The 230,686-nt window shown below is 52.6% G+C and carries 193 protein-coding genes, 4 tRNA genes and 4 pseudogenes (1 of these 201 running past the window's edge); 81 read left to right on the top strand and 120 right to left on the bottom strand.

Annotation, left to right across the window (positions count from 1 at the left end):
- The 7 genes from ampG to BUB06_RS08570 all read left to right on the top strand — a co-directional run.
- Nucleotides 1–496, top strand: partial view of a muropeptide MFS transporter AmpG gene (gene ampG, locus BUB06_RS08600; protein WP_039472369.1) — the 3' end only. The gene continues 992 nt to the left of window position 1, outside the view; 496 of the gene's 1,488 nt are visible here — the last part of the coding sequence; the start codon falls outside the window, past its left edge; it ends in the stop codon at nt 494–496.
- A 424-nt stretch (nt 497–920) separates the two neighbouring features.
- A complete protein-coding gene (gene cyoA / locus BUB06_RS08595; RefSeq protein WP_039472366.1) occupies nt 921–1,883 on the top strand; it encodes a cytochrome o ubiquinol oxidase subunit II in 963 nt (320 codons plus the stop codon).
- Nucleotides 1,884–1,887: 4 nt separating this feature from the next.
- Entirely contained in the window at nt 1,888–3,879 is a 1,992-nt protein-coding gene (cyoB, locus tag BUB06_RS08590) for a cytochrome o ubiquinol oxidase subunit I (protein ID WP_039472364.1), read from the top strand.
- Nucleotides 3,869–4,483, top strand: a complete 615-nt coding sequence (locus BUB06_RS08585; RefSeq protein ID WP_010299112.1) for a cytochrome o ubiquinol oxidase subunit III — start codon at nt 3,869–3,871, stop codon at nt 4,481–4,483. Before cyoB ends, BUB06_RS08585 begins: the two co-directional genes overlap by 11 nt.
- Nucleotides 4,483–4,815 carry a cytochrome o ubiquinol oxidase subunit IV gene (locus tag BUB06_RS08580; protein ID WP_010282099.1) on the top strand — a complete coding sequence of 111 codons (333 nt, stop codon included), beginning with the start codon at nt 4,483–4,485 and terminating at the stop codon, nt 4,813–4,815. Before BUB06_RS08585 ends, BUB06_RS08580 begins: the two co-directional genes overlap by 1 nt.
- A gap of 14 nt (nt 4,816–4,829) precedes the next feature.
- Nucleotides 4,830–5,720, top strand: coding sequence for a heme o synthase (gene cyoE, locus BUB06_RS08575; protein WP_010282097.1), 891 nt, complete (start codon nt 4,830–4,832; stop codon nt 5,718–5,720).
- Nucleotides 5,721–5,883: 163 nt separating this feature from the next.
- A complete protein-coding gene (locus BUB06_RS08570; RefSeq protein ID WP_039472362.1) occupies nt 5,884–7,248 on the top strand; it encodes an MFS transporter in 1,365 nt (454 codons plus the stop codon).
- Between the two features lie 55 nt (nt 7,249–7,303).
- Here the strand turns inward: BUB06_RS08570 and BUB06_RS08565 are convergent, their stop codons facing one another.
- The gene (locus BUB06_RS08565) at nt 7,304–7,795 is read right to left on the bottom strand and encodes a YajQ family cyclic di-GMP-binding protein (protein WP_010299103.1); all 492 of its coding nucleotides are present in this window, start codon (nt 7,793–7,795) and stop codon (nt 7,304–7,306) included.
- A gap of 189 nt (nt 7,796–7,984) precedes the next feature.
- Between BUB06_RS08565 and panE the strand changes: the two genes are divergently transcribed.
- Nucleotides 7,985–8,893 carry a 2-dehydropantoate 2-reductase gene (gene panE / locus BUB06_RS08560; protein ID WP_039472360.1) on the top strand — a complete coding sequence of 303 codons (909 nt, stop codon included), beginning with the start codon at nt 7,985–7,987 and terminating at the stop codon, nt 8,891–8,893.
- On the top strand, nt 8,856–9,446 hold the full coding sequence (yajL, locus tag BUB06_RS08555; RefSeq protein WP_010299098.1) for a protein deglycase YajL: 591 nt from the start codon (nt 8,856–8,858) through the stop codon (nt 9,444–9,446). The genes panE and yajL overlap by 38 nt, the downstream gene beginning before the upstream one ends.
- A 43-nt stretch (nt 9,447–9,489) precedes the next feature.
- On the opposite strand, the gene thiI is transcribed toward yajL, so the two are convergent.
- Nucleotides 9,490–10,938: a tRNA uracil 4-sulfurtransferase ThiI gene (gene thiI, locus BUB06_RS08550; protein WP_039472358.1), complete on the bottom strand. Its 1,449-nt coding sequence runs from the start codon at nt 10,936–10,938 to the stop codon at nt 9,490–9,492.
- A gap of 252 nt (nt 10,939–11,190) precedes the next feature.
- Between thiI and xseB the strand changes: the two genes are divergently transcribed.
- Genes xseB through dxs form a run of 3 tightly spaced genes read left to right on the top strand, consistent with a single transcriptional unit; the run spans nt 11,191 to nt 14,231 of the window.
- Complete coding sequence (xseB, locus tag BUB06_RS08545; protein WP_005976008.1) at nt 11,191–11,439, top strand: exodeoxyribonuclease VII small subunit; 249 nt, start codon at nt 11,191–11,193, stop codon at nt 11,437–11,439.
- Nucleotides 11,436–12,347 (top strand): (2E,6E)-farnesyl diphosphate synthase, encoded by a 912-nt coding sequence (gene ispA / locus BUB06_RS08540; RefSeq protein ID WP_039472357.1) that lies wholly within the window; start codon nt 11,436–11,438, stop codon nt 12,345–12,347. Before xseB ends, ispA begins: the two co-directional genes overlap by 4 nt.
- A gap of 18 nt (nt 12,348–12,365) precedes the next feature.
- Nucleotides 12,366–14,231: a 1-deoxy-D-xylulose-5-phosphate synthase gene (dxs, locus tag BUB06_RS08535; protein WP_039472355.1), complete on the top strand. Its 1,866-nt coding sequence runs from the start codon at nt 12,366–12,368 to the stop codon at nt 14,229–14,231.
- A gap of 68 nt (nt 14,232–14,299) precedes the next feature.
- Here dxs and pgpA read toward each other — a convergent pair whose 3' ends face one another.
- From pgpA to nrdR, 6 genes are all read right to left on the bottom strand, one after another.
- On the bottom strand, nt 14,300–14,836 hold the full coding sequence (gene pgpA / locus BUB06_RS08530) for a phosphatidylglycerophosphatase A (RefSeq protein ID WP_039472353.1): 537 nt from the start codon (nt 14,834–14,836) through the stop codon (nt 14,300–14,302).
- Complete coding sequence (gene thiL / locus BUB06_RS08525) at nt 14,811–15,791, bottom strand: thiamine-phosphate kinase (protein ID WP_010299078.1); 981 nt, start codon at nt 15,789–15,791, stop codon at nt 14,811–14,813. The genes pgpA and thiL overlap by 26 nt, the downstream gene beginning before the upstream one ends.
- Nucleotides 15,792–15,859: 68 nt before the next feature.
- Nucleotides 15,860–16,279: a transcription antitermination factor NusB gene (nusB, locus tag BUB06_RS08520; RefSeq protein ID WP_010282066.1), complete on the bottom strand. Its 420-nt coding sequence runs from the start codon at nt 16,277–16,279 to the stop codon at nt 15,860–15,862.
- Between the two features lie 24 nt (nt 16,280–16,303).
- On the bottom strand, nt 16,304–16,780 hold the full coding sequence (gene ribH, locus BUB06_RS08515) for a 6,7-dimethyl-8-ribityllumazine synthase (RefSeq protein WP_010282064.1): 477 nt from the start codon (nt 16,778–16,780) through the stop codon (nt 16,304–16,306).
- A gap of 110 nt (nt 16,781–16,890) precedes the next feature.
- Nucleotides 16,891–18,027, bottom strand: coding sequence for a bifunctional diaminohydroxyphosphoribosylaminopyrimidine deaminase/5-amino-6-(5-phosphoribosylamino)uracil reductase RibD (gene ribD, locus BUB06_RS08510; RefSeq protein WP_039472351.1), 1,137 nt, complete (start codon nt 18,025–18,027; stop codon nt 16,891–16,893).
- 35 nt (nt 18,028–18,062) lie between these two features.
- Nucleotides 18,063–18,512, bottom strand: coding sequence for a transcriptional regulator NrdR (nrdR, locus tag BUB06_RS08505; RefSeq protein WP_010282042.1), 450 nt, complete (start codon nt 18,510–18,512; stop codon nt 18,063–18,065).
- Between the two features lie 217 nt (nt 18,513–18,729).
- On the opposite strand from nrdR, the gene BUB06_RS08500 reads away from it, so the two are divergent.
- Nucleotides 18,730–19,299: a SadB/YajI family lipoprotein gene (locus BUB06_RS08500; protein WP_010299067.1), complete on the top strand. Its 570-nt coding sequence runs from the start codon at nt 18,730–18,732 to the stop codon at nt 19,297–19,299.
- Nucleotides 19,300–19,496: 197 nt separating this feature from the next.
- Here the strand turns inward: BUB06_RS08500 and secF are convergent, their stop codons facing one another.
- The 5 genes from secF to queA all read right to left on the bottom strand — a co-directional run bounded on the left by secF (nt 19,497) and on the right by queA (nt 25,124).
- Nucleotides 19,497–20,408, bottom strand: coding sequence for a protein translocase subunit SecF (gene secF, locus BUB06_RS08495; RefSeq protein ID WP_048329214.1), 912 nt, complete (start codon nt 20,406–20,408; stop codon nt 19,497–19,499).
- A gap of 72 nt (nt 20,409–20,480) precedes the next feature.
- A complete protein-coding gene (gene secD / locus BUB06_RS08490) occupies nt 20,481–22,328 on the bottom strand; it encodes a protein translocase subunit SecD (protein WP_072013000.1) in 1,848 nt (615 codons plus the stop codon).
- A gap of 27 nt (nt 22,329–22,355) precedes the next feature.
- The gene (yajC, locus tag BUB06_RS08485) at nt 22,356–22,688 is read right to left on the bottom strand and encodes a preprotein translocase subunit YajC (RefSeq protein ID WP_010282033.1); all 333 of its coding nucleotides are present in this window, start codon (nt 22,686–22,688) and stop codon (nt 22,356–22,358) included.
- 126 nt (nt 22,689–22,814) lie between these two features.
- Entirely contained in the window at nt 22,815–23,960 is a 1,146-nt protein-coding gene (gene tgt, locus BUB06_RS08480; RefSeq protein ID WP_010299058.1) for a tRNA guanosine(34) transglycosylase Tgt, read from the bottom strand.
- Nucleotides 23,961–24,056: 96 nt separating this feature from the next.
- Complete coding sequence (gene queA, locus BUB06_RS08475) at nt 24,057–25,124, bottom strand: tRNA preQ1(34) S-adenosylmethionine ribosyltransferase-isomerase QueA (protein ID WP_039472346.1); 1,068 nt, start codon at nt 25,122–25,124, stop codon at nt 24,057–24,059.
- Nucleotides 25,125–25,303: 179 nt separating this feature from the next.
- On the opposite strand from queA, the gene BUB06_RS08470 reads away from it, so the two are divergent.
- The 3 genes from BUB06_RS08470 (at nt 25,304) to BUB06_RS08460 (ending at nt 28,196) form a co-directional block, all read left to right on the top strand.
- Nucleotides 25,304–25,885 carry an acyl carrier protein phosphodiesterase gene (locus BUB06_RS08470; protein WP_039472344.1) on the top strand — a complete coding sequence of 194 codons (582 nt, stop codon included), beginning with the start codon at nt 25,304–25,306 and terminating at the stop codon, nt 25,883–25,885.
- Between the two features lie 210 nt (nt 25,886–26,095).
- Nucleotides 26,096–26,698, top strand: a complete 603-nt coding sequence (locus BUB06_RS08465) for a peroxiredoxin C (protein WP_010299049.1) — start codon at nt 26,096–26,098, stop codon at nt 26,696–26,698.
- Nucleotides 26,699–26,921: 223 nt separating this feature from the next.
- A complete protein-coding gene (locus tag BUB06_RS08460; RefSeq protein WP_039472342.1) occupies nt 26,922–28,196 on the top strand; it encodes a mechanosensitive ion channel family protein in 1,275 nt (424 codons plus the stop codon).
- Between the two features lie 59 nt (nt 28,197–28,255).
- Here BUB06_RS08460 and proY read toward each other — a convergent pair whose 3' ends face one another.
- From proY to phoB, 6 genes are all read right to left on the bottom strand, one after another.
- On the bottom strand, nt 28,256–29,632 hold the full coding sequence (gene proY, locus BUB06_RS08455) for a proline-specific permease ProY (protein ID WP_010299043.1): 1,377 nt from the start codon (nt 29,630–29,632) through the stop codon (nt 28,256–28,258).
- A 141-nt stretch (nt 29,633–29,773) separates the two neighbouring features.
- Nucleotides 29,774–31,093 (bottom strand): branched-chain amino acid transport system II carrier protein, encoded by a 1,320-nt coding sequence (gene brnQ / locus BUB06_RS08450; protein ID WP_010299040.1) that lies wholly within the window; start codon nt 31,091–31,093, stop codon nt 29,774–29,776.
- 603 nt (nt 31,094–31,696) lie between these two features.
- Nucleotides 31,697–32,803 carry a cobalamin-independent methionine synthase II family protein gene (locus tag BUB06_RS08440; RefSeq protein WP_039472340.1) on the bottom strand — a complete coding sequence of 369 codons (1,107 nt, stop codon included), beginning with the start codon at nt 32,801–32,803 and terminating at the stop codon, nt 31,697–31,699.
- 240 nt (nt 32,804–33,043) lie between these two features.
- Nucleotides 33,044–33,982: a PstS family phosphate ABC transporter substrate-binding protein gene (locus tag BUB06_RS08435; RefSeq protein ID WP_039472338.1), complete on the bottom strand. Its 939-nt coding sequence runs from the start codon at nt 33,980–33,982 to the stop codon at nt 33,044–33,046.
- A gap of 15 nt (nt 33,983–33,997) precedes the next feature.
- The gene (gene phoR / locus BUB06_RS08430) at nt 33,998–35,320 is read right to left on the bottom strand and encodes a phosphate regulon sensor histidine kinase PhoR (protein ID WP_010299028.1); all 1,323 of its coding nucleotides are present in this window, start codon (nt 35,318–35,320) and stop codon (nt 33,998–34,000) included.
- Between the two features lie 27 nt (nt 35,321–35,347).
- Nucleotides 35,348–36,037 (bottom strand): phosphate response regulator transcription factor PhoB, encoded by a 690-nt coding sequence (phoB, locus tag BUB06_RS08425; RefSeq protein WP_005975981.1) that lies wholly within the window; start codon nt 36,035–36,037, stop codon nt 35,348–35,350.
- 294 nt (nt 36,038–36,331) lie between these two features.
- On the opposite strand from phoB, the gene sbcD reads away from it, so the two are divergent.
- Complete coding sequence (sbcD, locus tag BUB06_RS08420) at nt 36,332–37,558, top strand: exonuclease subunit SbcD (protein ID WP_039472336.1); 1,227 nt, start codon at nt 36,332–36,334, stop codon at nt 37,556–37,558.
- A complete protein-coding gene (locus tag BUB06_RS08415; RefSeq protein ID WP_039472334.1) occupies nt 37,555–41,238 on the top strand; it encodes an SbcC/MukB-like Walker B domain-containing protein in 3,684 nt (1,227 codons plus the stop codon). The genes sbcD and BUB06_RS08415 overlap by 4 nt, the downstream gene beginning before the upstream one ends.
- Before the next feature lie 3 nt (nt 41,239–41,241).
- Here BUB06_RS08415 and mak read toward each other — a convergent pair whose 3' ends face one another.
- On the bottom strand, nt 41,242–42,153 hold the full coding sequence (mak, locus tag BUB06_RS08410; RefSeq protein WP_039472332.1) for a fructokinase: 912 nt from the start codon (nt 42,151–42,153) through the stop codon (nt 41,242–41,244).
- 286 nt (nt 42,154–42,439) lie between these two features.
- Between mak and rdgC the strand changes: the two genes are divergently transcribed.
- Nucleotides 42,440–43,369: a recombination-associated protein RdgC gene (gene rdgC, locus BUB06_RS08405; RefSeq protein ID WP_039472331.1), complete on the top strand. Its 930-nt coding sequence runs from the start codon at nt 42,440–42,442 to the stop codon at nt 43,367–43,369.
- A 124-nt stretch (nt 43,370–43,493) separates the two neighbouring features.
- On the opposite strand, the gene BUB06_RS08400 is transcribed toward rdgC, so the two are convergent.
- Nucleotides 43,494–45,284, bottom strand: coding sequence for a methyl-accepting chemotaxis protein (locus BUB06_RS08400; RefSeq protein ID WP_039472329.1), 1,791 nt, complete (start codon nt 45,282–45,284; stop codon nt 43,494–43,496).
- Between the two features lie 536 nt (nt 45,285–45,820).
- Here BUB06_RS08400 and BUB06_RS08395 point away from each other — a divergent pair.
- Nucleotides 45,821–46,567 carry a GntR family transcriptional regulator gene (locus tag BUB06_RS08395; protein WP_039472634.1) on the top strand — a complete coding sequence of 249 codons (747 nt, stop codon included), beginning with the start codon at nt 45,821–45,823 and terminating at the stop codon, nt 46,565–46,567.
- Here the strand turns inward: BUB06_RS08395 and BUB06_RS08390 are convergent.
- The 7 genes from BUB06_RS08390 to BUB06_RS08360 all read right to left on the bottom strand — a co-directional run bounded on the left by BUB06_RS08390 (nt 46,541) and on the right by BUB06_RS08360 (nt 54,188).
- Entirely contained in the window at nt 46,541–47,518 is a 978-nt protein-coding gene (locus BUB06_RS08390) for a PfkB family carbohydrate kinase (RefSeq protein ID WP_039472327.1), read from the bottom strand. The two genes, BUB06_RS08395 and BUB06_RS08390, sit on opposite strands and share 27 nt — an antisense overlap.
- A complete protein-coding gene (locus BUB06_RS08385) occupies nt 47,518–48,519 on the bottom strand; it encodes an ADP-ribosylglycohydrolase family protein (RefSeq protein WP_039472326.1) in 1,002 nt (333 codons plus the stop codon). The genes BUB06_RS08390 and BUB06_RS08385 overlap by 1 nt, the downstream gene beginning before the upstream one ends.
- On the bottom strand, nt 48,516–49,796 hold the full coding sequence (locus BUB06_RS08380) for a nucleoside permease (protein WP_010298504.1): 1,281 nt from the start codon (nt 49,794–49,796) through the stop codon (nt 48,516–48,518). Before BUB06_RS08380 ends, BUB06_RS08385 begins: the two co-directional genes overlap by 4 nt.
- Nucleotides 49,797–50,057: 261 nt before the next feature.
- Entirely contained in the window at nt 50,058–50,342 is a 285-nt protein-coding gene (gene ppnP, locus BUB06_RS08375) for a pyrimidine/purine nucleoside phosphorylase (protein WP_010298499.1), read from the bottom strand.
- 140 nt (nt 50,343–50,482) lie between these two features.
- Nucleotides 50,483–51,004 (bottom strand): shikimate kinase AroL, encoded by a 522-nt coding sequence (gene aroL, locus BUB06_RS08370; protein WP_010298497.1) that lies wholly within the window; start codon nt 51,002–51,004, stop codon nt 50,483–50,485.
- 281 nt (nt 51,005–51,285) lie between these two features.
- Complete coding sequence (locus BUB06_RS08365; RefSeq protein ID WP_010298495.1) at nt 51,286–52,335, bottom strand: type II asparaginase; 1,050 nt, start codon at nt 52,333–52,335, stop codon at nt 51,286–51,288.
- A gap of 206 nt (nt 52,336–52,541) precedes the next feature.
- Nucleotides 52,542–54,188, bottom strand: coding sequence for a multidrug ABC transporter permease/ATP-binding protein (locus tag BUB06_RS08360; protein ID WP_039472323.1), 1,647 nt, complete (start codon nt 54,186–54,188; stop codon nt 52,542–52,544).
- Nucleotides 54,189–54,907: 719 nt separating this feature from the next.
- Between BUB06_RS08360 and BUB06_RS08355 the strand changes: the two genes are divergently transcribed.
- The 4 genes from BUB06_RS08355 to BUB06_RS08340 all read left to right on the top strand — a co-directional run bounded on the left by BUB06_RS08355 (nt 54,908) and on the right by BUB06_RS08340 (nt 74,782).
- Nucleotides 54,908–69,502, top strand: a complete 14,595-nt coding sequence (locus tag BUB06_RS08355; protein WP_039472321.1) for an Ig-like domain-containing protein — start codon at nt 54,908–54,910, stop codon at nt 69,500–69,502.
- A 470-nt stretch (nt 69,503–69,972) separates the two neighbouring features.
- A complete protein-coding gene (locus BUB06_RS08350) occupies nt 69,973–71,424 on the top strand; it encodes a TolC family outer membrane protein (protein ID WP_080726781.1) in 1,452 nt (483 codons plus the stop codon).
- A gap of 39 nt (nt 71,425–71,463) precedes the next feature.
- Entirely contained in the window at nt 71,464–73,602 is a 2,139-nt protein-coding gene (locus tag BUB06_RS08345; protein ID WP_039472319.1) for a type I secretion system permease/ATPase, read from the top strand.
- A 10-nt stretch (nt 73,603–73,612) separates the two neighbouring features.
- Nucleotides 73,613–74,782, top strand: coding sequence for an HlyD family type I secretion periplasmic adaptor subunit (locus BUB06_RS08340; RefSeq protein WP_010298484.1), 1,170 nt, complete (start codon nt 73,613–73,615; stop codon nt 74,780–74,782).
- A gap of 313 nt (nt 74,783–75,095) precedes the next feature.
- Here the strand turns inward: BUB06_RS08340 and BUB06_RS08335 are convergent, their stop codons facing one another.
- Nucleotides 75,096–76,304 (bottom strand): glycoside hydrolase family 28 protein, encoded by a 1,209-nt coding sequence (locus BUB06_RS08335; protein WP_039472317.1) that lies wholly within the window; start codon nt 76,302–76,304, stop codon nt 75,096–75,098.
- A gap of 576 nt (nt 76,305–76,880) precedes the next feature.
- On the opposite strand from BUB06_RS08335, the gene pelI reads away from it, so the two are divergent.
- On the top strand, nt 76,881–77,924 hold the full coding sequence (gene pelI, locus BUB06_RS08330; protein ID WP_039472315.1) for a pectate lyase PelI: 1,044 nt from the start codon (nt 76,881–76,883) through the stop codon (nt 77,922–77,924).
- A gap of 103 nt (nt 77,925–78,027) precedes the next feature.
- On the opposite strand, the gene uxuA is transcribed toward pelI, so the two are convergent.
- Together uxuA and BUB06_RS08320 are read right to left on the bottom strand one after the other, a co-directional pair.
- Entirely contained in the window at nt 78,028–79,224 is a 1,197-nt protein-coding gene (gene uxuA, locus BUB06_RS08325; RefSeq protein ID WP_039472313.1) for a mannonate dehydratase, read from the bottom strand.
- 287 nt (nt 79,225–79,511) lie between these two features.
- Complete coding sequence (locus BUB06_RS08320; protein ID WP_039472311.1) at nt 79,512–80,246, bottom strand: FCD domain-containing protein; 735 nt, start codon at nt 80,244–80,246, stop codon at nt 79,512–79,514.
- Nucleotides 80,247–80,456: 210 nt separating this feature from the next.
- Here BUB06_RS08320 and BUB06_RS08315 point away from each other — a divergent pair, with 210 nt between their 5' ends.
- The 6 genes from BUB06_RS08315 to BUB06_RS08290 all read left to right on the top strand — a co-directional run bounded on the left by BUB06_RS08315 (nt 80,457) and on the right by BUB06_RS08290 (nt 85,778).
- Complete coding sequence (locus BUB06_RS08315; RefSeq protein ID WP_039472309.1) at nt 80,457–81,650, top strand: alpha/beta hydrolase; 1,194 nt, start codon at nt 80,457–80,459, stop codon at nt 81,648–81,650.
- A gap of 195 nt (nt 81,651–81,845) precedes the next feature.
- A complete protein-coding gene (locus tag BUB06_RS08310) occupies nt 81,846–83,090 on the top strand; it encodes a SpoIIE family protein phosphatase (protein WP_039472307.1) in 1,245 nt (414 codons plus the stop codon).
- 13 nt (nt 83,091–83,103) lie between these two features.
- Entirely contained in the window at nt 83,104–83,658 is a 555-nt protein-coding gene (locus tag BUB06_RS08305; RefSeq protein WP_080726780.1) for a SiaB family protein kinase, read from the top strand.
- Between the two features lies 1 nt (nt 83,659).
- On the top strand, nt 83,660–84,112 hold the full coding sequence (locus BUB06_RS08300; RefSeq protein ID WP_010298467.1) for a DUF1987 domain-containing protein: 453 nt from the start codon (nt 83,660–83,662) through the stop codon (nt 84,110–84,112).
- Nucleotides 84,099–84,806: a GGDEF domain-containing protein gene (locus tag BUB06_RS08295; RefSeq protein ID WP_010298465.1), complete on the top strand. Its 708-nt coding sequence runs from the start codon at nt 84,099–84,101 to the stop codon at nt 84,804–84,806. The genes BUB06_RS08300 and BUB06_RS08295 overlap by 14 nt, the downstream gene beginning before the upstream one ends.
- 78 nt (nt 84,807–84,884) lie before the next feature.
- Entirely contained in the window at nt 84,885–85,778 is an 894-nt protein-coding gene (locus BUB06_RS08290; protein WP_039472304.1) for a LysR family transcriptional regulator, read from the top strand.
- Here BUB06_RS08290 and BUB06_RS08285 read toward each other — a convergent pair.
- The 5 genes from BUB06_RS08285 to BUB06_RS08270 form a co-directional block, all read right to left on the bottom strand.
- Complete coding sequence (locus BUB06_RS08285; protein WP_201777493.1) at nt 85,775–86,500, bottom strand: sulfite exporter TauE/SafE family protein; 726 nt, start codon at nt 86,498–86,500, stop codon at nt 85,775–85,777. The genes BUB06_RS08290 and BUB06_RS08285 overlap by 4 nt on opposite strands.
- A 308-nt stretch (nt 86,501–86,808) precedes the next feature.
- Nucleotides 86,809–86,991: a hypothetical protein gene (locus BUB06_RS22135; protein ID WP_153266394.1), complete on the bottom strand. Its 183-nt coding sequence runs from the start codon at nt 86,989–86,991 to the stop codon at nt 86,809–86,811.
- Between the two features lie 20 nt (nt 86,992–87,011).
- The gene (mltB, locus tag BUB06_RS08280; protein WP_039466932.1) at nt 87,012–88,082 is read right to left on the bottom strand and encodes a lytic murein transglycosylase B; all 1,071 of its coding nucleotides are present in this window, start codon (nt 88,080–88,082) and stop codon (nt 87,012–87,014) included.
- A 138-nt stretch (nt 88,083–88,220) separates the two neighbouring features.
- Nucleotides 88,221–88,562: a zinc ribbon domain-containing protein YjdM gene (locus BUB06_RS08275; protein ID WP_014914475.1), complete on the bottom strand. Its 342-nt coding sequence runs from the start codon at nt 88,560–88,562 to the stop codon at nt 88,221–88,223.
- 120 nt (nt 88,563–88,682) lie between these two features.
- The gene (locus BUB06_RS08270; RefSeq protein WP_039472302.1) at nt 88,683–90,305 is read right to left on the bottom strand and encodes an EAL domain-containing protein; all 1,623 of its coding nucleotides are present in this window, start codon (nt 90,303–90,305) and stop codon (nt 88,683–88,685) included.
- Nucleotides 90,306–90,796: 491 nt separating this feature from the next.
- On the opposite strand from BUB06_RS08270, the gene BUB06_RS08265 reads away from it, so the two are divergent.
- The 3 genes from BUB06_RS08265 to BUB06_RS08255 all read left to right on the top strand — a co-directional run bounded on the left by BUB06_RS08265 (nt 90,797) and on the right by BUB06_RS08255 (nt 92,660).
- The gene (locus tag BUB06_RS08265; RefSeq protein WP_039472300.1) at nt 90,797–91,426 is read left to right on the top strand and encodes a glutathione S-transferase family protein; all 630 of its coding nucleotides are present in this window, start codon (nt 90,797–90,799) and stop codon (nt 91,424–91,426) included.
- A 340-nt stretch (nt 91,427–91,766) separates the two neighbouring features.
- Nucleotides 91,767–92,246, top strand: a complete 480-nt coding sequence (locus BUB06_RS08260) for an Hcp family type VI secretion system effector (RefSeq protein ID WP_039353631.1) — start codon at nt 91,767–91,769, stop codon at nt 92,244–92,246.
- Between the two features lie 72 nt (nt 92,247–92,318).
- Nucleotides 92,319–92,660: a hypothetical protein gene (locus BUB06_RS08255; RefSeq protein ID WP_039472298.1), complete on the top strand. Its 342-nt coding sequence runs from the start codon at nt 92,319–92,321 to the stop codon at nt 92,658–92,660.
- Between the two features lie 345 nt (nt 92,661–93,005).
- On the opposite strand, the gene BUB06_RS08245 is transcribed toward BUB06_RS08255, so the two are convergent.
- A complete protein-coding gene (locus tag BUB06_RS08245) occupies nt 93,006–93,800 on the bottom strand; it encodes a DUF4225 domain-containing protein (RefSeq protein ID WP_039472294.1) in 795 nt (264 codons plus the stop codon).
- A gap of 565 nt (nt 93,801–94,365) precedes the next feature.
- Here BUB06_RS08245 and mutS point away from each other — a divergent pair.
- Nucleotides 94,366–96,930 (top strand): DNA mismatch repair protein MutS, encoded by a 2,565-nt coding sequence (mutS, locus tag BUB06_RS08240; protein ID WP_039472292.1) that lies wholly within the window; start codon nt 94,366–94,368, stop codon nt 96,928–96,930.
- Between the two features lie 61 nt (nt 96,931–96,991).
- Here the strand turns inward: mutS and nlpE are convergent, their stop codons facing one another.
- Nucleotides 96,992–97,690: an envelope stress response activation lipoprotein NlpE gene (nlpE, locus tag BUB06_RS08235; RefSeq protein WP_039472291.1), complete on the bottom strand. Its 699-nt coding sequence runs from the start codon at nt 97,688–97,690 to the stop codon at nt 96,992–96,994.
- 73 nt (nt 97,691–97,763) lie between these two features.
- Nucleotides 97,764–98,318, bottom strand: a complete 555-nt coding sequence (locus BUB06_RS08230; RefSeq protein ID WP_039472289.1) for a YaeQ family protein — start codon at nt 98,316–98,318, stop codon at nt 97,764–97,766.
- A 240-nt stretch (nt 98,319–98,558) separates the two neighbouring features.
- On the opposite strand from BUB06_RS08230, the gene BUB06_RS08225 reads away from it, so the two are divergent.
- Together BUB06_RS08225 and rof are read left to right on the top strand one after the other, a co-directional pair.
- A complete protein-coding gene (locus BUB06_RS08225) occupies nt 98,559–98,759 on the top strand; it encodes a YaeP family protein (protein WP_010285748.1) in 201 nt (66 codons plus the stop codon).
- Entirely contained in the window at nt 98,746–99,006 is a 261-nt protein-coding gene (rof, locus tag BUB06_RS08220) for a Rho-binding antiterminator (RefSeq protein WP_029367608.1), read from the top strand. The genes BUB06_RS08225 and rof overlap by 14 nt, the downstream gene beginning before the upstream one ends.
- Before the next feature lie 120 nt (nt 99,007–99,126).
- On the opposite strand, the gene tilS is transcribed toward rof, so the two are convergent.
- The 19 genes from tilS to rpsB all read right to left on the bottom strand — a co-directional run bounded on the left by tilS (nt 99,127) and on the right by rpsB (nt 120,763).
- Entirely contained in the window at nt 99,127–100,518 is a 1,392-nt protein-coding gene (tilS, locus tag BUB06_RS08215) for a tRNA lysidine(34) synthetase TilS (RefSeq protein WP_039472286.1), read from the bottom strand.
- Nucleotides 100,508–100,897, bottom strand: a complete 390-nt coding sequence (locus BUB06_RS08210; RefSeq protein WP_039472285.1) for a VOC family protein — start codon at nt 100,895–100,897, stop codon at nt 100,508–100,510. Before BUB06_RS08210 ends, tilS begins: the two co-directional genes overlap by 11 nt.
- A gap of 107 nt (nt 100,898–101,004) precedes the next feature.
- The gene (gene accA / locus BUB06_RS08205; RefSeq protein WP_010296434.1) at nt 101,005–101,964 is read right to left on the bottom strand and encodes an acetyl-CoA carboxylase carboxyl transferase subunit alpha; all 960 of its coding nucleotides are present in this window, start codon (nt 101,962–101,964) and stop codon (nt 101,005–101,007) included.
- A 12-nt stretch (nt 101,965–101,976) separates the two neighbouring features.
- A complete protein-coding gene (gene dnaE, locus BUB06_RS08200) occupies nt 101,977–105,459 on the bottom strand; it encodes a DNA polymerase III subunit alpha (RefSeq protein ID WP_039472283.1) in 3,483 nt (1,160 codons plus the stop codon).
- Between the two features lie 103 nt (nt 105,460–105,562).
- Complete coding sequence (gene rnhB / locus BUB06_RS08195) at nt 105,563–106,159, bottom strand: ribonuclease HII (protein WP_039472626.1); 597 nt, start codon at nt 106,157–106,159, stop codon at nt 105,563–105,565.
- A 20-nt stretch (nt 106,160–106,179) separates the two neighbouring features.
- Nucleotides 106,180–107,331 (bottom strand): lipid-A-disaccharide synthase, encoded by a 1,152-nt coding sequence (gene lpxB / locus BUB06_RS08190; protein WP_039472281.1) that lies wholly within the window; start codon nt 107,329–107,331, stop codon nt 106,180–106,182.
- 3 nt (nt 107,332–107,334) lie between these two features.
- On the bottom strand, nt 107,335–108,123 hold the full coding sequence (gene lpxA, locus BUB06_RS08185) for an acyl-ACP--UDP-N-acetylglucosamine O-acyltransferase (protein ID WP_039472625.1): 789 nt from the start codon (nt 108,121–108,123) through the stop codon (nt 107,335–107,337).
- Nucleotides 108,124–108,127: 4 nt separating this feature from the next.
- Complete coding sequence (gene fabZ, locus BUB06_RS08180; RefSeq protein WP_170309992.1) at nt 108,128–108,601, bottom strand: 3-hydroxyacyl-ACP dehydratase FabZ; 474 nt, start codon at nt 108,599–108,601, stop codon at nt 108,128–108,130.
- Between the two features lie 84 nt (nt 108,602–108,685).
- Nucleotides 108,686–109,708 (bottom strand): UDP-3-O-(3-hydroxymyristoyl)glucosamine N-acyltransferase, encoded by a 1,023-nt coding sequence (gene lpxD / locus BUB06_RS08175; RefSeq protein WP_039355954.1) that lies wholly within the window; start codon nt 109,706–109,708, stop codon nt 108,686–108,688.
- 3 nt (nt 109,709–109,711) lie between these two features.
- The gene (skp, locus tag BUB06_RS08170; protein ID WP_010296419.1) at nt 109,712–110,209 is read right to left on the bottom strand and encodes a molecular chaperone Skp; all 498 of its coding nucleotides are present in this window, start codon (nt 110,207–110,209) and stop codon (nt 109,712–109,714) included.
- Between the two features lie 143 nt (nt 110,210–110,352).
- On the bottom strand, nt 110,353–112,797 hold the full coding sequence (gene bamA, locus BUB06_RS08165; protein WP_039472279.1) for an outer membrane protein assembly factor BamA: 2,445 nt from the start codon (nt 112,795–112,797) through the stop codon (nt 110,353–110,355).
- A 35-nt stretch (nt 112,798–112,832) separates the two neighbouring features.
- On the bottom strand, nt 112,833–114,188 hold the full coding sequence (gene rseP / locus BUB06_RS08160; protein ID WP_039472276.1) for a sigma E protease regulator RseP: 1,356 nt from the start codon (nt 114,186–114,188) through the stop codon (nt 112,833–112,835).
- A 21-nt stretch (nt 114,189–114,209) separates the two neighbouring features.
- Nucleotides 114,210–115,067: a phosphatidate cytidylyltransferase gene (gene cdsA, locus BUB06_RS08155; RefSeq protein ID WP_010296412.1), complete on the bottom strand. Its 858-nt coding sequence runs from the start codon at nt 115,065–115,067 to the stop codon at nt 114,210–114,212.
- A 9-nt stretch (nt 115,068–115,076) separates the two neighbouring features.
- Entirely contained in the window at nt 115,077–115,838 is a 762-nt protein-coding gene (ispU, locus tag BUB06_RS08150; RefSeq protein ID WP_010296409.1) for a (2E,6E)-farnesyl-diphosphate-specific ditrans,polycis-undecaprenyl-diphosphate synthase, read from the bottom strand.
- A gap of 198 nt (nt 115,839–116,036) precedes the next feature.
- A complete protein-coding gene (gene ispC, locus BUB06_RS08145) occupies nt 116,037–117,233 on the bottom strand; it encodes a 1-deoxy-D-xylulose-5-phosphate reductoisomerase (protein ID WP_039472274.1) in 1,197 nt (398 codons plus the stop codon).
- A gap of 244 nt (nt 117,234–117,477) precedes the next feature.
- The gene (frr, locus tag BUB06_RS08140; protein WP_010296407.1) at nt 117,478–118,035 is read right to left on the bottom strand and encodes a ribosome recycling factor; all 558 of its coding nucleotides are present in this window, start codon (nt 118,033–118,035) and stop codon (nt 117,478–117,480) included.
- A 135-nt stretch (nt 118,036–118,170) separates the two neighbouring features.
- On the bottom strand, nt 118,171–118,896 hold the full coding sequence (pyrH, locus tag BUB06_RS08135) for a UMP kinase (protein ID WP_010296404.1): 726 nt from the start codon (nt 118,894–118,896) through the stop codon (nt 118,171–118,173).
- A gap of 155 nt (nt 118,897–119,051) precedes the next feature.
- Nucleotides 119,052–119,903: a translation elongation factor Ts gene (tsf, locus tag BUB06_RS08130; RefSeq protein ID WP_010296401.1), complete on the bottom strand. Its 852-nt coding sequence runs from the start codon at nt 119,901–119,903 to the stop codon at nt 119,052–119,054.
- A 134-nt stretch (nt 119,904–120,037) separates the two neighbouring features.
- Entirely contained in the window at nt 120,038–120,763 is a 726-nt protein-coding gene (rpsB, locus tag BUB06_RS08125; protein WP_010284816.1) for a 30S ribosomal protein S2, read from the bottom strand.
- Between the two features lie 344 nt (nt 120,764–121,107).
- On the opposite strand from rpsB, the gene map reads away from it, so the two are divergent.
- The 4 genes from map to BUB06_RS08105 all read left to right on the top strand — a co-directional run bounded on the left by map (nt 121,108) and on the right by BUB06_RS08105 (nt 126,131).
- The gene (map, locus tag BUB06_RS08120) at nt 121,108–121,902 is read left to right on the top strand and encodes a type I methionyl aminopeptidase (RefSeq protein WP_014914446.1); all 795 of its coding nucleotides are present in this window, start codon (nt 121,108–121,110) and stop codon (nt 121,900–121,902) included.
- A gap of 113 nt (nt 121,903–122,015) precedes the next feature.
- Complete coding sequence (glnD, locus tag BUB06_RS08115) at nt 122,016–124,730, top strand: bifunctional uridylyltransferase/uridylyl-removing protein GlnD (protein WP_039472623.1); 2,715 nt, start codon at nt 122,016–122,018, stop codon at nt 124,728–124,730.
- Between the two features lie 28 nt (nt 124,731–124,758).
- Entirely contained in the window at nt 124,759–125,586 is an 828-nt protein-coding gene (gene dapD, locus BUB06_RS08110) for a 2,3,4,5-tetrahydropyridine-2,6-dicarboxylate N-succinyltransferase (RefSeq protein ID WP_039472272.1), read from the top strand.
- A 155-nt stretch (nt 125,587–125,741) separates the two neighbouring features.
- Nucleotides 125,742–126,131 carry a DUF3461 family protein gene (locus tag BUB06_RS08105; RefSeq protein WP_010296391.1) on the top strand — a complete coding sequence of 130 codons (390 nt, stop codon included), beginning with the start codon at nt 125,742–125,744 and terminating at the stop codon, nt 126,129–126,131.
- Between the two features lie 73 nt (nt 126,132–126,204).
- On the opposite strand, the gene BUB06_RS08100 is transcribed toward BUB06_RS08105, so the two are convergent.
- From BUB06_RS08100 to syd, 6 genes are all read right to left on the bottom strand, one after another.
- Nucleotides 126,205–126,660, bottom strand: a complete 456-nt coding sequence (locus BUB06_RS08100) for a flavodoxin (protein WP_039472270.1) — start codon at nt 126,658–126,660, stop codon at nt 126,205–126,207.
- 67 nt (nt 126,661–126,727) lie between these two features.
- Nucleotides 126,728–127,516 carry a tRNA pseudouridine(65) synthase TruC gene (gene truC / locus BUB06_RS08095; RefSeq protein ID WP_039472268.1) on the bottom strand — a complete coding sequence of 263 codons (789 nt, stop codon included), beginning with the start codon at nt 127,514–127,516 and terminating at the stop codon, nt 126,728–126,730.
- Entirely contained in the window at nt 127,509–127,859 is a 351-nt protein-coding gene (locus BUB06_RS08090; protein ID WP_010296384.1) for a YqcC family protein, read from the bottom strand. The genes truC and BUB06_RS08090 overlap by 8 nt, the downstream gene beginning before the upstream one ends.
- Before the next feature lie 91 nt (nt 127,860–127,950).
- A complete protein-coding gene (locus tag BUB06_RS08085) occupies nt 127,951–128,397 on the bottom strand; it encodes a MarR family transcriptional regulator (protein WP_039472266.1) in 447 nt (148 codons plus the stop codon).
- Nucleotides 128,398–128,660: 263 nt separating this feature from the next.
- Complete coding sequence (locus BUB06_RS08080) at nt 128,661–130,337, bottom strand: amidohydrolase (RefSeq protein WP_039472262.1); 1,677 nt, start codon at nt 130,335–130,337, stop codon at nt 128,661–128,663.
- A 922-nt stretch (nt 130,338–131,259) separates the two neighbouring features.
- Nucleotides 131,260–131,808: a SecY-interacting protein gene (syd, locus tag BUB06_RS08075; protein ID WP_039472260.1), complete on the bottom strand. Its 549-nt coding sequence runs from the start codon at nt 131,806–131,808 to the stop codon at nt 131,260–131,262.
- Between the two features lie 70 nt (nt 131,809–131,878).
- Between syd and queF the strand changes: the two genes are divergently transcribed.
- The 3 genes from queF (at nt 131,879) to xni (ending at nt 135,263) form a co-directional block, all read left to right on the top strand.
- Entirely contained in the window at nt 131,879–132,727 is an 849-nt protein-coding gene (gene queF / locus BUB06_RS08070) for an NADPH-dependent 7-cyano-7-deazaguanine reductase QueF (RefSeq protein WP_039472258.1), read from the top strand.
- Nucleotides 132,728–133,044: 317 nt separating this feature from the next.
- Nucleotides 133,045–134,409 (top strand): nucleotide 5'-monophosphate nucleosidase PpnN, encoded by a 1,365-nt coding sequence (gene ppnN / locus BUB06_RS08065; RefSeq protein WP_010296364.1) that lies wholly within the window; start codon nt 133,045–133,047, stop codon nt 134,407–134,409.
- 71 nt (nt 134,410–134,480) lie between these two features.
- A complete protein-coding gene (gene xni, locus BUB06_RS08060; RefSeq protein ID WP_010296361.1) occupies nt 134,481–135,263 on the top strand; it encodes a flap endonuclease Xni in 783 nt (260 codons plus the stop codon).
- Between the two features lie 53 nt (nt 135,264–135,316).
- Here xni and rlmM read toward each other — a convergent pair whose 3' ends face one another.
- The 4 genes from rlmM to BUB06_RS08040 form a co-directional block, all read right to left on the bottom strand.
- Nucleotides 135,317–136,417: a 23S rRNA (cytidine(2498)-2'-O)-methyltransferase RlmM gene (gene rlmM / locus BUB06_RS08055; protein WP_039472255.1), complete on the bottom strand. Its 1,101-nt coding sequence runs from the start codon at nt 136,415–136,417 to the stop codon at nt 135,317–135,319.
- Nucleotides 136,410–136,805: a DUF423 domain-containing protein gene (locus tag BUB06_RS08050; RefSeq protein ID WP_039472254.1), complete on the bottom strand. Its 396-nt coding sequence runs from the start codon at nt 136,803–136,805 to the stop codon at nt 136,410–136,412. Before BUB06_RS08050 ends, rlmM begins: the two co-directional genes overlap by 8 nt.
- A gap of 102 nt (nt 136,806–136,907) precedes the next feature.
- Nucleotides 136,908–137,831 (bottom strand): transcriptional regulator GcvA, encoded by a 924-nt coding sequence (locus BUB06_RS08045; protein WP_010296350.1) that lies wholly within the window; start codon nt 137,829–137,831, stop codon nt 136,908–136,910.
- A gap of 537 nt (nt 137,832–138,368) precedes the next feature.
- Complete coding sequence (locus BUB06_RS08040; protein ID WP_005975888.1) at nt 138,369–138,590, bottom strand: YgdI/YgdR family lipoprotein; 222 nt, start codon at nt 138,588–138,590, stop codon at nt 138,369–138,371.
- A 183-nt stretch (nt 138,591–138,773) separates the two neighbouring features.
- Here BUB06_RS08040 and csdA point away from each other — a divergent pair, with 183 nt between their 5' ends.
- Nucleotides 138,774–139,979 carry a cysteine desulfurase CsdA gene (gene csdA, locus BUB06_RS08035; protein ID WP_039472252.1) on the top strand — a complete coding sequence of 402 codons (1,206 nt, stop codon included), beginning with the start codon at nt 138,774–138,776 and terminating at the stop codon, nt 139,977–139,979.
- Between the two features lie 3 nt (nt 139,980–139,982).
- Nucleotides 139,983–140,438 carry a cysteine desulfurase sulfur acceptor subunit CsdE gene (gene csdE / locus BUB06_RS08030; protein ID WP_039472250.1) on the top strand — a complete coding sequence of 152 codons (456 nt, stop codon included), beginning with the start codon at nt 139,983–139,985 and terminating at the stop codon, nt 140,436–140,438.
- A 15-nt stretch (nt 140,439–140,453) separates the two neighbouring features.
- Here the strand turns inward: csdE and tcdA are convergent, their stop codons facing one another.
- Nucleotides 140,454–141,272, bottom strand: a complete 819-nt coding sequence (gene tcdA, locus BUB06_RS08025) for a tRNA cyclic N6-threonylcarbamoyladenosine(37) synthase TcdA (protein ID WP_039472248.1) — start codon at nt 141,270–141,272, stop codon at nt 140,454–140,456.
- 68 nt (nt 141,273–141,340) lie between these two features.
- On the bottom strand, nt 141,341–143,599 hold the full coding sequence (locus BUB06_RS08020; protein ID WP_039472247.1) for a molybdopterin-dependent oxidoreductase: 2,259 nt from the start codon (nt 143,597–143,599) through the stop codon (nt 141,341–141,343).
- A gap of 414 nt (nt 143,600–144,013) precedes the next feature.
- Between BUB06_RS08020 and BUB06_RS08015 the strand changes: the two genes are divergently transcribed.
- From BUB06_RS08015 to BUB06_RS07985, 7 genes are all read left to right on the top strand, one after another.
- Entirely contained in the window at nt 144,014–145,600 is a 1,587-nt protein-coding gene (locus tag BUB06_RS08015) for an ABC transporter substrate-binding protein (RefSeq protein ID WP_039472245.1), read from the top strand.
- A gap of 52 nt (nt 145,601–145,652) precedes the next feature.
- Entirely contained in the window at nt 145,653–146,639 is a 987-nt protein-coding gene (locus BUB06_RS08010; RefSeq protein ID WP_039472244.1) for an ABC transporter permease, read from the top strand.
- A 1-nt stretch (nt 146,640) separates the two neighbouring features.
- Nucleotides 146,641–147,576: an ABC transporter permease gene (locus tag BUB06_RS08005; RefSeq protein WP_039472242.1), complete on the top strand. Its 936-nt coding sequence runs from the start codon at nt 146,641–146,643 to the stop codon at nt 147,574–147,576.
- Nucleotides 147,573–149,294: an ABC transporter ATP-binding protein gene (locus tag BUB06_RS08000; RefSeq protein WP_039472240.1), complete on the top strand. Its 1,722-nt coding sequence runs from the start codon at nt 147,573–147,575 to the stop codon at nt 149,292–149,294. Before BUB06_RS08005 ends, BUB06_RS08000 begins: the two co-directional genes overlap by 4 nt.
- On the top strand, nt 149,287–150,540 hold the full coding sequence (locus BUB06_RS07995; RefSeq protein WP_039472238.1) for a M20 aminoacylase family protein: 1,254 nt from the start codon (nt 149,287–149,289) through the stop codon (nt 150,538–150,540). The genes BUB06_RS08000 and BUB06_RS07995 overlap by 8 nt, the downstream gene beginning before the upstream one ends.
- 83 nt (nt 150,541–150,623) lie before the next feature.
- Entirely contained in the window at nt 150,624–151,325 is a 702-nt protein-coding gene (locus BUB06_RS07990; protein ID WP_039472237.1) for a TetR/AcrR family transcriptional regulator, read from the top strand.
- A 43-nt stretch (nt 151,326–151,368) separates the two neighbouring features.
- Nucleotides 151,369–152,286, top strand: coding sequence for a 4-hydroxy-tetrahydrodipicolinate synthase family protein (locus BUB06_RS07985; RefSeq protein ID WP_010309677.1), 918 nt, complete (start codon nt 151,369–151,371; stop codon nt 152,284–152,286).
- A gap of 88 nt (nt 152,287–152,374) precedes the next feature.
- On the opposite strand, the gene mltA is transcribed toward BUB06_RS07985, so the two are convergent.
- On the bottom strand, nt 152,375–153,505 hold the full coding sequence (mltA, locus tag BUB06_RS07980; RefSeq protein WP_010309674.1) for a murein transglycosylase A: 1,131 nt from the start codon (nt 153,503–153,505) through the stop codon (nt 152,375–152,377).
- Between the two features lie 272 nt (nt 153,506–153,777).
- On the opposite strand from mltA, the gene BUB06_RS07975 reads away from it, so the two are divergent.
- From BUB06_RS07975 to BUB06_RS07965, 3 genes are all read left to right on the top strand, one after another.
- A tRNA-Met gene (locus BUB06_RS07975) sits at nt 153,778–153,854 on the top strand.
- Between the two features lie 69 nt (nt 153,855–153,923).
- Nucleotides 153,924–154,000 (top strand) — tRNA-Met (locus BUB06_RS07970).
- A gap of 47 nt (nt 154,001–154,047) precedes the next feature.
- A tRNA-Met gene (locus BUB06_RS07965) sits at nt 154,048–154,124 on the top strand.
- Between the two features lie 162 nt (nt 154,125–154,286).
- Here the strand turns inward: BUB06_RS07965 and amiC are convergent.
- A complete protein-coding gene (gene amiC / locus BUB06_RS07960) occupies nt 154,287–155,531 on the bottom strand; it encodes an N-acetylmuramoyl-L-alanine amidase AmiC (RefSeq protein WP_039472234.1) in 1,245 nt (414 codons plus the stop codon).
- Between the two features lie 260 nt (nt 155,532–155,791).
- On the opposite strand from amiC, the gene argA reads away from it, so the two are divergent.
- Complete coding sequence (gene argA, locus BUB06_RS07955; RefSeq protein WP_169743505.1) at nt 155,792–157,135, top strand: amino-acid N-acetyltransferase; 1,344 nt, start codon at nt 155,792–155,794, stop codon at nt 157,133–157,135.
- A 63-nt stretch (nt 157,136–157,198) separates the two neighbouring features.
- Here the strand turns inward: argA and BUB06_RS07950 are convergent, their stop codons facing one another.
- Nucleotides 157,199–158,395, bottom strand: coding sequence for an L-talarate/galactarate dehydratase (locus BUB06_RS07950; protein WP_039472233.1), 1,197 nt, complete (start codon nt 158,393–158,395; stop codon nt 157,199–157,201).
- Nucleotides 158,396–158,720: 325 nt separating this feature from the next.
- Here BUB06_RS07950 and BUB06_RS07940 point away from each other — a divergent pair, with 325 nt between their 5' ends.
- On the top strand, nt 158,721–159,743 hold the full coding sequence (locus BUB06_RS07940; protein ID WP_039472229.1) for a LacI family DNA-binding transcriptional regulator: 1,023 nt from the start codon (nt 158,721–158,723) through the stop codon (nt 159,741–159,743).
- 12 nt (nt 159,744–159,755) lie between these two features.
- On the opposite strand, the gene recD is transcribed toward BUB06_RS07940, so the two are convergent.
- The 12 genes from recD to rppH form a co-directional block, all read right to left on the bottom strand.
- Nucleotides 159,756–161,615, bottom strand: coding sequence for an exodeoxyribonuclease V subunit alpha (gene recD / locus BUB06_RS07935; RefSeq protein WP_039472227.1), 1,860 nt, complete (start codon nt 161,613–161,615; stop codon nt 159,756–159,758).
- Complete coding sequence (gene recB, locus BUB06_RS07930) at nt 161,612–165,193, bottom strand: exodeoxyribonuclease V subunit beta (RefSeq protein ID WP_039472225.1); 3,582 nt, start codon at nt 165,191–165,193, stop codon at nt 161,612–161,614. The genes recD and recB overlap by 4 nt, the downstream gene beginning before the upstream one ends.
- Entirely contained in the window at nt 165,190–168,126 is a 2,937-nt protein-coding gene (gene ptrA / locus BUB06_RS07925) for a pitrilysin (RefSeq protein ID WP_039472224.1), read from the bottom strand. The genes recB and ptrA overlap by 4 nt, the downstream gene beginning before the upstream one ends.
- A gap of 96 nt (nt 168,127–168,222) precedes the next feature.
- Entirely contained in the window at nt 168,223–171,621 is a 3,399-nt protein-coding gene (gene recC / locus BUB06_RS07920; protein WP_039472222.1) for an exodeoxyribonuclease V subunit gamma, read from the bottom strand.
- Nucleotides 171,622–171,677: 56 nt separating this feature from the next.
- Nucleotides 171,678–172,073 carry a prepilin-type N-terminal cleavage/methylation domain-containing protein gene (locus BUB06_RS07915; protein ID WP_039472220.1) on the bottom strand — a complete coding sequence of 132 codons (396 nt, stop codon included), beginning with the start codon at nt 172,071–172,073 and terminating at the stop codon, nt 171,678–171,680.
- The gene (locus BUB06_RS07910; RefSeq protein ID WP_231051928.1) at nt 172,060–172,515 is read right to left on the bottom strand and encodes a YgdB family protein; all 456 of its coding nucleotides are present in this window, start codon (nt 172,513–172,515) and stop codon (nt 172,060–172,062) included. The genes BUB06_RS07915 and BUB06_RS07910 overlap by 14 nt, the downstream gene beginning before the upstream one ends.
- Nucleotides 172,512–173,123: a prepilin peptidase-dependent protein gene (locus BUB06_RS07905; RefSeq protein WP_051982099.1), complete on the bottom strand. Its 612-nt coding sequence runs from the start codon at nt 173,121–173,123 to the stop codon at nt 172,512–172,514. The genes BUB06_RS07910 and BUB06_RS07905 overlap by 4 nt, the downstream gene beginning before the upstream one ends.
- Before the next feature lie 8 nt (nt 173,124–173,131).
- Nucleotides 173,132–173,635: a prepilin peptidase-dependent protein gene (locus BUB06_RS07900; RefSeq protein WP_039472215.1), complete on the bottom strand. Its 504-nt coding sequence runs from the start codon at nt 173,633–173,635 to the stop codon at nt 173,132–173,134.
- A gap of 180 nt (nt 173,636–173,815) precedes the next feature.
- Complete coding sequence (gene thyA / locus BUB06_RS07895) at nt 173,816–174,610, bottom strand: thymidylate synthase (protein WP_010299697.1); 795 nt, start codon at nt 174,608–174,610, stop codon at nt 173,816–173,818.
- 36 nt (nt 174,611–174,646) lie between these two features.
- Entirely contained in the window at nt 174,647–175,513 is an 867-nt protein-coding gene (gene lgt / locus BUB06_RS07890; RefSeq protein WP_010299695.1) for a prolipoprotein diacylglyceryl transferase, read from the bottom strand.
- A gap of 226 nt (nt 175,514–175,739) precedes the next feature.
- Nucleotides 175,740–177,986, bottom strand: a complete 2,247-nt coding sequence (ptsP, locus tag BUB06_RS07885) for a phosphoenolpyruvate--protein phosphotransferase (RefSeq protein ID WP_039472213.1) — start codon at nt 177,984–177,986, stop codon at nt 175,740–175,742.
- 12 nt (nt 177,987–177,998) lie between these two features.
- A complete protein-coding gene (gene rppH / locus BUB06_RS07880) occupies nt 177,999–178,532 on the bottom strand; it encodes an RNA pyrophosphohydrolase (RefSeq protein ID WP_010282870.1) in 534 nt (177 codons plus the stop codon).
- Between the two features lie 696 nt (nt 178,533–179,228).
- On the opposite strand from rppH, the gene mutH reads away from it, so the two are divergent.
- The 4 genes from mutH to BUB06_RS07850 all read left to right on the top strand — a co-directional run bounded on the left by mutH (nt 179,229) and on the right by BUB06_RS07850 (nt 182,699).
- A complete protein-coding gene (gene mutH / locus BUB06_RS07875; protein ID WP_039472211.1) occupies nt 179,229–179,924 on the top strand; it encodes a DNA mismatch repair endonuclease MutH in 696 nt (231 codons plus the stop codon).
- Nucleotides 179,925–180,342: 418 nt separating this feature from the next.
- Entirely contained in the window at nt 180,343–181,059 is a 717-nt protein-coding gene (locus BUB06_RS07865) for a TerC family protein (RefSeq protein ID WP_010299690.1), read from the top strand.
- 186 nt (nt 181,060–181,245) lie between these two features.
- Nucleotides 181,246–181,452 (top strand): YgdI/YgdR family lipoprotein, encoded by a 207-nt coding sequence (locus BUB06_RS07860; RefSeq protein WP_139294534.1) that lies wholly within the window; start codon nt 181,246–181,248, stop codon nt 181,450–181,452.
- A 206-nt stretch (nt 181,453–181,658) separates the two neighbouring features.
- A complete protein-coding gene (locus BUB06_RS07850) occupies nt 181,659–182,699 on the top strand; it encodes an NADP(H)-dependent aldo-keto reductase (RefSeq protein WP_039355826.1) in 1,041 nt (346 codons plus the stop codon).
- A gap of 405 nt (nt 182,700–183,104) precedes the next feature.
- Here the strand turns inward: BUB06_RS07850 and phnE (BUB06_RS07845) are convergent, their stop codons facing one another.
- The 16 genes from phnE (BUB06_RS07845) to trmB form a co-directional block, all read right to left on the bottom strand.
- Entirely contained in the window at nt 183,105–184,001 is an 897-nt protein-coding gene (gene phnE, locus BUB06_RS07845; protein ID WP_039472208.1) for a phosphonate ABC transporter, permease protein PhnE, read from the bottom strand.
- A 1-nt stretch (nt 184,002) separates the two neighbouring features.
- Entirely contained in the window at nt 184,003–184,863 is an 861-nt protein-coding gene (gene phnE / locus BUB06_RS07840) for a phosphonate ABC transporter, permease protein PhnE (RefSeq protein WP_039472206.1), read from the bottom strand.
- Between the two features lie 126 nt (nt 184,864–184,989).
- The gene (gene phnD, locus BUB06_RS07835) at nt 184,990–185,922 is read right to left on the bottom strand and encodes a phosphonate ABC transporter substrate-binding protein (protein ID WP_039472204.1); all 933 of its coding nucleotides are present in this window, start codon (nt 185,920–185,922) and stop codon (nt 184,990–184,992) included.
- Between the two features lie 66 nt (nt 185,923–185,988).
- Nucleotides 185,989–186,816, bottom strand: a complete 828-nt coding sequence (phnC, locus tag BUB06_RS07830) for a phosphonate ABC transporter ATP-binding protein (protein WP_039472202.1) — start codon at nt 186,814–186,816, stop codon at nt 185,989–185,991.
- Between the two features lie 152 nt (nt 186,817–186,968).
- Nucleotides 186,969–188,105: an alpha-D-ribose 1-methylphosphonate 5-triphosphate diphosphatase gene (gene phnM / locus BUB06_RS07825; RefSeq protein ID WP_039472200.1), complete on the bottom strand. Its 1,137-nt coding sequence runs from the start codon at nt 188,103–188,105 to the stop codon at nt 186,969–186,971.
- Complete coding sequence (phnL, locus tag BUB06_RS07820; RefSeq protein ID WP_039472615.1) at nt 188,092–188,805, bottom strand: phosphonate C-P lyase system protein PhnL; 714 nt, start codon at nt 188,803–188,805, stop codon at nt 188,092–188,094. The genes phnM and phnL overlap by 14 nt, the downstream gene beginning before the upstream one ends.
- 62 nt (nt 188,806–188,867) lie before the next feature.
- A complete protein-coding gene (phnK, locus tag BUB06_RS07815) occupies nt 188,868–189,632 on the bottom strand; it encodes a phosphonate C-P lyase system protein PhnK (RefSeq protein ID WP_039472198.1) in 765 nt (254 codons plus the stop codon).
- Nucleotides 189,619–190,473 (bottom strand): alpha-D-ribose 1-methylphosphonate 5-phosphate C-P-lyase PhnJ, encoded by an 855-nt coding sequence (locus BUB06_RS07810; protein ID WP_039472197.1) that lies wholly within the window; start codon nt 190,471–190,473, stop codon nt 189,619–189,621. The genes phnK and BUB06_RS07810 overlap by 14 nt, the downstream gene beginning before the upstream one ends.
- Nucleotides 190,466–191,542, bottom strand: a complete 1,077-nt coding sequence (locus BUB06_RS07805; protein ID WP_039472195.1) for a carbon-phosphorus lyase complex subunit — start codon at nt 191,540–191,542, stop codon at nt 190,466–190,468. The genes BUB06_RS07810 and BUB06_RS07805 overlap by 8 nt, the downstream gene beginning before the upstream one ends.
- Nucleotides 191,542–192,117 carry a phosphonate C-P lyase system protein PhnH gene (gene phnH / locus BUB06_RS07800; protein ID WP_039472193.1) on the bottom strand — a complete coding sequence of 192 codons (576 nt, stop codon included), beginning with the start codon at nt 192,115–192,117 and terminating at the stop codon, nt 191,542–191,544. Before phnH ends, BUB06_RS07805 begins: the two co-directional genes overlap by 1 nt.
- Entirely contained in the window at nt 192,117–192,563 is a 447-nt protein-coding gene (gene phnG / locus BUB06_RS07795) for a phosphonate C-P lyase system protein PhnG (protein ID WP_039472191.1), read from the bottom strand. The genes phnH and phnG overlap by 1 nt, the downstream gene beginning before the upstream one ends.
- Complete coding sequence (gene phnF / locus BUB06_RS07790; RefSeq protein ID WP_039472613.1) at nt 192,564–193,277, bottom strand: phosphonate metabolism transcriptional regulator PhnF; 714 nt, start codon at nt 193,275–193,277, stop codon at nt 192,564–192,566.
- Nucleotides 193,278–193,530: 253 nt separating this feature from the next.
- Nucleotides 193,531–196,623, bottom strand: coding sequence for an autotransporter domain-containing protein (locus BUB06_RS07785; RefSeq protein ID WP_039472189.1), 3,093 nt, complete (start codon nt 196,621–196,623; stop codon nt 193,531–193,533).
- A 214-nt stretch (nt 196,624–196,837) separates the two neighbouring features.
- The gene (locus BUB06_RS07780; RefSeq protein WP_039472186.1) at nt 196,838–197,551 is read right to left on the bottom strand and encodes a YggN family protein; all 714 of its coding nucleotides are present in this window, start codon (nt 197,549–197,551) and stop codon (nt 196,838–196,840) included.
- Between the two features lie 114 nt (nt 197,552–197,665).
- A complete protein-coding gene (locus BUB06_RS07775) occupies nt 197,666–198,010 on the bottom strand; it encodes a YggL family protein (RefSeq protein WP_010299679.1) in 345 nt (114 codons plus the stop codon).
- A gap of 1 nt (nt 198,011) precedes the next feature.
- Complete coding sequence (gene trmB / locus BUB06_RS07770) at nt 198,012–198,731, bottom strand: tRNA (guanosine(46)-N7)-methyltransferase TrmB (RefSeq protein WP_039472184.1); 720 nt, start codon at nt 198,729–198,731, stop codon at nt 198,012–198,014.
- Between the two features lie 165 nt (nt 198,732–198,896).
- On the opposite strand from trmB, the gene mutY reads away from it, so the two are divergent.
- From mutY to BUB06_RS07750, 4 genes are all read left to right on the top strand, one after another.
- Nucleotides 198,897–200,003, top strand: coding sequence for an A/G-specific adenine glycosylase (mutY, locus tag BUB06_RS07765; protein ID WP_039472182.1), 1,107 nt, complete (start codon nt 198,897–198,899; stop codon nt 200,001–200,003).
- Nucleotides 200,000–200,272: an oxidative damage protection protein gene (locus BUB06_RS07760; protein ID WP_005975842.1), complete on the top strand. Its 273-nt coding sequence runs from the start codon at nt 200,000–200,002 to the stop codon at nt 200,270–200,272. The genes mutY and BUB06_RS07760 overlap by 4 nt, the downstream gene beginning before the upstream one ends.
- 52 nt (nt 200,273–200,324) lie before the next feature.
- Nucleotides 200,325–201,398 (top strand): membrane-bound lytic murein transglycosylase MltC, encoded by a 1,074-nt coding sequence (mltC, locus tag BUB06_RS07755; RefSeq protein ID WP_039472180.1) that lies wholly within the window; start codon nt 200,325–200,327, stop codon nt 201,396–201,398.
- Nucleotides 201,399–201,492: 94 nt separating this feature from the next.
- Nucleotides 201,493–202,575 (top strand): helix-turn-helix domain-containing protein, encoded by a 1,083-nt coding sequence (locus BUB06_RS07750; protein WP_039472178.1) that lies wholly within the window; start codon nt 201,493–201,495, stop codon nt 202,573–202,575.
- On the opposite strand, the gene BUB06_RS07745 is transcribed toward BUB06_RS07750, so the two are convergent.
- The 3 genes from BUB06_RS07745 to BUB06_RS07735 form a co-directional block, all read right to left on the bottom strand.
- Nucleotides 202,538–203,581, bottom strand: coding sequence for an alpha/beta hydrolase family protein (locus BUB06_RS07745; protein ID WP_039472176.1), 1,044 nt, complete (start codon nt 203,579–203,581; stop codon nt 202,538–202,540). The two genes, BUB06_RS07750 and BUB06_RS07745, sit on opposite strands and share 38 nt — an antisense overlap.
- Nucleotides 203,582–203,795: 214 nt before the next feature.
- On the bottom strand, nt 203,796–204,626 hold the full coding sequence (locus BUB06_RS07740) for a phosphoenolpyruvate hydrolase family protein (protein WP_039472174.1): 831 nt from the start codon (nt 204,624–204,626) through the stop codon (nt 203,796–203,798).
- Nucleotides 204,627–204,641: 15 nt separating this feature from the next.
- A complete protein-coding gene (locus BUB06_RS07735; protein ID WP_039472172.1) occupies nt 204,642–205,865 on the bottom strand; it encodes a Tm-1-like ATP-binding domain-containing protein in 1,224 nt (407 codons plus the stop codon).
- A gap of 288 nt (nt 205,866–206,153) precedes the next feature.
- Between BUB06_RS07735 and BUB06_RS07730 the strand changes: the two genes are divergently transcribed.
- Entirely contained in the window at nt 206,154–206,783 is a 630-nt protein-coding gene (locus BUB06_RS07730; RefSeq protein WP_010299663.1) for a TetR/AcrR family transcriptional regulator, read from the top strand.
- Between the two features lie 79 nt (nt 206,784–206,862).
- A complete protein-coding gene (locus BUB06_RS07725) occupies nt 206,863–207,603 on the top strand; it encodes an SDR family oxidoreductase (RefSeq protein ID WP_039472169.1) in 741 nt (246 codons plus the stop codon).
- Between the two features lie 38 nt (nt 207,604–207,641).
- Here BUB06_RS07725 and BUB06_RS22130 read toward each other — a convergent pair whose 3' ends face one another.
- Nucleotides 207,642–207,785 carry a hypothetical protein gene (locus BUB06_RS22130; protein ID WP_153266393.1) on the bottom strand — a complete coding sequence of 48 codons (144 nt, stop codon included), beginning with the start codon at nt 207,783–207,785 and terminating at the stop codon, nt 207,642–207,644.
- Nucleotides 207,786–207,984: 199 nt separating this feature from the next.
- Between BUB06_RS22130 and ansP the strand changes: the two genes are divergently transcribed.
- Entirely contained in the window at nt 207,985–209,436 is a 1,452-nt protein-coding gene (gene ansP, locus BUB06_RS07720; RefSeq protein WP_039472167.1) for an L-asparagine permease, read from the top strand.
- 76 nt (nt 209,437–209,512) lie between these two features.
- Here ansP and BUB06_RS07715 read toward each other — a convergent pair whose 3' ends face one another.
- Entirely contained in the window at nt 209,513–211,666 is a 2,154-nt protein-coding gene (locus BUB06_RS07715; RefSeq protein ID WP_039472166.1) for an ornithine decarboxylase, read from the bottom strand.
- A 676-nt stretch (nt 211,667–212,342) separates the two neighbouring features.
- On the opposite strand from BUB06_RS07715, the gene BUB06_RS07710 reads away from it, so the two are divergent.
- Both BUB06_RS07710 and BUB06_RS07705 read left to right on the top strand, forming a co-directional pair.
- Nucleotides 212,343–212,418, top strand: a tRNA-Phe gene (locus tag BUB06_RS07710).
- 161 nt (nt 212,419–212,579) lie between these two features.
- On the top strand, nt 212,580–213,839 hold the full coding sequence (locus BUB06_RS07705; protein WP_039472164.1) for a tyrosine-type recombinase/integrase: 1,260 nt from the start codon (nt 212,580–212,582) through the stop codon (nt 213,837–213,839).
- Nucleotides 213,840–213,979: 140 nt separating this feature from the next.
- On the opposite strand, the gene BUB06_RS22125 is transcribed toward BUB06_RS07705, so the two are convergent.
- Nucleotides 213,980–214,150: a hypothetical protein gene (locus BUB06_RS22125; RefSeq protein ID WP_162847981.1), complete on the bottom strand. Its 171-nt coding sequence runs from the start codon at nt 214,148–214,150 to the stop codon at nt 213,980–213,982.
- 140 nt (nt 214,151–214,290) lie between these two features.
- On the opposite strand from BUB06_RS22125, the gene BUB06_RS07700 reads away from it, so the two are divergent.
- From BUB06_RS07700 to ccdB (BUB06_RS07680), 4 genes are all read left to right on the top strand, one after another.
- Nucleotides 214,291–214,632, top strand: a complete 342-nt coding sequence (locus BUB06_RS07700; protein ID WP_039472162.1) for a hypothetical protein — start codon at nt 214,291–214,293, stop codon at nt 214,630–214,632.
- Nucleotides 214,633–215,535: 903 nt separating this feature from the next.
- Nucleotides 215,536–216,279: a MobC family replication-relaxation protein gene (mobC, locus tag BUB06_RS07690; protein ID WP_039472159.1), complete on the top strand. Its 744-nt coding sequence runs from the start codon at nt 215,536–215,538 to the stop codon at nt 216,277–216,279.
- Nucleotides 216,280–216,337: 58 nt separating this feature from the next.
- Nucleotides 216,338–216,556 (top strand): type II toxin-antitoxin system antitoxin CcdA, encoded by a 219-nt coding sequence (gene ccdA, locus BUB06_RS07685; RefSeq protein WP_012773205.1) that lies wholly within the window; start codon nt 216,338–216,340, stop codon nt 216,554–216,556.
- A 2-nt stretch (nt 216,557–216,558) separates the two neighbouring features.
- Nucleotides 216,559–216,864 (top strand): type II toxin-antitoxin system toxin CcdB, encoded by a 306-nt coding sequence (gene ccdB / locus BUB06_RS07680; RefSeq protein ID WP_039472156.1) that lies wholly within the window; start codon nt 216,559–216,561, stop codon nt 216,862–216,864.
- 119 nt (nt 216,865–216,983) lie between these two features.
- Here the strand turns inward: ccdB (BUB06_RS07680) and BUB06_RS22120 are convergent, their stop codons facing one another.
- The 7 genes and pseudogenes from BUB06_RS22120 to BUB06_RS07650 form a co-directional block, all read right to left on the bottom strand.
- Nucleotides 216,984–217,127 (bottom strand): hypothetical protein, encoded by a 144-nt coding sequence (locus BUB06_RS22120; RefSeq protein ID WP_153266391.1) that lies wholly within the window; start codon nt 217,125–217,127, stop codon nt 216,984–216,986.
- Between the two features lie 161 nt (nt 217,128–217,288).
- Nucleotides 217,289–218,371, bottom strand: a complete 1,083-nt coding sequence (locus tag BUB06_RS07675) for a GmrSD restriction endonuclease domain-containing protein (RefSeq protein ID WP_201777492.1) — start codon at nt 218,369–218,371, stop codon at nt 217,289–217,291.
- Nucleotides 218,368–219,510: an adenine-specific methyltransferase EcoRI family protein gene (locus tag BUB06_RS07670; protein WP_081372323.1), complete on the bottom strand. Its 1,143-nt coding sequence runs from the start codon at nt 219,508–219,510 to the stop codon at nt 218,368–218,370. Before BUB06_RS07670 ends, BUB06_RS07675 begins: the two co-directional genes overlap by 4 nt.
- Before the next feature lie 177 nt (nt 219,511–219,687).
- A pseudogene (locus BUB06_RS07665) lies at nt 219,688–219,801 on the bottom strand (Hha/YmoA family nucleoid-associated regulatory protein); the annotation flags it as partial.
- 63 nt (nt 219,802–219,864) lie between these two features.
- Nucleotides 219,865–220,353: a GNAT family N-acetyltransferase gene (locus BUB06_RS07660; protein ID WP_039472151.1), complete on the bottom strand. Its 489-nt coding sequence runs from the start codon at nt 220,351–220,353 to the stop codon at nt 219,865–219,867.
- Nucleotides 220,350–220,643 carry a type II toxin-antitoxin system TacA family antitoxin gene (locus BUB06_RS07655; RefSeq protein ID WP_038917748.1) on the bottom strand — a complete coding sequence of 98 codons (294 nt, stop codon included), beginning with the start codon at nt 220,641–220,643 and terminating at the stop codon, nt 220,350–220,352. Before BUB06_RS07655 ends, BUB06_RS07660 begins: the two co-directional genes overlap by 4 nt.
- 337 nt (nt 220,644–220,980) lie before the next feature.
- Nucleotides 220,981–221,222 (bottom strand): annotated as a pseudogene (locus BUB06_RS07650) (helix-turn-helix domain-containing protein).
- Between the two features lie 104 nt (nt 221,223–221,326).
- Between BUB06_RS07650 and BUB06_RS07645 the strand changes: the two are divergent.
- The 4 genes and pseudogenes from BUB06_RS07645 to ccdB (BUB06_RS07630) form a co-directional block, all read left to right on the top strand.
- Entirely contained in the window at nt 221,327–221,581 is a 255-nt protein-coding gene (locus tag BUB06_RS07645) for a helix-turn-helix domain-containing protein (RefSeq protein ID WP_039472609.1), read from the top strand.
- A gap of 85 nt (nt 221,582–221,666) precedes the next feature.
- Complete coding sequence (locus BUB06_RS07640) at nt 221,667–221,915, top strand: helix-turn-helix domain-containing protein (RefSeq protein ID WP_039472148.1); 249 nt, start codon at nt 221,667–221,669, stop codon at nt 221,913–221,915.
- A 14-nt stretch (nt 221,916–221,929) separates the two neighbouring features.
- Complete coding sequence (gene ccdA / locus BUB06_RS07635) at nt 221,930–222,148, top strand: type II toxin-antitoxin system antitoxin CcdA (protein WP_039472146.1); 219 nt, start codon at nt 221,930–221,932, stop codon at nt 222,146–222,148.
- A 6-nt stretch (nt 222,149–222,154) separates the two neighbouring features.
- Nucleotides 222,155–222,448 (top strand): annotated as a pseudogene (ccdB, locus tag BUB06_RS07630) (type II toxin-antitoxin system toxin CcdB); the annotation flags it as partial.
- A 132-nt stretch (nt 222,449–222,580) separates the two neighbouring features.
- On the opposite strand, the gene BUB06_RS07625 reads toward ccdB (BUB06_RS07630), so the two are convergent.
- The 4 genes and pseudogenes from BUB06_RS07625 to BUB06_RS07610 form a co-directional block, all read right to left on the bottom strand.
- Entirely contained in the window at nt 222,581–223,729 is a 1,149-nt protein-coding gene (locus tag BUB06_RS07625) for a hypothetical protein (RefSeq protein WP_039472145.1), read from the bottom strand.
- A gap of 205 nt (nt 223,730–223,934) precedes the next feature.
- A pseudogene (locus BUB06_RS07620) lies at nt 223,935–224,423 on the bottom strand (GNAT family N-acetyltransferase).
- Nucleotides 224,420–224,713, bottom strand: a complete 294-nt coding sequence (locus BUB06_RS07615; RefSeq protein ID WP_039472143.1) for a type II toxin-antitoxin system TacA family antitoxin — start codon at nt 224,711–224,713, stop codon at nt 224,420–224,422. Before BUB06_RS07615 ends, BUB06_RS07620 begins: the two are co-directional and overlap by 4 nt.
- Nucleotides 224,714–224,905: 192 nt before the next feature.
- Entirely contained in the window at nt 224,906–225,862 is a 957-nt protein-coding gene (locus tag BUB06_RS07610; protein WP_039472142.1) for an AraC family transcriptional regulator, read from the bottom strand.
- A gap of 115 nt (nt 225,863–225,977) precedes the next feature.
- On the opposite strand from BUB06_RS07610, the gene BUB06_RS07605 reads away from it, so the two are divergent.
- A complete protein-coding gene (locus tag BUB06_RS07605) occupies nt 225,978–227,165 on the top strand; it encodes an MFS transporter (protein WP_039472606.1) in 1,188 nt (395 codons plus the stop codon).
- 67 nt (nt 227,166–227,232) lie between these two features.
- On the opposite strand, the gene BUB06_RS07600 is transcribed toward BUB06_RS07605, so the two are convergent.
- Nucleotides 227,233–227,655 (bottom strand): MarR family winged helix-turn-helix transcriptional regulator, encoded by a 423-nt coding sequence (locus tag BUB06_RS07600; RefSeq protein WP_010303416.1) that lies wholly within the window; start codon nt 227,653–227,655, stop codon nt 227,233–227,235.
- 160 nt (nt 227,656–227,815) lie between these two features.
- Between BUB06_RS07600 and BUB06_RS07595 the strand changes: the two genes are divergently transcribed.
- Nucleotides 227,816–228,835 carry an alpha/beta hydrolase gene (locus BUB06_RS07595; RefSeq protein ID WP_039472604.1) on the top strand — a complete coding sequence of 340 codons (1,020 nt, stop codon included), beginning with the start codon at nt 227,816–227,818 and terminating at the stop codon, nt 228,833–228,835.
- Nucleotides 228,836–229,514: 679 nt separating this feature from the next.
- On the opposite strand, the gene BUB06_RS07590 is transcribed toward BUB06_RS07595, so the two are convergent.
- The gene (locus BUB06_RS07590) at nt 229,515–230,552 is read right to left on the bottom strand and encodes a methyltransferase (RefSeq protein WP_039472138.1); all 1,038 of its coding nucleotides are present in this window, start codon (nt 230,550–230,552) and stop codon (nt 229,515–229,517) included.
- Nucleotides 230,553–230,686 lie beyond the last annotated feature (134 nt).

Genomic DNA, 230,686 nt, shown 5'->3' with positions numbered 1-230,686 from the left:
TATGGGGACAGCAGCATTCGTCGCACTATTGATGACGCTGTGTAATAAGTCGTTCTCAGCCACACAGTTTGCTCTGCTTTCCGCCCTTGCCGCCGTCGGACGGGTTTACGTTGGCCCTATCGCAGGCTGGTTTGTCGAATCCTATGGCTGGGCATGGTTCTACCTGTTCTCGATTTTTGCCGCGTTACCGGGCCTGGCCATCCTGCTGATCTGCCGTGAGACGTTGGAGTTTACCCAGAAAACCGACACCTTTCAGTTACGCACAAACTTCCAGAACTATTACAAGAAAGCCTTACATATGTTGGGATTGGGTGTGATCGTGCTGGCATTGTGGCTCATGCTGCTGATCAGCAATGCGCTGGAATGGTCCTCATTACCTCTGTTGGCCGAATACCTGCTCGCCGCAGGCGGTACGCTTGCTCTGCTGGGCATTTTCTTCGGTAGCTTGTTGGATTACCTGTCACTCAGGCGGGCGTCAAAACCGTCAGTACACTGACTACTATTCGTTCAGGCAGCACTCATCTGCTGCCTGAACCTATTACATCGTTCCTTTATTTAATTATTTTTCTCATAATATCTTGCTAGAGGAAATTTTATTTCCTCGTAAAATCCCCCAAAACTAATTTCATTTGTCATCAAAAGCGCTGGTTGAGCAAAAAATTTCACCAAACTAAAAATAGAAAATAAGCGTTACGGTGAGTTGTAATTTCTTATTATCCTTCCATACTCTTATCTGGGTAGCCTCTTAATTTGCTGTTTTTCAATACCATTTTTATTTTGGCTATCTTTGTGACATTAAGGGCAAAAAACAGCAACAAACGGCTGACATAACCTTAATCATGTTTACAGTGCAGTAACCTTCCCGTAAAATGCCCGCTCGCGTAAAATGACAATAGAGCCCTTGTTATTGAGGTCGCTAGATGAGACTCAAGAAATACAATACAATTTTTGGGATGCTGTCTTTATTTGCAGCCACTGCTCTGCTGAGCGGTTGCGATATGGCGCTGATGAACCCCAAAGGAGAGATCGGGTTAGAACAAAGATCGTTAATACTGACTGCCATCGGGCTGATGTTGATCGTTGTGATTCCCGTTATCGTTATGACGATAGCTTTTGCCTGGAAGTTCCGTGCTTCCAATGAAAAGGCAAAATATACCCCGAACTGGTCACATTCCAATAAGATAGAAGCAGTAGTTTGGACTGTACCAATTATCATTATCGTCATTCTTGGCACGATTACCTGGAAGACGACCCACTCGCTTGATCCCTATAAGCCACTGGTGTCAGACGTCAAACCTATCAATGTCGAAGTTGTTTCGCTTGACTGGAAATGGCTGTTTGTTTACCCGGACCTGGGTATCGCGACGGTTAACGAACTGGCTTTCCCTGCCAACGTACCTGTTGCGTTCAAGATTACATCCGACTCCGTGATGAACTCCTTCTTCATCCCTCGTCTTGGTGGACAAATCTATGCCATGGCCGGAATGCAGACGAAGCTCCACCTGATCGCTAACGAACCGGGCAAATATGACGGTATCTCTGGCGGCTATAGTGGTAAAGGCTTCTCTGGTATGAAGTTCACCGCGATTGCTACGCCAACTCAACAAGAGTTCGACCAGTGGGTTGCGAACGTTCGGTCGTCCCCTAAGACACTGAATACCATGGATGAATTCAACGCTTTGGCTAAACCAAGTGAATTCCATCCTGTCGAATACTTCTCCAGTGTCCAGCCGGATTTGTTTAATAATCTTATTCGCAAATTCACAGGCAGCGGCATGAACATGCAACATCATGGTGAAGGCATGAAGCACGACGAAAACATGCAACACGGTGAGGGTATGAACATGGGCGAGCATGGCTCGCACAAAGGAGCCGAGGGATAATACGATGTTCGGAAAACTTACACTCGATGCGGTTCCATATCACGAACCCATTATTATGGTCACCGTGGCGGCGATCATCGTTGGCGGTCTTGCGCTGCTGGCGGCAATAACCTATTTCGGTAAGTGGAAATGGCTGTGGGCCGAATGGTTCACCTCTGTCGACCACAAGAAAATCGGTATCATGTACATCATCGTCGGTCTGGTGATGATGATTCGTGGTTTTGCCGATGCCATCATGATGCGCGGCCAGCAGGTGCTGGCTTCTGCCGGACAAGAAGGCTTTCTAAACGCTCACCACTACGATCAGATTTTCACCGCGCACGGTGTCATCATGATCTTCTTCGTGGCGACGCCGTTTGTTGTTGGCCTGATGAACCTTGCGGTTCCTTTGCAGATTGGTGCGCGTGACGTTGCTTTCCCCTTCCTGAACTCCCTTAGCTTCTGGCTATTTGTGGCTGGTGTTGTCTTAATCAACCTTTCTCTCGGGGTGGGTGAGTTCGCACAAACGGGTTGGGTTGCGTATCCACCGCTTTCAGGAAAGGAGTACAGTCCCGGCGTCGGGGTCGATTACTGGATATGGAGTCTACAGATATCCGGTGTCGGTACTACGCTGACAGGGGTTAACTTCTTCGCCACCATTCTGAAGATGCGCGCGCCTGGCATGACGCTGATGAAAATGCCAGTATTTACCTGGACGGCACTGTGTACCAACGTGCTGATCATCGCCGCATTCCCGATATTGACCGTTACCATTGCGCTGCTGACGCTTGACCGTTACCTCGGCACCCATTTCTTTACCAATGATATGGGTGGCAACATGATGATGTACATCAACCTGATTTGGGCATGGGGTCATCCTGAGGTTTACATTCTGGTGCTACCAATATTCGGTGTTTACTCCGAAGTGGTTGCCACTTTCTGTAAAAAACGTCTGTTTGGCTACACCTCACTGGTATGGGCAACCATTGCGATTACGGTTCTGTCGTTCATCGTTTGGCTGCACCACTTCTTTACCATGGGGTCCGGCGCAAACGTCAACGCCTTCTTTGGCATAGCCACCATGATTATTTCAATCCCGACCGGGGTTAAAATCTTCAACTGGCTGTTCACCATGTATCAAGGCCGTATTCAGTCCCACTCTACGATGCTATGGACCACGGGCTTCATCATCACCTTCACCATTGGTGGGATGACCGGGGTACTGCTGGCCGTGCCGGGCGCGAACTTCGTCCTGCATAACAGCCTGTTCCTGATTGCTCACTTCCACAACGTGATCATCGGCGGCGTCGTGTTCGGTTGCTTCGCTGGTATTACTTACTGGTTCCCGAAAGCCTTTGGCTTCACCCTGAACGAAACCTGGGGTAAACGCGCGTTCTGGTTCTGGATTATCGGCTTCTTCGTTGCCTTCATGCCGCTGTACATCCTCGGCTTCATGGGGATGACGCGCCGTCTGAGCCAGCAAATCAACCCTGAGTTCCACGCCTTGCTGGTTGTGGCTTCCATCGGTGCGGTCTTGATCGGTATCGGTGTGCTGTGTCAGGTTATCCAGTTCTACGTCAGTATCCGTGATCGTCACCAGAACCGCGATCTGACGGGCGACCCGTGGGGTGGACGTACGCTGGAGTGGGCAACTTCTTCTCCTGCACCGTTCTATAACTTCGCTATCGTGCCACACATCAACGATCGTGACGCATTCTGGGAAGCGAAAGAGAAAGGTGAAGCTTACAAACGCCCTGCCAGCTATGAAGAGATTCACATGCCGAAGAACACCGGCGCCGGTGTGATTATCTCCGCATTCAGCCTGGTATTCGGTTTTGCCATGATCTGGCATATCTGGTGGCTTGCCATCGCTGGCTTCGCTGGCATGATTGTGACCTGGATTGTGCATAGCTTTAATCAAGACGTGGATTACTACGTGCCGGTTAAAGAAATTGAGCAAATTGAGAATCAGAATTTTGATCAACTCAGTAAGGCAGGCGTGAAACATGTCAACTGAAACTCTGACTAACCACAATACAGCCCATGCAGAGCATGGGCACCACGACACAGGCGCGACCAAGGTATTCGGCTTCTGGGTCTACCTGATGAGCGACCTGATTATTTTCGGGTCACTGTTCGCAACCTATGCGGTACTGGTTAACGGTACTGCGGGTGGCCCAACCGGGAAAGAGCTTTTCCAACTGCCTTTCGTGCTGGTGGAAACGTTCGCCCTGTTGTTCAGTAGTATTACCTACGGCATGGCGATGATCGCCATGAACAAGGGCAACAAATCCCAGGTTAATGCCTGGCTGGGTGTGACCTTCCTGTTCGGTCTGGTGTTTATCGGGATGGAAATCTATGAGTTCCATCATCTGATCGTTGAAGGCTATGGCCCGGATCGCAGCGCGTTCCTGTCTGCCTTCTTCGCACTGGTCGGTACCCACGGGATTCACGTAACAGGCGGTCTGATTTGGTTGGTCATCATGATGATTCAGGTCTCTAAACGTGGCCTGACTGCAACCAACAAAACACGTCTGATGTGCCTTAGCCTGTTCTGGCACTTCCTCGACGTGGTATGGATCTGTGTCTTCACCGTTGTTTATCTGCTGGGGGCGATGTAATGAGTCATTCAACAACCGATCATTCAGGTGCCAGCCACGGCAGCGTTAAGTCATACGTGATAGGTTTTGTTCTGTCTGTTATTTTGACAGTGATTCCTTTCAGTATGGTTATGAGCGGCACTGCCTCGCATAGCGCCATCCTTTTCACGGTGGTGGGATGTGCAGTGGTTCAGATTCTGGTACATCTGGTGTACTTCCTGCACCTGAATACGTCCTCAGAAGAGCGCTGGAACGTGGTGGCTCTTGTGTTTGCCGTCCTGATTATCGCTATTGTCGTCGTGGGCTCCATCTGGATTATGATGAGCGCACACCACAATATGATGATCCAGTAACAGAGCCGTAAAAGATGATTAAGCAATACCTGCAAGTTACTAAACCAGGAATTATTTTCGGAAATCTGATTTCCGTTATCGGTGGATTTCTCCTTGCGGCCCAAGGCCGCATTGATTATCCCCTGTTTTTCGCCACCCTCGTGGGTGTGTCGTTAGTCGTTGCATCTGGCTGCGTGTTTAACAACGTCATTGACCGCGACATCGACAAGAAAATGGAGAGAACCAAAAATCGGGTTCTGGTAAAGGGACTGATTTCGCTGAAGGTAACGCTGGTTTACGCATCGCTGTTAGGTATTGCGGGCTTTGCTCTGCTCTACATCGCGGCTAACCCGCTGGCCATGTGGCTGGCGGTGATGGGCTTCGTCGTGTATGTCGGTGTGTATAGCCTGTACATGAAGCGGCATTCTGTTTATGGCACGCTGATTGGCAGCCTGTCCGGCGCAGCACCACCGGTTATCGGTTACTGTGCCGTCAGCAACCAGTTCGATGCTGGCGCGTTGATTCTGCTGCTGATCTTTAGCCTGTGGCAGATGCCGCATTCATACGCGATTGCGATTTTCCGCTTCAAGGATTATCAGGCCGCTAACATCCCGGTACTGCCGGTTGTGAAAGGCATCTCCGTTGCGAAACACCACATCACACTGTACATCGTGGCGTTTGCGGTAGCGACTCTGATGCTGTCTCTCGGCGGCTATGCCGGCTATAAATATCTGATCGTTGCCGCAGCAGTTAGCGTCTGGTGGTTGGGTATGGCGCTGTCAGGCTATAAAAATGCGATTGATGACCGCGTGTGGGCAAGAAAACTGTTTGTTTTCTCCATTGTCGCGATTACCTCGCTGAGCGTCATGATGTCTGTGGACTCAATGGCACCAGCGCATGAAATCATGCTGACCTACCTGCGTTAATCACAAGCAGCGTTACATGCATTAAGAAAAACAGGTGGCTCGTCCACCTGTTTCTTCTTCTGCCCTCCCCCGCCTCTCCTCCGCCAAATCACGTAACAAACCTATCGTTTACTGTTTGGTCAATAACGCACTAAAATAGCGCTAATTGTTTTCCGAGGTACACATGAACGATAATAAAATGACCCCTGGCGAATTACGCGCCACATGGGGCTTGGGAGCCGTTTTTTCACTACGCATGCTTGGCATGTTCATGGTGTTGCCTGTCCTGACGACTTACGGCATGGCCTTACAGGGTGCCAGTGAAGCACTGATCGGTATTGCGATTGGTATTTATGGCCTGATGCAGGCTATTTTCCAGATTCCCTTCGGTCTGGCCTCAGACCGCATCGGCAGAAAACCCCTGATCGTCGGCGGGCTGTTGATTTTTGCTCTCGGTAGCGTTATCGCCGCACTGAGCGATTCTATCTGGGGCATTATCCTTGGCCGTGCACTGCAAGGCGCGGGGGCAATCTCCGCTGCCGTTATGGCGCTGCTTTCCGACCTGACGCGTGAGCAGAACCGAACGAAAGCCATGGCGTTTATCGGTGTGAGCTTCGGCGTCACCTTTGCTATCGCGATGGTCGTTGGGCCTATCGTTACCCATGCCTTCGGTTTACAGGCGCTCTTCTGGGGCATTGCCCTTCTGTCACTCGCAGGTATTGTCATTACTCTGACGCTGATTCCTTCCGCACCTGAGCACGTTCTGAATCGAGAATCGGCGATGGTGCGCGGCAGTTTCCGCAAAGTACTCAGCAATAGCCGCCTGCTGAAACTGAATATCGGCATTATGTGTCTGCATATTTTATTGATGTCGAGCTTCGTCGCCCTGCCGCGCGTAATGGAATCTGCGGGGCTGGCACCGCAGGAGCATTGGAAAGTCTATCTGACCACGATGCTGATCTCTTTTGCCGGCGTCGTGCCTTTTATCATTTATGCTGAAGTGAAAAGACGAATGAAGCAGGTCTTCATCGGCTGTATCGTGGTGCTGATCGCCGCAGAGGTTGTCTTATGGGCGGCGGGTAACCATCTTTGGCAAATTATCATCGGTGTACAGTTGTTCTTCCTGGCCTTCAACGTTATGGAAGCACTGCTGCCATCGCTGATTAGCAAGGAATCACCTGCGGGATATAAAGGCACGGCGATGGGCGTTTACTCCACCACGCAGTTTATCGGTGTGGCAATTGGCGGGAGCCTCGGCGGCGGGCTGTTTGAGCTTTATGGTGCTTCTGCCGTGTTTATGGCTGGTGCAGCCATTTCAGCCGTCTGGCTACTCGTCAGCTTCACCATGCAAGAACCGCCTTATCTCAGCAGCCTGAGAATTACCCTGCCTGATTTAGCGCTGCGCGATAGTGAATTAGAACAGAAAATACGTACCCAACCCGGCGTTGCAGAAGTTGTGGTCGTGCCGGATGAACAGAGTGCCTATGTAAAGATCGATAATAAGAAAACCAATCGGCAGCAGTTAGAACAGTTGGTAGGACAGAACTAAATAGAAAGGCCAGCTTACGCTGGCCTTTCTGTTCATCGGCGGCTGACTAAAAGTATCAATCGCGGAAGTTGGTAAACTGGAACGGTTGCCCCAGATTCCCGCCGCGAATCAACGCCATCACCCCCTGCAAATCATCGCGTGATTTACCGGTGACGCGAACCTGTTCACCCTGAATCTGCGCCTGCACTTTCAGTTTGCTGTCTTTGATCAGCTTGACGATTTTCTTCGCCTGCGTAGTCTCAATGCCCTGCTTCAGCTTCGCTTCCACGCTGTACGTTTTACCGCTATGCTCGAACTCTTCTGGGACTTCTAACGCACCGCCTTCAATCCCGCGTTTCAGCAACTTTTCGCGCATGATATCAATCAGCTGTTGCACCTGAAAATCAGACTCGCTAGCCACTTTGATACTCTGTGATTTCTCATTCAGTTCAAAGCTGGCCGGAACATTACGAAAATCCCAACGGGTGCTCAGATCGCGCGTCGCATTTTCCACCGCGTTACGGACTTCCTGCATATCAATTTCCGAAACAATATCGAAAGATGGCATAATTCGCTCTCCTGACAAATTTGGCTGGCGAGCATAATAACCGCTCTTCTGCGATAAGCAAGATGCCAGATACAATCCCGATTTTTTACGCGGCATCAGGTAAACAGGCCGAATAACACAAGATCGTGACATGAATGATAGCCTATGATGGCAGAACGACAGCGCCCGCATCAAATAGGGGAGACGCACATGAAAATCACCGTTCTTGGCTGTGGCGCGCTGGGCCAACTTTGGCTCGCCGCGTTACATCAGCAAGGGCATGATGTCCAGGGATGGCTGCGCATTCCGCAACCGTATTGTCCAGTCAATGTCACCCTGCTGGACGGTCAGCACTGTAATCTCAACCTGACGGCGAACGATCCCGATCATCTTGCCCAAAGCGAACTTCTGCTGGTGACGCTAAAAGCCTGGCAGGTTTCCGATGCCGTTACCGTGCTGTTGCCGCAGCTCAACCCTCATTGCACGATTCTGCTTTTACACAATGGGATGGGTACGCGGGAAGAATTACCGTCGCTGCAGCAGCCACTGGTGCTCGGTATCACCACCCACGCCGCCCGACGCGACACAAATAGCGTCGTACACGTTGCGGCAGGCACAACGCATATCGGCACGTTTAATGGCGACAGTAGCCAAAGCCATTTAGCTGAAGTGTTGCATCAGGCTTTGCCTGATGTGGCCTGGCACACCAACATTAGCGCCACCTGCTGGCTGAAATTGGCGGCTAACTGCGTCATCAATCCGCTCACGGTAAAATATCACTGCACCAATGGCGAGCTTTCTGCGTACCCGGAACTGATTGCATCGCTTTGTCAGGAAGTGACCAGCGTCATGGAACGGGAAGGCTTCCATACATCGCGAGATAGCCTGCTGCTCTACGTGAATCAAATTATTCAGAACACCGCGGCAAACACCTCATCGATGTTGCAGGACATCCTCGCTCAGCGACATACCGAAATTGACTACATTACCGGGTATTTACTGCACCGTGCGCGTCTCCACGGTCTGACACTCCCCGAAAATGCCCGTCTGTTTGACTACATTAAGCAAAAGGAAAATGATTATGACCGCATCGGCACTGGTGTGTCTGGCACCTGGTAGTGAAGAAACTGAAGCCGTCACGACCATCGATTTGCTTGTCCGGGCAGGTATTCAAGTCACGCTTGCCAGCGTAGCCAGCGATGGCAATCTGGAAATCGTCTGCTCACGCGGGGTAAGGCTACTAGCGGATGCACCACTGGCTACCGTTGCCGATCGGCCTTTCGATGTGCTGGTGTTACCGGGTGGCCTGCAAGGTGCGGAGTGCTTCCGTGATAGCCCAATACTGGTGGAATGCATTCGACAAGCGCATCTGGAAGGGAAAATTGTCGCCGCGATGTGTGCAACGCCTGCGCTGGTGCTGGAATATCATCAGCTGTTCCCCGTCGGAAACATGACGGGCTATCCTGCGTTTAAGGATAAGATTGCGCCAGAAAAATGGATGGAAAAGCGCGTCGTGTACGATCCGCGCGTGAATCTGTTAACCACGCAGGGGCCGGGCACCAGCATGGATTTCGCGCTGAAGATCATCGATTTGCTGCTAGGGAAAGAAAAGGCCGCCGACGTTGCCGCACAGCTCATCCTGCCGCCGGGAATTCATAACTATCGCGATTAGCGATTAAGACTGACGAAAAAGGCGCTTGCGCGCCTTTTTCCTATTACGGACGGTATACCTTCACATTGGTAAAACCTTGCTCACGCAGATACAGCGCCTGCAAGCGGCTCATCACGCCACGCTCGCAGTAAAGCAGATAGGTTTTGCTCTGATCCAAATCGCCAAACTGCGTACCCAGCTTGTAGAACGGTAAAGATTTGATTTCGACCTGATCCAGCTCAAGCGGCTTATCGTCCTGTTCATCCGGCGCACGGATATCCAGCAGCACGTCCGTTGGCGCAAACGACGCGACCGTTTCGACTTCAACCACGTCTTGTTTGGTCTGCTCGGCGATCTCACGGATATCAATATTCCGGGCTTCACTCACAACGCGATCCAGGATAGCAAAATCAAAGTGGCCTTCTTCGGCCTCGATCTTCGCTTTTACCGCCTTCACCGTCGGGCTTTTGGAGATCACACCACAGTATTCCGGCATCGTTTTGGCGAAATCTTCCGTCCCCAGTTCACGAGCCTGTTTGATAATGTGTTCTTTATCGTGAGAAATCAGCGGGCGCAGAATCAGGGTATCAGAGGCGTTATCGATCAAACGCAGGTTGGTCAGCGTCTGGCTGGACACCTGCCCTAACGCTTCACCAGTCACCAGAGCCTGAACACCGTAACGCTCAGCAACTTTGGAGGCTGCTCGCACCATCATGCGCTTCAGCACGACGCCCATCTGGCCATCGTCGACCTTCTCGAGAATTTCACCCACGACAGGATCGAAATCGATAGCAATAAAACGCACCCGATGCGAGCTACCAAAGCGGTTCCACAGATAGTGTGCTACCTGTTTCACCCCAATCTCATGGGCTGCACCACCAAGGTTGAAGAAGCAGTAATGCACACGACATCCGCGACGCATCAACATATAGCTGGAGACACCGGAGTCAAAACCACCGGAAATCAGTGACAGCACATCTTCCTGCGTACCGATCGGGAAGCCGCCGATACCTTCATAGCGCCCTTTAATCAGCAGCAAACGGTCCTGCTCGATTTCCAGATGCACGGTGACCTGCGGTGCAGTGAGATTGACTCGTGCCGTTTCAATGTGCTGGTTCAAACCGCCGCCGACGTAGCGTTCTACGTCCTGTGAGCTGAATTCATGCTTACCACGGCGTTTCACTCGCACGCAAAACGTCTTGCCTTCCAACCGCTCACGGTACAGCGCCAGCGCTTGTTCAAATATATTGTGCACGTCGGTGTAGGCGTGATCTTCAACTTCCAGAATATGGTGAATGCCCGGAATTCTCGTCAGCGCATCACGAATCGCCTCACGCTGGCTTTCGTCTTTGGCCCGAACTTCGATATGATCCCAGTGACGGACAACCGCCAGCGTTTCATCATAGTGTTTTAATACGTTGCGAATGTTTCCGGTTAGAATCTTGATAAAGCGCAACCGCACAGATTGGCTCTTGATGGTGATTTCCGGGAACAATTTAATGATAAACTTCATGGTGGCTGTCGTTACTTGGTCAGAAAGGCGTAAATAAATTTACCCTGAGCACTAAAATCACGTTATCGGTAAAATCAGCCAGAACAGAGATGATTTTACCAATAGCATCCAGGGCGCGGAGTATATCATTATATGAAGATATACTGTGCGCTTTAACCGTATAATTGTTGCGCATCCACGGATGACCACACGCAACACCACGCTCTGCCGCCACAAGCCAACGGCGTATAACACCAGGATTCTGAAACCACTATGCCTAAGAAGACCGAGCAGCCAGTCAGCTTTGAAAGCTCGCTGAACGAACTGGAAAAAATCGTTACCCGCCTCGAATCAGGCGAACTGCCGCTGGACGATGCGCTAAATGAGTTTGAGCATGGCATCCAGCTCGCTCGCCAGGGTCAGCAAAAACTGCAACAGGCGGAACAGCGCGTACAAATCCTGCTGAGCGACGATCCCGATGCGCCGCTGTCACCGTTTACGCCGGATAACGACTCGCTATGACCGATTTCAGCACGCAACTGAATGCACATTACCAACGCACTAACCGGATGTTGGGGCATTTCATCGCCAGCCTCCCCTTTCAGAGTAGTCCACTGGTCAATGCGATGGAGTATGGCTCACTCTTAGGAGGCAAACGCCTGCGTCCGTTTCTGGTTTATACTACTGGTGAACTGTTTGGCATGTCGTTAGAGAGTCTGGATGCCCCTGCTGCGGCAGTCGAATGTATCCATGCTTATTCATTGATTCATGACGATCTGCCGGCAATGGACGACGACGATTTACGCCGTGGACAGCCAACCTGTCACATCAAGTTTGGCGAAGCGAATGCCATTTTGGCAGGCGATGCATTGCAAACGCTGGCATTCTCCATTTTGGCCGATGCACCGATGCCGCAGGTCTCTGACCGCGATCGACTGGCGATGATTTCAGAATTGGCTTACGCCAGTGGCGTAGCGGGCATGTGCGGTGGTCAGGCTTTCGATCTGGAAGCGGAGGGCCATCAGGTCGATCTGGCCGCGTTAGAGCGGATTCACCGCCACAAAACCGGTGCATTGATTCGTGCCGCTGTCCGACTAGGCGCACTGGCAGCTGGTGAAACAGGCCGCGCCGCGTTGCCCCATCTGGATCGTTACGCTAACGCAATTGGGCTCGCTTTTCAGGTTCAGGACGATATTCTCGATGTTGTTGGCGACAGCGCGACAACAGGCAAACGTCAGGGTGCAGACCAGCAGCTAGGTAAAAGCACCTATCCCAGCTTACTGGGGTTAGATAACGCACGAAAAAAAGCACAGGAGCTCTATCAGGAATCACTGGCATCGCTGGACGATCTCGTCGCATCCAGCCCGATTCCCCTGAATATTGCCCCACTACAAGCGCTGGCGAATTTCATCGTTGAACGCGATAAGTAATTACCTAATGAGTCTCTAATGAGTTTTGATACCGCGAAATACCCTACATTGGCGTTAGTGGAAACACCGGATGAACTTCGGTTATTACCGAAAGAGAGCCTGCCAAAACTGTGCGATGAGCTGCGCCAATATCTGCTGGACAGCGTCAGCCGTTCAAGCGGCCATTTTGCTTCTGGGTTAGGGACGGTTGAATTAACGGTTGCACTGCATTACGTCTATAACACCCCTTTCGATCATCTGGTGTGGGATGTTGGCCATCAGGCTTATCCGCACAAGATCCTCACAGGCCGTCGCGAACGTATTTCAACGATCCGCCAGAAAGGCGGTTTGCACCCTTTTCCATGGCGTGATGAAAGCGAATATGACGTATTAAGCGTCGGCCATTCATCCACCTCAATCAGTGCCGGACTGGGCATGGCCGTTGCGGCCGAGCGTGAAGGAAAAGGCCGTCGTACCGTTTGTGTGATCGGCGACGGCGCGATTACCGCAGGCATGGCCTTTGAAGCGATGAACCACGCAGGTGACATCAAATCCGATCTGCTGGTGGTGTTGAACGACAATGAAATGTCGATTTCAGAAAACGTCGGCGCATTGAACAACCATCTGGCGCAGCTGCTATCCGGCAAGCTCTACGCCAGCCTGCGCGAAGGCGGTAAAAAAGTCTTATCCGGCCTACCGCCCATCAAAGAACTGGTGAAACGCACCGAAGAACACCTTAAAGGCATGGTCGTGCCGGGTACGCTATTTGAGGAACTGGGTTTTAACTATATCGGCCCGGTTGACGGTCATGACGTTCAGGCGTTGGCGCATACGCTAAAGAACATGCGTAATCTGAAAGGCCCGCAGCTTCTGCACATCATGACGAAGAAAGGCAAAGGTTACGCCCCTGCCGAGCAGGATCCGATCAGCTGGCACGCGGTGCCAAAATTCGATCCAGCCAGCGGCACGCTACCGAAAAGTAAAGAAGGCGCGCAACCTACCTATTCCAAAATCTTCGGTCAATGGCTACAGGAAACGGCCGCCAAAGACAGCAAGCTCATGGCAATCACGCCTGCAATGCGCGAAGGCTCTGGCATGGTGCAATTCTCCCGCGACTACCCACAGCAATATTTTGACGTAGCGATTGCCGAGCAGCATGCCGTGACGTTTGCTGCCGGTCTGGCTGTCGGTGGTTATCATCCGGTTGTCGCCATTTACTCGACTTTCCTGCAACGTGCCTACGATCAGGTCATCCACGATGTGGCGATCCAGAATCTGCCCGTTCTGTTTGCTATCGATCGCGGCGGTATTGTTGGTGCGGATGGACAAACGCATCAGGGGGCGTTCGATCTCTCTTTCTTACGCTGTATCCCGAACATGATCATCATGACGCCTAGCGATGAAAATGAGTGTCGCCAGATGCTGCACACGGGCTATCACTACCAGAAAGGCCCGACAGCGGTGCGCTATCCACGGGGAAATGGTAACGGTACGGCACTGACGCCGCTCTCAGAGCTGCCAATCGGTAAAGGTGTGGTGCGTCGTCAGGGCGAAACGATCGCGATTCTGAACTTCGGTACGCTATTGCAGGAAGCTCAGGCTGCGGCAGAAAAGTTAAACGCCACCCTCGTCGACATGCGCTTTGTGAAACCGCTGGATGAAGCGTTACTTGAAGAGCTGGCGCAGTCCCACAGCACGTTTGTGACGCTGGAAGAGAATGCGGTCATGGGCGGCGCAGGGAGCGGCGTGAATGAATTCCTGATGGCGAAACGCCTTGCCGTCTCGGTGCTGAACATTGGGCTACCGGACGTCTTTATCCCACAAGGCTCGCAGGAAGAAATCCGAGCCGATCTGGGTTTGGATGCCACAGGCATCGAGCGCAGAATCACGCAGTGGATGGAATAAACTACTAACGATAACCGGGGCACAAGGCCCCGGTTCAATAATGTCAGTGGTTCAATAACAGAATGACGTCAAAATATCGGCCAGTGATAGCCGATAAAATAGATAATCCCCGCAGAGATCACCCCCGCGACGATATCGTCGATCATAATGCCCATGCCGCCATGCACGTTGCGATCGAACCAACGAATCGGCCAGGGTTTCCAGATATCCAGACAGCGGAAGACGACAAACCCTGCCGCCACCCATTGCCATTTATCCACCGGAATCGCCATCAGGGTAATCCACATACCGACAAACTCGTCCCAGACGATGCTGCCGTGATCGTGAACGCCCATATCTTTCGCTGTCTGATGACACAGATAAACACCGATACAAATGCTCAGCATGACCAACAGCGAATACAATTCAAGCGGCAGGAACGACATGAGGTACCACAGTGGAATCGCCGCCAATGACCCTACCGTACCCGGCATCCAAGGAGACAGACCGCTGCCAAACCCGGTTGCCAGCAGGTGCCACGGGTTACTCAGCCGTAAGCGGCGTTTTGCCACTGCAGCGCCTTTCGCCTTATTCGCGGAATCAGTTTTGCTCGCTAAAATGGTCATACCCCTTCCAGTTCAGCTCGGTCGCTTTATTATCCCTGAAAAAGCGTAGCCCTTCAGAGGAAGGTCCGATTTGCCCGATACAGGTGTAGTCAGCGCCGAGATGCCCCAAGGCCAATTCCAGCGCACCACGGTTAATTTCCGGCACGGTAAAGCACAGTTCATAGTCTTCGCCGCCAGATAGCGCCCAACGCAGCGCCTGCTCTTCATCGACGCAACCCCGCAGCCAATCAGATTGTGGGATCGCGTCCAGATTAATACGCGCGCCGCATTCGCTGGCTTTAAGTATATGCTGTAGATCGGAGATAAGGCCGTCGGAAAGATCGATAGCCGAACTGGCCAGATCGCGCAACGCCTGCCCTTGCAGGATTCTCGGCTGAGGACGGAGGTGACGTTGGATCAATCTCTGACGCGTCTCTTCATCATCAACGTGCAGTGTATTCTGGAGGATAGCCAGACCCGCTGCGCTGTCGCCTAATGAACCGGTAACATAAATCCAGTCACCAATTCTGGCCCCGCGACGCGTCAACGCCCGACCTGCTGGCACCAAACCGTGGATAGTCAGCGTCAGGCTCAGTGGGCCGCGTGTCGTATCGCCACCCACCAACTGCATGCCATAATAATCAAGCAGCTCAAACAAGCTGTCGCTGTACGCCGATAGCCATTGGCTATTGCTTTTAGGTAGGGTAATGGCCAGAGAAAGCCAGGCAGGATCGGCGCCCATCGCAGCCAGATCGCTTAAATTGACCGCCAGAGATTTGTAACCCAGATCGGCGGGATCGATATCAGGTAGGAAATGAACGCCAGATACCAGCGTGTCGGTACTCACCGCCAACATCTGCTTATCTGCTACCGTCAGTAACGCACAGTCATCACCGATGCCTAACTCGACATCGCGACGTGAACTTCGGACCCGATTAAAATAGCGGGCAATAAGGTCAAACTCGCCTTCAACCATAACCTTTCCAGCCAGCCTATCATTCAAAAGCGATCAGGGCCGGATATCCGGCCCTGATTCGATTCATTTTACTTCTTGCCTTTCCGTACACTCGGAGCAGCTTTGTCCAGCACACCATTCACAAACTTATGGCTATCTTCAGCACCGAAGATTTTAGCCAGTTCAATGGCCTCGTTAATCGCCACCTTGTAAGGAACGTCTTCGCGCTTGCTCAGCTCAAACATCGCCAAACGCAGAATCGCTTTTTCAACCTGTCCCAATTCCTCAATTTGACGAGACAGGAAAGGTGCCATCAGTTGATCAAGCTTCTCAGCCTGAGTGGCAACACCCGCCAGCAATTCACGGAAATAGGTAATGTCGACATCTTTGACATCCTGCTCGCTCAGGAATTGGTGTTCAACATCGGCAATATCATTTTTAGATAACTGCCAGGAGTAAAGCGCTTGAACCGCACATTCACGAGCGCGGCGACGAGCAGCAGGTTTCACGGAATTCCCCTTACTTAATCAGGCTTACTTAATCGCTTTCAATACATTAATCATTTCTAGCGCGGTCAAGGCAGCTTCAGCACCTTTATTCCCCGCTTTCGTGCCAGCACGCTCAATCGCCTGCTCAATGCTTTCCGTCGTCAGAACGCCGAAAGCGACAGGGATTTCACTGTCCATCGCAACAGAGGACAGGCCTGAGCTACACTCGCCAGCAACAAATTCAAAATGCGCTGTTCCGCCACGGATGACCGTTCCCAGAGCAATCACGGCATCATATCCGCCATTTTTCGCGCTTTTGGTCAGTGCACGAACCGTTAATGGCAGTTCGTAAGCACCCGGCACCCAGACAACGGTGATGTTTTCGTCTTTAACCTGACCGATGCGTTTCAATGCATCAATCGCACCGTCCAGCAGGCTGTCGTTAATAAAATGGTTAAAACGCGCAATCGCAATCGCCACACGGGCATCAGGAGTAGCAACAACACCTTCGATAACGTTCATAGCTTTCCTTGTATCTGGTCTTTATGGCCCGCAGGGGGGCGGATTCTATCATAATTTTTGTTGGCACGTATCCGGTTTTGTCGGACCTGCACCACGTATTTACATACACATCAGAATTTAGGTTTCAGGCGCAATCGCAAATCCGGGCCAATCTGGCGAACGTCTGCGATATCAAATTCCGGTGCCTGAGACAGCTGCTCCAGTCCGGGCAAGAGGCACAGCGAACGGGCATTTTCACCCAGCAGTTTTGGCGCAAGATAAACGATAAGTTCGTCAACGACACATGCATTGAGCAGCGCACCAGCCAGACTGGCTCCGGCTTCGACCCAGACGGAGTTAATCTGACGTCTCCCCAGCACCATCATCAGCGCCACCAGATCAACGCCACCATTGTGCTGCGGTAGCATCACTTGTTCAACGCCCTGAGGCCACGCTTGTTCATCTGCCTGCACGCGAGCGAGCCAGGTTTCCCCCGGTTGGTTAACAATCCGATGCTGCGGCGTGACGCGCTGCTGACTGTCTACAATCACCCGCACGGGCTGTCTGAGGTCCGATTCTGAATAGCGTTTCTGGACATCGGCACCCAGCTCTGACCAGCGGACGGTGAGAGAAGGATCGTCAGCTAACACCGTCGCACTCGTGCTCAGAATCGCTGCGCTCTCAGCACGAAAGCGCTGCACATCCTGCCGCGCCTGCGGTGAGGTGATCCACTGGCTTTCTCCCGACGCCATCGCAGTACGCCCATCCAAAGATGCCGCCATTTTGAGCTGCACATAAGGAAAGCCTGTCCGCATGCGTTTCAGGAAGCCTACATTCACCTTTTCTGCTTCAGCCATCATCAAGCCATGGCTAACAGCAATCCCCGTTTGCTGTAAGCGATGCAAACCACGACCCGCCACCTGTGGATTCGGATCCTGCATCGCAGCAACCACGCGGGAAACACCAGCAGTAATCAATGCATCAGCGCAAGGCGGCGTTCGACCATGATGGCTACAGGGTTCCAACGTAACGTAGGCCGTCGCACCGCGTGCACGTTCCCCCGCCATTCTCAGCGCATGCACCTCTGCGTGGGGTTCACCGGCACGAAAATGATAGCCTTCACCCACAATTTTGCCATCATGAACAATCACGCAGCCAACATTGGGGTTGGGTGCTGTCGTGAAACAGCCACGGCGCGCCAGCTCTAACGCGCGCGCCATGTATAATTCATCCTGCGGCAAGTGGCCGTTTTCCTGAAAAACGCTCATTCCCGAACCTCTTATCTCTGTCGCGTTGACGCGACTTAATCCTGCAAACGCGCAATCTCTTCGCCAAATTCGCGGATATCTTCAAAACTGCGATACACCGATGCAAAGCGGATATAAGCCACTTTATCCAGCTTTCTCAACGCTTCCATCACCAGATTCCCTACCATCTTGGTGGTAACCTCGCGTTCTCCGGTCGCTCGAAGATGAGATTTAATGTGATTAAGCGCCATTTCGACGTCATCAGAACTGACTGGCCTTTTTTCCAGCGCTTTCAGCATACCGCTACGCAATTTATCCTCATTAAAAGGCTCGCGCACTTCATTGCTTTTGATGACTCGCGGCATCACCAGTTCAGCCACTTCAAACGTGGTGAAGCGTTCATGACAAACCAGACACTGCCGACGACGACGTACTTGCGAACCTTCGCCGACCAGACGGGAATCAATGACTTTGGTATCAACAGCGGAACAAAACGGGCAATGCATGATGTGTCCTGACCAGTAATCCTTAACGTAGCGACAGTTTACCCTGAATTAACGGACTAACCAAAACTCCTGATCCACGTTGCGAAGGGTTTCGCATCTCTTCCGGTAATAGGATGAAAAAAGCTGTCTCACCTATGACTTAGGCTTAATCGCAGCTAAACTCAGCAACAGGGATCAACGGATCAATGAATAAAACATCGAAAGGGGAACCACAGATATGAGAACCCGATATCGCGTACTGACCTTCCTGCCAGCGCTTCTTTTGCTCGCAGGGTGTGCTGAACAGCGCCAGATGCCCAAATTGCAGAATCAGATAGGTCAGCTCAATCAGCAATTACAAACGCTGACCGATCAGGCCACGGCATTAGAGCGACAAAATGCGTTGAATTCTCAGTCTACTTCCGGCGTTTATTTACTGCCTGCAGCGCAAACCAGCACCGTGCTGGAAAGCAGTATTGGCAGACTCAACGTATCGTTACGCAATATCGAGACTGAAGCTAACGGAACAAGCGCGTTGCTGCACATTCGCACGCTTGATGCGAAGGGGCTACCGGCCTTTGGCGCACAGCTTGACTGGGGGCGACTCGACCCTGTGAGCGGGAAACCTTTAACGGGCGACACGCAAACACAGTCGTTTGTCGTCTCCCCCACCCTATTACCAAAAGCCGAAGCGATTATTGAATTGCGCCTGAGCGGCCTGTCGCCGGAAGAACTCGGCTTTGTTCGTTTGCATCAGGTTCAGGAAATACAGAGTCCGCCACCCGTTGCCGCAACCGAGTCCCCTTGATATATCCGTCATACTTCAAGCTGCATGTACGTTGGCTTTCCTCGCTCACCCCAGTCACTTACTGATGTAAGCTCCTGGGGATTCACTGTGTCGCCGCCTGCATGCAACTCGAATTATTTAGGATATACGCGCATTTCCCAGCGCTAAGATGCAAAAAACCCCGCAATGCGGGGTTTTTTATTTTTACAGTCAGCAGATTAAGGCAGGATAGACGGTTGGTCTGCCCCTTCTTTTTCCACTTTCTGAACGATCAGGTGTTCACGCTTCATACCCAGTTTCAGCGCCAGAGCGGAAGAAACATAGATAGAAGAGATCGTACCGATGATCACACCGATAAACATCGTCAACGAGAAGCCATGCAACAATGCGCCACCGAAGACCATGAGGATCACAATCATCGCCAGCGTAGTCGCAGATGTGATGATGGTACGATGCAGCGTCTGCGTCAGAGAAATGTTGGTAATCTCGTAAGGTGTGCCACGACGAACCTTGCGGAAGTTCTCACGAATACGGTCAGATACCACGATCTTATCGTTAAGTGAATAACCAATTACCGACATCAGTGACGCAATGATCGTGAGGTCAATCTCAATAGAGAACAGAGACAGCAGCCCCATCGTGATGATCGTATCGTGCGCCAAAGCCAGTACGGCACTCATCGCCAGACGCCATTCAAAACGAAGACCGATATAAATGAGGATAGCAATCAGCGCAGACATCAGCGCCAATGCGCCCGCCTGTGCCAAATCGCTCCCCACGCTCGGCCCGACAAACTCAATACGTTTCACCGTTGCATGCTGCTGGAAAGTATCGTTCACCACCTTCAGCACTTTGTTGCCGAGCGCTTCGTTCTCGCTGCCAGAAACCGGTGGCATACGCACCATCACGTCACGGCTGCTACCGAAATTCTGCACCTGCGGCTCTGAAAACCCAGAGGTCTCCAATGAACTACGCAGGACATCAAGATCGATCGGTTTCTCAAGGCTAATCTCAATAACCGTACCACCGGTAAAGTCGAGCCCCCAGTTGAAACCACGCACACCCATAACCACGATAGAAGCGATGATCAGCAGACCGGAAATGGCAAATGCCAATGTGTCCCAGCGCATGAAATCATAGACTTTACGCCCATGATTGAGTTGTTCAATGTTGTATTCCTGTTCCTGTGCCACAACGCACTCCTAGATAGACAGCTTGTTGATACGTTTACCGCCGTAAAGCAGGTTAACGATGGCACGAGTACCGACGATCGCCGTAAACATTGAGGTCGCAATCCCAATCGCAGTCGTGATAGCAAACCCTTTGATAGAACCGGTACCAACCGCATACAGGATGATGACTTTAATCAACGTCGTGACGTTCGCATCAACAATCGAACTGAACGCACCTTTGTAGCCCTCATGAATGGCCTGTTGCACAGAGCGACCATTACTGAGTTCTTCTTTGATACGTTCGTTAATGAGTACGTTAGCATCGACTGCAACCGCCAGCGTAAGCACGATACCCGCGATACCCGGCATGGTCAGCGTTGCCCCTGGCAGCAGCGACATCACGCCGACAATCAACACCAGGTTAGCAACCAATGCACTGGTCGCGATGACACCAAACTTCTTGTAGAAGAAGACCATAAAGAGGATCGATGCGATCAAGCCCCACAAACAGGCTTCCAGCCCCTGAGTGATGTTTTGCATCCCCAGCGTTGGTCCAATCGTACGTTCTTCAACAATCTGGATCGGTGCAATCAGCGCACCCGCACGCAACAGCAGAGAAAGCTGACGTGCTTCGTTCGGGTTATCGATGCCGGTAATACGGAAGCTGTTACCCAGTCGCGACTGAATCGTCGCTACGTTGATCACTTCTTCGTGTTTTTCCAATATCGAACGGCCAGTCGCATCTTTCTTGCCGCTGTCTTTGTATTCCACAAAGAGCGTCGCCATCAGCTTACCGATACTGTCTTTGGTGAAGTTGGACATGGTGTTGCCACCCGCGCTGTCCAGAGAAATATTCACCTGAGGCTGGTTATATTCATCCGTACTCGATGTCGAATCGGTAATATGGTCGCCCGTCAGAATCACGCGTTTGAACAACACCACCGGTGAGCCGTCACGCATGTTCTTCACTTCAGAGTCGCCCGGCACGCGGCCGTTCGCCGCTGCGATCGCATCAGCATTACTGTTGACCAGACGGAATTCCAGCGTAGCGGTTGCACCAAGAATTTCTTTCGCGCGCGCCGTGTCCTGAATACCCGGTAACTCAACGACGATACGGTCAGCACCTTGACGTTGTACCAGTGGTTCAGCAACACCCAGTTGGTTCACACGGTTACGCAGGATATTGATGTTCTGCTGTACAGCGTATTCACGTGCTTCACGCAGACGTTCGTCAGACATCACTGCGCGTAGCAGGTTGCTTCCGCTGCCGCTGAGAACCAGGTTGCGGTGACGAGTCGTCAGATAATTGAGGCCGTCATCACGCGTTTGAGCATCACGGAAACGAATTTCGACGCCGTAATTATCAATCTTGCGCACGGAGGCATAAGGAATGTTCTTCTCACGCAGATCGCTGCGCAAAGAGTCCATGGTTTGTTCTTGCAGTTTACCCAGCGCCGTATCCATATCCACTTCCATCAGGAAGTGAACGCCGCCGCGCAGGTCAAGCCCCAATTTCATCGGTTCAGCGCCCAACAACCGCAGCCAGGTTGGCGTAGCAGGTGCCAGGTTAAGTGCGACGACGAACTTTTCACCCAGCTCATTCACGAGCGCTTCACGCGCACGGAGCTGAATATCAGGGTTAGAGAAGCGAGCCAGAATTGCACCATTTTCCAATGCAATCGACTTACTGGTAATGTTCTGTTCTTTTAAAACATTCTGGACTTGGATCAGCGTCGTTTCGCTGGCGGCGGTTCCCCGCGCGCCAGTAACTTGTACCGCCGGATCCTCACCATATAGGTTAGGAAGTGCGTAGAGCAGGCCGACGAACAACACCACGACCAGCATCAGGTACTTCCACAAAGGATAACGATTTAACACGGCAGTTCCCTTCGGGAAAATCGGAAATTACAGGGCCTTAATCGTGCCCTTCGGCAGCACGGCAGCCACGAAATCACGTTTGATAACCACTTCATTGGTCTCATTCAACGCAATCGCAATATAGCCAGTTTCGGACACTTTGGTTACGCGACCAACCAGACCACCGGTCGTTAAGACTTCATCGCCCTTGCCGATAGAATCCATTAACTTTTTGTGTTCCTTGGCGCGTTTTTGCTGAGGACGCAGGATCATAAAGTAGAAAATCAGACCAAAAACGGCCAGCATAATAACCAGAGAGTACGGGCTTCCCTGAGCCGGAGCGCCGGTTGCAGCTACAGCATCGGAGATGAAAAGACTCATGTAAATATCCTCTTTTTTGTCAAAAGATAAGCTATCAAAAAGATAAGTTATCAACCTTATAATCGTAAAAACGCTTCACAACAAAATACAATTCATAACAAAATACAATGCATAGCAAACGGACTATCAGCTGCTTGCGGCAACGTCTTTTTCAGCAAGCGGCGGAATCGGTTTGCCTATGCGTTGGTAAAAATCCACCACAAAGTGCTCTAATTTACCCTCTTCAATGGCCTGACGTAAACCTGCCATTAAACGCTGATAATAACGCAAGTTATGAATGGTATTGAGTCGTGCTCCGAGTATTTCGTTGCAACGGTCAAGATGATGCAAGTAGGCGCGGCTATAATTGCGACACGTGTAGCAATCACAGTGTTCATCCAGCGAGCTGACGTCATCTTTATGCTTCGCGTTACGGATTTTCACTACGCCATCAGTCACGAAGAGATGCCCGTTACGTGCGTTGCGCGTTGGCATCACGCAGTCAAACATATCGACACCGCGGCGGACACCTTCAACCAAGTCTTCTGGTTTACCAACGCCCATCAAATAGCGCGGTTTATCTTCTGGAATCTGCGGGCAAACGTGCTCCAGAATACGGTGCATATCTTCTTTTGGCTCACCGACAGCCAAACCGCCCACAGCGTACCCATCAAAGCCAATGTCTACCAGCCCTTTTACGGATACATCACGTAAATCTTCGTAAACACTTCCCTGAATAATACCGAACAGCGCATTTTTATTCTCCAGCTCATCAAAACGCTGGCGGCTGCGTTTTGCCCAGCGCAGTGACATCTCCATCGAGCGCTTGGCGTAATCCCAATCAGCAGGGTACGGCGTACACTCATCAAAGATCATGACGATGTCGGAACCGAGATCGTGCTGGATCTCCATCGATTTTTCCGGGCTCAGGAAAATCGAATCTCCGTTGATCGGGTTACGGAAATGCACGCCCTGTTCGGTAATCTTGCGAATATCGCCGAGGCTGAACACCTGAAAACCGCCGGAGTCCGTCAGAATCGGGCCGTGCCAGTTCATGAAATCGTGCAGATCGCCGTGCAGCTTCATGATTTCCTGACCGGGACGTAGCCACAGGTGGAATGTATTACCGAGCAAAATCTGTGCGCCAGTTTCTTTGACTTCTTCCGGCGTCATGCCTTTCACCGTGCCGTACGTCCCCACGGGCATAAAAGCCGGGGTTTCCACTACACCACGTTCAAAAATCAATCTACCGCGTCGCGCACGGCCGTCCGTTGTTTGTAATTCGTACTTCACTTAGCCTCCGGCATCAGAAAAACAGTCTGATGGTAATGATGTATTAGCGCCTGACAGAGCGTGGTCTGTGGCGTTCCTATTATGTGGAAAGCGGGTTTATCCCACGTTTTCCTGTTCGGCCATCGGGTTGTGCGTAATAAACATCGCATCACCGTAGCTGAAAAAACGATATTGCTCTGCCACCGCCTGACGGTAGGCAGACATCGTGTTCTGGTAACCGGCAAAGGCCGACACCAGCATGATTAACGTCGATTCGGGTAAATGGAAATTGGTCACCAGCGCATCGATAATGCGGTAGTGATAGCCCGGATAGATGAAAATTTTGGTATCGCCGAAGAACGGTTCGATCGCCGCATTCTGGCTAGCCTGTGCGGCACTTTCCAGTGAACGTACCGAGGTGGTGCCAACAGCGATCACGCGGTTTCCCCGCGCTTTGCACGCCAGCACAGCATCAACGACGTCCTGCGGCACTTCGGCATATTCGGCGTGCATGATGTGATCTTCAATCGTGTCGACGCGTACAGGCTGGAAAGTCCCCGCACCAACGTGCAGCGTAACGAACGCCATATCGATGCCCTTCTCGCGCAGTGCGGCCAACATCGGCTCATCAAAATGCAAGCCCGCTGTCGGTGCCGCTACGGCACCCGGACGCTGGCTATACACCGTCTGATAAAGCTCGCGGTCGGCGTCTTCATCAGGCCTGTCGATATAAGGCGGCAACGGCATGTGGCCGATATCATTCAGAATCGACAGGACATCGCGAGAATCATCGAAATGCAGCTCAAATAGCGCATCGTGTCGAGCGGCCATCGTAGCCTTGACGCTTTCGTCATCGCCCAGCAGCAGTTCCGTACCCGGTTTTGGCGCTTTTGACGCCCGAACGTGCGCCAATACACGATGGTCATCCAGCACGCGCTCTACCAGCACTTCCAGCTTGCCGCCGCTGGCTTTACGGCCAAACAAACGAGCGGGAATCACGCGCGTATTGTTGAACACCAGCAGATCGCCGGGATTCAGTTTATCCAGCAAATCGGTAAACACGCCGTGCGTCAGATTTCCTGTCGGCCCGTCCAGCGATAGCAGGCGACAACCACTGCGTTCCGCTTGTGGATAATGGGCAATCAATGATTCAGGAAGTTCAAACGAAAAATCGGTAACACGCATGGCAATTCACTTAGCTGTAATACATTAAAAATGGGCGGCCTAGTCTAGAGCCGCAAGCGCATGGCTGCAAGAAATAAGCACACGGCAGGCGTAATGCATCACAGTCAAATTCGGCGGCTTCCCACTTTGCCATGTAAGAGGGCGTGCACAATAAAAGAAGAAGCGGATATACTATTCCAATGAATTTTCTTGCTCACCTTCACCTGGCCACGCTGGCCGACAGTTCCCTATTAGGTAACCTGATGGCGGATTTCGTGCGCGGCAACCCGCAGGATAGCTACGCTGACGAGATCGTCGCGGGTATTCGTCTGCATCGTCGCGTTGATTCGCTAACCGACAGCCTGCCGGAAGTCAAACAGGCGCGTCAGTATTTCAGCGATGAATTCCGCCGCGTTTCGCCGATTACGCTAGATGTCCTGTGGGATCACTATCTTGCGCGTCACTGGCTACAGCTGGTGCCGGATACCCCCCTGCAAGCCTTTATCGACGATGCACAATCACAAATCGAGCCGCATCTGGCGCACACACCAGAACGCTTTCAGAACCTGAATCGCTATCTGTGGCCGGAACGCTGGATGACCCGTTACGCAGAGCTGCCGTTTATCGCCGATGTGCTGCACAGAATGTCGGTACGCCGTCCGAAACTGGCTGCGCTGTCCGGCTCTTTTCAGGATATCGAACAGCACTATCACCAATTTGAAATACTCTTCTGGCAGTTTTACCCACGGATGATGCAATTAGCGAAAGCGCAGCAGCTATAGATCGCGATTTTTACGTTTTTCTACGCGACGTATTGTCCTTTCCATCAAAAGGGTTAATCTAGCCTCTTGAAAGGAAATAGCGATGAGTTCAATAGACAGAAGCTATCTCATTGATTGGTCTCTTTGCCTGTATTCACTCAGGCAGAATCCCTATACTGATCGCTGTTTTTTATATCATCCGATCATTAACCGCTATCTACAGGAGTAATTATGGTCCTGGTAACTCGTCAAGCCCCAGACTTCACCGCAGCTGCCGTTTTAGGCAGTGGCGAAATCGTCGAAAATTTCAACCTGAAGAAGCACATCAACGGTAAAGCTGCCGTGATCTTCTTCTGGCCGATGGACTTCACCTTCGTTTGTCCGTCAGAGCTGATTGCTTTCGATCACCGCTATGCCGAGTTCAAGAAACGTGGCGTAGAAGTGGTTGGCGTGTCCTTCGACTCCGAGTTTGTTCACAACGCATGGCGTAAAACCCCTGTGGACAAAGGCGGCATCGGCGAAGTGCAATACGCGATGGTTGCTGACATTAAGCGCGAAATCCAGAAGGCCTACGGCATTGAGCACCCAGAAGCCGGTGTTGCACTGCGTGGTTCTTTCCTGATCGACAAAAACGGCGTAGTTCGTCACCAGGTGGTGAACGATCTGCCGCTGGGTCGTAACATCGATGAAATGCTGCGTACCGTTGATGCCCTGCAATTCCACGAAGAGCACGGCGAAGTGTGCCCGGCACAGTGGGAAAAAGGAAAATCCGGTATGGGCGCGTCACCAGACGGCGTAGCGAAATACCTGTCTGAAAACGCAGACAAGCTGTAATTCCTCATCCTGCCGACATGGCAATATGATGACCAAGCCAGTTGCTATGCAGCTGGCTTTTTCTTTGCTCGCAATTTATCTCTCTGCCCTTCTTCACCTCTCACCGCCTCTTCCCGGCGATATCTTAAATAATACAAAAGGTTGACTAGGGGCGCTAAATCCTTAGCCTTAAAGCCACATCGTGTTAATGCACGACAGATTCATTGGAATAAAAGGAGAACGCATGCAACAAAATCTCGCGCTGTGGCTGAGAGAAGCTGGAATAGAACACGCTAGCATCATTGCGTTACTGATTGTTCTTGGGCTGATATTGCTCATTTCTGCCGTCATCCACCTGATTTTTCATCAGGTTGTGCTGAAAAGAATGGTACTGCGCTCACTCAATAAGCCCGGAAAAACCGAGGGGCACGGGTGGAAACAGGCGCTGACGCAACACAACTTGTTTAACCGGCTGGCCTTCTTGCTCCAAGGGGTGATCCTGAATATTCAGGTCTTTGTGTGGCTTCCCTCACAGAGTGAAACCCGTGAAGCGCTCATCATCTGTTCCCAAGTGTGGATCATGGTTTTTGCGCTGCTGTCCCTGTTCTCGCTCCTCGATGTTCTGCTCAACGTTTCCGCCCGAACCAAAGTCGCCGCCCAATTGCCGCTACGCGGTATCTTCCAGAGCCTGAAACTGATTGCCACCATTGTTATCAGTATTATGGTGGTGTCACTGCTCATCGGGAAATCGCCGCTGATTCTGATTAGTGGGTTAGGCGCAATGGCCGCCGTCCTGATGTTGGTGTTCAAAGATCCAATTATGGGATTGGTCGCGGGCATCCAACTCTCCGCCAACGACATGTTAACGCTGGGAGACTGGCTCGAAATGCCGAAATACGGCGCTGACGGGGCCGTTATCGATATCGGACTGACAACGGTAAAAGTGAGAAATTGGGACAATACCGTCACCACCATTCCCACCTACGCGTTAGTATCGGATTCTTTTAAGAACTGGCGTTCGATGTCGGAATCAGGGGGACGACGCATCAAGCGTAGTATCAATATCGATACCACCAGCGTGCATTTTATGACGGAAGAGGAGCAGGCTCGATTGCTGCGCAGCAAGCTCCTGTCGCCTTATATTCAGAATAAGAAGAGTGAACTGGATCAGCACAACGCCCAGTCCGATTCCGACCTGACATCACCGCTGAACGGCCGTCGTCTGACGAATTTAGGCACGTTTCGCGCCTACCTTCAGGTATATCTACGCACCCATCCGGGCATTCATAAAGGGATGACGCTGATGGTGCGGCAGCTTGCGCCAACGTCAGAAGGGGTACCGCTGGAAATTTATGCGTTTACTAACACGACCGCCTGGGTCGATTACGAAAGCATTCAATCTGACATTTTCGACCATATCTTTGCGATCTTACCGGAATTCGATCTCCGCGTTCATCAAATACCAACCGGCCACGATATGCGGATCATGGCCCAGCAAATGACGGCTCCGAAAGCGTAATATTGGCTCAAAAAAAAGCGCTCCAATGAGAGCGCTTCTTCTGATATTAAGCGACTAGCTTAATTCTGTGCCGCTACCGCGTTCTGACGCTTCTTCTTCCAGACATAGCCCACCAAAAGCAGCAATATCCAGATGATGCCGACATACAGCGACACGCGCGTGTCCGGGAAGTAGCCAATCAAACCGATGATGAAGAACAGGAAGACGATACCGAACACGGAGGTCACGATACCACCGCGCAGTGGGAACGCCAGCGCCTTCACTTCATCCGGGCTCAGACGACGACGGAATGCGATCTGAGAAAACAGAATCATGATCCACACCCACACCGTTGCAAACGTTGCCAGTGAAGCAATCACCAGGAAAACTTTGCCGGGCATAATGTAGTTCAGATACACCGCAACCAGCAGCGCCATCATCATCACCACCACCGTGACCCACGGAATACCACGTTTGGAAATGCGGCTAAACACCTTCGGTGCATGCCCCTGTTCCGCCATCCCGTGCAGCATACGGCCGACGCCGAAGACATCGCTGTTAATCGCCGACAGCGACGCGGTAATCACGACAAAGTTCAGGATGCCTGCCGCCGCGGTAATCCCCATATGCTGGAACGTCAGCACGAACGGGCTCCCGTTGGTACCGACCTGATTCCACGGATAAATCGACATAATGACGAACAGCGTGCCAACATAGAACACCAGAATACGCCACGGCACAGAGTTAATCGCACGAGGGATAGACTTCTGCGGGTCTTTCGCCTCACCAGCCGTAATCCCGATAATCTCCACGCCGCCATACGCAAACATCACCAGTTGCAGCGAGAGAATCATCCCCATCACGCCGTTACTGAAGAACCCGCCATTGCTCCAGAGGTTGTGGATACCGGTAGGTTCGCCCCCGTTGCCAATCCCCCAGATGATGATGCCAATCCCAGCAGCGATCATGATGATAATCGTGGCCACTTTGAAGAAAGAGAGCCAAAACTCCAGTTCACCAAAAGCTTTTACATTCATCAGGTTAATGGCACCAATGATGAGTACCACGCTCAGAACCCACACCCAGTGCGGCACGGCAGGGAACCAGACGCCCATGTAGATGCCAAATGCAGTCACATCGGCAATGGCGACAATCAGCATCTCAAAGCAGTAAGTCCAGCCGGTGATATACCCCGCCAATGGCCCGAGATAATCCTGCGCATAGCGGGAAAAGGAGCTGGACTGCGGGTTATGCACCGACATTTCACCCAGTGCGCGCATGATGATATACGCGACAACCCCGCCGATCAGATAAGCCAGTAATACACTGGGGCCAGCCATTTGGATCGCACTCGCAGAACCATAAAACAGACCGGTTCCGATCGCCGAGCCCAGGGCGATAAAGCGGATATGCCGCGTGCTTAACCCACGCTTGAGCTTAGAGGATGGTTGTTCCATTGATAAGCAACCCTGTCTTATATAAAGAAAAACATTACAAAAAGAAAAACCACAGGCAAAGACCTGTGGTGCAGAAACCCAACGTTATGCTGGGGCAGTACGCTATCCCTACCGCCCCAGTACAATCAGGCATTAACGATATTATTGGTGTACCGTAACTTCCTGACGACCACAAAGTCTGTCGTAAATCACCGCAACCAATAAAATCAGCAGTGACGGTGGCAGCCAGGCCAACCCTTGCTCGCTCAGCGGCAAGTTGAGGCTCCACTCTGGCAACAGCGTTTTGAAGGCCGACGATTTTATACCATCAATCATGCCAAATAACAGACTGACTAACATAACGGGAGCCACAATACGTGAAGCGCTATTCCACCAACGCAGCGTAAAGCTCAATAAAACCAGAATGATACACGGTGGATAAATCGCCGTCAGTACAGGAATGGAAAGCTGAATCAGATGGCTCAGGCCCAGATTAGACACCACCATTGAGAACGTTCCCAGCACAAACACCAGCGTGCGGTAAGACAACGGCAGGTATTGTGCAAAGAACTCAGCACAGGCACAGGTTAGCCCCACCGCCGTCACCAGACACGCGATGAAGATTAACAACGCCAGGAAACTGCTTCCCATGTTACCGAACGTGTGCTGCACATAGGCATGGAGAATCTCTGCTCCATTCTGCGCCTGCGGCACCAGTTCACCACTGACAGAACCGAGCTGGAACAGGCTCAGATAGACCAGTGTAAGACCGATACCCGCAATTAACCCAGCCCATACGGTGTAACGCGTCAGCAGCGCTGAGCTTGTCACCCCGCGTGAGCGCGCCGCATTCACGATCACGATGCCAAAGACCATTGCACCTAGCGTATCCATCGTCAGATAGCCGTTGACGAAACCATTGGAGAACGGAAGTTGCTCATACGTTTCTGTCGCCGGGATAGGTGAACCGGCAGGCCACAGCACCGCAGCAATACCCAGTACCGCCAGAGCAATAATCTTTAACGGCGCCAGCACGTGGCCGACCGTATCCAGCAGTTTGCCCGGATACAGGGAAATCGCGATCACAATGGCAAAATAAATCAGGCTATAAATCAGCAGCGGAGAAGCTCCGTTGCCGACTAAAGGAGCCAGGCCAACCTCAAACGACACGGTTGCCGTGCGCGGCGTTGCGAACAGTGGCCCAACAGCCAGATAGCACACGGTCGCCAGAACCACACCGGCCTTTTTACCAATCGGCGAGCTCAGCGCATCAACGCCACCGCCAACACGGGCAAGCGCGACCACGGTCAACACCGGTAGACCCACCGCCGTTAGCAGAAAGCCGAGCGCTGCGGTCCAAACGTGCTCTCCTGCCTGCAATCCCACCATCGGCGGGAAAATAATATTTCCTGCCCCCACGAACAAAGCAAAGGTCATAAAACCTAATGCCACGATATCTTTGGAAGTTAAACGATGACTCATAGTTATGTCGTGTTGCCTGTATCAAATCGATAAAAAGAAAACGGTGTCGTTTATCGCCGCCAGAAACCATTCGCAAACGGGTAACCCGAAGAATGAGCAAACGCTCTGACGACGCGAAAGATGGCGGTCATATACTCTAAATAATTCGAGTTTCAGGAAGGCGGCAAGCGAAGCAATCCCGATGAGCTTACTCAGGTAAGTGATTCGGGTGGCTGAACGCGGCCAACGCACATGCAACTTGAAATATGACGAGTATAGAGGAGTTATTTTTTGCACAGCCATATTGGGTGCTAAGTAAAACGTTTATAGCGTAAAAAGACAAGCAGAGATCCAAAAACCAGAGCATCAAGCCTAACTATGCCAAAAAATAAGAATATAAATTGGTTTATCCTGATTTGCATAACACATGATTTGCGCATTTATCGATATTTCATTGCAATAAAACTGACAAAAACCGGTATAAAATGCGTTGTTCGATCATAAAAAAAACATATTTCACAAAAACGTCGCAGGTAGAAGGCAGGATAGCGGCCACAAAAAAGGCCGGATCGTATGATCCAGCCTCTGTATATCTGTTGCAGAGATAGTGCTATCTCATCGGTATCACCACACGCGATTGGCGATATCCACGACAAGTTTCAGCTTATTCCACTGCTGCTCTTCTGTCAGACTGTTGCCCTCTTCCGTTGAAGCAAAGCCACACTGCGGGCTCAAGCAAATTTGGTTGAGATTGACATATTTTGCCGCTTCCGCGATGCGCGCCTGCACGACTTCAGCCTCTTCCAGTTCACCGTTCTTCGTGGTGATCAATCCCAGCACCACCTGCTGATGGCCTGGCTTCACAAAACGCAGCGGCTCAAACCCACCCGCTCTCTCGGTATCATATTCCAGGAAGAACGCATCAACATTTACTTCACCGAACAGAATTTCTGCCACAGGCTCGTACCCGCCTTCAGAAATCCAGGTCGAGCGGAAATTGCCGCGACAGACGTGTAAGCCGATAACCAAATCCGCAGGCTTATCGGCCAGCGCTTTGTTCAGCACGTCAGCATAGGTCCGCGCCAGCTGTGCCGGATCTTCACCACGTTCACGAATCTGGCGTTTTTGATCATCAGAGCACAGGTAGGCCCACACGGTGTCATCCAGTTGCAGAAAGCGGCAGCCTGCATCATAAAATGCGTGAATCGCATCGCGCCAGGTTTGCGCTAGATCGTCGAAGTAGTCAGCCAGATCGGGATAAACCGTCGCATCAATCGCTTTTCGTCCACCACGGAAATGCATCACGCTAGGGCTGGGAATCGTCATTTTCGCGACCGCATCGCCAGAAATGTTGTTCAGGTAGCGGAAATGATCGAGCATCGGATGCTGGGGATTGAAACTCACTTTATCCACGACGCGAATCGCATGGGATTTGGTCTGAATACCGTTGAATTGAATACCGTGATCGGCTTCGTAGCGCTCCACGCCGTGCAAATCGGCAAAGAAGTCGAAGTGCCACCAGGCACGACGCAGCTCACCATCTGTCACAACCTGCAAGCCCGCTTCACGCTGCTTTTCTACCACGCGCAGAATCTCACGATCTTCAATGTTACGCAGCGCAGCAGCATCAATCTCGCCTGCCTGATGCTGAAGACGTGCTTCCTTAATCGCTGCCGGACGCAAGAAACTGCCAACGGTATCGGCACGGAAAGGGGATAAGGTGTTCGCCATATGTCGCTCCTGACATGTTGCCAGCACTGATCTTCAGGAAAGAAGCGTACTGACAGATAGTTTCAATATGAAATATTTGCCCAGAGGGATAGTTACATTTAATCTTATTTAGCCATCTGGACGTCTAAATTTAAAACTATCCTGTCACGTGGCGAATCGCAGGGCAATGGAAGAATTTTCACGTCACATGAAGAAAGTTCATCTAGCGTGAAAACATCGCAAATTAGTGGGTAAGAGGAATTATTCCGGCAGGCCAATCAGTTGGCGTGCCTGACGACGCGTTTCTTCCGGCAATGGCAAATAGCCATCCTGATTCACCAGCGCTTGCCCCGTTTCAGACAACACACGCGCTAAAAATGCCGCCGTCAGCGCTTCCAGCGGTTGGCTGGGCGCTTTGTTCACGTAGATATAGAGGTAACGGGTGTAGGGATACAAACCGCTGCGGATATTTTCAGTCGAGGGGTAGATGTAGTCGGTGCCTTGTGCAGCTAACGGCAGCATTCTCACGCCGCTGGTACGAAAACCCACGCTGGCATAGCCGATGGCATCGGTTGACGCCGCAACCGCTTGTACCACAGACGCTGACCCCGGCAACTCATTAACCTGAGGAAGGAAATCGCCACGGCATAGCGCCTTTTGCTTAAAGAACCCATAGGTTCCCGACGCAGAGTTTCGTCCATAGCGCAGTAGCGTGCGCTTTTCCCAACTGCCGTGCAGGCCAACATCGCCCCACTGTTTTATCGGCTGGTGGTTACCGCAGCGCTGCGTAATCGAAAAGATGGCGTCCAGCTGCGACAAGTTCAGCCCAGGCAGCGGGTTATCCTGATTGACCAGCACAACCAGCGCATCCATTGCCACCGGCACCGCCAGCGGCGGATAGCCATAATGCTGGACGAACGCCTCAATTTCGCTGGCCTTCATCGCCCTGCTCATCGGCCCAAGCTGCGCGGCTCCCGATGCCAGAGACGTCGGCGCAGAGGACGAACCCGCGGCCTGAATCTGTAAATTCACGTTCGGGTAATGCTGGCTGAAATCCGCCGCCCAAAAGGCCATCAGGTTAGCCAGCGTATCCGACCCCGCGCTGGAGAGGTTACCTGCCAACATCTGGCGAGGCTGTGCGGAGCAAAACGCACTGAGCAGCAGTAAAAAAGCGCCCGCAATACGAGTGGCGGATGTCATGGATAGCGTTTTCCGTCAGGCTGAAGGTTTCACCGTATTTTCAGCCAGAGAGGCAGGGACAATCAACCGATTCGGCAACGTAAAGACGAAACGCGAGCCCAGACCATCCTCACTCATGATCTCCAGACGGGAATCATGATGGCTGAGCGCATGCTTAACAATCGCCAGCCCGAGTCCGCTGCCGCCCGTCTGTCGTGAACGCGCCTTATCCACCCGATAAAAGCGTTCCGTCAGGCGCGGCAAATGCTCAGCCGCAATGCCCGGCCCGTTATCGCTGACCTGAAATTGCGCACCCTGCGGGATCTTCTGCCAGCAGACTTCGATACGCGTTCCCGCTGGCGTATGGTTGACCGCGTTATACACCAGATTGGATACCGCACTGCGCAGCTGTTCTTCATTACCAAACACGCGGAGGCTTTCGTTCACACGAAAGACGATCTCATGACGCCCCTGGCTCAGGGTCTGCGCTTCACGCTGCAATACGCGCAGCATCAATGGGATATCGACTTTTTCATTCAGATCGATTGCCGTCGCTGCCTCAATACGGGACAGGGTCAGCAGCTGTTTGACCAGCCCGTCCATGCGTCGGGTCTGCTCCTGCATGGTATTCAGCGCCTTCCCTCGCAAGGCTGCATCCAGCGTTTCTTCCTGCATCATTTCCAGATAACCCTGCAACACCGTCAGCGGCGTACGCAGTTCATGGCTCACGTTGGCAAAAAAGTTACGTCTGGCGCCTTCAAGCTGGTGCATTTGCGTAATATCACGCACCACCATCAGTAGCTGCCCTTCGGAATAGGGCATCACGCGGAATTCAACATGGTGGGAATTATTCAACTGCAACGTGAGAGGACGGCTAAAATCCTGTCCTTTCATGTAATTCGTGAATTCGGGATAGCGCAATAAGTTGAGGATATTCTGACCGTTATCTTCCGGCCAGCGAAAACTCAGCAGGTGCTGCGCCAGATGATTACACCAGAAGATCGTTCCTTCTTCGGTAGTGATCACCACGGCATCGGGCAAAGACTCGGCACCGCTGCGAAACCGTTTGATCAGGAGCGCCAGCTCACGGCGTCGGCGTCGGTTACGCAACTGCATCTGATAGAGTCCGTAGAACAGCGGCTCCCAGCTCCAACGACCGGGCGGTGGCGTCATGCTGCGGTCAACCCACAGCCAGTAAGAGAGTTTTAGCTGGTTATAAAAATTCCAGCACAGTAGGCCTAATACCGCGACCAGCAGAAACCAGGGCAGATAGCCAAAAATCAGCCCCAGCAGTAAAGCGGGCAAACAAAAAAAAGCTAGCTCCAATGCCAGCCTTTTCCAGGATAAACGTTCTAGCACGTTAATATTTCTCCGGTTACGATCACCTCAGTAACGCGTTGAAAAACGGTAGCCCGTTCCCCGAACGGTTTGCACCATTTTGTCATGTCCGCTGGTTTCCAGCGCTTTACGCAGGCGACGAATATGGACGTCGACAGTACGATCTTCAACATAAACGTTAGTGCCCCAAACGTGATTCAGCAACTGTTCCCGGCTATAAACACGTTCAGGATGCGTCATAAAGAAATGCAGCAGTTTAAATTCCGTCGGCCCCATGTCCAACGCGTGCTCTTCGGTCGTCACGCGATGTGAGGAAGGATCGAGGCTCAGGCCACGCATTTCAATCACTTCTTCCACCGCCATCGGTGAAATTCGGCGCATCACGGCTTTGATACGCGCCACCAGTTCTTTGGGTGAGAACGGTTTGGTAATGTAATCATCCGCCCCCACTTCAAGCCCGCGCACGCGGTCTTCTTCTTCGCCACGCGCGGTCAACATCATCACCGGAATATCACGCGTCAGCGCCTCGCGCTTCATATGCTTGATGAATTGCAGGCCCGACCCGCCTGGCAGCATCCAGTCCAATAACACCAGTTCCGGGAATGGCTCCGACAGTTGCGTGACCGCGCTGTCATAGTCTTCAGCTTCAACAGGTTGATAACCATTTTGTTCCAGTACAAAGCAGACCATTTCACGAATTGGTGCTTCATCTTCCACGACTAATATGCGTTTTGCCATTGTTAATCCTGTCGTTAATCATCGTCGCTGTTAGCAGGCGGAGGCATTATGCGTCAGTTTTATGACAGATTTATGAAAAACACACGGACCTCTCTGCACGATTGTTACAACGCGTACATCCGATTTTTCGAGCCGCTTTCCAAACGTCTGATTCCACCGCGACAGCCGCCATGCCTGCTATATATAATCATGGCATTACGATGACAAAGTACGATGGCGACGACACACCCTTTCACATAATAAATAATGACAACGTCGTCCATCGCCACGCGGCATGAATATCGAGAGAACACGATGCGCATTATCCACACCGCCGATTGGCATTTAGGGCAATATTTTTATACCAAAAGCCGCGCTGCTGAGCATCAGGCTTTTCTGCACTGGCTTATCGCTCAGGTGGAACAACATCAGGTCGATGCCATTATAGTCGCAGGCGATATTTTTGATAACGGCTCGCCCCCCAGCTATGCACGGGAAATGTATTATAGCTTCGTGGTAGAACTACAGCGCACGGGCTGCCAGCTCGTTATTCTCGGCGGCAACCACGATTCCGTCGCGATGCTGAATGAATCCCGCGAGTTACTGGCCTGCCTGAACACGCGGGTAATTGCCTGCGCCAGCGACGATCCTGCCCAACAGGTAATCCTGCTGGAAGACCGTCAGCGGCAGCCCGGCGCCCTGCTCTGCGCGATTCCTTTTTTACGTCCGCGTGATGTGTTAACCAGCAAAGCCGGGCAATCCGGGGATGAGAAACAGCTGGCTCTACAGGAAGCGATTACCGCGCACTACCAGCAGTGTTATCAACTGGCTTGCCAAAAACGCGACGAACTAGGCCTGCCGCTGCCGATTATTGCAACCGGACACCTGACGACGATTGGTGCAACCGCCTCGGAATCCGTGCGCGATATCTATATTGGTACGCTCGATGCCTTCCCGGCTCAGGCTTTTCCTCCTGCGGATTATATCGCGCTCGGCCATATTCACCGCCCACAGCGCGTGACCCAAAGCGAGCATATTCGCTACAGCGGTTCGCCCATCCCGTTGAGTTTTGATGAGCTAAACAGCGAGAAATCCGTCTGCCTGGTGAGCTTTGCACCAGACACGCCAGCACAAGTAGAAACACTGCCAATCCCCATGACTCAGCCGATGCAGCTGATTAAAGGCAGCCTGAGCGATATTGAAAAACAGCTGGCCACCTTCCAGAACTATCAGGGCGACAAGCCCGTGTGGTTGGATATTGAGCTCAACACGCAGGATTATCTGAGCGACATGCAAAAACGTATTCAGGCGATGACCGAGCACCTGCCCGTGGAGGTGTTGCTGCTGCGCCGCACGCGTGAACAGCGTATGCAGGCGATTACCCGACAGGACAAGGAAACGCTAAACGAATTAAGCGTGCATGACGTTTTTGAACGTCGTCTGGCAACGGAGACAGACATGGAAGACGGTCGCCAACAGCGTGTTCGCACGCTGTTTAATCAGGTTATTGATGAACTGGAAAATAGCGAGCCTGCCCAATGAAAATCCTCAGTCTGCGCTTAAAGAACCTCAATGCGTTGAAAGGCGAATGGAAAATCGACTTCACGCAGGAGCCGTTTTCCAGCAATGGCTTATTTGCCATTACCGGCCCGACCGGCGCGGGAAAAACCACGCTGCTGGATGCCATCTGTCTGGCGCTGTATCACGAAACGCCACGGCTCGGCCTGCTTTCCGCCAGCCAGAATGACCTGATGACGCGTAATACCGCAGAATGTCTTGCCGAGGTTGAGTTCGAGGTTAAAGGCGTCGGATATCGTGCTTTCTGGAGCCAACGTCGGGCAAGAAACGCGCCAGACGGCAACCTACAGTCCCCCAAGGCCGAACTCGCGCTCATTGAAGACGGCAAAATTCTGTGTGAAAAGCTCAATGATAAGAAAGAGATGATCACACAGCTCACCGGACTGGATTTCGGCCGCTTCACGCGATCCATGATGCTGTCGCAGGGGCAATTTGCCGCCTTCCTCAACGCCAAAGCAGACGACCGAGCGGAACTGCTGGAAGAGTTGACCGGCACGGACATCTACGGCCTGATTTCCGAACGCGTCTATGACAAGCACAAACAGGCAAACGTCGCACTGAACACGCTACAGGCGCGCGCATCAGGCATTCAACTGTTAACTGATGAACAGCGTCAGCAGGTGGAAGAACAGCTTGCCGAGCTGATCCAGCAGGAGCAACGGGGCAACGCCGAACGTGAGCAAGCGCTGACTACGCTGCGCTGGTTTGAGCAACTGACGCAGCAGCACACGCAGTTAACCAGCACGCAGGCGCAGCATGCGAGCGCCGAATCCGCCATTCAGCAGGCTAAACCGCAGCTCGACAGGTTAACCCACAGCGAACCGGCAGAAAAACTGAGGCCGCTACATCAGGAACGAGAGCGCTATCGACAGGAATCTCTTGCACTGGCACAGCATATTGAACAGCTGACCGGGAAGCAGGCCGCCGAGCAGGTGACATTAACCGCGCTACGCCAGCAGGAAGAAAAAGCAGAGCTGGAGGTTAGTGAGCACAAACGGGTACGGCAGCAACAAGAGCAGGTGATCAACGAACAGGTTGTGCCACTTGACCATCGCATTACCACGCTGATGCAGCAAAAAACGCAGCAACAGGACGAACTGGCAAAAACGCTGGCTCGTCTGCACGCGGATGAAAGTAAACAAACCCAGACAGCGACGGAACAGCAGCAGGCTAAACAACAGCTTGAACAGATCCAGCTTTACCGCCAGCAATACGCGCATCATCAGCAGTGGGGAGAACAACTTCCTCTGTGGCGCACCCAGTTTCGGCAACGGCGCCAGCTTCAGGACGAACAGCAGAAGCTGAAGCAAAAACAGGCACAGCACACCGCACAGTCAGCAACATTACAGCAAGAAACTGTGACGCTGGCGGCACAGCAGCGTGAACAACAAGCGGTCGTTGATGCAGCCCGTCAGCAGTTCATGCAACACGATGAGACACGGCAACAGCAGGAAGCGCACCAGCCGCTTTCCGCCCTGCAACAGCAGTTTAATCAACACATTGACCAGCGCGCTGAACGCCAACAGCTCGCGACAATCAGCGACCAGTTCCAGCGTCTGCACGTTCGCAAGCAGCAGTACCTCGCCAAACAGGGTGAGGTACAAGAGCATATCAGCCAGTCAGAAGTCTTAAAGAAACAGCAACAATCTGAGTATGAGCAACGAAGCAAGCATCTGGCAGATCTGGAAACGCTGCTCCGGCAGGAAGAGCGTATCGTTAAGCTGGAAGCCGAACGCCAGCGGCTACAGGCCGGAGAAGCATGCCCGCTATGTGGTTCAACCGAGCATCCAGCCATCGAACGCTATCAGGCGCTGCAACCGTCTGAAACCCAAAGCCGCCTGACAGCGCTACAGCAGGAAGTGAACCAGTTAACGACAGCGCTGGCGAATATGACGGCACAGTTGACCGCACGAGAGCAACAGCGGGAACAGCTGCAACAGGACATCGCTCAGCTAGATAGCGAACATCATGCCCTGCGGCAACAGTGGCAAGATGTCAGTGAGCGCTTACAAGGTAACTACTCGCTGGAACAGCCAGATGAGCTCGCAGCCTGGCTTGCGCAAAATGAAGCCGAAGAACAGGATATTCGACAGCAGATTACTGCACGCGAGCAATTGCAAAAACAGTGGCAGGAAAGTAAGGATTTACTGACTGCCGCAGAGGGATTGCAGCGGGAATTCGACCAGAAAATCGCGCTGAATACCCAGCAACAAACTTCGCTAAACGTTACGCAGCAAGAGACCGAGCAGTCGCTGCAAAACGTGCACCAGCAGATCACGCAGCACACTCAGGAAATCACGCAGGCGCTGGCAAATGTGGGGCTTCTGCTGCCGGAAGCTGACGCACAGGATGACTGGCTAGCTCAGCGTGAAAGCGAATGGCAAGACTGGAAAGCCAAAGAGCAGGAGCAGTCTCGCTTAATTCCGCTGTTAGCCACTTTGGACAGCGATCTTCAGCATCTGAAACGCAGTGTGACTGAGGCAAAGCAGCAACTACAGGCGCAGCAACAGCAGTTGGAACAACACCTCGCGTTGCTCAACACAAGCCAACAGGAACGACAGACACTTTTCGGCGATAGGCAAATCGCGGCTGTGCGCGTACAGCTACAGCGAACCAGCCAACAGTATGATGATGCGCTCCGCCTGGCCCTGTCAGCTCGGCAGCAAACCGAAACGACGCTGAGCCGCCTGACGGGGGAGCTAGCGAGCACGCAACAGCAGTATGAACAGAGCACGCGCCAGCATGAGAGTGCGACCGAACGTTTTACTCAGGCTTTGCAGCAAAGCACTTTCGCCGATGAAGCCACGTTCCTCAATGCGCTGCTTGATGAGCAGGAACGTCAGACGTTGCAGGTATGGAAGGAAAAGCTGTACCAAAGCTTGCAGCAGGCGGCGGCCCTTCACCAACAGGCTGAGCGGGAGCTGCTCGCTCATCAGCAAAAGCGCCCCGCCTCCCTGACGGAAGACGCCACGCAGGAAGCGGTACAACAGCAGTTGGCAGCGCTGGATGAAACGCTGAAAGCTAACCTGCGGCAGCAGGGTGAGTTCCAGCACCAGTTAGCTGACGATAAACAACATCGCCGGAACCAGCAGGATTTGCTCACTGAGATCGCCCAAAGTCAGCAAATGTATGACGACTGGAGCTGTCTTAATACGCTCATCGGCTCACAAAGCGGGCATAAATTCCGTAAGTTTGCTCAGGGGCTAACGTTGGATCATCTGGTTTATCTCGCCAATCTCCAGCTTTCCCGCCTGCACGGGCGCTATATGCTGAAACGGAAACCCGGCGACGAGCTGGAGTTGCTGGTGATGGATACTTGGCAAGCGGACGCCGAGCGTGATACGCGTACGCTGTCCGGCGGCGAGAGCTTCTTAGTGAGTTTATCGCTGGCGCTGGCGCTATCCGATCTGGTCAGCCATAAAGCCAGTATCGACTCGCTGTTTCTGGATGAGGGCTTCGGTACGCTGGATGCCGAGACGCTGGATATCGCGCTGGACGCGCTCGATAACCTGAACGCCTCCGGCAAAACCATCGGCGTCATTAGCCATGTCGAAGCGATGAAAGAGCGTATCCCAGTACAGATCAAAGTGCAGAAGGTTAACGGACTGGGCGTCAGCAGGCTGGCACCGCAGTACGCCGTTTAGCCATTATTCCGTCTTCGGCCAGAGCCAGGCGGCGCCGCGTACCCCGCTGGAGTCGCCGTGTATGGCTTGAAGCACGGGCGTTTCGCACTCACCGCCGAAGATCCACGGTTTAATCTTTTCCGGCACGGTCTGATAAAGACGAGAGACGTTGCTCATTCCTCCCCCCAGCACCACGACATCAGGGTCGAGCAGGTTAATCACATGCGCCAGCGATTTTGCCAGACGATGTTCATAGCGCTGTAACGCCAGTTCTGCAATGGGATCGCCCTGCTCCGCTAAGGCAATAACTGCCTCGCCCTTGTGCGGCTGGCCGCTCAGGCGCTGGTAATCCACGGCAAATCCGGTGCCGGAGATAAACGTTTCAATACAGCCAGATTTACCGCAGTAGCAGGGAACCGTCTGCCTATAGCGCAGCTCATCGTCATCCATCCAAGGCAGCGGGTTATGTCCCCACTCGCCTGCAATACCGTTGCCGCCGACGTGAGCCTGACCGTTCAGCGCAATGCCCGACCCACAGCCGGTTCCGATGATGACCGCGAAGACGGTCTGCTTCCCTGCCCCAGCACCGTCAACCGCCTCTGAAACCGCGAAACAGTTCGCGTCATTGGCAACCCGCACGGGCCGATTCAGCAGCGTGGCGAGATCGCGATCCAGCGCTTGGCCGTTGAGCCAGGTGGAGTTGGCATTTTTTACCTTACCGGTAAACGGCGACAGCGTACCGGGGATCCCCACGCCAACGCTGCCACGGCTGCCTGTCGCTTTTTCCGCCATATCCACCAGCGTGGCGATAGTCCGCAGCGTTTCCGGGTAGTCATTTCTTGGCGTCGGCATACGCTGCCGAAAACGTTCCTGCCCCTCATCATCCAGCGCAATGACTTCCGTTTTCGTCCCGCCTAGATCGATACCGATTCTCATGATGTCTCCCCGCGTGTTGTAAATAGGTCGAGTAAATTTTTCACCGACCTGAAAACGTTCTTATATGGATAAGTACCCTAAATAATTCGAGTCGTGCAGCCAACGCACATGCAGCTTGAAGTATGACGGGTATAACCAGAGAAACCAATCCGCTGCCATTCAAAGCGTGATAGGTATTCCTCTGAATCCCAGTTTTTTATTCCACATAACCGCCTCGAATTCGTTATCATGCGCGCAACATTACAAACCCGCGTGCAAACCTGCGCGCCCAGTCAGGGATAACACCATGTTGTGGTTTAAGAACTTAATGATTTACCGCCTAAGCCGGGACAGCGTATTGTCCAAAGATAACGTTTTATCTACGGATGAACTGGAAAAACGGCTCAGCGCTTTCGCGTTCACCCCGTGCAGCAGTCAAGATATGATGAAAACGGGTTGGGTATCGCCGATGGGATCCCATAGCGATGCCTTAACGCACGTCGTTAATGGGCAAATCGTTATTTGCGTCCGCAAAGAAGAAAAAATCCTGCCCTCTCCGGTCATCAAGCAAACCCTTCAGGCCAAGATTGAACGTCTGGAAGCGGAACAGCACCGCAAGCTGAAAAAAACCGAAAAAGACTCGCTGAAAGATGAAGTGCTGCATAGCCTGTTGCCGCGTGCATTCAGCCGTTTCAGCCAGGTTTGGCTATGGATCGATACGGTTAACGGCCTGATTATGGTCGATGCCGCCAGCGCCAAAAAAGCGGAAGATACGCTGGCACTGCTGCGCAAAACGCTGGGCTCGCTGCCCGTTGTGCCGCTGACGATGGAAAACCCCATCGAGCTGACGCTGACCGAGTGGGTTCGCTCCGGTGAGCCGGCGGCAGGTTTCGCGCTACAGGATGAAGCAGAACTGAAAGCCATTCTGGAAGACGGCGGCGTTATCCGCTGTAAAAAACAGGATTTGGTCTGCGATGAAATCGCCGTACATATTGAAGCAGGCAAACTCGTCACCAAGCTGGCGCTGGACTGGCAGGAACGGATTCAGTTGGTCTTGTCTGAGGACGGTTCAGTAAAACGCTTGAAGTTCTCCGATACGCTGCGGGAACAAAACGACGATATCGATCGGGAAGATTTTGCTCAGCGGTTTGATGCTGATTTTATTTTGATGACAAGCGAGCTGGCGGCATTGATTGCGAATCTGATTGAAGCGCTGGGCGGAGAAGCCCAACGTTAATGCTGTCGATTTTTAATACTATCGATTGTTAATACCATCGATTATTAATACTGCCGATTACTAATACAGTCGGTGATTGCCCGCCAATATTCGGCGGGCAATACTTCTTCACTGCCGGAACCCGTTAGACCCGGAATGCCCCGACAACGGCGTTCAGTTCTTCAGCCTGTGACTGCAACGCACCCGACGCAGCAGCAGATTCCTGTACCAGCGCGGCGTTTTGCTGCACCATCGAATCCAACTGTGCGACCGCTTTGTTGATCTCGTTGATCCCACGCATTTGCTCATCTGCCGCATGCGTGATTTCAGACATCACTGAGCTCACCGTAGAGACGCCGCCGACAATTTCATTCATCGTGTCGCTGGCCTGACGAACCTGCACGGAGCCAGAAGTCACGCTGGAGACCGTCGATTCAATCAGCTCTTTAATTTCTTTTGCGGCCTGCGCACTACGCTGTGCAAGGCTGCGAACTTCACCGGCAACCACGGCGAAACCACGGCCCTGTTCACCCGCACGCGCCGCTTCTACTGCAGCGTTAAGCGCCAGAATGTTAGTCTGGAATGCAATGCCATCGATCACGCCGATAATATCGCCGATTTTCCCAGACGCGACCACGATCTCTTCCATCGTGACAATCACATCGGACACCACTTTTCCGCCTGTACCGGCATCTTTCGACAGCAGCAGCGCTTTCGCGTTAACCTGCTGTGCAGAACCTGCCGACTGCGTAACCGCCGCAGAAATTTCTTCCAGCGAGGCTGCGGTTTGCTGAATGCTCGATGCCGCAGATTCAGTACGCGCAGAGAGATCGTTGTTCCCCGCCGAGATTTCATCCGCCGCGACCTGAAGCGATGCGCTGATATCGCGAATCTGCATCATGACCTGACTGATCTTGTCGACAAAGATATTAAACGAACGGGCAATTTGCGCCACTTCATCATGCCCTTCATCCGGCAGACGCTGCGTCAGATCGTTATTACCGTTGCTGATATCATCCATTGCGTCGCGGATTTGCAGCAGACGCTTGAGCGCTGACGCGATGATGAAACCAATCACCAGCGTGCCCAACAGTGCGATAACAACTAGCGTGATCACAGAGGTAGACAGCAGAGAATTCATACCCGCTGTCGCTTCAGCTTTGTCCAACGCCACCAGCATGAACCAGTTCGTGCCAGCAATCGGTTTTGCCACCACAAGCTTTGTCACGCCAGAAAAGTCCACATCGCGGGCGCTATCGGCTGAAAGAATGTCGTTCAGATCAATCCCAGGGGCAATGTCGCTGATATTTTTCAGCGTCAGTTTTTCATCCGGGTGAGCAATGATCAGACCGCTACGCTCGATGAGAACGCCGAAGCTATCTTTGGCTGGGTTAATCGCTTTGACGTTTTCAATCACGCTGTTCATCGTGACGTCGCTACCGACGACGCCTCTGACCGTTCCGCCTTCCACCACGGAAGCAACGAAAGACACCACCAGGGTATTCGTCACCGCATCAACGTAAGGAGCAGTGACCAGCGGCTTGCCCTCTTTCACCGCCTGCTGATACCAGGGCCGGGCAGTCGGGTTGTAATCGGGAGGAATACCGCCAGAATCGGCAAACTTGGCCGTGCCATTGGCATAGCCCATGTACACATTCAGGAGTCCGCCGGATGCCGCAATCTGTTTAAACAGCGGAATCGGATCCTCATCGGTTATGACTCGGTCGTGCAACGCAGAGATCATCAGCGTTTTAGAAGCAACCCAGTCGCTAATCGCGATACTATGGCTAGTGGCTACCGCATTCAGCGTATTCTGGATCGATTCCTTATTCGCGTTATTGGCGATGGTGTAGTTAAGAAAGGTATTGATAACAAGTGAAAGCACAACAATGGTAGAACAGGCCGCAAGGATGCGGGATCGAGTCGTTTTCAGCATAAAATACTCTTTGCGTAGAATAGTTATACTATCCATAACGGCAGAGAAAAATAAAACTTGAATATGATCACATTATACAATCGCCATTTATCTTAAAACGCTGAAAAATAGTTACTACGTTCAACCACACTCTTATAAAAAAAAAGACATCAAATGGATTTCCAATCGGAAATTCAACATAAACAGCCAAATTAAAGAAAATAAATAAAATAAAAAACTTACTTAATCACATAATGTAAAATTATTAGCAAACACCGTAATCTGTTGCATTTTAACAATTCAGGGATTATTCCTAATAATCGTGACATTCTTTTACTCTGTTAATTAATAAAAATCATTAAATAAAATAACTCATATATGGAATTAATGATTAGCATTACAAAGAGTAGATGACATTTTCATTACAGAATAAAATTCTAAATATCGATAAAAATATTTTATTTTATGTGGTAATCCGCAGTTGCCATTTTCAGTATAGAGGTAATAAGACCAGTGGTATTATGGCGTTTACGCAGGCCGATCAGGATCAGAGAAGAATGGAACACGCGCATACTCGATTAATAGAACAGCTTACGCAGCGCTTTGCGGCAACAGACAATACCCCACTCTACCTAAAGTTTGCCGAAACGGTAAAAAACGCCGTGCGCAGCGGCACATTGGAACATGGCAATATTCTGCCGGGAGAACGTGACCTGAGCCAGTTGGCTGGCATATCCCGCATTACCGTGCGCAAAGCGATGCAGACGTTGGAAGAAGAAGGCGTGGTGACCCGCGTGCGCGGCTACGGGACGCAAATCAATAATATTTTCGAATATTCGTTGAAAGAGGCGCGCGGCTTTTCACAGCAGGTCGTGCTGCGGGGCAAAAAGCCCAATACGCTGTGGGTAAACAAACAGATCGTAAAAAGCAGCAAGGAAGTGTCCGAGCAGTTGGCTATTGCGCCAGACACCCCCGTTTTTCTGTTGAAACGTATTCGCTATGTGGATGAGGACGCCGTTTCGATTGAAGAGTCGTATGTTCCGGTTGATCTGATCGCTGACGCTGACGATATTGGCGTCTCGCTTTATGACTATTTTCGTAGCCAGAACATCAATCCGCAGCGTACACGCAGTCGCGTCAGCGCGCGTATGCCCGATGCCGAGTTTCAGTCACATATTCAGCTTGATAATAAAGTACCGGTTCTGGTCATCAAGCAGATTGCGCTCGATCCGCAGAACCGGCCCATCGAGTACAGCATCAGCTATTGTCGCAGCGATCTATACGTTTTCGTCTGCGAGGAGTAACCGAGCACGAAGTTCAGCCAGCGTAGGCGCACAGTCTCCGCCGCGGTGGCTCACGACATACGCCGCAACGGCGTTCCCTAGCGTGACGGCCTCAGCCAACGACCACCCAGCGGCCAAACCAGCCAGTGTCCCACCCGCGTGGCTGTCACCTGCCCCGATGGTATCCACCACCGTTGCCGGAAACGGGGCGACGAGGCCCTCAGAAGCGGCATCGAAATACCACGCTCCCGCTTTGTCCTGACGAATAATCACCGGTGCACGGTACATCTCCCGCCAGGCGCGCCCCAGCGTTTGCACATCAGCCGACACACCGAGCAGATCCGCCGCCACGTCCGCTTCCTGACGATTAAGGGAAACCACCGGGTGAAGCGCCATAATGCGCGCCATCAGGCTTGCGGGTATATCGGCAATGCGCGGGCCAAAATCGATAAATGGCGTGACGTTATGCAAGTTTTCCAGCCAACTCACCAGACGCTCACCGCACGGCGCCGCCAGTTGATAGCCAGACAGGTAGACCAAACTCCCTGCTGCGACGGATAACGACACCAGCCAACTGTCGCTCCACTGGTTCTCAACCCCGCTGAAGGACATAAAAGTCCGTTCGCCGTCCGGTTCAACCAGCGCCAGACACCAGCCGTTGTCTCCCTCATCGGTTTGTACCACCGTGGTGATATCCTGCTTTTCCAGACTCTGACGAATGATATCCGCCCACACGCCCTGCCCGACAGGCAAAGCGTTTTGTGCGGCTATCCCAAGGCGTTTAAGCGCAATGGCAATGTTCAAAGCGCAGCCGCCAATATTCACGCTTTGCTGCTTCAGTTCGATATCACACCCGCGATACGGCAGGGCGTAAGCATCAGCAATCACGTCAATCACCGCCGCCCCGATGATGGTCAGCGGCTGACGCGTCGTTAGCTCATCCAGTTTTGCAGCAAGTTCGCTGGCCTTCATCACGCCTCCCGTGCTGAGCGGTATTGCTGGAGCAGGCTGGCATAGCGGGTAAAATCAAGCTGGTTAATGTCATCCAGTTCCTGCTTCAACGCGGCATCAATCGCCGTGACCCCGTGCAGCGCACCGCATATTGCGGTCGCCATCGCCCCGATAGTGTCAGTATCCCCTCCGAGGTTGGCACACAGAATCGCACAGCGATTTGGGTCAGTCTGCGCCAGTTCCACCATCGCGATTGCCGTAGCGACGGATTCAATGGTGCTCGTTCCCGCGCCAATCAGTTGATAAAGCTGCTCGCTGGCGCTTTCCGTACCGTTTGCACGGCGCACGATACTTAGCGCCAGTTCCAGACGCGCGGCAAGGGAGGCGCTAAACGTCGTGATACGCTTTTCTTGCGCGTGGCGTGCGACAGACGGCAGTGCGTCGACGATCTCTTGCCAGCTGGCACCGTCAATCGCCCGGGAAATAGCCCAGGCAACGACGACCGCTCCCGCAATCGCCAAATCGGATTTATGCGTCGGACTGGATGCCAGCGCCACCTGATCGATGAATTCATCAAGATCGTGCGCAGGCAGCAGACAGCCTAGCGGAGACGCCCGCATCGCAGCGCCGTTCGTAACACCGTTGTTTTCCAGTTCACTGACCGGCGTGCCCTGACGAATAGCCTTCAACGCAATTTTAGAGGTGGGGCCGAGTACATTCTTATTAAATGCATCGAACGATTCCGCCCATTTCAGGATGTGACGGCCAATCGCATCGGCATTGATTTCGCCATCACATTCAATGATGGCGTCGGCCAGACTCAGCGCCATCGAGGTATCATCCGTAAATTCGCCACGGCCAAAGTAGCAAGCCGCATTGTTTTCCGCCGGACCGGGTAAAAAGCGATCAATCCAGCCAAAATGCGCTTTCACGCGCGTTCGGGGCCATAGTTCCGATGGCATGCCCATCGCATCCCCTAAAGCCTGGCCGTATAAGGCACCGAGAATACGTTCTTGTTTCATTTGCTTTCCTCTGTACTGAAATGCTTGTTTTTTGCACCGTCTACATCAATGGTCGAGATCGTCTTATCCGATTCACGGAAAAACAGGATAAAGATCAGTGCTATAATCGCGATCATCACCGCACCAAACAGCCACATACCGGTCCAGTTAAAGGTCAAGCCATTCACCGGCTCGCCGTGGGCGAAAAGTTTCTCCATCATCACGCCACCCAAACGGTATCCCAACAGGCTGCCGAAGCCCTGACAGCAGAGCGTAATCAGCCCCTGTGCTGCCGTGCGCATATGTACCGGCGCTTTTTTATCAACATAGATATAGGCGGTCACATAGTAGAAGTCGTAACTCACGCCGTGCAGCAGGATGCCGAGGAACAGCAGTGCGTACGTGAAGTAATGATAAGCATCGCCGTAGACGAAGAAGACATAGCGGATAGCCGCCGTCACCAGCCCCAGCAATAATACCTTTTTAATACCAAAGCGTTTGGTGAAAAACGGCAGCGCCAGCATAAAGAAAATTTCAGAGAACTGGCCCAGCGTCATCCAGCCTGTCGCATTCTTCATGCCGACTTCGGTGAGGAAGCCCGTGGCAAAAATGTAATAAAACGCCAGCGGCATCGCGAATAAGAAGGAGCAGACAAAAAACACCAGAAAATTTTTGTCTTTCAGCAACACAATCGCGTCCAGCCCCAGCATGACTTTAACATCCATCTTGCCGGTGCTTTTCGGTGGCGTATTGGGCAGGAAAAATGCAAAAAAACCGAGCAACGCGGAGCTGGCAGCGGTAATCAGCAGCGGAACATTGGTGGGGGAAATATCGCTAAACCCAAGCCACGTCGGCAGAAAACCGCAGACAATCCCAGAGGCGATCCAGCCAATCGTTCCCAATACCCGGATGCGTGGAAAATCCCGTTCGACATCGGCAACATGCGAGAAAGCGATACTGTTAGTCAGTGCAATCGTCGGCATGTAGGTTAACGAATAGGCCAACAACAGCGGGAAGAAATACATAAATTCCGTTTGCTGCGCCGCGAAGTACATCAGTATCGCCCCGGCGAACATCAGGACTGCCAGCACCTTTTGCGCGGCAAAGAAGCGATCGGTGAGCGATCCCACCAGAATCGGCGACAGAATCGCGGCAATCGCGGTACAGGCATACGACCAGCCGATTTCACCCGCCGTAAATCCGCTTTTGCTCAGATAAAGCCAGAGTGGAACGAACCAGGCTCCCCAGATAAACCATTCAACGAACATCATGAACGACAGCTTTGCTGTAGTTTTCATATTTACATCCTTCATGACAGAGTAAGGTACACCTTTAAAATACCAATTAATAATACCTTTTAAATACCTTTGCGTTCGTTACTTGAGCTACTTAACATTTTTGCAGCATTATTTACTCCCATCAGGGGAAGAATGGCAGAGAAAGGCGTTAACCACGTTGGGGAGAACAAGGGGAATGAAGCAGGATGAGCATAAAAAACGCCGCATTATGTAGCACACAATGCGGCGATAATGATCTACTCTACAGAGATAGAATAGAGATTACAGGTACTTACACAGATAAGAGGTTGGTTCTACCACCTGCAAATTGAATTCACTTTTTCCCGGAACGAAAAAGGTTTCTCCCGGTGTGAAAACCTGCCAATCCGGTGAGCCTGGCAGCAGGACTTTCAATGCTCCGGTGATCACCGTCATTTCTTCCGGCTGCCCGGTTCCAAAGGTGTATTCACCCGCATCCATGACGCCGACACTGGCGCGGCCAATGCTGTCGCCTTCAAAACCGATTGATTTGACCTTCCCTGCAAAATACTCATTTACATTCAGCATAGCGCGGCACCCTATCATCGAAAAAATTCAGGAAATTCATCTTAAAAGGAGAGTCGAGCCACTGTCACGATCTATTCATTGAAAGTTGGTGTTCGGTAACACTGACTGGTGATTATTTTGCCAGTGTCCGGTTCACCTTCCTATGCTGCCGACAGGCGCAGCGCCTTCAACACGCTTGCCACAATCGCTTCTGGCGTTTGTGATGCATCGATGACGTGGTGCGCGACGCCGCGATAAAGCGCCTCGCGCGCGGCCAATACATCAGCCATTTCCTCTGCGATGGGGCGACCCGTCAGCGTCGGACGCTGGTTATCCTGCGGATTTTCTTCCAGCCGCTGAGCCAGCAGTTCGGCATCCGCATGGAGGTAAATGACGGTGCCTTTGTCATGCATAAAGCGCCGATTGGCTTCCGCCAGCACCATACCACCGCCCGTCGCGACGATGCAGCGGTTAGACGTCACCTGTTGAAGCGCCAGACTTTCACGCTGGCGGAACCCATGCCATCCTTCCTGCGCAACCACATCAGCCACCGTCATATTGGTGGTCTGCTGCATAAACAGGTCGGTATCGACAAAGTCATATCCTAACGCCTGCGCCAGCTGATGCCCAACGGTGGTCTTTCCACAGCCTCTGGCACCAACCATAAAAATGGGGTGTGTCATGTAATGACGTATCCTTCTTCTTTATTCACCCACTCCGCCATACTTCAAGCTGGACGCACGTAGGCTGTCCCGCCACTCGAATTATTTCGGGTATCAAAGATAAATAGGGGTGATTACCTGCTTTGTCGTGGGCTGAATCATACCGATAAAATCAACAGAGAGGGAAGTGACTTCTCAGTGGAAACGAAAAGTTGAATAACCAAAAGTAAAAATGGGATGACAGGAAATAAAAAGCCCCGCGTTTAAAGGCGGGGCTACCACACTACAAACCGATCAGGCGATTAATACGCGTGGAAATAATCCTGAATCACCGCTGGGTTCGTCGTTTTCGTCAGCGCCAGCATCAGCAGAATGCGTGATTTAGCCGGGCTCAGAGAATCGGCAACCAGACCCGGTTGGCCCGCATCCGGTGGCACGATGCCGCTGCCGGTACGGCTGGAACGCACAACAACGATACCTTTGCTTTCCGCTTTACGGATACCGGCGTCGCCGCGCTTGGATACGCTACCTGCGCCCATCCCCGCATACACGATGCCTTTTACACCGTGTTTGATAGAGGCGTCATACATATATTCTGGATCGTCCTGATAGCCATAAATAATGTCGACAGCTGGCAGTTTATCTACGTTGGTCACGTCAAATACGGAACGCGTGGTGTGAACTTTATCCAGACGCGTCTGGTAATAAACTTTGTCACCGATAATCACGCCCAGATAACCTTCTTCTGGCGCTTTAAAGGTGTCCAGCGTAGAGGCGTTGGTTTTGCTGATGAAACGGGCAGAGCCAATACGGTCGTTCAGCACAACGAGAACACCGCGACCGCGAGAGTTTTTATCCGCTGCCACTTTAACCGCACCGTACAGGTTCATTGGGCCGTCGGCACTGATTGCCGTTGCCGGACGCATCGCGGCGGCAAAGACCACCGGTTTGTCACTCTTCACCGTCAGGTTCAGGAAGTAAGGCGATTCGTCGAGCGTATCCGTACCGTGCGTAATGACCACGCCATCAACATCGCTGCGTGCCAGCAGCTCGTTCACGCGCTTGCTCAGCTTCAGCAGCACGTCGCTGGTCATATTTTCACTGCCGATGCTGGCAACCTGCTCGCCTGAAATATTGGCAAGCGTTTTCAGCTCTGGCACCGCTTGAATCAGCGTCTCTACGCCCAGCGCACCGGCTTTATAACCTGTGGTTTGCGTGTTGGCCGCAGCGGAGCCTGCAATCGTACCGCCCGTTGCCAGAATGACAATGTTAGGCAGATTTTCTGCCGCATTTGCCAGAGACGAAAAACAAACAAAAACAACAACGAATAATGCGTTAAATATCCTTTTCATAACCTATACCAACTTATTGAGTTAAGTGGCAGACCAGATACGTCAGGTGCCTGATCTGTAAGTAAAAAATACCCACTCTGTTAGCAGCCTGCCAACATTGGCGCTTATAATGCCCCAGAATTCAACGAATTAATATATGCCTGTCAGACTTCACGCTAACGGTGTGTGATGCCTCACAGCGCGGCATTCCGCCGCGACGATTTACGTTATCGGCTAATCTGCGCCACGGCATCCTGCGAGGCCTGTTCACGCGCGTCGCCCGTCAGTTCTGACAGCGTTCCCTGATGCATTTCAAGCAGGCGATCGGCATGTTCAAAGTAGTGATCGTCATGGCTGATCGCCACAATCGTTTTCCCCAATGCACGCAGCTGCGGTAACAGCTCAAGATAAAACACGCGGCGGAATTGTGGATCCTGATCGGCCGCCCATTCATCCAGCAGCAGGATGTCCCGCTGTTCGGCGACGGCCAACAGCAGCGCCACACGCTTACGCTGCCCCTGAGAAAGCTGTAAGTTCATCACCTGATGATTCTCCAGCGTCAACTTATGCCGCATGTTCAGACGATCCAGCCAGCTATCGACCAGCGCCGTATCCGGCTCCGTTCCGTGCGGCCCCATCATCTGTCCGAACAGGTGAAAATCAGTAAAGATGGCAGAAAATAGCTTTTGGTAATCCTCACGCGTTTCCGCCGTAACAGGGCTGTTATCCAGCAGCAGCGCGCCGGAAACCGGGGTATAAAGCCCTGTCAGCAGCATCGCCAGCGTAGATTTTCCACTCCCGTTCCCACCAATCAGAAACACCAGTTCGCCACGTTTTATCACCAGATTGATCGGTCCGACTTCAAAGCCGGACTCGTCATAGCGAAACACCACGTCACGCAGTTCCAGCGTGTGCCAGTCGGCAGGGGCAACCGCAACGGAGAACGGTTCCTGATAATCCGCCAAATCGAAAAGTTTCAGCTTATTAAACGCGACTTGCGCGCTCAACAGCGTCGGCAGTGCGCCAACGGCCTGGAGCATTGGCGTGCGTAAAAACAGCAGCGTCAGTGAATACGTTGCCGCCACGTTGGTATCCGCCCAGCCGAGATTGTTTGCCATGAAAAAGACTGCGCCAATCACGCCCAGCATCATAATGTTCGACCAGTTCACCGCGCTGAGGTGGAAGGTGTCGGCGCGAATCACGTTCTGTCGGTAATCCTGCGCATTGGCCTGATAAACCTCTTCATACAGCTTCTGCGCCCGCTCACGATTGAGCGTCAGCTCTTTACGCCCGTTAATGACGGTTTCGTAGTCTTTCTGGAGACGATCTTCCGCTTCCCGCACCTGAGTCAGGTGGCGATATACACGGGAAACCAGCATAAAGCCACCCCAGAGCGTTATCGCAATCCACACGGACGTCACGACCAGCATTTTCGGGGAAAGCCAGGCCAGATAAGCGGCCGAACCGATGGTAAGCACAATGCCCTGAATCAGCTCCGGCAAACGCACAAATGCAATCGTGATATTGCGGATATCGCTGGACAGGCTGGCAAGCAGCTGCGCACTGCCGATCTGTTCGATACGGGTAATGTTAGTGTCCAGAATACGCTTGATAAATTGCCCACGCAGGCGGTAAACGAAATGGTGCCCCAGCGTAGTCAGCGCCAGTTGCGACACCAGCGTGACGCCCATCAAGAGCAGCAGCAAGCCCAGAAATTGCGGCAATACGCTCAACGACTGATTGACCGTTTCAATCAATTGCAGGTTGATAAAGGCAATAAGTCCAATCCCTAGCGCAGCACTCAACAAACTTAGCAGGATAACGGCAAGAAAGGGCCAACGGTACTGCTGGTAAACAATGCGGAGCAACTCCATAACAACCAGGTCTCTATGATGAAAACAATCGCCCGCAGTGTAATCGGGATGACCGTGATATCAAGAATAATTCTCATATCCAGCACTACGCCAGATGCCATCTTTTCAAAACCCACGCTCGGTATCGCCAACACGAAGCATAAGAAAATATGATGAATTATCACACTTCATTATCACTTTTCTGGCAACACACTTCGCTTAACGACACGCATGACAAAAAAACACAAATTGATACAATAAATAGAGATAAAGATACGATCTTCACGGTGAGTATCCCCCATCAACCCCAGCTCAAATGTGGACAAAAGGCGTATTACCAAGCCACCAGATGCGCTAAGAGATGGTGATTTAACATTATAATTAGTGTGGTAATAATTAAATAAGGAGGATAATGCCGCTAAGCCATTTAATACGTAAGAATATTGTCATATTTTTATTTTCAAAACATTTCAAAAAAGTTGGATTTTTAGTTAAGCCACACCTATAAATATCAAGAATTGGGTGAATATGATCCCAATAACCTAATCCCCATAGCAGAGGGATACACAGCAATATTGTTAATCATATTTGACGACTACTGCTTTTTGTTTCTGAACCAGGTCGGCTTTAGCACCCCTCTTTTTGTTGGTGGTGCCTATCCCCATACGTCTTCCGTTACGGCCACGATCCGCCGGGAGAGGTATTAAGACAATGGTTGCAGATAAGCAAGAGGCTATTTCATGTCAGATATGAATGTTATTGCGGGAAATGCAAATATCCTGTCGCGTCATAGTGGTCAATTCATCAACGCCGTTCCTCAGGGGGCGACGAATGTCGAATTGCTGGAAAGCAGCACAGTCAGAATCTTTGGCACACCAGACGTGGTGTCTCGCTATGAGCGTGTTGGCAACGATCTTATCTTGCACATGAAAGACGGTACCACCGTCCGCTATGAAAGCTTCTTTACTTTGGATGCCGCCGGTTATCACAGCGAACTGGTTTTTGACGATGGCACCCGACTCATCCATGCACAGTTCTCCGGCGCGGCAGCGGCAGAAGGAGCCGTGTTAGCGGGAGAAGCGATTGTCCTTACACCGGAATACGCCACGTTGGGTGATATGGCGTCGCTACTGATCGGCAGCACCACCACCAGCACGTTATCAGCAACCACGTTGGGGGGGATTCTGGGTGCAATCGCCATCGGCGGAGCAGCCATCGCCGTGGGTTCATCAAGCGACGACAATAAGCCCACAACACCTACAGCGCCAGAATCCTTAACCATTGATACTTTCGCTGGGGATAATATCCTGAATCGTGTGGAGATCGGTCAATCCCACATTCTCAGTGGGAAGACTGTCGGCGTCAGCGAGGGGCAGACGGTCACCATCACGTTAAACGGCGTGGTCTACACCACCACCATTGCAGCCGACGGTAGTTGGCGCTTTACGCTGCCAGCAGATGCGTTTACCGGGCTGCAGGACGGCATTTACGCATTAAAAGTGAGCGTGCCGGGTGCTAATGGTGTTATCCATGAGAAAATCCTCGACCTCACCATTGATACCCTACCCCCAAATCTAACCGTTGATAAATTTACGGGCGACAATTATCTCACCGTCGGAGAACTGGCAAACGGCCAGATCCTCAACGGAACCGGTGAAGTAGGCCAGCGCGTAACCATCACGCTCAATGGGAAAACCTATACCACGACCATTAATGCAGACGGTAACTGGACCCTGACCGTGCCCGCCGCAGACCTTCGTGCACTGAGCGAAGGTGAACACGCCTTGTCGTTCACGATCAGCGATAATGCTGGCAATATCACCGTGGTCAACCGCACCATTATTGTCGACACCACGCCACCGGAGCTGTCCCTGTTACCGTTTACCGGAGACAACCTGCTCACCGCCGACGAGCTCCAGTCCTCACAAGTTGTCTCCGGTACGGCTTCCTTATCGGATGTCGGCCAGACCGTGACGATAACGTTTAACGGCACAACCTACACGACGACAGTAGGAAGCGACGGCGCCTGGAGCGTACTTATTCCTTCCGGTGATATCCAGGCGCTGACTAACGGCACCTACACTCTGGTGGCGTCATTAACAGATAAAGCAGGCAACACCACCACGCTGCCGCCACAAACCATCACGGTGGATACCAGCGCCGAAGCAGTCAACATCAGCATCGTCTCGACAGATGACCGTCTGAATGCCGTGGAAGCTGGGCAGCCGCTAACGATTGATGGCACAACGGCCAACGTTGCCGCTGGCCAAACCGTCACAGTCACATTGAATGGAAAACCCTATACCACTACAACAGGCGCAGACGGCAAATGGTCTTTGAACATCCCCAGCGCCGACCTGCTTCTGCTGTCAGACGGCAGTAACACCATCACTGCCAGCGTACAGGGGATCAGTGGAAATACCGTCACAGCTAACCACACGCTGGATGTTCACATCAATACGCTCCCTTCCATTACGCTGACACCACCGTTCACTGACAGCGTATTAAACGCCGCCGAAGCCGCGCAGGATCAGGTCATCCGCGGGGAAACGGGGATTATCGGCAGGGGCCAAACCGTCAGCCTGACGATCGGCGGGTACTATGTGACAGGAACAGTGGATGCCAACGGGCACTGGACAATCACTGTACCTAAAAGCGTGCTGCAAAATCTGCCATCAAACAGCATCAGCGCGCTGGAGATCGTCGTCCGCGATATTGCAGGCAACGAAGCGACCATAACGCAAAATATCACTGTGGATACGACACCACCGACGCTCACCGTCTCCGCGATTGCTCAGGATGACGTCCTCAATGGCGCAGAACTGGCCGTCAATCAGGTGGTCAGCGGGACAGCATCGCTTAGCGAAGCTGGTCGTACGGTCACCGTTACGCTGAATGCCAAACCCTACACCACCACCGTCGGCAGCGACGGCAACTGGAGCATCACGCTACCAACGGCCGATCTGGTGGCTATCGCGGACGGAAACCATAACCTGACCGTTACACTGACCGATGCCGCAGGCAACACCACAACGGTTACCCGCCCGCTGACCATTGACAGCGGCGCAATCACCGTACCGACCATTACCATCAATAATTTCGCAGGCGATAACATCGTTGATGGCGCGGAGGCAAAAGTCAGCCAGCAGTTGAGCGGGACGACGACCAACGTTGAGGCGGGACAGGTTGTTATCATTAGCCTGAATGGGAAAACCTATCTTGCCACCGTGCAATCCGGCGGTGTCTGGAGCATCAACGTTTCAACCGCAGATATCGCGCTGCTGGCGGACGGTGCGCACAGTATTAGCGTCAACGTGAGTAACAAAGCGGGCAACATCGCAAGCGGAAGCCAGAATATCAACGTCGATAAGTCTGGCGACAGCATCGCCATCAACATTATCGCCAGCGATAACCTGTTAAGCCGAGCAGAATCCCTGCAACCGCTGGCGATCAGCGGGAATACCGCCAATGTTCCTGCGGGGCAGACGGTGACCGTGACGCTGAACGGAAAGAACTACACCACGACCGTTGCCGCCGACGGCAGTTGGACGCTGCAAGTCCCCAGTGCCGATCTCCAACTTCTGTCAGACGGCAATGCCACCATCACCGCCAGCGTAAATGTGACAGGAAGCGCTGCCGTAACGGACAATCACACACTCGGCGTTCACATTCACACCCTGCCGCAACCGACGATTGATACGCCATTCGGCAACGGTTCACTGAACGGTGCGGAGGCGCTGGTCAGCCAGACGATTACCGGCCACACCGGCATCAGCGGTGCGGGGCAGACCGTCATCTTGTCCCTCGGCGGGAAATCTTATACGGGAACGGTTGATACCGCAGGTAACTGGAAAGTCACCGTCCCTGCGGCCGATCTCCAGCAGTTACCGGAAGGCAACAACACGCTGTTGGTGACCGCGCAGGATGCCGCGGGCAATCAGGCGGGTAAAACGTTTGTTAGCCCAACCGATTTTACGGCCCCTACCCTGACCATCGGCACTATTGCAGGCGATGACACTATCAACATGGTCGAATCGCAAAGCAACCAGACCGTCAACGGCACCGCCTCAATCAGCGAAGCGGGTCGTACTGTCGTTATCACTTTCGATGGGCAATTCTATACCGGGGTTGTCGGTAGCGATGGCAACTGGAGCATCAACTTACCTACAGCCGCCCTGCGCGGCATGGCCGATGGCAGCTACAAACTGTCTGCCTCGCTAACCGATGCAGTCGGCAATACCGTCAGCGTCGAGAAATCCATTGAGCTCAGTGCGGATCCAGCATTCCAGCCAACGATATTCGTTAACCCTTTCGTTAATGAGAATAACGTCATCACCGCGGCCGATCTCAAAGTCAGCCAGTGGCTAACAGGCACCAGCGCGAACGTGGAAACCGGCCAGATCGCAACCATTCTTCTCAACAAAAAATTCTACTTCGCCGCGATCAAGAGCGGCGGGAACTGGAGCGTGGAAATCCCCGCTGCAGACATGGCACAGCTCTCTGAAGGCACCGTGTCCATCACTGCACAGGTCGCGGATCAGGCGGGAAATGAGGGCAGCCATGAGAACTGGTCCAATGTTGATATAGATAATGACAGCATCTCCATCAGCATTGTCGCGATTGATAACCAGATCAACCGCCTTGAAGCCTCACAGCCGCTGACCATTTCAGGTTCGACGGTCAACGTCACCCCGGGAGAAAGCGTTACCGTCACGCTCAATGGCAAGACCTACATTGGTACGATTGCCGCAAACGGGAGCTGGAGCGTCACAATCGAGAGCAGCGATATGCTCGCCTTGCCGGATGGCACAGCGACTATTACCGCCAGCGTCGCCAACCCCGGTGATGTCCCTGTCACCGCCAGCCGCAATATTGATATCCATATTAACAACCTGCCACAGCCAACGATTGACCAGCCTTTCGGTGACGGCATACTCAACATCATTGAATCAGCCAGCGGGCAGAGCCTGACCGGGAAAACCGGGATTACCGGAGGGGGCCAGAGCGTCATCGTCACGCTGAACGGCAAAGCCTATACGGCAACCGTGGATAATCAGGGGAACTGGAGTACCTCGCTTCCCGCCGCCGACCTGCAACTTCTGCCAACCGGCGTACAGACCATCCGCGTAGAAGCGACGGATACCGCGGGCAACAGCATACAGGGCATTCGCGATATTACCGTCGATATGGTTCGCCCTCTTCTGACGCTGAAACCGCTGACCAGCGACGGCATCATCAACGCCGCTGAAAGCCTGAACGATCAGGTGATCTCCGGTAACGCGCTACAGTCCGAAGCCGGGCGCACCGTCATTGTCACGATCAACAATAAAAATTATCAGGCCCAGATTCAGGCTGACGGTAGCTGGAGTACTACGGTTCCCGCCACCGATCTTCAGGCTTTGGCTGACGGCAGTTACACCGTGACAGCAACATTGACTGGCGCCTCAGGCAACAGCGCCACCAGCACCGGATCATTAACGCTGGATGCCAATCCGGCCAACCTGCCTCTGCTCACCGTCAACGCCATCGCGCTAAATAACATCATCGACGGGGGGGAAATCAACGTCGCGCAAATCATCAGCGGCAGCAGCCTGAATGTCGAGGCGGGGCAGCGCGTTACCGTGACGCTCGGCGACAACACCTACACCGCAACGGTTGACAGCAACGGCCAATGGCGCGTCAGCGTACCGTCTGTCGATCTCCTTCATCTGGCACAAGGCACGCATACCGTCACGATTGGCGTCAACGACGTCAGCGGTAACCCGGCAACGCTCAGCCAGACCATTACGGTGAACACCTCCCTGAGCGGTATCGCCATCGATACCGTCGCGGGCGATGACAAACTGAATCAAGCCGAAGCCTCTCAAGATCTCACCGTCAACGGCAGCAGCCAGAACGTGGCAGCAGGCACCGCCGTCACGATTACGCTGAACGGGAAAAGCTATGCTGGCGTCGTACAACCGAACGGCACCTGGAGCATCACCGTATCAGCAGCGGATGTCAGCACGCTGGCCGACGGCACCTCAACCTTGACCGTCACGACGGTAGACAGTACAGGGAATGTGTTAAGCGGCAGCCGTACGATCGAGGTCTTCACCCACAGTAGCCCGACGCTGACGCTGAACACACCGTTCAGCGACGGCATACTCAATGCCGCAGAAGCGGGCGTGACTCAGACGCTCAGCGGCACAACCGGTATCGCCTCACCAGGGCAAACCGTCACCGCCACACTCGGCGGCGTGACGTACACCGGGATCGTGGATGCGGCAGGTAACTGGACGATTTCTCTGCCTGCAAATGGCCTGCAAAATCTGCCGAATGGCACCACCGCATTGCAGGTGAGCGTCAGTGATGCGGCCGGAAACAGCAGCACCCTAACCAGCAACATAACCGTGGCACGTACGCCGCCTACGTTGACAACCACCAGCGTTACGGCTGACAACATCCTGAATAGCACCGAGGTTCTGAGCAATCAGTTGCTAACCGGTACCGCCTCACCGTCCAGCGCGGGTCAAACCGTGACCGCCACGCTGAATGGGAAAACCTACAGCGGCACCGTCGGCAGTGACGGCACCTGGAACATCACCATTCCGTCAGCCGATCTGAGTAACCTGTCCGATGGCAATTACAGCATCGTGACACGTCTGACCGACGCCGCAGGTAATACCGCCACCACCACGCAGACTATTAGCGTCGATGCCAGCCCGCTCAATGCACCGGTCGTTACAATTGGTACTTTCGCTGGCAACAACATTATCGACGGGGCAGAAGCGCGCGTCAGTCAGGTGATCAGCGGCACCAGTAAAAACGTTGAGCAAGGCCAGACGGTGACGATTAGCTTCAATGGCAAGCCGTATACCGCGCAGGTTCTGTCAAACGGGAACTGGAGCACCACGATCTCAGATGCCGACATGGCACTGCTGGTTAACGGCAGCCAGACGATTACCGTCAGCGTCAGTGATGTTGCTGGCAATACCGCGACATCCAGCAGCACTGTTACGGTTAACACTAACGCGAGCGGGCTGTCGATTGCGCCAATCACCGGGGATAACCAGCTAAACGTGCTGGAAGCGGCAAACGGCATTACGATTAACGGCGGTGCCGTCAACGTGGCACCGGGCACGGATGTCAACGTCATCCTCAACGGGAAAACCTACACCGTACAGGTGCAGCCAGACGGCACCTGGAGCGCCACTATTCAGCCTGCCGATCTACGAGTGCTGGGGGATGGTGTCATCACCGTTAATGTTACAGCCGTCGATCAGGCGGGTAATGCGCTATCGGGTACGCAACAACTGGGCGTCAGTATCAATAATCCACCGGTAGCCTCGCTGCATATGCCATTTAGCAACGGTTACCTGAATCTCAGTGACGCCCAGGCCGGACAGACACTTTACGGCACGACGGGCCTGCGCGGTGCCGGACAAACCGTCAGCATCACCATTGGCACCACGGTCTATTCCGGTACGGTTGACGGCAGCGGTAACTGGAGCCTGCAACTGTCACCGAGCGTTCTGACTCCACTGGCAGACGGACAGCTCAACATTTCCGTGACCGTCAGCGATGCGGCAGGCAATACGTCCACCGTTCAGGGCAGCGCATTCGTTGACTTGACGCCACCGGTGCTGACCATCAACCCGATTGGCATTGACGATATCATCAACATCGCGGAAAGCCTGCTGCCGCTGGAAATCACCGGCACATCGCCCCTCAACGACAGCGGCCGTCCCATCATTGTTAACGTCACTATCAATGGGCAGATCTATCAAGGGCTGGCGCAGGCTGATGGCACCTGGAGCGTCACCGTGCCTGCTGGCGACCTGCAAAATATGCCGAACGGCATCACGGCAATCACCGCCAGCTTGACCGATGCCGCCGGTAACACGGGTACGGTAAGCCATTCTATTACGCTGGATACCGATCCGGCCAAAGCGCCAACGCTGACCATCGCCACGCTGTCGAACGATGATTATCTCAATCTGGCCGAGTCGGGCCTGCCGTTAACAATCAGCGGCAGCAGCCAGAATGTGGAACAGGGCCAGCAAGTTACCATCACCCTCAATAGCCAAAATTACTTCGCCACCGTGGGTCCAGATGGCAGTTGGAGCGTGCAAGTTCCTGCAACGGATGTCGGCAACGTGCCTGACGGTAAGCAAACCGTCAGTGCCAGCGTAACAGACGTGAGCGGCAACCCCGGTTCAGCGACGCATAGCATTACCGTCATCACCGATGCGACTAATCTGCCAGCCATCACCATCGCCACCCTATCTGGTAACGATGTCGTCAGCGCACAGGATACGCAGTCTGACCTGCTCATTTCTGGTTCAACGACGAATGTTCAAGTGGGACAGCGCGTCACGGTGACGCTGAATAGCAAAACGTACCTGGCGACCGTTGGCGCTGACGGTAACTGGAGTACGACCGTTCCCGCCAGCGATGTGCAAAATCTGCCGCAGGGCAATCAGGATGTGACCGCAACGGTCAACGACATCGCACAGAACCCGGCTACGGCCACCCATCCGTTCACGGTCGATACCGTTCCACCGTTGCTGTCCATCGACATGTTGGTTGACACCAGCGACATCGGTTTGGCGGACGCGCTAGCCGGACTACCGCTGAGCGGCAAAGGCGAAGCGGGTCTTCTGGTCACGATAAAAGTCGGCACGGCAGTCTATAGCGCTGTCGCCGATAGCAACGGTGTCTGGCAAATCACCGTTGCGGCAAACGACCTGCTGGCGTTGGGCGACGGCGTGAAAACGCTGCAAGCCAGCGTGACCGACGGCGCAGGCAATGCCAGCGCCGCCAGCATTGATATCACGTTAAAAACGCAGTCGCTCCCGACACTGACGTTGGATTCACTCTATGACAACAATGTCCTGACTATCGCGGAGCTGGCGTCGGCAACGACGATTGGCGGCACTTACACCAACCTGCCTGTCGGGACAGTGATTCAGGTTACGATCGGGGCTTACACCACGACAGGCGTGACGCTTGCAGGCGGCCTGTGGAGCGCCACCATTCCAGCCAATGCGCTGAGCATTCTGGCGGATGGCAACGTACAGGTCAGCGCGACGGTAACAGACAGCGCGGGTAATACCGGCAGCGCGGGCGGTACGTTGGATGTCGTCATCCACACCAATTTCACCATCAGTATCGCTACCCCGTTTGTTGACGGCGTACTCAATCAGGTAGAAAGCACATCGGATCAACTGCTGACGGGCACGACGGGATTCATCGATCCAAGCCAGAGCGTGTCTGTCTCGATCACCAACGGCACGATCACCTCCACCTACAGCGCTACAGTGGCAGCAAACGGTCAGTGGAGTGTGACGCTGCCCGCAGCCGATCTCGCTGCACTGGGTGATGGTACACACACCATCAATGTGACCGCCACGGACCATGCAGGCAATACCGGTTCAGGCAGCGGATCCTTCACCAGCGTGATTGTGGGGGTTCCCGTCGCCTCGCTGGATACGCCGTTCGGCGATGGCAAACTGAGCCTAGCTGATGCACAGCCGGGCGCGACGCTATCCGGGCAAACGGGGCTAACCAGCAACGTGGGGCAAACCGTGTCGGTCAGCATTAACGGTACAAGCCTCCCCGCTACGGTAAATGCTGACGGCAGTTGGTCGCTATCGCTGGATCGCCAGACGCTGATCGACCTGCCGGATGGCTCAGTGAATTTCACCGTCATCGTGACCGACTCTGCGGGCAACACCAGTACCGCAGCGGCCACGGCAAATGTGCTGACTACCACCATGCCAGTGGCAACGCTGGACCTGCCGTTTGGCGATGGCATCCTTAACATCACTGAAATTCAGGCCATCCAAACCTTAACGGGTAAAACCGGTATTACCAGCGCAGGCCAGGAAGTCACGATTACCGTGACCAACAAAGCCACGCTGGCAGTCACCACCTTTACCGCCACCGCAGACGGCTTAGGCGGCTGGTCCAGAGATCTGAGTCCTGCCGATTTGGCGCTCTTTACCGAAGGCAATTACAGCATTAGCGTCAAGGTCACCGACTGGGTGGGCAATAGCAATACCAGCACGGCGCTCGATGTCAGTTCGGCGCAAACGCTGCCAGCGCCGATTATCGACGTGGTGCCGTTTGGTCTCGATAATATTTTGAGCAGCGCCGAAGCCGCATCCGCGCTGACCTTCTCTGGCCGCACGCAGATTGGCGGCAACGGGCAAAGCGTTAAACTGGAGATCGACCTCAACGGCATTCGCTACACCGCAACGGTAGATAGCAACGGCAACTGGTCCGTTACACTCCCTCCTAACGCATTGAATTCGCTGGTCGACGGTCAACATACCATCACAGTGACCGCCGTCGATGCCGCAGGCAACACTGGCACGACTCCCATCATCTTTACCAGCGATCTCACGCCACCGGCTATCACTTTAAATACCCCGTTTGACGACGGCTACCTGAGTATCGTGGAAGCGGGCACCCTGCTGGGCAGAACGCTGAGTGGTAACGCGGGTGATGCCGTGAACGTAACGGTCACATTTGGCGGACAGGCGCTTGTCACACAGCTGAGCGGAGGCGTATGGACAGCCACGCTGACTCCAACACAACTCAGCCAGCTTGCTGACGGAACACATAACATCGTCATCACGGCAACGGATAGCCTAGGCAACAGCGCTACGTTGAATTCTCAGGCGATCATTGCCGTGCAGGTCGCACCGACGCTTACGATTACCGCATTCGCCGGGCTTGATGGCCTCAACTATGCGGAAAGCCGTACCACGCAGACCGTCAGCGGTACCTCCGCCGATTTGGAGGTGGGGCAAACCGTGACCGTCACGCTGAATAACGTCGAGTACACGGCAAAAATTCTCGATAACGGCACCTGGAGCGTAACCATCCCATCAGCCGATTTGCAGGATCTGGCAAATACGACGCACACCATCACCGCCGATGCAACGGATAAAGCGGGTAATCCGGCGACACAGGCCAGCGAGCCATTCAACGTCAACCTGACAGAACCTCCCATGGTGATGGTGATCGACCCGATAGCAAACGACAACATCATTAACGCCAGCGAGATAGGCGGCAATGTCACCATTTCTGGGCGTTCTATCGGCCCGTCATCGTCGATGACCGCAGTATCGCTTGACATTGGGGGGACGCCACTTGTTGTCATCACCGACGCCAATGGCTTCTGGAGCACCACCATTCCCGCCAACCTCTATTTCACCACGCAAGGCAACGTCAATGTCACCGCGACATCGCTCGATGCGATCCTCACGAGAACGGTGCTGGTCGATACCGTCGTGCCCACGCTGGATATCGTTGCTTTTGCCGGTGATAACGTACTGGGCGGCACAGAAGCCAGCACCGCACAGACGATTACGGGGACGGCATCCACCACGGAGGCCGGACAGTTCGTCAGCGTGGTGCTGAATGGAAAAACCTACAGCGCTCAAGTTTCCATCACCGGCACCTGGAGTGTGAGTGTCCCTGCCGCCGATCTGGCACAGTTGACCGATGGTTCCCACACCATTACGGCAACGCTCACGGACACAGCAGGAAATACCACCATAGAGACACAGGTCGTTACCGTCGATACGGGTATTCCACTGCTCAGCGTGACGCTGTTCGATGACAACATCCTGACGCTGGCTGAAGCGTTAGCGGGCGCGGCGATTACCGGTACAGGCGAAGTGGGTGCCACGGTTACGTTAACCGCCGGACCGCTGACAGGCACGACAACCGTCGGTTCCGACGGTAACTGGACGATTCCGGTACTGTCCGCCAATTTACAAAACCTGATCGACGGGCCGCAGGTCATCGGCGTGACGCTGACCGATACCTCAGGTAATAGCACACACCTTGATGTCACGCTTGACGTTGCGTTGAACAAAACGCTCGGCGCAGGCATTACCGATATCTTCGGTAACGATGGCATCCTGAATCTGGCCGAATCACTGTTGACGCAGGTCATCAGCGGTAACGCGACGGGCAACTATCTGGGTGCGAAAGTACAGGTCACCGTGTTGGGCACCACAGTGGAAGGCACCGTCGGAGCCAACGGGGCCTGGAGCGTTGCCCTGCCTTCGAACGTGTTCACTGGCTTAAGCAATGGCCTGCTGGCGGTTAATGTCGACATCGTCGATTCACACGGCAACGTGAAGAATCAGTTGGTCAACATTGACGTATTGAAAACCCTGCCAGTCATTGATTCTGTTGTGGCCTTCACGGATGGCGCACTGAATGCCGCGGATGCTACGACCAGCCAGATTATCAGCGGTGTAGTCAGCAATGTGAATATTGGCGCTGGCGCAACGGTTGCCGTGACGTTGGGCACCAAAGTTTACACCGGGATTACCGTCGGTGCAGGCGGCGCCTGGAGCCTGTCCGTTCCTGCGCTTGATTTACAAGCCTTGCAAGATGGAACGCTGGCGCTGGGCGTCGCGGTCACCGATCACGCAGGCAATACCGCCAGCCAGATCGTGAACGTTCCAACCGTCATCAAGAATCTGCCGAGTATTACGCTCAACCCGGTCTTTGGCGATAGCCTGTTGAATCTGGGCGACCTGCTGGTCAACCAAACGCTTAGCGGCACGGCCACCGGTCTGGCAGGCAGAACCATTACGCTCAGCATTTCAGGCTCACAAATCGCCACAGCCACCGTCGGCTCAGATGGCAAGTGGAGTGCTGCCGTCACCCCTAGCGTACTGGGTATTCTACAAGGGCTCGGCAGCGGTGATTTCACTGTGAGCGCCACCGCGACAGACAGCGTAGGCAATAGCAGCAGCGGCAGTGCTGGCATCAAGTTCGATTTCGCCCAGCCGGTGATTACGCTCAACCCGGTATTTGGCAACGATGGTTTCCTCAACGCCGCAGAAGCACTGGTGGCGCAAACGATCGGTGGCGTGGTCACCAATGCCAGCGCCGGATCGCAGGTTGCCGTTACCCTTGGTGGTAAAACCTTCCTGTCTACGGTTGGAGCGGGAGGCGCGTTCAGCCTGACGCTACAACCGTCCGATCTCGGCACGCTGCTCGATGGCAGTACCACGCTGAATGTGTCGGTTACGAATACTTCCGGCAATGTCGGCACGGTCAATAACGCTATCAATATTATTGCCAAAAACCTGCCGACGATTAGCCTTGGCTCACTGTTTGGCGGTGACGGTTTCCTCAATGCCGCAGAAGCCGCATTGACGCAGACGATTAGCGGCACCACCACTAACGCCGTCGCGGGATCGTCTGTCGTGATACGCATCGGCACCCTGACGCTAAATGCGACCGTTGGCAATGATGGCACCTGGAGCACCAGCGTCACGCCGCTGCAACTGTCCGGCTTGGCGAACGGTAACCTCACCGTCAGTGCCACGGTAACCGACCCGGCAGGCAACAGCACAGGTATCAGTACGGGCCTTAATATCGCCATATTGCCGCCGACTATCACCCTTAACCCATTGTTCAACAACGGTGTCCTGGATCTCCCTAGCCTGTTAAGTACGCAACTCATCGGCGGGACCACGGCCAATGTACCGGCGGGCACTGCGATCAACGTCACGCTGGGCAGTAAAACCTACACCACAACGGTCGGTGCCAACGGCAGTTGGAGCCTGCCGGTTCCTAGCCTCGATCTGAAAGCCCTTGCGGATGGCGTCACTAACGTCGGCGTTCGTCTGGTCGATGCGGCGGGTAACGTGGGCACACAGACCAGTACCGTCAGCGTAGCGATTAACGGTCAGCCGACGCTGACCATCAGCCCACTCTTTGGCGGTGACGGCCTGCTCAATGCCGTCGAAGCGGCGGCGGGTCAGGTCATCAGCGGAACCAGTACCAATGCGATAGGTTCCACGATCCAGATCTCACTGGGTACCAAGACTTACTCTGCCGTGGTGCAAAGCAACGGTAGCTGGTCTGTCAGCTTGCCTTCGCTCGATCTCAACAGTCTGACCGACGGCACACTTTCCCTCAACGCCTCTCTGACCAACGCAGCAGGGAAAACGACCAGCGCGGGCGCCTCAATCGGTGTGGGCGTTCATGCACTGCCAACGGTCAACCTCGGTTCCCTGTTTGGCGGAGACGGCTACCTGAATCTGGCCGAAGCGGGCATAAACCAGATCATCAGCGGAACCACAACCAACGCGGCAGGCGGTAGCGTCACGCTGACCGTGGGCGGACTCGTGCTCAACGCCGCTGTCGCCAGCAACGGTACCTGGAGCATCAGCGTCCCGAGCGCTAACCTGCTCAACATCGCCGATGGCAATTTGTCCGTCGGTGTCAAAGTCACTGACCGCTATGGCAACACTAACAACACCAGCAGCAATGTGGTCGTGAAAACGCACCAGTTGCCGCAGTTGGGTATTGATGCGGTGGGATCGCTGATTGGTAACACGGTTGGCCTGCTGGCGAACGGCATCACCGTCAGCGGAACATCGCGCTACGTGCAGCAAGGGGCCAAGGTAACCGTCACGCTGCTCGGCCAGACGCTACAGGGTACCGTCGGCTCCGATGGCAAATGGAGTGCGCAATTCAGCAGCTCGTTACTGGGTATCAACGTTTTCAACGTGGGCACGATTTTGGCAGCGCTGCTGGGAACGGCGGTTGAAGCCTCCGTCACCGATCAGGCGGGTAACTTCACCGGCGTATCTGCGGGATTAACCTCCGGAATCTCCCTCGGGTTACCGCTGATGAGCATGATGGCGCTGGATGTTGACGATAGCAGCGTCGCTCAGGTGTCTTCGCTGTCCAGCGAACAGAGCGACACTGGGGAAAGCGCCGATGCGCAACCCCTTCATGTCAGCTCGAAAATGGCGGCGGTCGCACTCAGCGAGACGCACACCATCGACAACAGCGCCAGTACCGATGTGGAAGAGAGCGTTTACGCCATCGGCGGGGTCGTCGTCAATCTGGCCGACGGCAGTGTGCAAACAGGTACAGATGTCGAAGGCGGTGAAGGCGACGATCTCATTACGCTCTCAACGCTCGACTTCACCCAGATCGATGGCGGCAACGGGATTGATACGCTGGTTCTGGATGGCACCGAGCTCAATCTGGATCTCACCGCACTGGGGCTGAAAATCGACAATGTAGAGATCTTCGATTTAGGCCAAAACGGCACCAACAGCATCACGCTGGATCTCGACCGCGCCCTGAATGTCACCGACCGACCAGAAGATGACCTGCTGATCGTCGGGGGCGAAGGCAATCAGGTGAACCTCATCCCAGGCGAAGGGGCGTGGAGCACGGTAGGACAGCGCGATATTGATGGTCAACGTTTCGACGTCTACCACCATTCATCGTTAGATAGCGCCAACAACCTGGGAGATGTACTGGTGCAGCAAGGCCTGCTCGTCAATATGGTGTAACGACAGTCCCCTTATGATGAGGTGTTACTGTTACCCGGCGTAAAAATTATGCAGCGGTGGGCATGAGCACCGAGTGAGCGGCATGGAGGCCGCGAAAGTCAGTGCCGCGTAGGACAAAAACGTCAGAGACGTTTTTGAACAGCACTTGTGCTGGCCCGAAGGGCGAGCCCCATTTATGGGGCGAGTAAACGCGTCACTGGCGGCTCGAATCGTGCTCATGAACACCGATGGCACCGCGTAGCGGCATAATTTCCGCCAAAAGCCTGGGGTCTCGGGGCGAACGGCGTTTGAGCCGTCCCGAGTCGGGCGCGTGCTACGAGATGGCATAAAAATAGCGCCATTATCGCGCACGAAACGGCATCAGCATCGGCATAGATACGTGTTCAAGAGACAGAACGAAACTGCCTCGGTAGCGGCACAAATATGTGTAAAGGAACTAAAACAAAGCGTGATGAAAACAGGGGTCATTGATGCACAAACCATTTTTTATCAGGGGCATGTTTTTTCCGCGCAATCGCGCTTTTTTAACGCGTACATTACGCCATCACACGTCGCGCGGTGTGCTGAAGATCGGGCTGACGGCCGGGCTGGCGCTTGGGCTGGCCTGCGGTGGACTTCCTTTCCTCTACAGCCCGCCGACGTTTGCTCAGGCCGTCGCGTTTGACTGGTCCGCCGCACCAACGGAACAACAGGTCGATAGCCTGGATCTCAAGCAGGCTATTCTCCGCGCGTTCGCACGTAACCCACAAATCGCACAGGCCTCAGCGCAAATTCGCGTCGGCGAAGCCGATCTGCGCGTGGCGCAAAGCGCCTGGTTCCCGCAAATCGGCCTGAGCGGCAATGTCGGCCGATCAGATCAAAGTGATACCGGCGGCACGATGAGCAACAATTCCACAGCGGGTCTTACGCTGAAACAGCTCCTGTACGATTTCGGTAAGACCGGCGGCAGCATTGATGAGCAGCACAGCCTGTCAGACGCCTACCGCTATCAGCTCTACGGCACCATGACCACGGTCGGCCAGCAAACCTTGCTCACCTACCTGAAAGTCAAACGCTATCAGGAACTGAGTCAGGCGGCCGAGCGCAATATCACGTCGCTCAGTCTGGTAAAAGACACCGCGACGCTCCGCGCCGAGGCTGGTCTCAGTACGCAATCCGACATCCTGCAGGCGGAAACCCGCATCGCGGGTATGCGAGCAACGCTGGAGCAATACCGTGCGCTGGAGCGTTCCTCACTGGCACAGCTCAGCGTGTTAACCGGCGTTCTCCCCACCGCCCTGCCCGATCTGCCCCGCGCGCTGCTGCAACAAAAGATTACGCTCAAGGCGCTCCCATACCAGCAGAGTAATGCAGTGCTGAGCGCGCAGTCCAAGCAAGAGGCCTCGCGCCACCGGATTCGTCAGGCAGAAGCCCAGCACTTCCCCACCATTGCCGTGCAGGCAGGTCGCACCCGCTATGAAACCGACAGACGTAATTACTGGGATGACCAGCTACAGTTGGTAGTAGAAGCCCCGCTTTATCAGGGCGGTGCCGTCAGCGCACGTGTTGATGCGGCGTCAGGCACGCGCGAAGCGGCGCAGGCCGAAGTCGAAGCGGCGAAACTGGATATGAACCAGAAAGCCTCAACGGCCTATGCCGATCTCATCGGTGCGCAGCAGCGTGAAAAAGCCAGCCAGCAGCAAATTACCAGCGCGACCTACACCCGCAACGTCTATCAGGATGAGTACAAGCTCAGCAAGCGCAGCCTGAACGATCTGCTCAGCGTCGAGCAAGACGTATTGCAGGCTGAAACCTCACGCATCGGCGCGTTATACGATGGCTGGGAGGCGGCGGTTAACTATGCCGCTGCCGTCGATAATCTGCTGGATATGCTGGGTATTGAGCGCCATGAAACCACTGGTGAGACGCTACCGTCGCTGTAAGCCGGCTCGCCTGCCGGATAAGAATATGCAGGAATATTAATGACAAAAGTCACCCAAACTGAAGTCTGGATTGCCGCGATGGCTCGCGCCGCCGCCCACTATGGACAGGTGGTCGATACCCAGTCGGTACGCCAGCAGATGCGCTGGTACGAACAGCAGCCGGTAGCCCGCCAGTTAGAACAAATCAGCCATCTGATGGGATTGAGCATCAGCCTGCGACACACGGAGAAGCTCCGCTGGCGCAACAAGATCTTACCGGTGCTGGCGGAAACTGACGACGGCGGCGTTATCGTCATCGAATCATTGAATGACGAAGGCATCGCCACCTACTGGCTGAATGACGGCGGCGATCTTCAGCGCGAGGCCGAACTGACGGAACTCATCAAACATAGCCAGGGGATTATCGTGCTAGTCGGCATCGCGGAACGCGGCCGCGATACCCGTATCGATGATTTCGTCAAACCGTACCGCAAGCACTGGTTCTGGCAACACTTTCGCGGCGCAAAACGACAGATCGGGGAAATCTCTCTGGCCTCTATCGTGGGTAACGTTCTGGCGCTGGCGGGGATTCTGTTCTCCATGCAGGTGTATGACCGAGTGATTCCGGCGCAGTCGATTCCCACGCTGTGGGTGCTGTTTTTCGGTGTGCTGCTGGCCGCCGCATTAGAGTATGCCATCCGTTTATCACGTACCATCGTCTCCGACCTGATGGGAAAAAGCATCGATCTGAACGTGTCGGGTATGCTGTTCGCCCGCGCACTGGCGATAAAAAATGAGGCTCGTCCGAAATCCACCGGCTCGTTTATTTCGCAGCTGCGGGAAATCGATCAGGTGCGTGAACTGCTGACCTCGACGACCGTCGGGGCAGCCGCTGATATGCCGTTCGTCTTGCTGTTTCTCGGCATCATGGCGATGATCGGCGGCCCGCTGGTATTTATTCCCATGCTGGCGATCCCGCTGATTGTGATCCCCGGCCTGCTGTTGCAATGGCCGATGGCGAAGCTCGCCAAAGAAGGGATGCGTGAAAGCGCATTGCGCAATGCGGTACTGGTCGAATCCATCGAAGGGATCGAAGATATCAAGGCGTTGCAGGCCGAACCCTACTTCCAGCGCCAGTGGGAGCAAACTCACGAAGTCAGCGCCGCCATCGGGATGAAGCAGCGCGTGTGGGGGGCACGGCTCAGCGGCTGGGCATCGACCGTTCAACAGCTCACCTATGCTGGCATGCTGGTTTTCGGCTGCTATCTGGTGATGGCAGGTGATATCACTACCGGTACGCTTGTGGCCTGTAGCCTGCTTTCCTCCCGCACCATCGCCCCGCTCATGCAGCTAACAATGGTGTTTTCCCGCTGGCAGCATGCGAAAACCGCTATGACGGGGCTGGATGACCTCCTGCAAAAACCGCTGGATCGGCCGGAAGACGGCAAAATGGCACACTGTCCGATCCTTCAAGGGCACTTCCAACTGCACAACGTGCAATACAGCTACGACCCCGAAAAGGGCGATACCGCCTTGCAGGTCGGCAAGCTGGAGATCAAACCGGGCGAAAAAGTGGCGCTGCTGGGTAAGGTCGGCGCGGGGAAATCCACCCTGCTCAAGCTGCTTGCCAATCAGGCGACCGCGACGCGCGGCAAGGTCATCATTGATGGCGTCGATATCAGCCAGATCGATCCGGCGGATGTCCGCCGCCAGTTGGGTTTTCTGTCACAGGAATCTCGCCTGTTCTTCGGCAGCCTGCGGCAAAACCTGATGCTCGGCAACCCGCACGCTACCGAGCAGGAACTGTTGCAGGCGCTGCGCATTAGCGGCGCGCTTAGCCTGATCCAACAGGATGCTTCCAGTCTGGATCGCATCATTCATGAAGGCGGGCGCGGTTTATCCGGCGGGCAGCGGCAGATGATTCTGCTCAGCAGGATGCTGTTGCGAAATCCCCAGATTGTGCTGCTGGATGAACCCACCGCCTCGATGGATGAACAGCTGGAAAGCCACGTGATCCATCAATTAAGCAGTTGGCTCACGGGCCGCACGCTGGTACTGGTGACACACCGTCCAGCGCTGCTCAAGCTGGTTGACCGCGTGGTTGTCATGGATGGCGGGCGCATCGTGGCTGATGGCCCGCGTGATCAGATTTTGAAAGCGGTCAGCAAACCGGCAGATACCGCACAGAGCGTGGCGTAAGGGGAACACAATGAGTAGCATCACGATCCATGATGACCTGAAACGCCAGGGTCGACGCGTCTCCGTTATTATCTGGCTCAGCCTGCTGGGGCTGATCGTATTTTTTATCTGGGCCACCTTCGCCGTGCTGGATGAGGTTTCCGTCGGGAGCGGTAAGGTGACGCCGTCGACCCGCGCACAGGTGATTGAAAGTCTGGACGGCGGGATTATCGGCCAGATCTATGTGCAACAAGGTAACGTCGTCGAGAAGGGTCAGGTGCTGGCGCAGTTGGACATCAACCGCTTCCAGTCCGTCTACGGCGAAGCCTTCTCCCGCGTGCAGACGCTGCGGGCGTCCGCCGAACGTCTGCACGCCGAGCTCAGCGGCGCACCGCTAAAATTCAGCGCAGAAACCATGAAGGAACCCGCGCTGGCCGCACGCGAACGTCAGCTTTATGAATCACGCTTGCGCAATCGCGATGAAACCGTCGCCAACCTGCAACAGTCTATGCGGCTGGTGGAACAAGAACTGCGGATGACGGAGCCGCTGGTGCAGCGCGGTGCCGCCAGCGCCGTCGAGGTGATCCGGTTACGCCGTCAGATTAGCGAAATCCGTGGCAAAATCGACGAAGCCAACAACCAATACGCCGTCCGGGCGCGGGAAGAACAGGTCAAAAACAACGCCGATCTGGAAGCGCAGATGGAAGTAGTCAGCGGGAAAGCCGATCAGCTCAAGCGCGCCACCATCACGTCACCGGTGCGAGGGATTGTGAAAGATATTCAGGTCACGACCGTGGGCGGCGTGCTGCAACCGGGCGGCAAGCTGATGGAAATCGTGCCGCTGGAAGATCAGTTGCTGATCGAAACGCGCATCAACCCGCGCGATATTGCCTATATCCGGCCGGGTTTGCCCGCTACGGTAAAAATCACTGCCTATGATTCTTCCATCTACGGCAATTTAACGGGCGAAGTCGAAAGCGTGTCACCCGATACTCTTCAGGACGAAGTCAGGCGCGATCAGTTTTATTATCGGATCTATGTGCGCACCACGCAGGCGGAGCTGACCAACAAAGCCGGGGAAAAATTCCCCATCGTACCTGGCATGGTCGCCAGCGTGGAGATAAAAACCGGTCAAAAAAGCGTGATGGACTATCTGATTAAACCGCTGAATAAGGTCAATGAAGCGCTGCGTGAACGTTAAGTCAGTACACTCAATGCACGCTTTATAAATAACGGTGCTGTGATTGCTGAAAAAGTGAGTCGAGCGGTGATAATGGGTAGATCGTAAAGACGCTGCGAGTACCTCCCTGTAAGCTCGAGCCGCGCAAATATGAATCTCATTACTGAGATTCACCCTTTCAGGGCCGTCGCTAGCGACGTTCAAAAACGTTCCTGACGTTTTTGTCCCTGGCGCGGACGCTTTACTCTTCTATCCCATTACCACCGTTCTCGTTCTGCAAGTAGATTTGTCAACGCTCTGGACGTTGTCATGACAAAACAACTTATTAATCGAACTACTTCTTAACGGTGACGTTCTTGATTTGCCATGTACTGTCGCTCGTCAGTTTGACGTTCTTCATCGTCACTTCTATCGGCTTTTTCGCATTCTCGCCGTTCAACACCACCACACCTTTGGTTTGAGACGTAATATCCTTAAACGTAATGTCGCTCCAGTCAGGAACATTACTTCCCTCTTTTTTCTCATATACCGTGTCAATCACGATCGGTTTCGCCACGTTCTTCATGACTACGTTGCTATACCGAACACCATTGACAACGCCGGCTGCCGATTTGTCACTTTTAATACGTAAGCCATTCGTGGTGCCAGTCATAACCAGATCATCGACCGTCACGTTATAAACCCCCATCGTTTCGCTACCGATCGACATGCCATGCCCCGTTCCAAATTCATTATGCAAAATGGAAATATTGCGTGTCTCAGAACGACCTTTATAGGCTTTGATCGCCACATTATCGTCACCCGTCGAAATATTACTGTGGGCAATGGTGATGTTCTTTGACGACATAGGATCGATACCGTCGGTGTTTCTGGCAGTGGACGGCGTTTTGATCGTGGTTTTCCACGCGGTGAAACCGTCACCATCGCTGAACACGACGTGGAAGTTCGGAGAATTAATGAGAGAGACGTTATACAGCGTGAAATTCTTGCTCTTATTAATCTGAATCAGCCGGGGGGTATTCTGTTTTAACTTTTTCACTTTGGCATCGGCAGCCAGATCCCACCAGCTCACCTTTTTATCCTGAAGCTTCACGCCCCCTTGTCCATCAATGGTGCCCGGCCCATAGATTCCGCTACCTGTCGTACTCGTCGCGGTAATAAACGCATCACAGCCTTTACCGTTTGTATCCACCACGCCACAGGATGACGGTGCGTTCTCAAAAGACTTAGCATTATTCACAGCACGTAGAGTCACTCCTTTGTCGATTAATAAGCTCACGCCAGAAGGTAGAGAAAGCGGACCGCTCAGAAAAACAGACGAACTCCCTGCGCTCAATCTTACTGCTTTTCCTTGCCCGCAATTATTCAGCGCTTTTTGAATCGTACTCGTTGCCGTACTACTGTCCGCTTTAAGCACCGTACAGGAAGACGGTGCTTTCGGCTCACTTACCGTTCGAGAATCAGAAGCAAATGCCGATGTGCTGAACAGGCCGATAAGCCCTAGTGATAATGATAAAACTCGCTTGCCTGATTGATATTCCATGTCAAACCTTACCTTATAGATATCCGCAATTTTATTGTGACTAAAAAGGAATTACGCATTCTCTTTATTTAATTAAGAAACATGAAACGCCTTTATAGAAACTAAAAGTTGTCGCACATGAATATGTAGATTAATAAAAGTCCATTTACATAAAAAATTTCAATGCTTATTCATAAAAGCATTCAATTTTACGCATGATTAAATTATCACCAGAAAAGTAAATGGCACATCAATGAAACGTAGAAACAAAGCGAATCCCGTCACGCGCAGCAGTAGGTGAGTGGTAAGATTTTTGCCTCTTCACACCATTCACTTTTCTTATTCTTTAATAAGAACCTTCCGAATGATTATTAATTCTCTAAAAATAATTAAATAGAATATAATCAATTAGAATTAAAATTAAATATAAAATAATAACAGACTAAATTAAATAATCTGATTAACCTCAACAATTTCGTCGAATCATTATTCATTTCATATTCTCTGCTATATAATCCTTCTCGATGCGCAAGGACTCCCTCTTTATTTGGAATAAATAAAGAGAAAAATATCCGTTTAATTTACAAGGAAAAACACATGTTTAAGTATTTAACACCGATATTTTTATGCACCGCTGCTATTTCTTTTCAGGCTCAGGCTGATGACACCATGCTGATGCTGCTGAAAAAAGATAATGCCACCTATTTAAGCTGGTCTACCGATGCAGGCAATGTTGTTCGCCAGGATGTGTATCGCAGCACCAGTAGTGCTCAGGCAGGCAGCGAAAAAATCGCAGAGCTCAATTCCACAGACAGAACCTTTACCGATTTAACCGCCAATCCACAGTCAGACTATTGGTATTGGGTGGATACCGTTAGCGGCAATAATAGCGTTCTGAAATCTAATGCGGCCTCAACAGCACCTGCGCCATTACGTGCAGCGCCGCTTAAAGCAGCCAGTTCAGAATGTAAAGCGGGAGCGGTAATTAAAGATAAAACCGTCGACTGCGGTGGTATTACTCTGGGTCTGAGCTGTAAAGGCGACAGTGATAAACAGCCTCCTGTTATCACACTGGAAAATGCCACCATTAAGAACCTGCGCATCTCTGAAAAAGGCGGTTCTGACGGTATCCACTGTAAGTCAGGCAACTGCCGTATTGAAAACGTGATCTGGGAAGACGTTTGTGAAGATGCGGCAACCAACCTGGGTAAAACCATGACCATCGTCGGCGGTGTGGCACATAACACCACCAATGGCCCTGGCGGCAAGCCGGACAAAGTACTGCAGCAGAATTCCAAAAACAGCCACACGATCGTACAGGGCAACTTCACCCTGACTGGTCAGCACGGCAAACTGTGGCGTTCTTGCGGTGACTGCACCAACAACGGTGGCCCACGTAACCTCACCATCATCAGCGCAACCGTTAACGGCACCATCGACAGCATCGCTGGCGTAAACCGTAACTTTGGCGACGTCGCTGAAATCCGTGATTTGCGTATTAAAAACTACAAAGCAGGTAAACCTAAAATCTGTGAAGAGTTTACTGGTGTAGAAAAAGGCAAAGGCACACCAACAAAACATGACGAGCAGTGGGATACCAAGAACTGCAAAGTCAGCCGTTCAAACGTTAAAGCTCTGTAATTCTGCCAGCAGAATTCACATATAAATTAATACCCCCTCTGGGGTCCTGACGCATCAGTCACCTACAGACCGTGCTTATTCAAGCACGGTCTGTTTCATTTCATCACCCTTGCTGCAATTCGGTAAACAGCATGCGTTTCAACGCCAGCTCGACGCCACGCAGTTCCGCCAGCCCTTTCAACCGCCCAATTGCCGAGTAGCCAGGATTGGTTTTCTTTTTCAGATCGTCCAGCATCTGATGCCCGTGATCTGGCCGCATCGGGATCGGACGGCGATCGCCCGCCTTCTGACGCCGCAGTTCTTCCGCCAGAATGGCTTTGATAATCGCCACCATGTCCACATCCCCCTGCAAATGCGCCCCTTCATGGAACGAGTTGGGATTGTCTTCCCGACAGGTGGCACGCAGATGGGTGAAATGCACGCGATCGCCGAACGTTTCCAGCATCGTCACCAGATCGTTATCGGCACGTACGCCGTACGATCCTGTGCAGAAGGTAAAGCCGTTATGAAGGCTATCGACCGTCTGTTTCAGCCAGTGCATGTCGTCAATCGTGGACATCACGCGCGGCAGCCCAAGGATCGGACGTGGTGGATCGTCAGGGTGAATGGCAAGGCGGAGGCCGACAGCTTCCGCAACGGGCACAATCTCACGGAGGAAATGTCCAAGGTGCTCACGGAGTTTCGCATGGTCGATACCATCATATTCCGCCAGACGGCCACGGAATTGCTCCAGCGTATAGCCCTCTTCGGACCCCGGTAGCCCGGCGATAATGTTGCCCGTCAGGCGCGCGATATCCTCTTCGCTCATCGCACGGAAGTAGTCGGCAGCCTGTGCCTGTTCATTCGCCGTATAATCTTTTTCAGCATCGTGACGCTTCAAGATATGCAGTTCAAAAGCTGCAAAGGCGATATGATCGAAACGCAGCGCCTTTGCGCCATCCGGCAGCACATATTCCAGATCGGTTCGCGTCCAGTCCAGCACGGGCATGAAGTTATAACACACCGTATCAATGCCGCACTGCGCCAGGTTACGCAGCGATTGCTGATAATTGGCAATATGCTGTTGATAATTCCCCGTCTGTGTTTTGATCTCTTCATGAACCGGCACGCTTTCTACTACCGACCACACCAGCCCTTTCGCCTTCAATTCGGCTTTGCGCTTTTCAATCTCTTCAATCGACCAGATTTCGCCATTCGAGATGTGGTGCAACGCCGTCACCACGCCGGTCGCACCGGCTTGCCGCACATCATCCAGTGAGACAGGATCGTTCGGGCCGTACCAACGCCAGGTTTGTTCCATACTGAGTTACCTTTTTTCGCCAAGTGAGAGAGTTGTTTTCGTCACTTTCTTTCATCAATAAATAAGGAAAAGCCTACCTCACCGACACAGGCTGTCAAACGAAACTCACGAATTGATTGACCAATTACACAAAAAATTCGCATTTTGGACTAACATCATGCGTAATCAGGCTGAAATAGTGAGGAGAAAAGTCAGAAATGGATTATTTGGTCTGATATCTTTTCTCTCCGTACACCAATGCGATGCCGGAGAGAAAAGTTACACAGGGAAGAGAAACACAGGGGGAATCAGGATTCCAGACGCGAAGGAACGGACTCGAACAGGTAGCCGTCGAAGGCCGGATCGTCCACATTTGAGATTTCCAGCAGTTTAATTTTTACGTTTTCCAGATGCTGCCACATTGCCTGACGCGCCATGTTCACATCACGACGAGACACGGCACGCAGGATTTGTTCATGATCGTCCAGCCACTGGCGCTGATAGCTGAAATCATCGGTATGGGAGTGAATGCCCTGCCACATGGGGCTGCGTTTACGCGCCTGCCACACCTCATACACCATATTGGCTAAAACGCTGTTTTGGGTAGACTGCGCCAGCAGGCAATGGAATTGTTCATCGGCGCTTTCATCCACGCTGCCGTTCTCAAGCGACGCCCGTTCTTGTTCAATGGCCTGCCGCATTTTCACGATGTCGCTCTTGGTCGCCTGCATCGCGGCAAACGCCGCGACTTCGCCTTCCAGCAGTTGACGCGCCTGCATCAGCTCGAAGGGGCCATAGCCGCTGTCCACCACGCTGTCTTTTCCCTGCGCGCTCGGCAACTGCATGACATAAACGCCAGAGCCTTTGCGCACCTCAATCAGCTTTTCCAGCTCCAGCATGATCAGGGCTTCACGCACTACGCTGCGGCTGACGTTGTAGGTTTCAGCAATATCACGTTCGGGAGGCAAGCGGTCGCCAATCTGATAGTTTCCCTTCAGAATTTCCGCGCGAAGATTGTCGCCAATCTGCTGATATAAACGCATACCGCCATCCCTTTATTCAACATCGGCCATCGTAATATTGGCCTGACCAAAAGACAGAAAAAACGCCCAATTTGTCTGAAGTATAACATGAAGCCTTATAGCGCAGCACGTTGAGCAATCTGCATGATAAATAATTTCAGATATAGTGTTGTCGAAACGCCATATCCCGTTAGCGAACAGATTGATATTGCCAAAAGGCAAGGAGCATAAATGACAATAGACGTATTCCGGTTCGTTTCGTGGGTAGTCTGGAAACGGGTGATGTCAGGTTTGTTCACCCTCACTGGCGTACTTTTCATGGTGGGATGCAATAGCAGCCCGCGCGACATCACGCCATTAGGACAAACATCATTCGAGCGTTACCAGCAAGACACCACGCGCTGGGTAGAACAGCATCGCGCCTTCCAGACCACAGATAAACAGCTGGAATTACGTTGGAATACGCCCAGTGAAACCCGCCCCATCGGCCAACCGCATAAAGCCATTTTGCTGGTGCACGGGCTGGGTGACTCGCCGGGTTCATTCACCGACGTGACACCGCAATTGGTCGAACAAGGTTTTCTGGTCAGAACCGTGTTGCTACCGGGTCATGGCACCCGCCCCTCCGATCTGCTGCACGTTACCGTCGATGACTGGCGCAGGGTGGTCGCAGAGCAGGCTGCTATCCTCAGCAAAGAGGTCGATGAAGTTTACCTAGGCGGCTTTTCCACCGGCGGTAATCTGGTACTGGAATACGCCTTACAGCACCCTGAAATCAAAGGACTGGTGCTGTTCTCCCCCGCGATTAAGTCCAACGAAAAATACGACTTCATGGCCCCAGTGCTGTCCGTGTTTACCGACTGGCTGATGCCGCCGCGCCCCGGCTATCCCCAGCAGTTGGCAACCCGCTATATGCGAGTGCCGACCAACGGCTTCGCCCAATATTATTATTCCAGCAGCGGCGTGCGCTCACAGCTCGCCAAAAAGCCTTATGACAAACCAGTGTTAATCGTGCTGGCAGAGCATGATTCCGTCGTTGATACGGCTTATGTTGTCAACGCGTTCGATAAGCAGTTTACCAACCCGCGCAGCCGTCTGATCTGGTATGGCGATCGCCCTGCCGGTATCCATTCCTCACGCGTGTTGGTGCGGACAGGCTCGCTGCCCGACTGGCGCATCAGCCAGTTCTCGCACATGTCGCTCCTGTTTTCGCCAGACAATAAGGAATACGGCAAAACAGGGGCAATCGTCATCTGCGCCAACGGCCAACCTCTGAACGACCTGAAAATCTGTCAGGATCGCAGCACGCTGTGGTATTCCGATTGGGGATACGTGGAAAATGGCAAAACCCATGTGCGCCTGACCTTTAACCCGTATTTCGACTGGCAAAATCAGATCATGGCCAACGTCCTGCACACGCAATAGCACGAGCCCCCTAAATAATTCGAGTTGCAGGAAGGCGGCAACCGCGCGAATCCCCAGGAGCTTACACCGGTAAGTGACTGGGGTGAGTAAGGGAAGCCAACGCATCTGCGGCTTGAAGTATGACGGGGGCTGTCATCATTTGGTCATCAAGGGCAGGTATTTTGACTTAAAGATAAATACGCCCAAAGATTAACCATGACCGCCATGCCCGTTCCTTGCGCCCGACCACTCCTCCGGGGTACACCGGTGGCGCGAGATCTTTGCATTCATCTGCCGGACGTTTCTCCTGACACCGACAATGCCACCGTATTGCAGCTGTTCAGTAAGAATAAAGAGTGGGTCAGCCTGCCTGTCGTTGAGGATGGACGCCCTTTCGGCCTCATCAACCGCCATATTTTTCTCTCGCAAATGTCCCGGCCTTTTTATCGCGAACTGTACGACAAAAAGAGCTGCATCGCGTTTATGGATAAAAACCCGCTGATTGTCGATGCGCTGGCGTCGTTGAACGACGTTGCCGATCAAACGGTGATTACCGGTGATAAATCGCTGACGGACGGCTTTATGATCACCGAGAACGGGCGTTATATCGGTATCGGACTCGGCATCGATCTGATCAAGGCCGTCTCCGATATGCACCTGCGCCAGCATCAGCAAATTATGCAAAGCATCGAATATGCCAGCGTGATTCAGACGGCGATGCTGACGACGTCAACACAGGCGATGTCCCGCACGCTGGCCGACTGGTGTTTAGCCTGGGAACCGCGAGACTGTGTCGGCGGCGACTGTTATGCCTTTAAAACCTATCAGAACGGCTGGCTTGCCGCTGTCGCGGACTGTACCGGGCACGGCGTACCCGGCGCATTTATGACGCTGATTTTCTCTTCCGCGCTGGAACAGGCGCTGACACAGCACGGCCCGATGCTGCCAGCCCAGTTATTACAGGCAATCAACCGTCACATCAAAGATACGCTGGGGCAGCGTGACGAAGCGCGTCAGCTTTCCACCTCTAACGACGGCTGTGACGCGATGCTGGTGTTCTGCGATATGACGCGAAACACGCTGACGTTTTCCGGTGCGCGCATGCCCGCCTTCATGCTGCAACGCCAGACCGGACAGCTGACGCCACTCCAGTGCGATCGTATGGGAGTCGGCTACACCGAAACGCCTTATGACTATCAGTGGTCGAGCTATGAATTGCCGCTTCATGACAACGATATGTTTTTCACCACCACGGATGGCTTGACGGATCAAATCGGCGGGGAACGCCGGATTATGTTTGGTAAACGTCGCCTACAGGAGTACCTCCAGCACCATCAACACCAGCCGATGCGCGAACTGGCTAACCAGCTCCTGTCGGCACACAAGATCTACCAGGGCGATCAGACCCGGCGAGACGATTTAACATTTTGGGGCTTCCGACATTGTTCGACTTTTGTTTAATCAGGCAGACAGAATGATGCCAAACATCAAATACACCGAGTTTTTTTTACCCTCACATCAGCATGACATCACGCTGTATTACGTGGGCTATTTTTCACAAAACATCATCAGTTCACTGGCCGAAACTATGCGGCTACAGCTGGAGAAAAAGCAGCTTCCTGCTGGCATTCGCCGCCGACTGTTCTCTACGTTCGTCGAAATGGTGCAGAACATTACTCGCTATTCCGCAGCCCCGTTAACCGCACTCGATCAGCCCGTCGAAGTCCGCCATGGCTCCGTGTGTTTGGGTTACGAAAATGGGAAATACTTCCTGTTGTGTGCCAATCCGATACACCCCGACGATGTCGAGACGTTGCGAGGGCGTCTTGAGCCACTGCGCGGTATGACGCTTGATGAAATCCGACTCGCCTACAAAGTCTCTCTGCGTGATGAAACCCCGTCATCAAGCAAAGGCGCGGATATGGGGTTATTGACCGTCGCGCGTGATGCCAGTGAGCCACTCCAGTTTACGTTTCGGGCCGATGCATCAACGGGGCTATCTACGTTTTATCTGAAGGCAATCATTTAACATGAAAAATATAACAACCCTAAGCAACCTCCATATTTCGGGGACATCCTGTACCCCGACGGTTGATTTTCACTTTGACACACACCGTCTTTATCTTTCCGGCGAATCTTACCCTGAGAATGCCGCGGCGTTTTATCGCCCGCTGCTCACCGAGATTCAGGCGTATCTGCACGCGTTAACAACCTACGCGGAAACGATGCCGCCGGATGAAGCGCTGCCGAGCATCGACATTCACGTCTCCCTGATTTATTTCAACAGTTCCAGCACCAAGATGCTGTTCAGTTTATTCAACCTGCTTAATCAGGCGGCTGAACAGACGCTCTCGATTGCACTGTATTGGTATTACGACAAAGACGACGACATTGCGGAAGAATTTGGTGAAGAGCTTCACATCGATTTCCCTGCCCTGACCTTTCACAGCACAATTTTGAGTGATAATCATGAGCACAATTGAATTGTTTACACCGGAATACGACATTCTGCTCGCCGCGCGCAACATCGCTAACCAGCAGGAAAGGCCAGCCGAAGTCTATCGCGACACGCTGCTGGCGTTAACCGACCACTATCAGCGGCTGGTACGCGAGTCGCACCGTCTGATTTCACGCAGCGACCGGGCGGAGAAAGAGCTGAACCGTCTGAACGCACAGCTCAATCAGTTGGCAGTCGAGCTGGAGTACAAAGCCAGCCACGATCCGTTAACCAGCGTGTATAACCGTGGCGCGATTATTGAACACATTAACCACGCGCTGGAGCGTAATCAGGCCGCGCTCATCGTGCTGGATATCGATCATTTCAAGCAGGTGAATGATACCTATGGTCACCCTACCGGCGATGCCGTGATCTGCGATCTGGTTTCACGCGTGCAACAGATTCTGAATACCACGAGCAGCATTGGCCGCGTCGGCGGTGAAGAGTTCACCATCCTGCTGGAAGGGCATACGCTCATGCAGGCCGTCTCGCTCGCCAGCCGTCTTCATCAGGATCTCAACAGAATGCCGCTCAGCGTGTTGCCACAACAGCGCGTCACCGCCAGCTTCGGCGTCAGTTGGGCACCGCAGAAAACCCGCTTTGATGCGCTCTACGGTGCCGCGGATGCCGCGCTCTATCAGGCAAAGGAAAAAGGCAGAAATCGAGTGGAATTTCAGTAAGTCTCAGGCCGGGCGATTGCCGTCGCCCAGACTCACAACCATAATAGTGGGTATCAGCTCCTCCGAGACAGATCCCCTATGCGATTCGATTTAACCGATCTCCGGCTGTTTCTCAATATTCAGAAAGCAGGCAGCATTACCGGTGGCGCAGCGGCGTCCAGCCTGACCGTGCAGGCTGCCAGCGAACGAATCCGGGGAATGGAAGATGAACTTGGCGTACCACTGCTGCTGCGCTCAAAGGCAGGTGTCTCGCTCACCGACGCGGGCTTTTCGCTGGCGCACCATGCCCACATTATCCTGCGTCAGGTCGAACATATGCGCAGCGAATTACACCAGTACAGCAAAGGGCTGCGCGGCCATATTCCGCTGCTGTGCAACTCGGCGGCGCTGAATGAATATTTGCCTGCCCTGCTGGGTCGCTATCTAGTGATTTTCCCGCAGATATCCGTCGCGGTGAATGAAAAACTCAGCCGTGATATCGTCAGCGCTATCCGTAATCAAACCGCCGATATTGGTATTGTCGCCGATTCCGTGCCGCTCGACGGACTGGAAACGCGTCCGTTCCGTCAGGACGAGCTGGTCGTTGTGGTTCCCCGTGACAGCATGTGGTCTGATGCACAGCAGCTCACCTTTTCCGCCATTGCCGACGCCGAATTTATCGGGCTTAGCGAAGGCGCGGCCTTGCAGGAACACATCGACGAGCACGCCAAAAGGCTGGGAAAACGCCTGAATTACCGCGTGCGTCTTGCCAGCTTCGATGCCGTCACGCAGGTGATTCACAGCGGTATCGGCATTGGCATTCTTCCGCGACATGCCGCACAGCGCATGATGGAACGGCTGGCGATTCGCACGATCCCGCTGTCAGACGACTGGGCGACGCGTAATCTGGTGGTCTGCGCCCGCCAGTTTTCCGCACTGCCCGGCTATGTTCAGGATTTCGTGGCTTTTATTACAGAAGAGAATGCGGCTTAAAGCAGCCCGCGTGCAGCCATGTATCCGCCCAGCGCCACCAGCCCGATGAAGAAGCAGCGCCGGAAAACCGGTTCGCTAATCGCGTGACGCAGGCGTTGCCCCATCATCATACCCAGCAGCGCGGGAATCAGCGCCAGCATCGACTGCCAGAGATCGATGCCCTGTAGTCCAATCCCCTGCATCAGCTGTAGCGCCAACCCCAACGTAGAAACGGTAAACGCCAGCCCCAGCGCCTGCACCAGATCGTTTTTATTGAGCCGCAGGCATTGCAGGTAAGGCACTGCGGGAATCACGAAGACGCCCGTTGCCGCCGTGATAGCTCCGGTGATGTAACCCACCAGCGGCGACAGCCAGATTTCATGACGGCCCGGCTGCGGCAACGTCGTCGCCATGATTCCCCACAGGCCGTAAACCACCAAAATGCCACCAAGTGCCGCGCTCGTCCATGACGATGACGAGGTGAGCGCTGGCAAACCATTCCAGAACGTCCCAATAGTGATCCCGGCAAACAGCGTCCAAAACCGTTTAATCAGGCTGAGAAAAGCGGGGCCGCAGGCGAGCTGCCAGATGTTCGTCACTAGCGACGGAACAAGCAGGAGCCCGGCCGCGCTGGCTGCGGGCATCGCCAGCGTTAACAATCCCATCGCGATCGTCGGTAATCCCAGGCCAATCACGCCTTTCACCACGCCAGCCAGCAGGAACACCACCATCATCGTTGTCATTCATCGCCTCGGTTTGCTGCACCATAGGAAGAACCCTATGCAGGAATAGTCCAATAAGGTAACTGCTGGTGTCTATGCGGATTGTATTGAGGGTGATTAAGGGAAAATTGGAGGCAAAGGGAGGATTAGGATTCTCTGGGTCACATCTTTATGCAGGTCCAGAGACCGTTTCGTGCGCAACAATACCGTTATTCTCATGCTACTTCGTCGCACGCGCCCGACATAGGGGGCTCAAACACCAGCCCCCTATGAACCCCGGCTTTTGGCTAAATTATGTCGCTACGCGATGCCATCGGTGTTCATGACCGCTAATCGAGCCACCAGTGACGCGTTCCCGACGCGGCACTGGCTTTCGCGGCATCCATGCCGCTCACTCGGCGGTCACGCCCACCGCTGCATAATTTTTTACGCCAGATAACGGCCAGACCCGATGACATCCTTACATTGTGTATAAGGAGCTTCCCTTGCGAAAGAGAAGACGGATACAGCATAAACAGTACCCGCAAATATCTTAGCGCGCGCGGCCTACAGCCTCACCCAGTTGCCACACGGCCATCGCGTAGTGCGTGCTGTGGTTGTAGCGCGTGATGGTGTAGAAGTTCGGCAAGCCGTACCAGTATTGATACCCCGTACCGATATCCAGCCGCAGCAGGCTGGCTTCACTGTATCCCGCCAGAGAATGCTGTGGCGTCAGACCCGCAGCCTGTAGTTCCGTGAGCGAGTAGCGGGTATTAAAACCGTTCGGGAGCAGCGGAGCCTGACCGTTTGCCTGCACCGCGACAGGTGCGCCTTTCACCCATCCGTGTGCTTTGAAATAATTGGCTACGCTGCCAATCGCATCCACCGGATCCCACAGGTTGGTATGTCCGTTACCGTCGAAATCCACCGCATAGTTCTTGAAGGATGACGGCATAAACTGCCCATAGCCCATCGCGCCCGCGTAAGAGCCGCGCAGGCTAAGCGGATCGTTGCCTTCTTTACGCGCCATCAACAGGAAGGTTTCCAGCTCGCCCGCAAAGTAATCGGCACGTCGCGGGTAATCAAACGCCAGCGTTGCCAGGGCATCAATGATGCGCGTTTTCCCCATCACTCTACCCCAGCGGGTTTCCACGCCAATAATGCCAACGATGATCTCAGGTGGGACGCCGTAAATGTTCTGGGCGCGCTGTAGCGCATCCTGATATTGATTCCAGAACGCCACACCGTTCTGCACGTTGTCTGGCGTAATAAACTGATTGCGGTAGCGGTTCCAGGCACCGTTCGGCCCTGACGGCGGGCGCGATGTCGGGGCTTGTTTATCCATCAGACGGATTACCCAATCCAGACTTTTCGCCTGAACCAGCACATCATGCAGTTGCTGGCGGTTAAAGCCGTGCTCCAGCACCATTTTATCGACAAACCGCGCGGTAGCCGGGTTAGTCGCAAAATCACCGCCTAGCGGATGAACATTGTGTGCGGGTTCAAGCAGGAAGCCACCTTTAAAAGGATTACCTGAAGGCGCTTCTGCGGGAGGAGGGGCCGGCTGACTGCTACAGGCCGAGAGCAAAACGAGCAGAGGGAGAAAACGAACCAAATGACGCATCAGATATCCGTATAGCCAGGTAAGAAATCAATACAGGCTATGGTAAAGGATTGTCTGATGTGAAAAAACCAGCCAGAGGTGAAAAAATGCAGCGCGCCAACCAAATAGAAGACCGGCGCGCGCGTTATCACATCCGAATCAGTTTTTCTTCACAAACTCGGACTTCAGCTTCATCGGGCCGAAACCGTCGATTTTACAATCAATGTTGTGATCGCCTTCGACCAGACGAATGCCCTTCACGCGGGTACCGATTTTCAGCGGCGTCGAACTGCCTTTTACTTTCAGGTCTTTAATGACCGTTACTGTATCGCCATCCGCCAGCAGGTTGCCGTTGGCATCTTTCACCACTAAAGCGTCATCCTGCGCTGGCGCATCGCCTGCCGCCGACCACTCATTTCCGCATTCAGGGCAGTTAAGCATTTCGCCCTCTTGCCAGGTATATTCAGAACTGCACTTTGGACAATGAGGTAACTGTTGCATGATAAACTCCTGAAAAATTCACAATAAAAAAGTAATAAATATCATTAGGTAACTACCATATTTTCGATATTTTACCCTTTTATGTGCATTTTTAATAGTGAAGCCGTGTTTATCGTGACTTTACGACTCATCCGACGCGGTTTCACCTTTTTCCGCCAGAAACGTAATCAGTGCTTCTTGCGTTAGCGCTTTGGAATACAGCCAACCCTGCGCATAAGCGACGCCAAGGCTTTTCAGATAGGCTTCCTGAGCAGGAGTCTCAATCCCTTCGGCAACGATATGCAGATTAAGGCAGTGCGCCATGCTGACAATATGAGACAGCACAATATCAGTCGGTGAATGGTCACTAATATTCCCAACAAAGGACTTGTCGATTTTAAGCTTATTGGCTTTTACCCGTTCAAGATACGACAGCCCAGAATAGCCGGTACCAAAATCATCAATGGCGACATCAATGCCTTGTTGTTGATACAGCTCCACCATCGGTGCCGCTTTCTGGGGTTCAATCATGGATGATTCGGTTAATTCGACATTAACATTGGCACCCTTCAGTTCATATACGGCAACCTGCTCCACGAGATAATTGAAAACAGACATATCCTCAAATTCGGCCGCCTCAAGATTGATAGAGACAAACATGTCAGGGTAACTTTTCTTCAGTACGCTAGCCGTTTGTAGCGCTTCATTAATGATGAATAACGTTAACGCTTTCATCAACCCAACCTGACGAATCATGGGAATAAAAGAGTCTGGTGTAATCAGGTGACCGTCCGAATGACGCCAGCGAATCAGCGCTTCACACCCCACAACCTGAGCGGTATCCAATTTAATAATCGGCTGATAATGTAATTCAAACTCTTTTTGCCTCAGCGCCTGATTGAGAACATAGCGCGGGCTTTGAATGGTCAGAGATTTTCTGGAGATAATCTCTGACAGCATCAGGGAAATCAGCATAAAAACAGGCAACGCAGAGAAAAAAATCGTTAGGTAAAATGAAAAACTCGCAGGTTTATCCGCCCTGACCACCAAAGCAAGATCGCTATCCGGTAGTGGTTTCAGGACGTAATATTTATCGTCAATATAAAATCTATCGGGATTATTTCCCCCTGCAGTCAAACGGGAATAGATATTGCCACTCATCAAATCGGACAGAATAACCCGCCCATCCTGCTTATTTTTCTCCAGTAATGCGTATTGGATATTATAGCTATAGGAGGGAACATCCAGAAATGAACGTGGATTTAGCACCACAAGATGACGCGTTGCGCCGACATAAATCATCGGCTTATTTTTATTCAGCGGACTTTCAATTTTATACCAGATGTCATAGACGTCTTTATAATGAAAATCGGGGGCTGGAAGAAACATTGTATTAATTTCACTCAGCATCGAAGAACAGCGAGGCCGATTCCCATCGATATAGACCACATCCTGGATATAATCATTGTCGTAAGCAATTTTACGCAATAAATCCAGATGCGGATTATCACAATAAGGCGGAAACTTTTGTTCTAAAATATCGAGTGCGGATGTCGCCTGCTGAATAATTTTCCCGGCATGTTCAACCGTAACATCAGAAAAATCATCTACTTCCCTTTCAAATTGTCTGAGCGAAAATGTCGAATAAACTGCAAGCACTAACGCAAAAAGCGCAACCAAAGTAAAAAACAGGCTGGAGGACAATAAGAAAAAGCTTTTCTTAAAATAGAGCGCTTGAAAATAGGCTAGCAGGCTTTTTTTCATAGGAGCGACGCATCATCATTATGAGAAATCCAACATAGCACACAACCCCTTCCGACAATGTATCGATATCTCAAATAATTCTGATTTTAAGCCCCCATAACCGTCGGATTCCGCAGCGCCTCTCAGGCAAAGGCGACAAGCGCATTCTTGACGGATTGTCGCTGTCACGACCCGCTGGAAAAATTACCGTCCTGCTCAGCCCCAACGGCTGTGGCAAATCAACGCGGCTGGCACAGGATACGCCCGTCGTCCTGCACGATCTGAATCAGGCCAGCCGATGTGTGTAGTGCGGTGATAGCGGGTCATATTTTTTATCCAACATTCGTGGGCATAACCACCTCATAAAAATATTTATGCCCCTTCAAAAATAGCCTTGTTAGCCGCGAACCACCAGAACCGCTACTCTGCCTGTGTGACATGGGATCAATACGCGTAATGGAAACAACATCATAGCGATTAGCTCAAACCATCAGAATTTAAGGAAGCGTGATATGGGATTAAAATTGCATCATCTTAATGATTCACGGTCTGTTCGTATCCTCTGGCTGCTTGAGGAAGCGGGGATACCTTATGAGCTTGTCAGATATCAGCGGGATGAAAAAACGCATCTGGCACCAGCCTCCTTGAGAGCGATACATCCTTTGGGTAAATCGCCGTTGATTGAAGAGGATGGAAAAATCATCGCCGAATCCGGTGCGATTGTTGAATACCTGATTAGTCGCCATGCAAGGCACCTAGCCCCGGATGCAAGCACGGCCGAATACATTGATTATCTGCAATGGATACACTTTGCGGAAAGCTCCGCCATGCTCCCGGTTTTATTGAAGATCTTTGGCGAGTTTGAAAAGAATACCGGCACCACATTAAATTTCCTCGAAGGTTACGCTGACAACGAATTCGAGAAAGTTTTTTCATTTTTAGACGACTCATTATCTTCAAGAGAATTTATCGTGGGCGATACATTGACCGGCGCAGATATTATGCTGGGCTTTGTTATTAATACCGTCGTGGAGAGACTCGTTCCCAGTGAGCGCTTCCCGAATATTCAGCGCTATTCTCAGCGGCTGAAAAACCTGCCTAGCTGGCAAAAAGCTCAGGCCATTGAATCACGCGTAGAATAAATACTCAGTGCGAGGCATCGCTTATTTAATGATAGACTTGCGAGCCGCCTCGCGCACCCAGACTACTGTGGGAAACCGGCCCCACTTATCTTTTTCACACTGACAAATCAGCCCAAAATCAATATAAAGAGTGGTATAGTCCCCCTGTCCTCCTCTCATCATCATTAGTTTAATTAAAAATAATTAGCATATTAATCACTTCAAGAATCAAGCATAATAAGTGATATACATCATACGATAACCGCTATTGACTCGTTGACTAAAAAATGCAGAAATTACCCTTCCCATAAGGAAAAAGGATTTATGGGGCAGGATTATGGACAACATTAAGGAGTGAATAATGGCAAATTTGATCTATCTGAAACTCACCGGCATCAAACAAGGTCTAATCTCTGCGGGCTGTTCAAGTGCAGACTCGATTGGTAACAAGTATCAGATCGCTCATGAAGATGAGATTTTTGTTTATGAGTTAATGAATAGAATAACTCGACAGGATAATGTTGCTCTCAATCCCGTAGAAATAAGAAAGCCGATAGATAAAGCCACCCCACTTATTGCTCAGGCATTAGGCGATAACGAAAAACTAACCTGTGAATTTCTGTTTTACAGGACATCACAATCCGGTGGCAACGAACTCTATTTTAAAATGGTGCTGAGAGACGCTATTATCAACGATATTCAATTTTTCTATCCTAACTCATTGACACATAATGAAACCCAGCCACAGGAAAGCATTTCGTTCAAATTTGCATCAATCGAATGGGAGCATGTGGTAGCAAGAACCAGTTCTTTCCTCTTATGGACTGATTCGACTTATTAAATAAAGAACTGATGGGCGATAGTGTTAAAATGTCTCTACGCCCTATCAAACACAATAAAATCGGGATAAAAAATGAATGATCAGGAAATGGAAAAAGAACTTTTAGAGAATGGTTTCACTCAGAGTGATATTAACTTCATGAGAAAAATAATCTCTCGTGGTGAGGATAGTGAAGAGACACTACAAAACCTGACTCATACATTACGAGCACGGTTTTATAACGGATGTTTTTTGTTTATTGTTATAATCTCTGCATTTATCATTAATTTTATTTTTAATACACCGGTTGATTCAGTTGAATTCTTTGTTTATTTTTTTGTCATGATGCTTTCTCTTTTCTTAGTTTATCACATAGGACCAATGAAACTGGCATATAAATCATATAGATTAATAAAGGAGAAGGAACATGAATGACCAAGAGACAGAAAAGGAACTCTTAGAGAATGGTTTCACTCAGGGGGATGTTAATTTCATGAGGAAAATAATCTCTCGTGGTGAAAATAGTGAAGAGACATTATTGATGTTAACACACACGTTAAAAAGCAGATTTCACACTGGATGTTTTTTATGTGTCGTTCTAATCACTATACTTATAACAACCCTGATTATAAAATATGACATTATTGTCATCTCGGTATATTTTTCATTCACACTTATTTTTGTTTTTCTCGTCTATTATATTACCCCAATGAAATTGGCATATAAATCATATTCCTACCTAAAGAGAAAGAGTAAGATGGGCTGACTCAGCCCATTAAATTAAAGAGAATCATCTTTGTATATATCAGACATTATACGTATCTTATTCCCAGCCCCAACCATCTTCAACATCAGTGATGCTCTGCTCATCGTATTTATTTTTCTATAATAATCACTGGGGATATATCTAAAAAGCCGCCAGGCATCAGGTTTCAGCGTTAATTTAACAATACCATAGAATGAGGTAACAAGATCGACTGAATGGTAAGCCAGCAAACCTGATTTTTTATCGAACCCCAAAAATTCTGCCGTACGTATATAGCCAGACTTCATAAATCCTACTGAATCCTCACGCCCAGTAAGATGGAAAATATTCTCACTAAGTGAACTTGCTCCATTTAGAGCAATATGTGCCCCAATAAATCGACCTAAATAACCAGTCGCAGCATAAGCTATTCCCACTCCAGAAACAAACTGAGCACCACCAACCATCACACCGATTGCATTTATTGTATAACCAATTTCCTTCTCTCTTTTCTCCATGTTGATGGTAATAAATACCTTGGCTTTTTCAAGAGAAAGCATTGTTCCCTGTTTTTCAATATTAGCACATTCTTCCTTGATGTTATTAATCGCAACCTGACATTCTGATGAACTACTGGCATTTCTAACAATGTCCAGATTCCCATTAGAAAAACGCCGAATTTCATCCTCAAATTTTGCTTTAAGAAAAAGATCGTTAATATGGCGGGATGATACAATTCTGGCCGTTTTCATTAGATCAAACGCGGCGGCCTGAGCCATAGCCAAAAAATATTGATTATTAACACTATTTCTATTTAGGTAGTTGTCCATATTTCGCATCCTTGACGTTAAAGAACATTGATAACCATTAATACCATTCCCTTGGTTATCTGTTCTGCTAATCAGCTAACTTTCAGCCCTTCGGCTCAATCCGTTGCTTTCTCAATTCCTGACAAGCCAGTTGTTCGAACCCATTGCCGAGACTAACACCTTATTTTGCTACTCCAATCTTACCCTATGGTTGACAGCGGCATTAAGCAGAAATATCACCCATTATCAGCCCAATAACGTTGATTGTTCCCCGATTTTACTTAATCCTCATCTTATTGACCCTATACCTTTTCCAGGCAAACTTGCGAGCCGCCTCGCGCGTTCGAGCAATAGTGGAAAAATCGGATACGTATCCCTGTCTCAGTCTGGTAACGTCGCTCTGACGTCAAATCGCAGCCATCAATGGTAAGATAGCGCACTCGCAGGTGATGTTTTTCATCTGCCAGCCAGTATACTTCTGGCATTCCATTTCAATGCTCAGGTGACGCGCCATCAGTAAGGTTTTTCATCAAACCCAGCGCCATCACCTGAACGAACAAAAGCGTTAAGACTGAGTAAAATCAATATGAAAGATTCTACCGACAAGGATTTCACTGCCCACACCCCGATGATGCAGCAGTACTTTAGGTTAAAGGCTGAACATCCGGAAATCCTGCTGTTTTACCGCATGGGCGATTTTTACGAGCTGTTCTATGACGATGCCAAGCGGGCTTCTCAACTGCTGGATATTTCGCTGACGAAGCGCGGTGCCTCCGCTGGTGAACCGATACCGATGGCTGGCGTTCCTCACCATGCCGTTGAAAACTACCTTGCCAGACTGGTGCAAATGGGCGAATCCGTCGCTATCTGCGAACAGATTGGCGATCCCGCCACCAGCAAGGGTCCGGTAGAACGCAAAGTTGTACGTATCGTCACGCCAGGAACCATCAGCGACGAAGCGCTATTGCAGGAAAAGCAGGATAACCTGCTGGCAGCGATCTGGCAGGACGGACGGGGATTCGGTTATGCCACTCTGGACATCAGTTCTGGACGCTTTCGCGTCAGTGAACCTGCCGATTGTGAAACCATGGCGGCCGAACTGCAGCGCACTAACCCAGCGGAATTACTCTACCCTGAATCCTTTGAGTCCATGGATTTGATCGAAAATCGCCATGGGCTTCGCCGTCGTCCGCTGTGGGAATTTGAACCTGATACGGCCCGCCAGCAGCTCAACCTGCAATTTGGCACCCGCGATCTGACTGGTTTTGGCGTAGAGCAGGCAAAACTCGCACTGCGAGCCGCCGGGTGTTTGCTGCAATACGCGAAAGACACCCAGCGCACCTCACTGCCGCACATTCGCGGCATTACGATGGAACGCCAGCAAGACGGCATCATCATGGATGCAGCCACCCGCCGTAACCTTGAACTGACGCAGAATCTATCTGGCGGAATGGAAAATACGCTGGCCGCGGTGCTGGACTGCACCGTGACGGCAATGGGCAGCCGGATGCTGAAGCGCTGGATCCATATGCCCAGCCGCGATATTGAGGCGCTCAAACAGCGTCAGCAGGCTATCAGCGCGTTGCAGGACATCACGCCCGATCTGCAACCCTCTCTGCGACAGGTCGGCGATCTGGAGCGTATTCTGGCACGGCTCGCGTTGCGCACGGCACGCCCGCGCGATCTGGCACGTATGCGCCATGCGTTCCAACAGTTTCCCGATATTCGTGAGCAGCTTGCGCCACTGGATACCGATTCCGTACGTCGTCTGGTCAGCCTGATTGGGCAATTTGATGAGCTACGTGATTTGCTGGAACGCGCGGTTGTCGAAGCACCGCCCGTGCTGGTACGTGACGGCGGCGTTATCGCACCGGGCTACCATGCAGAGCTGGATGAGTGGCGTGCACTGGCTGACGGTGCCAGCGATTATCTGGACCGTCTGGAAATTCGCGAACGCGAAAAGCTGGGGCTTGATACGCTGAAAGTCGGCTTCAATGGCGTACACGGCTACTACATTCAGGTTAGCCGTGGTCAAAGCCATCTGGTGCCGATTCACTATGTGCGCCGCCAGACGCTGAAAAATGCCGAACGCTATATCATTCCCGAGCTAAAAGAGTACGAGGACAAGGTTTTGACCTCGAAGGGCAAGGCGCTGGCGCTGGAAAAAGCGCTCTACGATGAGCTTTTCGACCTGCTGCTGCCTCATCTGGCCGAGCTTCAGCAAAGTGCAGCCGCGTTGGCCGAACTGGATGTCCTGACGAATCTGGCCGAACGTGCCGATACGCTGAATTACGTCTGCCCGACGCTGAGTGATAAGCCCGGCATCAAAATTACGGGCGGTCGTCACCCTGTCGTCGAGCAGGTGCTTCGTGAACCGTTTATTTCGAACCCGCTGTCGCTGGCACCACAGCGTCGTATGCTGATTATCACCGGCCCCAATATGGGCGGTAAAAGTACTTATATGCGTCAGGCCGCACTGATTGTGCTGATGGCGCATATCGGCTGCTTTGTGCCTGCGGATCAGGCTGTCATTGGCCCCGTCGACCGTATTTTCACTCGTGTGGGTGCCGCAGACGATCTGGCCTCTGGCCGCTCTACCTTCATGGTAGAAATGACGGAAACGGCGAATATCCTGCACAACGCCACGGAAAATAGTCTGGTACTGATGGACGAAATCGGCCGCGGAACCTCCACCTATGACGGCCTGTCGCTGGCATGGGCCTGCGCCGAGAATCTGGCGAACCGCATCAAAGCGATGACGCTGTTTGCAACGCACTACTTTGAACTGACTACCCTGCCAGAAAAAATGGAAGGGGTGGTGAATGTCCATTTAGATGCGCGCGAACACGGCGATACCATCGCCTTCATGCACAGCGTACAAGATGGCGCAGCCAGCAAAAGTTATGGCCTTGCCGTCGCCGCACTGGCTGGTGTCCCGAAAGAAGTGATTAAGCGCGCACGCCAGAAACTGAAAGAGCTGGAAACGTTATCGAATAATGCGTCATCCAGTCATATTGACGGCGCGCAGCTGGCGCTGCTAAGCAATGATGAGCCGTCTCCGGCGATTGAAGCGCTGGAAGCCATCGATCCTGATGCACTCACGCCACGTCAGGCGCTAGACTGGCTGTATCAGCTAAAGAAAATGCTCTAACGTGTAATGATGGATGCAAAAAAGGCACTGAAAATCAGTGCCTTTTCTTTTTTACGCTGCGTCAGTTTATTTTAGAATTACAATTTTCTCGCGCTCTCATAATCATCTTATCGCCGCCCTCGTTGGGAATGACAGCTTTGACCATTTCCCCTTCTTCCATTGATGGAATAATGGCAAAATGGGCGGTTAAAACCAACAATACGGGCTCACCCGCGCTAGTTCTCACCTGAAAATATTGTCTTTCTAGCGCAACGCTATCCTCCATGACAAATGTTTTTCCCGTAGCACAGTCAGAAAACGTCGCGACATCTGCCATGTAACGATATATACCCTTCATCAACATCGGCGTATCCGGCAATGCCTGCTCGGTCGCCGTCAGTTGGCGAGGGAGAGAAGAATTGATAGGCAACCCTTGTTGATCCAGCATTTCAAGGGAGTTATCAACTGGGCGGAAGTAACGTTTTTCGCCCGCGCTATCCGTCAACACCAGCTTGTCTGCGGTGCGTCGCCATTGCCCATAGGAAGCAAACGTGTTGTTGCCTTTTCGCGTCGTTTGATACTGTTCACGCAGAACAAAAGTCCCGTCTTTTTCCAAAAACAGTGACGTATCAATCCCTCCGCAGTCCGCACAGGGTAAAACGCCACGATAACTTTGCGCCATTGGTTTAAGAGGTTCTTCCTGAACTTGCGAGCGGGTATGACACCCAATCAACCCAGAAACCCCTGCAATCAACAGCACACCGATAGCCAGTTTTTTCATCATTATTTTCCTGCCGTCTCTGCCCTGTTTTTATCGTTCTTACTCAACGATCTGGAATATATCCAATCCGTTATCATCCCTGAGTCTGAGGAATTTTCCACTCAGAAAATGCTATTTCCAGACTATTCTTATCGTCAGACAACCAGATCGTGCCTTCCTGTATCGTTGCCTGCAATGCCATGGTGCGTTGAACCAGTCCGGCAAGCTGAGCCAGCTGATTATCATCCAGAAAACGGATAGCCAGATTCTTGTACCCAGAAACCTTGCCCGATATTGCACTCCACCAAACATGTGCCGCACGCTCGCTGTAGGCATACAACACGACGGAACGCGACTGATTGCAGGCTTTCTTGAGCCGTTTTTCATCCGGCAGACCTAGCTCAATCCACAGTTCCAGCTCCATCGTATCGTTACGTCGCCAGATTTCCGGCTCGTCATCTGCGCTGAGTCCTTTAGTAAAGCGCAGGTTTTCATCAGCATGGCAGATCCACGCTAAAAGCCGCAGCATCATGCGCTGCTCGGTTTCAGACGGATGCTGCGCTATCGTCAGGTTCGCGTCGTGAAAAAAATTCCGATCCATATCGGCAATATTGATTGCTGCTTTGTAAACCGTTGCTTTTAATGCCATCAGTGACCTCGTATTTATTCCCTCCTAGTTTACTTGAGTTAGCGCCATCCTCACAGTAAAGGTGATATCTGCCACGTAACCGATAGATTAGGCCTCTAAGGACTACTGATATCCTGTTAGTGCCTATGCTATAGTCGGTTTGATAAATAGAGTTTATCTTCGTAGGCTTACAACATCGCGCACCACAGCTAGTGATGATGCATGAATATCTACCGAGCTAAGCTTTCAAGGGAGGATATAGTGCAAGAATACTGTGAATTAGTACGTCGCTTATACGCAGAGATCGCCAGTGGCGATCTGGGCTATATACCCGATTCGCTGGGTTGTGTTTTAAAAACCCTGGATGGCATTGCCGCGAATGATGCGTTGCCATCCTCCGTCAGGGAACAGGCCGCTTTTGCCGCCGCTAACTTATTGGTGAGTGATTATGTCAATGAGTAATGAATATCAACCCATCAACTGTGATGATTACGACAGCCTGGAAGCCACCTGTCAGCAGAATTTGACGCTGACGCTGGAACTACGCAATGGTGAAGTTGTGACCGGTAAAGCCAGTGATATGATCTCACGTAAGCAGGTCGAATATCTGGTGATTGAAGCTTCAGGCACAACGCGCGAGCTGCGTCTCGACCATATCGTCAGTTTCAGTCACCCTGAAATCGGGAAGGTCGTCGTCAGCGAATCCTGACAGACTTCTCCTTTCATTCAGCGGCAAACGCTGAACAAATGCTTCCAAAACGGACAACGCAGGTTGTCCGTTTTTATTCTGGGCCTGCCAACTTCAGCTTTTCCCTCAGGCTTTTTTCTCTCAGGCTTTCTTTTCCCAAGCTCTCTTTTCCCAGGTAATGTGCCACACCGGCTGGTTCTCTTTCGCCTGCCCTTCTCGCGTGACGAATCGCCCCACCGCCGCAATCAGTTGCTCGTTGTAGAACACCAGCGGCGTACGGTCACGCCACCAGGGCGGAACACCCAGCTCCTGCCAGAGCTTTTTGATTTGTCGCCCGTGGGCTCTGCCGACAATATGCACGGTTCCACTGGTCGAAAAGCGAATACTCACCGCCTCGCCGTTTTCCGGCGCGCGAACCGCCACTCCGCTATCGGCCAGCGACAGCGTGCCCAGATTATCAGGTAGCGACAACGGGCATGACGGCGATTGCCACGGGATAATGCGGTCTTTGAGTGACGGCATCAGCGGCAGCAGATAGAGATACTGACGAAAACGGCGGATCTGCATCTGATTCAGTTGCAATACCGGCTCCGCATCCTGACGGCTTGTCGCAACCTCATCCCAGAGCCGCTGTAGCTGTTCACGCGCGGGCATCATCGCCCCTTGCTGCGCCATCCAGCGCCGCAGTAGCGCAAAACGACGCACAGGGCTTAGCGGCACCAGACCGTCAATGCTCAGCGCGCCATCCGGCTGGCATAACACCTGCAATGATTCCTCCAGCAGTTCATCGAGCAGTTGTTCCTGTTCGGCACAAAGCTGGGCGCTACGTGCCACGGCTGAGGGGAAATGCGGCCAGCGCTGCGTCAATCGCGGTAAGATCTGGCGACGTAGGAAATTACGGTCGAAACGTTCATCCTGATTGCTGTCGTCTTCAATCCAGCCAAGCTGATGCCGCTGTGCGTACGCTTCCAGTTGCAAGCGAGAAATGCCTAACAGCGGACGCACAAGACGATGCTGACCGAGCGTTGTATTGTCACCGAGAAGAGTACTGTCACCGAGAAGAGTACTCGCCGCCATCGCAGATAATCCGGCAGGCCCACTGCCGCGTTTCAGCGCCAGTAAAAAAGTTTCGCTTTGATCATCAAGATGCTGCGCCGTCAGCAAGGCTTCCCCGTCTTGCAGATGCGCTTGCAAAGCCTGATAACGTGCCGTTCTGGCCGCGGCTTCGATACCGCCGTTCTGCGCCTCAACCTTCACCGGCAGAGAGGTAAAGGGCACCTGCCAGCGTTCACACTGCTGACGACAATGTTCGGCCCAGCTATCGGCCAGCGGATTTAAACCATGATGAATATAAGCTGCACGAATAGGCAGCCCAGAACGCTGACGCACAGCCACCAGCAGATGCAATAGCACGCTAGAGTCCAGACCGCCGCTGTAGGCCAACAGGATCGACTCGCATCCGGCCGTTTGCGTCACGATCGTCTGGAGTAATCCATCATCAGGTTCGGTGCAGTCCACGGTATCAGATCTCATACAGTTCTAAAGGCAAGCCGTCAGGATCGGAGAAAAAGGTGAAGCGCTGCTGTGTTTCAGGATCGATCCGTACGGGTTCACAGATAACACCAGCCTGTTCCAGCGAGGCGATAGCTTGTTCAATGTCAGCCACCGCAAAAGCCAGATGGCGCAGGCCGCAGGCTTCCGGGCGGCTCACGCGCGCAGGTGGATGGGGGAAAGAAAATAGCTCAATGGTATAGCGTCCATTCAGCGAGAGATCCCCTTTCCACGACCGCCGCGCTTCACGGTAGACCTCGTTGTTCAACGTAAACCCCAGCACATCACAATAAAACGCCTTACTGCGTTCATAGTCAGAGGCAATAACCGCAATGTGATGGACATCGAGCAGCTTCAGCATGTTTCAAACCCTCATAGCAAAAAATCCGCTGTCATTTCTGACAACGGATTTTCAGAGTAACGCCAGAATCACCTGATTAATAACACATCAATCAGACAATCACCTTATCAGCAATAGCCATAATTCATCAAACGCTGATAACGGCGGTTCAAAAGCTCTTCTTCTGTCAGGCCGTCGAGGTCGAGCAGGTCGGCCAGCAGCTGTGCTTTCAGAGATTCTGCCATCGCTGGAACGTTACGGTGCGCCGAACCCAACGGCTCAGGGATCACGGTATCGATCAGTTTCAGCTCTTTCAGGCGCGGCGCAATGATGCCCATAGCTTCCGCCGCCAGCGGCGCTTTATCGGCACTCTTCCACAGGATAGACGCACAGCCTTCCGGTGAAATAACCGAGTAGGTGCTGTACTGCAGCATGTTGACCTTGTCACCCACGCCGATAGCCAACGCACCACCGGAACCACCCTCGCCGATAACGGTACAGATGATTGGCACACGCAGCGTCGACATTTCACGCAGGTTGCGCGCGATAGCCTCAGACTGACCGCGTTCTTCTGCGCCAACGCCTGGATAAGCGCCCGGCGTGTCGATGAAGGTGATGATCGGCATCTTGAAGCGATCGGCCATTTCCATCAGGCGCAGCGCTTTGCGATAGCCTTCCGGTGCAGGCATGCCGAAATTACGGCGAATCTTTTCTTTGGTTTCACGTCCTTTCTGATGACCAATGATCATCACCGGACGCCCATCCAAACGGGCAATCCCGCCAACAATGGCTTTATCATCGGCATAGGCACGATCGCCAGCCAATTCATCAAAGTCGGTAAAGATATGCTTAATATAATCAAGCGTATAAGGACGTTGTGGATGGCGCGCTAATTGCGCAACCTGCCAGGCACCCAAATCGGCGAAGATTTTGCGCGTCAGTTCAACGCTCTTCTCACGCAGGCGCTGGACTTCTTCGTCCAGATTAATATCTAATTTTTCGTCTTGACGGCTGACTGCGGTCAGCGAGTCAATTTTCGCTTCCAACTCTGCAATCGGCTGCTCAAAATCAAGAAAATTCAGACTCATAGTATTCCTATATTAGTCAAATTCCAGTTCCACCTGCTCATTACCCACTAATGTGCGCAGCTCGTTCAGTAGCGCATCGGCAGGCGTTACACGCCATGCTGCGCCGAAACGTAGTCGGGCGCGCGCATCTTCACGCTGGTAATAGAGATGCACTGGGATCGTCCCCGATCGATGGGGTTCCAACGATTGGCGGAGACGGTTTAATAGCTGGTCATCAATTTGCCTGTCAGTCAGCGAGATAGCAAGCCCGCGCGCGTATTTTTCCCGCGCTTCACTGATATCCATTAACTCTCGGACGGTCATTTTAAGCCCGCCGCTGAAGTCATCAAAGCTGACCTGTCCACTGGCGATAAGGATACGGTCTTTCTCGAGTAAATGCTGATATTTTTCCAATGCATCGGTAAACAGCATGATCTCAAGACGGCCGGAACGATCGTCCAATGTACAGACACCAATACGGTTACCCCGTTTGGTTACCATGACGCGAGCCGCCAACACCAGCCCAACGGCAGTGGTCATTTTACCCCGATCCGTCGGGTGCATATCTTTCAAACGCACGCCACCGGCATAGCGTTCAATTTCCTTAATATATTGCGTGATCGGGTGGCCGGTCAGATACAGCCCCAGCGTTTCCCGTTCACCATCCAGCACCACCTGCTCAGGCCACGGCGGCACCGTACTGTAGGATTGCTCAACCTGTTCAGGCGCATCGGCCAGCACGCCGAACATATCCACCTGACCAATGGCTTCCGCTTTCGCATGCTGATCGGCGGCCTTCAGCGCATCAGGCAATGAATTCATCAGCGCGGCACGATGCGGCCCCAGACGGTCGAATGCCCCAGACATAATCAGCTTTTCCAGCACGCGGCGATTCAGCTTTTTAATGTCGGTACGCGCGCAGAGGTCAAACAGCTCTCTAAAATAGCCGCCCTGATTACGCGCTTCGATAATTGCCTCAATCGGACCTTCACCCACACCTTTAATCGCGCCGATGCCGTAAACAATCTCGCCATCGTCGTTAACGTGGAAGTGATATAGCCCGCTGTTGATGTCTGGGGGCAGGATTTTTAACCCCATCCGCCAGCATTCATCAACCAGACCGACCACTTTATCCGTGTTGTCCATATCGGCCGTCATCACCGCCGCCATGAATTCTGCCGGATAATGCGCTTTCAGCCACAGCGTTTGGTAAGACACCAGCGCATAAGCCGCGGAGTGAGATTTATTAAAGCCGTAACCGGCGAATTTTTCCACCAGGTCGAAAATCTTAACCGCCAGTTCGCCGTTCACGCCGCGAGATTTAGCACCGTCTTCGAAGCCACCACGCTGCTTCGCCATTTCGACCGGGTTCTTTTTCCCCATCGCACGACGCAGCATGTCCGCGCCGCCCAGCGTATAGCCCGCCAGAACCTGTGCGATCTGCATGACCTGTTCCTGATACAGGATAATGCCGTAGGTCGGCTCCAGCACAGGTTTGAGTGACTCGTGCTGCCATTCGATATCAGGATACGAGATAGCTTCACGACCATGCTTACGGTCAATAAAGTTATCTACCATGCCGGATTGCAGCGGGCCAGGGCGGAACAGCGCCACCAGTGCGATCATATCTTCAAAGCAGTCGGGCTTAAGACGTTTGATCAGGTCTTTCATGCCGCGCGATTCAAGCTGGAATACCGCAGTGGTTTCCGAGCGTTGCAGCATGTCGAAGCTTTTCTTATCTTCGAGCGGAATCGCCGCAATATCAATCGGCTCCAGCCCTTGCTTAGCGCGACGGGCGTTAATCATCCCCAACGCCCAGTCGATGATGGTCAGCGTACGCAGGCCGAGGAAGTCGAACTTCACCAGCCCAGCATATTCCACGTCGTTCTTATCAAACTGGGTAACCGGGTGGTTCCCTTCCGCATCGCAATACAGCGGCGCGAAATCGGTAATCTTGGTGGGGGATATCACCACCCCGCCCGCATGTTTACCAGCGTTACGCGTTACCCCTTCGAGCTTGCGCGCCATATCGATGAGGGCTTTAACTTCCTCATCGGCTTCATAAATTTCCGGCAATTGCGGTTCGGCGGCAAACGCTTTTTCCAGCGTCATGCCTGGATCGGGCGGCACCAGTTTTGAAATGCGATCGACAAAGCCATAAGGGTGTCCGAGCACGCGCCCGACGTCACGAATCACCGCTTTCGCCGCCATCGTACCGAAGGTGATAATCTGCGATACCGCATCACGCCCGTACATTTCGGCGACGTGATCGATGACCTTGTCGCGTTTTTCCATGCAGAAATCGACGTCGAAGTCAGGCATGGAGACACGTTCAGGGTTGAGGAAACGTTCGAACAGCAGGTCGAATTCCAGCGGATCCAGATCGGTGATTTTCAGCGCGTAAGCTACTAGCGAGCCCGCACCGGAACCACGTCCCGGCCCAACAGGCACATCGTTATCCTTCGACCACTGGATAAATTCCATTACGATCAGGAAGTAACCGGGGAACCCCATCTGGTTGATAACGCCCAGTTCAATATCCAGACGCTCATCATATTCAGGCCGACGCTCAGCGCGCACTTCTGGATCGGGGAACAGGAATTCGAGACGCTCCTCCAGCCCCTTTTTCGAGCACTGAACCAGAAAATCTTCCGTGCTCATATCACCCGTCGGGAACTGCGGCAGGAAATATTCACCCAGACGAATCGTTACGTTACAGCGCTTGGCAATTTCAACGCTGTTCGCCAATGCTTCAGGGATATCCGCAAACAGCTCGCACATTTCCTCTTCGGAACGCATGTACTGCTGCGGGCTATAATTACGCGGACGTTTAGGGTCATCAAGCGTGTAGCCGTCGTGAATCGCTACGCGGATTTCGTGAGCATCAAAATCATCGGTGCTGATAAAGCACACTTCATTGGTCGCCACCACGGGAATCCCGTGCTTTGTCGCCAGCTCGACGGCCGCGTGCAAATAGCTTTCTTCATCGGGGCGTGACGTGCGGATCAGTTCCAGATAGTAACGCTGGGGGAAGTGTTCCTGATAGAAGGCCAGACACTGTTCGGCCTGCGTCTGGTTACCGCGCAGCAAAAATCGACCGACATCACCACGGCGACCGCCAGACAGTAAAATCAGCCCTTCCTGATGCTCAATCAGCCAATCCCGGTCAATCGTCGGCCCGGCAGCACCATAACCTCGTTGATAAGCGTGGGAAATCAGCAGCGTGAGATTCTGGTAGCCAGCATTATTCATTGCCAGGACGGTAAGATGCGCGAGCTCATCACCCAATTCGTCGCTTTCGACACAGAAATCTGCACCGATAATGGGCTTGATTCCTGCGCCATGCGCACCGCCATAGAATTTAACCAGCCCACACAGGTTGGTAAAATCGGTAATCGCCAGCGCTGGCATGCCGAGTGCCGCCGCTTTTTTTACCAGCGGACCGACTTTGGCCAGCCCATCGATCATGGAATAGTCACTATGAACACGCAGGTGAACAAAACGTGGTTCGGCCATCTCCAGATCCTAGAATTTATCGATTAGTCAGCATGGCAACGACACGCTTACGTGCGCACGCCATACCGAGAGTTAATGATGATGTTTACGCCAGACCTATGTTTTAAGTCAACCCTAGTGCACGTTTGACTGGCGCGAAGCTCCGACGGTGAAACTCAGTGGCACCCAGTGCGGCCAGTTTCTCCAGATGAAAAGCCGTTGGATAGCCTTTGTGTTGGGCAAAACCATAAGCGGGGAAGCGTTGATCTAACTCGACCATCTCACGATCGCGAGTGACTTTCGCCATAATCGAGGCCGCACTGATTTCTGCCACACGGCTATCCCCTTTAACGACCGCCTGAGCGGACATCGGCAATGCCGGGCAACGGTTGCCGTCAATGAGAACAAAATCAGGCACGATAGCCAATCCAACCACCGCGCGCTGCATTGCCAGCATCGTAGCATGCAGGATATTCAGTTGATCAATCTCTTCCGGTTCCGCACGGCCAAGGCTCCACGCCAGCGCCTTCTCTTTGATTTCATCATAGAGCGACAGCCGACGTTTTTCACTCAGCTGTTTGGAATCCGCCAACCCGACAATTGGCCTAGTTGGATCAAGAATCACCGCAGCCGTTACGACCGCGCCAACAAGAGGGCCACGGCCCACTTCATCAACGCCAGCGATACAGGTCGCCTGCGGATAGATAAATATTTCACTCATGGTTTTCTTGGATGGTTTTACTAACATGGCTTTACTAATTCCAGTACCGCCTGAGCCGCCTGCTCATCGGCGTTACAGCGGATCTGCTGATGCAAATCCACAAACGTTGTACGTAGCTCAGCCATTTCTTCCGTATCGGCAAACAGCGGCAGCAGCGCAGCAGCCAGCTTATCCGGCGTACAATCGGTCTGTAGCAATTCCGTCACCAGTTCACGCCCAGCCAGCAAATTCGGCAGCGACACCCACGGCGTTTTGACCAAGCGCTGTGCTAGCCAGAAGGTAAAAGGCTTCATGCGATAACCGACAACCATCGGGCATTTAGCCAGCATGCACTCCAGCGCCGCCGTACCGGATGCCAGTAGTGCCGCATCACTGGCAATCATAGCTTCACGCGCCTGCCCATCCAGCAGATGCACGCGCAGATCGGGCGCAACGCTATTTTTTATCCGCTCAAACTGTTCACGCCGCTTGCTGTTGACCAGCGGAACCACGATTTCCAGATCGGGAAAATGCTGGCGCAGTAGCACAGCCGTATTGAGAAAATCTGCGCTAAGCATTTCAACTTCTGCACCGCGACTGCCCGGCAACAGCGCCAGACAATGAGCATCAGGCGCAATACCCAACGTCGCGCGTGCTGCCAGCTTATCGGGATGCAGCGGCATCGCATCGGCCATAGTATGACCGATAAAGCGACAGGGCACATTGAAACGATCGTAAAACGCTTTTTCAAAAGGCAAGAAGGCCAGCACCAGATTGGTCGCTTTACCTATTTTGAAAACGCGTTTTTGCCGCCATGCCCACACGGAAGGGCTGACGTAGTGAATGGTATTGATACCGCGCTGCTTGAGGTTGCCCTCTAGCGTGATATTGAAATCAGGAGCATCAATGCCCACGAAGACATCGGGTTGAAGTTCGCTAAAGCGCTGGGTTAAATCCCGCCGAATTTTCAGCAGGCGGGGAAGCCGTCCAAGCACCTCAACGATGCCCATGACAGCCAGCTCTTCCATCTCGTACCAGGCTTCACAGCCTTCGGCCTGCATACGCGGCCCGGCAACGCCGACAAACCGCGCATCCGGCACCTTTTCTTTTAGCGCCCGGATCAAGCCTGCGCCAAGGATGTCGCCGGAAGTTTCTCCGGCGACCAGCCCAATAGTCAAAGGACGTGATGACATGGATTAACGAATGATGCCGCGAGTAGAACGGGCAAAGAAATCGGTAAACGCCTGCACAGCCGGGTGTTCAGCCGCCAGCGCTTCAATTTCCGGTTTCACTTCGTCCAGCGTTTTACCGCTGCGGTAGAGCAGCTTGTATGCGTTGCGAATCGCGTGCAGGGTATCTTTTTCGAATCCACGACGCTTCAGGCCTTCAATGTTCAGGCCGAACGGCGTAGCGTGGTTACCCTGCGCGATAACATACGGCGGCACGTCTTGCGCCACACCGGAACATCCGCCAACCATGACGTGGGCACCAATGATGCAGAACTGGTGTACTGCCGTCATCCCACCGATAATCGCAAAATCATCGACGGAAACGTGGCCGCCCAGCGTCGCGTTATTCGCCAGAATACAACGGCTACCCACTACGCAGTCATGTGCGATATGCGTGTTGATCATCAACAGGTTATCGCTACCGACTTTAGTCAACCCGCCGCCCTGTGTCGTGCCACGATGAATCGTGACGCTTTCACGGATGCGGTTACGATCGCCAATCTCAACGCGGGTCGGTTCCCCGGCATATTTGAGATCCTGATTCACTTCACCAATTGACGTGAACTGATAGATTTCGTTGTCGCGACCAATTTTAGTGACGCCATTGACGACGACATGTGATTTCAGCACCGTCCCCGCACCGATCTCAACCTGAGAACCGATATAGCAGAACGGGCCAATATGAACGCCAGCGCCAATAATGGCACCGTCTTCAACAATCGAACTAGGGTGAATAAAGGCGGTTTGATCAATCACGTTATCAGGACTCCCGACGGCGAGCACACATCATTGACGCTTCACAGGCCACTTCGCCATCAACTTTGGCAACACCTTTAAAGCGCGCAACGCCGCGACGCTCTTTGATGAATTCAACTTCAAGGATCATTTGATCGCCTGGCTGCACGGGGCGCTTAAAGCGCGCTTCGTCAACAGCGGCGAAATAGTACAGCTCACCCGGTTCCAGTTTACCCACGCTTTTAAACGCAAGAATACCGGTGGCCTGAGCCATGGCTTCCAGAATCAACACGCCGGGAAAAATCGGTTTACCCGGGAAATGCCCCTGAAAGAAGGGTTCGTTGAAAGAGACGTTTTTCACCGCCCGCAGAAACTTCCCTTCTTCAAAATCCAGTACCCGATCAACCAGCAAAAACGGGAAACGGTGCGGTAATAATTCTAAAATCTCTTCAATATTCAGAGTATGAGTGTCAGTAGTCAAAATACTCTTCCTGTCCATAAAAAACTGATGCCATCAACAACACGGCCTGCGCAGACCCTAAATTAGGTGTCTTCAGGCAGGCCGCAAATAAAACGCGAGTGATTAAACGTTATCGACTTTTCGTTCAACGGCTTTCAACCGTTTGCTTATCTCATCAATATTCATCACCAGCGCTGCAGTTTTGCGCCACACTTTGTTGGGTTGCAAAGGAATGCCCGAAGAGTATACCCCAGGTTCTGTGATTGGTCGCATGACCATCCCCATTCCCGTTACCGTCACTTTATCGCAGATCTCCATGTGCCCGTTAATCACGCTGGCACCACCGATCATGCAATAACGACCAATTTTCAAGCTCCCCGCCATAATGACGCCACCCGCGACTGCGGTATTGTCGCCAATCACGACGTTGTGCGCAATCTGACATTGGTTATCAATGATAACACCATTGCCAATGACCGTATCATCCAACGCACCACGATCGATGGTTGTGCTCGCGCCAATCTCAACCCGATCGCCAATTCTGACCGTCCCCAACTGCGGGATCTTCACCCAGTTGCCGCGATCGTTGGCATAGCCAAAGCCGTCAGAACCGATCACCGTTCCCGACTGGATCAGGCAATGCTCACCCAGCTCAACGCGGTGATAAATCGTGACATTTGCCCATAAGCGAGTACCGGCACCAATGCGTGCATCTTTGCCGATAAAGCAGCCGGGGCCAATGACAACGCCATCACCCAGCAGTGCACCAGATTCGATGACAGCATTTGCGCCAACGGACACGTTCTGGCCCAGCGTCGCGTCTGGCGCAATAACTGCACTCGGCGCAATATCGGTTGCTGGCTGCGGCGTCGTATCCAACAGTTGCGCCATACGCGCATAGGTAAGATAGGGATTCTTCACTACCAGCGCCGCAACCTGACAGTAAGGTAAATCCGCTTCCGTCAGCACGACCACTGACGCTTGCGTCCCGGCCAGTTGCTCACGGTAACGACTGTCGGAAAGAAACGTAATTTGCCCAGTTTTTGCTGAATGCATAGAAGCAACACCGGTGATGACGATATCGCCATCACCGTGTAATTGTGCATCCAACTGTTGAGCTAACGCGTCCAGTCGAATTGAATACATGTATTATTTAACCTGTTTCAGCACATCGGCAGTAATGTCTTTAGCATTGGCGACATACGCAACGGCGTTAGCGTCAATCACAACATCATAACCTTCTTTGGTTGCAACGGCTTTCACCGCATCCTGAATACGGCTCAGGATTTTGTTACGTTCTTCAGTCTGACGGCGGCGGTTGTCCTGCTCAAAAGCCTGCGCTTTAGTAGAGAACTGCTCGCGCTGCGCCATGACGTCTTTTTCCATTTTGCTGCGATCGCTCGCTTTCATGGTAGAGCCATCACGCTGCAGCTTCTGCATCTTGGTCTGTAAATCGTTTTCCATCGATTGCAGTTCAGAAGCACGACCTTTGAATTCGTTTTCCAGCTGTTTGCCAACGGTTTCACGCTGCGGCAACTGTTGGAAAATGCTGGAGACGTTAACAACGGCAATTTTGTCAGCAGCCTGAACGCTGGCTGAAGCAGCCAATGCTAAACCGAGGCCTGCGGCACATAACCACTTTTTCACTATAAACTCCTCAACCTAACCTAATTTGTGTCTTAACACTTTAATTATGGGCATCGCGTCATGACATGAACGGTTTATGTTCAACCATTCATGTCCATGAACAACAATGCGACATTCCCTGCATACGACCTATTGACGTCACACTACCAGGTTTTGCCAATGTTAAACTGGAATTGTTCCGACTTGTCTCCATCGTACTTTTTAACCGGCTGGGCATAGGAGAAGACCAATGGCCCAAGCGGAGACATCCATTGTAACGCGATACCGCTGGAAACACGGAAGTTGCTCGCCTTGCCATAATCCGGCACGCCAGCTTTGAGTGTTTCAGCTGTATTTTCCCAGTTGGTATCCCATACCGTACCGCCATCCACAAAGAAGGACGTACGTACGGAGCTCGCGTATTTATCGCTGATAAACGGCGTCGGCACGATCAGTTCCGCACTCAGTACAACCATCGCGTTACCACCAACGGCATCATCCAGATTGGTTGAATCAATCGGGCAAGCAGAATAAGAACCAAAGCCAGAACCTACAAGACTCGCTGGACACTTATAATACGCCGCTTTAGGACCAATCGTATTCGACTGGAAGCCACGTACCGTACTGGAACCACCAGCATAGAAGTTGTCGTAGAACGGCACTTCTTTACTACCGATACCATCCGCAAAGCCTGCGCGTGTACGGCCCATCACCACCCAGTTACCGCTGTCGCTCAACGGATAGTAGCTCGCCGAATCAAACGTCAGTTTGTAATATTCGTTGTCCGAACCCGGCACGGCAATCTTGGCATTCGCAGACGCACGTGTTCCTTTCGTCGGGAAGTAACCGCGATCCAGGTTGTTATACGACCATCCAGTATTCAGGAAGAAATCGTTCGCTTTGAAGTCAGCGCTGGATTTGACGTTCTCGCCAACTACAGATGGATTAACGCCCACGGAATCCAGATAACGCCACATCGCCACCTGCGGTCTCATATCCGACAGATCGTTATGTACATAATCCAGACCGACGCGCAGTGAGTTATTCTCGTTAATCGGGAAGCCCAAGGTGCTGCCAACGCCATAGCTCACGTTGGTGTAGTCGGACAGATCGGCGTCAGATGCCTCAAACTTGTTATAGAAGACACGGCCACCGAGGCTAACGCCATCGACGGTAAAGTACGGGTCGGTCAGTGACAGCTCAACATACGTCTGGTAGTCGTTTTTAGTCCCGCTGATGCCAACGGAGTTACCCGTTCCCAGCCAGTTGTCCTGCTGGACCCCAGCCTGGAAGCTCACGCCGCTTTCTGTACCGAAACCGACACCAAAGTTGAATGTACCCGTATTACGCTCTTTGACTTTATACGTTACATCAACCTGATCGGCCACGCCGGGAACGCGTTGCGTTTCTACATCAACGCTTTCAAAGTATCCCAGTCGGTTTAAACGCTCTTTGCCCTGCTCAACCAGATCGTTGCCTAACCAGGCACCTTCCATCTGACGCATTTCACGGCGCAGAACGGAGTCTTTAGACGTGTCGTTACCGTCAAAGCGGATATGACGCACATAGAAACGGTTACCGGCATCAACGTTGATGTTTAATTTCACCGTCTTGTCTGCGTCATTAATTTCCGGCTGTGTCACCACGCGCGGATAGGCATAGCCATAACGACCCAGCAGCTTCTTGATGTCCTCTTCCATCCGGGTCACTTTCGTCCCGTTGTAGAGTTCACCCGGTTCAATCTTCGTCAATCCTTCGATTTCCGCAGAGTGACCAGCCAGATTGCCTTTCACCGCTACGCCGGACAGCTTGTACTGCTCGCCTTCCGTCATATTGATGGTGATGTAGATGCCCTTTTTATCTGGCGTCAGGCTCACCTGTGTGGAATCAATATTGAAACGCGCATAACCGCGATCCAGATAGAAACTCCGTAGGGTTTCCAGGTCACCAGACAGTTTTTGTTTCTGGTATTTACGATCGCCGACCACGTTCCACCACGGCACTTCATCACGTAGTTGGAAACGAGAGATCAATTCGTCGGAGCTGAACGCTTTGTTACCGACAATATTAATCTGCTGAATCTTGGCGGAAACGCCTTCCGTGAAGACCAGTTTCAGGTCTACGCGGTTACGCGGGAGTGGTGTGACAACGGCTTTCACCGACGCACTGTACTTGCCCACGCTGTAGTAGAAATCTTCCAGTCCTTTTTCGATGCTGGTGAGCGCAGTGCGGTCTAACGCTTCACCGACGCGCACGCCAGAAGCCTCCAGGTTTTCTTTCAGCATGTCGTCTTTGACTGACTTATTGCCGGAAAACGTGACGCTGGCGATGGTTGGACGTTCTTTCACCTGCACAATCAGCGTTTCGCCATCGCGCAGGACACGAACATCTTCAAAATTTCCGGTCGCAAACAAGGCACGGATGGTGTTACCGATATCATCGTCACCGATGGTATCACCAACGCGGACTGGCATACTGAGTAATGCCGCCCCGACGGCAACCCTTTGCAGGCCCTCGAAATGAATGTCCTTCACTACGAACCCGTCTGCACCGTATACGGTTGCGCTGCTAAACAGCAGCGACGCTATGAGCAACTTTTTGATCGCCATCGTTGTTATGCGTTTTTCCTAACCTAATCCCGCGCCTAGAGACGAGAGAAATCATTGAAAAGTGCGAGTCCCATTAACAACATCAGCAACACTGTACCAATGCGATAGCTAACGTCCTGCACACGCTCAGAAACCGGCCTGCCCTTCAACTTTTCAACCGCAAGAAAGAGCAGGTGTCTACCATCCAATACCGGCAGAGGGAACAGATTGATGATCCCCAAATTGACGCTGATTAAGGCCAAAAACATCAGGTAATAAATCAATCCATAATCTGCTGACATTCCTGCGCCCTGAGCAATCGAAATGGGACCACTCAGGTTGTTCAGCTTAACATCCCCCATAACCAGTTTCCCTAACATACTGACGGTCAATTTCATCAGTTGCCAGGTTTTATCTGTTGCCTGGTAGATCGCACTGAACGGCCCATACTGGCGCACAGTCCTGTATTCTTCAGGCAGCGGCGTCACACTTGGCATAACGCCTGCCAGCCCTTCAACTCTGCCACTTCCCACAGATTTGCTGTCTGGCGTTAACGTCAACGGAACGGTTGAGCCGTTGCGCTCCACCTCCAGAGCAATAGATTGCCCGGGGTTGTCACGCACGGCGATAACAAAATCACGCCATTGCGCTAGCGCCTGCCCGTCGACTTTAACGATCCTATCTCCGACTTGCAAACCTGCTTTTTCCGCCGCCGACCCAGCCTGCACCTGATGCAGTACCGGCTCAATTTGCGGACCACGCGGAATAATCCCGAGCGAGGCGGCAGGATCTTGTTTATCAGGCTCAAACTGCCACTCGCGTAAATCCAGCGTTTTCTGAACGACACGATCAGAGCCTAAAGGCGCGGTTCCGATCACAACATCGCTATCGCCGATTTTACCGATCAGAGCCAGACGCGCAGTATCCCAATCAGGCGTTTCGATACCGTCAACGGACTTTAGTTCCATTCCCGCCGACATTTCCGCCTGCGCCGCAATGGAGTTGGGCAGTATTTCACCCACGACCGGACGCACGCCCGGTACGCCGAGAATAAACACCAGCCAGTACGCCACAATGGCAAACAGGAAATTGGCAATGGGACCCGCGCTAACGATAGCCGCACGCTGCCAGACCGTTTTGCTATTAAATGATTGGTGACGAAATTCTGGCGCAACGGTGTCGACGCGCTCATCCAGCATCTTCACGTAGCCGCCAAGCGGGATCAGCGCAATCACGAATTCTGTACCGGTACGATCGCGACGACGCCATAGCGCGCGTCCGAAACCGACGGAGAAGCGTTCGACCTTCACACCACAGCGGCGCGCTACCCAGAAATGCCCAAATTCATGGACAGTGACCAGCACACCCAGTGCAATGATAAACGCGGCAAGATTCCAGAGAAAACTCAGCATAAATAGCTCTACCGCTTCCTTCTAAGCCACTTTAAACAGCAGCAGCATCAGGCAAGAGAACACAGGAACCGCAGCAGTCAGGCTGTCGATACGATCGAGCACGCCACCGTGCCCCGGAATCAAATGGCTACTGTCTTTGATGCCCGCCTCGCGTTTGAACATACTTTCCGTCAAATCACCCAGCACCGAGGCCAGCGCAGCGGCGATAGAACAAATCAACAACGTCGATGGCGCTACCGTTAACGGCGCATACAGGCTAAACAGCACGGAGATGAGCGCGGAGGTTGCCAGACCACCGAGAAAGCCTTCCCAGGTTTTGCCCGGCGAGACTTTTGGCGCGAGTTTACGCTTACCAAACAGTTTACCGAACATGTAGGCACCGCTGTCCGCGCCCCATACCAGCAGCATGACGTACAGCAGCCACCAGGCACCTGCAAATGGGTTAATCGCGTAATTGTAATGGCGAAGCGCGACCATACCCCAGAAAAACGGCACGATCGTCATGATGCCGAACACCAATCGCAATGTACGCGAATGACGCCAGAATGACGCGGAAGCCGGATAGAACAGCACCAACAGCAGCGCGACACCCCACCACACCAGTGATGACCAGAGCGCGATACTGATTTGCGGAATATGGACGGAATAATGGTAGGCCGGGAGTGATAACAGCATCAGCGCCAGCAGGAAACCACACAGGATCGCAAGCCACAGGCGTTGACCATAAGAGGCAAACCCTGCCAACTGACCCCATTCCCATGCCGCCAGCATACAGACAGCCAGCGTAACAAGCGTGAATCCCAGAGGAGGCAGCAAGAAAAGTGCTGCAATAACAATCGGGATCAAAATAAAAGCAGTAATCAGGCGATACTTCAGCAAAAGTTCCCCCTAGGATGCATCAGCATCGATAGGTGTTGTTCCCCCGAAGCGGCGCTCGCGTTGTGCAAAAGCATTCAGCGCACCTTCAAAGACTTGTTCATCGAAATCAGGCCAGAGGACATCAGTAAAGTAAAGTTCAGCATAAGCAATTTGCCACAGAAGAAAATTACTGATGCGGTGTTCTCCACCGGTTCTGATCACCAAATCAACCGGAGCCAGATCATGCAGACAGATGTACTGACATAATGACGCTTCATTAATGCTATCAGGGCGCAGAATGCCTTCCTGCACCTGCTCTGCAAGTTGCCGTACTCCCTGAATAATATCCCAACGGCCGCCATAATTCGCGGCAATATTCAGTGTGAGCCCCTGATTCTTTTCCGTCAGTGCTTCTGAACGGCGGATTCGCTCTTGTAAACGCGGACTGAAGCGGCCGATATCGCCAATGACCCGCAAGCGAACATTATGCTTGTGCAGGCTTTTCACTTCGCTGTCCAGCGCTCTAACAAACAGTTCCATGAGTGCGGAAACTTCCTGCGCCGGGCGGTTCCAGTTTTCACTGCTAAATGCGTAAAGTGTCAGTGCGTCCAGCCCTTGGCTCACTGCAAAACTGACCGAACGCCGCACAGCCTTTACACCAGCCTGATGGCCAAAAATCCGCATTTTCCCCCGGCTTTTTGCCCAGCGACCATTGCCATCCATGATAATGGCAACATGCCGCGGCACGGCGGGTGGCAGATCGTTAGTATTTTTTTGATTATCGGACGGCATAACGCGTACTTATTTCCTCAAGCAAGAAATACAACAGTCCTTCCGTAACATCAGACCCCGTTAGCGCAAAAAAAGCCGTGAACGATCACGGCTTAGCTTCACGGTCGATTAAACAACTTTCGCATAATCAACCATTGAGTGGCGCAGACTATACCACCTCCACTGCACATGAACAAATTGTGCCACGGCGCTATCCAGCTATCGCGCGTAATGTGTCAGGGTCTGTGTTGCGACCTGTCTGGCCCAGCGGTCGATAAACAGAACATCATCAACGCTGGTGGGTTCTGGTAATGTAAGTTGTTCAATAACATGCCGATTTACCGCCGCAATATCCGTAAAACGGATCTGCGACTGCAAAAATGCCGCTACCGCAATTTCATTCGCGGCGTTCAGTGCCGTGGTGGCCGACTGACCATGATTACAGGCATCAATAGCGAGCTGTAAACAAGGATAGCGTGCATAGTCCGGGGCTAAAAATGTCAGCGCGCCAATCTGGCAAAAATCTAACGCCTTTGCACCGGATGTCACACGTTCGGGATACGCCATTGCATGGGCAATCGGCGTGCGCATATCGGGCGATCCCAACTGCGCCAGAACGCTGCCATCGCGGTAACGCACCATCGAGTGAATCACCGACTGCGGATGAATGATGACTTCCATCTGTTCGGCAGAAGCATTAAACAACCAGCGCGCTTCGATATACTCCAGCCCTTTGTTCATCATCGTGGCAGAATCAACCGAAATTTTGCGCCCCATTGACCAGTTTGGATGCGCACACGCCTGATCTGGCGTCATGTCTGCCAGCGCCGACACCGGAGTTTCACGAAACGGCCCACCGGAACCAGTCAGAACAATACGTTCGACCCCATGCAGCGACAATGAAGCGTAGCCTAATTGACGCTGAATTTGCTCAGGTAAACTCTGAAAAATCGCATTATGTTCGCTATCAATCGGTAAAAGCTGTGCGCCGCTTTGCGCCACGGCGTCCATGAACAGACGTCCGCAGGTAACCAGTGATTCTTTGTTCGCCAACAAAACCTGTTTTCCGGCATGAATTGCCGCGAGTGTTGGCAATAACCCCGCCGCCCCCACAATCGCAGCCATGACCTGATCGACACCCTCTAATGCAGCAAGTTCACACGCAGCCTGCTCGCCAGCCAACACTTCCGTTTTACAACCATATTCCGCCAACTGCTGGCGCAGGGCGGTTGCAGAGGCTTCATCAGCCATTGAGGCATAAGCGGGTTGGAAAGTGAGGCACTGCTCTAGCATCAACTTGACGTTGTACCCAGCAGATAACGCGCGTACGGCAAATTTATCGGGATTGGCTTTAATGACGGCCAGAGAACTGACGCCAATAGAGCCAGTGGAACCAAGAATTGTCAGTTGCTTCATTAAAAATGCTCTGAATAACCGGATTTGATGACAGGAAGGTACACGAGTCTGAGGCGATTACCATGATATATCTCTGCTATCGATCACAGTCACGACAGCCACAGGCATATACACAGCAAAAAAATTGTTTACTACCCAGAGGGGCTAGCCTTCACCCATTCCTTGTATAACCATAAAATAAAGCGCCGCCGGAAAAAGAGGGCAAGCCCACAGATTCCCTGCGACGCACTATTTAACAGGCTGATTAGAACTCCATCAGCTCCGCTTCTTTCTCTGCCAGAGCGACGTCCACTTTCTTAATGAAGTTATCAGTCAGCTTCTGCACGTCGTCCTGAGCGCGACGTTCTTCATCTTCACTGATCGCTTTATCTTTCAGCAGCGCTTTCAGTTTGTCGTTAGCATCACGGCGCACGTTACGTACGGAGATACGCCCCTGCTCTGCTTCGCCACGAACCACTTTGATCAGGTCTTTACGGCGCTCTTCCGTCAGCGGTGGCAGCGGAACACGGATTACGGTGCCAGCAGAAGACGGGTTCAAGCCGAGGTCGGAAGCCATGATCGCTTTCTCAACTGCTGGGCCAAGTGAACGATCGAATACCGAAATCGCCAACGTGCGGGAATCTTCTACGACAACGTTCGCAACCTGACGCAGTGGCGTTGCGCTACCATAGTATTCAACCTGGATGCCATCGAGAATGCTAGGCGATGCACGGCCGGTACGGATTTTGCTGATCTGATTTTTAAACGCTTCAACACATTTGTCCATGCGCGTTTCAGCATCTTTTCTGATTTCATTAGTCACGTTGTGAACCCTTGAAAACTGGTTGCCTGGCAGGCCATGTCAGTACATGACCCGGTGAATAATTAATGCCAGCGCGCGGCTGGCGTATAGAGCAATACTGAGAATATATTACCCTATAATCGGGATTAGCCGTTATTACTGACTAATCAACGTCCCTTCTTTTTCACCCATGACAACGCGACGCAGTGCGCCAGGCTTGTTCATGTTGAAAACACGGATTGGTAAATTATGGTCGCGCGCCAGCGTGAACGCGGCAAGATCCATGACTTTCAGCTCACGTTCTAACACGTCTTGATAAGTTAGCGTTTCATACATCGTCGCTGTAGGATCTTTCACTGGATCGGCAGAATAGACGCCATCGACTTTTGTCGCTTTCAATACGACATCCGCTTCAATCTCAATGCCGCGCAGGCAAGCCGCAGAATCTGTGGTGAAGAAAGGGTTGCCAGTTCCGGCGGAGAAGATCACTACGCGGTTATTACGCAGCAGGCTAATCGCCTCTGCCCAGCTGTAGTTATCACAGACGCCATTCAGCGGAATAGCAGACATCAGGCGAGCGTTCACATAGGCACGGTGCAACGCATCACGCATTGCCAGACCATTCATGACGGTCGCCAGCATTCCCATGTGGTCGCCCACAACGCGGTTCATACCCGCTTTAGCCAGACCCGCGCCACGAAACAGGTTACCACCGCCGATAACCACACCGACCTGAATGCCTAACTCAACCAGTTCTTTCACTTCCTGAGCCATGCGATCCAGAATGCTCGCATCGATCCCAAAACCTTCAGTTCCCTGTAAAGCTTCGCCACTGAGCTTCAGCAGGATTCGTTGATAGACGGGTTTTGCATTGGTTGCCATGGTGTTCTTATCCTACAGGCTGTCGTCGTATTGGGGGGTTGTAAAAATCAAAACTGTTCCACTCGGCTCCTATCTGAATGCAGGAAACCCAGCGAACTAAAACTCTTTGGGCTGGATAAAAAGGAACCGCCAACTGGCGGCTCTTTTTTTTGCTATTAAGACTGCTTACTCATTGCTGCAACTTCAGCAGCAAAGTCAGTCTCAACTTTCTCAATACCTTCACCCACTTCGAAACGGATGAAGTTAGTCACGTCAGCGTTGTGCTCTTTCAGCAGTTGACCAACAGACTTGGCTGGATCCATAACGAAAGGCTGACCCGTCAGAGAAACTTCACCGGTGAATTTCTTCATACGGCCTTCAACCATTTTCTCTGCGATTTCTTTCGGCTTGCCAGACTGCATCGCGATTTCTAACTGAACCTGGTACTCTTTCTCTACCACTTCAGCAGACACGTCTTCTGGCTTAACGAATTCTGGTTTGCTTGCTGCAACGTGCATAGCCAGGTGTTTAACCAGCTCTTCGTCAGCGCCTTTAGCGGCAACCAGAACACCGATGCGCGCACCGTGTTGGTAGTTACCCAGAACTTCGCCTTCCAGAGCGGAAACGCGACGAATGTTGATGTTTTCACCAATTTTCGCAACCAGTGCAACACGCTCTTCTTCGAACTGTGCTTTCAACACGTCAACGTCAGTGATTTTGCCTGCAACCGCAGCGTCCAGCACTTTATCAGCAAATGCCTGGAAACCACCGTCTTTAGCAACGAAGTCGGTCTGGCAGTTAACTTCCAGGATCACAGCGTAGTTACCGTCGATCTTAGTTTTGATCACGCCATCAGCAGCAACGTTACCTGCTTTCTTCGCCGCTTTAATTGCGCCAGATTTACGCATGTTTTCGATTGCCAGCTCGATGTCGCCGTTAGCTTCAACCAGCGCTTTCTTACATTCCATCATGCCCGCAGCGGTACGCTCACGCAGCTCTTTTACCAGGGATGCGGTAATTTCAGCCATTCTAAAATCCTCGGAAGATTTGTTCTGCCTGGTCGTCACGACCAAACAGCTTTAAAAGTGAAAAAGGGGCCATAAAAAGGCCCCTAACCAAACTAGTACTACCTGGTTAATAAGGGCTCAACGAGCCAGACTTATTATTCAGCTTCTACTAAGCCTTCTTCTGCCTGCACAGCCAGATCTTGAGAACGGCCTTCGCGGACAGCAGTAGCAACAGCGCTCAGGTACAGGCTAACTGCACGGATTGCGTCATCGTTACCAGGGATGATGTAGTCAACGCCATCTGGATCGGAGTTGGTATCAACCACTGCGAATACCGGAATACCCAGGTTGTTAGCTTCTTTGATTGCGATGTGCTCGTGATCGGCGTCGATAACGAACAGCGCGTCTGGCAGACCGCCCATATCTTTGATACCGCCCAGGCTGTTTTCCAGCTTGTCCAGTTCACGAGTGCGCATCAGCGCCTCTTTTTTGGTCAGCTTGTCGAACGTGCCGTCTTGAGATTGGGTTTCCAGATCTTTCAAACGTTTGATGGACTGACGAACGGTTTTCCAGTTAGTCAGCATACCGCCCAACCAACGATGGTTCACGAAGAACTGATCGCAGTTGTTGGCTGCATCTTTTACCGCTTCGCTTGCTGCGCGCTTAGTACCAACGAACAGAATTTTGCCTTTGCGAGAAGCAATTTTGCTCAGCTCAGCCAGAGCGTCGTTGAACATTGGTACAGTTTTTTCAAGGTTGATGATGTGAACTTTGTTACGTGCACCGAAGATGAATGGCTTCATTTTCGGGTTCCAGTAACGGGTCTGGTGACCAAAGTGTACGCCAGCCTTGAGCATATCGCGCATGGAAACAGTTGCCATGATTACCTCTATTAATTAAGTATGGGGTTATGCCTCCACATGTCCCATTGCGCCGACCCCATCCGGTGAAACACCTCAGGAGCACCCCGGCGAACGTGCCGACATGTGTGTGTTATTTACACAAAGTGAGTTTAGTCGATGTGGTTGAATACCGTATAACCGATATCCAGCCGGATCATCGGCGCGCTTTATACCATAAATCCCCCAGCGACACCAACATTTGTTATTCAATCGTCCACAAATCAGAATGATAGTTTGGCAAGCCAACGGCATGGCTGGTAACATAAGTTATTAGTTATCGCTCTTAATTTTTGTGCTTAACAGGCACCTGCGGACAATCATCAATGGCAATTTCAATTAAAACTCCTGAAGACATCGAAAAAATGCGCGTAGCTGGCCGTCTGGCTGCCGAAGTCCTGGAAATCATCGAACCCCACGTGGTACCGGGCGTGAGCACTGCTGAATTAGACAGAATCTGCCACGATCACATCACCAACAAGCAACAGGCCATTTCTGCTTGTCTGGGCTACCACGGCTTCCCGAAATCCGTCTGTATCTCCATCAACGAAGTGGTGTGCCACGGCATTCCTAGCGAAGAACGCATTTTGAAAGACGGCGATATCGTCAACATCGACGTCACCGTGATCAAAGACGACTTCCACGGCGATACGTCAAAAATGTTTATCGTCGGCAAACCCACCATTTTGGGTGAGCGCCTCTGCCGCATCACGCAGGAAAGCCTCTATCTGGCACTGAAAATGGTTAAGCCGGGCATTCGCCTGCGTACGTTGGGCAAAGCGATCCAGCAGTTTGCTGAAGGGAATAACTTCTCCGTGGTGCGTGAATATTGTGGTCACGGCATCGGCAAGGGCTTCCACGAAGAGCCACAGGTTCTGCACTACGATGCTGACGACGGTGGCGTGGTGCTACAGGCGGGAATGGCATTTACGATCGAGCCTATGCTCAATGCTGGTGATTACCGTATTCGTACGATGAAAGACGGCTGGACGGTAAAAACCAAAGATCGCAGCTTGTCGGCACAGTACGAGCATACTATTGTGGTAACCGATAACGGCTGCGAAATAATGACGTTGCGAAAGGATGACACCATCCCCAACATCATCACGCATGAACAGTAAACACGAAGCCGGCAGACGCCGGCTTTTTTTATGGCGTGCAGAAAGCACGCCCCCTACGGGCCGTCGCAAGCGACGTTGAAAAACGCGCTCTGCGTTTTTTTATGGGCTGCGCTATGACAGATAACCGCTTTTCGCCAGACAGTACGCCACCTGACGCTGCCTCACCAAACAGCCCTATAGATCCTATTGCACCCGCGCAGTTGCCTGCATCACCGCTGACCTACGCCGATGACATGCTGAACTGCCAGACGTTAAAACAGCAGTTGGAACTGTTTCAGCTTTGGCTCGGTTCAGAATTCCGTTCAGGCGTCAGCGCAGAAAAGCTGATTGATGCCAGAACCTTGTTCATCGATCGCCTGTTGCAGCGGCTCTGGTATTTCTACGGCTTTGAAAATATCGCTCAAACTTCGCTGGTCGCCGTCGGCGGATATGGCCGCGGTGAGCTACACCCGCTTTCCGATATCGACGTACTGGTATTAAGCCAGACAGAGCTGAGTGAAGAGCATTCCCAGCGCGTCGGCCAATTCATCACCCTACTGTGGGATTTGAAGCTGGAAGTCGGCCATAGCGTCAGAACGCTGGAAGAGTGCTTACAGGAAGGACGCGCAGATATTTCCGTCGCCACCAACCTGATCGAATCCCGCATGATATGCGGCGACGTCGCCCTGTTTCTTACGCTGCAAAAACATGTATTCAGCGATGAATTTTGGCCGTCCCCCGCATTTTTCCCAGCAAAAATCGCCGAACAGCAGGAACGCCATCAGCGCTACCACAGCACCAGCTATAATCTGGAACCCGACATCAAGAGCAGCCCGGGCGGGCTACGCGATATTCACACGCTGCTGTGGGTCGCGAGACGCCACTTCGGCGCGACCTCGCTCAACGAAATGGTGGGTTTCGGCTTTCTAACCGAAGCGGAGCGTAAAGAGCTGAACGAATGCCAAAGCTTTTTGTGGCGCATCCGCTTCGCACTTCATCTGATCCTGCCACGTTACGACAACCGACTTCTGTTCGACAGGCAGTTGAACGTCGCACAGCTGCTGCAATATCAGGGCGAAGGCAACACGCCAGTCGAGCGCATGATGAAGGATTTCTACCGTATGACGCGTCGCGTCAGCGAGTTGAACCAGATGCTGTTGCAGCTCTTTGACGAAGCGATTCTGGCGTTGGATGCGAGTGAAAAGCCTCGTCCGATTGACGATGAGTTTCAGCTACGCGGCAATCTGCTAGATCTGCGCGATGAAAACCTGTTTATCAAAAAGCCGGAAGCCATCATGCGCATGTTCTACCTGATGGTGCGCAACCGCGATATCAGCGGCATTTACTCCACCACGTTGCGCCAGTTGCGCCATGCTCGTCGCCATCTCGCCAGCCCGCTTTGTACCATCCCAGAAGCGCGCCAGCTGTTCATAAATATTCTGCGCCATCCGCATGCGGTAAGTCGTGCGCTGCTGCCAATGCATCGCCACAGCGTGCTGTGGGCGTATATGCCGCTGTGGGGAAATATCGTCGGTCAGATGCAGTTCGATCTGTTTCACGCCTATACGGTGGATGAGCACACGATCCGCGTTCTGCTCAAGCTGGAAAGCTTCGCCGACGAGGATACGCGACCACAGCATCCGCTGTGCGTAGAGCTCTACCCTCGCCTGCCCCAGCCTGAATTGTTACTGCTAGCTGCGTTGTTCCACGATATCGCGAAAGGCCGAGGGGGCGATCACTCTGAGCTGGGCGCGCAGGATGTGCTGGAGTTTGCCGCGCTGCACGGGCTGAACTCGCGCGAAGCGCAGTTGGTTTCCTGGCTGGTGCGCTGCCACCTGCTGATGTCTGTCACCGCACAGCGTCGCGACATTCAGGATCCTACCGTCATTCAGCAATTTGCTACAGAAGTGCAGAGCGAAACCCGTCTGCGCTATCTGGTCAGCCTGACAGTTGCGGATATCTGTGCCACCAATGAAACGCTGTGGAACAGTTGGAAACAGAGCCTGTTGCGTGAGCTCTATTTCGCTACCGAGAAGCAGCTGCGACGTGGCATGCAAAATACCCCAGATTTACGCGAACGCGTCCGCCACCATCGGTTGCAGGCGCTGGCGCTACTGCGCATGGACAACATTGACGAAGAAGCGCTGCACCACATCTGGAGCCGCTGTCGAGCCGATTATTTCCTGCGCCACTCGCCAAACCAGCTTGCTTGGCACGCACGTCATCTGCTGGAGCATGACGTCAACAAACCGCTGGTGCTGATCAGTCATCAAGCTAGCCGTGGCGGTACAGAGATTTTTATCTGGAGCCCGGACAGACCTTATCTTTTCGCGGCGGTTGCCGGTGAGTTAGATCGACGCAACCTCAGCGTGCACGATGCACAGATTTTTACCAGCCGCGACGGCATGGCGATGGATACGTTCATCGTGCTGGAACCGGACGGCAGCCCGTTGGCGCAAGATCGGCATGAAATGATACGCCACGCGCTGGAACAGGCGCTGACACATCGGCACTATCAACACCCGCGCGTGCGCCGACCGTCGCCCAAGCTACGCCATTTCAGCGTGCCAACGGAAGTCAACTTCCTGCCGACGCACACGGACAGACGCAGCTACATGGAGCTCAGCGCACTCGACCAACCGGGGCTGTTGGCACGTATCGGTGAAATTTTTGCCGATCTCAACCTATCGCTGCACGGCGCACGCATTTCTACGATCGGCGAGCGGGTAGAGGATCTTTTCATTCTGGCCGACAGCGACAGACGGGCATTAAAGCCGGATTTACGCCTTAAATTGCAAGAACGGTTGACAGAAGCCCTTAACCCAAACGATAAAGTACCATTGAGTTAATTTTTACAATCAGGAAAGAGAAATCAGGATGCACCAACAATTACAGAACATCATTGAGACGGCTTTCGAGCGCCGCGCTGAAATCACTCCGGCAAACGTAGACACCGTCACGCGTGAAGCCGTCACTCAGGCTATCAACCTGCTGGATAGCGGCGCCCTGCGCGTTGCAGAGAAAATCGACGGCCAATGGGTTACCCATCAGTGGCTGAAGAAAGCCGTGCTGCTCTCTTTCCGTATTAACGATAACCAACTTATCGAAGGCGGAGAAACACGCTTTTTCGACAAAGTACCCATGAAATTCGCTGACTATGATGAAGCGCGTTTCCAGCGTGAAGGCGTACGCGTTGCACCGCCGGCCAGCGTGCGTCGCGGTGCCTATATCGCACGTAACACCGTGCTGATGCCGTCTTACGTCAACATCGGTGCTTACGTCGATGAAGGCACCATGGTCGATACGTGGGTAACCGTAGGTTCTTGTGCTCAGATCGGTAAAAACGTTCACCTGTCCGGCGGCGTCGGCATCGGTGGTGTTCTGGAGCCGTTACAGGCTAACCCAACCATCATCGAAGATAACTGCTTCATCGGTGCACGTTCTGAAGTCGTGGAAGGCGTTGTCGTTGAGGAAGGTTCCGTCATCTCCATGGGCGTGTTCATCAGCCAAAGCACCCGTATTTACGATCGTGAAACCGGTGAAATTCACTATGGCCGCGTCCCAGCGGGCTCCGTTGTGGTTTCCGGCAACCTGCCGTCCAAAGATGGCAGCCACAGCCTGTACTGCGCGATCATTGTGAAGAAAGTGGATGCGAAAACCCGCGCGAAAGTGGGAATCAATGAGTTATTACGCTCCATCGACTAAACTAGAAACGGCGGGTTAATCACCCGCCGTTTTTTTATGCTCGAACGATAAGTTATTTATATGTTCCCTAAATACTTCGGTATGGCGGGTATAAACAGCGTAGGTTCTCGCTGGCATGATAATCAGGACTATCTAAAAACCGAGAAGGTGACGCTATGTATGACAATCTAAAAAGCCTGGGCATTACCAATCCCGATGATATCGATCGCTATAGCCTGCGTCAGGAAGCGAACAACGACATCCTGAAGATCTACTTCCGTAAAGATAAGGGCGAGTTTTTCGCTAAAAGCGTGAAGTTCAAATATCCGCGCCAGCGCAAAACCGTCGTGGCAGACAACTCAGGACAGGGCTACAAAGAGATCAACGAGATCAGCCCAAATCTGCGCTATGTGATTGATGAATTAGACAAGATCTGTCAGCAGGAACAGGTTGAAGTCGATCTGAAACGCAAAATCCTTGACGATCTGCGTCATCTGGAAAGCGTGGTTTCCAACAAAATTACCGAAATCGAAGCGGATTTAGAGAAGCTGACCAAGAATCGCTAAGCGCGATTATCTCAACAGGCCGCAAACGAAAACGGGAGCACGACAGGCTCCCGTTTGTCATTTCAGCACGGCATTACTGCGCATCAACCAAATCAGCCCATGCTTCAACCCACGGGCATGAAATCACTTCTGGCTCTGGATGCTCGACGGCATCAACGTCCAAAACATCACCCAGACGCTTAGCACCGATTTCTTGCAATAACGCATCAAACAGATGACCGCCCGCGCAGAAGTTCGGGTAACTGCTGTCACCCAACGCAATCACGCCATAGCGCAGCGCGGGCTGGTAACCGCCTTTTTCACGCAGTGCAGCGTAAAGCGGAACAATAGAATCAGGCAACTGGCCTTGTCCCGTCGTCGACGTGACAACTAAAACCGTATGCTCGCGGTAGTCCAGCCAGGATTCCAGCGTCGCGTCTTCAAAGACCTTAACCTCATGGCCACGATCCTTGAGGATATTTTCGGCTTCTTCGGCCACCAGCAATGCATTCCCGTAGACTGTACCAACAAAAATACCAATCTGCGCCATGCTTCTGACTCCCTTTTTAATTCGATATGTTTGATATAAAAGTAATACGGCAGTAATAAGACAGAGATTACTGCTCGACGAAATGCTCGCTATCCTGACCTGAGTCGGCAGGAAACTCAACCCCTTCAAACTCAGGGAGAATCCCCTTCCAGCCAAACTGTGTCATCACGCCCTGCCATGGCGCATCCCAACGCGCCTGCAACGTCAATGGCTGCCCGCTCACCGGATGATTCAGCTGCAACTCGCTGGCATGCAGCATGAGCCTGCCGCAGGAGAAGTGCGATTCCATGCCGCGATTGTGTCGCAGGTCGCCATGCGCGGTATCGCCGATGATGGGATGGTGGATATGTGACATATGGCGGCGGAGTTGGTGCTTGCGCCCGGTCTGTGGCTTCAGCTCCATCAGACTGTAGCGTGCTGTGGGGTAACGGCCGATAGCGACCGGCATCTCGACCTGCGCCAAAGAACGGTAATGCGTGACAGCAGGCTGCGGCGCCTTATCAGGATTGGTGAACTTGTCGGCGATCTTATCCAGCTCTTCGGTGAGCGCATAGTCGATCACGCCATCATCCAGCACATAGCCTCGTACAACGGCATGATACGTTTTCTGCATTTGGTGCGATTCAAACTGCTGGGATAACGCACGCGCCACCTCGCTGGACAGCGCTAGCAGCAACACGCCGGATGTCGGCCTGTCGAGGCGATGAACGGTATACACGTGCTGGCCGATCTGATCGCGCACGGTCTGCATCACCACGACTTTTTCTTTGCGATCCAGCCAGCTACGATGGACTAACCAGCCGCTGGGTTTATTGACGGCAACCAGATGCTCATCCTGATAAATAATCTCAAGCATCGTGCACTGCGCCATCCTGTACATCGGGGGTGAATAGCTCATCGAGCTGCTTGATACGCAATAAAACCGCCGCGGTCTCTTCTGGCGACCCTTCCAGCGCTTCTTCAAAATAAGGCAGTAAAACCAGCTCCGCGGGCAGCGCCAGCTCGCTGTCCAATAAGGCATGCATACGTGGCAAAAAGACCCACTGCAACCACTCTTCGGGTTTCATGGTATCGAGGCTGAAAGGCTCAGTGCTGTTAAACGCCTCCTCTTCCGGCGGGACAACCTGCCAGAAAGGGCTTTCCCTCAATGCACGCTCAATATCGAATAATGACTGACGAACCTGGTTCTCTCTGCTCATGCGGTTTCTCGCCCTTGACGCCAACAGTAATGGCGGCAAAGCATAGCACTGATATCAGCCTGACCCAATCGCCAGTGAAAAGACAACTCGGCTACTCACTCACCCCAGGCACATTCTCCATCTCTTGCTCAAACAGCGAGCAAAATCCATCTAAATTAGAGAAAAGTTGCTGCGTTCGTTCCTGACCCAGCGCTCCGAAAGCGCGTTCACTTAATATCTTCGATTGCGTCAAAATCGGTTGAGTGCGCTTTTTCCCCAGATCAGTCAGCGTCAGGATCTTTTCCCGCTTGTCATGTTCGCTTTCGGTGATATCAATCAGCCCTTGTTCTTTGAATAACTTGCAGATGCTAAACACGGTTTGTTTAGGCAGGCTCCATCGCTCACAAATATATTTTTGCGTGCATTTTCCGTCTGGGGATACCGCCAAAGAGTGCAGAACCGCAAAGGCGTTTTGATTAAAGCCTAACTTCTTCATCCACTGCTGAAACAAGTTATCAAGGTGATTGAGTTGTCTGCCTAACTCATCTAATCGATGCATATGAAATATCCTACAAATGGGCTAATCGCTCAAAATCGCCAGGGTCATAAAATCCAATCACGGCATTATCTACCCAATACATTTCGGGTGACAGAGGCATTGATAGGATTACCCGGCCCATCCATAGGCTTTGCGCTAGTGGGAACGGCAGCAGCTCGACTCAGCATTGCCACTTCCCCAGTCGCTGACGCTTGCCAGCTTCCAGGGAAGTCATTCGGTTGCAACCTTTCCGTGCAGCCGAACGATATTGGGTACGATGTACGTTAGTACACTTTTTCCCCTTTGAAATAGGTTGCCAACACCTTGGTATCTTTCAGTTTTTCCAGCCCCACGCTGCCAATATCGGTATCCACGATAATAAAGTCGGCGTTTTTCCCTTTCTCAAGGCTGCCTGTTATATCGCTAATACCAAGCTGCTTCGCGCCATTAATCGTGTAAGCCTGCAAGCTTTGACTGAACATCATTGCCGCCTCAGTTGGGGGGAGATAGCCGGCATTAGGCTGGCCGCGTTTGATGGCGTGATACATTTGGCTGAACGGGTTCACCGCATCAAAGGTATTCGCAGGATAGTCAGAACCGAAGGTTACCGCTACGCCCTCTCGCGCGGCTTGTCCGAGCAGAAATTGATGATGATAAGCGTCTTGGCCAATTTTGGTCTTGGTTTCATCCTTTTCATACATCACTGCCCAGTTTGGCGTCGTTTGCAGGAATAAATTGTCCTTCATGGCGGCAAACTTCTGCACGCCCTGCGGCTCAAACACCTGATTGTGGGCAATCACGCGGGCCAACTGCGGGTTAATTTTTTTGTTAGCCGCAAAAGCATCTAAAATTGACTGCTGCGCTTTATCGCCTATCGCGTGTACATGCACAGAGAAGCCCGCTTTCAACGCCGCAGCGACATTGTCGTTAATCTGTTGCTGGCTTAAAAATGGCTCGACGACGTTGCCGTTGGGATAAGGCTGGTACATCGCCCCTGAATCCATTTCAATCGTGCCATCCATAAATAATTTATACAGATTCATCGACAAATTACCCTGATGATATTTTTCACGTAGGGCTTTAAGGCTGGCAATATTTTGTTCAGTCGATTTGGCCGCATCATAAAAATAACCGCGCTGATAATAGACCTTCAACTTCCCCTGCTCGTTTAAGCGGGCAATGGCAGCCACTGTCGTGCTAAACGTATCGCCAACGTCGGTAATCGCCGTAAAACCCAGCGAGTGGTAGGTCTTTAAAATCGGTTGGAGTTTCTCGGCAACGTTCTCGACTGCGTTAAATTGCTGTGCATCGACAACATTGTGCATCGCACTTTCATGCATGAAACCGGTTGGGTTGCCTTTGTTATCGCGCTCAAAATAATGCTTCCCTGGAATAGGATCGGGCGTGTTCGCATCGACGCGGGCGACGTTCAACGCTGCACTATTCGCCCATCCCGCGTGCATACCGCTGTCATAGACCACGATCGGAACGCTCTCAGACACTATGTCTAAATCGGCGGCAGTTGGCAACGCCCCTTGCGGCAAGCCCAGCGAAGCAACATTAAATCCCTGCGCTAACAAATAGTTAGCTTTCGGGTGTGCGGCTAAATACGCTTTTAATTGACTAAGAATCTGCGGCAGGGTTGCTGCGCCGTCAACATACACAAAATCACCCGCTTCCATCACAGCTACCGTTGCGGGATGAGCGTGACTTTCAATAAAACCAGGCAGTACAGTTTTTCCTTCTAAATCAACCAACTCGGTAGCCGTAGCTTTAAATGGCTTTGCACCATCATTCCCACCGACGTAGACAATTTTGCCCTGTTCTACCACCAGAACGGACGCCGTTGGCTGCCGATCGTTAACGGTATAAATCCGTGCATTTTCATAGACGGTGTGTGCGAAAGCGTGGCTGGTAAACAGGCCAAGTGTGACTGACAGCATTTTTACATTGAATTTCATCACTGTGTTTTCCTTTGCTAAATAGTCCGATAATTTACTAAAATAAATTTAGTAAATTTTCAGACTAACTGCAAATTCTAAACGCTGACTTAACGTCAATATTCAGCGATGACTTAGGTATCGCGTTTTGCGCATTTCTGCTTGGCTGGCGCTACATCCCCGCGTTCGGGGGAAAGGCGCTTGTAATACAGGAAAAAATAATACAGGCAAAAAATTGGGGGTACTGATTGCTCAGTACCCCCGGTTCGTTTTATAGCTATCCCGCTACACATTTGCATCCCTGCTCATCCGTGAAAACTTTTCCTTTTTGGTCGTCCTAACCCACAATCCTTGCTGGCGTCCCACTTTCTTCCTGACGTTTCCATCCTGTATCTTCCGTGATTCAATCCCTTTAGGCTCCTGCCCCACCGATATTCCTAATCGGCTCTCGGTCTCCTTCCTGGAGGTGTCCCTGATTTCATCCTGAAATCATGTTTCTTCCTGAAAACTGTTCTTCTTCCTGAAAACTGTTCTTCTTCCTGAAAACAACGCTTCTTCCTGAAACGACTGTTTCTTCCTAAAACAGTGTTTATCCTTAAAACAGCGTTTCTTCCTAAAACAATGCCTCTTCCTGAAACAATGTTTCTTCCTGAAAACAACCCGAGCGCAGTAACGTTATTTTGTTACCCATAGTAACGATTACACACACTGTAACCGGTTACTAACTTAAGTAATAAGATGTATTAATTGTCAGCTTTCAGCAAGAGGTAATTGACAGTGTTTCTCAACACCCTTTAAGTGACACTGCGGATTTTTATTATAATTAACTAATTAATAATGAAAAAATTAAAATGAAACATATTTTCAACATTAAAGATAAGACATTTCTTACAGAGAATGTAAGAGATCTCTCACAAAGCCGAAAGTGAAATTCGATTAACCATTAGACCGCTAATGGATTAAGGCCAGAAAGAAACACCGCCAGCGTTGGCGCTAAGGTCTGACGCTTTTTCGTGCCGAATTCTTCCAGGATGATTTCCCCGGAAATATTACACAGCGACACCATGGTCAGCTCTGAATCAGTCGTTGCTAAAAACAGCGTCGGCGTGAGTTTAAGGCGCTTCTGCGTTAATAAATGGCCAATCAGATTCTCCTGCATCCGGGTGAAATCCTCTTCGCTCCATACCTGCAACAGCTGGCACGATAGCGAATCAAACTGCGCCGCCATATCCCCGGCATACTGAGCGGTGTAAAAAGCATGAATATCAGGATGCAGGCTGATTTCCAGCGCACGTTCCACACCATCCAATGCGGCTGAAGGAACAAAAGGCTGTGGCAACCAGTGAACCGTATCGTCATGATTTTCGACAATACACGGGGAAGGTATGCCGTAAAGTGCTTCACTGGCAGGCAAATGCCCCTTTTCCTGCTGCCAACAGGCAACATAGCGCTGGGTAAACGCCGCCAGTGCTGAAACAACCTCATGTTCCATAATTTTTCTCATCACTCTTTTAGTCAGGTTACACTATTCGCCATCACGCTTATCACATCAAGGTAACAGCATGTCCGTCTATGACAAGCATCAGGCCCTGAGCGGGCTGACACTGGGCAAAACCACTCCCTATCATGACCGCTATGATGCCGCACTTCTGCAACCCGTGCCACGTAGCCTGAACCGCGATCCACTCGGCATTTACCCTGACAGCCTGCCGTTTCATGGCGCGGATATCTGGACGCTCTATGAGCTTTCCTGGCTGAACAATCGCGGCGTGCCTCAAGTGGCCGTGGGTGAAATGCATCTCAATGCGGAAAGCCTGAATCTGATTGAATCAAAAAGTTTTAAGCTGTATCTGAACAGCTTTAATCAGACGGCATTCGACAGTTGGGAAAGCGTACGCGCAACGTTAGCCAAGGATCTGGCGCATTGCGCACAGGGAGATGTCAGCATCACGCTTTTCAAACTCAGCGAGCTTGAAGGCCAACCGATAGCAGGATTCACAGGCGAGTGCATCGACGATCAGGACATTCAGATCGACAGCTACGACTTCAGCGCCGACTATCTGGCGACCAACGAACAGGACGCGCCAATCGTTGAAGAAACGCTGGTCAGCCACCTGCTGAAATCCAACTGTTTGATCACCCATCAGCCCGACTGGGGCTCGGTACAGATTCACTACCGCGGCAAGCGCATCAACCGTGAAGCGCTGCTGCGCTACATTGTCTCGTTTCGTCATCATAACGAATTTCACGAACAGTGTGTGGAACGAATTTTTAACGACATCATGCGCTACTACCAGCCGGAAAAGCTCAGCGTGTATGCCCGCTATACCCGACGCGGCGGGCTGGACATCAATCCGTGGCGCAGTAACACCGCGTTTAACGCGCCAAATGGACGCCTGCCGCGCCAGTAACTGGCCGATGAGTCGCAGGCTTGCACGGGTATATGCGTAGCGTCACGCAAGTTAGGCAGCAGACTGCCGCCAACATTGGAAAAAATGATGGCAGCGCGTTAAGGTGGTGTGCCAGACAACAAAAGATCCATAACGTCTGAACGGTGCTCAAGTAGGTTTCATTTAGGCTCGCGGTATTTAACGCATGCGCGTTCCGCGTGGTGTCTTAAATGAATGACATTCGTGCCGTGCTGCTGAACGTCGAGCGTGTAACAACGGAACGTGCTCTCGGCAGCCAGCATGGCATCGCGAATTATATTGCGTTTCAAGGAGCAAAATTGATTACACATATCAGCCCATTGGGATCGATGGATTTGTTATCGCAGTTGGAAGTGGACATGCTGAAAAGCACAGCCAGCAGCGATCTCTACCGTTTGTTTCGCAACTGTTCCCTCGCCGTACTGAATTCCGGTAGCCAGACAGATAACAGCAAAGAGCTGCTGTCTCGTTATGAAGATTTTGATATCAACGTGCTGCGCCGCGAGCGTGGCGTCAAACTGGAATTGGTGAACCCGCCGGAAGACGCCTTCGTTGACGGCAACATCATTCGCGCCTTGCAGGCTAATCTGTTCGCCGTATTGCGCGACATTCTTTTCGTCAACGGCCAAATCGCCAGTGCAGGTCGCTATCAGAACCTGAATCTGGAAAATTCCGCCCATATCACCAATTTGGTGTTCTCTATCCTGCGTAATGCCAGAGCGCTCCACGTCGGGGAAGAGCCGAATATGGTGGTCTGCTGGGGCGGCCACTCGATTAATGAAATCGAATACCAGTATGCTCGCAAGGTGGGCAGCCAGCTCGGCCTGCGTGAACTGAATATCTGCACGGGCTGCGGTCCAGGCGCGATGGAAGCGCCAATGAAAGGTGCCGCCGTCGGTCACGCGCAGCAGCGCTATAAAGAAGGACGCTTCATCGGCATGACCGAACCGTCCATCATTGCCGCCGAGCCGCCTAATCCGCTGGTCAATGAACTGATTATCATGCCGGATATCGAAAAGCGTCTGGAAGCCTTTGTCCGTATCGGACACGGCATCATCATTTTCCCCGGCGGAGTCGGAACGGCAGAAGAGTTCCTCTATCTGCTGGGCATTATGATGAACCCGGAGAATAGCGAGCAGGTGCTGCCGATTATCCTGACCGGGCCGGAAGAAAGCGCAGACTATTTCCGCGTGCTGGACGAATTCATTGTTAGCACGCTGGGCCGTCAGGCGCGCCGTTACTACTCGATCATCATTAATGACGCCGCAGAAGTCGCCCGTCAGATGAAGAAAGCGATGCCACAGGTGAAAGAAAGCCGCCGCCACACGGGCGATGCTTACAGCTTTAACTGGTCACTGCGCATCGCACCCGACCTGCAACTGCCCTTTGAGCCGACACATGAAAATATGGCTGACCTCAACCTGCATCCGAATCAGCCGGCTGAAGAGCTGGCTGCCGCGCTGCGCCGGGCGTTCTCCGGCATTGTGGCTGGTAATGTGAAGGAAGTCGGCATTCAAGCAATTGAGCAACGTGGACCGTACAAAATTCACGGCGACCCGCAGATGATGAAAAGCATGGATACGCTGCTGCAAGGTTTTGTCGCACAGCAGCGCATGAAGCTGCCCGGCAGCGCCTATATTCCCTGCTACGAAATCTGCGCCTAACGGTTCAGCGCTCGGTCATACCTATGTGGGGAAGCTCTGCTTCCCCCTCTTATCACATCAGGAATTACGCGATGTCCGTCCATTTGCTGATTGTCGACGCGCTCAATCTGATACGTCGCATTCATGCAGTACAAGGTTCACCCTGTATCACGGCATGCCAACATGCGCTGCATCAACTCATACAAAACAGCCAGCCCACGCACGCGGTGGCCGTCTTTGATGATGAAGATCGCGATACCAGCTGGCGTCACCAGCTCCTGCCGGACTACAAGGCAGGACGCACGCCAATGCCGGAGAATCTGAAGCAGGAACTCCCGCAGATTAAAGCGGCCTTTGCCGCCGTTGGCGTAGCCAGTTGGCATAGCCCCGGCAATGAAGCCGACGATCTGGCGGCTACGCTGGCCGTCAAGCTGTCATCCGCAGGTCATCAGGCAACGATCGTGTCGACTGACAAAGGATATTGCCAGCTACTGGCACCACACATTCAGATCAGGGATTACTTTCAGAAACGCTGGCTGGACCTGCCGTTTATCGAACAGGAATTTGGTGTGTCACCGCAGCAACTTACTGACTATTGGGGGCTGGCAGGCATTAGCAGCAGCAAGATTCCAGGCGTCGCAGGCATCGGCCCTAAAAGTGCCGCACAGCTTTTACAACAGGCGGGGAGTCTGGAGGCGCTGTATCAACAGTTGGATACCGTACCGGAAAAGTGGCGTAAGAAGCTGGAACAGCATAAGGAAATGGCGCTGATCAGTCGTCAAATCGCGACGCTGCGTACCGATTTAACGCTTAATGGCAATCTGCAGCAGCTGAGGCTGCCGGTGCAGAATAGCGCCCCGCCGCATTCTCACTAGCGGATAAATAAGGATGCGTACCTGAGTGACCCCAGATACGCATCAGCACGATACTACCGCTCGTCGCGACGACCAGGCACCGCGCTCCAGAAACGGCGAACATGCACGGTGATTTCCTCACGGTCATGGTACAAATGCTTGGCATGCACTTCAGCATTAACGCCATTTTCGCTCAGGCGCTCACGCAGAACGGCCAGATTCTGCGACACCTCTTCATAGCGCTTCTTCATCGGCAGCTTCAGGTTGAATATCGCTTCACGACACCAGCCCTTGATCAGCCAATCACTCATCAGACTGGTCACTTTCGCCGGCTTCTCCACCATATCACACACCAGCCAATACACGTTATTACGCGGTACTTCGAAGCGGAAGCCATCCGCCTGATGGTGCATCACCTGTCCGGTATCCATCAGACTCGGTGCCATTGGTCCGTTGTCTACCGCATAAACCATCATGCTGCGTTTAACTAGTTGATAGGTCCAGCCGCCGGGGCAGGCACCTAAATCCACCGCGTACATGCCGCTGCCCAGACGCTCATCCCACTCGTCGGCAGGAATAAAGACGTGAAACGCTTCTTCCAGCTTAAGCGTCGAACGGCTTGGTGCATCAGAAGGGAACTTGAGGCGTGGAATACCCATATAAAACGGTGAGTTGTTATTGCTATAAGAGTAACCGGCATAGCAGCAGCCGGGCGCAATGAACAACACATGCAACACCGGGCGATCTGCTTTTTCATAACCCAGCAGAATTTTGTGCTCGCGCAATGCCGCGCGCAGCGGTACGGTGAATTTGCGGCAGAACTTCATCAGCTCTTTGCTTTCATTGGTGTCGGGAACTTCGACGCGCAGATCCCCCGCGCGTTCAATGGCTCCCGTCAGCATACCCACGATTGGCGTGATACGGTCTTCTGGCGGCAGGTCGCGCAGCAGTTCACCGCTCACAAACATCTGACGAGCAAAAATCAGCTCATGAAACGGCAGCGTTTTGACCAAACGCTCAGCATCTTCATGCTGATAACATTCAAACACGACGTAGCCACTGTTCTCTTTTACCCGCGCGAAGCCGAAAGCATTATGCTGCGTGGCTTTTTCCGTTATTTCCGCCGCACACTCTTTCTCAAACCCAGGGCGGCAATACAAAATGACTTTATTCATGGCGTTTAGCCTTTCTCTTCAGACGCAGTGCGCCAATCAATATTAATATCCACCCCACCAGAAAACAGGCTCCGCCAATCGGCGTCACATAAACCCACAGTTTCAGGTGAGAAAGCGCCAGACAGTACAAACTTCCGCTGAAGAGTACCGTTCCCAACGCCAGAAAAACGCTGCTCCAGTAAAACCACAGATTGGTTCGCTGTTGCATCGCAACCGCTAGCGCCAGAATCGCCAGCGTATGAAATGCCTGATATTCAAGGCCGATATGTAGCCAGCCCAGCTCCGTTGCGCCCAGCGTTTTGCTGAGAACGTGAGAGCCAAACGCGCCCAGCGCGACAAAAGTGAAGCCGCTGATAGCAGCAAACACCAGCATGAAACGACTATTCATCGTAGTTACCTATAATCGTTGTTACCTATCATCGTAGCGACCTGCATGGGTTACCTACGTGAGTTATTCGGTCATCAAACCTCGACAGCCCGCGACACGGCTTCAGCGCGTGCCGTTGTCATAGCGGAAGCGAAATTTTTCCTGTTCGCTGGCTGCCCGCGCCAGAATCCAATGGCGAAAGGCGGCTATTTTACCCAGTTCTGCCTGACTGTCATGACATACCAGATAAAAAGCATTCCGGCTGACCAGCACATCGTTAAACGGACACACCAGTCGCCCGGCTTCGATTTCCGTCTGTGCCATCACATTATTCGCCAGCGCTACGCCCTGCCCGTGGATCGCCGCCTGCAACACCATCGCGCTGTGGCTGAAAATCGGCCCTTGCTGCACGTTAATCTGCACGCCAAGCTGACGCGTATAGGACAGCCAGTCACGACGCGACGCATCGTGCAGCAGCGTATGTGCCACCAAATCATCCGGCGTTTTTAACGGGTGATTCCCCGTCAGCAATACGGGCGAGCAAACCGGCAGCAGATATTCGGCATACAGCTTTTCAACCCGCAGCCCCGGCCAGTTTCCCCGACCGTAGAAAATCGCGACATCCACATCATCCGCCAGACGATCTTCATCGCGATCCACGGCCTGAATACGCACATCAATCCCTGGATAGTCGGAATTAAAACTTGAAAGACGCGGCACCAGCCAATGAATAGCAAAGCTGGGCAGCAGGCTGACCGTTAACGCACCTTTGGCGCTGCGGGATTGCAACTTACGGGTTGCCTCATTCAAAGAGGAGAAGATCTCTTTGATATCAAGATAGTAACTTTGCCCCTCTTCCGTCAGTAGCAGGGAGCGATTACGACGGCGGAATAATTTAAGCCCCAGGAAATCTTCCAGTGACTTAATCTGGTGGCTGACGGCAGCCTGCGTAACAAACAGTTCTTCTGCCGCTTTGGTAAAACTTAAATGGCGAGCCGCCGCATCAAAAACGCGCAATGCGTTGAGCGGAGGGAGACGTTTTGACATGAATGAAATCTTTTGGTTTACGCTAAATCAGCGATTTATCAGGCACATTCGTACCCAATAACGCTTAAGGTGCAGAAAGGCGACAATCGGAAATCGCCCCAGTCGCACCGCTGTCTGCGCGTTCAAAGCCATCGACAGCGGCCAACCTCTCTACAACGAAAAGATGACGGGTACATATATTAGTTTTTGTAATCCGAGACATTATAATTTGTCCGTTGAGGATGTACCAGCAAATACCTATATTAGCGCAACTTCCTGGGCCGGAACGAAAAGTGCGGAGGGGTGACCTGAGGTGCTTTTGGCTTGTGGTTGTGATGTTGTGTTTGCTATTTGTTTGTCTGCCTTTTGCAGATGTGGTAGCGAGTCTACCCTATTCACTTCCTGTACATTTACCCTGTCTGTCCAAAGTGATTTTTTGTGTAGCACCGCAAATTGCGGTGCTTTTTTTTGCTTACGTTTCACACCTGAATGCCATGGCACGCTTGTCTAACATCTGGCACGGCTTAACAGGCAACGTGTGATGATGGGCAAACGGCACTACTTCCCTTTCGCCATTTCTTTCACATTATCACGGTTAATTTGCTGCTGCTGACCGTAGGCATCGGTATAGCTGATCATACCCGTCTCATCATCCACCTTCGGTTTCCCCTCTGCGACGATGGTACGACCGTCATTGGTATGCATGACGTAATTACTGGAACAGGCTGCCAGAGAAAACGCCATCACGATAGCGGCAAAAATAGAAATTTTATTCTTCATAGTTAACCCTCAATGAATTTAAATGTCTTCTAGTTAACCTTATTCATCAGGAAATCCTGAAAATTAACACTTTAAAGCGTAGCAATAGTTGCTTTTTTTTCCATAAAATCGCATTAGGCATAGTCCTAAACTTGTCTCTCTCGACAAAATGGGACAGGATCTGCCCTCCAAAAGAGGATGCTCATGACACCGTTTAACCCTGCCACCTTTCGCCAACAGTTCCCCGCTCTCCAGCATTCGGCTGTCTATCTTGATAGCGCCGCGACCGCGCTGAAACCACAGCCCGTCATTGATGCGGTGCAGGCGTTCTATGGTAGCGAGAGTGGTACGGTGCATCGCAGCCAGCATCGCGGCGCGCAGGCGTTAACCCAGCGTTTTGAAGGCGCTCGTGAGCAAGTCGCCACGTTACTCCACGCCGACGATCCGCGTTCCATTGTCTGGACCAGAGGCACGACGGAAGCGATCAATCTGGTCGCGCAGAGCTATGCCCGCCCTCGCCTTCAACCGGGCGATGAGATCGTCGTGAGCGAAGCGGAGCATCACGCGAACCTCATTCCGTGGCTGATGGTGGCGCAGCAAACGGGCGCAAATATCGTGAAGTTACCGATAGGCGCGGACTTGTTACCGGATATCGAACAGTTAGCCACGCTGATCACGCCAAAAACCCGCCTGCTGGCGCTGGGACAGATGTCAAACGTGACAGGCGGCCAGCCCGATCTGGCGCGGGCGATTACGCTGGCTCACCGCTATGGTGCGGTAGTAATGGTTGACGGTGCGCAGGGCATTGTTCACTGCCCGCCCGATGTACAGGCGCTGGATATCGATTTCTACGCGTTTTCCGGACACAAGCTTTATGCCCCAACCGGGATCGGCGTGCTGTACGGCAAAACCGCCTTGCTGGAAAGCATGATGCCGTGGCAAGGCGGCGGGAAAATGATGACGCAGGTTTCCTTTGACGGCTTCAAACCGCAGGCGATTCCACAGCGTTTTGAAGCGGGAACCCCCCACATTGCTGGCGTGCTTGGCCTGTCTGCGGCACTAGACTGGCTGACCACGCTGGACTGGCACGCCGCAGAGCAGCACAGCCAGCAGTTAGCGCAACTTGCCGAAACGTATTTAGCGCAGTTCCCCGGCTTTCGCAGTTTCCGTAGCCCGCAGTCCAGCGTGCTGTCCTTTGATATTGCCGATGTGCACCACAGCGATCTGGTTACGCTGCTAGCCGAAAGCGGCATCGCACTGCGTGCTGGGCATCACTGTGCGCAGCCGCTGATGGACGCGCTCGGCGTCAGCGGCACGCTCCGCGCCTCGTTTGCCCCCTATAACAACCAACAGGATGTTGCTGCGCTGATCGCCGCAGTGGGCAGCGCCCTTGAATTATTGATCGACTAAACCATGACCCAGACAACTGACACCACGCATCCTTTTGGCCACCACACCACCGTCGCCGACCTACTAGCGCGATTCGATGCATGCCGCGCGTGGGAAGATCGCTATCGGCAGCTCATTTTGCTGGCAAAGGCGTTACCAACGCTGCCCGACGTGCTGAAAACCGAGGAAATTTCATTATCCGGCTGTGAAAATCGCGTCTGGCTGGGTTATCAGCGTCAGGAAGACGACAGGCTGCATTTTTACGGCGACAGCGACGGGCGCATTGTGCGGGGATTACTGGCGGTATTGTTAACCGCCGTTGAGGGAAAAACGCCAGAAGCGCTATTGCAGCACGATCCGCTGGCGCTGTTCGATAGCCTGGGGCTACGCGCTCAGCTCAGCGCTTCACGTTCAAGCGGGCTGGCGGCGCTGGCCGCCAGAATCAAGGAGATTGCCGAGCAAGAGGCTTCACTCAAGTAGAACCACTCAGGCTATTTATTTCTGCAACGCAGACGATCTTTCCCTTTTCGCCATCATCTTCTTCAGCGCATGAGATACCGCAACAAACCCAAAGGTTGCGGTGACCATTGTCGCGGCACCAAAGCCTGACGCACAATCCATCCGCATCACCCCATCGGCCGTACTGCGAGACGCACAGACGGAGCCGTCAGGCTGCGGATAAACCAGCGGTTCGCTGGAAAATACGCAGTCGATCCCCAGCTTCCCTTTACTGTTCTTCACCACGTTAAAATCGTGCTTGAGCCGTTCACGCAGCTTGGCGGCCAGCGGATCCTGAATGGTTTTCGCCAGATCGACCACCTCAATGCGGGTCGGATCGATCTGTCCACCCGCACCGCCAGTTGTCACCACCGGGATCTTATAGCGGCGACAGTAGGAGAGCAGCGCCGCCTTCGGACGCACGCTGTCGATGGCATCAATCACATAGCTGAAATTTTGGTCGAGCAGTTCGGCCACGTTCTCCGCGCTGATGAAATCATCCACGCAGGTGACGTTACATTCCGGGTTGATCGCCAGAATACGTTCAGCCATCACTTCCGTCTTCGACTGCCCAGTATGCTGACGCAGCGCGTGGATCTGCCGATTGGTGTTACTGACACACACATCATCCATATCGATCAGCGTGATCGCGCCGATGCCGGTACGAGCCAGCGCCTCAGCCGCCCAGGAGCCGACGCCACCAATGCCAATCACGCAAACGTGAGCCTGAGAAAACAGCGCCAGCGCCTGTTGACCATATAACCGCGCGGTGCCGCCGAAGCGTTGCAAATAGGCTTCGGATAATTGCGTACTCATTCAACCAACCTTACGAAAACAAAATCACAGGAAAATAAAACAGCGAGAAAAAGCGGCTCAGGATAGCGCTAAACCCGCACGACATCTACCAGACAGCTCATGGCGTTCGGTCCTTGCGTCAACGGCGAGGTGCCGATATCCAGCGTCAGTACATTCGCATTTCCTGATTGTTCAACCGGATGCCACGTTTTTTGGCCGAAGCCGGGTTCAAACCAGGCACCGGTGGACATAATCACCACGCCCGGCGTGACGCCATCGGTAATTTGTACGCCCGCCAGAATGCGACCACGCGCGTTTCTGACTTCCACCTGCGAACGGTCGACGATATCCCGCTTGGCGGCATCCTGCGGGTGCATGTACAGCGTCTCTTTTCCTGCGGTTTTATTCGCAGCAACCTGCGGCGTGGCAGCCAGTTGGCTGTGCAACCGGTCAGATGGCTGAATGGAAATAAAGTGCAGCGGCCATTCTTCCGAGCTTTTGGCTCCCAGCCATTCAACGGGAGGCTGCCACTCAGGATGCGGCGCAAAATCGGCATAGCCATAGCTGGCGATGGCCGAGCTGAACAGTTCAATTTTACCGCTTGGCGTACTCAGCGCATGCTGCTGCGGATCGCGGCGGAAATCCTCAAAGAACACAAACGGCTTTTCATCCATCGGGATTTCTACATGTCCCTGCTGCCAGAATTCCTCAAATGATGGCCAGCGGTCAGCGGCATCTCGTTGCCTTGAACGGCATTCGTCATACAGATGTTCCAGCCATTGCTGCTCACTGCGGTTTTGCGTGAATGCGTCGCCATAGCCCAGACGCTCCGCCAGTTCGCTGAAAATATCCACATCATTACGCGCCTGATGCTGCGGCGCAATCGCCTGATGCATGGCAAAGATAAAGCGATCGCGGGACGACCCGCCGATGTCATTACGCTCCAGCGTGGTAGTGACGGGCAGCACGATATCCGCCATCTGCGCCGCAGGCGTCCAGACGATATCCTGCACAATCACCGTATCCGGCTTGCGCCAGCCGTCCACCAGACGGTTCAACTGCTGGTGATGATGGAACGGGTTACCGCCTGCCCAGTGAATCAGATGAATATCGGGATAAGTATGGGTTTCGCCCTGAAAGGTATAAGGCGTTCCCGGATGCAGTAGCATATCGGCAATACGTGCCACGGGGATCGCCTGCCCCGCGTTCGGGGTAGAAGGCGAAGCGGGCGCAGGCGTTGAAATACGCTCGTTGCCGACGCTGTTCATCGAACCGTGGCCAAAGGAGAATCCGCCGCCCGGTAACCCCACTTGTCCCAGCATGGAAGACAGTGCAATCATCATCCAGTAAGGCTGTTCGCCACGGTGTGCGCGCTGCACGGAGTAAGAGCAGGTAATAAAGCTGCGTACGCCAATTAACTGCTGCGCCAGACGTCGGATGCGCTCGGCAGGAATACCCGTTATGTCGCTGGCCCATTCGGGGGTTTTCACCACGCCGTCGCCGCGACCGTGCAAGTAGTCACTCAATTGTTCGTAGCCAACGCAGTAGCGTTGCAGGAAATCCTTATCGTCAGCGCCCAAACGCTGAATCTCATAGCCCAGTGCCAGCATCAGGGCGACATCGGTATTCGGGCGGATTGGAATCCACTCGGCATTCACAAATTCAGGGCAGTCATCGCGCATCGGGCTGATGTTAATGACCGGAATCCCTTTCGCCACCAGCGCTTCCAGCGCGGGCTTAAGCGTATGGTGCCCGGCACCACCGGAGGCCACCTGTGCGTTTTTCAGCGCCAGACCGCCAAACGCGAGGAAAATATCACAGTGCTCGGCGACGCTGCGCCATTCGGTTACCTTGCCCGTCAGCGGGTGGAAGGTGCCAATCACGTACGGCAGGAAGAACTGCGCCGCGCCCCAGCTGTAATTGCCCTGCTGATCGACCGCGCCGCCGCCGGAAAAATAGAAGCGTCGAACCTGAGAACGCGCATGGTGATAGCGACCGGCAGACGACCAGCCGTAGGAACCGGCAAAAATACCGTCCGCACCGTAGCGATCGCGAATACGGCGATTCTCCTGCGCAACCAGATCGAGCGCGACGTCCCAATCCACCTCAACAAAGTCCTCCCGGCCGCGCAGCGTTCTGTCGCTGTTTTCGCGTTTCTGAAGCCAGGAACGACGCACCGAAGGCCTACGGATACGTCGGTCGGAATACACCAGCGGTACGATGGAATCGAGCATGGCGGACGGTGCCGGATCGTCAGCAAACGGCTCGCATCGAATCAGTCTGCCGTCTTCAACCACAGCGGTAAACGCGCCCCAGTGCGCAAGATGTGGATAACGTTTAATCGCCATGACAACCTCAGGATAAGTAATTAGCAGGGTGGATAATAACCTGAATTATCCACGCCCCCAACAGCAAGAAGAGTGAATAGCTTATGCGTAATGTGACATTACTTATCCATATTAAAACGTTCGTTTAAAACACACGTTGGGCTAGGGTTTAACCAGAAAATAAAGAGGTGGTTCAGGCCGTTTTATTATTTTTTCGTTATTCAAACCAGGAACGCAGCATGAAACCCATTACGCCACACAGCAACGGTAATGACGCTATTTCATTACTGCCCCGATGTTGACTTAATTCAGCCTTATTTCTCTTCCTCCTGAAGAGAACGGTTTTTTGTCACCCAAAACACATCATTCAAAACACGCCATTAAAAAAATAAAGGCGGAGCGCACAACGCTGCCCTCTGCATACGGATGGGAAATATGAAAAAAAATCTATTCTTATCAGCGTTGATTCTGACGTCTTCGCTATTCGGCCTTGCCGCACAGGCGGAAACCCTGACGCCCAAGCGCGGCGGCACGCTGAATTTTTTGGCCGAGCCTGAACCGCCTGTATTAACCAGCCTGGTTAGCACCAGCGGTGCGGTGATGAAGGTCAACGCCAAGGTCATTGAAGGCCTGTTGAATTATGATTTCGATATGAAACCGACCCCGCAGCTAGCGACTAGCTGGTCAGTTAGCCCGGACGGTAAACAATATACGTTCCATTTGCGTCAAGGCGTGAAATGGCATGATGGGCAAGACTTCACTTCTGCGGACGTCGCGTTTTCTATTCTGACCGTCAAAAAATACAATTCACGCGGTCAGGGCACGTTTGCCAACGTCACCGAAGTGAAAACCCCCGATCCGTATACCGCGATTCTTGAACTGTCAAAACCCGCACCTTATCTGCTGAGCGCGTTCTCCGCCAACGAAGCGCCTATCGTGCCGAAACACTTATATGAAGGCACAAACATTCTGTCAAATCCTCACAATACCGCACCGATTGGTACCGGTCCGTTCGTCTTCAAAGAATGGGTTCGTGGCAGCCATATCCTGTATGAACGTAACCCGAACTACTGGGATAGCCCCAAGCCTTACGTCGATAAACTGGTGGTGAAAATCATTCCCGATGCCGCCACTCGCACGATTGCGCTTGAAACCGGCGCGCTGGATCTGGGAAGCGACTCCCCCGTTCCGCTGAGTGAAATTGAACGCATCAAGAAAAACCCCAAGCTGGGCATTGAAACCAACGGCTACGGCTATAGCCCGACGCAAACTCGCATCGAGTTCAATCTGGATAACCCTTACCTGAAGAACCTGAAAGTTCGCCAGGCCATTGCGCACAGCATCAATATTGATGTGTTGAAAAACGTGGTGTGGTACGGCTACGCGGTAAGTTCACCGACACCCATTACGCCGGAGCTGGCGCAGTTCCATGATGCGACACCTTCTCCTTATGGCTTCGATATTGCCAAAGCGAACAAACTGCTGGATGAAGCCGGCTTCCCGCGTCAGGCAAACGGTATCCGCTTCAAGCTGGTACATGACTTCATGCCCTATGGCGATAGCTTCAAACGCGTAGCGGAATACCTCAAATCGTCACTCGCCAAAGTCGGCATCGACGTCACCATTCGCTCGCAGGATTTCGCCACCTTCGTTAAGCGCGTTTATACCGACCGCGACTTTGACTTCAACAACGGTTCCATCTCGAATCTGTTCGATCCCGCTGTAGGCGTACAGCGCCTGTACTGGTCAAAAACGTATCAACCGGGCGTGCCTTTCGGCAACGGCTCACATTACAGCAACCCGGAAGTAGACCGTCTGCTTGAGCAAGCCTCGGTGGAAACCAATCCTGAAAAACGCGTGGAGTTGTACAAGCAGTTCCAACGCATCATCGCCACGGATATTCCCGATTTGAACCTGCTCCAGATTAAGCGCCAGACGATTTACAACAAGCGCGTGCACAACGTCGTCACGGATATTCAGGGCGTCAACGGCAGTCTGGCCGATGTGTGGCTGGATCAGTAATCGTAATACAGCATTCCCCTGCGCTGGCAGGGGAATCCCATGAAGGTATGTGATGAATAAAGTAGAACGAATCGGGCGCGTACTGTGGCGAACCCTGCTTCATGCGCTGCCAACGGCCATTGGCATTGTCATTCTGGTGTTTTTCCTGTTGCAGCTGGTGCCGGGAGACGCCGTTGATGTGCTGGCCGGCGAATCAGGCAATGCAACCGAAGCGACGATGGCACACCTGCGCGCTCAATTCGGTCTCGATCAACCCATACTGCAACAGCTCTCTGTTTATTTAGGTAATTTGGCGCAGTTCAGCCTCGGCTTTTCGCCTCGCTACAACGCGCCGGTAATGGATCTGATCCTGTCACGGTTGCCGGGCACCCTGTTCCTGATGCTGCTGTCGCAGGTTTTTGCCATCATCATCGGTATAACGCTGGGAACGATCATGGCAGTGTGGGCAGGCAAATGGCCCGACCGCTTGCTCTCCCTCATCGCGCTGCTGCTCTACTCCACGCCGGGATTCTGGATCGGCCTGATGACGCTGATTCTGTTTTCCGTACATCTTGATTGGCTGCCAAGCGGTGGCAATATCACCATCGGCGCGAGCCTGACCGGTTGGGCGTATTTCAAGGATATGTTGCAGCATGCCATCCTTCCGGTAGTGGCGCTGAGCAGCTTTTTTATTGCCATTTATGCCCGTCTGACCCGCGCAGCCATGCTGGAAATCGCTCAGCAGGATTTCGTGCGCACCGCACATGCCAAAGGGCTGTCGCCGCTGTGGGTCACCGTCAAGCACATTCTGCGCTGCGCGCTGCTGCCTATCACTACCGTGGCGGGGATGCACTTCGGCAATCTGCTGGGTGGAGCAGCCGTGGTAGAGACGGTCTTTAGCTGGCCGGGGCTGGGCCGTCTGGCGCTGGAAGCGGTGATGGCTCGCGACTTCAACGTCTTGTTAGGCGTCCTGCTGCTTTCCGCCTTCTTAGTCATTTTGGCTAACGTGCTAGTGGACTTACTGCAATCCTGGCTCGATCCCCGAATTAAGGCACGCTGATATGAATCACCTTTCTCCTGAAAATCTCACCCCAAAGAAAGCCACAACGGATGGCGTTAGCTCAGCGCCTACTCGCCCGTTAAAAACGCCTTTCCGCCTGTCGCCGGAGGTGCGTGCATTTATCCGCAATCCCGCGGGGATGGCCGGCCTGCTGTTGCTCATTACGGTATTTCTGATGGCAGCTTTAGCACCGTTGCTCTATCCCGGCGATCCGCTGGATATGGTCGCTCAGCCTTTCTTGTGGCCGGGCGAAAACCCTGATTTCCCCTTAGGAACCGATTCGATGGGCCGTGATGTCGCCGCCGGCATCGTCCACGGTTCACAGGTTTCCTTGCAGATCGGCTTCTCGGCAGTCATTGTCAGCCTGTTAATTGGCACCGTCGTCGGTGCACTGGCGGGCTATTTTGGCGGTCGGGTTGATGACCTGCTGGTTCATATCACCGAACTGTTCCAGACCTTCCCAACCTTTTTGCTGGTCGTGGTGCTGGTCGCTATCGGTTCTCCGTCGGTTACGCTGATTTCACTGGCTATCGGGATTGCCTCGTGGCCAACGATTGCCCGTCTGGTACGGGCCGAATTTCGCTCCCTGCGTGAAAGCGATTTTGTGTTAGCCGCACGCAGTCAGGGATTTTCCAGTCTGCGTATCATCTTTCAGGAAATGCTGCCGAACGCGCTGCCGTCGATCATCGTCACGACATCTGTCATGGTTGCCTCGGCCATTTTGATTGAATCCGCCCTCTCCTTCTTAGGCTTTGGCGATCCGAACCGCGTGAGCTGGGGCAGCATGATCGGCGCAGGCCGGGAGTCGCTGCGTACCGCCTGGTTTCTTACCGCCCTGCCCGGCACCGCACTGGTCTTAACCGTACTGTCATTGAATCTAGTTGGCGACGCGTTGAACGATGCCCTGAATCCACGGTTACGGGGGAGAAGCGCATGAAGCCGCTGCTCGATATTCAAGATTTACACGTCGATTTTCCCGGTCATCAGGCCGTTCGAGGGCTAAACCTGACGATTAACGCCGGAGAAACGCTGGCGCTGGTCGGTGAATCCGGCTGCGGTAAATCTGCGACGGCGCTGTCCCTGATGCGACTGGTCGCCGAACCGGGAAAAATCAGCGGTCGTATTCTGTTTGATGGACAGGATCTGCTGACCCTGCCGGATCGGCAGATGCGTCAACTGCGTGGCAATGCGCTGTCGATGATTTTTCAGGAGCCGATGACCTCGCTCAACCCAGTACTTTCCATCGGGCAGCAGATTAGCGAAACGCTGCGATTGCATGAGGCGCTGACGCCTGCACAGGCACGGACGCGCGCCATCGAACTGCTGGATCTGGTCAAGATCCCAGAACCCGCCCGCCGGGTGGATGACTATCCACATAACCTTTCTGGCGGACAGCGTCAGCGCGTCATGATCGCCATGGCGGTGGCGTGCCGACCGCGTCTGCTGATTGCCGATGAGCCGACCACGGCACTGGACGTTACCATTCAGGCACAGATTCTGGCGCTGCTGGATAACCTGCGTCGTGAATTCTCGATGAGCCTGCTGCTGATTACCCACGACCTTGGGCTGGTGGCGCAATGGGCCGACCGCGTGGCGGTGATGTATGCCGGGCAAAAGGTAGAAGAAGCACAGGCGGCTGACCTGTTTCAGTCATCCACACACCGCTTCTCCCCCAAACACAGCTATACGCGCGGGCTGTTAGCGACATCGCTACACATGGATCAGGACAGGCACTACCGTACCCATCGGCTGGCGGAAATCCATCATGCGCCAACGGACGAAGGCTTTACGCTGCTGACGCCGCCCAGCTTGATTCACCGTGTCACCGATACAAACCAGCCGCCGCTGCTCTCGTTGAAAAATATTCATACCCGCTATTCAACAGCACAGGGCAAGGTGCTGGCCGTTGACGATGTGTCACTGACTATTTTACCTGGAGAAACCCTTGGTCTGGTGGGCGAATCCGGCTGTGGTAAATCCACCCTGTCCAAAACCATTCTGCGCCTGCTACCGCCTTCACACGGGCAGATCGTGTTCGATGGGCAAGACATCACCACGCTAAAAGAATCACGGCTGAAAGCGTTACGTCAGCGGGTGCAGATGATTTTTCAGGATCCGTACGCTTCGCTGAACCCACGCCACAGCATTCAACATATTCTTGAAACGCCGCTGATCGTACATGGACTTGGCGATCGTTCGCAGCGACAGCAGGCAATCAAAAACATCATCGATCGCGTCGGTTTGCCACAAAGCAGCCTGAGTCGCTATCCCCATGAATTTTCCGGCGGGCAGCGCCAGCGTATCGGCATTGCCCGTGCGCTGGTGGTGCGCCCTTCGCTGGTGATTTGCGACGAGCCTGTGTCCGCACTCGATGTCTCTATTCAGGCGCAGATCCTCAATCTGTTGGTTGAGTTAAAAAATGAAATGGGCCTATCGCTGCTGTTTATTTCCCACGATCTCGCCGTGGTGCGTTATATCGCCGATCGGGTCATGGTCATGCAAAACGGGCGCTGTGTGGAAAGTGGCGATCACCACAGCATCTGGCATCAGCCACAACACCCGTACACCCGCAAGCTGATCGATGCCGTCCCCTGCGGCGGGCAGCGTGATGCGCTTGTGTCTCCACAGCCGATGAGCAGACAGGCGCATGGATAAGAACAGAGAACACATGATGAATACACCGACACCACCCGCTATTGACCAAACGGCGATGGAATTGGTCATTCAGGATTTTTTACCTGAGCTGATTGCGATTCGTCACCATATTCATCAACACCCAGAAATTGGCTTTGAAGAGTTTGCCACTGCGCAATTAGTGGCAGAAAAGCTGACGGCGTGGGGGCTTGCCGTCACAACAGGCATCGGTGGAACGGGCGTGGTCGCCACCCTACGTGGTCGTTATCCCGGTGAAGACAGCATCGGCCTGCGGGCAGATATGGACGCGCTGTACATCAATGAGAAAACGGACCTGCCCTATGCTTCGGTGCATGCCGGGAAAATGCATGCCTGCGGACATGATGGACACACCACCATGCTGCTGGGTGCCGCACGCTATTTGTCTCAGCACCCCAACTTTGCTGGCACGGTACATTTTATTTTCCAGCCAGCGGAAGAAGGGTTGGGCGGCGGGCTTGCCATGCTCAATGACGGCCTGCTGACCGCGTTCCCCTGCAACCGACTGTTTGGTCTGCATAACAAACCCGGTATCGAAGTGGGCAAATTCGCGATTCGCAGCGGTCCAATGTTGGCAGCCAGCGATACCTGGCAGGTCACATTTCACGGCACGGGCGGACACGGCGGTTCAGGCGTCCACCTTTCTATCGATCCGACGCTGCCCGCCGCACAATTTATGCTTGGCTTACAAACCATCGTCAGCCGTAACGTCCCCGCGATGGACGCGGCGGTGCTCAGCATCGGTCACATTCAGGGCGGCGATATCCACGCCCCGAACGTTATCCCCGACAGCGTCATCCTTAAAGGAACCGGGCGGAGCTACTCGCCGAGCGTTCGCCACCTGCTGGAAACGCGCCTGCGAGAACTGGCACACAGCACCGCACAAGGCTTTGGTGCAACGGCCGACGTGCACTATGAGCAGCAATATCCCGCGCTGGTCAACGATACGCACGCCACGCAGTTAGCCGTTAATGCCGCCGCGCAGGTGGTCGGACTCGAACAGGTTGACACCGCGATGACGCCGCTGCTGGGTGCAGAAGATTTTGCCTACATGCTGGAGCAGCGCCCCGGCGCATTCATGATGCTGGGTAACAGCGACCAAAATGCATCCAACGTGCATCACCTGCATACCCCGCACTACGACTTTAATGACGCGCTGATCCCACTGGGCATCCGCTATTGGTCAACATTGGCTTATCAAGAGTTGGGTTTTCAAGAACTGGCCTAGCGACAGAATATTTTACACGGCCTCACTATCACAACGCATGACGTCGGTGCCTCGACGGCGAGCGTGAGCAAAAAGGATGAATCATGGTGGCGTTATTGAAAACCAAAGATCAAAGCAAAGAAAAAGAGGCAGACATTAAACAGCGCATCCTGCGTGAAGCCATCACGATCTTCGCCTGCAAAGGCAGTGAGCTAACGACGATTCGCGAAATAACGGAAGCCACCAACGTAAATGTGGCATCGGTGAATTATTACTTTGGCTCGAAAGAAGGATTACTGCGTGCCGTGCTGGACAACGTTCTCGGTCCGTTAAATGACGAAAGAACGCGTCTGCTGGATGAGGTGGAAAAGGCCAATCAGGGTGATGAACTGCCTGTTGCCGCGCTGCTGGATGCGCTATTGCGCCCGCTGGTTAAAACAGCTCGCACGCCCGACGGCGGACGTATTGTCGTTCGCCTGTTACAGCATCTGCGGGCGACACCGGGTTTGGAGGTAACCGCCCTGCTTTCGGCCCAGTTCGATCACGTCGCTCACCGTTTTATCGATGCCTTTTCCCGTGCGCTGCCGGAGTTATCGCGCGCGGAGGTTATCTGGCGTTATGAATTTGCCCGTGGTGCCGCCATGCACGTGTTAACCGACGCCGATCCGCGTTCTGGCCGTCTGGCGTTGCTTTCCAAAGGGCTGTGTGACAACCGCGATGACGATCGCGTGCTGTCGCATCTATTACGTTTTGTCGAGGCGGGTTTTACCGCCAAACCACTGACTGAGACATCACTTCAGTCCTGATTTTTAGTTATTCGCAACACGTTTACATTGACAGGAAACAGACATGAGCAGAGAAAAAATTGAAGGGTCATTCGTTGCCCTCATTACGCCTTTTAATGACGATGGCAGCGTGGATTTCGGCGCATTTGAGGCGTTATTAAAATTCCAGGAAGACAACGGCACCGCGGCCGTTTTGATTATGGGCTCAACAGGGGAAGTGTCCATGCTGTCCCCAGATGAGAGAAAGGCGATCATCCGCCGAACCGCGCAATACAGCACCAGCAAAATGAAGCTGTTCTACGGCTGTACCGGTAACAATACCGATACCACCATTGACTATGTTCGCTATGCACATGACAACGGCGCAGACGGTGCCATTATCGCCGCCCCCGCCTATATCTGTGCCAGCGAGAGCGATATCGAAAGCTACTTTCTGGAAATTGCCGACGCGACCGATTTGCCGTTGGGGATTTATAACAACCCGCCGCGCGTAAAAACGGACCTGCACTGGACATCGCTGCTGCGTATTTTCCAACACCCGAACTACGTTATTCATAAAGAATCCACCACCCGCGTGGGTCAGGTGGCACAAGTGCTGGCAGGCAACCCCGATGTGTCGGTGATGTGCTGCGACTCCCCCAATCTGGGTCTGGTGGTGCCAACGATGTCGTTGGGAGGACATGGAACGGCCAACATGACCGGCAATATTGCCCCAGCAGAACTGGCTGAAATTTCTCGTCCGTGGAAAAACGGTGAGGATGCAGAGCGCTTCCGTAAGGCGTACCAGCATTTGCTGCCTCTGCTGCATTACACCTACTCGGCAATCAATCCCGTGGCGGTGAAATCATTAATGAAGGCGGTGGGTTTACCGGCTGGCAGCCTGCGCCGTCCGCTGCGGGGTTTACAGGGCGAAGCGTTGGATTCAGGTATTCGTATCGTGAATGAATTAGGGCTGAGCAGCAAATACGGCTTTAACAGCTGATTCTGTTCTGTTGCGTGGAGAGCAAGCGTTTCATCTCAGAAGTGGCTCATCTTTACACCACTTCTGAGATTTCAAACGAAAGAGATGACTACTGTGGATTGTTGACTAACAGCGATCCTGAAGCATTCGTCGGGCTGCTTTGCGCGTTCCTCAAAACCCAGACCCGGCCATAGTGGTTATAGAAGCCAGCCGAGTGACCCGCATCCGGCCCAATGCCCTGATACATATCGAAGTGCTGGCCTTTAATCGCCCCGCCGACATCCAGCGCAATCATCAGGCGCATTTCATACTTGCCAGTGAATTTACCTACGTTATCCAGCAGCGGCACTTCCATTAACAGAGCCGTACCTGCCGGGATCAGCGAACGGTCAGAAGCAACAGAGGCTTTCGCCACCAGCGGCACGGCGCTAGCCCCTTTGACGGGCGCAGACATCATTGGCTTAAAGAACACAAAGGAAGGATTCTGCTCAAACAGTTCACGCACTTCATATTCGGAATGCTGCTCCGCCCATTTGCGGATCGCCTGCATCGACATATCTTCACGCGCAACTTCACCACGATCGATCAGCACCTTACCAATACTGCGGTAGGCATGGCCGTTTTTGCCAGCGTAACCAAAGAACGTCAGCGGGCGTCCATCGCCAAAATCAATATAGGCGCTGCCCTGCACTTCCATCATGAAGTTATCGACTAGTGAATTGGTCCAGGCGAGAACCAGTCGCTCATCCAGCGCACCTGAATAAATGCCGGCACGATCTGGCAGTCGGCGGTTATTTTTGCCCTTTGACGGCATGGCATATAAAGGATGGCGGAATTCACCCTGACGAGTGTGGCGCGCCTGCAATACCGGCGTGTAATAACCGGTGAACTGCACGTTACCAAAGTTATCGACGCCTTCCATCTGCCAGGCGTTCAGACCAAACTTGCTCAGCTCGCGGGTATCCGCACCTGACATCATCCAGTTTTCAATCGCCTGAAAGGTCGTATTATTGCGCGAATACAGATTAGGTGACGCCGACCGGATTTCAGAAACCTGAGTCATAAAATCCCGTGCGTTGACCGGTTTTCCTTTGGCATTAGGTTCATTCACCAATTCCAGAGGCTGGTTGAGGTGACCATCTTTATATTGCTGCCCGCGATCGGTTGGCCTGGATTGGCACCCCGCCAGAATGGCAATGACCACTGCGGTCAGCACGTATTTTCCCCACCGTCCCTTCATCTTTGCGCTCGCTTTTTACATCAAAAAATTTACCGTCGAACGATAACAAACGGCTATCGAGAAAGGAATGGGACAGCATATAAATCCACGGATCAAGTGTGTTCCGTTCGGCGCACGGCGCAACAAAAGTCAGGGGATTCTGCTTATCGCCATATTACGGTCACAAAACAACCTATCAGGTGGTAAATCAATCACCTGACAACCCAATGCCGCGCTTTTTATAGAAATAGGTTGCATCAATGCTCATGGAGAGTATAGTGCGCATCCACGGACGCGGGGTGGAGCAGCCTGGTAGCTCGTCGGGCTCATAACCCGAAGGTCGTCGGTTCAAATCCGGCCCCCGCAACCAATTGATGTGAGTCGTCCATCAAGAGAAGTAAAAGCAGTAAAGAGAGTCAAGAGTAAAAGTTAGTGCGGACGCGGGGTGGAGCAGCCTGGTAGCTCGTCGGGCTCATAACCCGAAGGTCGTCGGTTCGAATCCGGCCCCCGCAACCAATTGATGTGAGTCGTCCATCAAGAGAAGTAAAGATAAGTCATACGGACGCGGGGTGGAGCAGCCTGGTAGCTCGTCGGGCTCATAACCCGAAGGTCGTCGGTTCAAATCCGGCCCCCGCAACCAACTAAGACTATGTCTAATTAAGAACCAAGCGACAAAGCACCTTAACGGGTGCTTTTTTGTTTTCTGCGTCATCTATTTTCCATGCCGTTCCTACACCACGCCCCAGACCTATTTATTCCCTCTGAACCGCGCCAGCAAGACGCGGTCATCGTGCTACATCAACTACCGTTCTGCCTGACTGGCAAAGTAGGCTTTAATTCCTGCAAAAATGGATTCCGCAATTTGCTGCTGGAAATGGCTGGTGCGCAGCTTACGCTCTTCTTCCAGGTTGCTGATAAATGCCGTCTCAACCAGAACAGACGGAATATCCGGCGCTTTCAGTACCGCAAATCCGGCCTGATCGACGCTGTTTTTATGCAGACGATTCACCCTACCCAGCCGGGTCAGGATCTCTTTACCAAACTTCAGGCTGTCGCTGATGGTCACGGTCTGCACCAGATCGAACATGGTGTGATCCAGATAGCGATCGCCGCTCATGCTCACGCCACCGATCAAATCCGATTCGTTCTGGGTCTCTGCCAGAAATCTGGCAGCGGTACTGGTTGCCCCTTTCTTCGACAGCGCAAAAACCGACGACCCTCTTGCCGATCGATTGGTAAACGCATCCGCATGAATCGAAATGAACAGATCGGCACGCTGCTTGCGCGCTTTCGCCACCCGCACGCGCAGCGGAATGAATACATCTTCATTGCGCGTCATATACGCTTTCATGTTGGATTCATTATCGATCAGCTTGCGCAAACGGCGGGCGATTTGCAGCACGATATCTTTCTCGCGCGTTTTATTCTTGCCAATCGCACCGGGATCTTCACCGCCGTGACCAGGGTCGAGCATGATAATCAGCGGACGATCCCGCCCAGCCTTCCCGGCTTTCGGCGCTTCTGCTGGCAGCGTACGTTCCAGATCGCCTTTGTTGTAATCCTCCAGCAGCGCCAGCAGCGGATCGTCTTCGTTGTCGTAGCGCCCTGCGGCAGGATACAAATCTAGCACCAGCCGATGCTTGAATTCGGCCACTGGCCCCAGCGTAAAGACCTTGGTCGTCGCCTGCTGCTTGAGTTCCAACACCAAGCGCACCGTAGTTTTATCAAACTGTCCGATACGCGCTTCTTTAATCAGCGGATCGTTATCTGACGTAAACTGGCTGGCTATCTCCTTCAGCACGCTGTTCAGATGAACATTTTCGATATCCACCACGATGCGTTCAGGATTACTCAGACTAAACTGTTTATATTTCAGCGGGTGATTGGATTCCAGCGTGACGCGGGTATAGGCGGAGGACGGCCAGACGCGCACGGCAACGACCTGTGTCATCGCAGCTATCCCTACACCACTTACGCTTAACAGCCAGGTTGCTGCTGCGGTTTGTAATAGACGCCGTCGAGTCAAATGATGATTCGAATGAGACATGCCACTCCGATCTGATTGCTGTGCGCTATCCTGCGCTGTTGTGTTGCCAATGCACTGGATAGGTCATTAAAAAATGAATAAAGGTAAAAATTGTCAAAAACTTTAACGAATCTGTTCCACGCTGTCATGCAAAAATCATGTGCAGCCCTTATAACAGGCGGATATCATAAATTTGAAGCATTAACCCTCTCTTTTATGGTTAATACTTCCTCTTGCCTTTTACGTCATAAAGAATAAAAATACAGAAATTACGAATAAAAATGCAAAGAGGGCTCGCAGTGAAGGAACGGAGTACAGAACTGGTTCAGGGCTTCCGCCATTCAGTTCCCTATATCAATGCCCACCGTGGCAAAACGTTTGTCATCATGTTAGGTGGCGAAGCCATTGAACATGCCAACTTCTCTAGCATCGTAAATGATATCGGGCTGTTACACAGTCTGGGGATCAAGCTGGTGGTGGTTTATGGCGCTCGTCCCCAGATCGACGCCAACCTGACAACGCATCACTACGAGCCTCACTACCATAAAAACACCCGCATCACCGACAGCGCCACGCTGGAGCTGGTCAAGCAGGCGGCGGGAATGCTGCAGTTGGACATCACCGCTCGGCTGTCGATGAGCCTGAACAACACACCGCTGCAAGGTGCCCACATTAATGTCGTCAGCGGTAACTTTATTATCGCGCAGCCGCTTGGCGTTGATGACGGTGTGGACTACTGCCACAGCGGCCGTATCCGCCGAATTGATGAAGAAGCCGTTCACCGCCAGCTGAATAGCGGTGCGATTGTGCTGCTCGGTCCGGTTGCCGTGTCAGTCACGGGTGAAAGTTTCAATTTAACCTCGGAAGAGGTCGCGACCCAGCTCGCCATTAAGCTGAAAGCGGAGAAGATGATCGGCTTCTGCTCCTCACAGGGCGTGACCAATGAAGAAGGCAACATCATTTCCGAGCTGTTCCCTGATGATGCACAGCAGCGTATTGATGCACTGGAACAGGCTGGCGATTACCATTCGGGTACAGTCCGATTCCTGCGCGGCGCGGTCAAGGCCTGCCGTAGCGGCGTGCGCCGTAGCCATCTGATCAGCTATCAGGACGACGGCGCGCTGTTGCAGGAACTGTTCTCACGTGACGGCATCGGTACGCAGATCGTGATGGAAAGCGCCGAGCAGGTTCGTCGTGCGACCATCAATGACATTGGCGGTATTCTGGAGCTAATTCGCCCGCTGGAAGAGCAAGGCATTCTGGTCAGACGCTCGCGCGAGCAGTTGGAAATGGAGATCGACAAATTCACTGTCGTGGTACGCGATAACCTGACTATCGCCTGCGCTGCGCTTTATCCGTTCCCGGAAGAGAGCATTGGTGAAATGGCCTGCGTCGCAGTTCACCCGGATTACCGCAGCTCATCACGCGGCGATATGCTGTTACTGCGCGTTGCCGCTCAGGCACGTCAACAAGGTCTGCAAAAGCTGTTTGTACTGACGACGCACAGCATCCACTGGTTCCAGGAACGCGGCTTTTTACCCGCCGAAGTGGAAATGCTGCCGAAGAAAAAGCAGGCGCTGTACAACTACCAGCGTCGCTCGAAGATTCTGGTGCTAGACCTCTGAGTTATTCCACTCAATAACGCTTCTCGTGGCCGACCGTAAAGTCGGCCACGATCTTTCATCCGCTTATGGCTGCTTGCCAAACTCACAACTTAATGTTGTCCACTTCCTTGCCTGTTCGCTCAGCGTAAATCCTAGCCCCAGACGATCGGATACCCACATGCGCCCATCGCGCAGCTCTAGCTGCTCGTTGAACAACGGATTCAGCCACTCGAAGTGTTCCAGCCAGGGCTCAATCGGATAGGCCGCAGCCAGATGCAAATGCACTTCCATCGCAAAATGCGGTGCCAGTTTACGACCGTGCTTTGCGGCCAAGTCCATAATTTTCAGGAAAGGCGAAATCCCGCCCACGCGCGGTGCATCCGGCTGGACAAAATCACTGGCGTTCCCGAGTATCAGCTGTTCATGTTCGCGGAAACTGGTCAGCATCTCGCCAGTGGCAATCGGCGTATCCAGTGCGGCCGTCAGCGCCGCGTGACCTTCCACATCGTAGGCGTCCAGCGGTTCTTCAATCCAGATCAGGTTAAAGGCTTCCATCTTTCTGCCCATCCGAATCGCCGTTTCGCGATCCCACTGCTGATTGGCATCCACCATCAGCGGGAAATCATCTCCCAGCGCTTCGCGTACTGCCGTGAGACGACGGATATCCTCTGCCGTATTCGGCTGCCCGACTTTCAGTTTGATCCCGCCGATACCACTTTCACGGGAGATCACAACATTTTTTAATACCTGATCCAATGGCGTATGCAGGAAGCCGCCGGAGGTGTTGTAGCACTGTACGGAATCACGGTGTGAGCCCAGCAGCTTAGACAGGGGCAGACCTGCACGCTTGGCTTTCATATCCCACAGTGCAATATCGAGCGGAGAAATCGCCTGCACCGCCATTCCACTGCGGCCAACCGACGCGCCAGCCCACAACAGCTTGGTATAGATCTTATCGATATCGTTCGGATCTTCGCCCAGCAGGTTATCGGCAATCTCTTTCGCATGGGCATAAATGCCCTGTCCACCCGCCCGCTTGGAGTAGCTGAATCCCACTCCTTCAAACCCATCACGACTGCGGATTTCCGCAAAAATAATGGCGACTTCAGTCAGCGGCTTCTGCCTTCCGGTCAGTACTTTCGCATCGCTAACCGGCGTTGCCAGCGGCAAAAACGCCAGAGAGAGTTTTACCCATTCAATTCGATCGCCCGACTCGGCAGCCGTTCTGACGTTCGTGACTTTTGCATAGCTAACCGCCGCTGAATTTGCACTAATGCTCATGTCTCACCTCGTAAAATGATTGCGCTAACATTCATAAACAGAAGGAAGATAGCGATAAATGAAGAAAAAACATGCAACACAGATCACACAATAATCATTAACACGATAAAATCGTTCATCGAGAGACAGAATTAATGATTGCGCAATCACCACAAAAAGTAAGAGGATACAGCGGAAATGCAGCCTAACCAGCTCTGGGACCAGCCGGAAAAAACGAGACAATTCGGCAGGTTGTAGAAACACAGGCGACTGGTAAACCGATGTGCCATCAACGATAATCCAGCGACATGTAAATGTGCGCGCAGCCTCAGAAGGGAACCCGTGATTGAAACGCGATAAAAACGCCAGCAGCATGCCGCCGCGCGCTCCCACGCTTGAAGATGTCGCGCGTGCCGCAGGCATTTCGCCCATGACCGTCAGCCGCGCGTTGAACAATCCGAAGATTGTTCGTGCGGAAACCGTGAATAAGGTGATGGAAGCGGTCCGCGCCACGGGCTATATCCCCAATATGTTAGCAGGCGGGCTCGCCTCCCGACGCAGCAAGCTGATTGCCGTCGTTGTGCCGCAAATCAATAACAATATGTTCGTTGATACCGTTCAGGCGATCAGCGATGAGCTAGCCGCACGCGGTTACCACATGCTGCTGTGCGTCGCTGGCTATACCAATAAATCCGAGGCAGAGATTGTCACCACCCTGCTTTCTCGTCGCCCAGACGGTATCGTCCTCACCGGTATCCACCATACGCCCGAACTCAAACGTCTCCTGCTCAACGCCACGATCCCCGTCGTCGAAATCTGGGATCTCACCCCGACGCCGCTCGATATGCTGGTCGGTTTTTCCCATGAAAGCATCGGGAACGCCATCGGACACTATTTGCTGGGTAAAGGACATTTGCGCTTTGGCCTGGTCTGGACCGAAGACGCACGTGCCGGGCTGCGCAAGAAAGGCATTTACGACGTCATACAAAAACAGCCGGGACATTACGTGCGTGAAGCCCTCGCCCCGTGGCCTGCGACGCTGGCGTTAGGGCGGCAAGGGCTGATCGAACTTCTCGCCGATGGCGACGTTTTTGATGCCATCATTTGCAGTTCCGATACGCTGGCGCAAGGTGTGATGATTGAAGCTGCCGCCAGAGGATTAGCGGTGCCGAAGCAACTGGCCGTGATGGGATTTGGCGATCTCGATTTCGCCGCCCACAGCACACCAACGATTACGACGATCAGGATCGATCGCTGGAAGATCGGCACCGACGCAGCGGCCATGCTGGCAGAAAAGATTGAGGGGAAAAGCGTGCCCTCCCCCATCATGGATATCGGTTTTTCGCTGATTGAGCGTGAGTCCGCCTGACGTTATCCCTCATCAAGGACGCATCATTAGTGCACTAATTCTCTCTTCCAAGCCGCTATAGCGCTGCGTTGGCGTTTTCACCGCCCGGCAGAGAATGCGGACATCGGTATAGAGCGACAAACGCTGGCGCGCACGCGTGATAGCGGTATACACCAGTTCCCGCGTCAACACCGGTAAATAGTGGTTCGGCAGCACCAGCGCCGTATGATCGAACTCCGATCCCTGCGATTTATGCACCGTCATCGCATAGGCTGTGTCATGCGGCGGCAGACGGCTTGGCGTAACGTCTTTGGTTTCGCCATTCGGCAAGGGGAAAAATACGCGCAGCTCCCCGCTTTCCCCTATCATGGCAATGCCGATATCACCATTGAACAGACCCAATGCGGCATCGTTACGTTCAATCATGACCGGTCGGCCGGGATACCAGCGGTTAAGCGGATTACGGCTGCGCTGAATCAGTCCTGCCTGATGCAAAGCCTGCTCGATGCGCTGATTAAGCCCTGCTACGCCAAACGGCCCTTCACGCAACGCGCACAGTTGGCGATAACGCTGGAAAGCAAGCAGCACGGCATCCGGCGTTGCGCCCGCCGCAACAAGCTGTAGATAATCACGATACCCTTCGACACACTGTGCCAGCATGGCCTGATACTCTTCAGCCTCGGTTAACGGGCTACACGTGATGTCGGCAAACTCACCGTTCAGCACGGCACGCACGCGAGCATCATCACCGCCGTTAACCGCCAGCGCCAGTTGTCCAATACCAGAATGCGGATCGAAACGGTAGCTCCGGCGTAACAGACAAATACTGTCACCGACCGTCGACTGCCCTTCAGGGCCGCTGTCATCCAGCGTACAGCACGTCAGGCGTTGCAGTTGCTGCGCCCGCGCACGGCTATAGCCAGCTTCGGCAAAACGACAGATGTCACCTAACACCGCCCCCGCCTCGACGGACGCCAGTTGATCGCGGTCGCCCAGAAAGATAATTCTGGCGTGTGGCGGAAGCGCGGCAATCACATTCGCCATCATCGGCAGATCGACCATCGACGCCTCATCCACAATCAGCACATCCAAATGCAGCGGGTTGTCCTGATGGTGACGCAGGCGCTGGCTGTCCGTCACCGCCCCCAAAAGGCGATGCAGCGTTGTCGCTTCGTGCGGAAACGCTTCCCGCAACCGAGGATCCACCGCCAGACGGTGCAGGGCCTGCCCCAGCGACTCCGTGAGCCGCGCAGCCGCTTTCCCGGTCGGCGCAGCCAGTTGAATACGTAACGCGTCTCCCGTATTCAGCTCAATCAGCGCCGCTAACAACTTAGCCACCGTCGTGGTTTTCCCCGTTCCCGGCCCGCCAGAAATAACCGCAATGCGGCGCGTCAACGCGACAGCCGCGGCCACCTTCTGCCAGTTAATCTCTTCGTCCGTGTCAGGAAACAACCGATCCAAAACCGCCCGAATTGCAGGTTCATCAACGGGGATCGTATCGCGCTCGCTGGCGATAAACCGCGCCACGCGGCCTTCACTCTGCCAGCTGCGCTGTAAATACAGCTTTTCTCCTTGCAACACCAGCGGCGTCGGCTGGCTGCCGTCGCTGACAGCATCGGACGCCAGTAAGCGCTGCTGCCATGCGGCAACCGTGTTTAGTCCTGTCCCCGCAAGCAACTGTTGCGCCAATTCAGGCTCACGGCCGTCAAACAGCGTCTGCGCCTGCAAGTTCTCCAGCGGTAAACACACATGCCCCGCCCCCGAGTGCGCACTCAGGCAGGCGGCAGCCAACAGCAGATCGGGCTGCGTCTCATCCGCCAGCATTCTGGCGAACTGAACATCCAGCGGGCGCAGCAACCGCCGCGCCAGTGCTGTTTCAAGTAACGCAATCATGAGGGAATTCCTGTATCAGCATCGTCAGGCGTCTTTCCCTTAAAGAGCGCATCCAGCCCAAAAACAAATTCAGCAGAGGGACGACAAGCAAAGATGCCATTGCCGGGATGCGACGCTTCAACGCCGCGTAAAAACAGATAAAACACCCCGCCAAAATGGCGCTCATAGTCATAATCCGCAATGCGATGACGTAGATAGCGGTGCAAAGCCAGCGTGTAGAGCTGGTATTGCAAGTCGTAGCGGTGTTCGGCCATCGACTGCATCATGGTCGTTTGGGTGTACGCGCTGGCATCAGGGCCAAGCCAGTTGGACTTATAGTCCAACAGGTAATAGCGCCCTTCCCAGCGGAACACCAGATCGATAAACCCTTTCAGCATGCCTTTAACCTGCTGAAAAGAGAGCGCCGGACAGCGCGCGGATAGCGGATCGTGATGCTTTGCCAACCGATCGAGTTGCGCCGCCTGTATTGGTGCATCAATCGGTATATAGAACTGTAATTCGGCCTGCTTATCGGCGTTATCCAGCGCTGACAGCATAATCCCTTGCTCGTTAAGCGACGTATGCAACAGCGTATCCATCCACGTCTTCAATACTGGATGCCAGTGCGCTTCAAATCCCTGTAGCTGCAACTGCTCGGCCAGCCAGTCATCCTCAACGGGCTGAGTGAAATCCAGCGTTTCAAACAGGCTATGCAAAAACGTTCCCGGACTCGCGCCACGTGGAAACGTATGCGGTGTCAGTTGGGTTTCATCCGCTTCCTGACGCTCGCCTATCGCTTCGATATCCAGACGCGGCACCAGATCCTGTGCGCTTGCAGAACCATGTTGCTGAAGCCCCGAATAGCTGGTTACTCGCCAGCCGTCGCGCAGTTGGCGTTCAATGTGGCGAGCCCGCAGCTCGGCCAGCTCCGGTCTATCCGGCTGCCAGCGCTGTTCTTCCGTTGCCTGTAACGGTGTTAATGCGACACCGTCGCCAACCATGCCTTCCAGCTCGCTGACTAACGTGGCAGCCTCGGCTTCTTTACCCCGTTGGAGTAAATAGCCCAGCGCGCTCTGGTGCATATCGCTGCTGCCGTCTTTCTTACGCGACCGCTGAACCGGCGCGACGCCCACGCTACAGTGGTAGATAGAACGGGTCAGCGCGACATACAGCAAACGTAAATCTTCCGCCAACCGCTCTTCTTCCGCCAGCGTCTGACTTTCTTCATTATTTTGCAGATCCAACACGGCCTGATAGCTCTCGCGGTCGTGATAAACGCCCTGATCCTGCACGCGGAAGTTACTGATGAAAGGCAGCCACACCAGCGGGTATTCCAGCCCTTTCGATTTGTGGATCGTCACGATCTGCACCAAGTGACGATCGCTTTCCAGACGTAACTGCTGATTCTCTGCCTGCGGATTAGGTTGGACAATCTGCTGTGATAGCCAGCGCACCAGCGCATGTTCGCTATCAAGCGTTGCCGAGGCATCCTGCAATAATTCACCGATATGCAGAATATCGGTAATCCGGCGTTCGCCCTCCGCACTCGCCAACAGGTTCTCCGCCAGCTGATGTTGACTCATCAACGCCCGCAGCATCGGCAGCACGCCACGCTGGCGCCACAAAACACGGTAGCCCGCAAATTCATCCACCAGCGTATCCCATGCGGCTTCGCTTTGCCCTAAGGCATCAACCTGTTCGGCATCCAGTCCCATCAGGGCCGTCGCCATGGCGCTGCGTAACGTGCGCTCTTGCTCGGGTGCCAGTACCGCCTGCAACAGCCACAACATATCGCTGGCTTCCGGCGTACTGAATACGCTGTCTCGATTGGATAGATACACAGAGGGAATGGACAAACGGCTCAGCGCATCACGAATTAGCGAGGCTTCACGTCGGCTACGCACCAGCACGCTCATGTCAGATGCTCTGACCAAACGGCGAGAATCGTCGGTGATCAGCCAGGCTTCGCTTCGCTGGCTGGCCGCCAGCCAGTCACGAATCTGCGCCGCACACTGGCGCGCCATCCGCTGCTGATAATCTCCTACGCCAATCGGTTCCGAACCCGTTAGCCAGAATTGCAGCGCAGGCTGCGGCTGCCCCGCGACCTCAAACACCAAACCGCGCTTAGATTCAGCCGGCTGGACTGGCAGAAAAGGGATGTTTTGGAAAATAAAAGGATTTTCCAGACGTTCAAACAAGCGGTTAACGCCGCGTACCATCTGGTGCGACGAGCGCCAGTTCGTGCCCAGCGTATAGTGTGCGACCACTTCTCCGCGTGCGTGCATATAGGTAAAAATATCCGCACCGCGAAATGCATAAATAGCCTGCTTAGGGTCACCGATCAACAGCAGCCCACACTGCGCCTGCCCGACGTACAGCGTTCGGAAAATACGGTACTGTTGGGGGTCGGTATCCTGAAACTCATCGATCATCGCCACCGGATAGCGTTCGCGAATGGCGCTGGCAAGCTGTTCCCCACCCGGCTGTTGCAACGCAACATCCAGACGGCTCAGCAGATCGTCAAATCCCAGTTCTGCACGCTGCCGTTTTTCCTCACGCACTGAATCCCGGATCGCTGACAGCGCGCGGACAATGACTAAATCATGCAGCGACAGCGGCGCTTCAAGCAGCCGTTCAGTCTCCTCAAAAAGGGAATGAACAGGCGGCTCGCCTTTCTTCGTTTTCTCGATTAGCGTTTGCTGGGTAAATCTCACCAGATCTTTCGGCAGTTGATAATCCAGCGTCGGCTGCTCTGCCCACAGCGTAACTTTCTGTAGCCAGTTGGGAAGATGCTTACTGCTGTAGCTGCGTTTATCGACACCAGAAGCGCTAATCAACGCTTCCAGATCCGCTGCTGACGCCAGCCAGCGTTGTTTGTATGCGTCGATCGTCGCCACGATATTCTCATGTCGACTCACCAGCGTTTCATCTTCTTGTGGCGGCAAGCGGAACGCAGGCGCTTCACCGTGTAGATAAGGAGCCAGATCGGCCAGCAGGTTTTCCGGCCCTTTCCACTCCAGACCGACAATCCGCGCCACCTCTACCGGCAGCGGATAGCAATAACGACGCCAGAAATCAGCACAGGCCTGACGGCGCAGCGGCTGTTCATCTTCTATCAGCACCTGTTCGAAAAGCACGCCGGATTCAAACGCATTGGTACTGAGCATACGCTGGCAGAAGCCGTGGATCGTGTAGATCGCCGCTTCATCCATTTGTCGTTCGGCCGCCAGCAAGACATCCGCCGCATCGCGGTGGTCCGAAATCTCCGCCAGCAGTTGCCCTAGCGAAGTATCTTTAGGCTTCTCCGCCTCTTCACCCTGTGCGCTTTTACGCAGGCAGGCGATGCGCAAAGCGTGGATTCTGGCACGAATACGTTCCCGCAGTTCTTCGGTCGCAGCCTCCGTAAAGGTCACAACCAGAATTTCCTCGACCAGCAGCGGACGTGGATACGCGGCTTGCTTGCCCAGCCCTAGCAACAGGCGCAGGTAAAGCGCAGCCAGCGTATAGGTTTTCCCCGTTCCGGCCGACGCCTCAATCAACCGCTCCCCCAAGAGCGGCAACGTCATGACGTCTAATGATTGCGGCGCGGCATTTTTCATTCTGCAGAAACCTTACCGGCAGCTTCCGATGCTGCTGGCGCAGGGATCATCGTGGGCGCTTTCTCACGCGGTAACGTTTTCTGCAATGAAGACGCATCCGCGTAGGTATGCCATCCTTTCGGTGCGGCATAGTCGGCTTTACCATGATGGCTACCGGAAACCTGCGACAGAATAGCCAGGCCTTCAGGCTTCAGCGCCTTCTGGAAGAAATCTGCCAGTTGCGCCACCGTCAGCGGTTTGATTTGTTCGAGCAGTTTCTCGCGCGAATCAAAAGCGAAGTTTTCCTGATCCAGATCGCGACGCAGTCGGCTGGCCTCTTCGCCTAAGGTTTGCGGGCGCTGGCTCAGTTCATTCATCACGCCCTGCTTATACTGCGTGAACTCTTCTTCACTCATCTCACGCAGTCGTTTTTGCGCTTTCAGGTAAAAATCTTCATAACGCTGATACAGATAAGCAGGCTGTTTGCTGTTGCTTTGCAGCAGGAAGGCGATACCCATCTGTCGACCAACCGTCGTAGGGAAGGCAAACACCGCGTAACCCAGTTGCTCTTCCGTTCTCAGTTGGCTATAGAACCAAGGCTGAACGATCTGCCCCAGCACAGAGCTATACGCCATGCTTTCCGTTTCCGAATAACCCGTCGGTACATACACCGCCGCTAACGCAGAATCCGTGCTGCTTCCCGGACGTTGCAGATTAGCAAGCTGCGGCTTACTGACTTTGACATCATCGCTGCGCGACAGATTGTCGCCACTGGCCTTCAGATGCGTTTTCAGCGTGTTCGCCAGCTCGGTGACTTTCTCTGGTGCCAGATTGCCGACAACCAGCATTTCCGGCGTGGCTTTTTGCAGCAAGTCTTTGCGGTAGTTAACCACATCCTGTAAACGGATATCCTTCAGCAGGTTACGACGTTCTGCGCGCTCAAAGTAAGGCAATTGCGATATCGCCTGAACCGGCTGTAACGCCTGTTCAAAGGCTTTTGATTTCTCTACCGCATCCAACTGCTGTATGTACCAGGATTTCGCCTGCTCCAGCTGTGCTTCCGTCGAGGTAAAGGAGGCGTAGCCATCCGCCAACGTCAGCAGCAACCGTGGCAAATGTTGGGTATAGCCATTTGCGCTAATCACCAGACCATCATTGCTGCGGGTGGAGAAACTGATGCCACCGATCGAAGCCTGATAGCTGAGTTCATCCAGCGCCAGACCTGCCAGATAATCGTTTAACGCAAACAGCACCTGATTACGGGCGGTACTGCGCGCTTCCTGATTACGCAGGAACAGCGTGATTTCCGCTTTCGGTTCATCAGCGAAGTAGTGGCTTGGCATATAAAGCACGCGCAGCCCTGGCTGATTCAGCAGGAGCGTCGGTTTAGTCATCGCCTTATCGGCTTTGATCAGGGAGAAATCATCCGGGATATAGGGATTGATCGTCGGCAACGACAGTGACATTTTCTGCCCCAGCGTTTTCCATTTTGCGAATGTTGCTGACGGGATCTTATTCATCTCGTACGGCGCATCGACAAAGTAGGCCACTTTATTATGTGGCTCATTCGGACTGATGACCCAAACGCGCGCGTTCTGCGGCGTCATCTCATCCAGTCGTGCAGCGATAGCCTTCGGATCGTAGCGATCGGCAACATACTGGGCATCCAGCGTATGTTCGACCGGCACGCGCAGCATGGTATCAACCAACCATTCGATGTAGTCCATATCACGGCTGATGGACGGATAGCGGAAATCCAGATCCAGAACATGCGCGATCTCATCAAAATAACGCTGCTGAATCCCTTCTGTGCGGATTTGTTGCAGGTAACGGAATATCGCAGCGATCACTTCATCACGCTGTGCCAGACCTTTATCGGTCAGCGAGGCTGAAATAGCGAACATGCCACCGTTACGGTCGATGATCGGCGAAGAACCTGCGCCGATAGACTCAACCAGCCCTTCCTTTTGCAACCAGTCAGAGAGCGTATTCTGGCTGCGGTTGCCGATCAGATAGCTAATGTAGGTATCCGTCTTGCTGCGAAACGCCTGGCTAATATCGCTGACGCGAAACTCAATGCGCAGCTGTTTTCTAGGCTGAGCAGGAACATAGTGAATCATTACGCCGCGCTGCTTTTCCGTCGCCACAGGAACGGTAACCGCAGGAACGCTGGCGTTGTGATTGGGAATGCGCCCGAATGTGTCGACCGCCAGTTTCGCCAGTTCAGGCAGAGGTTGATTGCTGTAAATCACCCCTTTCATCAGGTTGGCTGAGTAGTATTTCTGATAGAGCTTCACCAGCTCATCATGCAGTTTACTGCCGGGTTTATCGCTCAGGGTTTCAAGGTTGCCCCCCGAAAAACGCGCGCTCGGGTGCGCCGGGTTCAGCGTCTCTGCCCCCACCTGCGCCATGCGGTGACCGTCACGCGAACGCGCCATCGTTAATTCCGCATTGACCGCGTTACGTTCGCGATCGGCATTCACCGGGTCGAGCAGCGGCTCCGCAATTGCATCCGCCATCCGATCGACGGCGGGTCGCAGCGCATCATTTTCCACTTCCAGATAAAACGCCGTGCGGTAAGACGCCGTGCTGGCATTGTGGCTACCGCCATGCTTTTTCAAAAATTCGGACAGCGCCTCTGGCTCTGGGTAACGTTTCGATCCCATCAGCACCATGTGTTCGAGGTAATGCGCTAATCCCAGTTGATTATTGGGATCGTCCAGCGAGCCAATAGGCAGCGCCAGTGATGCCAAAGATTTGGGTGCCTGTGGATCGGAAACCAGCAGAACGGTCATTCCGTTATCCAGTTTGATCGCCTGATATTGTCGCGGATCTTTTTCGCTTTTTCGAATCGTCTGAGCCAGCGGCTGCCAGCCCGTCTCAGCCCAACTCGCCGGAAGCCAGAATGTGAATAAAAGAAACCACCCGGTAATCCAGACCCACTGTTTACGCATGCAATTCTCCAACCTCATATCCATCACTTTTCACGTTGCAGTGCGTTATCTTCTCGCACCTCGAAATCTATTCGGGCATCATCCAAAACAAGCCCATCAAGCCAGATTAAAGCGGAACGGTGGCAGTAGCCAGATTTGCGCCGCTTCAATCACCTCATTCATTCGCTTTTCATCCAACTCACGAATAATGCGTTGCAGGTAATAATCCTCACCTTCACCCCGCATTCCCATGTTGCCCTGCCAGGCTTGCAGTAACCGGGTGCGCGCTTTGTTCTGCGCGTCCTCATCCGCCCGCAGGCTATCACTTTCACGATCATAACATTCAGCCAGCCAGGCGCTCCCTGCTTTATTTAGCAATAACAGCGGCTTGCTCATTCCCTGACGATATCCATCCAGCATGACAGCCAGATGTTCTCTGGCCTGTGCTTCCGACAAGGCAGCAAAGCACCACGCCGTGTCTTCCCGCCCATACAGTCGGCTTTCACCCTGTCCGCCCGTTGCGCAGTAGGCCAGATGTTCCAACCACAGCGTAATGCCATCCTTCATAGAAAGCGTGCCCGGACGCCAGCGCAGCAAACCATCCGGCTGCACCTGATTCAGCCAGCCACTAACGCGCACGCCGTCAAGGAGGATATCCACTTCCCGACTCACCGACAGCGAAGGCGTTAATTCATCGCGTACACGCGCAGCCAACTGCGCCATCTCCTGCTGCTGTTCCTGCCAGTAAATTTCGCCGAACGCGCCATAGGGCAGTTCACCCGCGGCTCTGGCACGGCGATACAATTTTTCCGTATCGCCTTCATTAATCAAGGTATTAAGCAATTCGCTATTCAACTGATAGCGGTTAAGGCTATCAACTACAAAGGGCTCTTCATCCAACAGCTCATCGCTGTGCAGCATAAAACTCACGCCAAGCCGCAGTTGAAAAAAGGCTCGCACAGGATGACGATAAAAACGCTTCAGATCGTCCAGACTGACATCCCTATCACTCGCTCTTTCGGACAGCGCTTCACGATCGAAATCAGGCTGAGCTTCCCCTTTTTGGTTCGCCGCCGCCAGCCACTCTGCCGCAAAGCTCAACGGCTGAGGTGAAGACAGGAAGTTATTCGCATCAAAAGGCATCCGGCTATGTTCGCGACAAAGGTGTTTTACCACGCGCTCCGCGCTGCTATCGATATCCAGCGCTTCATCACCCGGCAGGACGTAACTTTGTGCAATATATTCCGTCAGTTCGCTGACCAATACGGAAGGATAGCGACGCGTATTATCCTGGATCGAGCGCCCGATATAGCTGATATAGAGTTTGTGCTGCGCCGACAGGAGCGCCTCAAGAAACAGATAGCGGTCATCATCACGTCGGCTACGATCGCCGCGCTTGATTTTCCGCCCCATCAGATCGAACCCGAGTGGCGGCAGCGTTCGAGGATAAACGCCGTCATTCATACCCAGCAAACACACGACCTTGAACGGGATAGAACGCATCGGCATCAGCGTACAAAAGTTGATCGAGCCAGCAAGGAAACGCTGGCTGAGCCGCTCCTGATCGAGACGCCGCGACAGTTCATCACGTAACCGGGAGATTGGCACCTGTTGCGGATAATGCGCCATCGTTCCCATACCAATCACGTACTGCCACTGTTTTTCCACCAATGCCAGCGCCGCTTCGGTCTCGCTGTCAGCATCAAAGAAGGTTTCGATCAGCTCTCGACATATCGGTAGCCAGTCGACAAGCACGCGCGGCTGAGACAGGCGCTGACGCCAGTGGTGGATCTGCATCAGCAGTTCGGCCAGTTGACCGGCCAGTTCAGCAATCAGGCCGCTGGACTCATCGTAAGGCAATACGCCCTGCCAGTCGCCGACCTGGCTGTCCATCGCATAGCCCAGCAGCATTCTCGTCAGACCGAAACGCCACGTATGTTGCCCCGTTGGCGGCAGCATCAGATCACGCACGTTGTCGTCATCCAATCCCCAACGCACACCCGATTCCACAACCCACAGGCGCAGACGACGTAGCCCTTCTTCCTGAATACCGAAACGCGCAGCCAGCGCGGGCACTTCAAGCAATGCCAGAACCTGTTCTGCCGTAAAACGGCTTGTCGGTAAATCCAGCAGGCTGATTACCGCCTGCAATGCGGGATGCGCATGTCGCGCACGCTGATCGGAGATGGCAAAAGGCAGATAGCGGTTATCCGGCGCATTACCAAACACCGCCTGAATAAACGGCGTATAGCTGTCGATATCCGCCATCATCACAATGACGTCGCGCGGCATCAGCTCAGGATCGTCGGCCATCATGGCCAGCAGCCGATCGTGAAGCACTTCAACCTCACGCTGCGGGCTATGGCAGGCGTGAAAATCAATCGAACGATCGTCGAGTGCCAGCAGGCGTTTTTGCATGCTGGTGTTCTGCGTTTCGTGGCTGACGGCCACCACCGCGTGGTCTTCCAGCTCAAGAATGTCGCGCTGCAAGGTTTGCAGCAAATTTTCACCATCCGACTCAACAAAGGCGTCGATTTCCTGCACGCTATCCAATTCAGCCAGTAGATAAAGGTTATCGCGCCCCAGCTTTCCCCACGATGCCAGCAGAGGATTATTAATCGACTGTTTACCGTCATCGTTGAACAACGTTTCTGCCTGTGAGGGATCGCGAAAGAGCGGACGGGTTTCATCAGTCTGCTCGCCGTCAAAGCGATGTAGGCGACGGTGGCGGGCTTTTAGCTTAGCCAGAAATTTATAATCCTGAATGTCACTCCAGTAATGGCGACAGGGATTGGTAAATAGCAGGTGCACATCAATATGCTGTGCCAGCGCGTTCAACGCCTGTAAATAGATAGGGGGTAACGCCGAAATACCGCAGATAAAAACGCGTGGCGGCAGGCCTTTCGGGCACGATTTTGCCTGCTCTAACGCAGTAATAAAACGTTGATACAGAATCGCATGGTGCCATTCGGGCTGCGCCAGTTCGCGAGTGTAGCCAACCAGCGCACGCCACAGTGCCGATTGCCACAGCTGGTTGCCACCGAGATCGTCAACCTGTTTCCCTTCTTGCCATGCCTTAATCCACTCGGGACGATAAATCAGATATTGATCGAAAAGATCCGCTACGCGTCCGGCAAGCTGATGCAGCTTGCGCTGGTTATCGTCATCCTGCAAATAGTGGTTAAGGGCCGCAAAATCAGGCTGTGCCAACAAATCGGGCAGCAAATGCATGAGCTTCCACGTCATCGCATCCTTGCTGAAAGCGCTTTCTTTTGGAATATCCGGCAGCACATGGCGACACATATTCCACAAAAAAACACCCGGCAGCGGGAATTGAATATTGGCAGCAATACCGAAGTGCCCAGCCAGTTCAATTTGCAGCCACTGCGCCATCCCCGGGCTTTGCACCAAAATCACTTCCTGCTGGAAGGGATCCGCAAGCGGCTGACGTTTTATCAGCTCAACCATCAGTCTTTTCAAGATATCTAACTGATTGGAGTGATAGATTCTAAACATTCTGGCTCCTGCTACCGCTGCTTACGATTGATAATTCATAGTTTACCCAAGTATGCCTACCCAACAGGCGATGACAGGCAAAACCAACGGTTTAGTGTAGCCTGATAGCGACGTGGCGTCATGACTCTTGCCGTTACCTGACGGCATTCTCCATTCTGTCGCTGCTCCGACACACTAAACTGCCAATTTTTACTCGCAAGAGACGCAATATTATCCAGATCGGACGGGTGATACGGCATATCCGCTTCATAGGCCTCCAACTGTTGCATAGCAAACCGCCAGGCCTGACGCTGCTGCAACTGATGCTGAAATGACTGCTGCAAAATCTGGTGATATTGCAGTAGCCCCATCAGCGATACGGCGAACAGCAGTGCCGCCACCAGCGTCTCCGGCAGGCTGAAACCAGATTGACGACTCCTGAGCCTGTTGTTCATTGCGCTACTCCGTTGCATCACAGCGTGTCACATCCTTATCAGGACAGAAATCCAGCCAGCCGTTGCCCAATGGTTGAATCGTAATCTGGTTCGACGACAGTCCCGAAAAGGATACCCGTTGGTACAACGTCAACGGTCGCGCTGAAGCAGGAAGAGTTCCTTCGCCACGCAGTAATCCTTGATCCCCATCCGAGGCCGCACGCAGGCACACTACGAGCTGTTCTGCCGACAGCCGCTGGCACTGCCAACTTTCCGTTAGCGCGCTCCAACGCTGCCCTCTTCCCCAATTCAGCGAGGACAATGCCTGATTGAACGCTCGCAGATAGTGCCGTTCATCGTTACCCACCTGAATGGCAGCATCAAGCTGGCGTTGCAAACCGGACATCAACAGTAGGCCGATAATGGCGATGAGCAGCACCATAGCCAGTGTTCCACTTCCCTCCTGATGTCCTTTTTTCATTGGTTACGACCAAGAATAAGGCGAGTGATATGCTGCCGAACGGCAGGACGTTTGGCCCAATAACCGGCCAGTTGTAATTCATACAACGTCGCATTGTTTTTCGCAGACAGACGCTGTAACCGGAACACCGTGAGTACCACCTCCTGCGGATCAAACAGCTTCTCCCACCTGTCGCCCTGACAGTTATGCGCTCCACTCTGAATTTCCAACGACCGACCGCGCAGACGATAGCCAAAAGATTCCGCATCCTGCTGCTCCCCACCATCCCAAGCCCCGTTTCGGTTAAGATCGTAGGAGACATTCAGACAGCTGTTTTCTGCCTCTCCTGGATAATTCCCCAGGCTGATCGCCTTTCCCTGACAGGTTCCCGCACAAAAACCTGCCCGACGGATGTCTTTCTCAATTCCCATGGCGACCTGACTGAAGAGCTGCTCCAGCCGGAAAAGCTGCGCGCTGTCCTGACTTTGACTGCGCAACATAGGGTACAACTGTGCCGCCGACAGCATAATCAGGCTACCCAAGCTCAGCGCTAACAGGATTTCCGGCAGAGTGAAGCCACGCTGCTTACTCCTCAACCTTGGTTGCCTCAATTTTGTTCGTTTCAACACGATCTGTTTCAGCATAGGGGAATCGCCAGGACAGCCTGCGACTCGCTGCACAGACGCATGCGCCCTCTCACCGAGATGATGAGGCGTAGCTGACCCGCAGAATTCGACAGCGAAATGTGCCCAGCCTGTGCCGCGTTACGCAAGCCAAAGAACGTAAAAACGTTGCTTGTGAACTTTGCCAGCACCACATCCTGCGTGCGGCGAACGAACTGCCCCGGATGGTTATCACGGCACGTATCCTCTGTCTGCTTTTCATTCTGCCCTGCCACCATGCACCATAATTCTCCCTGCGGTATGAGCTTCGCTGTGCGGGTTTCGTTATGCCAGTAGGCATTCGCCTGAACCCGACTCAAAAAGTCCAGCAGTTGCTGGGCACTCTGCTCCAAACGAATTGCCTGCTGATACTGAATCCAGCCATGTAGGCCGCCGCCCGCCATCAGCGCCACAATCGTCAGCACCACGAGTAATTCAAGCAAGGTAAACCCTCGCCGTTGTCGATTCCCTGTTTTCATGGCGTCAGGATAATGAGTCTTATCAGCAAAAACAGCGTGTTAACGACGTTATACGCGGAGGCTCGCAATGTTTTACTGCAACGATGTAACAACAGAAAAAGCGTGCGGGGAGATGGGGAAAATACAGGGGAAATAATAAAAAAGGCCGCGTTACGCGGCCCTGAAAAACATGGGAAAAGCTTAGATCGCAACCGGTGCTTTGATGGCGGGATGCGGATCGTATCCCTCAATTTCAAAGTCCTCGAAGCGGTAGTCGAACAGCGTATCCGGGCGGCGCTTAATCACCAGTTTAGGCAGCGCGCGCGGTTCACGGCTCAACTGTAAATTCGTCTGTTCCAGATGGTTGTTGTACAGATGCGTGTCACCGCCGGTCCAAACAAAATCACCAACGTCGAGATCGCACTGCTGCGCCACCATATGCACCAGTAGCGCATAGCTGGCGATGTTGAACGGCAGGCCGAGGAAGATATCGCACGAACGCTGATAAAGCTGGCAAGAGAGTTTGCCATCCGCTACGTAGAACTGGAAAAACGCATGGCACGGTGCCAGCGCCATTTTGTCCAGCTCACCCACGTTCCAGGCTGACACGATAATACGGCGAGAATCTGGATCCTGTCTCAACTGGGTCAGGACATTCTTCAACTGATCGATCTCACGACCGTCTGCGGCTCCCCATGAACGCCACTGCTTACCGTAAACCGGCCCCAAATTGCCGTTCTCATCTGCCCATTCGTCCCAAATACTGACTTTGTTTTCATGCAGATAAGCAACATTGGTATCGCCGTTCAGGAACCAGAGCAGTTCATGGATAATCGAACGCAGGTGGCATTTTTTGGTGGTAACCAGCGGAAACCCGTCCTGCAAGTTGAAACGCATCTGATGGCCGAAAATAGAACGCGTGCCCGTGCCAGTGCGGTCGGCTTTCGGCGTGCCTTCTTCAAGCACTTTCTTCATCAGATCCAGATACTGTTTCATACTACCTCACCACAAAAATTAAAGAAGGACAGCGGATTATTGCTGTGCAGGCTGACGGCGATAGGCCCAGACCATCATCAGAATACCGGCGATCACCATCGGCAGTGACAGGATTTGTCCCATGCTGAACAGGTCGCCGAACAGCCCCAGCTGTGCATCCGGCTGACGAAAGAATTCGGTAATAATTCGGAATGTGCCGTAACCGATCAGGAAAAGCCCTGAAACGCTGCCCATAGGCCGAGGTTTACGGATAAAGAGATTCAGAATGATAAACAGTGCCACCCCTTCCAGCATCATTTGATACAGCTGGGAAGGATGACGCGGCAACATGCCATACTGATTGAAAATCGCCTGCCACTGCGGATTGCTGACGGCCAGCATCATATCTTCGCTACGCGAACCCGGAAACAGCATCGCCCACGGCGTATCCGTCGTCACGCGTCCCCACAGTTCGCCGTTGATGAAGTTGCCCAACCGGCCTGCGCCAAGCCCGAAAGGAATCAAAGGAGCAATAAAATCAGCAACCTGGAAGAAATGGCGTTTGGTGCGATGAGCGAACCACAGCATGACGCAAATCACGCCCATTAAGCCGCCGTGGAACGACATGCCGCCATCCCAGACTTTGAACAGGTAGAGCGGGTTTTCAAGAAATGACGGGAAGGCATAAAACAGGACATAGCCCAGACGCCCGCCGACGAAGACGCCAAGGAACCCCATATACAGCAGGTTTTCGACTTCATCTTTGGTCCAACCGCTACCCGGTTTATTCGCCCGACGCACCGCCAACCACATGGCAAATACAAAACCCACCAGATACATCAGCCCATACCAGTGCAGCGCCAGCGGGCCAATTGAGAAAATCACTGGATCAAACTGAGGAAACGCCAGATAGCTTGTCGTCATCATTCACCACATATTTTATTGTGTTATCCCTGCTTTCGGGATCGTCATTGATAGGCAAAAGGCAGGAGAATGAATCCGTTCCTGCGAACCGCGGTGGCGAATCATAGCATACGCACCCGCGCTCGTTGCTTGCTGAGGGGAAAAGTTCTGTAAAACATTGAGTCGTTGTTAAACATTTACTCGCAATGACATCTTGATGTATCCGCCACTATCGCACCGCGACGAATTAGCGCCCGCCGCGAATCAAGCCGCCCAATCCACGCTCTTCCATGAAAATCGCCGCCCACTGTCGGACTTCCGTCGCGCTCTGTGCATTCAGCAATTGCTTCACCAATGACTGCGATTCAGCCAGCGTAATTTGGCGCAGCAGATATTTAATTCGCGCCACGCTACGTCCGTTCATGCTGAGCGAGCGATAGCCCAGCCCCGTCAGCAGCAATGCGCCGAGCGCTTCGCCCGCCATTTCACCACACACGGAAAGCGGAATGTTATGCCGCTCGCACTCGACGGCGATCATATTCAGCGCGTGCAACATGGAAGGGTGCAGGCTGTCATAAAGCGATGCCACGTGAGCGTTGTTACGATCTACTGCCAGCAGATACTGCGTCAGATCGTTGGTGCCAACCGAAACAAAATCGATGCGAGAAGCCAGATGGGGGAGCAGGAACAGCATCGACGGGACTTCAATCATGATCCCAATTCGCGGCTTGGGCTGCGGGAAGCCCAGTAATTCCTCCACTTCGCCTGCGGCCTGATCGATCAGGCGACGCGCTTCACTGATTTCATCCAGACTGCTGATCATCGGCAATAGGATGTTGAGATTGCCACTATGCGCGTTGGCACGCAGCATGGCGCGCACCTGAATCAGAAAAATTTCAGGCTGATCGAGCGTAATACGAATGCCGCGCCAGCCGAGACACGGGTTCTCTTCGCTGATAGGCAGATAAGGCAGCGGCTTATCCGCGCCGATATCCAGCGTGCGCAACATCACAGGGCGCGTTGGGTAAAGCGCCAACATGCTTTGATATTGCGCCATCTGCTCATCTTCGGACGGAAAGCCGCTTTGCAGCATAAATGGGATTTCCGTGCGGTACAGACCCACGCCATCAACCTGATTGATAAAGCGTTTTTCGTGCTCGGCGCTCAACCCTGCATTCAGCATGACCTGAATGCGCTCGCCGCTTTTCAGCACGGCTGGCTGCTCCATTTCGCCTTCGGCCAGACGGGTCAGCTCGTTTTCTTCCGTCAGCAGGCGCTGGTATTCCTGTACCAGCACGGGTTCAGGATCGACCAGCAGCTCACCGCGGTAGCCGTCAATGATCAGCAGGCGCTGATGCAGCATGTCAGGCTGAATGTCCGCGCCTACCAGCGTCGGAATGCCCATCGCCCGGACGAGAATCGCCGCATGCGAATTGGCGGCGCCGTCATACACGACAACACCGGCCAACCGCTCCGGCGGCAGTTCCGCCAGCAGCGTGGCCGTTAATTCGTCCGCGACGAGGATAAAGCGCTCAGGCCATTGCCCCATGATTTGCGCGTTATCGTCGAGGTGAAACAACAGTCGTTGCCCCAACGCGCGCAGATCGCCCGCCCGTTCGCGTAAGTAAGTGTCCTGCAAATTGGTGAACTGCGCGGCAAAGCGCTCGATTACCAGCTTCACAGCCCACTCGGCGGCATTGCCTGCATCTACTTCCTGAAAGAGCTCACGCTTGAGCCGCGCATCATTCAGCAAGTGCGAGTACAAATCGAAAATCGCCGCGCTCTCTTTCTGCGCGCTGGCGCTAAACCGCTTGCTGAAGCGACGGAATTCCGCCGTGGCCTCTTCCAACGCCTGCGTTAAACGGGAACGCTCACGCTCGCTGTCCAGACTCGACGCGGGGAAAACCTGTTCCAGAGAAGGCTGGGTACAATCCTGCCAGCCAGGGGCAATCGCCACACCGGGTGCAGCCACCAGCGCCTTAACGCGCGTCTGACGGTATTGACCGAAGAGCGTTTTTATCTGCGAAAGGGAAAGAATAGCGGCCATCTGCGTGGCCAGCGTCACCATGAACGATTCTTCGTTTTTATCAAACTGACGATGTTCACGCTGCTGCACCACCAGTACGCCCAGCAGGTGGCGACGGTAGATAATGGGAACGCCAAGAAAAGAGCGGAAATGTTGCTCTTTCACGGCGGGGATATATTTGAAACTGGGGTGTGCGCGAGCATCGGCCAGATTGATGGGCTCAGCACGTTGACCGACCAACCCGACAATACCTTGCCCAAACGCCAGCGTAACCGTGCGCCCGCGCGGCTTTTTCAACCCGCGCGTTGCCATCAGGTAATAGCATTGACGATCGTGATCGGCCAGATAAATGGAACAGACTTCCGTGTCCATAGCCTGACAGGTCTCATTGACCAGAATGTCCAGCGCATCACTAAGGCGGGCCGTTGCCGCAACGTTTTCGACAATTTCTCGCAAGCGCGTGAGCATAATGTGCCTGAATTACCCTCTTTTTCGCCGAGGACCGGATGGCGTAACCACCCGAGCCGCAACACTCTCCTGAAGCAGTATCACCGGATTGATAAATTCCTTCATCACGCGACGATACACATCTCGCTTAAAAGAGACGACCTGACGTACCGGATACCAGTAACTCACCCAGCGCCAGCCATCAAATTCCGGCGTGCCGCTGCTCTGCATATTGATATCCGACTCATTACACATCAACTGTAGCAAAAACCATTTCTGCTTTTGGCCGATACAGACCGGTTTTGTATCCCAACGCACCAAACGCTTTGGTAATTTATAGCGTAACCAGTTACGGGTAGATGCCAATACGCGCACATCCTTTTTTCTTAACCCGACTTCTTCAAACAGTTCGCGGTACATTGCCTGCTCAGCACTTTCACCGGGGTTAATCCCCCCCTGCGGAAACTGCCAGGAGTGCTGACCATAGCGCCGGGCCCACATCACCTGCCCCTGCCGATTACAAATTACAATACCAACGTTTGGGCGGTAGCCATCATCATCGATCACCGGACTACCTCGATAAACATCAATGCAAAGATAACCTGATTGTTTCACACTCCCGTCAGGCGGTAAACCACTGCTTAGAAAGCATGTGATACGAATAAAAGTAAGATAACCCACAGATAAGATCAAAGTTATAAACATGTGAAGACCAGAATCCGCAATTTATTCACTTTTTCTGTGGACATCTTTGTGCAGAACCCATGAAGAAGTGAGTAAAACTCATTTCTCATGAAGAAAAAATATTAATGCGGATTAAAAAATAGTGCTTTTTATTCATAAAATTACAAACCATTTTACGTGAAAAAACAGACCCTGTTTTTTTGTTCAAATGGCATACAACGCAAGATTGGCGAAAGATCGCACTATGCCGATTTTATCCACAGGGAATGCCTCAAAGTCAGGCAATAAATAGGCAAAAACAGCAAAAAGGCCAAGCGTCAAGGCTGTAAATCGAACCAGTAATTCATGTTTATGTGGGTTATCCAAGAAATCTGTGGATAACCTAGTGTAAGATCCTGTTTATTGTCGGTGGCTATACGTGCACAGTTTGCAAAACGGTTCTAAGTGATCGCCATCACACTAAAAAAAAGCGCTACGAATCATGCTATTATTGTTTTTCTCCACAGTCTTCCAGGCTGTGCATGGGTATTCTCCACGCATTGTATTTTTTTTGAGCGGAAAAACATCGGGCTATACGCTATGAATTCACCCACGGTTCACACGACTGCGCCGCCAAATGAGCACACGTTGCTGGAACGCGCGCAATCCCTCGCGGGCTATAATCTCGCGGAATTAGCGGACATCGCTCGCCTGCCCCTTCCTGCCAACCTGAAACGCGATAAAGGCTGGATTGGTATCTTGCTGGAGCGTTTTCTGGGCGCAAGCGCAGGCAGCAAGCCCGAGCAGGATTTCCCCGACATTGGCGTTGAGCTAAAAACCATTCCTATTGATGAACAGGGTAAACCGCTGGAAACCACGTTCGTCTGCGTCGCACCGTTGACAGGCAACAGCGGCGTAACGTGGGAAAGCAGCCACGTACGACACAAGCTCGCTCGGGTACTGTGGATTCCGGTGGAAGGCTCGCGGCACATTCAGCTAGGGGAACGCCGTATTGGCACGCCGCTGATCTGGAGCCCCAATGAAGAGGAAGAGGAACAGCTGCGCTGCGATTGGGAAGAGTTGATGGACCTGATCGTGCTTGGCCGGGTAGAAAGTATCACCGCCCGACATGGAGAAGTGCTGCAACTGCGCCCCAAAGCGGCAAATAGCCGGGCATTAACCGAGGCGATTGGCGAATTTGGTCAACCGATTCTGACCTTACCGCGCGGGTTCTACCTGAAAAAAACCTTCACCGCGCCGCTATTGGCTCGCCACTTTATGCAGCTCAGTAGCTGAGTTTCATTAGCGCGATGTTCTATTAGCAGTATGCTTCATCGGCGCCCCACTTCATCGTACACTAGCCTTATACGCCGCACGCTATTACGCAACAATCGTGCGACAAGGGAGTCGATCTGGGAAAAGCCTGACGCCGAGCCAGAGTAAAAAACCAGAGCAAAAGGGACGCCAGCACACGGCTGCAATGCGAAGTATGACAGTTATATACTCTAAATAATTCGAGTTTCAGGAAGGCGGCAAGTGAGGGAATCCCGATGAGCTTACTCAAGTAAGTGATTCGGGTGACAGAGCGCAGCCAACGCACATGCAACTTGAAGTATGACGAGTATATTTTCACGACATCACACTTTCGCTTGCCTACGCCCCGAGCTGGCAGAGTATAATATCGTTTACGTTTCGTTTAGGGTGTATTGATATAATGTTTGATTGGATTGTTGATCCGAACGCATGGTTGGCATTGGGAACGCTGACTATTCTGGAAATCGTTCTTGGGATCGATAACATTATCTTCCTGTCTCTGGTTGTCGCCAAACTGCCTAAAGCCCAGCAAAACAAAGCTCGCCGTATCGGGTTGATGGGTGCGATGTTAATGCGTTTGGGACTGCTCGCTTCTATTGCCTGGGTCATGCGTCTGACCGACCCGCTGTTTACCGTCGCAGGCAATGAAATTTCCACACGCGATCTGATCCTGTTCTTCGGGGGACTCTTCCTGATCTGGAAGTCGAGTATGGAAATTCACGAAACCGTCGAAGGCGGTTCAGAAGACCATACTTCCAAGGTGTACTCTTTCTTTGGCGCGATTGTGCAGATCATGATGCTGGATATCATCTTCAGCCTGGATTCGGTGATCACCGCCGTCGGCCTGTCTGACCATCTGTTCATTATGATGGCAGCGGTCATTATCGCCGTTCTCGTGATGATGTTCTCTGCACGCCCTATCGGCGAGTTTGTCGAACGTCATCCGTCCGTCAAAATGCTGGCCTTGTCGTTCCTGATTCTGGTCGGGTTCACCCTGATTCTGGAAAGCTTCGACGTTCACGTACCGAAAGGCTACATCTACTTCGCCATGTTCTTCTCGATGTCCGTCGAGGCGTTGAACCTGCTGCGCAGTAAAAAAGAAAAAGCAGCGCACTGATCGCCGCATAACAAGCGCTCACGATAAAGGCGTCCTAATCAGGCGGCGACCCGCCGCCTGATTACACAACATTAACTCCCTCCAAACACATTTTTTCCATTATTCCTACGTTATCCCCCGCAACCATTTGCTAGACTCACCTTAGGTTTTGGCATTTATGAACGGGTTAATATGATGAAAGTACGGATGAAAATGGCAATCACACTGGCGTTATTATTCACTCTGGCAGGCTGTTCCAGTGACTATGTGATGGCGACAAAAGAGGGGAAAATGCTCCTGACGCAGGGAAAACCCGTGCTGGATAAAGATACCGGGCTGCTCAGCTATACCGATGAGCAAGGTAATCAGAAACAAATCAACAGCGATCAAGTCTCCCAGATCGTGCAGCGCTAACGGCAACGTTAGCCTGATATTTCCCCCTCGAACGACGCTCTTCGGCAAAATCCTGCTGAAGGGCAACAGAAGAGACTTCCCCACTCGCCACGGCTTCGTTTATAGTCGAATTCAGGTGTGTCTTCCCAAACTCATTGGAATCGCAGCAAATCATGCGGAAATGACGGGAAATGCGCCTGCTATTTTCAGACATAAGGAAGCTGGCAATGCAATATCACCGTATTCCCCATAGTTCTTTAGAAGTGAGCGTGCTGGGTCTTGGTACGATGACCTTTGGCGAACAGAACAGCGAAGCAGACGCTCATGCACAATTAGATCACGCCATTGCCGCAGGTGTTAACCTGATTGACACAGCAGAAATGTACGCCGTTCCTCCGCGCCCAGAAACACAGGGACTAACCGAGAGCTATATCGGTTCCTGGCTGAAATCCCGTGGCGGACGTGAAAAACTGATTGTGGCCAGTAAAGTCTCCGGCCCCGTGCGCGGAAACGATCACAGCATTCGGCCACAGCAGGCGCTGGACAGAAAAAACATCCGTGCCGCGTTGGATGCCAGCCTGCAACGCCTGAACACCGACTATATCGATCTCTATCAGCTGCATTGGCCACAGCGTCAGACCAACTGCTTTGGCAAGCTGAACTATCAGTATACTGACGACAAACCGGTCGTCACGCTGCTGGAAACGCTGGAAGCGCTGAATGAGCAGGTGCGTGCTGGTAAGATCCGCTACGTCGGTGTCTCCAACGAAACCCCGTGGGGCGTGATGCGCTATCTGCATCTGGCGGAAAAACATGACCTGCCGCGTATCGTGTCGATTCAGAACCCCTACAGCCTGCTGAACCGCAGTTTTGAAGTCGGCTTAGCAGAAATCAGCCAGCATGAAGGCGTGGAACTTCTCGCCTATTCGTCACTGGCGTTCGGTACGCTGACGGGTAAATACCTGAATGGCGCGAAACCTGCCGATGCACGTAACACGTTGTTTAGCCGCTTCACCCGTTATACCGGCCCACAGGCTCAGGCAGCAGTTGCCGAATACGTGGCGCTGGCGCAAAAGCACGGTCTGAATCCGGCGCAAATGGCATTAGCGTTTGTGCGTCAGCAGCCGTTCGTCGCCAGTACGCTGCTGGGTGCAACGACGCTGGAACAGCTGCAAATCAACCTCGACAGCCAGAACCTGACGCTGGACGGAGAGATCCTGGACGAGCTGGAAGCGATCCACCGCCGCTTCACGTTTCCGGCACCGTAAACGACAAAATCGGGGGCCACAGGGTTCATCGGCATTTTGCCGTGATCCGGCGTAAAAAATTATGCTGAGGAGATAGCTGGCTTCGGATGAGCCGCAGGACGCGGCGAAAGCTTGCGCCACGTCGGACAAAAACGTCAGAGACGTTTTTGAACAGCACTTGTGCTGGCCCGAAGGGCGAGTCCCATTTATGGGGCGAGTAAACGTGTCGTAAGCGGTCCGTTAAGCCGGATACCGACGAAGGAACCGCGCCAGCGGCATAATTCCCGCCGAAAGCCTGGGGTCACGGGGCGAGCGGCGTTTGAGCCGTCCCGTGTCGGGCGCGTGCTACGAGGTAGCATGAAAGTGACAGTATTGTGGCGCACGAAACAATCTCTCAGTCGGCATAACAATGTGACTAAGAAACACTTAATCAAAGATTGAACTGTCTTTTGGCTGAAACAACGGAATATCCTTACCCGTGATATAGCGCTTACGCAACCAAGACGATATCCCATCCATCACCATCACTATCGCGACTAAAATCAGCGTGATAAACATCACCACATCCCAGTTCCATAAGCGCATGTTCTCCGCATACACCAGCCCGATCCCCCCCGCGCCGACAAAACCCAATACGGCAACAGAACGGGTATTCGATTCAATCTGGTAGAGGCTGAGCGCCAGAATGATGGGGAACGACTGCGTGAAGATACCAAAGCGGTGTTTTTGCAGCGCATTGGCACCTAACGCGCTCAGGCCTCGTCCGGGTGAACGTTCGACAGCTTCATGTCCTTCCGCGTAGAGCTTGCCGAGCAGGCCAATATCCTGCATCACGATAGCCAACAACCCCGCCAGCGGCCCCAGCCCGACGGCTCGCACGAATATCAGCCCCCAAATCGCCATATCAATACCGCGCATCATGTCCAACAAGCACCGCACCAACAGGGCAATAGGCCGTAATCCGCGACGCTGCATAATGTTACGCGCCGCAAAGAAGGAGAGTAACAACGCGATGCAGGTCGCCGTTATCGTCCCCGCAAACACGATCGACAGCGTGATGGCAATTTGCGACAGGTAGTAACGAAAAGGCCAGTTGAGAAAATCATGCCAGACAAACATGCGTAAAAAATAGCGCCCCAGCTGCGACGAACCATTGACCCACTGCTGCCAACTGATGCCAAAAGTCTGGAAAAAGAACAGGTAATACAGCGTGACGGCCAGCACCAGCAGCGCGATTCGGCGTAGGTAGCGCGACTGTATGCGAAACAGGTCGGGATGCTGCTTTTTCAATTGCTCGACATCAGCCGACGTCACCGTTCTCATGTCACTGTCCTTCTACCACGCGACGGCGTAGATAGCCGGATAAACCATCCAGCAGCGAGACCACCACGAGAATCAACAATAAGGTCATACTGACCTGATCGTAGCGATCGAGCTTAATGTTGGTCATCAGTTCCTGACCAATGCCACCCGCGCCGACCAGGCCAAGAATGGTGGAGGAACGGAAATTAATCTCCATGCGCATAAAGCTGTAGGAGAGAAAAATCGGCTTTACCTGTGGCCAGAAGGCGAAACGCATAATCTGGAGCTTGTTGGCACCACAGCTTGCCAGACCGCGTACCGATCGATCGGACGCGCTTTCCAGAGACTCATAAAACAGTTTGGTTAAGCTGCCGACGGTGTGCAGCGCCAGCGCAATAAAGCCGGGCATGGCACCGATGCCAAAAGCCATGACAAACATCACCGCCCAACCCAGCTCCGGCATGGTGCGTAAAAAGGCCACCAGCGCGCGAATAGTCACACGCAGCAGCATCGCGCTTTGCGTATTCGCGGCGGCACAAAATGCCAGTATCGTAGCAACCGCCACCGCAACGATCGTGGAAGCCAGCGCCATTTGCAGCGTTTCCCAGATCAGCGGCAGCTGTATCGGCAGCCGATATCCCCAATAAGCCAGAGAGCCTTCGGTGTGAGCGTTAGCCAGAAGCTGCTGCCAGTGCAGAACAGGCAGCGTATCGTGCAAGTAGCTGAAAAAATTCGGCAGAGAATGCCAGATGGTTGCGGGGCTGAATTCAGCAACCTTGCCCGCCCCCAGAAACAGGCTAGCCAGCAGCAAAGACCACAGTAGCGCCTCGCGCTTTTGTCGCCCTTTAATCTGTTGATAATAGTGCTCAAAGTCATTCTTCAAAGCAGTGTCCTATTTACCGGGCGATACGTCCTACCCTGACTTTGATGAGCGGACTGAAAATGTTGCCGCCCGTTCGATGTCGCGTCCGAACGGGCGTTGAGGGAACGGCGAAACGCCTTTACTCGATCAGCGGTTACCTTTCGTCAGTTCGCGTTTCATGTCGATGATGTGCTGGTAATCATTCAGGCTTGCCGCGCCGATATGCTGAGTCCCGCCCATCGCCTTGGTAAAGCATTCATGCTGATCTTTATCCAACTTCATCACCGCAGTAATGACCTTCTGCTTAAAATCAGCAGGTAGCTTATTGCTGACCAGAATCGGGCCGTTCGGAATCAGCGGGGATTGCCAGATAATCCGGATCTGCTGCATCAGATTCGGATGGTCCATACGAATCAGGCGGGTAAAAGCACCGGCGGTATAGCCCGTGTTGTAATCGCCCACCATTGATGTCCAGGCGACGGCACCGTCAAATTGGCCGTTCAATACGCCCAGAATGTCCTGCTCATGACCACCAGAAAACGTCACGCTGGAAAAGAAATTGTTGTATTTGTTATCGTTATTCCCGCCAAATTTCTGTTTAAAAATCTGATTGGGCACCAGAAAGCCCGAGGTTGAATCGGGATCGGCAAAGCCAAAAGATTTCCCTTTCAGGTCTTCCAGCTTTTTGTACGGACTGTCAGCTTTGACCACCACCACAGAGTGGTAGCCGCGTGACTGGTCTTTATCGTCAACGGCGATACCGACGATGTCCACTGCGTTAGGATCTTTCAGATAGACCGAGGCGAAAGCCGACGGCGACATACTCAGGACCAGATCCACTTTTCCCCCCAGCAGACCCTGAATGACGCCGGAGTAATCAGACGCGTTACGTAACCGGGTCTCAACCCCCAGTTCTTTATCAAGGAACTGTTTGACGCACTGATTATCACCGATCTGCTGTGTCGCATTTTGTCCGCCCAAAATACCCAAATTCAGCTCTTTGGGCATCCCTGCCGCCGTCACGTTCAAGACGGTCAGTGAGCTGGTTAATATCATCGCCAAACCAAGGATCTTTCTCATTGCTATCACCCGTTATCGTGTCAAAGGCCATCGTGTTAAACGCACTGGTGGTAAACGTATATTGCGTTAATGTGCGTTCAGTTCATCGCCATACAGCGTATGAAGCAGCGGCTCATCCAATCGCGTTGGATGCCCGTCAAAAACAATGCGCCCCTGAGCGATCCCGATGACGCGCGTGCAGTAATGCTTCACCAGATCCACCGAGTGCAGGTTAACCATCACGCTTATCCCCTGCTGACTCACTTCCCGTAAGACATCCATAATGCGGCGGGTATTTTTGGGATCGAGCGACGCGACTGGTTCATCGGCCAGCAAAATTCTGGGCTGCTGCATGAGAGCCCGACAAATAGCGACACGCTGCATCTGGCCGCCAGAGAGGTTTTCCGCGCGTTGTAGCGCCTGTGGCAGCATGTTTAACCATTGCAACAACGCGATGGCGCGAGCGCGGTCCTCGTCGGAAAAAACACGAAAGAGTGACTTGAGCGTGGAGGTTTGGCTAAGGCGGCCCAGCAAGACGTTAGTGAGGACATCCAACCGCGGAACCAGACAGAAATCCTGAAAAATCATGCCGCAATGGGCGCGCCATTGGCGTATCTGGCGCGAGCTTAGCTTGATAATATCCTGTGGCGGCTCAGCGCTATAATCGATAATTTCGCCGCCGGAGGCTGAAATTGTGCCGTTTAACAGATGCAGCAGCGTCGATTTTCCTGCCCCGGAACGGCCAATGACGGCAACGAATTCTCCCGTATGCAGATCGAAGTTAATGTCGTCCAGCACACGGTGTTGTGGAGACCATGCTTTCCCCACACCGCGAACGGACAGCACCTTTTGCGGCCGAACGGGCTGCAACTGCGTTTTGAATTCAAGGCCAGATTTCAATTGTGCCTGTGCCATCTTGATATCCACTGTGGTGAGGTAGCACCCTCATTAAGAACAGATGGCATGATGGTTTCATGAATAACAAATGATTAAATAATGACCAATTGAAACGATTTGTGAGGCTATCCTTAGCCGCGCCAAAATCCGCTAATAAGCAAATCAATCGATTAGTACACCTTCTGCCCTTTTGCCCACACATGACGAATATGAACATGGCCGTGAAGCGTATGGGCCAGAACCAGATCGGCACGTCCTCCTTCAGTAATCACACCGCGATCGTGTAACCCGATGGCGCGGGCGGGATTGCGTGTCAGCAAGGTGATAGCACGCGGCAGGTCATAAGGATTGCTCTCATCCTGTGCCAGACGAAATGCGGCATCAAGCAGGCTGGCAGGGTAATAATCAGAAGAGAGAATATCCAACAACCCCTGCTGCGCCAGTTGGCTGGCGGATACGTTGCCCGAATGCGAGCCGCCGCGTACCACGTTGGGCGCGCCCATCAACACCAGCAATCCGCGGTCGTGTGAGCATCTCGCTGCCGCCTCGGTAGTCGGAAATTCAGCAATCGCACAGCCTACCTTAAGGGATTCGTTAACGTGTTCTACCGTGGCGTCATCATGGCTGGCTAATGCGATCCCTTTTTTACGGCAGAGTGCCGCGATCGCCAGACGATTGGGTTGAGACCAGCGAGCAGCCAGCCCCCTCTGTTCTTCTTCAAACGCGTCCATCTGTGGATTACTGAGATGATATTTTCCCTGAAAATACTCGCGGTATTTCTGCAACGAGGTGTACTGACGCTGGCCGGGCGAATGATCCATCAATGACACCAACAGCAGATCGGGGGTATTCATCAGTTGTTCAAACAGCGGAACCGTGGCGTCATACGGCAGTTCGCAGCGCAGATGCAGCCGGTGCTCGGCGCGGTTTAGCCCTTTTTCCTGCCCCTGACGGATTGCCTCAACCATTTTATTGAGATTATCAAAGCGATGGCCGCCGTCCCGCACGTCTCCCACGGCAATCGCATCCAGCACGGTGGTGATACCATTCGCCACCATCAGCGCATCGTGGCTGCTCATGGCCGAGTAGGCCGGCCAATCCACTTTTGGCCGTGGAGTAAAAAATTTATCGAGATTATCGGTATGCAGCTCCACCAGCCCCGGCAGCAGAAATCCCCCCTCACCATCAAAAGCCCCAGACTGCTGACTACGTGAGCTGCTGACGTGAACAATGACGCCGTCTTGCACGTCCAGCGACCCGTAAACCACCTCATTTTCCAATACCAACTGGACATTATTGATAATCATGTTGCTGCACCCCGGGATAAGGTTGCATGGCGTGTAAATGCGTGGCGAGCCGGTTACGCACCGCACTGTCATGGAAAATGCCGACAATCGCCGCCCCGCCCTCACGGGCTTCTTCAATCAGTTGAACCACCACATTGCTATTGCCGCTGTCCAACGACGCGGTCGGCTCATCCAGCAGGAGAATGGGGTAATTGGCGATAAACCCTCGGGCAATATTCACCCGCTGCTGTTCCCCGCCAGAAAAAGTCGATGGCGGTAGCGACCAGAGTCGTTCTGGTACGTTGAGCCGGGCGAGCAACTGTCTGGCACGATCCTCACACTCGGCACGCGCCAGACCGCGCTCCAGCAGGGGCTGAATGACGACATCCAGCGTAGAGACGCGGGGGATCACCCGTAAAAACTGGCTGACCCAGCCAATGGTATCGCGGCGAATGGCAAGAATTTGCCGTGACGGGGCGTTCACCAGATCGACCCAGTGATGGTGATGCTTTACCCAAATATGGCCGCTGTTAGGCTGGTAATTGGCATACAGCGAACGGAGCAGCGTGGATTTGCCACTGCCGGAATGACCATCCAGCACCACGCATTCCCCAGCATTGACCTCAAAATTAGCGTCATGCAACACGGGCAAAGCAGCACCGTGCTGATTGTGTAACACGAAGACTTTATAAACATGCTCAACGCGAAGCTGTGTGTTCATGGCGTGTTCCGATTGATTACAACCTGATTCCCCCGCGCTGGCGCGAGATTCGCGTGGCTTCATCAGTTGAGGACTGACGAAACCAGCAGTTGCGTATAAGGGTGTCTGGGATCGTCCAATACGCGGTCAATCAGGCCGCTTTCGACAACCCGCCCTTGTTTCATCACGATCAGGTGGTGAGCCAGCATTCGCGCGACGCCCAAATCATGCGTCACGATCACCACCGCCAGATTCAGTTCACGCACCAGAGTACGTAAGAGATCCAGCAGGCGAGCCTGTACGGAAACATCGAGCCCGCCGGTCGGTTCATCCATGAAGACCAATTTAGGGCGCGTCACCAGACTACGGGCAATTTGCAGACGCTGCTGCATACCGCCAGAAAAGGTGGTAGGCAGATCGTCAATGCGCGCAACCGGGATCTCAACGTCCTGCAACCACTGGCTTGCCTGCTGGCGAATCTCACCATAGTGGCGCTGCCCGGCTGCCATCAGCCGTTCACCAATATTGCCACCGGCCGAAACCTGCGGGCGCAGGCCATCAAGCGGATACTGATGCACCACGCCCCATTCGGTGCGCAGCAGGCGTCGCCTCTCACTTTCGCTCAGGCGATATAAATCGCGTCCCTGATAGTCAATCGTTCCCTGCTGTGGCGTTAAACGTGCCGAAATAGCCTGTAATAGCGTGGTTTTTCCCGAGCCCGATTCGCCGACGATCCCCAGCACTTCCCCCGGAAAAAGCTCAAACGAAACGTCTTCAAAGCCCTTTTCCGGCGCATAAAGGTGCGTCAGGTTATTGACCGCCAGCAGCGGCTGTTCACTGCGGTTCATGGTTTTGTTTCTCCTGCTGCTGACGGCAATAGTCGGTATCGGAGCAGACAAACAGACGCGATCCTTCATCATCTATCACGATTTCATCAAGGTAGCTGTCGTGCGAACCGCACAGCGCACAGGGCTGTTCCCAGCGTTGAATGCTGAACGGGTGGTCGTCGAAATCCAGACTTTTCACGTCACAGTAGGGAGGCAAAGCGTAAATGCGCTTTTCTCTGCCCGCGCCAAACAGTTGCAGCGCGGGCATCCTGTGCATTTTGGGATTATCAAACTTTGGAATGGGCGACGGATCCATCACATAGCGGTCGTTCACCTTCACCGGATACGCATAGGTTGTCGCAATATGACCATAGCGGGCGATATCTTCATACAGCTTCACCTGCATGATGCCGTACTCTTCCAGCGCATGCATTTTGCGCGTTTCGACCTCACGCGGTTCAATAAAGCGCAGCGGATCGGGAATAGGCACCTGATAGATCAGGATCTGATCTTCTTTCAGCGGCGTTTCAGGAATACGGTGACGCGTCTGAATCAGCGTGGCCTCAACGGTGCGTTCGGTGGTCACCGCCCCGCTCACACGCTGGAAGAAACGTCGAATAGAGACGGCATTGGTCGTGTCGTCCGCTCCCTGATCAATCACTTTCAGCACATCGTTTTCACCAATCAGGCTGGCGGTCAGCTGAATCCCGCCGGTTCCCCAGCCATAGGGCATCGGCATTTCCCGTCCGCCAAACGGCACCTGATAGCCGGGAATCGCCACCGCTTTCAAAATAGCGCGCCGGATAGTGCGTTTGGTTTGCTCATCAAGATAGCCGGGGTTATAGCCGCTTAGTTCATGCATCTTTGCCCTCCTGATATTCCTGACGCAGACGTTTCAATAGCTCCAGCTCCGCCTGAAAATCGACGTAGTGAGGTAATTTGAGGTGAGAGACAAACCCCGCCGCCTCGACGTTATCCGCATGCGACAGCACAAACTCTTCGTCTTGCGCCGGGCTGGTCACCCGTTCGTGATGCTCTGCGGTTTGCAGCGCACGATCCACTAAGGCCATCGACATGGCTTTACGCTCTGCGCGTCCAAACACCAGCCCGTAGCCTCGGGTAAAATGTGGAGCTTCCTCATCCCGATCGGTAAAACCGTTGACCATTTCACACTCGGTCAGCAGGATTTCGCCAATTTCCAGCGGAAACCCCAGCTCCTCCGGCACAATCTCTACCGTGACAAAGCCCGTACGGATCTCTCCGGCAAAGGGATGCGTGCGGCCATAACCGCGCTGTGTCGAGTAGCTCAACGCCAGCAGGAAGCCTTCGTCTCCCCGCACCAGCTGTTGCAGGCGCGCCGAACGCGGAGCGGGATAACTCGGCGGATCGCGGGTGATATCGCACGGCTCGCTGCCATCATCCTCTTCCCTGATGGCAAAGCCTTCGCGGGTCATCAGATCGAATATCAGTGGGCACGTTGCTTCCAGCGGTGCATCAGCAACGGGCGGCGCAGGTGTGTCACCGTTGGCAAGCAGCGTGAAATCCAGCAAACGGTGAGTGTAATCGTAGGTAGGGCCGAGAACCTGACCGCCCGGCACATCTTTGTAAACCGCCGAAATCCGTCGCTCAATCCGCATGTTCGCCGTCGTTAGCGGCAGGCTGTCAGCCAGACGCGGCAGCGTCGTGCGATACGCACGCAGCAGAAAAATGGCTTCCACCACATCGCCACTGGCCTGCTTGATCGCCAGCGCCGCCAGTTCACGATCGTAAATCCCGCCTTCGGTCATCACGCGATCGACCGCCAGTCCAAGCTGTTGCTCTACCTGCTGACAGCCAATCTCCGGGGTGTCACGATCCCCACGGCGCAGATCGTCCTGTAAGCGATGGGCATTCTCGATCGCTTTCTCTCCCCCTTTCACGGCGACATACATCAACAGACCTCCACATGGGTGGTGCGCGGTAATGCCATCAGGGCATCGGCACAGGTGAACATCAGATCGATACCTTGCGGAAAGGGATCGGGACGGTGACAGAGATAGCGCAGCATGTCCGGCGGTAATTGCGGATCCACGAGACGTGAGCTTTCCAGCCCCGGCCCGCTCAGGCGCAGCGGCGTACCGCCGGTCAAAGAAATGACGTCGATAATGACCGTGGTACTCTTTTCCGGCGACATGACATCACCAGCAGAAAACTGCGACAGCGCGATGGCCGACGAAACATGAAGCAAGGCGAAGGCCGCCGACTCATCGCGGGTCAATATCGCACCGGTATGAAAACGCAGGTTGCTGCGGGTGGTTTCATCATTCAATGCGTCATCCAGCCAGAGCGGTGTGTCGCGATCGACCAGCGTCAGCATCACCGCCGTCGAGGCAGGAGAGAGCCGCCCCCATCCTTGCTGTAACGGTAAAGTCACCGTGATGCCCGGTTCGCTAACGGCTTTGAGGATACGCCGAAAAGCACACTGCGCGTCAGCCACTGGCTGCGCAAAGCTCGACTGTATAGACATCAGTTATCTCCGCGAACCAACGTGAAGAAATCGACCTTGCTACTGGCAATTTCACGCGCGCGCTGTTCACACAGCTCGGCACGCTGCGCCGCCAGAGGCTCGATGAGATGCTCCTGTAACCGATCGTGGTTTTCCGGCTGTTGCAACAGTGCATCAATCACGGCACAGCGCTCGGCATGGGCTTTATCACGACCGGCCACATAGCTGTATCCACACGTACCATCAGCCAGACGCACCACAGCACGCGTCATCGTCATATCCCCCAGCACAAAGCGTTTGCCCGTTCCTCCCATTCTCGCCTGTAGGCGAGTCAGGCCAATTTCGGCGGCGCGCAGCAGGGCGTACTGCGGGTGTAAATTGAGCGTTTGCCAGCGCTTCTCCAGCTCGACCACCGGGCTGAATGCCAGCACCGAGAGCCAGTGTTGACGGCGTGTTAGCGTATCCATCTAGTGCTCCAGCGTCAGTTCGATCATATCGCCGCGCGTCAGGCTGACGGAGTACTCGGCGATCTCACCGCTTGCGGTTTTATTCAGCGTGCGCAAACACAGCAGCGGTGCCTGCGCGTCGATTTCCAACAGCCGGCTCTCTTTAGCCTGAGCCAGACGCGTACTGATGCGCGTTTGCATGCGGATCAGCACCTGATTAAGTCGCTCGGTAATAAAGTCATGCAGCGAGCCGCAATTAAACTGCTGTAGGTGCGGCCACCAGGAAAGATTGGGCAGGAAATGGTTAATGACGCAGACCGGTATGCCGTTCACCCGGCGCAGCGTGCGCAAATGGATGACATTGTCGCCTTCACTACAGCCCAGCGCAGTGGCAATGTCCTGGCTGGCGGGGCTTAACATGGCAAAGAGTCGTTCGCTGGAGGGACTGCTGCCTTGATCCAACAGGTTCTGGCTAAAGTGGGCCTGCGCATGCAGCGGGTAGTCATAAGGCCGCATAAGCACCAAGATCCCCACGCCGTGACGGCGTTGAACCAGCCCTTTCTTCACCAAATCATCCACGGCCCGGCGTAACGTATGGCGATTAACGGCGTAGTGCGTAGCCAGCTGTTTTTCAGAGGGGAGATAGTCGCCACATTTGTAGCGCTCGCGTAGCTCTTCTTCTAATCGGGCAGCAATCGCCTGATAGAGTGTGGTCGGATGTCTGGACAACTGCATCATAAAAAATCTCCCAGAAACACGGGGCATTAATACGATTTGGAAGGAGAACGCTGGAATGTATAAATATCGTACGATTATGAGGAGGGAATATGTCTGTCTCGTTAATCAGACATGGCACAAAAATGAACTTTTTTCGATAGGCTGCTAACGATGTATAGCTATCGGCGGCGCATTATCTCACCGGGCGACAGCCCTGTACCAAACGCCCCACACACGGCTTTACCCACGCGTGGGGGATGATTTTCAAGTATCAGAATGTGAGTCCAAACTGCATTTTGGCGCTGTTTTCGCTCATTTTATCGCTCACTAAGCCTTGATAGCCCAGCAACAGCGTCGCATTCTGCTTAATCGCCAACGTGACGCCCGCCCGCACTAGCAGCGCATCGCGATCGTCAGTGGCAGAGTGGATCGTATAAGCATCGCCCCCTTGTACAAAACTCAGCCGCGTTTGATTACGGTCCGGCGTCAAGCGTCGCTGATAGCCCGCATCGGCATAGAGCCGGACAGGCGAGAGTGAAGACCAGCGCGCCTCACCGCGTAAGCCCAGCGTTGAGTATCCCGCCCCGCTCCCCTGACGTTCCCAGCGCAGCGCAGCGGCGCTACCGTGTTCTTGTCCACCCGCGAGATCGAGCCAGGCATACGAAAGGTTGCCATAAGGTTCAACGCTGAGGCTGTCATTGAAGGCGAAACGATGGCTTCCCTCTGCAAACCCCTGAAAAAGTTGCGCATGATAATCTGCCTGAGCGCGGCTCGTGAGTCCGGGCACCTGAATGTTGCGTTCGCTGTCCATATCCAGATAGCTGTAGACCAGACCGGATCGCCATGCGATGCCGCTATAGCTCGTGCCCCAATAGCTGCCAACGTGATAAGCCGTCACATCGTTACTGGCGGCACGCGCATCGGTTTTGATCTTGCTTTTCTCTGCGCCGACAGCAACCCCAAGCGTACTGCTTTCACCGACTGGGCTGCCGTTACCGATTAAGAAGCCATAGCCGCTGTGGTTAACGCGTGAGGATTCAGCCGTCTCATCGAACTGACCATTGTTCGCCCACGTACTTAGCCAAAGCGACTGTGCATTTTCATCGTGCAGCGCGCTGTTGATTTCGTCCCGCACATACCGGCTACGCTGGAGCAATGCGGCACGCGAGGCGGCGTAGATCTCACCGTCAAGATTATCAAGTGAGGCCCGTGCGGCCGCGTCACTGCGGCTGTTCGCGATAGCAGAGAAAACCGGCCCACTATTCTGGCTCTCGATGGTCTGCGCAACGGCGCGTTGATTACGGCTGGTGGCGACATCATTAAAGGCGCGATTATTGCGCACCACGTCCAGATAAGCCTGCTTGCTGCCATAGCTCAGCGTATCTTGCAGGAAAGGCAGGGTTGAGTTAGAAACCAATCCATCAAAGTTGCCGCTCAGCGTGCCGCCGACATTCAACAGGGTAAAACGATCGCCCAACGACTGCGAAGACGCATCCAGCACCACGGTTCCCGCCAATGTCGCATCCTGCGTGACATTCAGGCCATCAGCGTTGCCCTGTTCATCAATCTCATAGTGATAAAGACTGCCGGACTGAAACACCACATTGCCAACCGTTAATGTGCCAACGGAGGCACCGGGTGAAAGCGTTGAGCCGTTCTCAAGCGTGACGGTGCCAGCGATCTTGCCATGACCGCCCAGCGTTGCCGCCGATTGCACCCAGACATCCCCCGCCAGACTGCCGCTCCCCTGCGCGACCTTGCCCACCACGACGCTGCCGCCTTCGACAATGGTCGGCCCGAGATAGGTATTATTGCCCGTCAGATAAAGCGCCCCTGCGCCCTGTTTGCGTAAACCAACATCCAACTGATACAGGGAACTGCTGCTGGTCGTATTTTTCACCTGTGCGATGTCATTGCTCCAGGTGCTGGAATAGCCTTGCGTATCAACCCCGTAGATCGCGTAGTTACCGTTAAACGTTCCGCTACTGAGATCGCTAGCGCTTAGCCTCTGGGCATTCAATGCGCCCGGCCCCTGCACCGCTCTATACGCGTTAACCATCCCCTGACCAAATAGCGATTGGTAATCATCCGTCGTAAGCACATTAATATTTTGCGCGCTGGCACGGGCACGAATCGCGCTGCGCACCTGTTCATCGGTGAGATTGTCGAAGAACGCATCCTCTCTGACCCGAGCCAGAAAAGCAGTCATTTCCTCATCGCTGAACGTGACGGTGTTGCCCGTCGCGTAAACATTGAGTTCGCTACTGAGATAGTTTTGATGGTCATCGTAATTCTTGTGGATGAGCAAGACCGCACGCGGAGTATTGCTACCGGTGAGCGGCGTAGCCGTAGACAAGAGAATGTCGGCTAGCTGCTTACCGTTCAGATACGGAAACGCCTCAGACGCCAGCGCCGCAACGCCCGAAACGTAGGGGGTCGCAAATGACGTGCCGCTGAATGTGTCAGTGGTGTTCGCATCCCTGGTAGAAACGATATTTACCCCCGGCGCAAGCAGCGTATAAGCCGACGACCCAAACCCCAGATTGCTGAATGACGCGATGAACGCCGCGCTGGAAGGACGCTGAGAAGGATCGTAAGCCACAATATTTAACCAGTTATTGGCAATATTGTTCTCAATACCATAGGCATCTAATAGCGTTGGCAACCCGGAAATAATCGACGGCGTCAGATGCCCTTCGTTCCCGGCAGCAAACACCGTTAACTGGCCCTGCTTTGCCATCTCCTCACCAATCACCGTATTGTTATTGATGATGCCATCCAGCAATTCACTCTGACGATCGGCGCTGAACGTCTGCACCGTGTCGTTAAATATTCGGTATCCCCAGCTATTATTGACGATCTTGATATCTGGCCGGTCGAGCACGTTAAGCTGGGCGTTAACCAATGTCTGCGATGAAAAGGTGGTTCCTAATGGCAACAGCGTCGCTTGATAGGCGATGCCGTGCATGCCGCTATCGTTTTTCGCTGCACCAATGACGCCCGCCACCGCGTAGCCATGAAACGCACCATCCCACGGAGACGAGAGCCACCCCGCGCCCGAATCCACCCGTCCGGCAAATTCATCACCACTTAATTCGCCATTAGAATCAATGACCGCAACGCCAACGCCCTTCCCCGAGAAGCCGAGATTGTAGGCTTCTGCCGCGTTGATCGAATCCAGCGCGGCCCCGTTACGTTCATATTCCGCCGTCCGAAAGTTATCCGCTCCCCATAGCGTTACAGGACAAAACAGCAGTAAGCCCATCGCAAGCACACGGCCACCTTTCACACCAGTATGACGCGACGTCACCGTGATGTGCATTTCCTTGTTTTTACAAACATTGCTTTTCCACACCGATAGCATTAACGACACCCTGTTCGAACACAAATGTGATTGTCACTCTATGTTACTAGTACAAATACTCATAACGTATGAAGGTAACAATCGATGAATTTAATGGGCATCCAGATACAAATTAATGAGGCGTCAGATCAACAAGAAAACGGCAGAGAGAGGAGAGAGAGGAAAAGAACGATCAAAAAACGGGCCTCAGCCCGTTTCCTTAAGTGACGTCAGTTTACTTCAGCGTCTGCAACAGACTCTTGCGCTGGTTTTCCAGCGATGTGACGCGGCTACATACGTCATTACCGAAGCGCTGGAACTCCAGTTCCTGATTGTTCCACTCGGCCTGAATCGCTTTCTGCAAGCCACCGAGGTTGCCCATCATCGCCTGTAGCGGGTTACCGCCGCTGGACATCTGTTTTACGCCCATCTCGTTCAGGCTGTCCTGCAAGACGCCGCCCATGCTTTGCTGCACGAGCTGCTTGCCATCTTGCTCAACTTGCTTAATCGCCTGATGGTGGAACGTCAGGCCATTGCTGCGGTGTTCGATAATACGGTTCATCTGCTGCTTGAGCTGTTTATCCAGCGTAGTCAGACGATTGCGCACATTGCTGTCGCTGCCAAGCTCTTGCACGATGACGTTATCCAGCGCGACTCGCGCTTTTTCAAGATGCTGCTGCGCACCCTGGTCGATCCACGGCAGTTGCTGGCGTAAATCCGCCTGATAGGCTTTGGCTTTCTGGCGTTGTTCGGCGTTCAGGGTCAGCGGCGTACCGTTACGGACAATATCGCCCTGCGGGGAGAGTTGTAAGTTGCCGCTGGCACCCACGACCTGTACGTGTTGCGGACTGATAACAATGTCGTCCTGCGGATTCACGTTGCACTGGTAGGCCGCCTGCGCTTGCCAGGACAGCAACATCAATAAACCCAAGGTTATTTTACGCGACATATTTTCTCCTGAAGAAAACAACGGCAGTGGCGGGAGAGCGGCAATCCGCCCTTTGATGAGGCGGATAACGCCTGAGCCAAAATCAGCTCAGGCATGCCTTGATAAGACCAAGGATTACAGCAGGTGTTCTGGCAGATCCCACCAGATATCGAACAGGTTGCTGACTTTCACGTCCGTCAGTTTCTGCTCTTCCAACCAGCGGCTAACCAGTTGGCGATGCTCTTCGGTGCAGTGACCGATTTTTTGCAGACAGATCAAGCCTTCCCAGAGCAGATAACCGCTGCCTTCGAATGCCAGTCCTTGTGGTTCAATGACGTCGTCAACGAACTTATCCATCAGCTTATCGATATCTTCGACGCTAGTGCCTTCTGGAAAGCGGAAGCTGACAGAAAAACCTAATTCCTGAAACTCATCAATGTGAAGTTTTTTACGTAAACGACGGCTACGAGCTTGTGCCATTTTATTTTATCCTCTCAAACATCAGATCCCACACGCCATGCCCCAAACGCTGGCCGCGTGCTTCAAATTTCGTCAGCGGACGGGACTCCGGCCGCTCAACGTACTCATTATTATTGGAAAGATTACGGTACTCGGTGACAGAGGTCATCACTTCGAGCATATGTTGCGCATAAGGTTCCCAGTCTGTTGCCATGTGGAACACGCCGCCGACTTTCAGTTTACTCTGTACCAGTTGGACGAAAGGCACCTGAACGATACGGCGTTTATTATGGCGGGCTTTGTGCCACGGATCGGGGAAGAAGAGTTGAACCATAGACAGTGAGCCATCCGGGATCATATTCATCAGCACTTCGATCGCATCGTGACACATCACGCGCAGATTGCTGATTCCCGCCTCCTGTGCGGCAGCGAGACACGCGCCCACGCCCGGCAGGTGAACTTCGATACCGAGGAAATTCTGCTCGGGATGCTGTGCCGCCATCGTCACCAGCGATGCGCCCATCCCAAAACCGATCTCCAGCACCACGGGCGCGTCACGACCAAATAGCGCGTTAAAATCGACCAGCTCGGTCTGATATTCCACGCCCATCACCGGCCAGTAGTTATCCAACGCCAGCTGTTGCCCGTTGGTCAAGCGCCCCTGACGGCGGACAAAACTGCGGATACGGCGCATCGGGCGCCCATTTTCATCAAATTCCGGTGAAATGACGTTGTTAATCATAAAGAGTGCTTACTTGCTGTCCGATTTCGTTAATGAAACGCGCATTATGCAAGGATACCGTGGTTTAGCAAGCCCACTGCCTCGGAAAGTTCCGGTTTACAGCACATTCACTCTGTGCTGGAATCGCTATCAAACTTTTTACCTGCCGGATAGTGACCCCATTTTATGATGCAAGCGCAACAGTTCGCCCATCAGGTGCTGGACTGGTACCAACGCTATGGCCGCAAAACCCTGCCGTGGCAGCTTGAGAAAACTCCCTATAAAGTATGGCTATCCGAAGTGATGTTGCAACAAACGCAGGTCACCACGGTTATCCCCTATTTCCAACGCTTTATGGAACGCTTTCCGAACGTCAGTGCACTGGCGGCAGCACCGCTGGATGAAGTGCTCCACTTATGGACCGGGCTGGGCTACTACGCCCGTGCGCGTAATCTACACAAAGCGGCACAGACGATTGTGTCACGTCACGGCGGCGAATTCCCCACCACCTTTGATGAAGTCGCGGCGTTGCCGGGCGTAGGGCGTTCCACCGCCGGCGCGGTGCTGTCGCTCGCTCTCGGCCAGCATTACCCGATTCTCGACGGTAATGTGAAGCGCGTGCTGGCACGCTGCTACGCCGTTGACGGCTGGCCGGGCAAGAAAGAGGTCGAAAAGAAACTGTGGGCGCGGAGTGAAGACGTCACACCAGCCGAGGGCGTCAGCCAGTTTAATCAGGCGATGATGGATCTCGGTGCGATAGTCTGCACCCGCAGCCGCCCCAAGTGCGAGCTGTGCCCGCTGAGCACCGGCTGCATTGCCTACGCCAACCACAGTTGGGCGCAATACCCCGGCAAGAAACCGAAGCAGACGCTGCCAGAGAAAACTGGTTGGTTCCTGCTGATGCAACAGGGTTCTCAAGTCTGGCTGCAACAGCGCCCCGCCGTGGGCCTGTGGGGCGGGCTATTTTGCTTCCCACAGTTCAGCGAACGTCGGGAATTGGAACTCTGGATGCAACAACGTGGTCTGAATCCTGATGGATTGCAACAGCTTGTCGCGTTCCGCCACACATTCAGCCATTTTCATCTGGATATCGTTCCGCTCTGGCTGGACGTATCGCAGACCGATCGCTCACAAAACAGGTCCTGCATGGATGACGGTGCAGGTCTCTGGTATAACTTAGCGCAGCCGCCGTCTGTCGGACTGGCCGCCCCGGTAGAACGCCTGCTGAGGGAGTTGGCTCACCCGCAGTCAACACGTTTGAATGCCTGCGCAATTGATGAGGAAGAAGCATGAGCAGAACGATTTTTTGTACTTTTTTACAACGCGACGCCGAAGGGCAGGATTTCCAGCTCTATCCCGGCGATCTGGGCAAGCGCATCTATAACGAAATTTCTAAAGAAGCCTGGGCGCAATGGCAAACCAAGCAAACCATGCTGATCAACGAGAAAAAGCTCAGCATGATGAATGTTGACGACCGTAAGCTGCTGGAACAGGAAATGATCAAGTTCCTGTTTGAAGGGAAGGACGTACACATCGAAGGCTATACGCCTCCGAGCCACTGAGATTGCGGGCTTTCGGGCCCGCTTACGTCCCCATTCCGACACGGCTTGTTATATGAAGAAAATGTTAGCGCTGCTGGTGATTGCACCACTGCTGGTTTCCTGTTCGGGAAACAAAGGGAATGCCGACAACGAAGAGTTTCTCAAGGATACCAACGCCTTCGATATTTTGATGGGGCAATTTGCTCACAACATCGAAAATATCTGGGGGATGAATGAAGTTCTGATCGCTGGCCCAAAAGACTACGTCAAATACACCGATCAATATCAGACGCGTAGCCACATCAACTTTGATGCCGGTTCAATCACTATCGAAACCATTTCGGCAACCAACTCCGTTGCCAGTCTGCGCCAGGCGATTATCACGACCCTGCTGATGGGCGATGACGCCAGTAACACCGACCTGTATTCCGACGCTAACGATATTCAAATCAGCCGCGAGCCGCTGCTGTATGGACAGGTGCTGGATAACACAGGACAGCCGATCCGCTGGGAAGGCCGAGCCGCCAGCTTCGCCGATTATCTGCTCCAGAACCGTCTGCAAAAACGCACCTCCGGCCTGCATGTGATCTGGTCGGTCACGATCCAGCTCGTCCCTAACCATCTGGACAAGCGTGCACACAAATACCTGCCGCTGGTGCGTAAGGCTTCCGAGCGTTACGGCATTGAAGAGTCGCTGATTCTGGCGATTATGCAGACAGAGTCCAGCTTCAACCCTTACGCCGTCAGCCGTTCCGATGCGCTGGGCCTGATGCAGGTGGTGCAGCACAGCGCAGGACGCGATGTCTTCAAGATGAAAGGGAAATGGGGACAGCCAAGCCGCAGCTATCTGTTCGATCCAGAACAAAACATCGACGCGGGTACCGCCTACCTGTCGATCCTGAAGAACAGCTATCTGGCCGGTATTGAAAACCCGACGTCGAAACGCTACGCCGTCATCACCGCGTATAACGGTGGCGCAGGCAGCGTGTTACGCGTCTTCTCCAGCGATCGCGATCGCGCCGTGGGCATTATCAACAACATGTCACCGGGCGATGTCTACCAGACGCTGACGACGAAGCACCCGTCTGGCGAATCACGCCGCTATCTGTACAAAGTGAACACGGCGCAGAAAAATTATCGCCGCTAATTCACGCGCACCACAGAACGCCGCGCTACCGGGTTTATTCCGGTAGCGCGGTTTCATCAGGATAGATTGCTAAAAAGCGTTTCTGATAAACACGATGACCGCGATTCCCTTACCGTTTATTACTGCACTTCTGCTGGTTATTTTGTTTTTTCGCATCCAGTTTCTGGCTATTCAAAATAAAGAGACTAAAAGGCGTAATACCAAAGCAGAGGCGATACTCATCGGCGTGAGCTGTCTTGCTCTGACAGTGGTAGCGTTACGCTGGGGCGGCCATGTTGCCTTACCCTCATTTATCCAACCTGCCATTGCCGCATCCATTCCGCCACTGTTATGGCTTTGCCTGTTCCTCTATGGAGAAAAGGTCTCTGATGCCTTAAACCGTCGACGTCGACGATCTCTCCAGCATCTGTTACCACCCTTACTCATCCTTGGCGCAAGTGCCGTCCAGAGCAGAACAACCGTTCCACTCATCGATCTGATGCTGGTGAGTATTTACTTCGGCTATGGGGCAATGCTGGTTTACAGCGCTCGCCATCGTCAAACGCCCTCTCCCCTGTGGAAAAGCGCGCCGTTTATCGCCGGGCTGTATGTGCTTATCTCCGGCGCTATCGATATCGTCATCGCACTGGATATCGCCTTCTACAGCGGCAATAGCGCAGCGACCATCATCACCGTATTCCACATCATCATGCTGGCGATATTGACCCTGCTTATCGTCACGTACTCTGCACAACACCCGCAGGCTGAGCTTAGCATTACACACGACCAGAAGCCGGAAACGCTACCTGCTACCGATGATGAACACCAACTGGCGAAAACGTTAGATGACTTCATTCGCACTCATGCGTTATACACCGACCCCAGCATGACGCTTCAGCGCCTGAGCCGGCGCATGGGAATACCGCTAAGACGCCTATCCGAAACCATCAACCGCGTGCACGGTCGTAATTTCTCTCAGGTGATGAACGAATACCGAATTGAGGAGGCTAAACGCCTCCTCAGCCAAACGGATGCACGAATCACGGATATCATGCTGGAAAGCGGGTTTCAGACTAAATCAAACTTCAACCGCGAGTTTTTGCGACTCACGGGGATGAGCCCCAGCGTCTGGCGTAGTCAGCACCCACTTCGGGCACAGGCTACGGCTTCCTCCACGCCGCCTGAAGAAAATCGCTAATATCCTTCACAACGCCCTGCTGAATCTGCTCACGCGAACGTGCGCCGCCATCAAGACAAATCATGCCATCTCCTGGGTTCTCGGCATTAATGATCTCAATGGCACCCGGCTTACAAATCTGCATGAAGCTAAAATGCGTCGCATCGGCAACTTCCTTATAAGCTGAATGCGCTGGTGACAGCTTCTGCGCCAAATCGTGAGATTCCAGCTCGGCAGGCAGTTCCTCATTAGGATACCCCGCCGCAACGATCAAAACAGGAATGTGTATTGCCGCAAGACTCTCCGCGGTAAACCCTCGCGCCAGCCCCATATCCAGCGAGACCACCGCACTGATACGCGGATCCGCCAATGGCTTATCAAGCTGCGCACGTAATGACGCATTCTTTGCGATATGCATCTTTTCATAGGCTTTGCAGGACGCCAGCCCAACATGCGTCAGACAATCACGCTCAAATTGCTGCGTGCTAAAACGCCCGCCCGCTAACTCCAATACCGTCCATCCCCCCAGCGAATGGCCAACAGCGGCAATACGCTGCGCATCAACACGCCCCGTTTTTTCTGGGGCAGCGAGTAAAGCGGTAATAACGCGGCTAATATCGTTGGGCCGTAGCCATAACTCCTGAGCCTTCTCAACCCGCATATCTTTAGTGGTCGTTCCTGGGTGATTGGGCGCGGCAACAATATAGCCTTGCTTGACCAACGCCTGTGCCAGCCAGAGTTGATTAAACCAGCTCCCGCCATAGCCGTGTGAAACCACAATCAAGGGATATTCACCGGATTCAGGCACGGCATTTTTGCTTACGGCGATACCGGGAAATACGGGATTCTCACCGATTATCGCAGTCTGTTGTGATGATGAAACCGGATAAAATACGGCAGCTTCCAGCGGCCTATTATTGGCCTCATCAGCCAGCGTTATTTGTTGAAACCCAATGCCAACATCCGCCATAACGGCAAAGCTGAGTAGTAAATTCGTTATCAATCCTATCGTGATGCGCCATGTCATACCTATTTCTCCGAAGTTTCTGTACTGTGAAAAATAGCAGTTATAACAATGGCTTTCTTCCCTGTGCGACCTAAAACGCTATTTAGTACCTCTGTTTAGGACACAAAAAACTACGGCCAGCATGTGCTGGCCGCATTCCCTGATATTGGCGCAAAATTTACCTGCCTTCTTCCTGCTTTAGGACATCGGCTAGGTATAGAGCCAAAAAAGTCTGTTAACGCTTAATTTTTTTGAATTGCTGTGTAGTAGCCGTTAACGCGGTTTCTGTCGGCAGCCGCTCCATAGAGCTGGCACCGTAAAAACCATCGCACTGCGGGCAGTGATCCATAATGAACTGTGCGTCCTGCGGTGTTGAAATCGGTCCACCGTGGCACAGCACAATCACATCCTTACGGATGGACTTCGCCTCATCTGCCCAGTGATTAATCAACGGAACGCAATCCGCCAGATTAAGCGCGGTTTCCGCACCAATGTTGCCGCCGGTGGTTAACCCCATGTGCGGCACAATAATATCCGCCCCCGCTTTCGTCATCGCGACCGCATCTGCCGCACTGAACACGTAAGGCGTGGTCAGCATGTCTTTTTCGTGCGCCAGACGAATCATGTCCACTTCCAGCGCGTACCCCATTCCGGTTTCTTCCAGATTGGCGCGGAAATTACCGTCAATCAGTCCAACGGTTGGGAAGTTCTGCACGCCAGAGAAACCCAGCGCTTTCAGGTCATCCAGAAATTTATCAAACTGACAGAAAGGATCGGTTCCGTTTACGCCTGCCAGCACCGGCGTGTGCTTCACAACCGGCAGCACTTCTTTCGCCATATCCACGACGATCTCATTCGCGTTGCCGTAAGCCAACAGGCCAGCCAGCGACCCTCTCCCCGCCATGCGATAGCGTCCGGAGTTGTAAATCACGATCAGATCGATGCCGCCCGCTTCTTCACATTTCGCGGAAAGCCCCGTTCCCGCACCACCGCCGATAATCGGCTCGCGACGCGCGATCATTTCGCGGAATTTTGCCAGCAGTTCCTGGCGATTCATGCCTGACATTGTGCTTCTCCCTTCTTATTTCACTAACGCCCGAAACGCATCGACAGCGGCCTGGGCAAATAAAGGATCGTTAATATGGAAAGGCAGACGAATAATCTGTCGTTTTGCCGTTTGCTGCACGACGCTCTCCAACGTGCTGATAAACGCGTCACGTGCTTCCGGGTGCCAGAATGCCTGATCCGGCGCATCCAGCGCGGAGAAGCCACCTTCCGGGATCAGGAAGCGCACCTCGCCTTCACAGCGGTTCAGCTTTTCCCCAATCCAGCGCGCCATCGCGATATTTTCATCTATTGTGGTCCGCATCAGGGTGACCTGCGCGTTGTGGTTGTAGAACAGGCGATGCGCGTATTTCTCTGGCACGCTGGCGGGCGCGCCAAAATTCACCATGTCCAGCGCACCGCAGGACGCCACATAAGGCACCTGCGTCTTGGCTATCGCATCAAACCGTTCCGGCCCGCAGGCCAGCACGCCATCAAACAGTAAATCGCACACCTCTGTCGTGGTGAGGTCGAGCACGCCAGTGAGCAAATGGCTATCCACCAGCTTTTCCATTGCTTTCCCACCGCTGCCCGTCGCGTGAAAGACCAGACAGTCAAACTCCGCTTCCAGCAGTGCGCTGGCTTCCTGAATGCACGGCGTCGTAACCCCAAACATAGTCAGGCCAATCGCGGGCTTATCGTCATGATGCTCCTGAATATGAAACTTCACGGCACCGGCAATCTGGTGCGCAGCGTTGCCGAGAACCTGACGAGAAATGCGGTTCAGGCCCGCCACATCGGTAACGGAATACATCATGCTGATATCGCTGGCACCGATGTAGCCAGAAATGTCGCCGGAAGCCATCGTCGACACCATCAGCTTCGGCATCCCAATCGGTAACGCCTGCATCGCGGGCGTAATCAGTGCCGTTCCGCCGGAGCCGCCGAGACCCAGCACCCCGGCAATATCCTCGCGGGACAGCATAAAGTGCTCAAACGCAACGGCCATGGCGCTAATCGCCTGACCTCTGTCATGGCAAAACACCGCCGATGCGCCCTGCGGATGGTACGATGCCACCGTTGCGGCGCTGATATCTGTCACCTCAGACACTTGTGTATCTGCTGACGGCGGTGTCGTTGACAGATCGACCGTGACCGTTTTTAAGCCTGTAGCGGCAATCAGATCGCGGACGTAAATCTGTTCTTTTCCTTTAGTATCAGCTGTACTTGCAATATAAACGCTGCCAACTTCACTTCCCACTTGGTATCCCTCCCACCGTTAGCGAAACAATTAACAGATTGATATAAATGACAATTACAATAATACAAAAACAGACAAGATTAATTTGTCGCCATATTGAGACTTGAGTATCAGAAAGACAAACCATTAAATACCCAAATGAGACAAAAGTCTCAAAATGTTATGTATGGCATTACATTAACAGTAAGAAAGCTTGACGTGGCACAAGAATCACTCAATTTGCTATAGTTCAGGCGACAACGCCGTGCTGCCCGATAGCGTCCGGCCCGAAAATTCAATGAGGTCTATGTGATTGAACGGGATGAAAAACTGACATCAACACGGGCGAAAACCCGTCGTTTATTAATTGATACCGCCATGAATATGTTCGATCAAGGCATATTCCCTTCCATTACCGATGTTGCTGCTGCGGCTCAGCTTTCACGCGCGACAGCCTATCGTTATTTTCCGACGCAAAGTGCGTTAGTCTCAGCCGTTGTCGGCGAAAGCCTTGGCCCGATTCTTGCGTGGCACCCGACACAGCCGGACGCCAGTGAACGCGTGTCTGAACTGCTGCACTTTGCTTACCCAAGAATGCTGGAGCATGAAGGTGCGCTGCGTGCAGCGTTACATCTTTCACTGCAACAATGGGCCGATCGCCGCTCCAATCGCCTGCATACAGACACGCTGACGCGCGGCAATCGTAAACGCCTGCTCAAGATTGCCACCGAACCGCTGGAAGGCAAAATCACGCCGGAAGCACAACAGCGGGTGATTTATGCCTTATCGCTTATTTATGGTTCAGAGGTTTTTCTGGTGCTGAAAGATATCTGGCATCTGGAAGAAGACGGCATTCAGGATGTCACGCAGTGGGTCGCCAAAGCCATTTTACGGCAGGCGGAAGAAGACGCCGCACAGGCAACTTCACAGAAAACCTAACGAACACATTTATGCTGCGTCCCGCCCTGTTACCGGATACGCAGCAACGGAAGAACACACGTTGCCAAGGGAACATATGATGCTGAAAGGTAAGCGTGCAATTGTCACTGGCGGTGGCCGCGATTTTGGACAAGCGGTATCCGTCTGGCTGGCTCGCGAAGGGGTGAAGGTCGATCTTTGCGCCCGCAAACTGGCCGATGCACAGGCCAGCGTAGACATCATTCATCAGGAGGGAGGTACGGCACGCGCGTATCAGTGCGATATTGCCAGTCCTGATTCGGTTAAGGCCTTTTCCGCACAGTTGCTGGAAGACAGTACGCCCGTCGATATTCTGGTGCTCAGCGCGGCACAATGGCTGGAAGGCGGATTAGGGGAAGAAGACACCGATGCGGATATCGTCAGCACCGTCAACTCCGGCCTGACCGGTTCTATCCTGCTCACCAAAGCACTGTTGCCGAGCTTACGTCGTTCACAAGGTGCCGATATTCTGGCTATGGTTTCCGTCTGCGGCCTCCCGCAGTTCCACGACTCTATCGCTCACCCCGCATTCTTCGCTGCCAAACACGGCATGAGCGGTTTTAGCCAGAATCTGGCGCATCATGTCGCACAGGAAAATATCCGCGTGACGGGGTTTTATCCGCCAGATTTTGAGGTTACCGGCTTGGATGACAACCCCGCTAGCGGGGAAAAAATGGGCGAGCATCTGCTGAACGCCCGCTCGATATGGGAAACCATGCATTTCGTGCTCGTCCAGCCGCGCAGTTGCCATATCAACGCCATCCATTTTCAGGGGCCAACGCGCGCAGATATCGGCGTGTAACCCATTACCTTTTGCGCCTCATCCCGCTCCGGTCTTTATCACATAACCGGGGCGGTGAAGCTTGCCCCCGCCTGACGCACCGCGATCCCCCACGCCATCACGCTCTGACACACTTTCCTGCTATCCATTTTTTGCCACAGCACACAGGAAAAGGTAGCATCGCTGCCGTTGTTTTCTGCCATGCGGCCAACCGCACTCAACGCACTATAAAAAAAACGCCGGGAGCGTTTTTCAACGTTGCGTAGCAACGGCCCGAAGGGTGGCGTACAGGGATGTACGACATAAAAATGTCACAGGCGAAAACATAACCATTTGAATTAGAAATAATAATAGCGAGCGCGTCGCCAAGAGATGCGTGACAGACAGGAAAACACCGAGTAAATGACACAACATTCCTCAACCAATAGCGAGCATCATGCTGCTCAGCAGCGTCTCCACGAAAAGGGCTATCACCAAAGTCTCGGCAACCGCCACGTACAGATGATCGCAATTGGCGGTTCCATCGGCACCGGACTGTTTCTTGGCGCGGGGGCTCGTCTGCAAATGGCGGGACCAGCGCTGGCGCTGGTCTATCTGGTTTGCGGCATCTTCTCTTTTTTCATTCTGCGCGCGTTGGGCGAGCTGATCGTTCATCGCCCCACCAGCGGTAGCTTCGTGTCGTACTCGCGTGAGTTTCTGGGTGAAAAAGCCTCCTACGTCGCAGGCTGGATGTACTTCCTCAACTGGGCGATGACCGGGATTGTCGACATCACCGCCGTCGCGCTCTACATGCACTACTGGGGCACGTTTGCCGATGTACCGCAGTGGCTATTTGCACTGGGTGCGCTGTCCATCGTCACGCTGATGAACTTGATCGGCGTGAAGTGGTTTGCCGAAATGGAGTTCTGGTTTGCGCTGATTAAGGTCGCGGCTATCGCCATTTTTCTGGTGGTCGGCACAGTCTATCTCGGCACAGGCAGCCCGCTGGACGGCAACACACCCGGCCTGCACCTGATTACCGATAACGGCGGCCTGTTCCCACACGGCATTCTGCCTGCGCTGGTGCTGGTTCAGGGAGTGATATTTGCCTTTGCCGGTATTGAGATCATCGGGACGACGGCAGGTGAATGTAAAAACCCAGAGCAGGTGCTGCCGAAAGCGGTCAACAGCGTCATCTGGCGTATCGGCCTGTTCTACGTCGGCTCGGTTGCGCTGTTGGTCTGCCTACTGCCGTGGAACGCCTATCAGGCCGGACAAAGCCCGTTCGTGACCTTCTTCAGCAAGCTGGGCGTTCCTTATATCGGCACGATCATGAATATCGTGGTGCTATCCGCCGCGTTGTCCAGCCTGAACTCCGGTCTGTACTCGACGGGACGCATTCTGCGCTCACTGTCGCTGGGCGGTTCGGCGCCCGCTTTCCTGTCAAAAATGAGCGGCCAGTCTGTGCCCTATACCGGCATTTTGGTCACGGTCGGCATCCACATTATCGGCGTGGTGCTGAACTACGTGGTGCCATCGCAGGTGTTCGAGATCGTCCTGAATATCGCCTCGCTCGGCATTATCTGCTCCTGGGCGTTCATCATTCTGTGTCAGATGCAGCTGCGTAAAGCGATTCGCCAAGGGAAAGCCAAACCGGTGGCGTTCAGAATGCCCGGTGCGCCCGTGACATCATGGCTGACGCTGGCTTTTCTGGTGAGCGTATTGGGATTGATGGCGTTTGATTACCCAAACGGCACCTGGACGATTGCAACGGTTCCAGTGCTGGCAATCATGTTGATTATCGGCTGGCGCGGGCTGAAAAAGCAGCGTGAAGCGGTGAAACTCGCCAATCAGCAGGAATCTGATTTGCGTTAAGAGACCAACATCTTAGGGCAGAAAAAACGCAGGCTCGCTTCCGAGCCTGCGTTTCTTAGCCTACCTACATCCGTAATTACTGTTCTACCACGTAACCGTACAGACGCTTACTGCCATCTTCTTCCGCGACGCTATAGACACCCTGCAGTTCCGGGGAGAAGCCGGGCAGCAGGTTAATTCCCGCTTCCAGCGCCAGAAAATAGCGCTGTACCGCCCCGCCCCAGGTTTCACCCGGCACGACACACAGCACACCGGGCGGATACGGCAACGCACCTTCTGCCGCGATACGCCCTTCCGCTTCGTCGATAGGAATCAGTTCGATATTTCCGCGCACAAATTCTCTATTAGCATCTTGTGGCAGCATCACCACTGACGGGAACTCGGTTTTGCGGAACATCGCTTTTTGCAGATCTTTCACGTTGTGCTGAGCGTAAAAATCATGCATTTCCTGACACAACCGACGCAGTCGGTAACCACGATAACGCTCTTTGTATTTCTGATACAGGCTGGGCAGCACTTCGCTCAGCGGCGCATCGCGGGCGATCAGCGTTTCGAAATGCACCAGCGCATTCACCAGTTCCTGCATTTTTGCTGCGTCTTCCGCTGGCGTTAGCAGGAAAAGGATCGAGTTCATGTCGCATTTTTCCGGGATGATGCCATGCTCGCGCAGGTAGTTGGCGAGGATCGTCGCCGGAATACCAAATTCGGTATAATCACCGCTAATCGCATCAATTCCCGGCGTAGTCAGCAGTAACTTGCAAGGATCGATAAAGTATTGATCCTCCGCATACCCTACAAACGCGTGCCATTTCTCGCCCGGCTCGAAGTTGAAGAAACGTACGTCCTGCGCGATCGTCTCCGTATCATGATCCTGCCAGAGCGCCCCGCCCACCGTCACAGGCACAAACGGTTTAATGAGCGAACAGCGAGTCAACAGCTGCTTGCGGGCTTCAATGCCCAGCTTCACGCAGTCCATCCACATACGACGCCCACTTGCTCCTTCGTGCATTTTGGCATTGACGTCTAGCGCGGCGAACAGCGGGTAAAACGGGCTGGTCGAGGCGTGCAACATAAAGGCGTTATTCAGCTGCTTATGGTTGCAGAAACGACGCTGGCCTTTGATGTGCGTATCTTTTTTGTGGATCTGCGAGGTCTGGGAGAAGCCAGCCTGCTGCTTATGCACCGACTGAGTCACAAAAATGCCAGGATCGTTTTCATTCAGATCCAGCAACAGCGGCGAGCACTGCTCCATCATCGGGATAAATTGCTCGTAACCGACCCAGGCGGAGTCAAACAGAATGTAATCACACAGGTGCCCGATACTATCGACCACCTGACGCGCGTTATAAATCGTGCCGTCATAGGTGCCGAGCTGGATGACGGCCAGACGGAACGGGCGTGCCTCGTTGGCGCGTTCCGGCGCGACTTCCGCAATCAGCTTGCGCAGGTAGGCTTCATCAAAACAGTGCGCATCCACGCCGCCGATAAAGCCGAACGGATTGCGCACGGTTTCCAGATAGACTGGCGTCGCGCCCGCCTGAATCAGCGCACCGTGATGGTTGGATTTATGGTTGTTACGGTCAAACAGCACCAGATCGCCACGCGCCAGCAGCGCGTTTGTCACCACTTTGTTCGCTGAGGAGGTGCCGTTCAACACGAAATAGGTTTTATCAGCGTTAAACACGCGCGCAGCGTGCTTCTGCGCCTTCTTCGCCGCGCCTTCGTGGATCAGCAAATCGCCCAGTTTGACGTCCGCGTTACAGATGTCCGAACGAAACACGTTCTCGCCGTAAAACTCAAAAAACTGACGACCCGCAGGGTGCTTGCGGAAGAACTGACCGCCCTGATGCCCCGGGCAAGCAAACGTCGTGTTTTTCATGTTGACGTACTTGGTCAGCGTATCGAAAAACGGCGGCAGTAGCGCATCCTGATAGGCTTTCGCTGCACGTTCCAGCACGTTCGCGTGCTCGCCTTCGTCATCGAGAATCAGCCATTCGCTGCCCGCAGGCAGAACATCTAACTCTTTATCTTCATCAGGCTCTTCGACAAACGCCGGAATGCTAAAACCGGTGTGCTGCAATATCGACAGAATGCCGCTACGGGCTTCCTCAATAGAAACCACGACCGCCGCCACATCAGTGAAGTCGGTCTGACTCAACGCGACAATCTCGCGCGTTGTGATTAAACGGGTGGCAACCGCTGCATTCGCCGCAATTTTTAACTGTTTCATGTAACCAAACCCAAACGGTTAAGGGTAAGTGTACGTGCCTAAAAGACACCGTTCAGGGATAACAATCCCGACCAATCACAATGCCAATCAATAACGACAAGCGTATGATCCCTACAGGTAAACTGTAGGCTAAGAATGGAAAAACTGGAGCCAGCACCATCCGATAGACATCAGTAAAAGCAGAGCCATACTCTATTTTTACTCATGCCTAACAGTGAGCGAACGAACGCCTCACCGCATGGTGAAGGGGGATAATCGACGGGGAGAAAAGTAAACCGCGCAGGGGTGATAAGAAGATACACGCAGTGACGTCATCAACGAGCTGGCGCGAGCGTGCTGCACCATGAGCAATGAATCTGACATATCGGCGATCCTCTTTTAGCTATACGCTAACTACGCTTAAAGGGGCGTTCAGGTGAACGAGACGTTAAAAACCGCGCAATAGTGGCATTATTCTTCATCAAATTCAACAATCCAGCCCGCCCTCAAGGCGGTAAAAGTGCAACGAAACATGCCACGCGTATCGGGAAGAAACATTACCGCGCTAAGCATGCTGAAAGGATCGCCAGAAATTGGCTAGCAAATAATACAATTGCCTGAAAATAGCGCAGGCGCTCCGCTTTGTGACAGAAACCCATTGACGCCATGCGGCCAATACGGTTTAATGCGCCCCGTTGCCCGGATAGCTCAGTCGGTAGAGCAGAGGATTGAAAATCCTCGTGTCCTTGGTTCGATTCCGAGTCCGGGCACCACCTTTCCTTTTTTATGCTTCCTTATCAATCCCTATGTTGTTGTGATTCAATAAGTTGGCGTAAAAATCTTTTCCGATGCGTTTTGATTTATCCCTTCGTATCGGGGAATTTGTGGGTCAGATTGCGGGTCATTCAGTTCGATGAACGGGAGTGACCCTCATATGTTAACTGACAGCAAAGTCCGATCCGCGAAACCTCTCGCAAAATCTTACAAGCTCACTGACTCGCAAGGTCTGTACCTCACGGTATCCACCAGCGGCGCTAAGCTATGGTATTTCCGCTATCGCCTCGGCGGTAAAGAAAACCGTCTGGCCTTTGGCCCCTACCCGCAAACTACACTGGCGGAAGCCCGTGAAAAACGCGATGCGGCGCGTAAGCTGCTGGCGTCCGGCATTAGCCCTTCTCAGCTTCGCAAGGCGAACAACCCCGCCGTTGATGAATCCCGCACCTTTCAGTACATCGCTCTGGCATGGCACACCAGTAACCTTAAGCTCTGGTCGGACGTTCACGCCGATAAGATCCTCACCTGCCTGAAACGCTACGTTTTCCCCGATATAGGCGCGATGGATATCGCTCTGATTGAGACCCGGCATCTGGCGCAGTTGGTTAAAACCATCGACGATAAAGGTGTACATGACGTTGCCGGAAGGGTGCGCCAGCACCTGACCAAAATCATGCGCCACGCAGTGCAGCAGGGCGTGATTAAATATAACCCGGCTTACGATTTGGATGGCGTCGTGACCCCGGTGGCGATCCAACATCACCCCGCCCTGCCACTAAAACGCTTGCCTGAACTACTGGAGAAAATGGAAAACTACAAAGGCCGGATGCTCACCCGTCTGGCGCTGGAATTAAGCCTGCATGTTTTTCTGCGCTCCAGCGAGCTGCGTTTTGCCCGCTGGGATGAATTCAACCTCAAAGCGCATATCTGGAGCGTGCCCGCCCAGCGCGAAGCGGTAAACGGCGTGCGGTTCTCAGAGCGTGGCGCAAAGATGAAGGATGAACATCTGGTGCCGCTGTCACGGCAGGCAGTAGCCCTGCTGAAACAGATTCAGGCGATTTCTGGCGAATCGGTCTTCGTTTTTCCCGGCGCACATACCCTGAACAAGCCGATGAGTGAGAACACCATCAACAAGGCGTTGCGCGTGATTGGCTATGACACCAAAACCGAGGTGTGCGGCCACGGCTTCAGAACCATGGCCTGTAGCGCCCTGAACGAGTCCGGACGCTGGTCAAAGGATGCCATTGAGCGGCAGATGAGCCACAAAGAGCGCAACGGCGTGCGGGCGGCGTATGTGCATAAGGCGGAGCATCTGGAGGCCAGAATCGAAATGATGCAATGGTGGTCGGATTATCTGGACGTCAACCGTGAGGGCTACGTCGCACCGTATATCTATGCGCGGAGTCATTCGGCTGGCTAACGCGCTGCGCTTGTTGGCTCCTGACGGGCTTTCTATATGATAGAAAACCCGTCAGGAGCGTTGTCGTAAAACCATTCGAGCATTCTGCCAAATGTTTCTTATACGTCAGGGTTTGCTACATCGACTGATTCAAACACCGTTCAGCCTTTTGGTTCAATACCGCGCGTCTGGAGTTCCTTACGCAGAACACGCTTTATCCACGTAGCCAATGTCTTGTCGCCATCCTTATGGGCTTGTTCTTCTAACTGCGCACGAAACTCGTGGGACAGTCGAATTTGATACTGGTCTGTTTTTGTTTTTTCACTTGACATTGTAATTACAAATTCCATAGCATGGTATAGTTGTAATTACACCGCAATTACATGGTGTTTTGCAACAGTAAAGAGCGAAGCCCGGCAGTGCTAGGAACACTAACCGGGCTTCTGACCACAACATTATGAGGACTAATGCTATGGCTGACACCGATAGTAACACGGGCGCGTCTTATCAATCACTGCCGGATTATGAGAACCGTTACTCCGCCATGAGTGCCGCGCTGGCTCGTCTGGACTTTTCACACATGGACAATGACGAACTCTCACTGGTCACAGAATATTGCGCCGAAACACAGGCAGGACTTTGCCATTGCCTGAATTTCATTGGCGATGCACTGATTACCTTTGCCGATAATGACGTGTGCGAATCGACGCCAGAAAGCTTGTGCCAGTTGGGACACGGGCTAACCGCAATCAGTTTACTCATCCCTGCCCTTAGCGATATGCACAAACGCGCACATTCACTCACCGCCAGATAACCATCTGAACATCACCAGCCTGATTAAAGCTCTGCCGTTAGGTTAGAGCTTTTTTGCGTCCGACGCTGAATAACAATAACTCTTCCCATCCGATATTGAGTTGTTTGCAGGCAACGCCGCCCTTTCCCGATAGCCTTCCCTACTGGCTGATTCCAGTGGGGAGAAAACATGCCAACACGTTTTATTTTCGCAACGCTGACCGCGCTCAATAGGCCATTCAACCACGACGCAGAACGCGACGGATTTGGGCGGTTGAAGGCCTGCGCCTCGCAGGTATTCAACCGTGGCGTGAGGCGAGTAAATTCAATTTCACAGAAATTGCTAATTTGCGTCGCCCGAACCCACCCGCGAGCGTTTCTCCCAGGGGAAACCGAGCAGGCCGGGGGGAGCCGAATAAATTTTGCCGCCCCAGCGAGCAAAAAGACGCGCCCACGCGTCGGTTTATTTGGGGGGCTTCAGCCCCGCACACCGTCGTGGCTAAGTCTCCGGCTAAAAGCCGGTAGCGAGGCGCGACTACCCACTTTGAAGGCGTTTTCCCATTTTTTCGCTGACCGGAACGGGCAAAAGAAAAAGTGGGCTAAAAACGGCGTCTCAAAGGGGGTAGTCGCGCGTAGCGTGCGACGGTGTGCCGCTGTTGACGTTGGGGGTTTTGGCGTGGCGTCCAGCCGCGACATTACCCCCATGCGACAGGCAATAAGGGCGTCCAGCCCGCATGAACTGGCTCACGCCGTTTTGTGCCGGGAAATGTATTTTCCGGCGCATGGCTGCAAAGCAGACACCTCTTTATCCCCACAAGATCGCCTCATGACGTCGACTCATGCCAGTACCCCAAGGTATGCGCCCATGTAATGAGGCGATAAAGCCGAAAGAGCGAACACCCCAGTAAAATGCGAAGGAGGAACCATGCTGATTTCTGATTACCGTGAACGCCGAGCGCGTAGTCACGAAAAAATGCGACTTCTGCTCACCTTTCTGAAAGAAGAAACCTACAGCGACTTTAAAACGTTGATGCTGCTTTTTGATTATAAAAATCACAAACCGCTTTATCTGTTGCTGGCAAAAGCCATCGACATGGGATTGATCCAAAAGCATGAAATAAACACCAGAATAGTGAAAACCTCTCTGTGGGGGATCACCAATGATGGATTATCCGTTGTTGCCACACCCCATGAGGATGGTTTTCCTGCACGGTTTGAGCCCTCGAAAGTCACTGGCTGGACGCTGATGCAGCGCCTTGATCGTCAGCTAGCAAGGCTCCTTCTTGAGAAGAAAGGCGCTTATGGGTGGATCAGCGGCGCGGATTCAACATTCCGCAGCCGCTATGAGGTATATCATCGCCCGGCTGGGGTGATAACGTTACCAGACGGAACCGTCATCGCCGTTGAGACTGAACGACATCTGAAAACCAAGGCCCGTTATCAGGCAATGATCACCCAACATTTGATAATTCGTACTCAAAAACGTTGGATGTACGTCTTCTATATCGTGCCCGATCCGCAGATAAAGCGAGCTATTGAACGGATGTTCAATAGCGTGAAATACGCCATCGTCAGCCATCAGCGCATCCCGCTGGAAGCGAAGCACCGCAATGTTTTTCGGGTTTATACGTTTGAGGAGTTGAAGGGGTTGGAGTTGAATCTTGGCTAATTGCTGAACAATCATATGAAGTATATACTCAAAGTATGCACAAGAGAGGAGCACCATCATGAAACACCGCGTCAGTGTTACCGTAGACAAAGACAACTATCAGGTTCTGAGTGCTGCCGGAGTCAATATTTCCGGGCTGGTGAATGACGCCATTGGCAAAGAAGCCCGCCGTATCAAGGCTGAAGAGTGGAAGAAGGAAAACCGCGAAGGGATGGAAGAAGTCGCCCGATTTATCGCACAGCATGGCTCCTTTGCGGATGAAAACAGGAACTGGTGATCATGCAATTCATCGTTTATGGATACAAAAGAGCCAGTCACTACAAGATGTTTGTCGATGTGCAAAGCGATATTGTCGAGACACCAAAACGGCGCATGGTCATCCCGCTTATCGAATCGCATCACCTGTCTGAGAAAGTGAATAAAACGCTGTTCCCGCTGATTCGTATCGATGGGGAAGATTATCGGCTGATGACAACTGAACTATCGAGCGTTCCCGTTGAAGTCATTGGTGAAGTGATTGTGGATCTTGGCGACTACGCGGATGAGATCAAGGATGCTATTAATCTTATGTTTTGGGGGATTTGAGAGAGGTTCAGCGTGTTCGCATTGCGCCGTTCTCTCGTATTGCGAGGTAACAACGGCGTGCTAGCATAAAAATGAATGTTCAGTATACACGGGATACTTACACAGTGCTTGTGGCGGTATCAGCCCTGAACAGTTTGAAAACCAGAACCTCGCTTAGAACCGTGCCCACATTGCGCGGGTAGGCTCAGTTGCTGGTCGGTATAAGCAACGGAATTAGCCAGTAATGGCGTAGGTAAACACAAGAGAAGAATTCTGTCATTCATCACCACACTCCTTTAGTGTTAATAAATACCCCTCAGGTTGCAGCAGGCGAAGAAGATAAACAGCAATAAACTTTTTTCAGATAGGTGAAAATTTACTGGATACCAGAGCGTCATTCCCTTAGAACACAGTTCCTGTGTAGGGAATGACCCCATATTACTAACTACTTTCCACTCTTTGTCCTGTTATCCATTTTGCAAAGCATCTGACAATTATCAGCGATTGTCTTACCTCCCTGACACCACGGAGTAATATGGTCGGCCTCCATTCCATCAATTTCAAAATAATTCCCGCAAGCTGGACAAATGCCTTTTTGCCTCTCATATGCTTCACGTTTCTGATTGCCGGTAAATGCACGGATAGAGAGTGTGCGCTCTTTTCTATTCAAAACATACTCATAACTCCCTGATTTCTTGGTCACATCGTCATCAGCCATGAGTCGAGTTATCTCTGCCTCCAAGGCACCAGGGTCAAGTTGATCTCCTTTGTGAGCATTGTAGAGGATACCCCAAGTAATTCCCTTCATCTCTTTGCGGTATTTTGGGAAAGTTGCATTGATCCAATTTATAACCGATTGAAAATAGAGCCATAGAGGGTTAGCATTATTATCGTTCTGATGCATTGCCATATAGTTCGTGACATTTCCCTCACTTATCCATGAAATGGCAGTTTCAAGGTAATCTTGGCGGATAGGGGAGCCTGTCATGTATTTATCAGCAAGTTGCCATGCAGCGCACTGAGTCTTAGAAAAATAGCGTTTAGCATCTGCCGTCCATGAGCCAGCGTATACTGCATTTCTCAATTCCTGTTCTGTCAATTTTTCGCCAGCAATATTGATCGTGCGAAACCAACCTAGTTTTTCGCTATCAGTACCCCAACACTGATATACCGTCAATTTATAATCGAGAATACGATCCTTTTCATCCTGCTCAAGGTTGTGAAAATAGCGCTCTTCATAAGAAAAGACGCTGGCGCAATACTGGCAGATTGAAACCGTGCGTTGCTGGCCGTCGATAATCTCAAAACCATCGGAGCTAACTGCCCAGTACATGGTATTGATAGGAAAGCCTCTAGTGATGGTATCGATCACCGCTTTACGTTGCTTGTCGCTATAAACAAACTCTCGCTGGTAAGGAGGTCGGATATTAAGTTTGCCGCCAAAACCGACGATGCCAGCCTCTTGGTTATCCTGATAATTTTCGACTAACTCTCTCACGGTAATATTTTTTAGAACAATATCCATCATGACTCCATGTTTACAGCGTTGCGATTACGGATAAACAGGCGCTTATAAACCTTCTGACCATTAATGGCTGCTTGTGCGATGCGACTGTCAGAATGCCAAAGCCCACATGAAAAACCGACACCTTCACTTTCAGTTGCACCAATTATCTCAAATTGATCTGGGTTGTATTTAGTCAGGAAAGTAATAGGAACGCCCATTGCCCCCGTATAATCAAAAGGAATATCCTGCGTTCTTGAAACCTCAATAGCATTGTAATTATCATAAAATGGGTAAGCTATTTCATTGCCGTAGTAACGCTGCACCAAAATCATTTCTTCGTGACGCTTGTTATGATCAAGATTTGTGTACCAAACCACGCCAGATACGCGGATCATTCCCTCTCGGTGGTCATAATCAGAAGCAGTATCCTCATAATGTGGAGCGATGAAATGAGCCATATTTCGTTTAAAACCGTAACCAAGCCATATTTTGTTTTCCTTTATTAATGGGAAAACATCTTTATAGGTAATTGCGTTTTGATTGCCAATGATGATGAACTTTTTTTCGAAAGAAGCTAATTGCGCTACATATTCACGGAACAAGGAGAAAGGTGGATTGGTAACAACAATATCCGCTTCTTTAAGAATGTCGATGCACTCTTGGCTACGGAAGTCTCCATCACCTTTGAGTTGAGTTACACCAATATCATCAGGCCTTGGCAAACTGTTCGGTGCGCCCCCCGCGTATTCCAGTTTGATAGCCTCTCCAGAGTCGTTCTGACTGAACAAATCAATTCGCTGGCTCTTATAGCAAGTAGTAACAAGCTTTTTTAGTCCCAAAAACTCAAAATTTTTGGTGAAATACTCGAAAAAAGCGCTGATATAAGGATCGTCACAATTGCAATACACCACTTTACCTTTGAAGTGGTCGCGATAATGCTGCATCTCACGCTCAATATCGACTATTTGTGTGTAGAATTCATCTTTCTTAGCTTTTTTTGCCTTTGATAGGGTTTTATTAGTGGTGATATTTGGTCGCTGGTCGCTGGTCGCTGGTCGCTGGTCGCTGGTCGCTGGTCGCTGGTCGCTGGTCGCTGGTCGCTGGTCGCTGGTCGCTGGTCGCTGGTCGCTGGTCGCTGGTCGCTGGTCGCTGGTCGACATTATAACATTTTCTCCTTAAAATTCAATGAATTTGCCATTTAAATCTATTAAAAATTTAGTTCTGAATAATCTATTACATCCAATATTAGGAACATGAATATCACCTCAACAGCATCGAGCTCTACCTAGCTTTACATTTGGCTAACTTCAAAGGCAATTTAGACATTTATATAGATATTATTTTATGTATCCCCATACTGAGGGTGGAATTTTATCATAAAGCTTATTCATCGTAACTTCAGCTAATCGATGATCCGCAGCAGAGTTAAAAATTTCCGACTCATCGTTTGTAAATATCCCTCTAAAAAAACATTCATTTTTTAATGATTCACGGACATAGCATCAATTTCAAATTTATAAACTCCCCACCAAATCCCCCAAAGTCACCATCAGCATCATCGGATCTACCGGTGAAGGTTCAAACCCCACCCGCAGGTAAAAATCACGCGCTTCATCAGACAGCGCATGAACCAACATCCCGCGAATGCCGATAGTATCAGCGACCTGAATCACTCTTAGCCCAGCATCACGTACCAGAGCACGACCAACACCCTGACCATGCAGTGATTGATCTACTGCCAGACGACCTAACACCACCACTGGTATAGGATCGGGCATATTGCGGCGAAAGCGTCCGGGGGCGGCATTCGTTGCCACAGCACTGGAAGCCAATGAGTAATACGCCAGCACTTTGGAGCCATCGCAACTGACGAAAGTTCGTGATGCGCCAGTGACCTGATTTTTCATCGCCCGTTGCTTCAGCCAGTTGTCCATAGACTCCACGCCGCAACAGAATGAAGATAGAACATGTTCGGCGCGGAGTGGCTCAGGGGCGGAAATCATTTTTTCTGTTCCCACGGTGCAGGTGTTTGCATGGTTTTACGCAGCGCGGCATTCGGTGAAGGAGCCTGATCCAAACGAGCAAGAAATTCCTGATAAGCATCGGGATCTGCCATGATGATGCGCTGATCGATCAACGCTTCCTCTGCGGCGGCACGCGCAGCCTCAAGGACAAAATCAGTACGATTTTTTCCTCTGGCCTTTGCAGCACGATCGATTAGATCGCGTTCGGCAGGCTTGATGCGTAAATTTAGTGTTTCGCGTTTAACAGAAACGCTGTTCGTCGCTGGCATGATGTTATCCTCGAGTATACTCTCTGGATATTAATCATACAGCAACCGTAACGCTAATGTCATTACGATTTATAGACATCACAGGGAATCGAACCAAAGGAGCAAACCGAGAATTTTTTATCATCTGTGACCCATCATTCTGATCTATCTATAAAAATACGGGTCAACCTATGGGTCTTGACAACTAGTACGATGAAAATTTATGCTAGATTTCAACTTAATAGAAAGCTGAATGATCCCGAATCCGGCACCACTTATTTAAAGAAACCAGCCTAACGGCTGGTTTTTTGCTTTTGGGGAATGGGTCCTGAATAGAGTTCGATTCTCTACAAGAGTGTTATCCCGCCTCCCCTTCCCCATGATTCGTACTCATCCCTTGTAGCGTGACGGCCAGATTTCCTCCGGCTGCTTTCCTAATGCATAGGCAATTAACCTTTCGCCTTTGGGCCAATGTCTTGTTAGTGCGTTAGCGAGTGTTGAAGACGCTAATCCAGACGCCCTTGATACCGCCGCCAACGTTGTTCCTTTCTTTCTTAAGCCAGCAATAATGTCTGCCGGATGCCAATCGTGCTTATCCATTTCTCTAACCTTTCCCTATGATGAATTTCCCTAATTATCCCATTTTGGGATAAAAAGAGAAATGATTGATATTCGATTTTGGGATATTAATCAAGGTCACCAAAATGGCATCGATTTATTCAAATGAATATCAATCAGTTATAAAAATACTGCGGGAGGCCAGAATCGAAAAAGGCATGACCCAAGAAAATTTGGCCAACGCTTTAGGTCGACCTCAGTCTTTTGTAGCCAAAATCGAGAATGGGGAACGTAGGCTGGATGTTGTTGAATTTGTCCACATCGCTCACCTGCTATCTGTAGACGCTTCCACGGTTTTAGAAAGAATAGCGCATAAAATACAGACAGATAGCATTAAGTGATCAACACAAAAAAACCACTTATCCCGTTTTGGGATAAAGCAGTGAGCGACTGATATTTGATCCCAAATTTTATGGGGTTGAATCGATGGCTTCTGTTTACTCTGATGAATATCAAATCGTTATCAAGGCATTACGTGAAGCACGCATTGCCAAAGGGATCACGCAGGGAAACCTGGCACTAGCGCTGGATCGTCCTCAATCGTTTATCGCCAAAGTTGAGAACGGGGAAAGAAGGTTAGACATCGTAGAATTTATCCATATCGCCCGTTTACTTTCTCTAGACCCCGACAGCATTATTGCTAAGATCCCTGCAAAATATAAAGCGCTTGGTTAAAGAGGATCACTGTCATGAAACACCGGATTAGTATTGCAGTGGATAAAGATGACTATCAGGTTCTGAGTGCTGCCGGAGTTAATATTTCCGAGCTGGTGAATGACGTCATAGGCGAGGAAGCCCGTCGTATAAATGCTGAGGGGTGGAAGAAAGAAAACCGCGAAGGGATGGAAGACGTCGCCCGATTTATCGCAAAGCATGGTTCTTTTGCTGATGAAAATAGGAACTGGTGATCGTGTAAACGATCCAGCCATTACAAAACGTTTGTCGATGTGCAAAGCGATATTGTCGAGACACCAAAACGGCGCATGGTCATCCCGCTTATCGAATCGCATCACCTGTCTGATAAAGTGAATAAGATGTTGTTTCCGCAGATCCGCATCAACGGCGAAGATTATCGGCTGATGACGACGGAGCTATCGAGTGTTTCCGTTGAGGTTATTGGTAAGGCTATCGCGGATCTTGGCGACTATTCGGATGAAATCAAGGGTGCTATTAATCTCATGTTTTGGGGGATCTGGGAGGGATCATGAATGTTGCATCACGCTCCCTCCTCCCTCCGAAATTAGGTAACACCAATGAGCCAAAATACCTCTAAAATGAATAGCTCGGTTTAGCGGGATACTTACAAATTTGATTAACACCCTATTATATAAATCAGTTTACTAAATTAAACTCTCTTTAATATCATTGCGTTTTATCTTAGGACAAGTAGGGATAATAAATTCAGTTTCAACTTTAGCATCTGATTTCTCTTGTATGTTCTGCCATACGAAATCAATTCTAAACAACTCTTTCAAAATATCTCGAAGCCTTGCTGGGCATAATATATATTCATCTTTAGTTTTGAATGCAATCACCCCAGTTATGTAATAATTATTATCTTTCACATAAGATCTAGAATCCCCCCAGTAATTTTTATCGTATTCTGCACCATCCAACGCAGATTTTTTAACGATGTAGCTTTTAATATCCCAATTTGTTTTCCCTGCAAGCTGAAGAGAAATGGGGATGCTTTTTAAAGCTAGGCTAGGAGCAAAATAAAAAATAAAAAACAAAACAACGCTCGCAGTAATGAAAAAAGCTTTAGCTTGATCTTTATATGATTTTTTTCTCATTCTGGCTGTCACACTTGCAACTGCAGGGAGGTGTTGTAGTACCATTAGAATAATAAACATAAAATATCCTCCCAAACTCCATGTATTATCATGTTTATTAAAAAAGACTAAAGAGAAAAGAAAGTGAGCACTGGCTATAAAGGCAATCATAATACTCATTGCGAACAATGGCATTTCATTTTTTATTTTGTATTTCCGATATGTATACCATGCTTCACAATAACGAAGTACATACTTCAAAGAAAAGTAACCAACAATAAATGCTAAGGCAGGAATCATTAATAGAAAATAAAGATTTTTTGAAAATAATCCTTTCCAAGCCTCTAGCAATGTAAATTGATATGATAAAATACACACCAACAAGGAAACTGTAGGTATATCTGAAACCCCTTTAGTTGAATATAATAAATCGTGTTCATTCTTAGGAGTGTGAGTTGGTATTGTGATTAAAGCGCAAAAGGCAAAGTACATTATCAAAAACACTGAGGCGACTAAAATGAATGAACCTGTAATTAAGAGTAATGAGGGGCCACTGACAAAAAAGTCATCAAGGAAATCTAATCCTCCAAAATATGATCTCATTGTTAAATAAAACAAAAAAGGAATCAATGTGACAAGTAGAATTTTATATTTAATTGTACTATTTAATGTCTTTTGAAATGCGACAGTGACACCAGAAATAATTTTATCAGACATATTATGTCCCTTAACAAATAATAAAGTACCAAAGCTCTGCCGCGCCGCTCAAACGGCTTGCCTACTGACGGCAGCGCACAAAGTCGAGCTTTGCACGTCGCCGTCCAGCTTACAAATACTTCTTGAATGAAGCCGTCAGTGTAAGTACCCCATCTAAATAGACCGCTCATTTTTTGATGTTCACAAGCAAAACATCAAGTTCAAATTAAACACTCCCAACTAAATCACTTAGCGTCACCATCAACATCATCGGATCAATCGCTGAAGGTTCAAACCCCACCCGCAGGTAAAAATCTCGTGCCTCATCAGATAGCGCATGAACCAGCATCCCGCGAATGCCGATAGTATCCGCCACCTGAATCACCCGCAGCCCTGCATCACGCACCAGCGCCCGGCCAACGCCCTGACCATGCAATGATTTATCTACCGCCAAACGACCCAGCACAACAACCGGGATCGGATCGGGCATATTGCGGCGAAAGCGTCCAGGGGCAGTATTCGTTGCCACGGCTCTGGGGGCCAACGAGTAATACGCCAACACTTTTGAATCATCGCAACTGACGAAAGTTCATGATGCGCCAGTGAGCTGATTTTTCATCACCCGTTGTTTCAGACAGTTGTCCAGATATTCCACGCCACAACAGAATGAGGAAAGTACATGTTCAGCGTTGAGTGCTTCAGGAGCGGAAATCATTTCTCCTGTTCCCACGGAGCAGGCGTTTGCATGGTTTTACACAGCGCGGAATTCAGCGAAGGAGCCTGATCCAAACGGGCAAAGAATTCCTGATAAGCATCGGGATCTGCCATGATGATGCGCTGATCAATCAACACTTCCTCTGCGGCAGAACGGGCAGCATCAAGAACAAAATCAGTGCGATTCTTTCCTCTGGCTTTCGCTGCACGATCGATAAGATCGTGTTCGGCAGGCTTGATACGTAAATTTAATGTCACACGTTTAGCAGAAACATCTTTTACTGCCGGCATGATGCCCTCCCTTTATTCCCTCTGGGGGATAATTATACAGTTTGCGTAAAGCTTATCTCATTACGTTTTGTCGGCACTATGGGGAGCAACTTTCCTATCGAACGGTGTGAAGAAGATTTTGGTACCGCAGCCAGCGACGATCGATACAGTTGCCGCGTTTGCTTCAAATCTGGTGTCTAAGTCTGCTCCTCATCAAACCTCCTCAGAAACATGACTGATTTCCCGCAGCGCTCCCGGTGCGTGGCCTACGATGCGTTTAAATGCCCGGCTGAACGCCGCCAGCGATCCGTACCCCAGTCGCAGCGCCACCGTTTCAATCGCCTGATGCTCATGGCGGATGTACTGGACAGCCAGACGCATGCGCAATTCGCTGAGGTATTTCGCGGGTGTTGTACCGGTTGCAGAGAGAAAACGTTCGGCAAACACGGAACGGGAGGTGCCCGCCTCTTTTGCCAGTTCCGCGACGCTCCAGTTTACGCCCGGCTGCTGATGCATCGCGTAAATCGCCCGGCTCAGTCGCGGGTCACGCAGTACTTGCACCCAGCCCGTCGCCTTACCGCAGCCGGCTTCAACCCATCCGCGTACGATGAGCGCCGCGACGACATCGGCCAGCCGCGCCAGAATACCGGCAAAGCCCACCTGACGCGTCATCGACTCACGTTCCATGGCCGCAAGAATTGGATGGATTTCCGGCCAGGTCGACATCAGGCGGCTCACCATCATGACTTCCGGCATCGCTTTGATCAGCGGCTGCATTCCGCCCAGCTCAAAATCCATGCATCCGCTGAAAATCACCGTGTTTTCGGTATCGGGGCACGGTTCGCAGCCGATCGCACACACCGAATTGCAAATCGCTTCGCTGGGAAATGCCGACACCGGTGTGATATCAGCCTTTTCATCAGAGAGCAGCGCATGCGAATTCCCGTTAGGGATAAACAGTGCGTCCCCGCTTTTTAGCACAAACGTCGCGCCACTCTCCATGCGCAGCAGCGCCGTACCCTGGCTGACAAAATGAAACTGCGCTTTGCCGGGCTCATAGTGAAACGCCACACCAAAGGGGGCATGGGTTTCAATTCGGCGATATGTCACCCCGGAAAGACGCATCCCACGCAGAAGCTCGCTGATCAAATCGGGTGACTGAACGGTCATGGTGCTAACTCCGGACGAATAATCAATATTTGAAGATTATATGTCATAGATCGTCCATGAGGAAAACCCTATGCTTCGTGACAGTCGTCACATTTTTCTAACGAGAGAGCAACAGATGAATTCATGTATAGCGGCAAGTGAGGCCATCGCGCCCGCAAAACCAGCTTGGCGAGCCGTTTATTCACTGGGACTGGGGGTATTTGGCCTGATTACGGCTGAGTTTTTACCAGCCAGTTTATTAACGCCGATGGCGGCAAGTCTAGGCGTTACAGAGGGAATGGCAGGCCAGGCGGTGACCGCGACGGCGCTGATCGCGCTGGTGACCGGTTTGCTCATCACACCAGCAACCAAAAGCATCGACCGCCGTTGGGTGTTGATGTTTTTCTCGGTGCTGCAAATCATCTCCAGCCTGCTGGTGGCGTTTGCCCCCAATCTGCATGTGCTGCTATTCGGACGTTTACTGCTAGGCGTTGCCATTGGTGGGTTCTGGGCCATGTCCACCGCCACGGCGATGCGCCTTGTGCCTAAGGATAAAGTGCCTAAAGCGCTGGCGGTGATCTTCTCCAGCGTCTCGATTGCCACCGTTGTTGCCGCGCCGCTTGGCAGCTATCTGGGGAGTTTGATTGGCTGGCGCAACGTTTTTATCCTCTGCATTCTGCCGAGCGTTCTGGCACTGTTGTGGCAACTGTGGGTGTTGCCATCAATGAAGCCAGAAAGCAGCGGCAGCCTCGGAACACTGCTTCGCGTGCTGCGTCGTCCAGGCATGATCGGCGGATTGTTGGCGACCGTGCTGATTTTTAGCGGACATTTCGCCTTCTTTACCTACCTGCGCCCATTTCTGGAAACCGTCGGGCAGGCAAGCGTCGAAAGTATTTCTCTGATTTTACTCGGCTTTGGCCTCGCCAATTTTGTCGGTACCTCGATTGCTGGTTATCTACTGGCGCGAAACTTACGCCTAACGCTGGCGCTGGTGCCATTTGTGATGGGCATTCTGGCGCTCACCATGGTGGCCTTTGGACATCTGGCAATACTGGATGGTCTGCTGGTGGCGATGTGGGGGTTTGCGTTTGGTCTGGTTCCCGTAGGCTGGTCAACCTGGCTTGCGACAACCGTACCGGATGAAGCAGAAAGCGCGGGCGGTTTACTGGTAGCATCGATCCAGTTTGCCATCGGGGCTGGTGCAGCGGGTGGCGGGGTGATATTTGACCTCAACGGAGCCAGCGGTGTGTTTGCTGGCAGCGGATTATTGCTGGTATCGGCAATGGTGATTGTTTTTGCGGGCGTGCGAGTTCGCGCACAATAAAACGGCATGCCACACCCGAGCGTGGGTGTGGCATCCAGCATGGGAAACCGAACGTTCCCCCATTCGGCTATAAATCTTCCAGCAGATTTTTGGAAAGCTGCCGCAGCATATTCAGATCCTCATCCTTCATACGCATAGAGCAACGCATCTGATTTGGCAGGTCGACGATCCGTTCTTTCAACGCCAGTGCCTTATCAGTCAGCACCACTTTTTTCATCCGCTCATCACCCGCAACCGCAACCCGGTTTAAAAATTCCTTGGCTTCCAGCTTCTGGACAAGCGGCGTAAGCGTGCCTGAATCAAACAGCGTTTTCTCGCTCAGTTCCTTGAGCAGGATATTGTCCTGATCGTACAGGGATAGAAGGACGACAAACTGCGGGTAGGTCAGATCGAATTCTTTCAGCAGCGGCCGATACTGACGGATCAGTGCATTGGCGACCGAATACAGAGAGAAGCACAGCAGTTCACCCAGGGTACTGTTTTCTTTCATTTTAAATACTCCGTTACTCACAAGCTTAAAAAAAATTATAAATAATGTTTGACCAGAAGTAACTTGTACGCAAGTATTGTTCATGCGATTTAATAGCAAAGAAACAAAAAGCAATCCGATTGAACCTATCAACCGCACGATTTTAAAAAGGGCCAACATCATGAAAACCGTCTCCACCATCCTGACTTCTGCCGTGTTCGCATCTATGACATCCGTCGCTTCTGCTCAGCCGATCAATGCCCCTGCACCGACCGCTGGGGTACAGGCATTTCTTGATGTCCTGAATTCCGGTAAGGGCAAACCGATAGAGCAGATGACTCCACAGGAAGCGCGTCAGGTTCTGATCGGCGCGCAACAGGGCGTGAAGCTGCCAGCCGCACAGGTGTCTGAAAAAACCATCCAGGTGAACGGTCAGGCTATTACGCTGAAAATCGTGAAGCCGGAAAATGCATCCGGCACGCTGCCGGTGTTCATGTTTTTCCATGGCGGCGGCTGGGTACTCGGTGATTTCCCAACTCACGAACGTTTAATCCGCGATCTGGTCAGGGCGTCGGGTGCCGCAGCGGTGTACGTGGATTACACCCCGTCCCCTGAAGCACGCTTCCCTGTAGCCATCAATCAGGCTTATGAGGCAACACAGTGGGTAGCCGAGCACGGTCAGGAAATTGGTGTGGACGGTAGCCGTCTGGCACTGGTCGGCAACAGCGTCGGCGGTAACATGGTCGCGTCTGTTGCTCTACAGGCTAAACAGTTCGGCGGGCCGAAAATTCGTTATAACGTCATGCTGTGGCCTGTAACGGATGCGAACTTCGATAACGCGTCCTACAACCAGTACGAAAAGGGCTATTTCCTGACGAAAAATATGATGAAGTGGTTCTGGGATAACTACACGACCCGCGCGGCAGACCGTAACAACATTCTTGCCTCCCCACTGCGTGCCAGTACTGAACAGCTGAAAGGCTTCCCGCAAACATTGATTCAGACGGCAGAACTGGACGTACTGCGTGATGAAGGCGAAGCGTTCGGACGTAAGCTGGATGCAGCAGGCGTACCCGTGACCGTGACTCGCTACAACGGTATGATCCATGATTACGGCCTGCTGAATCCGCTGAGCGAGGAGCCGACAGTCATCACCGCGCTAGAGCAGGCAGGTGCAGAGTTGCAAAAACACCTGAAATAACGGTATAGCAACGGTTCAAAATGATAAAAGCCCCGACTATGTTAGCCAGGGCTTTTAAGGTACTGCAGATTTAAGATTTAACATTCATTGACTTAATAACATTTAACTACTATTGGTACTGCTTCAAATGTACACGTTTATAACAGATAATATCGGGTACTAAAATGAGCTAAACCTCCCTATATTTACTGATTTAAACACTCTGCCAACCTTATCACCATTCAAAGATAGGCAGGTTAACAAGTACATCCCCATCGCGATATAGACTCTTTGATGCGTGACCTTACTTCCGTTGCGATATCTTTCACATCACTAAACCAATATCTAATCGCAATCAATAAAAACAAAATCATGGCCTTACATCATCGCGCTTTCACCCCATTTTTGCGATTGTCGATACTGACTACGTGGCCTTAAAACATCATCAATGTGAGAGTATGAATTTTTCTCAACACCGACTTCCCATACAAAAATATTTCGTGACCTGTATCGCAAAATAATTATTAAAGACATATTCACTGTCTTTAACATCACAGCAGACTTAAACTTCACCGCTGTTAGTAACCAATCTACGGGTTTTAAAAACAGTGTCAATACTGTTTTTAATAACATGGCTTTAATAACAGTAGTCATTAGAAGAGCATGAGCAAAAAGTAGGAAAATAGAGTACTTTCAATATTCACCCCTGTGGCACAGAGTTTAATTTAATTTCAACAACCGTATGACCAGTAGTTATTTTCTTTTTGCCAACAATGATTAAGCCACTTAACGTCAGAATATCTTCCATATCTTTCAACGTTCTGTATCGCGTGCCATCCTGGCAGATAACGGATTGAAAAAGCGCATTCATCAATAATCTTGGTGAGGTTTCCTCATGCTCCAGCAAAGGTTCGATGATTAATAGCGTCGAATGCCCAATTGATTGCGCGATGGCTTTTAATATTTTCAGGCAGAATTCGTCGTTCCAGTTATGCAATATGTTTTTAAGCAGATAGATATTATAACCAGAAGGAATCGCCTCAAAGAAACTACCGGGAGTGAAAACCATTCTTTCTTTCAATTCAGGATAGTGCTGTGCAACACGCTTTTCGCTTCGGTTGCAGACGCCGGTCATGTCGAAAAGACAGCCCGTTAAATGATGATACTGCTTTATAAGCTCAGTCAGAATAACGCCACTACCGCCGCCAATATCAACAACGCTGCTAGCCGTTTTAAAAAGAGACGCATATTCTTTCGCCAGCACATATCCAACCGGGCGAGATAAATCCCGCATGGCAAGATCATAAATTTCTGCTCGTGATGCGGAGTGCGCCAAATGCTCATATAATGTCAGCCCAAAGACCTGCTTAAATCCCGACTCCCCTGTACGACTCGTATGCAATAGTCCATCAAACCCCTGATAGTACTCATTGCCGAACAGCATACAGAAATGCTTCATTGAGCTGATGTTATCCGACATCAGCAGCGCAGATCGTGCATTATTTTTAATAATATTTTCATCTTTCACTTCAAAAAAGCCAAAGACCTCAAGCACCTTGATAATATCGAAAATGTTCTTTTCACTCGCCTGACATTCTTTTGCCAATTCAGCGATGGTTGTCCCCTGCTCCCCTATTTTATCTGCTATCCCTATTTCCGCTGCAACGCATAATGCTTTTGCGGCCAAAGGCATCATCATGATTTCTGAAATACTTCTAACATGCTCAGCGGAATTCATATATTTCCCTTTATTCTCTGATTTCATAGCGAGGATGAGTTTACGATCTAGCACGTCATTTATGCCGATACGCAAAGTATGCGGAAATGAGGCTAAAAATATATCATCCGTTTGGCCGAACGGTAATCAGCCAT

Source organism: Pectobacterium carotovorum (assembly GCF_900129615.1).
In the GTDB taxonomy this organism is placed as follows: Bacteria; Pseudomonadota; Gammaproteobacteria; order Enterobacterales; family Enterobacteriaceae; genus Pectobacterium; species Pectobacterium carotovorum.
This window is presented reverse-complemented; position numbering and strand designations above follow the sequence as displayed.

Coding starts and splice junctions, on each gene's coding strand:
- BUB06_RS08005 (WP_039472242.1), top strand. CDS start 146,641: ATGAATCACCTTTCTCCTGAAAATCTCACCCCAAAGAAAGCCACAACG.
- BUB06_RS07615 (WP_039472143.1), bottom strand. CDS start 224,713: ATGCCGGCAGTAAAAGATGTTTCTGCTAAACGTGTGACATTAAATTTA.
- mutH (WP_039472211.1), top strand. CDS start 179,229: ATGAATTCACCCACGGTTCACACGACTGCGCCGCCAAATGAGCACACG.
- BUB06_RS07785 (WP_039472189.1), bottom strand. CDS start 196,623: ATGCTATCGGTGTGGAAAAGCAATGTTTGTAAAAACAAGGAAATGCAC.
- csdE (WP_039472250.1), top strand. CDS start 139,983: ATGACCCAGACAACTGACACCACGCATCCTTTTGGCCACCACACCACC.
- BUB06_RS08300 (WP_010298467.1), top strand. CDS start 83,660: ATGAAAAATATAACAACCCTAAGCAACCTCCATATTTCGGGGACATCC.
- BUB06_RS08345 (WP_039472319.1), top strand. CDS start 71,464: ATGACAAAAGTCACCCAAACTGAAGTCTGGATTGCCGCGATGGCTCGC.
- BUB06_RS08585 (WP_010299112.1), top strand. CDS start 3,869: ATGTCAACTGAAACTCTGACTAACCACAATACAGCCCATGCAGAGCAT.
- BUB06_RS07910 (WP_231051928.1), bottom strand. CDS start 172,515: ATGAAAAAAGGACATCAGGAGGGAAGTGGAACACTGGCTATGGTGCTG.
- ispU (WP_010296409.1), bottom strand. CDS start 115,838: ATGCCGTCCGATAATCAAAAAAATACTAACGATCTGCCACCCGCCGTG.
- BUB06_RS08090 (WP_010296384.1), bottom strand. CDS start 127,859: ATGAGCAGAGAGAACCAGGTTCGTCAGTCATTATTCGATATTGAGCGT.
- BUB06_RS08020 (WP_039472247.1), bottom strand. CDS start 143,599: ATGGCGATTAAACGTTATCCACATCTTGCGCACTGGGGCGCGTTTACC.
- ribD (WP_039472351.1), bottom strand. CDS start 18,027: ATGAGCGTTTTTCAGGAAAACGGCCACTTGCCGCAGGATGAATTATAC.
- BUB06_RS07675 (WP_201777492.1), bottom strand. CDS start 218,371: ATGATGGATATTGTTCTAAAAAATATTACCGTGAGAGAGTTAGTCGAA.
- BUB06_RS07705 (WP_039472164.1), top strand. CDS start 212,580: ATGTTAACTGACAGCAAAGTCCGATCCGCGAAACCTCTCGCAAAATCT.
- mltC (WP_039472180.1), top strand. CDS start 200,325: ATGAAGAAAATGTTAGCGCTGCTGGTGATTGCACCACTGCTGGTTTCC.
- dxs (WP_039472355.1), top strand. CDS start 12,366: ATGAGTTTTGATACCGCGAAATACCCTACATTGGCGTTAGTGGAAACA.
- mobC (WP_039472159.1), top strand. CDS start 215,536: ATGCTGATTTCTGATTACCGTGAACGCCGAGCGCGTAGTCACGAAAAA.
- tsf (WP_010296401.1), bottom strand. CDS start 119,903: ATGGCTGAAATTACCGCATCCCTGGTAAAAGAGCTGCGTGAGCGTACC.
- amiC (WP_039472234.1), bottom strand. CDS start 155,531: ATGTCTCATTCGAATCATCATTTGACTCGACGGCGTCTATTACAAACC.
- phnD (WP_039472204.1), bottom strand. CDS start 185,922: ATGAGAAAGATCCTTGGTTTGGCGATGATATTAACCAGCTCACTGACC.
- BUB06_RS08245 (WP_039472294.1), bottom strand. CDS start 93,800: ATGGACAACTACCTAAATAGAAATAGTGTTAATAATCAATATTTTTTG.
- BUB06_RS07915 (WP_039472220.1), bottom strand. CDS start 172,073: ATGCAACGGAGTAGCGCAATGAACAACAGGCTCAGGAGTCGTCAATCT.
- BUB06_RS08460 (WP_039472342.1), top strand. CDS start 26,922: ATGCAACAAAATCTCGCGCTGTGGCTGAGAGAAGCTGGAATAGAACAC.
- BUB06_RS08470 (WP_039472344.1), top strand. CDS start 25,304: ATGAATTTTCTTGCTCACCTTCACCTGGCCACGCTGGCCGACAGTTCC.
- BUB06_RS22135 (WP_153266394.1), bottom strand. CDS start 86,991: ATGCTGTATCCGTCTTCTCTTTCGCAAGGGAAGCTCCTTATACACAAT.
- nrdR (WP_010282042.1), bottom strand. CDS start 18,512: ATGCATTGCCCGTTTTGTTCCGCTGTTGATACCAAAGTCATTGATTCC.
- BUB06_RS08230 (WP_039472289.1), bottom strand. CDS start 98,318: ATGGCATTAAAAGCAACGGTTTACAAAGCAGCAATCAATATTGCCGAT.
- BUB06_RS22120 (WP_153266391.1), bottom strand. CDS start 217,127: ATGAATGACAGAATTCTTCTCTTGTGTTTACCTACGCCATTACTGGCT.
- thyA (WP_010299697.1), bottom strand. CDS start 174,610: ATGAAACAGTATCTGGATCTGATGAAGAAAGTGCTTGAAGAAGGCACG.
- BUB06_RS08105 (WP_010296391.1), top strand. CDS start 125,742: ATGTATGACAATCTAAAAAGCCTGGGCATTACCAATCCCGATGATATC.
- BUB06_RS08440 (WP_039472340.1), bottom strand. CDS start 32,803: ATGGCGAACACCTTATCCCCTTTCCGTGCCGATACCGTTGGCAGTTTC.
- lpxB (WP_039472281.1), bottom strand. CDS start 107,331: ATGTCATCACGTCCTTTGACTATTGGGCTGGTCGCCGGAGAAACTTCC.
- cyoA (WP_039472366.1), top strand. CDS start 921: ATGAGACTCAAGAAATACAATACAATTTTTGGGATGCTGTCTTTATTT.
- pgpA (WP_039472353.1), bottom strand. CDS start 14,836: ATGACCATTTTAGCGAGCAAAACTGATTCCGCGAATAAGGCGAAAGGC.
- BUB06_RS08320 (WP_039472311.1), bottom strand. CDS start 80,246: ATGCGTTTATATCAGCAGATTGGCGACAATCTTCGCGCGGAAATTCTG.
- glnD (WP_039472623.1), top strand. CDS start 122,016: ATGACAGATAACCGCTTTTCGCCAGACAGTACGCCACCTGACGCTGCC.
- rpsB (WP_010284816.1), bottom strand. CDS start 120,763: ATGGCAACTGTTTCCATGCGCGATATGCTCAAGGCTGGCGTACACTTT.
- BUB06_RS08315 (WP_039472309.1), top strand. CDS start 80,457: ATGACAATAGACGTATTCCGGTTCGTTTCGTGGGTAGTCTGGAAACGG.
- BUB06_RS08360 (WP_039472323.1), bottom strand. CDS start 54,188: ATGGAGTTGCTCCGCATTGTTTACCAGCAGTACCGTTGGCCCTTTCTT.
- phnG (WP_039472191.1), bottom strand. CDS start 192,563: ATGGATACGCTAACACGCCGTCAACACTGGCTCTCGGTGCTGGCATTC.
- BUB06_RS08255 (WP_039472298.1), top strand. CDS start 92,319: ATGAATGATCAGGAAATGGAAAAAGAACTTTTAGAGAATGGTTTCACT.
- BUB06_RS08415 (WP_039472334.1), top strand. CDS start 37,555: ATGAAAATCCTCAGTCTGCGCTTAAAGAACCTCAATGCGTTGAAAGGC.
- ptsP (WP_039472213.1), bottom strand. CDS start 177,986: ATGCTCACGCGCTTGCGAGAAATTGTCGAAAACGTTGCGGCAACGGCC.
- BUB06_RS07900 (WP_039472215.1), bottom strand. CDS start 173,635: ATGAAAACAGGGAATCGACAACGGCGAGGGTTTACCTTGCTTGAATTA.
- BUB06_RS07810 (WP_039472197.1), bottom strand. CDS start 190,473: ATGCATGAACTAAGCGGCTATAACCCCGGCTATCTTGATGAGCAAACC.
- lgt (WP_010299695.1), bottom strand. CDS start 175,513: ATGACGACAAGCTATCTGGCGTTTCCTCAGTTTGATCCAGTGATTTTC.
- BUB06_RS08295 (WP_010298465.1), top strand. CDS start 84,099: ATGAGCACAATTGAATTGTTTACACCGGAATACGACATTCTGCTCGCC.
- ccdA (WP_012773205.1), top strand. CDS start 216,338: ATGAAACACCGCGTCAGTGTTACCGTAGACAAAGACAACTATCAGGTT.
- phoB (WP_005975981.1), bottom strand. CDS start 36,037: ATGGCAAAACGCATATTAGTCGTGGAAGATGAAGCACCAATTCGTGAA.
- BUB06_RS08390 (WP_039472327.1), bottom strand. CDS start 47,518: ATGAAGGCCAGCGAACTTGCTGCAAAACTGGATGAGCTAACGACGCGT.
- BUB06_RS22125 (WP_162847981.1), bottom strand. CDS start 214,150: ATGTCAAGTGAAAAAACAAAAACAGACCAGTATCAAATTCGACTGTCC.
- BUB06_RS08570 (WP_039472362.1), top strand. CDS start 5,884: ATGAACGATAATAAAATGACCCCTGGCGAATTACGCGCCACATGGGGC.
- cyoE (WP_010282097.1), top strand. CDS start 4,830: ATGATTAAGCAATACCTGCAAGTTACTAAACCAGGAATTATTTTCGGA.
- ansP (WP_039472167.1), top strand. CDS start 207,985: ATGACACAACATTCCTCAACCAATAGCGAGCATCATGCTGCTCAGCAG.
- BUB06_RS08100 (WP_039472270.1), bottom strand. CDS start 126,660: ATGGCGCAGATTGGTATTTTTGTTGGTACAGTCTACGGGAATGCATTG.
- yajC (WP_010282033.1), bottom strand. CDS start 22,688: ATGAGTCTTTTCATCTCCGATGCTGTAGCTGCAACCGGCGCTCCGGCT.
- BUB06_RS07775 (WP_010299679.1), bottom strand. CDS start 198,010: ATGGCACAAGCTCGTAGCCGTCGTTTACGTAAAAAACTTCACATTGAT.
- recB (WP_039472225.1), bottom strand. CDS start 165,193: ATGAAAAATGCCGCGCCGCAATCATTAGACGTCATGACGTTGCCGCTC.
- recC (WP_039472222.1), bottom strand. CDS start 171,621: ATGTTTAGAATCTATCACTCCAATCAGTTAGATATCTTGAAAAGACTG.
- phnF (WP_039472613.1), bottom strand. CDS start 193,277: ATGCAGTTGTCCAGACATCCGACCACACTCTATCAGGCGATTGCTGCC.
- syd (WP_039472260.1), bottom strand. CDS start 131,808: ATGGAACATGAGGTTGTTTCAGCACTGGCGGCGTTTACCCAGCGCTAT.
- mutY (WP_039472182.1), top strand. CDS start 198,897: ATGATGCAAGCGCAACAGTTCGCCCATCAGGTGCTGGACTGGTACCAA.
- BUB06_RS08400 (WP_039472329.1), bottom strand. CDS start 45,284: ATGCTGAAAACGACTCGATCCCGCATCCTTGCGGCCTGTTCTACCATT.
- BUB06_RS07600 (WP_010303416.1), bottom strand. CDS start 227,655: ATGAAAGAAAACAGTACCCTGGGTGAACTGCTGTGCTTCTCTCTGTAT.
- BUB06_RS08085 (WP_039472266.1), bottom strand. CDS start 128,397: ATGCATCGATTAGATGAGTTAGGCAGACAACTCAATCACCTTGATAAC.
- BUB06_RS08000 (WP_039472240.1), top strand. CDS start 147,573: ATGAAGCCGCTGCTCGATATTCAAGATTTACACGTCGATTTTCCCGGT.
- queF (WP_039472258.1), top strand. CDS start 131,879: ATGTCCGTCTATGACAAGCATCAGGCCCTGAGCGGGCTGACACTGGGC.
- secF (WP_048329214.1), bottom strand. CDS start 20,408: ATGCGCTGGGACACATTGGCATTTGCCATTTCCGGTCTGCTGATCATC.
- accA (WP_010296434.1), bottom strand. CDS start 101,964: ATGAGTCTGAATTTTCTTGATTTTGAGCAGCCGATTGCAGAGTTGGAA.
- BUB06_RS07625 (WP_039472145.1), bottom strand. CDS start 223,729: ATGTCTGATAAAATTATTTCTGGTGTCACTGTCGCATTTCAAAAGACA.
- BUB06_RS08435 (WP_039472338.1), bottom strand. CDS start 33,982: ATGACATCCGCCACTCGTATTGCGGGCGCTTTTTTACTGCTGCTCAGT.
- BUB06_RS07660 (WP_039472151.1), bottom strand. CDS start 220,353: ATGATTTCCGCCCCTGAGCCACTCCGCGCCGAACATGTTCTATCTTCA.
- thiI (WP_039472358.1), bottom strand. CDS start 10,938: ATGAAGTTTATCATTAAATTGTTCCCGGAAATCACCATCAAGAGCCAA.
- rnhB (WP_039472626.1), bottom strand. CDS start 106,159: ATGAGTGAAATATTTATCTATCCGCAGGCGACCTGTATCGCTGGCGTT.
- BUB06_RS07780 (WP_039472186.1), bottom strand. CDS start 197,551: ATGTCGCGTAAAATAACCTTGGGTTTATTGATGTTGCTGTCCTGGCAA.
- dnaE (WP_039472283.1), bottom strand. CDS start 105,459: ATGGCCGAACCACGTTTTGTTCACCTGCGTGTTCATAGTGACTATTCC.
- BUB06_RS08260 (WP_039353631.1), top strand. CDS start 91,767: ATGGCAAATTTGATCTATCTGAAACTCACCGGCATCAAACAAGGTCTA.
- BUB06_RS08565 (WP_010299103.1), bottom strand. CDS start 7,795: ATGCCATCTTTCGATATTGTTTCGGAAATTGATATGCAGGAAGTCCGT.
- ispA (WP_039472357.1), top strand. CDS start 11,436: ATGACCGATTTCAGCACGCAACTGAATGCACATTACCAACGCACTAAC.
- BUB06_RS07990 (WP_039472237.1), top strand. CDS start 150,624: ATGGTGGCGTTATTGAAAACCAAAGATCAAAGCAAAGAAAAAGAGGCA.
- ribH (WP_010282064.1), bottom strand. CDS start 16,780: ATGAACGTTATCGAAGGTGTTGTTGCTACTCCTGATGCCCGTGTGGCG.
- cyoB (WP_039472364.1), top strand. CDS start 1,888: ATGTTCGGAAAACTTACACTCGATGCGGTTCCATATCACGAACCCATT.
- BUB06_RS07605 (WP_039472606.1), top strand. CDS start 225,978: ATGAATTCATGTATAGCGGCAAGTGAGGCCATCGCGCCCGCAAAACCA.
- phnM (WP_039472200.1), bottom strand. CDS start 188,105: ATGATTATCAATAATGTCCAGTTGGTATTGGAAAATGAGGTGGTTTAC.
- BUB06_RS07725 (WP_039472169.1), top strand. CDS start 206,863: ATGCTGAAAGGTAAGCGTGCAATTGTCACTGGCGGTGGCCGCGATTTT.
- BUB06_RS07860 (WP_139294534.1), top strand. CDS start 181,246: ATGAAAATGGCAATCACACTGGCGTTATTATTCACTCTGGCAGGCTGT.
- BUB06_RS07640 (WP_039472148.1), top strand. CDS start 221,667: ATGGCTTCTGTTTACTCTGATGAATATCAAATCGTTATCAAGGCATTA.
- rdgC (WP_039472331.1), top strand. CDS start 42,440: ATGTTGTGGTTTAAGAACTTAATGATTTACCGCCTAAGCCGGGACAGC.
- truC (WP_039472268.1), bottom strand. CDS start 127,516: ATGCTTGAGATTATTTATCAGGATGAGCATCTGGTTGCCGTCAATAAA.
- mltA (WP_010309674.1), bottom strand. CDS start 153,505: ATGAAGGGACGGTGGGGAAAATACGTGCTGACCGCAGTGGTCATTGCC.
- tilS (WP_039472286.1), bottom strand. CDS start 100,518: ATGAGATCTGATACCGTGGACTGCACCGAACCTGATGATGGATTACTC.
- phnE (WP_039472208.1), bottom strand. CDS start 184,001: ATGAGAACGGTGACGTCGGCTGATGTCGAGCAATTGAAAAAGCAGCAT.
- thiL (WP_010299078.1), bottom strand. CDS start 15,791: ATGGTTGAAGGCGAGTTTGACCTTATTGCCCGCTATTTTAATCGGGTC.
- BUB06_RS08210 (WP_039472285.1), bottom strand. CDS start 100,897: ATGCTGAAGCTGCTCGATGTCCATCACATTGCGGTTATTGCCTCTGAC.
- BUB06_RS08355 (WP_039472321.1), top strand. CDS start 54,908: ATGTCAGATATGAATGTTATTGCGGGAAATGCAAATATCCTGTCGCGT.
- BUB06_RS08395 (WP_039472634.1), top strand. CDS start 45,821: ATGGAACACGCGCATACTCGATTAATAGAACAGCTTACGCAGCGCTTT.
- BUB06_RS08500 (WP_010299067.1), top strand. CDS start 18,730: ATGAGAACCCGATATCGCGTACTGACCTTCCTGCCAGCGCTTCTTTTG.
- BUB06_RS08275 (WP_014914475.1), bottom strand. CDS start 88,562: ATGCAACAGTTACCTCATTGTCCAAAGTGCAGTTCTGAATATACCTGG.
- pyrH (WP_010296404.1), bottom strand. CDS start 118,896: ATGGCAACCAATGCAAAACCCGTCTATCAACGAATCCTGCTGAAGCTC.
- BUB06_RS07645 (WP_039472609.1), top strand. CDS start 221,327: ATGGCATCGATTTATTCAAATGAATATCAATCAGTTATAAAAATACTG.
- BUB06_RS08385 (WP_039472326.1), bottom strand. CDS start 48,519: ATGAAACAAGAACGTATTCTCGGTGCCTTATACGGCCAGGCTTTAGGG.
- mak (WP_039472332.1), bottom strand. CDS start 42,153: ATGAGAATCGGTATCGATCTAGGCGGGACGAAAACGGAAGTCATTGCG.
- rof (WP_029367608.1), top strand. CDS start 98,746: ATGTCAATGAGTAATGAATATCAACCCATCAACTGTGATGATTACGAC.
- BUB06_RS08010 (WP_039472244.1), top strand. CDS start 145,653: ATGAATAAAGTAGAACGAATCGGGCGCGTACTGTGGCGAACCCTGCTT.
- phnH (WP_039472193.1), bottom strand. CDS start 192,117: ATGTCTATACAGTCGAGCTTTGCGCAGCCAGTGGCTGACGCGCAGTGT.
- BUB06_RS08350 (WP_080726781.1), top strand. CDS start 69,973: ATGCACAAACCATTTTTTATCAGGGGCATGTTTTTTCCGCGCAATCGC.
- BUB06_RS08365 (WP_010298495.1), bottom strand. CDS start 52,335: ATGAAAAGGATATTTAACGCATTATTCGTTGTTGTTTTTGTTTGTTTT.
- ispC (WP_039472274.1), bottom strand. CDS start 117,233: ATGAAGCAACTGACAATTCTTGGTTCCACTGGCTCTATTGGCGTCAGT.
- dapD (WP_039472272.1), top strand. CDS start 124,759: ATGCACCAACAATTACAGAACATCATTGAGACGGCTTTCGAGCGCCGC.
- yajL (WP_010299098.1), top strand. CDS start 8,856: ATGACCGCATCGGCACTGGTGTGTCTGGCACCTGGTAGTGAAGAAACT.
- ppnP (WP_010298499.1), bottom strand. CDS start 50,342: ATGCTGAATGTAAATGAGTATTTTGCAGGGAAGGTCAAATCAATCGGT.
- BUB06_RS08580 (WP_010282099.1), top strand. CDS start 4,483: ATGAGTCATTCAACAACCGATCATTCAGGTGCCAGCCACGGCAGCGTT.
- rseP (WP_039472276.1), bottom strand. CDS start 114,188: ATGCTGAGTTTTCTCTGGAATCTTGCCGCGTTTATCATTGCACTGGGT.
- BUB06_RS07850 (WP_039355826.1), top strand. CDS start 181,659: ATGCAATATCACCGTATTCCCCATAGTTCTTTAGAAGTGAGCGTGCTG.
- BUB06_RS08465 (WP_010299049.1), top strand. CDS start 26,096: ATGGTCCTGGTAACTCGTCAAGCCCCAGACTTCACCGCAGCTGCCGTT.
- BUB06_RS08050 (WP_039472254.1), bottom strand. CDS start 136,805: ATGAATAGTCGTTTCATGCTGGTGTTTGCTGCTATCAGCGGCTTCACT.
- pelI (WP_039472315.1), top strand. CDS start 76,881: ATGTTTAAGTATTTAACACCGATATTTTTATGCACCGCTGCTATTTCT.
- BUB06_RS07865 (WP_010299690.1), top strand. CDS start 180,343: ATGTTTGATTGGATTGTTGATCCGAACGCATGGTTGGCATTGGGAACG.
- xseB (WP_005976008.1), top strand. CDS start 11,191: ATGCCTAAGAAGACCGAGCAGCCAGTCAGCTTTGAAAGCTCGCTGAAC.
- fabZ (WP_170309992.1), bottom strand. CDS start 108,601: ATGGACAGGAAGAGTATTTTGACTACTGACACTCATACTCTGAATATT.
- xni (WP_010296361.1), top strand. CDS start 134,481: ATGTCCGTCCATTTGCTGATTGTCGACGCGCTCAATCTGATACGTCGC.
- BUB06_RS08305 (WP_080726780.1), top strand. CDS start 83,104: ATGATGCCAAACATCAAATACACCGAGTTTTTTTTACCCTCACATCAG.
- lpxD (WP_039355954.1), bottom strand. CDS start 109,708: ATGTATTCAATTCGACTGGACGCGTTAGCTCAACAGTTGGATGCACAA.
- uxuA (WP_039472313.1), bottom strand. CDS start 79,224: ATGGAACAAACCTGGCGTTGGTACGGCCCGAACGATCCTGTCTCACTG.
- phnC (WP_039472202.1), bottom strand. CDS start 186,816: ATGGCACAGGCACAATTGAAATCTGGCCTTGAATTCAAAACGCAGTTG.
- nlpE (WP_039472291.1), bottom strand. CDS start 97,690: ATGAAAAAACTGGCTATCGGTGTGCTGTTGATTGCAGGGGTTTCTGGG.
- mltB (WP_039466932.1), bottom strand. CDS start 88,082: ATGCGTCATTTGGTTCGTTTTCTCCCTCTGCTCGTTTTGCTCTCGGCC.
- tcdA (WP_039472248.1), bottom strand. CDS start 141,272: ATGAGTACGCAATTATCCGAAGCCTATTTGCAACGCTTCGGCGGCACC.
- mutS (WP_039472292.1), top strand. CDS start 94,366: ATGAAAGATTCTACCGACAAGGATTTCACTGCCCACACCCCGATGATG.
- BUB06_RS07595 (WP_039472604.1), top strand. CDS start 227,816: ATGAAAACCGTCTCCACCATCCTGACTTCTGCCGTGTTCGCATCTATG.
- proY (WP_010299043.1), bottom strand. CDS start 29,632: ATGGAACAACCATCCTCTAAGCTCAAGCGTGGGTTAAGCACGCGGCAT.
- BUB06_RS07760 (WP_005975842.1), top strand. CDS start 200,000: ATGAGCAGAACGATTTTTTGTACTTTTTTACAACGCGACGCCGAAGGG.
- phnK (WP_039472198.1), bottom strand. CDS start 189,632: ATGAACCGCAGTGAACAGCCGCTGCTGGCGGTCAATAACCTGACGCAC.
- BUB06_RS08285 (WP_201777493.1), bottom strand. CDS start 86,500: ATGACAACGATGATGGTGGTGTTCCTGCTGGCTGGCGTGGTGAAAGGC.
- rlmM (WP_039472255.1), bottom strand. CDS start 136,417: ATGAATAAAGTCATTTTGTATTGCCGCCCTGGGTTTGAGAAAGAGTGT.
- BUB06_RS07590 (WP_039472138.1), bottom strand. CDS start 230,552: ATGAATTCCGCTGAGCATGTTAGAAGTATTTCAGAAATCATGATGATG.
- BUB06_RS08080 (WP_039472262.1), bottom strand. CDS start 130,337: ATGAAATTCAATGTAAAAATGCTGTCAGTCACACTTGGCCTGTTTACC.
- argA (WP_169743505.1), top strand. CDS start 155,792: ATGCAAAGAGGGCTCGCAGTGAAGGAACGGAGTACAGAACTGGTTCAG.
- ccdB (WP_039472156.1), top strand. CDS start 216,559: ATGCAATTCATCGTTTATGGATACAAAAGAGCCAGTCACTACAAGATG.
- queA (WP_039472346.1), bottom strand. CDS start 25,124: ATGCGTGTTACCGATTTTTCGTTTGAACTTCCTGAATCATTGATTGCC.
- ptrA (WP_039472224.1), bottom strand. CDS start 168,126: ATGCGTAAACAGTGGGTCTGGATTACCGGGTGGTTTCTTTTATTCACA.
- BUB06_RS08270 (WP_039472302.1), bottom strand. CDS start 90,305: ATGAAAAAAAGCCTGCTAGCCTATTTTCAAGCGCTCTATTTTAAGAAA.
- BUB06_RS07750 (WP_039472178.1), top strand. CDS start 201,493: ATGACCGCGATTCCCTTACCGTTTATTACTGCACTTCTGCTGGTTATT.
- panE (WP_039472360.1), top strand. CDS start 7,985: ATGAAAATCACCGTTCTTGGCTGTGGCGCGCTGGGCCAACTTTGGCTC.
- BUB06_RS07715 (WP_039472166.1), bottom strand. CDS start 211,666: ATGAAACAGTTAAAAATTGCGGCGAATGCAGCGGTTGCCACCCGTTTA.
- BUB06_RS07655 (WP_038917748.1), bottom strand. CDS start 220,643: ATGCCAGCGACGAACAGCGTTTCTGTTAAACGCGAAACACTAAATTTA.
- BUB06_RS08015 (WP_039472245.1), top strand. CDS start 144,014: ATGAAAAAAAATCTATTCTTATCAGCGTTGATTCTGACGTCTTCGCTA.
- csdA (WP_039472252.1), top strand. CDS start 138,774: ATGACACCGTTTAACCCTGCCACCTTTCGCCAACAGTTCCCCGCTCTC.
- sbcD (WP_039472336.1), top strand. CDS start 36,332: ATGCGCATTATCCACACCGCCGATTGGCATTTAGGGCAATATTTTTAT.
- recD (WP_039472227.1), bottom strand. CDS start 161,615: ATGATTGCGTTACTTGAAACAGCACTGGCGCGGCGGTTGCTGCGCCCG.
- BUB06_RS07995 (WP_039472238.1), top strand. CDS start 149,287: ATGGATAAGAACAGAGAACACATGATGAATACACCGACACCACCCGCT.
- BUB06_RS08335 (WP_039472317.1), bottom strand. CDS start 76,304: ATGGAATATCAATCAGGCAAGCGAGTTTTATCATTATCACTAGGGCTT.
- aroL (WP_010298497.1), bottom strand. CDS start 51,004: ATGACACACCCCATTTTTATGGTTGGTGCCAGAGGCTGTGGAAAGACC.
- map (WP_014914446.1), top strand. CDS start 121,108: ATGGCAATTTCAATTAAAACTCCTGAAGACATCGAAAAAATGCGCGTA.
- brnQ (WP_010299040.1), bottom strand. CDS start 31,093: ATGAGTCATCGTTTAACTTCCAAAGATATCGTGGCATTAGGTTTTATG.
- BUB06_RS07670 (WP_081372323.1), bottom strand. CDS start 219,510: ATGTCGACCAGCGACCAGCGACCAGCGACCAGCGACCAGCGACCAGCG.
- BUB06_RS07985 (WP_010309677.1), top strand. CDS start 151,369: ATGAGCAGAGAAAAAATTGAAGGGTCATTCGTTGCCCTCATTACGCCT.
- BUB06_RS07745 (WP_039472176.1), bottom strand. CDS start 203,581: ATGACATGGCGCATCACGATAGGATTGATAACGAATTTACTACTCAGC.
- BUB06_RS07950 (WP_039472233.1), bottom strand. CDS start 158,395: ATGAGCATTAGTGCAAATTCAGCGGCGGTTAGCTATGCAAAAGTCACG.
- BUB06_RS08040 (WP_005975888.1), bottom strand. CDS start 138,590: ATGAAGAATAAAATTTCTATTTTTGCCGCTATCGTGATGGCGTTTTCT.
- phnL (WP_039472615.1), bottom strand. CDS start 188,805: ATGAACACACAGCTTCGCGTTGAGCATGTTTATAAAGTCTTCGTGTTA.
- BUB06_RS07740 (WP_039472174.1), bottom strand. CDS start 204,626: ATGTCAGGCATGAATCGCCAGGAACTGCTGGCAAAATTCCGCGAAATG.
- BUB06_RS07805 (WP_039472195.1), bottom strand. CDS start 191,542: ATGTATGTCGCCGTGAAAGGGGGAGAGAAAGCGATCGAGAATGCCCAT.
- bamA (WP_039472279.1), bottom strand. CDS start 112,797: ATGGCGATCAAAAAGTTGCTCATAGCGTCGCTGCTGTTTAGCAGCGCA.
- BUB06_RS07610 (WP_039472142.1), bottom strand. CDS start 225,862: ATGACCGTTCAGTCACCCGATTTGATCAGCGAGCTTCTGCGTGGGATG.
- trmB (WP_039472184.1), bottom strand. CDS start 198,731: ATGATTAACAACGTCATTTCACCGGAATTTGATGAAAATGGGCGCCCG.
- BUB06_RS07700 (WP_039472162.1), top strand. CDS start 214,291: ATGGCTGACACCGATAGTAACACGGGCGCGTCTTATCAATCACTGCCG.
- BUB06_RS08380 (WP_010298504.1), bottom strand. CDS start 49,796: ATGAAAACTACAGCAAAGCTGTCGTTCATGATGTTCGTTGAATGGTTT.
- BUB06_RS08340 (WP_010298484.1), top strand. CDS start 73,613: ATGAGTAGCATCACGATCCATGATGACCTGAAACGCCAGGGTCGACGC.
- ccdA (WP_039472146.1), top strand. CDS start 221,930: ATGAAACACCGGATTAGTATTGCAGTGGATAAAGATGACTATCAGGTT.
- BUB06_RS08290 (WP_039472304.1), top strand. CDS start 84,885: ATGCGATTCGATTTAACCGATCTCCGGCTGTTTCTCAATATTCAGAAA.
- BUB06_RS08045 (WP_010296350.1), bottom strand. CDS start 137,831: ATGTCAAAACGTCTCCCTCCGCTCAACGCATTGCGCGTTTTTGATGCG.
- BUB06_RS08310 (WP_039472307.1), top strand. CDS start 81,846: ATGACCGCCATGCCCGTTCCTTGCGCCCGACCACTCCTCCGGGGTACA.
- BUB06_RS08265 (WP_039472300.1), top strand. CDS start 90,797: ATGGGATTAAAATTGCATCATCTTAATGATTCACGGTCTGTTCGTATC.
- BUB06_RS22130 (WP_153266393.1), bottom strand. CDS start 207,785: ATGGCAGAAAACAACGGCAGCGATGCTACCTTTTCCTGTGTGCTGTGG.